Here is a 230686-nt window from a genome sequence, read left to right as displayed (position 1 = left end):
CCCTTGCGTACGTTACGAGAATCTACAATGATGTTCTCTACACCCCGCTGGCCACGCAAAACAGTTTCATAAGATTTTTCCACCCCGGTTATCCCCACATAATCGCCCGGACTATAGTACCCGTTCGATCTTTTGATTATGGCATCAGTAGCTTCGCCAATATAACCCAGAAACTGCGCGGCTGCGGTATCAGGGTAATTTCGTAATGATCTTTGCTGCGTATCAAAACCAGGAAATTCCGACAAGCGTTCCTGAAAGGCGGCGTACTGTTCTACCGTTACCTGCTTCTCGAAAACAGAGGTGCGGTATGGCGAATACTTGCGGGCCTTGGTCATCCGCTTATCATAGCCTTCACGGTCTATACCCAGCAACTTGCAGAACTCGACCGTATCAAAGGCTTTTACCTGTTTGGGTACAACGGTAATATCGTAAACGGGCTCGTTCTGTACCATAATTTTTCCGGTACGGTCAAGAATGGGGCCGCGGGCTGGATACTTAACAAACTTACGTACAACATTTTGGCTGGCGTATAAAGCATACCTATCATCAACCACCTGTATATAAAACAAACGGGCCAGCAACACCAATATCAATGCGATAAAAATGCCCGCTATAACGTACCTGCGCTCAAAAAAATTATTCATTTATTTACGCTCTTTCTTTCTGAAAAACAATAAGCCCGAAACCAGCATCAAAAATACTGTAAATATTGAACTGAATAAAAAACGGCTTAGTGTGTATCCTATCTCATCAAACCTAAAAACTTCGAGGTTGAACAGGAAAAAGTGGTGAAAAAGTGTAAGGATAAGCGCGTACGTAAAAAACCACCTGAAACCCATTATGCTTAATGTAGGCTCCGGCTCGTTATCAAAGCCATCTTTTTGTACGGTTATACTGATGAAAAGCACACGTACCAAAGCCAGCAACGTACAGGATGCGGCATGCAGGCCAGGTGTGTCATAAAAAGCATCAATGGTTAAACCCAGTATAAATGCCAGCACAAAAAGCACAAGGTTTGGCGTTTCAAAAGGCAATAACAGTATGAAAAGAATGTATAGATATGGTGTGGAAAGGTTATAAAGCGAAATATTTTTCAGCAGGAAAACCTGTAGCAGCACCAGCAGTACAAAACGGATAAAATTTATGATCAGGATCCTACTCATCGGCTTTTTTCTCCTGTGCTTCTAAAGTAGCTTGCTCAAGTGCAAACTTGTTGATCACTACATTCACATACTCCAGTTTGCTAAAATCAACCGCCAGGGCGACTTCCATATTCAGGAAGAAACCGCCGCCTTTAGCATTCAGCTTACTTACCTTACCAATCGGGATGCCGGCGGGAAACAGTGATAGCTCTGATGTTACAACCAGCTCACCGATCTTTGGCTGGGCATTGTTTGATACGTCAACCAGCAACCCTTTATGCGGGTCCATATCTTCGCCCCATTGCAGGTACCCTATAGCTTTGTTCGCAGCCAGCATAGCGCTAAAGCGCGAATCTTTATGCAGCAACGATTGCACGATAGATAAGTGCTCACCTACAAAAACAACTTTGCCCACAACACCATCGGCAGATGTTACGCCCATGCCTTTAGCAATACCATCTTTACTACCCCTGCTAATGGTTAAATAGTTGTTACGCTTGTTAACAGAGTTGCTGATAACCTGCGCCGGGATATAAACATACTGCTGCTTGTAAACAGAATCGGCAACCTGATGCTTAGAAACCGTGTCGACATATTTCGACGAGCGCAACTCGTTACGCAGCGCAGCGTTCTCTTTCGCAAGTTTATCATTAACCTCTTTTAAAGAAAGATAACCTTTAAGCTCATCAGCCCGGGCGTATAAGTTACCTGTAACCTGATTAGTGCTGTTGATGAAAGATGCCTTTTGAAAAGAGTTGTACTTGATATAAATGATAAGCGAACTTATCATAAAAATAAGAAACAGGAAGAATGCGTTGTACTTGGTGATAAATATCAGGAGGTTACGCATGCTTTGAAGGAGTGATTTAGTGAATTAGTGATTTAGTGAATTAAGACCTTTTCAATCACTAATTCACTAAATCTCTAATTCAGTAATTATCAATTATTGCATTAAAAACTTAAAGTTACCTATATTTTTAAGGGCTGTGCCAGTACCTCGTACTACGGCACGAAGCGGGTCTTCGGCTACGTGTACTGGTAATTTTGTTTTTGCAGCTACACGTTTATCAAGCCCGCGTAATAATGCACCACCACCGGTTAAATAAATACCAGTTTGGTAAATATCGGCAGAAAGCTCGGGCGGGGTAATCTCCAATGCTTTTAATATCGCTTCCTCAATTTTTGAGATAGATTTGTCAAGGCAATGCGCAATCTCGGTGTACGATACGGTGATCTGCTTAGGTACGCCTGTCATCAAATCGCGGCCTTGTACGGCGAAGTCTGCAGGTGGTTCTGATAGTTCAGGAAGAGCGGCACCTACTTCAATTTTTATTTTCTCGGCAGTACGGTCGCCTATCATGATGTTGTGCTGGCGGCGGATGTACTGTACAATGTCAGAATCGAAATTGTCCCCAGCTACGCGGATAGACTGGTCGCACACGATACCAGAAAGGGCAATAACCGCGATCTCAGTAGTACCACCACCAATATCAATGATCATGTTACCCATAGGCTCTTCCACATCAATACCAATACCTACGGCAGCTGCCATTGGTTCATATATCAGGTAAACTTCTTTGGCACCGGCAATTTCGGCGCTATCGCGTACCGCGCGCTTCTCTACCTCAGTAATACCCGATGGGATACAAATTACCATACGCAATGATGGGAAAAACCATCCTTTGCCCTGGTTTATCATTTTTATCATACCGCGTATCATTAACTCGGCAGCGTTAAAATCGGCAATTACACCATCTTTAAGCGGGCGAACGGTACGGATATTATCGTGGGTCTTACCTTCCATTTGCATGGCCTGGCGGCCAATGGCAATTACTTTGTTTGTTGTACGGTCAAAAGCCACAATAGATGGCTCATCAACAACAACTTTATCATTATGTATGATAAGGGTATTTGCCGTACCCAGATCAATGGCTATCTCTTGCGTGAAAAAATTGAATAAACCCATTTGGTGTTATTTCTAATTAAGCTGGAATTTAAAATAAGACTGTAATAGGCGCCAAATAACACGGGCGCTGTATTCGTGTAAATTAGTAATTAATAACTCTAATTTTTAATAATTCGTATTGGTTGTTAAAGATTAGTTAATTAAAGATTGAGGATTAGTCCCTTTTAGATTACTAAAGCCTAACACCTAATTAACTAACCTTTAATCACTACCATTAATGCTTAAAGTGACGGACACCTGTAGTAACCATCGCAATACCTTTTTGGTTACACATGTTAATAGAGTCCTGGTCTTTTATTGAGCCACCCGGCTGCAAAACGGCTGTGATACCTGCATCGGCTGCTATCTCCACACAATCAGGGAATGGGAAGAAAGCGTCAGATGCCATCACAGCGCCTTTCAGGTCAAAACCAAAACTTTCTGCCTTAATAATAGCTTGTCTCAAAGAATCAACACGTGAAGTTTGGCCAACACCGCTTGCCATTAACTGATTGTCTTTAGCAAATACAATGGTGTTAGATTTGGTGTGCTTAACCACCTTATTGGCAAAGTGCAGGTCGCGCAGTTCATGCTCGGTAGCTTTTTTGTCGGTAACCGCTGTCATTTGCGCCGGGCCTTCAACTACGTTATCCTTATCCTGCTCAATTACACCGTTAAGTAATGTTTTAAATTGCTTAAGCGGTAACTCAACACGGTTACGTATCAATACAATACGGTTCTTTTTAGCCGACAATATCTGCACCGCTTCATCTGTAAAAGCAGGGGCAATTAACACTTCGTAAAATATCTTGTCAATCTCTGTCGCGGTAGCGGCATCAATTTCATCGTTAGCAATGATAACACCACCAAAGGCCGACACCGGGTCGCAGGCCAATGCATCAATCCAGGCTTGTTTAATGTGCTGGCGCGATGCAATACCGCAGGCGTTGGTATGCTTTAATATAGCAATGGTAGGCTCGGTAAACTCATCTATCAGGGCCACGGCAGCGTCAACATCAACAAGGTTATTATATGACAGCTCTTTACCGTTTAATTTAGTAAACATGGCCTCCAGGTTACCGTAGAACGTTCCTTTTTGATGCGGGTTTTCTCCGTAACGTAAAACCTGGCTGGTTTGGATGCTCTGCTTAAAAACCGGCATCGGCTCGCTTTGGTCAAAATACTGGAAAATGTGCGTATCATAGTTTGATGAGATATTAAATGCTTTTTGGGCGAAGCGGCGGCGCTGGTCAATAGTGGTTGCTCCTCCCTGCGTTTTCAGGATCTCCTCCAGTTCGCTGTAATCGTCTTTAGAAGCCAATATCACAACATCCTTAAAGTTCTTGGCCGCTGCGCGAATTAATGAGATGCCGCCAATATCTATCTTCTCTATAATATCCTCCTGGCCTGCACCAGAGTTTACCGTTTCCTCAAAAGGATAAAGGTCAACAATTATCAGGTCAATTTCGGGTATTTCGTATTGGGCCAGTTGCTGCTCGTCGCTGTCAAAACTTCTGCGGGCAAGGATACCGCCAAACACCTTTGGGTGCAGGGTTTTTACACGGCCACCAAGTATTGATGGGTACGACGTAAGGTCCTCAACAGCAATAACATCAACACCCAGGTCACGTATAAAAGTTTCGGTACCACCGGTAGAATAGATCTTCACACCAAGGCGGTTCAACTCATGAATTATAGGCTCGAGGTTGTCTTTGTAATAAACAGAAATCAGCGCGTTTTTTATTTGAACAGAATGACTCATTACAACAGGGAATTTTTGAGCCGCAAAGGTAAGTAATTTAGTTAATTAGTGGTTAGATAAAAGGTTAATTAGTGATTATTGGTTAATGGCAGCAACGCAGCTCAACAAAACTGTAAATGCCATACAAGGCAAATTGTTAAACCTGGGCCAAAAGGCTTGTAGAGAAGGTTGTGAAGTGTAATTTGTAAAGGTTAAATAAAACAGTTTTTGCCCGGTGCGGTTACAATAGCATTTAATAAAGTATGCTATGAACCAGGATGCAAATGGAATTAACGAGATACCACTTAGTAAGATAAAGATGATAATGCTACTCATAGGCTCGGTGCTTTTTGTGGCTGCCGGCATCTGGTTTATCAAAAACCCCGAAATATTTCGGAGAAGCCCCACTCTAATTACCATTATAGGCTATCTTTCTATCGTATTTTTTGGCATAGGGGTGTTATTCATCGTAAATAAACTGTTTGACACTCGTCCCGGATTTGTTATTGATGCCAACGGGATAGTAGACAACTCCAGTATGTTCTCAGTTGGATTTATACCCTGGGCAGATATAACAGGTCTATCTATCATACACGTTAACCGCCAAAAACTTATTATGGTGAAAGTAGAGGATGTGGAAGGCTATATTCACCGGCAACCAAATGCCCTTGCAAGACGAACAGCAAGTATGAATTACAGGATGTATGGCTCGCCTGTTAGCATAAGTGCCGTAACTTTAAAATGCTCTTTTGAAGATCTGTACCGGATGATAGATAATGGCTGGAAAGCAAGCGGGTTTGCTAAATAGATTACTTACGATAACAACTTTAGGAAATAGCTATATTTACTTTTTGCTGTCGTGCACAATAACAAATACGTCTTCGTTATCTTTTTTCATAAGGTATTTCTCACGGGCAAATTTTTCCAGCTTTGCTTTATCTGATGTAAGTTCAGACAGGTCTTTATTTACCTTATCTGTTTCGGTTTTATAAAAGGCCTCTTCCTGCTTTAACTTGTTTAGTTGCTGATGATAATCGTACTGAGAGAACAGGTCGTTCTTATCAAAAAAGGTCATCCATACCATAAAAGCCACCGTAACCAGGAAAAACTTATTCTTGATAAGGTCTAAAAGGCGTTTCATTTGCTTGGGTTCAAATTTCACTTTAAAGCTATTTAATTTCTTTGAAGGTTGCAAATATAATTTAGTGATAGCAAAAAAGAGATTAAAGGCCAGACATTAAAGATTATGCACTGAAAATAAGGAAAATAAAAAGAGGTTGAAAATTAGCAACAACCAATCTCCAACCTCTGTTCTTTAATCTTTAAAACAGACTATCTACGGCCTGATGACGACCTGCTTGCACCGCTCATGCCGCCGGCACCGCCACGGCTATTGCCTGCACCTCCGCTACCACGATGGCCCGCCGGCCTGCCGCCAGCGCCGGCCCTTTTATTGCCGCCGCCATGCCTGCCACCTGCCGAAACTGGCTTTTTGGGGGTGCCGTTCTTGGCTTTGCTCATCATTTTGGCCGTCATAGCTTCGTAGCTTAACGGGTATGGATGGCCCAACTCAACGGGAATCTCTTTAGCTATCAGTTTATGAATATCTTTAAGGTAATCTATCTCCTCCTCGCCATCGCAAAAGGTAAAGGCTATGCCGCTTGCACCCGCGCGGCCGGTACGGCCAATACGGTGTACATATGTTTCGGGGATGTTTGGTATCTCGTAGTTAATTACGTGGGTAAGCTCATCAATATCAATACCGCGGGCGGCAATATCTGTAGCTATAAGCACACGTGTAGTACGGTTCTTAAAGTTGGTTAATGCACGCTGACGCGCGTTTTGCGATTTATTACCGTGGATAGCCTCGGCGGTAATGCCCGCGCGTACCAGGTCTTTAACCACCTTATCTGCACCATGCTTGGTGCGGGTAAACACCAGCGCTGTTTTAATATTCTTATCCTTTAAAATATGGTTAAGCAATAAACGCTTATCGCTTTTGCTAACGTAATATAACGATTGCTGGATGGTATCGGCAGTTGACGATACCGGGGCAACCTCTACCTTTGCCGGTTTTTGAAGTATGCTATCGGCAAGGTGCTGGATCTCGTTAGGCATCGTAGCACTAAAGAAAAGCGTTTGCCTATTAACAGGCACTTTTGCAATTATTTTTTTAACATCATTAACAAAACCCATATCCAGCATGCGGTCGGCTTCATCAAGTATCAGCATCTTTATCTGATCGATGTGTACATAGCGCTGGTTCATCAGGTCCAGCAAACGGCCAGGGGTTGCTATCAGGATATCTACACCACAGCGCAAGGCATCAACCTGCGGGTTTTGCGATACTCCACCAAAAATAACCAGGTTTTTTAGGCCTGTATTCTTTCCGTATGCGGTAAAGCTTTCGCTTATCTGGATAGCCAGCTCGCGGGTTGGGGTAAGTATAAGCGCCTTTATCTGTTTTTGCTCCTTATGTTTTTGCTTATCCAGGAACAATAACTGCAAAATAGGAATAGCAAACGCTGCTGTTTTACCGGTACCTGTTTGCGCGCAGCCAAGCAGGTCGCGGTGTTGTAATATATAAGGTATAGCTTGTTCTTGTATAGGGGTTGGGTTAGTATAACCCTCTGCTTTTAAAGCCCTTAAAATAGGCTCAATTAAATTTAAATTTTCGAATGACATGTAATGTTTGTAATGTATATGTGCTAACGCGAAGCATTAAGCGGATTCTGAAGAGTGTCTAATAAATCAAAACCGTAAATCGACGGGTATTAGCGCAAAGATACGCTTTTTATACGCAAGTAGTGTTAAGGGCAATAAAGTGATGGAATAGTGACGATGCGCTTAATAATGCATGGAATGGTTTAATAATAATTACCGGGGCGGTTTAAACCAATTATTCTACCGTATTCTCTTTAACAACAAATGGTTCTTCCGCTTCCTTGTTTTCTTTCCGTCGTAAAAAAGTATCCAGTACTATCAGGCTTACACCTATCATAATAGAAACATCTGCCGCGTTAAAGATGCCTGTTTGCAGCGGGCCAAATTTAAGATGGATAAAATCCGTTACAGATCCCTTTGTTATCCTATCATATAAATTACCCACACCTCCCCCAATGCAAAAAATGATACCGGTAACCATTAAATTGCTGAGCCCTTTTTTGGCAAGACTGTAAACCAATGCGCCCGCAAGCGCCAGTACAGGTATAAGGGTAAGCACTATAAACCTAAACGGCTGCACCAGTTTATCGCCCAGGCTTAAAAAAGCACCTGTATTTTCTACCCTAAGCAGTGTAACATGGTTGTTAAAAAAATGATACTGATCGTATATATTAATATGCCTGCGCATCATGGCTTTAGTTTCCTGGTCCACAATAACGTTAGCCGCCAATACCAACAAGAAAATTATAATGCGTATGCTGCCTTTAAATTTCATTAAGGCGAAAGTAGAAAAGAGAATTGGAAGTTAGCGGTGTAATCGCAAATCTATTTTAAGCTTTAATAAGTACATTATTGCGGGCGTTGCGTGGCAATTCTTCGGCAGATCTGTCTCCGGCTCTGTAAGTAGGGATTGCATCGTACTTCGCAATGACGCGTGAGGGAACAAAAAAGCCTTCCATGTAATCTGAAAGGCTTTTAATCTTATAAATCAAAAAAAATCCGCTTAATCCCGGTTATTCTTCATCATGCCTATAAAATCATCAAACAGGTAGCGGCTATCGTGCGGGCCGGGAGACGACTCGGGGTGATATTGTACCGAGAAGGCATTTTTATTTTTTACACGGATCCCTTCAATAGAATTATCGTTAAGATTTATGTGGGTAATTTCTACTTTATCAGACGCGCGCACAGCTTCGGGTATCACACCAAAACCGTGGTTTTGTGATGTTACCTCGCAATGATCGATAATAACATTTTTAACCGGGTGGTTTAAGCCGCGGTGGCCATTAAACATCTTTTTTGTCGGGATGTCGTTAGCCAGTGCCAATAACTGGTGGCCAAGGCAAATACCAAACAATGGCTTATCGGTCTCTAATATCTTTTTAACGGTATCAATAGCGTATGGCATAGCCGATGGATCGCCGGGGCCGTTTGAGATGAAATATCCTGAAGGAGAAAAATCTTTCTCCATTTCTTCGAACGTGGTTTTTGCCGGATAAACTTTGGCGTAAACGTCGCGGTCGTCAAAATTACGCAGGATGTTCTTTTTAACACCAAGGTCCAGCACGGCTACGCGGTGGGTAGCATTCTCATTGCCAAAGGTGTAAGTTTCTTTGGTTGATACCTGCGATGATAGTTCAAGGCCATCCATATCAGGTGCTTCGGCCAGTTTAGCTTTCAGTTCGTCGAGGTCTAAAATCTCTGAAGATATAATGGCGTTCATAGCGCCTTTATCGCGTATATGGCGAACGATCTGGCGGGTATCTACATCAGAGATCCCCACAATGTTTTGCTCCTGGAAGTAGTCCTGAATGCTTTCGTTAGCTTGCTTGCGGCTGTAAGCAATGTTGTAGTTTTTACAAACCAAACCGGCTATCTGGATATTGCCCGACTCAACTTCATCTGTATTGATACCATAATTACCAATGTGCGCATTGGTGGCCACCATAATTTGCCCAAAATAAGATGGATCGGTAAAAATTTCCTGGTAGCCGGTCATGCCGGTATTAAAGCAAATTTCGCCTGTGGTTGTACCAATTTTTCCGGCGGCCTTACCGTAAAAAACGGTTCCGTCGGCTAATAATAAAACTGCAGGTAACTTGGTGAAATGATTCATTTAGCAAAAAATTTGAAAGGGTTATTGATTCGGATTTTCTGGCACGAAGCTCCGTGAAAACAAACCGGAAGGCTGAAGTAGGACACTACTTTATTCACGGCGCAAATGTAGGGATTTATTTACGATTTTAGATGCACGATTTTAGATTTTTTGAAGGGAGTTATTTCCTCTCTAAATCCGAAATGAGCTTTATAATTTTATCCCTGTTTTTGGCAGATGTCATCCAGGTTGGCAGTTTTTCAACCATGGTCCAATGGCTGCGGTTGCTTCTTTCTCTCAGGTCTGCAGAAATATATTGCTTTAAATAAGCCAAATGTTTGTAATTATAAGCCAGTAAATTGTGGCCCCTGAAATCAGCTTCAAGCCATAAAGGCAATCCAAAATAATCCTCAGACGGTTTTCCGGTAGCCCTAAAATACCATTCCTGCGAAATATTTTGCGGTTGATATTTTTCGGTTTTACCACAATTTGAACATTTAATGGCAATACTATCTTTCTGCTCATTAACGTTTTTCATATCAACTTTTAGCTCGGCAGCACAATGTGAGCAATTGCAATTAAGTGTTATATCAAAGGATTGATGCCTGCCACTTAAGGAATAAAAGCAGTTAGGACACTTCAGCGTTTTTTCAGAAAAATACGATGAAGGATCATTTTTTGTAACCACTGCCCGTTTTGCGCACTTGGGACATTCAACAAACATTTCATCTTCAAAATGAGAGATTCGCAGGTTTTGGTCTTTAAATCTGTTTGTATCAGTTATTGGCGCCATTTTTATCTAAAATACAAATTTATAATTACGCTGAGTATAAACAACGGTTTGCAGAAATCCGAAATCAAACCTCCGAAATCCGAAATAACAAATACCTTTGCATATAAACTAAATACATTACCATGTCGGTAAACAAGGAAGTTAAACGCATTACCACGCATATTTTGCAGGAAATGAAGAACCGTGGCGAGAAGATAGCCATGCTTACAGCCTACGATTTTTCGATGGCTACCATTGTAGATAATGCCGGTATGGATATAATCCTGGTGGGCGATTCGGCCAGTAACGTTATGGCCGGGCACGAAACAACGCTGCCCATCACGCTCGATCAGATGATTTACCATGCGTCGTCGGTTGTGCGCGCGGCAAAACGCGCCTTAGTAGTGGTCGACCTTCCTTTTGGTTCGTACCAGGGTAACTCTAAAGAGGCTTTGGCATCTGCCATCCGTATCATGAAGGAGGCCGGTGCACACGGTGTTAAGTTGGAGGGCGGTGTAGAAATTGCAGAATCGGTAACCAGGATATTAGCCGCGGGCATACCCGTTATGGGCCACCTGGGTTTAACCCCTCAATCCATTTATAAATTTGGCACTTATACTGTACGTGCAAAAGAAGAAGCAGAAGCGCAAAAGCTAAAAGAAGACGCCTTAAAGTTACAGGAATTGGGTTGTTTTGGTATCGTGTTAGAAAAGATACCCGCCAAACTCGCTAAAGAAGTGAGCGAAAGCCTTACCATACCTACCATTGGCATAGGTGCAGGCCAGCATTGCGACGGGCAGGTGCTGGTGATACATGATATGCTGGGCATTAACAAAGGCTTTAAACCTCGTTTTTTACGCCAGTACGCCAATTTATTCGATGTTATGAATGATGCCATAAGCAATTATGTTGGCGATGTAAAAGCAAAAGGCTTCCCTAACGAAAAAGAGGAGTATTGATCCGCTATGCGGGTTCATGGTTAATAGTTGATAGTTCATAGTAGCTGCAATTTTAACCTGAACTATTAAACGCTACGAGGATTTGGCGAACAGCAAGTCGCTCAACACTATGAACTATAACTAACAAATGGCTCGACCGGAATTTAATTATATAAGTAAAGATATTACCGATAAGGATGTGCTGTATGAGGATAACCACCTTATTGCGGTAAACAAACGCGCGGGCGATATTGTGCAGGTAGATGATACCGGCGATGAGCCGCTGGATGACAAAGTAAAGCGATACATCGCCCAAAAGTACAATAAACCGAATGGTGCTTTCCTGGGCGTTGTACACCGGTTGGACAGGCCCGTAAGCGGGGTTATCCTGTTCGCCAAAACCAGCAAGGCTTTAGAGCGCATCAACAAAATGTTTAAAGCGCGCGAAATGCATAAAACCTATTATGCCATAGTTCGTAAACGCCCTCAGCCTGAGGCCGGCACACTGGTACATTACCTTATTAAAAACCCGCAAAAAAACGTTACCAAAGCCCACGATAAAGAAGTACCCGGCAGCCAGCGCAGCGAATTGCATTATAAACTTGTTGGAGAAATGGATGGATATTATGTTATAGAAGTAGACCCCATAACCGGCCGCCCGCACCAGATACGGGTGCAATTATCTACTCTGGGTTGCCCTATAGTTGGTGATAATAAATATGGCTACCCGCGCGGTAGCCTGCGCAAAAGTATTTGCCTGCACGCCCGCCGCCTGCAATTTATTCACCCCGTAAAAAATGAGCCAATAAAAATTGTAGCACCGCTGCCAAAAGATGGATTTTGGGAAAAGTTTGAGGGGTTGATAGCGTAGATAAGCATTTTTTATTTGGATAATTATTAAGATGCCAGTCAAGTATAAATCGGACGATGAATTGATTGAAGCTATTAAAAAACTAAAGTCAGCAAATCTTACTGAAGGCGATAAAAAAGATCTACTTAGCGTTTTTCAACTAACGCAAAATGCTTCAATAGCAAACCAGATCGCATTGATTTTTTCTGATGCAAGGTATAATGAGGCAATTCCATTTGTCATTAAAAAGATAAATGAAGAGGAATCGTATAACCGTAACGGGACACTTGTTTATTCGTTAGAAAATTTAGACTCTCAATCCTACTTTATTGATTTGATTGAAATCATTTGTAAACAAGGGTATGAAGCAAGGGTTATGGCTTATTCGATTGTTGAAAAGTTTGTAAAATCAATCTCGACTGAAGTCAAAAATCAGTCTTTAGAACTTTTGGAAATTTATCGTTTAAAACAGCCTGTAGTTGATGACGCTGATTACGAAAATAGCACACTTCATTTTATTGAAGCAACGCAAAGGCTGTTGATGGTTTGTTAATAAGCCTGTATTAACACTTCAGTAGGTATTTTTAAATTATCATGCAGAAGCCTTATCATCTCTAATGATAGCTTTCTTTTTTTATTTAAAATTTCGCTTGCACGGCTTTTTAAGCCAATCACTTTTGCTAAATCATTTTGATTGTAGCCCATCTGCTCCATCCGAAACTTAATAGCTTCCACGGGGTCGGGGAAAGATATCGGGAAATGTTCATTTTCGTAGTTCTCTATAAGTATTCCCAAAATTTCTAATTCGTCGCCATATTCTGAACCCTGTTGGGCATCAAAAATTATTTCAAGTCGCTCTAAGGCTTGCTGATAATCCTTTTCGTCTTTAATGGGTTTTATAGTCATAACTTAAATAGTTGTAGCGTCAATTTTATCATATTCGGCATGAGTGCCAACAAATCTGATCCATGCCATTTGATAACTGTAATTTATTTTTACTATAAGCCGGTAGTTATTTCCTTTGATATTGAAAACTACCCTGTTATCAGCTAAAATACTTGCACTCGGATATTCTTTTTTTATATCATTTGGATTAGTCCAATTGCTATTACTTGCCTCCTGGAACCAAGCCTTTAACTGCTGTTCACAATCAGCATGGATTTCCCAAAATTCGCGTAATATTTTCTTAGCTATAATTCTCAAAGCATTATTTATATAAAGGTAATAAAAGTTCCCCATATGGGAATTATTTATAATTTTTTATCTTTGCCCAGGCACCCTCATCAACCCAAACCCCATTTTTTAAACTTTCTTCCCGCGTGCGTAACATGCTTTCGCCAGGGAATAAGATCTCGCCATCGCTTTGGCTGCTTTTGGTATATTCGATGATCTGTTCTATCAGCGAGGCATTTTTTTCTTTATCTGTTTTAATGGCTATAAATACCTGCGACACACCCGTTTCCTTACGTCCCGATTGGGTGATAACCGCGGTTGAATCGCCGCCGCTTAATATGGTTGCCAGCAGGTCTAACACCAATGATAACCCTGAACCTTTCCAAAACCCTATTGGCAGGGCGCGTTTGCTTTCAGTAATAGCTGCCGCATTGGTAGTCAGTTTTCCTTCTTTGTCGTACCCTCCCGGTACCGGCAGCGGTTTATTTTGAGCTTCGTACTGCCAAAGTTTGCCAAAAGCATATTGAGAAATAGCCATATCTAACACTACATTACCCCCTTCGCGCGGAATGGCGATGATAAGCGGGTTATTGCCCAGTCGCGGTTCGGTACCGCCCCATGGCGGCAGGTTGGCTATGGTATTGGTAAAGCAAATGCCAATGTAACCTGCATCGGCAGCTTGTTGCCCATAGGTGCCGCCGCGCATCCAATGGTTAGTATTTTTGATAGCAACACAGCCTATGCCGTTATCTTCTGCCAAAAACATAGCCCTGTCCATACAAAACCGGGCGTTAAGCATACCAGGGCCAAGGTTGCCATCCCACTGTTCTATGGCGCCAAAAGCGTTTAATTTTGTCGGCACGGCATCGGGCACTACAAGGCCCTCTTTTATATATTCAATAAAAGTAGGAAAGCGGTTTAAGCCGTGACTAAGCACACCGTCGCGGCTGTTATCGGCAAAAATGGTAGCAATAGCACGGGCAACAGTGCTGTTTACATCAAGGCTGGTAAGTATCCGTTCAAATTCGGTTTTAAGTTGTTGGTAAGGTATGCGCATAAGGCAAATATAACAGGCTTGTACAACCTGTATAATTATATAGCACCGAAATATTTATTCCTTTAATGAGTTATAATAAAGCAACTTTTGAAATTGCTTAACTAAACTATCTTTGTAGCATAAATGAACTATAAAAAATTATACTTTTTACTGGCCGGCATAGTGGTTTTAGGCTGTATGCTAAACTCCTGCAAAAAGGAAAAGACCGATAACATTCAAAGCCTGTTTACGACCGGTAAGTGGCAGCTGGGCTCGGTAATTGAGTATAAACTATTAGGCAACCAGGAGGTTAGCCGCGATACCCTTGATTGCGACTCTACTCAGATATTTAAGTTCAACGATGATATGACCTGTAGCTACACCAATTTGGATTGTGATGCAGGCACGGTTAGCGGCCGGTGGTCGTTATCTGATACGCGGTTGTTTTTGCTGGCCGATATTACCTACCCAAAGGTCACATCCGCAGGTACCAAACAGCCTTTCATCAACTCGCGGATAAATAACCTGGGCGAATTTTCGCTGGTTTTAGAAACAGGCGACCTGCAAACGTATTACACATCAACCGACAGGCGAACCATACGGCGCTGGGGATTTATAAGGATCAAACCTAATGTTGCCCAATAATTTGAATTAATTTTATATTTTGCGTAACAAAAGCTACCATCTATTTTGAAAAAGAGAATTGCCATTTTTGCTTCAGGGTCGGGTTCTAACGCCCAAAAGATAATGGAGCATTTTAAGCGTAATGCCGATGCCGAAGTTGTATTGATATTAACCAATAACCCGCAGGCCTACGTTTTACAACGTGCCGATAACTTCGAGATCCCATCGCATATATTTAACCGCCACGAGTTTTACGAAACCGATGATGTAATAAACCTGTTAAAAAACCTGCAGGTAGATATTATTGTGCTGGCAGGCTTTTTATGGCTGGTACCGCCAAGCTTGTTAAATGCTTTCCCTAATAAGATAATAAACCTGCACCCTGCCCTTTTGCCAAAGTTTGGCGGCAAAGGCATGTATGGCGATCATGTACACAAGGCCGTGCTTGAGGCCGGCGAAGAAGAATCGGGCATTACTATCCACTTTGTAAACACCCAATTTGACGAAGGCGAAGTTATCCACCAGTCGCGATTTAAAATCGAGCCGGGCGATAACCTGGAGATGGTAAAGTTTAAAGGCCAGCAATTAGAGCATCAGCATTTCCCCAAGGTTATTGAGAACCTTTTGAAGAAAATGCGGAGCTAACTGCCGCTGTTGCGATTAATTATTCTTCTTCGGGTCTGTTTTAGGTATGGCAAACATCGCCTCTTTAATAAACTTAACCGGGGCGCTGCCATAGCTCAAAAATTTCTCGTTAAACTCTTTAAGTTTATACTTATCAGCCTTCTTTTTATTCCACTCTTCGTGTAGGGCGTTAATTTCTTTGTAGCCGGTATAGTAACTGGTAAGCTGAACACTGCTTACGCTAACCCGTTTCCATTTACCTTCAGCTTCGGCCTCTTGCTGGAATGCTTCTTTAGTTAACAATCTAATAGCATCCTCCTTGCTCATGTTAGCGGTATGTACACTGTAATCCAAAATGGTGTTACACACCGACCGCAGGTGCCACTTATACCACATCAGCCGCATTTCCGGCGCGTTGTTGCCAAAGCCGGCATCCATCATTTCCTGTTCGCTAAAAACCGCCCAACCCTCTACCATGGCGCCATTGCCTAAAATAGATTTTATTAAACTTGGCGCCTTATTAGCATATACCAATTGCGTATAATGGCCGGGAATAGCCTCGTGGATACAAAGTATCTGCAAAATATAGTCGTTGTACTCGCGCAGGTAACTTTCTGCTTTTGCTGCCGGCCAGCCTTTAAGGCTGCCCACATTATAGTAAGTATTGCCACCCTTATCATAAGGCCCGGGCGCGCTTACAGACGCGCCTGCAACACCTGCCATGTAAGCGGGTTCTTTACGTACAACCAGCGGCTTCGTAGGGTCGAGCGTTACAATATCTTTGCTTTTTATGAATGCGGTAAGTTTAGGTATCTCTTTCTCTATGGCAGACTGAAACTCATCCGGCGCAACGTGTTTAGCCGAAAGGGTATCTATCATTTTGGCAATAAACACTAACGAATCTTTAGGTAAGGGTTGATTGCCAAAATATTTTGGCCAAAGCGCACGGCTTAATTTAGCCATTTCTTTATGCAGGTACTTTTTGCGTTCAACAGCCGAGTTGTAAGTTTGCTGGGCTGTGCCTTCGGCCTGTATCTCGTACTTGAATTTGGCCTCATAAAACTGCTTTCCAAGCCTAAAGCTGCGTGGCTTATCATTTTTTAAGGTTTTTAACCAGCCGGCAAATTCTTTTATAGCGGCTGCCGATGTCTTAGCCCTGTTGAGCATTAAGGTTTGTTCGGCAGCGGGTATATTGGTTTTTTTAAGCGAATCGGCAAAATCGTTTTCTATAACACCCACCCCACCAAGATGCTGATCAATTGCCAGCGAGGTAAGTTCAACAACCGGGTTTTTAATTTGCTTCTCGGCCTCTTTGTAGTATGCCGGAATATTTTCCATTTTTTGGTAAAAGCTGCGCAGGCGTTTGGTTAACGGGGCATAATTTTCATTCAAAATTGTGGCAAAAGAACCTATCACATTATAGGTTGTAGGGTCCCACTCATATGCCTTTAACTGGTCGTTATAAAACTGGATCTTCTCCATCTCGTTTTGCATCAGGCGGCTGTCCATTTTATTGAGGTCGCTAAGGCTGTTAACCTGGTAGCGGCTCAACGAGTCTATTTGCACTTTGGCAAACTTTACGGCCTGTTCCCGGGTTTTAGAGGTGGGGATCAATAAAAGGCTGTCGTATTTATGGTAACCAACGCTTGTAGCCCAGTCGGGGTTGTTTTTCCATAATTCTTCTAAAAAATGATCTTCATACCTCAAAAAGGCAGCATCGTCTTTTAAAGACAGATCCTGCATCATCTCGGTATCTTTTTTACAACCCGTAAACGCGGCCACGTAAAGGGCCATTAATAATAGTTTTTTGATCACTGCTGTACAGTTTTGCTTAGGGTATAAACTTAAAACTTTTGTACCATATAAATCAAACCTGTATCTAATTTGTTAAACAGCAAACACACTTTACTATGAATAATCAGCACCAGATACTTATAAACGAATTAATAAAACTTATAGAAGGCGGCGGCGCGCATGCTACCTTAAAAGATGCATTGGCCGACCTGCCTAAAGAATTGCGCGGCGTTAAGCCCCATAACCTGCCTTACAGCATATGGCAGCTGGCAGAGCATGTACGTATTGCACAATGGGACATGCTGGAGTTTAGTAAAGATGGCAGCCACCAATCGCCAAACTGGCCCGATGATTACTGGCCAAAAGAAGCTGAACCGGCAGATGATGCCGCATGGAATAAAACAATTGAACAAATAAATGCCGACAGGGCCGAATTTATCAACCTGTTACAAAGCGGGGATATATATGAAAAGATCCCGCATGGCGACGGGCAAAATATACTGCGCGAAGCCCTGCAAATTGCCGACCATAATTCCTACCACACCTCGGAGATAATATTATTGCGGAGGTTGCTGGGCGCGTGGAAAAGCGAGTAGATATGTGGATACGACGATGTGCAGATATGCAGATGAACTCATTTACACATCCACGTATTTGCACATCCGCACATCTACTTTAACCCCTTTATAAAATTAACTATCCCGGTAACCAGTTCGGGTTTAAGGGGAAGGTCGGGCTTGGTATAAGTGGCCATATTCTGTTCCTTATCTGCCGGTGCCTCCTTTAATATGTGGTTCATGTTAGGGATCATCAGCAACACCGCTTCAGATTTCGCTTTTTTCAACAGGTCCGCATCTGTAGCAGGCACCTGCAGGTCGGTAGTGCCCTGCACAATAAGCACCGGTATTTTAGCCTTTTTGATCTCGCGGGTTGGCGAATACCTGAACCACGACATTAAATAGGGTTGTATATCCGGCCGTGCAATCGGATAAAGTTTCGGGTCGATGTTATCTGTAAATTTGCCTTTCTTAAGGCTGTCAAGCATGGTTTTAAAATTATCCTGTATAAACTTAGGATATGCCTTCATTTGCTCGGTTACCACAATATCTGCCGAGCGGCCCGCTCCTGCAACTGAGATGTATGCCTTCACCGGCTGATCGCGTATGGCAAGCATCCCAACTAATGAACCCTCGCTGTGGCCCAATACGATCACTTTAGAAAAACGCTGATCCTCGCTCAGTAAATTTACCAGGCCTACGGCATCATCCACATAATCCTCAAAACGCAGTTGCTTTTCTTTTGTGGTGGTTATACTTTGGCCCACCAGGCGTTTATCATAACGGAAACTTGCTATACCATTTTTGCCAAGCTCGTTTGCCAGCATTTTGTAGGTATTGCCATTAAGGCCGAGCTTAGGGCTGTTGCCATCCCGATCAGTTGGGCCCGAACCGGCTATAATCATAACCACAGGTACTTTACCCGATGTATTTGCAGGCATGGTTAAAGTACCCGATATTGACCCTGAAAAGGTTTTAAGCAGTAAAGGCGACTCTTTAAGCGAGGGATCCATTGTAATGGAACTGGCTTCTTCTACATATGGTGCAAGAAACAAACCTATAATTTTACTTTGCGCGTTAAGCGATAGGTTAAGCTGAAATATAGCGTTATCAAAAGCGCCTTTATAAATTGCCAGTGGCGAATTATATTTTAAAAAGGTTATTTGCTTAAGGCTACCTAATTGCGATCTTAACTGGGTTGTGGTAGGCTTAAATTTATCTAATGGCAGGCTGGCCTTCATCTCCGGGCTAAACATGGCAAAAATGCTGTCGGGCTGATTGCTGTTGTAAAACTGTTTAAATTTATTGGCTACAGCCGCATAGTTTGCCGGCTCCTGTGCCTTAAGCTGTGCTGCAAACAATAAAACAAGCGCTGTAAAGTATAATTTTTTCATGTACAGTTATAATGGTGTTGTTGGCGAAATTAATAAATTGAAAGGATTTACTTAGTACTAATAACTTAAAGCAACATTTAATAGTATAAAGCTGTAAAAGCAAATTACATATCGCTTCCCTTTGTAAATTTGTTGTTATATTTAACTTTTTAACAGGGAACTATACGCAAAAATTCCACAAGGTAATATTAATGAGGTTTAAAATCGGGTGCTTAATTATAGTCACCCTGTCAGGTCTATTTAGTTTTTGCTACGCCCAAACGGGCTCTTCAACTATAAGCGGCACTGTTTTAACACAAAATAACCAACCGGCCGATGCCGCCACGGTTATCTTGTTAAACCTGCCCGACTCGTCTGTGGTTATGTCTGCATTGGTAGGTGCTACCGGTAGTTTCCGTTTTTCGTATGTTAACCCCGGTAGCTATATATTACTTGCTACAAGGCTCGGTTTTAAAAAAGCTTATAGTACAAGTTTTAAAGTAACCGCAGGGCTTGATGTTACTGCTGCCCCTATCATTTTATCGGCGCTTAACAAAGAATTAAAAGAAGTAGCGATAGTGGCTAAAAAGCCTTATATCGAAGTACGACCGGGCAAACTGATCATTAATCCATCAGCCAGCATTGTTGCCGACGGGCAATCTGTGTTAGAGATTTTAAGGCAATCGCCGGGGGTGCGTGTAGATAATAATGACATTGTAAGCGTTAATGGCCGCCAGGATGCATTGATAATGATAGATGGCAAACCTACCAATCTTACCGGGCCGGACCTGGCCGCTTTGTTAAAAAGCACACAGGGTAATAATATCGACCGGATGGAAGTACTAAAAGGCGGCTCTGCAAAGTATGATGCTGCCGGTGGCGGTATCATCAACATTATCTACAAAAAAGGGACAAACATCGGCACCAATGGTACATTCAATGCATCGGCAGGGTATGGTAAATATTATAAGGGCAGTACGGGCATTGGCTTAAATCATCGCACAAAAGCATACAATGTATTTGCGAGTTACAGCCTGGCATTAAATAAGCAATGGAAAGATGTATATACCGACCGTACAGTTGATTACGCCGGGTTAGTAAGCAATTACAACACCACCTATAAAAGCATCATACAATCGCGCAGCCATGCTTTTAGGTTTGGTACCGATTTCTTTTTGTCGCCCATCCAAAACCTTGGTTTTTTGGTTTACGGCACTGTAAACAATAACAATATTGGTAAGGACAACACATTGCACATTTACAACAATGGCAATCTGGATTCTACTATTCTTGCCCGATCAACTGTCGACAGGGACATTAGTAATATTAACTATAACCTCAATTACAACGCCAAATTAGACAAGACGGGCAGAAGCATTACCGCCAATGCAACATATAGCAGGGCCAAGCGCCACTCTGACGAATACATTACCAACACATTCGCAGATGAAAATGGCTTTACTTATCGCGACCCTCTGCTGCTTCAAAACATATCGCCCACAAAAATTAATAACTGGAGTGGCTTTTTGGCGTTAAGCAACCCGTTAACAAACGGCAAGTTAGATATGGGTTTAAAATACAGCTACACTACTACCGATAATAATCTTGTTTTCGGGCCGCAGATAAACGGCATTTACACGGTCAATACTACATTTAGTAACCATTTTCTGTTTAACGAGAAAATAGGCGCAGCTTATCTTAACTATACCGCCAAGTTTGGCAAATTTGATTTTGACGGTGGCCTGCGTGGAGAATACACCAATAACAAAGGCACCTCACTAAACGCCGCCGGGGTGGCTTATGATGTTACCCCTCATAAATATTTCAACCTGTTCCCTACCGCGATATTGAATTACAGGTATAACGACAAAAACGAATTTGCATTAAACCTGTCAAGAGGTATAACAAGGCCCGGGTACGATAAGCTTAATCCGTTCCTTTATTTTGTTGATCTTTATAACTACCAATCGGGCAACCCTTACCTAAAGCCTGAATATCATAATCTAATCCAACTTAGCCATACTTATAACAGCGAAACGGTTACATCATTACGTGCCGAAATTACCACCGGTGCAACGTTTCCTTTTTATGGGCAAGATGATGCCAGTAAGATAAGCCTGAGTGCCGATGTTAACCTGGGCAGGGTTTACACTTATGGCATTAACATAAATACACCTGTTAAATTTACGGGCTGGTGGACCAGTAATTATGATATTGATGCATCCTATCAACGCTACATTGCTTATGCACAATATGGTAACCTTAATAAAGGCACTGCCGATGTAATAGTTACATCTACCCAAACTTTTACCATGCCAGGTGGATTCGCGGCACAGCTATCAGGCAGGTTTGAAACTGCCACTTTTTACGGTATAAAACAATTCAGGCCTGCGGGGTTTATGGACTTGGGCATCAGCAAGCAGATCCTAAACAAGATGGGTCGCATAAGTTTAGTAGGGAACGATATATTTAAACTAAACCGCGACAGGGCTTCTATAAATTACCAAAACGTGAATATCAATATTTTAGACAGGCGCGAATACCGCAAAATTTACCTAAACTTTAGCTATCGTTTTGGTAAAACCACTGTCAAAAGCTCCGCAACACACGTTACGGGTAACGAGGAAGAGCAAAACAGGATGAAACCGCCTCAATAATACTCCACCTTCTCTTCGGGATACTTACCCTTTATGCGGGTTACGAAAAAATTGCCAAGCGATTCGCTGTTCACAAACTTTTTATAAGCGGCAGGTTTAACGTTAAAATATTGCCATACGCCGCCATTATCCCTAAATTCCAATTCAAGGATATGTTTATCGGGGTCGTAACCTATGCTTTGCAATGCTGTTGATTGTACTTTACGCCTGCGCATATTTTATAAAGCGGCATAAAGCAAAATGGTTTTAAGAAAAGTTATCCGGCGTGGCCGCTAAACGCGCTTATTACTATAATAAGTAACACGATAAAAGTGATAGCTGTATACAGGTAATCCTTTTCGAGCATGAAGCCGATAGCGCTAAATATTACCCTTACCACCGGTGTAGCTATCAGCAAAACAATGCCTGCCTGTATAATGGCCCTTCCACGCAAATTAATAATACCGTTGATTACGCCCCGCGGGCTATGAATAAAATCCGGAACGCCTACAAACCTGTGGTAATTGGCCACACTTTGGCCATGGCGCATCAGGTATATGATACCGCCTATAAAAACAATAAACATCGATACAAAGACACCGGCACGCAGTACCCACCCAATCACCGCCTGCATGTCTTTATCTTTAAACTTGTTTACCATTAAGTGCCGAAAATAATGGTTATTAAATACCCTGTCAACTTTAATGTTAACCTATATAATATATAGACTTTGTTGAAAGTAACCTGTAAACACGGATGTTAGAGCAGTTTTTACTATTTTCGCACCTCAATACGCTAAATAAACAAATGGATTATCAATTTAAAGATATAGAGCAAAAATGGCAGCAGTTTTGGGCCGAAAATAAAACCTTCAGGGCCGAAAATAAAACCAACAAACCCAAATATTATGTGCTGGATATGTTCCCCTACCCATCGGGCGCGGGGCTGCATGTTGGCCACCCGCTGGGTTATATTGCCTCTGATATTTTTGCGCGTTATAAACGTTTAAAGGGCTTTAACGTATTGCACCCTATGGGCTACGATAGCTTTGGCCTGCCAGCTGAGCAGTATGCCATACAAACCGGCCAGCACCCATCACTTACCACCGAAGCCAACATAAACACCTACCGCCGCCAGTTAGACCAGATCGGCTTTTCGTTTGATTGGGACCGCGAGGTGCGCACCAGCTCGCCCGGTTATTATAAGTGGACGCAGTGGATCTTTATGCAGCTGTTTAACAGTTATTACGATAAAGGCGCGGATAAAGCGCAAAGCATAGCTAACCTGGTTGAGCATTTTGAGAACAAAGGTTCGGCAGGTATTAATGCTGTTTGCGATGAAGATATTTTAAATTTTACGGCCGATGAGTGGAAAGCTTTTTCGCCGGAACAACAGCAAACCGAATTGTTGAAATACCGCCTTACCTACCTGCGCGAAAGCACAGTTAACTGGTGCGCTGCATTAGGTACTGTATTGGCAAACGACGAGGTAAAAGAAGGCTTTAGCGAACGTGGCGGCTACCCGGTTGAGCAAAAGAAGATGATGCAGTGGAGTATGCGCATTACCGCATACGCACAGAGATTATTAGAAGGCCTGGACACCATTGACTGGCCCGAGCCCCTGAAAGAGATACAGCGCAACTGGATAGGCAAAAGCGTTGGCGCAAGTGTGAAGTTTCCGTTGGAAGCCTCACCTAAATCCTCTCCAAAGGAGAGGACTTTAGAAGAGCCTTCTAACTCCCTCTCCTTTGGAGAGGGCCAGGGTGAGGCTTCTCACATCGAGGTTTTCACTACCCGCGTTGATACTATTTTTGGGGTTAGCTTTTTGGTGATCGCACCCGAGCATGAGTTAGTTAACGAACTAACCACACCTGAGCAAAAGGCTGATATTGACGCCTACATCGCCCAAACTAAAAAGAAAAGCGAACTTGACCGTATGGCCGATACCAAAACCGTATCGGGCGCATTCACGGGCAGCTATGTAACCAACCCGCTTAATGGCGAAAAGATCCCGGTATGGATTGCAGACTATGTTTTGGCAGGATACGGTACAGGCGCGGTTATGGCTGTACCAAGCGGCGATCAGCGCGATTACTTGTTTGCGAAGCATTTTAATTTGCCGATAATCCCGATCATTGATATACAAAACATTGAGGTTGAGGCCGACCCTACCAAGGAGGGTAAATATGTTAACAGCGATTTTATAAATGGCCTGGGTTATAAAGAAGCTACCGCCGCTGTAGTTGCAAAACTGGAAGAGTTAGGCTTGGGTAAAGCCAAAGTGAATTTCAGGATGAGGGATGCCATTTTTGGCCGCCAGCGTTATTGGGGCGAACCCGTGCCGGTTTACTTTAAAGGCAAAATACCTTATTTGATTGGTGAGCAAGAGCTGCCATTACTGTTACCGGAGATTGATAAATACCTGCCCACCGAAAGCGGCGAGCCACCTCTTGGCCGCGCTACGGACTGGAAATATAACTCCCTCTCCCTTGGAGAAGGCCGGGGTGAGGCTTACGATTACGAACTTAGCACCATGCCGGGTTGGGCAGGCAGCAGCTGGTACTGGTACCGCTACATGGATGCCCATAACGACCACGAATTTGGATCGCGCGAAGCGATAGAATACTGGAAAGATGTTGACTTGTACATTGGCGGCAGCGAACATGCTACCGGACACCTGCTATATAGCCGTTTCTGGAACAAATTCCTGAAAGATATTGGGAAAGTGGTTGAGGAAGAGCCTTTCAAAAAGCTGATAAACCAGGGCATGATACAAGGAAGGAGTAATTTCGTGTATCGATTAATTGACGACGAAGGCAAAGGCACCAACACTTTTGTATCGCATGGTTTGATCAAAGAATATAAAACTTCGCCATTACACGTTGATGTTAATATTGTTGAGAACGAGGTTTTAAATCTAACCAAGTTTAAAGCCTGGAGAGAAGATTTTGCTGATGCAGAATTTATTTTAGAGAACGGCAAATACATTTGCGGTGTAGAGGTTGAAAAGATGTCGAAGTCCAAGTTCAATGTGGTTAATCCGGATGACCTGATTGCCCGCTACGGCGCCGATACATTGCGTATGTACGAGATGTTCCTTGGTCCGCTGGAGCAGAGCAAGCCGTGGAATACCAATGGTATTGAGGGGGTGTTTAAATTCCTGCGTAAATTCTGGAGATTATTCCACGATGCGGAATGGAACTTCAACGTTAGCAACGAAGCGCCTACCAAAGCGGAACTCAAATCGCTGCACAAGATCATCCAAAAGGTTGAGCAGGACATAGAGCGTTTCTCTTTCAATACATCGGTATCGAGTTTTATGATTGCCGTTAACGAACTTACCGATTTAAAATGCAACAAACGCGCTATACTACAGGGGTTGGTTATAACCCTTGCCCCTTACGCCCCACATATTTGTGAGGAACTTTGGGTATTATTGGGTAACCCGGCCGGTAGCATATCAACCGCGGCCTATCCTACCTTTAACCCCGCTTATTTGGTGGAGGATGAATTTAATTATCCGGTATCATTTAATGGTAAGGTGCGTACAAATATCAGCCTTTCGCTTACACTTGAGCAAGCCGATATAGAAGCGGCAGTCCTTGCAAATGCAGACGTGCAAAAACATCTGGACGGCAAAGCCCCTAAAAAGGTTATTGTAGTTAAAGGCCGTATAGTAAATATAGTTATATAACACCTTCATAGTAAAGCCCCCGTACTTATAACTTTAAAAGTTAAAGCGCAGGGGCTTTTTGCTGCCTGTTAGTGTAACATGTACATTACACTTCTATATAATTACATAAAAGCGATAACTGCCTGTAACATTTTAGGCATTTTCGCCTCCAATTACAAAAAACGCCCAAAATAGTACTTAATATGAAACGAATACTTTTACTTTTATTAGTTATATGTGCCTCAATATCAGCCAAAGCCCAGTTTGGGGTTGGTGGTGGCGGTGGCTCAAATATTATTGGCAAGATCTCAGGTACGGTTGTAGATTCACTTACCAAAAAACCTATCGACTATGCCACTATCAGCATATTTAAAAGCGGTGCCAAAACACCTATAAACGGTGTACTTACTGATGAAAAAGGCAACTTTAAACTGGATAACATCCGCGCAGGTAAATATAAGATCACCGTATCTTTTATTGGTTACCCAACCAAAACTTTCGACCCGGTTGAAACTACGGCATCAAAACCGGATAACAACATGGGTGTGCTGGTTTTAGCACCAAGCGCCAAAGCGTTAAAAGAGGTACAGGTTGTTGGCCAAGCAGCGCTGATAGAAAACAAAATTGATAAAATTGTTTACAACGCCGAAAAAGACCTTACGGCTGCCGGTGGTAACGCTACAGATGTATTGCAAAAAGTGCCGTTGGTATCTGTTGACATGAACGGTAACGTAGCCCTGCGCGGCGACCAAAACGTTCGTGTATTGATAAACGGTAAACCTTCTGGTGCAACTTCAGCCAGCTTAAGCGATGTTTTAAAGACCATCCCTGCAGATCAGATCAAGAGCATCGAGGTATTAACCTCGCCATCCGCTAAATACGATGCGGAGGGCTCTGGTGGTATCATCAACATTATTACCAAAACCAAAAATGCATCGGGCATAAGCGGTGGTGTAAGCGGCGGTGTAGGTACACGCCAAAATAACGGTAACATAAACTTTAACTACAACAAAAACCGTTTTAACTTTTCGGCCAATCTTGGTGGTAACCTTACCTGGCCTCAAACGTCATACTCCGACTTCAAGCAAGAGTTACAAGTTGGGTCTGCTACGCAATTAAACACCAGCAATACGCACAATGAGATCAAACGCCATGGTGCCAGAGGTTCGCTATCTGCCGGTTATGAGTTTAACGGCTTTAACAGCATTAACAGTACACTTACCTTAAACGATGGTGGTTTCAACGCTAATGGTGGTGGTAATTACCATTTTGAGGATGCGGCAAATGCTATCGTAAAAGATTATATCGGTCGCTCTATATCGCACAATAAATTCAGCGGTTTCGACTGGAATGTTGATTATACACATAAATTTAAAAAAGAAGGCCACGAGTTAACGGTTTCCGGTCAATGGAGCCACAGCATCATCAAGTCGGACTATGTGAATTTGTTTACCGATCGTTACCAAAGCCAGTCGGGTAACAATAACGGTAAAAACAATGAGTATACAGCCCAGGCTGATTATGTGAACCCTTTTAATAAAACCCTTAAACTTGAGGCTGGCGGTAAAACTATCCAACGCCGTATCAACAGCGTTTATGATATATTTGCGGTAACGCCAGATAACCTTACTGATCCTAATTCCGGCATCAACCCAATCAGGGATAACGAAAATTCTAACCTGTATAACTATAATCAGAACGTTTATGCCGGTTATAGTGTGTTCACCATCAACCTGCCTAAAAACTACTCGATTTTAGCCGGCTTCCGTTACGAAAACACCCAGATTAAAGGTGACCCGCAAACGCCATACGCTACACCGGGTGCTAATTCGCAGCAATTAGAGCCGTTTACCGCAAGCTATAACACCTATGTACCAAGCTTCACTCTACAAAAACTAATTGGTGCAAACTCATTAAAACTATCTTACAGCAAACGTATACAACGCCCAAGTTTACAGGTTTTAAACCCGTTCATTAACCGTGCACAACAGCAAAGCCAAAGCGTAGGTAACCCTAACCTTGCGCCCGAAGTATCGCAAACTGTAGAGTTAAACTACAATGCTTTTGTTAAATCATCGGTATTGAACTTCTCGGTTTATTATAAAAACACTGCTAACCTAATAGAAGGGATAGCTACACCAATTACAGATAATGGTGTGGTAGTTAACCGGACCGTTCAAAACAACGTTGCCGAAAACAATTCTATTGGTGCAAGTTTCTTTGGCTCAATAAACCCTATCAAAGCCTTAACCATACGCGGTAGCATTAACGTGTATACTTATAACCCAACCGTGTACGATGCCTATGCCGGCTTTGTAAGCCAGGACGCATTGAAAACCCGCCTGGTATCAACCATGTTTGGCAGCGCACAGCTAAACCTGCCAAAAAACTTTATTGTTGAGGCATTCGGTTTCACCAACTCTGCCCGCAGGACCATACAAGGTTCAAGCCCGTCATTCGGTATTTACGCGTTTGGTATCAAGAAACAATTCCTGGATAAAAAGGCATCTATCGGTTTCAACACTGTACAGCCATTCGCGGTTAACAAATCGTTCAACCAGGATATTTCGAGCCCTACGTTCAGACAAACATCACACACCCAGTTCCCTTTCCAATCATTTGGCGTTACGTTTAGCTACAGCTTTGGTAAGCTTAGCTTCTCAAACCCAGCCCAAAAGAAAAAGAAAGGCGTTAACAACGACGACCAGATACAAGGTGGTGACCAAAGCGGCGGTGGCGCAGGTGCACCGGCTGGTGGCAGGTAATAGCCCTTTATTAACACTACATATAAGTAAACGCCCCTTCGGAAACGGAGGGGCGTTTTTTGTGTTAATAGATAAAAATTTTAAGCGTGCTCTAACAAGGAATCTTGTTTACCATCTATAGTGTTATCAATTTCCTTCTTATGATCAAGTGTATAAGAAAGGGCAACTTTAACAAACTCGTTAAGTGTGATGTTATGTATGGCTGCATAAAGGGCAGCTTCTTTGTGTAATGTTGATGGCACACGAACGTTGAAAGTTCCCTTATAAGTTTTGTCAGGTTCTTTCCCTATCTCTGCACATGTTTCTAAATAATCTTCTACTGCTTCCTCGAAAGACTTTTTAAGTTCCTGAACGGATGCGCCCTCAAAGCTCACCAAATCATTTATACCTAATACTTTTCCATAGAAAACTTCATCGGTAGCATTAAACTGTACCGATGCATAGTAGTTTTTATATTGAAGGATGTCATTCATTTTGTATGTGACCCTTTTCTTTTAAATGAGCAATAACTTCTTTTATTGTATAACTTTTAACAACATTGGCAGGATGTGGTTTATGAAGCGTGATGATGTTTTTATTGCCATCAACAAACCTTCTTCTTGAACCACCAGTTTTCCCACCCGTTAGTTCCTCATAGCCATAAAATGCTACAACTTTACATAGTTCGTCCCAGGTAAAATCCTTGGGAACAGATAACAGCCGATTGATTAGCTTGTCTTGTTTGGTCATGATCTAATGACTTTAATTTTTTGATTCGATTTACCATATGATTTCCCTCAAACTTCTACTATTTAACATTCTAACTATTTACTGCCTATTTCGGGACTACACAACATCTTTATTGTCGCTTGAACAAAAATAAATTAAAATATCAACATTTGCAACTAAAATTTAGTTGCAATAAAATACACCACAAAAAAGCCGGTTAATAACTTAACCGGCTTTCTATTCAATATAACTTTTGCTAATTACTTCTTATTGTAGTATTTAAAATCTTTACCAATAAAACGTGCTGCATCGCCAAGTTCTTCTTCGATACGAAGCAGTTGGTTGTATTTAGCGATCCTGTCAGATCGTGAAGCAGAGCCGGTTTTGATCTGGCCGCAGTTAAGAGCAACAGCAAGGTCGGCAATGGTAACATCTTCGGTTTCGCCGCTACGGTGGCTCATTACCGAGGTGTAACCGTTAGTCTGCGCTAAAGTAACCGCGTTGATGGTTTCCGTCAACGAACCTATCTGGTTTACTTTAACCAAAATAGAGTTGGCAGTATCGGTAGATATACCTTGTTGTAAACGTTTAACATTGGTTACAAACAAATCATCACCTACTAACTGTACTTTATTGCCAATCTTCTCTGTCAGTAATTTCCAGCCTGCCCAGTCGTCTTCGCCCATACCATCTTCGATAGAAATGATAGGATATTTCTCTGTTAACGAAGCAAGGTAATCTGCCTGCTCTTCGCTGGTGCGGATAGCACCTTTTTCTCCTTCGAATTTGGTGTAATCGTACTTACCGTCTTTGTAAAATTCAGAAGCAGCGCAGTCAAACGCAAGGCAAATATCTACACCCGGTTTGTAACCAGCTTTTTCAATGGCTTTTAAAATGGTTTCAACGCCATCTTCGGTACCTTCAAAGGTTGGTGCAAAACCACCCTCATCGCCTACTGCTGTAGACAGGCCCCTGTCGTGTAAAATTTTCTTAAGGTTGTGGAACACTTCGGTACCCCAGCGTAAAGCTTCGGAGAATGATGAAGCGCCAACCGGCATGATCATAAACTCCTGGAACGCGATAGGCGCATCAGAGTGAGAACCACCGTTAACGATGTTCATCATTGGGATAGGCAAAGTGTTAGCATTAACACCGCCTATGTAACGGTATAAAGGCTGGCGGCTTTCCTGCGCTGCTGCTTTTGCAACAGCCAACGAAACACCAAGTATAGCATTTGCACCCAGTTTACCTTTGTTTTCGGTACCATCAAGCGCTATCATAATAGCGTCGATAGCATTTTGCTCAAATACATCAACACCTTTTAACTCGTCGGCTATAATGTTGTTCACATTGTCCACAGCTTTTAAAACGCCTTTACCCATGTAAACGGCTTTATCATCGTCGCGAAGCTCAACAGCTTCGTGCACACCTGTAGATGCACCTGATGGTACAGCAGCGCGGCCAAGTACGCCATTTTCGGTAATTACGTCTACCTCGATTGTTGGGTTACCGCGCGAATCAAGGATTTGGCGCGCATGAACAGCAATTATTAAGCTCATAGTTTTTTATTGTCGGATTTTGAGTGATATACTATACTAATTTGGTGGGCTAAGTTAAGTGCAAAAACAGGAAATAGCAACGCAAATTTTGTATTTGTAACGATTTTTAATCGTTTGTGGTAGGCAGGCGCTCATGCTCTACACTATTTTTACGATTTATACGGTACATCAGCGTCAACAGCATATTACTTTTTGCACTGCTGTTTATGGCCGTATAATTACGTTGGTTTAGCCAGCCTGCCTGTACTATCCATTTTTTATCGAACTGGTAACCCAGAGATGCCGATACGCGGTTCCGTTCAAAATTGGGCGCTTTGTTATTAAAAAAGATCTCGTCGAAAACAGATATGAACCATGTTTTAGCAACTATCTTTTTATTATTAAGCGGAACGAACATATTTAAACGGTAACGGAAACGGTTGCGGTAATCGCCGTTTACCCAGCGCTGCTCTACACGGTAACGATGCTCAAATTTTAACGGAGTAAGGAACTGGTTAATGGTCATTTGTTCCCAAACGCGAAACTCGTTTGTGAGAGGGCCTTTATCTACATCAAAATAATCGTAGGTATGATAGGTACCGGTACCTAACAGGGCGATGAAATTTTTATCGATATCATAACTAACACCTGCTTTAGCCTCATAGTACTGGAACTGGCTAAAACCGGCGCCATTTGTACGCGCCTGGAACTCGCTATAGCCACCCCATTTATGAACGCTGTCTCCCGGCATTACAATGGTTACAATACCCCAGGAACCAAGTTTAGAATCCTGTGCATTAACTTTAAATGAACACACCGTTAAGATAACAAGCAGAAGTGTTAAGCGTGAGATATTTTTTAACATTTGATTAATATTTATTTAATACAAATGTATTTCCTGATTATTACCTGCGTGTTAACTAAACATGTGTTAATATTATTTTAATGTTAACATTAGCATCTAATGTTAAATTAATATTAAGCATTAAGTGCTACATAGCCGAATAAGATTTTAGCATCTATATCTATATTAGCCACATGAAATTACCTCTACTAACAATTGTGCTTGTATCAATAACCGGCTTTGCATTAGCACAGGAAGTACCAGATATTCCTGAACCTAAAAAAGATAGCGCCACCGTTGCGCTGGAAGCGACCAACTCTGCGGTTTTTGTTGAACAGTCGCCGGCTTTCCCTGGTGGGGAAATGAAATTCTATTCGTATGTAGGTAACCATGTCATTCAGCCTGAATTGGTTAAATTGTTTGGCTTTACCGGACGTATTGTTGTGGGATTTACCATTGCTAAGGACGGTTCGGTAACAGAAGTAAAATCTTTTAGCAATAGTGGTTTGGATTACGAAGAGGAATTAGTTGCCGCAATTGAAAAATCGCCAAGGTGGAAAAACGGCATACAAAATGGCATCCCTGTCGCAGTAAAATATACAGTTCCCTTTAAGTTTGATTTTCCGCGCCAGCAAATTTCCATGCAGGAACTTAAAAAATCATCTTACAAATTCAGTTTTCATATAAAAGGCAAGCAGTATTCTCTTAATGAAGCCGAAGCCGTGTTAGGCAAAGAATTTAGTGCCAACAGTATTGATTACAGCAAATCGTTTGCAGAACAATCTGAAGAAAACAAAAAAGGTAAAATGTATTTGATTCAGATCAAGGATTAACAAACAAAGATGCTAAGTATCGCCCCTTCAAATAAAGAATGCTGCCTTGCTGCATTATTCCCATTTAAAGGTTTTTACCGCCACAGCATAAACAATTACGCCCCATATCAGCAGGATAAATAATTGGTGTGTAACATCGCCAAGGCCGGCACCTTCAAAGGCAACCTTACGCATAGCATTGTTGAGGTGTGTAAGCGGCAAGGCATTACTTAAATGCTGCAGCCATGTTGGGAATGCTGTAATTGAAAAGAAGGTTCCTGATAGCAGGAACTGCGGCAACGTAATAATATTGGAAAGCGGCGGCACTGTACTTTCGTTTTTGGCAATACCCGATATAGTGAAACCAAAACCCATAAATATTATTAAGCCTATAGCACAAAGCACCAGCATATTCAGCACAGTTATAACACCGTGTATCAGTGTAAAACCAAAAGCGTAGTGCCCAACCATAATAATAAACAGGGCGCCCAATAACGAGAATATGATACGCGCGATAGCTTCGCCTAATACAATACTGTAACGCTTAACCGGTGTTGCAAAAAAGCGTTTAATAACCAATGTTAACCGCAGGCTGATAAATACGAAGGCGGTACCAAACACCCCGCTGCTTAACAGGGAGAAGCCAAGCTGCCCGGGCAAAATAAAGTCGATATATTTATACTCTCGGCCGGTAACAACGGTTTCTTTTAAATTTACGGCTTCGGGTAATTTAATGCCCGAGTATGATTGCATCCGGCTCAACTGCTCGGACTGGATACGATAAAAAATATTATTTAGTGCCGATTTTAGCACAGCACCCTTATCGCCCGAGGCATGGCTGTACTGCACGCTCATGTCTATAGGCTTCATTGGCACAAACGGCCCAATGTTGATAATGGCATCTATCCCGCCCTTTGCCAAATTCTTGTCCATTTCATCGGCAGGTTGGTTTTTGATGAGATGGAAGATCTTGTTCTGCGCAAGTGCTTTATAAACCGGGTTAAGCGTATCGCAGCCTTTGCTTACTCCTACGTCTATTGACATACCACCACCGCCGATATTGGCAAATACCAATATAAATATCAGCGGGAAAGCCAAACTAAACACTACTGCCGATGGGCTGCGTAAAATAGACCGGAAACTTGCTTTGGCAATGGCCAGCGTTGCACGTGTATTACTGTATTTTGGGTTCATTGGGTGATTGGTTCATTGGTTCAATAGTTCAATAGTACGCAAAACTGCAAACTGCCTATCAGCAACTGCAAACTGGAAGCTTAACTTTCCCTCCACTCCTTGCCCGTAAGATTGATGAATACATCCTCCAGGTTGGCGCCTTTGGTTTGTTTGGCGCGTTCAAAACCGCTTGCTACTAATTGGTCAATAAAGTGGTCGGGGGTATCTATACCTATGATGTGGCCGCCATCAACAAAGGCTACACGGTCACACAGCACCTCGGCTTCATCCATATAATGCGTGGTGATCACCACGGTAGTACCCGCATCGCGGATCTCGCGGATCAGATCCCAAAGGTTACGGCGCGCCTGTGGGTCCAGGCCGGTGGTAGGCTCATCCAGGAAAATAATGCGCGGATTATTTATAAGTGTTGTAGCGATAGAAAAGCGTTGCTTTTGCCCGCCGCTAAGGTCCTTGTACTTTGCTTTAGCCTTATCGGTAAGGGCCACTTTTTCCAGCATTTCGGTTGGTGTTTTGGTTACGCCATAAAGGCCCGAAAATAATACGATAAGTTCTGACAGATTAAGGTTTGGGTAATATCCTGCTGCCTGTAGCTGTACACCAATACGCTTTTTGATATTGCCGGCATCGGCTTCAATGTTAAAACCATCAACGGTTATCTCGCCGGAGGTTTTATCGCGCAGGGTTTCGATGATTTCCAGCGTGGTGGTTTTACCGGCGCCATTAGGGCCAAGCAAGCCAAATATCTCGCCCTCGTAAACTTCAAAGCTAATGCCTTTTACCGCTTCAAAATCGCCATAGTTTTTTACCAGGTTTTTAACCGTGATGATAGGTTTGTTTGCCATACGTAAATATGCATTGTATTTGCTAAATAATTACACAGCCACAGCCAAAATCGCATTAAATTTCAATTAAATGTGGTCAAGTCTAATATTGGCAAACCCGGCATATTACTTACCGCCCATCTTTAGCTCGCTTTCAGATTTCAGTACCCTCCCGCCATCTTTTTGTTTGATGTCATAAGCGGGTTCTTCCTTGCTGGCTTTGCGTTTTACTTTTGAACCCTTAATGGTTTTTGTAACTGTTTCGGTGTGTTTTTTCTCGATCTTTCCTTCGGCCTCAGATGCCCCCCAGTTCCAGTGTACAGTATCTCCCTTTTTCATAATTTATATTTATGTAAAGGATAGCAATAGGCTTGCCAGGCTTAACTTAAAATATTAATTGCCCCAGCAAACTAATAAGCACAATAGCTTTTGCAAGTAATGCCACAATAGTAGTAAGTACAGGTAATGTGAGTAAAGTTGTCATGATCGTTTAGTGTTTTAACACTACAAAAGTGTATCAAAACCAAACTATTTAACAGTATTATTAGGTGAATGGATGCAAAATGTCGGTAAATGTATTCCTATTAAGAATGAGCATCGGTAAAATAGCGGTTGCGGTTTTTGATGATAAGTAATTGTTTTTCTTATATTCGATTAACCTAATCTTATAGCATGTTTATTATATACATTATACTTTTCGCAGTTATAGATGTGATGTTTTACATCTGGTTTAACAAAGCACATCTTTTACAGAAAAAAACATATTGGTACTTTTTAATAGTATTGTCAATAATTGCTGTTTTACATATCGACTTGTTATCACTTAAGTTTCTTATGAAAGGAGAATACTTTTTTAAAATTCTTATCCTTTCTATTGCGCCTATTATTATTTATTTATGGTTCAATAAATTAGTAAAAAAAAGAGTAACGAAACTCACCAGACCCAGTGATGAAATAAAAAATACATTTTTAAAAGTACTTGCTGTAATATGCACCATTATTATACCAATCGGAGTTTTTCTTGCACAAGCATCTTCAGTAATTAACTGGAATAACTTTTCCGGAAAATAATGATATTAATTGGTGGGGTATATAATATTACGATTAAGCTCAACGCAAAATAATGTTTCAAAATCGCAGCCAATGGAGTGCCAGGATAGGATTAATACTTATTGCCGGGATATTATATTATTTTTTTTCTAATCGACTGCAGGCACGTATCTCAAATGATGAGCCAACCGACTGGTTGGGTCTCGTTGTAATTGTGTTTGCTTCAGGTTTAATTATAGGCGTAGTTAAAATTTACGATTATCATAGATCCTATGTGGATAGGCATGGTATTGTAGGGACAGCAATTGTTTTAAAAATCTTTAAAACTGGTATTACAAAAGGTTACGGCAGTAGTTGGTACAACCAAATACCGCAATATGAAATGGTTTTGGATGTAAACGTTGGCAATTCCTCAACTTACCGTGCGTATGCTACAAAATATTATCGACTTGATGAACCTTTACCAGAGGCCGGAACAATTCTAAAAGTTCGTATAGACCCAAAAGATAAGTACAAAATGGTTATCGACTAACCTTATTACTCCTCCACATTTATACCAATTTGCTTAAGCAGCAACGATGCGTTAAAGGTTTTGCACTCGCCGTGTTTTATCTTGTAATCGAACAGCATTTCGCCGTTTATTACCTGTATGTCGAAGTAATAGTTGCGCACATACTGGGGGTATTTGTCTTCCAGGCGGGCAATCTGCAGATCGTGCGTGGCAACCATGCCTACACCTTTTTTGCTGATGAGTTGCTCTATCACGGCTTTACTGCCCAGGTATTTATCTACCGAGTTTGTGCCGCGCAGCATCTCGTCAATTAAAAAGAAAACGCGGTGCTCGTTTTCTACCGCGGCCAATAGCATCTGCAGTCTGTCGAGCTCGGCTTTAAAGGTTGAGGTACTTTCGTTCAGCGAATCTTTGATGCGCATGTAGCTTACAATGGTAATAACCGAAACTTCCATAGCCGAAGCACACACCGGCGAGCCTGCCAGTGCCATTACCGTATTAATACCAATGGTGCGCAGGAAGGTACTTTTTCCCGCCATGTTGCTGCCGGTAATAATATCTATACTGTAAGCATCTTTCAGATCGTAATTATTATCAACCCTTTTACCACGGATAAGCGGATGGGCTATATTTTTAGCTGTAACAGTGTAACCTTCGGTATCGGCAATAACCGGAAATACCCATTCAGGATAGTTTATTGCGGGCACAGCGAGGCTAATTAGTGCTTCAAACTCGCCTATCACATCAAAAGCTATCTCAAAATTTTCGTGGTTGGCTTTCTTCCAGCTTTCGATAGCCATCAACTGCCTGATATCCCAGATAAAAATTGCGTTAAGCACCACCATCATGATCATATTAAGCCTGTAGTTAAGCTTGTTTAATAACAATGACAATTGTTTAATTTTACCGGAAACGTGATGCCCGTTAACATCCGTAAGCTTTTTGCTGATGGTTTGGCTATAAGTTGCAGTCCATGCTTCCTGCTCAATATTTTTAAAGGCGAGTACAAAATGGCTTAGCGCAGCATCTATTTTGCCCGCAATAAGATCTGTTTTTTTAACAATTTTAGAGCGGGTGGAAGCTTGCCTGTAATTAAACCATCCTACCGGGATAATTAAATACGATGCAGGCATATAAAAAAAACCTGCTATAGCCAACGCTAACAGTACAAATGGCGCAGCCTGTGTATAAACTTTTAAAAAGCGTTCGTTATCAAGTTCTACTGGTGTTTTTAAATAGGTAATTAGATTGGTTATCTGATCGCGCTGTTGTTTTAACGAAAACAGCAAGTTAGTTTGGAACTTAAGTTTCCATTCTTTTTTTGCTACCAGTTCCCTTACCGCTTCCTGCCGTGCCAGTATAATTTCTTTTTGGGCAGGTGCAGCAAGCCAGTTAGCCAGCTTCACATTTCCGTGCAAGGTTGCTCCCCTATTAATCAATTGGAACAAGGAGCTTTTCCCAAATATGTCTAAATCGGAAATATAGTGATGCTTTTCATCGGCAAACCAACTGCCATCGTGGTAAAAGTTCGCCTGGGCCATAATACTCGAGATCTCATTCTCGTTTACCTTTTTAAAGTCCAAATAATAATTCTTTTCTTTTTCAAACCCATCTTGCTTTTTAACCAGTTTGGCAAAAACCAAAGCTAATACTATAAACGCCCCTATCAATATGGCAATGTTATCTTCACTTATTGTTAAAGCTACGGATGCTATAAGTAGCCCGAAAACGACCAAGCGGTATAATGAGTATGTATTGGCTTTACGGGAAAAGCTATCTGCTTGTTGTTGCGCGCTTTCGGCAGCCTGTGTGTAGTTGTTTATAATATCTTGCTCCATGTAGCTTTACAGCTTATTAATAGGTAATTTCGCACTTCAATGTTACAACAATAAGAGCATATTTCTATTTAATTAGTTACAAGCCTTCATGAAAATAACCTTTATAACCGTTGGCAAAACCGAGGATGCCTATTTAAAAGAGGGCATCGAAAAATATTTAAAACGCCTGAAGCACTACACCAAACTCGAATTAATTGACATCCCCGAACTTAAAAACACAAAAGCCCTTACCGAAGACCAGCAAAAAGCCAAAGAAGCTGAACTGATACTCAAAAAAATAACCGCGCAAGACCATGTAATATTGCTTGACGAGAATGGTAGTGAATTCACATCGGTACAGTTTGCCAACTACATCAATAAACGGTCGGTATCGTCATCGGCCAACTTGATTTTTATTGTGGGCGGCCCCTATGGGTTCGACCAATCTGTTTACCAGCGCGCAAATGACAAGATCTCGCTTAGCCGCATGACCTTTTCCCACCAAATGGTACGCCTCTTTTTTGTAGAGCAGCTATACAGGGCATACAGCATTATAAAAGGCGAGCCTTACCATCATCAGTAAATTTAGCATGATAAAGTTGATTAATGCGATTTACATAATTCTTAAGGAAAATTATCGAAGAGCGGTGGGCCGACAAAAAACCGTGGCCGATGCGTAAAGGCCCGTGCGGGGAAGGATTTTTTTGTCTTGATTTTTTGCTTCCTTTTGTATCAAGACAAAAGAAGTAGCCCCTGCGGCGATGAGCAGACTGATGTTGATTAAAGCACCGCTAAAACCTAAAAGCACATGTATCCCCTCAACTTCTCTCAAGAGGGCAACTTTCTAACACACCTCGTTCGAAATGAACGTATTTTTCTAACTTTACTGCATGGCACACGACCACTCCCACCATCACCACGACCACGCCCCAAAAATTGACCATCTTAACGCTGCCTTTATTTGGGGCATTGTACTCAATTCAGCATTTGTGGTTATCGAAGCAGTGTATGGTTTCATCAGCGGGTCGCTATCCTTACTTACAGATGCAGGGCATAACCTAAGCGACGTGGCATCTTTAGCGCTTGCCTTGCTTGCCTTTAAACTGGCAAAGGCAAAATCTAACAAAGTTTACACTTACGGTTACAAACGTTCTACCATTATTGTATCGTTTTTTAACGCTATGATATTGATCGTAGCCGTGGGCTTTATTATTTACGAGGCTGTGATGCGCTTTATCCATCCCGAGCCTGTTGCCGGCGGTACGGTGGCCTGGGTGGCTTTTGTGGGTATAGCGATTAACGGTTTTACCGCCTGGCTTTTTGTGAAAGATAAGGACAGCGACCTGAATGTTAAAGGCGCTTACCTGCATATGGCTGTTGATGCCATTGTATCGCTGGGCGTAGTCGTATCGGGCATCATTATTTATTTCACCCATCTTACATGGATAGACAGCGCCGTGAGTATCATTATCGGCATTGTAATATTAACCGGCACCTGGAACCTGCTTAAAGATAGCCTGCGCCTGGAGATGGACGGCGTACCAAAGGAAATGGACCTGAAAAAGATAAAAGCAGAGCTAATGAAAGCCGAGGGCGTAGTTGATATCCACCATATACATGTGTGGGCGCTTAGCACCACCGAAAACGCGCTCACAGCCCATTTAATTGTTAGCCCGGATAATATGCAGAACTTTGACGAGATAAAGCACGACCTGCGCCACCGGTTAGAGCATCTCTCTATCAGCCATAGCACTTTTGAACCTGAGTTTAGTAATGAGAAATGTGAACAGCCAGGTTGTTAAAATTATCAAATATGGCAATTGAATTTTATGACATTAGCGATGTAAGTAGGAGAAACATTCTATTTGATATAAGTAACAAAGATTTTGATTTTTTTGAAAAAATCGTATCAGAACTTCGAAAATCTACAGGAGTGTGTATTGATCCTTATAGTACAAGTAGACTTTACAGAACACATGTTATTAAGCTTATTGAGCTACTTAAAAAGGAACTGTCTTCGGATACGACAACAAGGCAAGAGCATAAAGTTTTAACTACTATATTGCAAAAATTCTCGAACGTCAGCACTGATTTATTAATTATCGGTGATTAAACGCTAACTATGAAAACCAACCGACGTAAATTTATAGCAACCGCGGCTACTGTTGCTGCGGGCACCGTTGTAGCATCGGCGATGCCAACCATCATAAAACCTACCACCATGACAAACAGATACCCAATTGTTCATCACGCATTATTCTGGTTAAAAAACCCCGAGTCGAAGGAAGACCGCGATAAACTGGTTGCCGGCGTAAAATCGCTTGGCAAAATAGAAACCATTAAAGAACTGCACGTAGGTGTTGTAGCCAGCACCGAAAAACGCGATGTGGTTGATAACAGCTGGGCGGTATCAGAGGTAATGTTCTTTGCCGACCTTGCCGGGCAGGCTGCTTACCAGAGCCACCCCATTCACCAGCAATTCATTAAAGATCATAGCCACCTATGGGAAAAAGTTGTGGTTTACGACGCGGTGGATGCGTAACAGGCTATCTTAACTTAATACAAACCAATCTGTTATTCGGTAGTTATTATTTTAATTAAACAACCAATAACAGCATGAAAGTTAAACACATAGCCAAAAACTTTTTATTGGCTGCTATCTTCATTAGCTTGAGTATGATAACATGCCAGGCCCGGGCAAAAAAGCCAGCCCGTCATACATCAAATTATTCCGCACCGGCGGTTGAGGGTTGGTATTTCAGGGCGGTCAGTGGTTACCCTGCCGCCATATCTTTTGAACCGGTAGTGCTGTTTAAAAACGGCGAATATTTTGAAGTAGGCGATGAACCGCTGGAGTTGCTGAATGTACAAGCCTCTAAAACTGCCAGGCCGCTTGCCTGGGGTAAATGGCGAAAAACAGGCGCAACCTTTTACCTTACCAACAACAAAGGCAAAACATACGATTATAAGCTAAACACCGGCAATTGGTTCCCGGCATACCCTTATTCGGCATCCATTAAGCTAAAACGTGGGTACGAGAAGGCAAGCGGCGGCGATTATGGTAACGGCACTAACGCGCTTGTAATTAAAAAACTAACCTTTATTGATGCTACGCATTTTACCGAAGATGCTAACGGCGGCATCATGACAGGGGCTGCCAAAGCCTGGAAAAAAAGCAGCAACGCAGGTACATACCGTATATATGGCAATACCATCGAACTAACCTACAGTAACAAGGTAGTGAAAAAATCATTCGCCATTGGTGCTGCAGGGTCACCGCCGCATCCGTCAACCTCTATCATTTTTATCGGGGGCGATGCATTTACAGATACCGAATAACAACAAAGCCCCGGCAGCGTTAATCTACCGGGGCTTTAATATTTACAAACAGAACGCTTAAGCTTTTTTAGCAGGCGCTTTCTTTGCTTTTGCTTTAGGGGCTTCGGCAACAGGTGCTTCTTCTTTTACAGGTTCGGCAACCGCTGCTTCTTCGGCTACGGGCGTGGCAGTGGCAGGCTCTTCGTTAAACAAAGGCATATCTTTTAAAATATTGTACCAGCTAATGATCTTCTTAATGTCAGATGAGTACACCTTTTCCTCGTCGTGGTCGGCAGCAACCTCGTAAAAAAATTCACGAAGTTTTTTACCATCATCCTTAACCGCGGGTACACTGGCAGTTTTCATGCGCTCAAAAACATCTAAAAGTTTAATGTCGCCTTCGAGGCCAAAAATGGTGATCTCATTCAATGCAGCAAGTTTGGCGGTTGATAGGTTAACTACCAGCTTTGTTTTTTGCGCGTCGAGGCTTTCTAAAACATAACCTGTTTTATTTTGCGCAAGCGCTTTCCATAAGCCCGGCTTACCAGATACCGAAACAATTCCCTGTAAATTCATTTTTTATTCTTCTATAATTTCAATACCTAAAATCTTATCGCCCTGGCGAATATCGTCAACCACGTCAACATTCTCTATCACCTTACCAAACACAGTGTGGTTACGGTCAAGGTGGGCAGTGTTATCGCGGCTGTGGCATATAAAAAATTGTGAGCTGCCGGTATTACGGCCTGCGTGTGCCATTGAAAGCACGCCGCGGTCGTGGTATTGGTTATCGCCTGTTAACTCACAGTCGATACGTTTGCCGCTACCACCTGCACCTGTACCGGTTGGGTCGCCACCTTGTATCACAAAGTTTGGTATTACACGGTGAAAAGTTACGTTATCGTAAAAACCAGTTTTAGCTAAACCTAAAAAGTTTGCTACAGTGTTTGGCGCGTCCTTATCAAAAAATTGAACGGTCATGTCGCCTTTTTCGGTTTTAATAATTGCTTTGCTCATTGTTTTATTTTTTAAACAGGTGGCAAAGGTAAGTATTTGAGGTGAAAGGTAAAAGTAGAGATTGGAGGTTAGTGATTGGAGATTAGGAGGAAATGATTCATCATTTGAAATTCATCATTCGGTTCGATATTATTAGGTGGGGAGTTTCCTGCGGCCCGGGCTGTACGCTCATACTGCACGAGGCCTTAGCCACAGGGCCGGTATCCGCTGCCATCCCTAACGCACTTACTGCTTCAAAAGAATAGGGTTTATAATTTCAAGAATTATGCCTGTTCCAATTATATGCGGACCTTCGCCAAATTCGAAGTGCATGCCAGGCTCAAGTAATCCTGCAAATATATCTGTAGCTATCATAGCAATTTCTGCCTTTACCCTACCACCCGGATAAACTATTTCAGCGTCTAAAAATTTCTGTTGCCCGCTTGTTAGGTAATCTTTCATGGGGAATTTTAAATGAGGCCGATAACCGGAAAAAGCAGGCGTTTTCCTCCCTCCTTCTTCGGTGGTCAAATATTTCACCTCCGCAATAAAATCAGGTTGCTTATCCATATTACTAATATAGCTTAACTATAATACCATTTCCAATTAATCGTTACATTTGGTAACGGCCATGATTAATTTAAAGAAACTGCTTTCGCCATTTACCTTTCACCTTTTACCTAAGAAGAGCTTTCTGCTTTTAGCTCTCTGCCTTCTACCTTTCTTATCAAGGGCAGCTTCCCTTCTTATCCCTATGGATGAAGAACAAAAGGACCACCTTAAATCATACGGCATCGCTTTCTGGACCTTAAAGAATGGCGAAACGGTAGACTGGCTGCTTAATTATCGTGGTGGTAGCTTTATGATGAAGTATGATAAACGGCTGGAGGATGAATGCAAAATTCGCGGGGTAAGCTACCAGGTTTTGGCAGATGCATCGGCTAACCAGATCCTGAACGAGGTGAGCGATCCATCTGTTAATATGGATTTGGTGAAACTGGAGAAAGCGCCCAAAATGGCCGTGTACTCGCCAAAAAATAAACTACCCTGGGATGATGCCGTTACCCTTGTTTTAAAATATGCAGAGATACCTTACGATGTGATCTACGATGAGGAAGTTATCCGCGGCGACCTGCCTAAATACGATTGGCTGCACATGCACCACGAGGATTTTACGGGCCAATTCAGTAAGTTTTACGGCACCTACCGCTATGCGCAATGGTATATGGATGATGTTAAGGGCCAGCAGGCCATGGCCGCGAAGCTGGGTTTCAAAAAGGTATCGCAAATGAAACTGTCAGTCGTTGAGCATATCCGCGATTTTTGCGCGGGCGGCGGTTTCCTGTTTGCCATGTGCAGCGGCACAGATACTTTTGATATTGCCCTTGCCGCTTCAAAAACCGATATTGTAGAGAGCATGTTTGATGGAGATCCCGCCGACCCCGACGCGCAAAACAAACTGGATTTTACCCAGACCTTCGCTTTCCAGAATTTTACTTTAGACCAAAACCCAATTTCGCATCAGTTTGCCAATATTGATGTTACCCCGGTTAGGCAGGTAGAACGCAGCCGCGATTTTTTCACACTGTTTGATTTTTCGGCCAAGTGGGATGTAGTGCCCAGTATGCTAACGCAAAACCATGATAAGGTTATAAAAGGTTTTATGGGCCTTACCACCGCTTATAATAAAAGCAAATTAAAGCCCGGCGTTACCATTATGGGCGAAATGAAAACCGCTAACGAAGCCCGCTATATCCACGGCGAATACGGCAAAGGCCAATGGACATTCTACGGCGGCCACGACCCCGAAGATTACCAACACGCCGTTGGCGACCCCCCAACCGACCTTAAGCTACACCCTAACTCGGCAGGTTACAGGCTGATATTAAACAATGTGCTTTTCCCGGCTGCAAAAAAGAAGAAACAAAAAACGTGATACTTATGCTGTTTATAGAAAACAGACTTAAGGTTCTCGCACCCTCACCCGTCACCCTCTCCTAATTATAGAATGTCCAGGCTACGCCAAACTTCAGCATTTTATCCATTTGGGGGTAGCGGTTAACGGTATAAAAACCGTTGCTGAACATACCCTGGTTTACGTAATCGTACTGAATGAAAAGGTTTGTTTTCTCTAACGTGGCTTTAAAGAATACCGTGGCAACCGGGTACGATGTAAATTTAACATCAGGCCCGTTGTAGAATTGCCCAAGGCCAACCGCGTAAGATGGCGCAAGGTACTGGCTGTTGTAACGCGCGCTTACCCCAAACTGCGAGTTTAACACATTAAACAGGTTTGCCCCATAATATAAGCTGCTGTAGGTATAAACCTCGGGCGTGCGCAAAATAGCGGCATTATCTGTTTTCTGGTAAACGATAAAGTTATCAAAGTGAAATTTACGCCACTCCAGATTTTTACCAAGGCTAACTTTTAACATGTTAATGGATGAGCCGTACTGCTTTGGCGATGCATCTATCCCGCCCGGTTGTGCTGCAAAATAAAGATAATCGGTTATCAGGAAATACTCGGCTTTCAGGTCAACCTGCAAGGCATCGTTAACATAGTTAAAAGACAGGTTAGTGGTTTTTTGGTTATTAAAGTTGTTGTTAAAGATGTAATGGTTAGACACCCAGTTGGTGTAAACCAACCCCGGCGAACTGCTTTGCAGGTATGCCCCTAATATGATCCTGCCGGCCTTTTGCCCGCCTGCAAGCGTAAGTTTGGCATCATATAAAAGGTCGCCAAAGTTACGGCCCTGTACTATTTGTCGCAGGTCGGCATCCAGCACAATCCGGTCGCTGAATTTATAGCCAAGCCTTCCCTTCAGCGTAATATTCTGAAAACTTTCGTTCTGTACCCTTGATGGCCTTACCTCCTTATTACCAAACTGGTTAATAATGGTATCGGCTACAAACTGGCTTACTTTATAATAATCCTGCGTTAGGCCTACATCCAGCTTTAGCTCGTTCTTTACCATCTTAAGCGATTTTCCCCGCAGGTAGAAACTGTAAGAAAAATCATTTTGCAGGTGCATCACATTAAGCGAATCTCTTGACCTTGCCGAACTAAAATAATAATCGGGAAATACGCCATAGTTATCCAGTCCGTTTTGCAGGTAATTATACTTACGTTGATTAAAATATAACGTGTAGGCTACCCGCTGGGTGGGTAATACCGTTTTAGAGAATGCCTTACCCTGGTTAAGGCTATCAATATGGCCAATGTAGTAGAACTGTTTAATGTACACACCGGTGCTCTTCCAGTTGGTAAAACTGCCAGGTAAGCGTACAGGCTCGCCGGTTTTATCAAATGATGAACCACTGCTGTTAAAAATGGTATCCTTTAATATAGAGCCTGTCTCCGGGGCTTTAAGGTTATTGAATAATACGTTTGCCAGCAAGTTGTACCGTTTGTTGGTGCTATGGTACCAGGTGAACAGGCCGAAGGTAAAATCGCTAACATTTTGTGCCAGGATACCGTTTGTACTGTAATAGCCTCTTGAGCCATTAAAGTTCATAAGCAGGCCTACATTCCAGTTTGGCTTAACGTTCTGCGTATGCAATACTTTAAAAAGCTGCTCTTTTGAGCCACCCAAAGAACTAAAAAGCGAGAGCAAGGTATAAGGTGCCCTGGCGTTAAAATAATTAATGTCCTGCGGGTTTACCATGTAGGCATCAAGCGCGTGAAGCCCCTCATCAAAGCCGATTGTCTTACGCGGGTTAAAAAGCAGGTCGCGCTGTGCAACGCCGGGGTACCCCAAGCTTATTTTAGGGTTACGCGGCTGGTTCAGCGGACTATAATTTTCAAAGTTAACCAGCCCGGTGTCTAACGGGAATAACTGGATGCTATCTGTTAGTAAACGCTCGCTGGTTACCTTAATAAATTTTGAGGTGAATACGATCGAATCCTTACGGTTCTCCTCCCGTTTACGGATAGAATCGAGATTTTGCGAGTCACTATTATTCCTGTTATTTCTGATGGTATCGCGTTTATAAACCGGCTCGTTCCTGTTCTGCCCCGGGAAACGCGTATTATTTATTTGCGCAAACAAACCCTGCACAGATGCGCAAAGCAATAAAATAAGTAAGTATTTAAGCTTATTTGCCATTAAAGCCCTGCTATTAATTCTTTAAGTATAGTGGTTAGCTTTGGTTCGGCCTCGCGCGCAACGGCCAAAATCTCATCTAACAGTATCGGTTTTAAAACCTCCGGGAAACCCTCATCCGTAATTACCGATATGGCAAAAACAGGCAGCCCCATATGGTTTGCCACAATAACCTCGGGCACGGTGCTCATTCCTACAATATCGCCGCCTATAATGCGCAGGTACTTGTATTCGGCACGTGTTTCCAGGTTGGGGCCTGTAACCGCAACATAAACTCCTTTATGGCAGGTAATATTGTTTGCCTTGGCAATAGCAAGTCCTTTTTCTATCAGATCGTGGCGGTAAGGCTCGCTCATATCCGGGAAACGGGGACCCAGTTCCTCGTTGTTACGGCCGGTGAGCGGGTTCATGGGCTGTAAGTTAATATGATCTTCAATGATCATCAGGTGCCCCTTTTTAATATCGGGGTTAAGCGACCCGCTGGCGTTTGATACAAAAAGCGTTTTAATACCCAGCATTTTCATTACCCTTACGGGGAATGTAATTTGCTGCATGGTATAACCCTCGTAGTAGTGCAAACGGCCCTGCATGGCAACTACCTTTTTGCCGCCCAGTGTACCAAATATCAATTTACCGGAATGGAACTCCAGTGTCGACATCGGGAAGTCGGGAATATTGGAATACATCAGTTGTTTTTCAACCTCAATCTCGTTAACTAACCCGCCAAGGCCGGTGCCTAAAATTATACCTGCTTCGGGCACAAAATCGCCAATGCGTTTCTTAATATATTCAGTTGTGTTTTGTATGCTCTCTAACATAATTTAATAGTAAAGTATCAAACGGCTGCTGCCCGTTATTTAAAAAGTTTACCCCTATTGGCTGTACCACAACGGGCAACTGCGCAAGGGCCGGCAACAACTCATGTACCCCTAAACGCTGCACATCCTTTTCTGTTGTGATGATCAGCTTTTTTTGTGACCTGCAGGCAGAAAACTCACCCGCAAGTTTAGCGATATTTTTTAACGTAAACTGGTGATGGTCGGGATAATTATGGTGGATAATTTTTGTAGTAAACCTGCCCATATATTGCTCTAAGGGTTTAGGGTTAGCAATGCCCGTCAGCAAAAAAACGGTGGTATCCGCGTCAATAATGGTATTAGCCTTATTGCCCTGCACATCCTGTAAAGGTTGATATGCTATTGATGTAAAAAACAAAGGCTGCCAGTTTAACGGCGAGATCTGTTCATAACATTTGGTCATCAGTGCCTCCGTAAGGTCATGGGGGCATTTAGTAATAACCATCATATCTGCCCGCCAGCGCCCGCTAAACGGTTCGCGCAGGTTGCCCGCGGGTAACAGCAGTTTTGGCTTTTGCAGGTTGTTATAATCAAATAACAAAATACTTAAGCCCGGCTTTACCGCGCGGTGCTGAAAGGCATCATCAAGTAAAACAAGATCGTGATCTGCCTTTAACCTTTCTATACCAGCCACCCTGTCCTCGCAAACAGCCACGGTAACATCCGGAAATTTATCCTTAAATTGTGATGGCTCATCGCCAATTTGGGTGGCAGTTGTAGTGGCAGTTGCAATAAGGAAACCTTTTGTTTTGCGCCCGTAACCGCGACTGAGTGTGGCTACTTTATATTCGCTTTTAAACAACCGTACCAGGTATTCGGTCATAGGGCTTTTGCCTGCTCCGCCAATTTCCAGGTTACCTACGCTTATTACAGGCAAATTAAATTGACAGCTTTTAAACAGTCCCGCATCGTAAAACCAGTTACGGATGATAACCATCAAACCATAAACCAACGAAAACGGTAACAAAAGCCAGCGCAGGTATTGCATAGATGGCGTAAAGATAGGAAAAGGGCAGATTAAACATCAACCTGATGTATGAAGCTGTGATGCACGGCTGATGAAAAATTTATAACTTTAGTCTACTAACCAATATCTATGAAACACCTGCTCACTGCTCTACTCATACTCATCAACCTCACCACCTTTGCACAAACCGATATTAAACTTACCGCTCAACTTAAAACTGCTACTAAAGAATTTCATGGTGACGTGGGCATATACGTGCAAAATTTAAAGACAGGTAAAACGGCCGCTATAAATGCCGATAGCCTGTTCCCTACCGCCAGCATGATCAAAGTGAGTATTTTGAGCGGACTGATGGATAAGATAGAAAAAGGCGAAATGCAGTACAATCAAAAACTGATTTACCGCGACTCGCTTTTGTATCCCGGCGAGGACCTTCTGGGATCGTTTAAAGATAAGGACACCATACAGGTGAGCAAAGTCGCGCTGCTGATGATCACCATGAGTGATAACACCGCCAGCGTTTGGCTGCAAAAATTGGTTGGCGGCGAATACATTAACAACTTGCTTGAGGCGAATGGCTTTAAGGCTATGCGGGTAAATTCTCGCATTCCCGCACGCAGGGCTATTTGGGAAAAGTACGGCTGGGGCGTTACCACGCCGCACGAAATGTGCCGCCTTTTTACCATGATACACCAGGGCAAAGCGGTAAGCCCCGCGGCCAGCGAGCGCATGAGCCGAATGCTCAACCGCATCTTTTGGGATAATGGCGCACTGTCGCAGATCCCGCCGTATGTACAAACTTTATCTAAACAAGGCGCGGTAGATGCATCAAGGAGCGAAACGGTGCTGGTGAACGCGCCGCATGGAGATTATGTATTTTCCGTCATTACAAAAAACAATAAGGACCAGCGCTGGGTGGCAGATAACGAAGCCTCGCTGCTTATTAAAAAGATATCGGCCATGCTATGGCATTACTACGAACCCGGCAGCACTTGGCAACCCGCCGCCGGGATAGATAAGTACATGCTTAACGAATAATTATTTTAACAGGTTCAGTAATCCCGGTATATCCAGCTGGCGGGTGTACATGGTTAAATTTCCGTGCGCATCTGTTGGCCAGTTTTCCCTGAGCCTGTCCCAGTATAACTCAACCCCGTTACCATCAGGATCATCCAGGTAAAGGGCTTCTGATACGCCGTGGTCTGATGCGCCTGTAAGCGGGTATTCATTGTCTATCAGTCGCTGCAAAATAGCTGCGAGGTCTTTTCTGTCCGGATATACTATGGCCGTATGAAACAGGCCCGGCGCATATTGGGGTGCCGGCGGCGCGCCCTTACTTTGCCAGGTGTTTAACCCTATATGATGGTGATAGCCTCCGGCAGATATAAAAGCCGCCTGGTCGCCGTACATGGTTACTAATTCAAAACCCAGCAGGTCGCAGTAAAACGCCATAGATCTCTGAAGGTCGCTCACTTTTAAATGCACATGCCCTATGCGGGTTTGCGCTGGTATTTTATAATTGCTCATAATTTGCTTGTTATATAATACCGTAAAGTTACGAGGTTGTGATGCGATCTGTATCAGGCCCGGGTAAATAAATGTTTAAACATTTATTTACCCAAATAATATTCCTTTAAAAACAAATCCCTCTTTTGCTATTGCATGAGGGGATTTAAGTTTAGCTTCACAAATTTTTAAAAATATTTCTATCTCTCTAAATGCGCGTTTTCTGGTTTACCCATTACACTGTGTTTATAACCGTAAGTAAAGTAAATAACCAAACCTATTACCAGCCAGGCCAGGAAACGCACCCAGCTTTCGTATTCCAGTTCGGCCATAAGGTAAAAGCAGCTTACAAGACCTAAAACTGGTATCAGCGACAATTTTTTGATAAACGCCAATACAGTTAACGTTGCTGATAAAAGTATAAACAAGAAATAGGGGAATTTATGATGTAACTCCGTACCGCTGAACAAGCCCATTATATTATCGCGGAAGAAATATACCCCTATCAGGAACAGTACAGGTACTATAAATTGCGAATTTATGTAGGGCAAATGGAATTTGCCTTTAACAGCAGCCTCGCGCGGTAACAAAAGCACACCGCCACAAACCAGTACAAATGCAAACAATGTGCCTATACTGGTAAGGTTGGTAACCTCGGTAAGGTTAAGGAACAATGCAGGGATAGCCACTACAAAGCCGGTTACAACGGTTGCAAATGATGGTGTACGGAATTTAGGGTGAATGCGCGAAAATGCTTTTGGCAACAAACCATCGCGGCTCATGCTCATCCAGATGCGTGGCTGGCCTAACTGGAATATGAGCAGTACACTGGCGGTGGCAATAACCGCGCTTATAGAGATCACGTAACTGATGTTTTTTAACCCAACTTTGGCAAATACATACGCCAACGGGTCGCCAACACGCAGATCCTTGTAGCTGACCATCCCGGTTAACACCAGTGCTATCAGTATATATAATACAGTACAAATCACAAGGGAATAGATCATGCCTTTGGGCAGGTCTTTTTGCGGATTCTGGCATTCCTCGGCAGTGGTTGATATGGCATCAAAACCTATGTATGCGAAAAACACGCCCGATACGCCCTTCATTACACCGCTAAAACCGTTTGGTAAGAATGGGTGCCAGTTAGCAGGTGTAACGTAAAAGAAACCTATTACAATTACCGCTAATACGATGGCTATTTTTAAGTATACCATGGCATTGGTTGCCTTTTTGGTTTCGCGGATGCCTATATAAACCAGGTAAGTAATAATTATTACAATTGCCAAAGCAGGCAGGTTGGCTATAAACTTAATATTACCGCTGCCGGGCGCCGTTGCCCAGGCCGATGCCGCGATACGCATCCGGTCGGTTATATCGGCAAGGTGGCCATTGGCGGTAAGTTCCTGCACTTTCTCATGCGCGGTAAATGCCGAGAAGTAATCCATAGTGACCCACGCAGGTAAGTGTATTTTAAAACCTTCCAGCAGGTTCACAAAATATTCGCTCCATGATATGGCTACGGCTATATTACCTATGGCGTATTCCATGAGTAGGTCCCAGCCAATTATCCAGGCTATTAATTCACCAAAAGACGCGTAAGCATATGTATAGGCACTGCCTGCCACAGGGATGCGAGATGCAAATTCTGCGTAACATAATGCCGAAAAGCCACAGGTTATGGCCGTAATAACAAAAAGTATACTTACGCCCGGCCCACCCTGAAATGATGCTTCGCCAATGGTTGAGAAGATACCCGCGCCAACAACGGCGGCGATACCCATCAGTGTTAAATCCTTAACGTTTAGTGCTTTTTCGAGTTGGGAGGCCGATCCCGGGTGTTCGCTGTCGCTAAAACCACTGGCTACATCAGCCAAAATTTTAGAGACAGATTTTCTGCGAAATATACTCTTCGACATGTATTAAAATCAGTTTAGTCTTTCCAAACCAAACATAACCATTTTTTTGCATTGAAAAACTATATGCTAACTTTGGCAACAATGAATGCAGGCGCAAAAGATGTTTTATATAAGATACGGTACCTTTTTATCCCTTATATAATTCTGCTATGTGTTTGCCTTATTATCAAATTACTGTTTACCCGTACCGAGATCTTTTTTGCCGTTAACGGCGTACACAGTGATTTTGCCGACGCTATTGAGCCATACATCACCCACATTGGCGATGGGGTCACCATTATTGCCTTATCGATAATATTGGCATTTTTCAACTACCGGGCGTCATTCCTCTTATTAACCAGCTACACTTTAACCGCGCTTACCGCACAGGTATTAAAGTATTTTTTTGATATGCCCAGGCCAAGGATCTACTTTGAAGATCAGTTACAAAAGATCCACTTTGTAAAGGGCTTATATATTTTGGCGGTGCACAGTTTCCCATCGGGGCATACGGTAACGGCTTTTTCTGCCGGGGTGGTAATTACTTACCTGGCTAAAAATAAAAGCTGGGGGTTGCTGTTGTTTTTTGTTGCGGTGATGGTTGGTTACTCTCGCATGTATCTTGCCCAGCACTTTTTTGAGGATGTAACCGTGGGCTCGGCAGTGGGTGTATTTATTACGTTGGTGTGGTTAAGCTTTGTAGATCGTAAAAAGTTTATAAACAGCCCCTATTGGGACAAGGGGCTGTTTAACAGATCATAAAATTACACTTCCTCCGCCCTTTTCTTCCGGCGTAGAAGTACAATTATTACAATTAAAATAATAAGCGGCACGCCACCATATAAGGCATATTTCAAAGCCGGCGACATCCCTTTTGCATTAGACAGGTATTGGTCGGTACGCTTTAGCTCAGGCGATATTTTGATGGAGGACGAATAGGCTTTATACTCATCCTTCATTACATCTTTCCTTAACTCTTCGTAGGAGTATTCAATGGTGTAGGTAACATCCTGGGTATAAATAATAATAAAATTACGTTCCTGCTTGCCCGCGCCCTGGTCAGTTTCAAGTGTGAAGGTTTTTGCTTTAAGGTGGCCTATGGTGGTATCGCGTACGTTTTGTGTACTGCCCTCTGCCTGGCCCCTTATGCCTTTTATATAATCCTGCAATACCTTGTTAAGGTCGCGCTCTTTTTTAAGGGGTTTGTTGTTATCGGCATTTGGCGCGCGGATAACAACCATGTAACCATACTTGGCTTTACCAGTATATACGGATTGGCCAAGGGTATCTTTCTTAGTATATCCTTCCGGTAGGGATATGGTCACCAGACTATCTATCTGTACCGGTTTTAAAGGCACCTGCGCAAACGCACCGGTTGCCGAAAGTATGAGGCTGAATATTATAAGTATCTTTTTCATAAGTTGTTAAACCTATAAAACACATATAAGTTTTAACATTCATATAAAAACGCGGCTGCTATACGGTGTGTAACTGCCTTTTGGTAACCTTTAAAATGCGCGCCCGGTTATATTGCTGCAACAAAATAGGGCAAATATTATAGATGATATTGGCCAAAAAAATAATCATAAAATAACCGGTTTCATGTACGCTAACGGCATAGATGGCGGTTATAAGAAAGAATATAAGGCAGGCAAAATGATACCGTTCATACATTACAATAGTGCTATAATACGATGCCACACCCAACCGGTTTTTGATGAGCTTATGCCCGGCGTTTCTTCTTCGTGACATTTTATTACTGATGTCGCCATTTTGTACCAGTTTGCGGATAAGTTTTACGCCAAGCCGCTCATAATACTTTGGGTTGGTGTTTAGTTGTAAAGCACTCGCCCTAATCAATAAGCTCAATACACTTACACCTACAAACACATAAAGCAACCATGAAACACCCGCAACCGCCCAAAAACCCACTACAGGAATAAAGCAGAGAATGGTCCAGAAGAAGTTAATAAGCTGGTTCATAAATTTAACAACGCCCCCCTATTGGAGGGTACTAAAAAAGCCTCCCAATTGTTAGGAGGCTTTGCACTTATATCTTATCCATTTCGGCCTTTACAAATTCGGCAAGCTCTTTAACGTAACCCGCGCTGAAATCAAATTTGATACCGGCGGTTTCATAAATTTCGGTTATGGTTTTGGTATAACCCAGTTTTAAGGCGTCCAGGTATTGCTGCAAGCCTTTTTCGGGGTTCTCTTTGTAGTTCTTCCAAACGGCAATGGCGCCAAGCTGGGCCATACCATATTCGATGTAATAGAACGGAACCTCAAATATATGCAGCTGTTTTTGCCACAGGTTTTGTTCGGCCTCCGGGTGTTCGCTCCAATCGGCGAAGCCGGCGCCAAATGGCTCGTAAATTTTTAGCCATGCCTCGGTGCGCTCGGCATCAGTATGGTCGGGATTGGTATAGATCCAATGCTGGAACTGATCTACCACGGCTACCCACGGCAGGGTTTTAAGCACATCAAAAAGTTGGTCGCGCTTGGCGCGTTTCAGGTCTTCCTCGTTATCAAAATACACATCCCAATTATCCATAGATATCAACTCCATCGACATAGAAGCCAGTTCGGCAACTTCGCTTGGGCAGTGTTTAAAATCGTTCAGCTCCAGGTCGGCAGTTAAAAAGGTATGTACCGCGTGGCCGCCCTCGTGAACCATGGTGGTAAGATCGCGGAAGGTGTTGGCCGAATTCATGAAAATGAAAGGCGCCCCTGTTTCTGATAAAGGGTAGTTATAACCGCCCGGTGCCTTGCCTTTGCGGCTTTCCACATCAAACAGGTTATTATCTTTCATGATCTCTAAACGTTCGCCCAGGTAACGGTTAATGTTGCTAAAGCACTGAATAGATTTCTCTACCAGCTCCGCACCGTTATTAAACGGTTTTAAAGCCGGCTTGCCCGATACATCCACATCCATATCCCATGGCTTTAAAGCTTCTAAGCCCAAAGCTTCTTTGCGTTTTTCGGCCTGCTCGCGCAAGATAGGTACTATCTCAGTTTCAATAGCGGCGTGAAACTCGTAGCAATCCTGCGGGGTATAATCGAAACGGCCAAGCGCCTGGAACATGTAATCGCGAAAGTTTTCGAAACCCGCGTTGAGCGCAACTTTATGGCGCAGGGAACGCAGGTGATTAAACAGGGTATCCAGCACCGTTTTTTCCTGCAGGCGGCGGGCGGTAATTTTCTCCCAAACTTCCTGACGTTTACCACGATCGGTATCTTTCAGGAAAACTGAAGCTTGCTCAAGGGTATATTCTTTCTCGCCGATGTGCACGCTCATGGCGCCTGTTATCGACTGGTATTTTTGCTGATCTACCTGGATCTGGGTTTGTAAAGGGATATTCTCCTCGCGGAAAAGTTCCAGTTGCTTACGCACGCTGCGCAACATAATGTAAAACTTCTCTTCGCTTAGCTGGTCAACAAACTCGCTATCAACCAGTTTTTTGTTGAGGTCATTGTTGTAAGGCGCAGTTTTTGGTTCTATTTCGGTAGCAAAGTATTGAAAACTTGCCAGCAACTCTTCACTGTTAGTATCGCAGGTCATGCGGATGTAGCGCCAGGCAAAATCTTCCTCTAAAGCGGCCTGTAGTTCGCTGCCATCTTTTAGCCATTGCTCCAGTTCTTCAACAGAATTTATAGGGCGGTTAAGCAGTTCTTTGTATATCGGCTCCAGCGTTTCCCATTTTATTTCAAGGTCGGCAGGAATGTAGGTACGTGTTTTTTTATGGATCATCGGTTATAATTGTAGATATACAAATATGCAGAATAGTGTCTAAAGCCCAAAGTCGTAAGCTAAGAGTTAAATTTACCGACTTAAGACTTTCTACTTTCGGCTTTAGACTAAGAACTTACTCCGGCTTGTATATCGTCTGCGATACTTCTTTTATCCCATCCTCATAGCTTGTTGGTTTAAATTTGAAGGCTTTTTCAAACTTGTCGCTGTTAAAAATATAATCGTTAGCGTTTTGGTAATACATTTCTACAGCGCCGGCAATTACCTTGTTAAACAAGCCTATGATCCATAGCATAACCTTACGGATGCGCATAAACTTCGGCTCAACACCATATATACGTGCGGCAAGTTCCAAAAACTGATGACCTGTCATGGCCGGGGATGTTGGCAGGTGCCAGATCTGGTTGGCACTTTCGGGGTGCTGGCCAAGCAAATACATAGCGCGCCCCGCATCAGGGATGTAAATAAAATTGTGCAGTCTATCCGGATCGCCCATCCATTGCGCGGTTTGCTTTTTGGCATATTTAGACAGCACCATCATATCTAAGAAAGCGTTGGTGCTGGTGGTACCATAAAAATCGGGGGCACGGGCTATTGTGGCGTTAAGTGTTCCTGCCTTTACTTCATTCATGATGGTGTTGGCAATGGCGGCACGCACTTTTCCTTTTTCGCTGACGGGGTTGTAAGGTGTATCCTCTTTCATGGGGCCGTTAACCAGGCCATACATATAAACATTATCAAAAAATATCAGCCTCGCGTTATTCTCTTTGGTTACGTTAATAACGTTTTTAATAATAACTGGCCATTGTTCGCGCCATATGTCGGCATCGTAAACTAATCCGGCGCAAAGGTAAATAATGCTTGAGCCCCGGGTGGCTTCCCTCACCTGTTCGTAATTTAACAGATCGGCCTTGCGCCAGGTAATGTTATTGCCTTGTATATCCACCGGACGGCGACTAACCAGCCTTACCGGTTCGTTATTTTTTACTAATTCGTTTGTTAAGGCGTTTGCTACCGGCCCGCCGGCCCCTAATATAGTATGCATAATGTTTTCCTTTTGATGTATAGTACAAATATAAGTATGCACTGAAAACCAAAACGTTAACTTAAGATAAGAAAATAGTGAATAGTGAGTGGAGATTGATGAGTAGTTGTATGACGCAGAGTTTACTCACCCCGACTACGCTACGCTGGTCGACCCTGCTCTGCTGCGCAAAGAGGGTGACGAAATCTCCCTCCGGCCCGCTCAAAGAGAGGAGCAAAAACTTTTCAGCCCTCTTTGCGCGCAGCGAAGAGAGGGCGGTCGAGCGAAGCAATGATCGGGTGAGTAAATCCGCTGTTGGTACCAGCCGCAGACAGTTCGTCGTGTTACTTATGTTCCACCAGGATCCTTTTCCTGATCCTTGACAGCGATACAGGTGTTATGCCTAAAAAGTTAGCTATGTAATGCTGCCGCATACGCTGCAATACTTCTCTACCGGTTTGCAGTAGTTTAAGGTATCGCTCTTCGGGTGTTTGGGTAATGAAAGATGTTACTCTGTCGTCGTAACAGATAAGATAGTGCTCGGCCAGTAAACGTCCAAAGCGTTCCATTTTATAGGCCAGCATCGGGTTGTTTAACATTAATTGCCAATCCTTTTTGCTAACGGTTAAAATGGTGGTTGGCTCTAACGCTTGTATGTAGTTGTTACCACGTTCGCCGGTCAGGAAGCTTTTGTAAGAGCTTACGTAATCGTTCTCAAAACTAAAGTAGTTGGTGATCTCGTTCCCATCTATTACGTGGTAATACCTTACCGAGCCCGATAATACAAAGCCCAAAGTTTCGCAAACCTGCCCGGCCTCTGCAAAGTGCTGTTTCTTCTTTAGCTTTTGTACCGATAAATGCTGCGTGCAGATGATCCATTCGGCCTCGTTAAATTCAACATATGCAGCCATATGCTCCCGAAACTGGTTTAACTGAGCCTGTGTTAGCGCATCCATACCCTATCTAATAAAAAGAAGGCCGCGAATACTACGCTGGCTACACCGTTTGTGGTCATGAAAGCAAAGGTTACTCGGCTTAGGTCGTTTGGTTTTACGAGGGTGTGCTGATAAATAAGCATAGCGCAAAAGAAAACAATGCCTAAGTAATACAATAAGCCTACGTTGGTATAAAACACCGGCATCAGCACAAACGCTGCCGAAAATACGTGCAATACTGATGATAACCTTAAGGCATTTACCTTCCCCAACCAGGCGGGGATAGAGTGCAGCTTTTGTTCGCGGTCGAAATCCTCGTCCTGCAAAGCATAAATTATATCAAACCCGCTTACCCAGCAAAGCACCGATAGCGAAAAGAAAATAGGCGTTAACGCGAATGCACCTGTTACCACCAAGTACGCCCCAATGGGCGCAAGCGATAAGCCTAAACCCAGCACCATGTGACAAAGCGCTGTAAACCTCTTGGTAGCGCTATAACCCAACACCACCAGCAATGCCACCGGCGAAAGGTAAAAACACAGCGGATTGATAAACCAGGTGGTTAGTATAAACAAGCCACAGTTTACTAATGTAAAAGTCAATGCCGCAGCCGGAGAAATTCTACCGGCGGGAATGTCGCGTTGCTTAGTGCGGGGGTTTTTGGCGTCGATGTTACGGTCGAGGTAGCGGTTAAACGCCATGGCCGAATTACGGCCAAAAACCATACACAACAGCATCATCACCAATTTTTGCCACTCAAATTTATGATCGGTAGTTGTAACCGCCAAAAAAAAGCCGATAAAAGCAAACGGCATGGCAAATATGGTATGCGTAAACGTTACGAGAGAAAAATATTTTTTCATTCTATTATCTTAGTTCCCCTCTTGAGAGGGGGTTAGGGGTGTGTTCTAAAACATGCTTATTAACTCCCCTATTAATCTTATTGTTGTTTGTTTATTTTCCAGTTCCCCTCTTGAGAGGGGATAGGGGTGTGTGCTAAAACACGCTTACTAACTCCCTTTACTAATGTTAGTGTTGTTTGTTTCTATTTTCCAGTTCCCCTCTTGAGAGGGGTTAGGGGTGTGTTCTAAAATATGGTTTACTAACACACCCCGTTAATGATAATGCAATTTGTTATGTATGTCCTACGCCCCTCAAGAGGAGAACAACTTCCGTAATTTAAAATTCGCTTTTATCATTGTGTTCCAAGATATGCTGCTCAATTGTTCTTAAAACGTTACTCATATCTTTTCTCACTTCCATTTCTGTAAAACGAATAATTGTTAAATTATATTTAACTAACTCAACTTCCCTCAAAACATCCAGTTTGTATTGTTCTTCATGGTTATGATATTGCCCGTCAATTTCAATCACCAAATTTAATTCATAGCAATAAAAATCAGCAATGAAATTTAGTAACGGTTTCTGGCGCTGAAAATCATAACCGTGCAGCTGCTTATTTTTTAATTCTTTCCAAAGTAATATCTCACCAAAAGTGCTATCGTTACGTAGGTTACGTGCTAATTGTTTAAGCTTAGGATCGTATGGTATAAGTTGTCGCTTCATTAACACACCCCTAATCCCTCTCAAGAGGGGAACTGAATATTTTTGTCACACCTTCGCTTCAAATTCTTTAAGGGCATATGAATAATTTGTCGCTTCATTAACACACCTCTAACCCCTCTCAAGAGAGGGAAACGAAAAGCTACTTATAGTGTTCTTCATCATACTTCGGCACTTCAATAGTTACGGAGTTTACGTGCTAATTGTTTAAGCTTACGATCGTATGGTATAATTTGTCGCTTCAGTAACACACCACTACCCCTCTCAAGAGGGGAACTAAATAGACTACTTATAGTGTTCTTCATCAAATTCCGGCACCTCAAAATTTTGGTTGATGCTGCTTATAAAACCAAGCACTTCGTCGCGGCCGGCGTGCAGTTCAGATGACGTTACAAAGTGCTGAGGGGCTTCTTCAAAGAATGCCAGCATCGCTTTGCGAAACTTAGCTATATTTTGGTCTGTTTTAAGGTTGCTTTGCTTATCTGCCTTGGTAAATACCAGCACAAAGGGCAAGCCTTTTTCGCCAAGCCAGCTGCAAAACTCAAGGTCTATTTTCTGCGGCTCTAAACGGCTGTCTATTAAAACCATTACACACTGCAGGCTTTCGCGCTTATCCAGGTAGTTTTGGATAAACTTATTCCAGTCGGCCTTCTTACTTTTTGATGCACGGGCGTAACCGTATCCCGGCAAATCCACAATATACCAGGTATCGTTCACCAAAAAATGATTAATAAGCTGGGTTTTACCCGGCGTTTGTGATGTTTTTGCAAGCCCCTTTTTTTGGACCAGCATATTTATGAGCGATGATTTACCAACATTGCTCCGGCCGATAAAAGCGTATTCGGGCTTTAACGGCGGTGGTAATTTAGATACCTGGGTATTGCTGCAAATAAAGTCGGCAGATTTTATGATCATACAGCAAAGGTAGGGTATTATTGTTAAAAGGTTAAAATGTTGTATAACACCCGCGTTTTAATGTGGTGTAGTTACAATTAAGAAACAAAAAAGGGTGCCTGTTGCTTAGGCACGCTTGTATTATTTAAGATCTTACTTTATCCTTTCCAGCTTAACACTATCCGGCGAAGTAAGCATTAACGGCACTTTTTCTACCGTTACAAAACTCAGGTCGAGGCCAAAGTTGCGCTCTTCGGACAGGCTTATCTTTTTAAGTTGGGTGTAAATGAACATGATCACCTTCTCATAAAACGACAGGTTATGTGAGCGCGATAACACCTTCTCTATCACAACAAATCTAAAGTCGCCCACTATTTTGTGCTTATGTAACGATTTGTAGGTACTCGTAATATCAACCTCCCCGTTCTTCACCAGGTCTTCAACCACCTTACGGAACAGCAGGTTTATTTGCTGCTCAACCCTAAAGCCAAGTTTAAAATCAACACGTATAAGTTTGCCCGGCACCAAAAAATCCACCTCGTACTCGCTTTTGTAAGGTTCATCCACCACATCAACGTGTACCAGCCAGTAAACATCGGCACGCTTTGGTTGCTTTTGCAGGATAGAGTAAATGATCTTCGATTCAACTTCCGAATTAAAGTTAGCGCTGGTTAAATACACCAGTTGCGAGGCGTATTTAGGCACGCCTTCGTCCTCGCTCATTTCTTTAATGATGCTAAAGTAATCGTCTATCTCAATAAACTTAACGTAACGGTTTTTAATTTTACGGGCATTATGCCATGTCCACATAATGATGAATAGCACCAAGCCAATTGATAGTGTAAACCAGCCACCATGTATAAACTTAACCAGGTTACCTAATAGGAATGTACCCTCTATAACCAGGTAAACCAACAGGAAAGAACCAATGATATACGCCGGTACTTTTTTACGCTGCAAAAATTTAGATACCAGGATGGTGGTCATTAACATGGCTACAGTAATACTTAAGCCGTAAGCCGCCTCCATTTTGGCCGAGTGCTTAAAAAGTACAACTACGCCAATACAACCGGCGCACAATAACCAGTTAACACTTGGTACATACAGCTGCCCCTTTTGCTCTGACGGGTAATTGATACGCACTTTTGGCCATAGGTTTAACCTTACAGCCTCGGCTATCAATGTAAACGAGCCCGATATTAAAGCCTGGCTGGCAATAACCGCCGCAATGGTTGCTATACCAATACCAAATATAAGGAACCAATCGGGCATTATTTTATAGAAGGGATTGTTGAGATTTAAGTTGATGGCCTGCCCTTCGCGCTGTAAAAGCCATACCGCCTGGCCCAGGTAATTTAATACAAGGCAGGCCTTAACATAGATCCAGCTAATGCGTATGTTATCGCGGCCGCAGTGGCCAAGGTCAGAGTATAAAGCTTCGGCACCCGTTGTACACAGGAATACCGCGCCCAAAATAATAAACGCGTTGTAATCAGACGTTAGCAGCTGGTACGCATAATAAGGGTTTAAAGCCTTAATAATTGATGGCATTTGTATAATATACGAGATGCCCAAAACCCCCATCATTGTAAACCATATAAACATAATAGGGCCAAATGCCTTACCTACCAGTGATGTGCCAAACTGTTGTATAATAAATAAAACGGCAATTATGGCAATAACAATTTGTACCGTTGGCAGTTGCGGGTAATAGGCCTGTAAGCCTTCAATAGCCGACGAAATAGTGATCGGCGGTGTAATGATACCATCGGCAAGCAACGCGCAGCCCCCTACTATAGCAGGTATAATAAGCCATTTTGCCTTACGGCGCACTAAGGAGAAAAGCGAAAATATACCACCCTCACCTTTATTATCGGCCCGAAGGGTTATAATAACGTACTTTAAGGTTGTTTGGAGCGTAAGCGTCCAGAAGATGAGGGAAACACCTCCCAGTACCAACACTTGCGAAATAGGTTGAGAAAAACTTGAATGTTCGGAGCCAATGATAGCTTTAAACACATATAAAGGTGATGTACCTATATCACCGTAGATTATTCCTAAACTAATGAGCAGCCCAGCGGCCGATAGTTTCTGCAGATCTTTATGATTTGACACTATATTTTAAAAGATACAAAACTATTAAAAAAATCCTTACAACTTAAACTATATACAATCGTATAAGTCACATATACAATAACCGCTAAAACCGTATATTGTTAAAATTTGTTAAAACTATTTAAATATTCATAACATTATCATTTCATGAGCGCTTTATTTATACTTTTGTAAAGTTTGTAATAATATGGTTCGAAAATCTACTTATCTTAATTCCTGGTTCACTGTAATTGCGCTTGCAATAGCTGTGAACTTTGCGCTTGCAAGAGGGGTTAATGCCCAAAAAAGTGATTCGTCGTACCTGCGCGCCATAAAGGCAAAAAGCAAAACATCTTATTTAAAGAATGGCCTGCATCTGGCTTTGCCGCCGTTGAAACCAAACGCGGTGTCGAATGCCAAAATAAACCTTGCCCGGCCTGATGATAAGCTTCTTACCAACGTACAGGTTTACCCTATACCTGTTACAGATGTTATAAATGTAAAGTACACCGTATCGCGCAACGCTTTTGTTAATGTAAACGTTATGGATGTATTAGGTAACAATGTGCTTACCCTGCAATCGCAACGTGTGGAGTTTGGCGAGCAAACCATCAACTACAACGTGGCTAATAAATTAACCCGCGGTTTTTACTTTGTAAGGATAGTAGTTGGTACCGAATCTGTAAACAAGCGGATCTCGGTAGTACTATAATTGTATAATATCCAATATCGATCTCCGAATTTCCAACGTCGAAGTTTTCCTTTTCCCCTTTTCATTTGACATCAACGTCCCAAATTAGTCCTAAACTTTTTATATAAAATATCTGATAGATGTGGTGGCACTATTATGTCAGTAAAAAAACTATAAACCGTTGATTATTAGCACCTACAACAAAAACACCCTGCTTGTGCGAACGTGAACGTGAACAAAAGGCATCATAAAAAGCAATTTTCCTTCGAAAACTAAATTAATAACATTTTTAACTCCCAATAGCTATCGGCATTAGGTTTTAGGGCCTATAGTTTATAATTTCGGCACCATTACATTTAGTCTATGAAAATAATTGCCATTGGCCGTAACTACGCCGAACACGCCAAAGAGTTAAATAACCCTGTACCCACCGTACCGGTTATATTTATGAAGCCCGATACCGCTTTGCTAAAAGATAACAAACCCTTTTACCATCCCGAGTTTTCGCAGGATATCCACCACGAGATCGAGATCGTATTAAAGGTGAGTAAAGAGGGCAAGCACATTAATGAAAAATTTGCTTCGAACTATTTTGAAGAGATAGCCCTTGGCGTTGATTTCACGGCACGGGACATACAGGCAAAACACAAAGAAAAGGGCCTGCCCTGGGAGCTGGCTAAGGCTTTTGATAATTCGGCGCCCATCAGCAACTTTTTGCCTAAAAATAAATTTGCCGATATGTATAGCCTAAACTTCAACCTCGACATTAACGGAGAAACCCGACAGAAAGGCAACACCAAAGACCTCCTCTTTTCGTTTGAGCGCATCATTACCTTTGTTTCCCAATACATTACCCTAAAAAAAGGCGACCTGATATTTACAGGTACCCCCGAAGGTGTTGGAAAAGTTGCCATTGGCGACAGATTGGAAGGATTTTTGGAGGGTGAAAAGCTTTTAGATTTTTATGTTAAATAGAATACTACACAAAATGTCATTTCGAACGAGCATAGCGAGGAGAAATCTTGTTAGATCATTAAAGTCCGCTTTGCATCCCGAACAAGATTTCTCCTCGTACCTCGTTCGAAATCACAAGATTATTTTAAAAGCGATATTGATCGCTTTATCTTTTCTCAGCACCGCTACCCACGCCCAGGACGTTATCCAAAGTAAACAATATCCCAAAGACCAATTCCGCTATCCGTTAGACCTGCCGCCAAGTACAGCAGGTTCTTTTGGCGAGTTGCGGTCAAACCACTTCCATTCCGGGTTAGATTTTAAGACCAATCAGCGTATTGGTTTCCCGGTGCATGCCGCTTACGATGGTTATATCTCAAGGGTGCGCATCCAGTTTGGTGGGTTTGGGCAGGCATTGTATATTAACCACCCCAATGGTTACACCACCGTTTACGGCCACATAGAAGCTTTTACCCCCGAGATCTCCAAATACATCCGCGATTACCAATACAAAAACCAAATTTACGAGGCCGATATTGCCATGCCGGTTGGCATGTATAAAGTAAACAAAGGCGATGTGGTAGCAGTATCAGGCAACCGTGGTGCATCGGCAGGTCCGCACGTGCATTTCGAGATCAGGGATACCTTAACTCAGGAAACCATTAATCCGCAACTATTTGGCCTTACCATTGAGGATAAGATTCCGCCTGCCATAAGTGCCATTGGCATTTACCATTTAAACGGCAACCCTTTTAGCGACAAAACACAAAAGGAATTTTTAGCTGTAAGCGGCGCTAATGGCAAGTATCATTTAACAAAACCGCAGGTATTAAACTTAAGCGGCAATACAGGCTTCGGTATCTCGGTTATTGATCAAAACAGCGCGTCTGTCAATCGTAACGGTATTTACTCGCTCGAGTTAAAGCTCGATGGTGTTACCATGTACACTTTCGCGGTAGAGCGTTTCGCTTTCGACCAAACCCATGCTATTAACGCTTATATAGATTACCCCGCGTTTTTAACCGCGCGCCGTTGGGTACAAAAATGCTTTATATTACCGGGCAGCCGCATATCGCTTTATCCGCAATCTATTAACCGTGGCATCATAGCTTTTAACGACGATAAAATTCACGAGGTTGAATATTTAGTAAAAGATATTGCCGGCAATACATCAACGCTGACTTTAAAGGTGCAATCAACCCCACCTGCCATAACGGCCATTCCCGAAAAACCGGCAGGTACACTGCTCCGTTACGACCGCAAAAGCGAATTTACTAACGACAAGGTTAAAGTGAGCATCACGCCGGGTAATTTGTACGACGACCTCGACTTTATATATTCAACTACACCCGCCAAACCGGGCGCACTCTCGGCAACCCACCGCATCCACAATAAGCTAACCCCAATACACGACGAGTATGAACTTTGGATAAAGCCCGACGTTAGCTTGGGTGCCAATGCTAACAAGGCGGTCATTGTAAATGCGGCCACAGGCGCCATCAGCAGCACTTACGAAGGTGGCTGGGTTAAGGGTACCGCACATACCTTTGGCGATTATTTTCTTAAGCTGGATACCGTGCCGCCCGTTATCACCCCCATCAACATCCGCAACGGCAGTAACATGAAGGCATTGCGGGCAATTAAGCTTCGTATGGGAGACAACCTGAGCGGCGTTAAAAGCTACGTTGGAAAAATTGATGGCAAATGGGTACTGGTAGAGTGGGATTATAAAACAAAGGTTTTAAGTTATACCTTTGATAACAGCATCGCCGCAGGCAAACATAAATTTGAGTTTACGGTTACTGATGCTAAAAATAACGTTAGTACATTCACAGCAGAATTTTACCGGTAATGGCAACAGAACTAAAAGCAGGCGACAAAGCACCCAATTTTACAGCTAACGACCAAAACGGCACCCCCGTTTCATTAGGCGATTTTAAAGGCAAAAAGGTCATTCTTTACTTTTACCCTAAAGATGATACCCCGGGCTGCACCGCCGAAAGCTGCAGTTTCAGGGATAACTACCAATCGTTGTTAAGCAAGGGCTTTGAGGTTATTGGGGTGAGCGTGGATGATGAAAAATCGCACAAAAAATTTGAGACCAAATACCAGCTGCCGTTTACTTTAATTGCCGATACCGACCATAGCATTGTGGAAGCCTACGGTGTTTGGGTGGAAAAAAACATGTATGGTAAAAAATATATGGGTACCGCACGCACCACGTTTATTATTAACGGCGATGGTATTATTGATAAAGTGATTGAGAAGGTTGATACCAAAAACTCATCGCAGCAGGTGCTGGACCTGTTGGGATAAGAGAAGATTCAGGATTTTAGAGTCAGGAATCAAGATTAAAAAAGTTGTCTTGGCTCTTGATTCTTAAAATCTTGAATCCTTTCCTATTTATATCAAACAAAAACGCTTTATATTTATTTAAAGATAAATTTTAATAGATGGCCATTCAGGCAGAAGACGAAGAGATATTAAGCAAGTTTAGGGACGATAAGACCCGGAACGAAGCATTTAACCTTTTGCTGAAAAAGTATCAGCAAAAGATATACTGGCATGTGCGCCGCATGGTTATTGACCATGACGATGCCGATGATATTGTGCAGGATGTGTTCATCAAGATCTGGAAAAACCTGCCGGGGTTTCGTAACGATGCGCAACTGTACACCTGGATGTACCGCATTGCCACTAACGAATGCATTACTTTCCTGAACAAGAAAAAAGCGAAGAATAATATTCCGCTTGATGATGTGGACTATGAACTGACCGATACTCTATCCAGCTCGGACCAGTTTACCGGCGACCAGATACAGCGAAAGCTACAGGAAGCTATTTTGACCCTGCCCGATAAGCAACGGCTTGTTTTTAACATGAAATATTATGATGATATGAAGTATGAAGAGATAAGCGACGTTTTAGGCACAAGCGTAGGGGCCTTAAAAGCATCGTACCACCTCGCGGTAAAAAAGATAGAAGCTTTTATTACCAATACCGATTAACTTAGTAGATTATTTTAAATTAGCATTAAACCTTTTGAAACTTTATTCATCTATAAGAGTGTATGAAAAGCGATATGGAGAATAACGAATGGGCGGGCAATGAAATGTCACTTGAACGGTTTTCGAAAGAAAACCCGTTTACAGTGCCATCCGGCTATTTTGAAGAGGCCGGTCAGCGCATATTGTCCCTTATAAAATTAAATGAATTACAGGGTAATGACGTAGCACAGGGTTATACTGTGCCTGATAATTACTTTGAAGAATTAAGTGCTAATATCCAAAGCAGGATAAATATCGAGGCAATTGCAGGTACCGAAGAAGAAAGTTTTGCAGTGCCGGCGGGGTATTTTGATGAGCTTAACCAAAATATACAAAGCCGCATTAACATTGAAACCGCCGCAAGCTCCGAAGCAGAAAGCTTTAGCGTGCCGGAGGGTTATTTTGATAATCTGCAGCAACAAATATCCGCCCGTATTGCGGTAGAAGAAATGCTGGAGAAAGAAACGGCGTTTGCTGTACCCGATAATTATTTTGATAAGCTTAACCGCGATATTTTAAATAAAACGGTAAACCAGGAGGCTGTTATACGTAAAACTATTGTGCGTAAGTTTTGGGCCTCAAACACTTTTAAGTATGCTACAGCGGCGTGTTTAGCATTAATTGTTGGTGCCGGTGCATTCTTAAGAGAAGCACAGCAACCGGTTACACATTCGCAAACATTTTTGCATAAGCAAGTATCAGATATACCGGTAGACGAAATAAAAGACTACCTTGAACTAAATATAGATGCCAACGATACCCGTGGCCTATTGGATAACGACAAGCAAATTAATACTGATGCCCTGGATGCCGACCTTCAGGAATATATTGATATTAATTAATAATACTTTTAATGAACAGTCTGTTTAGATATATTTTCTTTTTATTAGTATTTGCAATAAGTAATAATGATGTTTCTGCGCAGGTGAATAATTTTCGCCGGCCGGCCAATGTTACTAAAGGCAGGGTTGTACGCAACCCAAAACTACAGGCAGCCCGCGATAAATTTATTGGCCAGCAGCTTAATCTTACCAATCAGGAGTCGCGCAAGTTTTGGCCTTTATATCGCCAGTATCAGGAAGATCTTACAGCTATAAAGATCCTAAAAAAGCAAAATAACTCCAGCGCTACTGCCAACGGTATGGAGCAAATAGACAGGGAGATGGAGCTTGATAACCAAATGGTCACCATTCGTAAGCACTACCGCGACGAATTTTTGAAAATACTATCTCCGGATAAGGTGAGCACCCTTTACAAAAGCGAAGATGAGTTTAAGAACGAACTCATCAGGCAAATAAGCGAACGAAGCGTACGCGCCGGGAATTAAAATAACAAAGAGATCAGCAATTATCTTGCTGACCTCTTGCTTTTAAGCCTTTTACTTAGTCAAGATCGTTTAACAACCTTTATTGGGTACAACATATATTACGTTGCCCGATACAGACAGATCGAAGCCAAGATTTCCGATAGCAGGCAGCGGCAACTGCTCCCATGTTTTGCCCATATCTGCTGACCGGAATATGCCATCTGTTCGGCCACATATTAAATATTTGCCCATTTGTTTAATGGCTAAAACAGCCAACGGAGTTTTAGATAAGCCTATTTTTTTCATATGTAAACTACTTTGGGAAGGCTGAAGTTCTTCACCTATTTCGCTCCAGTTTTTTCCACCATCCAGCGATATATGTATAGTGTTTATTTGGGTAGTAGTGTTGTTTACAATAGCAGCAAATCCGCCTGCTATAGGTTCAACAGCGATCCCGGCTCCACCTTCATCCATCACACTATCCCAGTGTTCACCATTATCGGTCGATCTTAATATTCCCTTTGAGCTGGCAGCCAGGATTACGCCATTCAGTTCTACCATTTTATTAACCCAGCCTGCTACCTGCACGTACTTCCAGGTTTTTCCCTTATCACCGGATCTATAGATAGCGTTGTTGGAGCCCACGAAAACGGTTCCCGCAGTATTTTCAAAAACACTGCTCACCTGTTTCTCTGTAAAATTTTCGTACATCCAATCTTTCGTGCCGTTAAGGCGTACGGCTTGTTCCTGAAAATTTTTGAACATAGGCACCCAATCATGCTGCCCGTTTACTTTTCGCAAAAATTGCCCTCTGAAATTATATGCGAACATCCCATTGCTGGCAGGAGCAATGTTACGCTGTTTAGCAGGAACAATTTCTTTTGTCCAGGAAGGGCTTGAGGGATTTGATTCATTGTGATAAAGCCCATTACCTGCGCGTAAATAAAACCCATTTTCATTGGCAAAAAAACCATCTTTCCGCACACCTTCTTTTCGTAAATTTTCCGGTAACCCTGCGCTAATGTCCTGCCATGTTTGTCCGCCATCAGCAGATTTGTAAATAATGGTCACAGGTGATGAATTAGCTTTTACCGTCGTCTTATCAACCTCTTTCTTTTCTTTTATTACAAAAGAATTTAGTAAAAATGCTACAACGAGTATAGCCGGAACAAATACAAATAATCTCTTCATTTTTTTATTTTTCATATCCGTTTTAGTTTATCCAGCAAAATTACTTTGACATATTTGAGCCAGAGGAACTTAGATTGTAAATAAAATTGTAAACTTTGTAAATAAAATTTTGACACATGCCTAATAAGCGCAACCTCCTTTCCGGGAAAAATAAATACTTCTTTGGGTCGATATTGCTTTTGCTTATAGCCGGGGTTAGTGCGGCTTTCGGCCTGACCAATAATAACGACTTTGATATTGCCAGGAGGGAAGTTTTACTCCGTAAGCTGGGGCACGAGTTGCTTTTACAGTCGGGCGATAGTACCTCAAGGGTGCTCCCGGTAACTAAGATAACGGACAATGAATACCAGATAAGTTTTGAGAATAAGCTTACTTTTCAACCGGATTCCCTGGTGGATATTACCAGGCGTTTGTTGTTTAAAAACCCGCTCGCAAGCGATTTTGTTGTAAACGTGTTAAAGGATGGTAACGCAGGTATAGCCTATGGATACGCCATATCTCAAAATAGAAAAGATGATATAGTAGCGTGTACAGGAAGAAAGCAACCCCGCGCAAATTACATCATAGATGTTAAATTTAAACCTTCGCGCCTCAATACAGCAAAGAGTAAATATTTATTAGGCAGCCTGCCACTTTTATCATTAATCGGTTTTATTTTCTGGAGGTCAGGCAGGCCTCGTGCATCATCACCAAACGTTCGGGATAGCGGTATGGTCATTTTAGGCTCAATGTTATTCGATGCAAAAAACCGTAAGCTTGTAATAAACGGAAATACGATAGAGCTAACCGGAACGGAAACACGGGTATTGCATATTTTCGCAACCTCTCCAAACCAAACCATTGAGCGAAGCCGGCTGCAAAAAGAGATCTGGGAAGACGAGGGTGTTATTGTTGGGCGTAGCCTGGATATGTTCATCTCCAAATTAAGGAAAAAGCTGGAATCTGAACCGAACGTGAAAATTGTTGTTATACGCGGCAAAGGATATAAGCTTGAAATTGCAATTTTATAACCATCAACTTTACGACAATTCCGCCTAACTTTACAACCTTAAAACATTCTAACGTTACAACAGCATCATGCTTACCCTTCGCCAGCTTTTTCTGAACAATAACGCCCAAACAACCCACTTCCCCTTATTACTGGAGTTTGAGTGGGCAAAAGGCATTTATATTTATGACGAAGCAGGCAAAGCCTATACCGATCTTATATCGGGTATCGGCGTAAGTAACCTTGGCCACAGCAACCCAAAAGTTGTACAGGCAGTAAAAGACCAGGTTGATAAATATATGCACCTGATGGTGTATGGCGAATACGTACAAACCCCGCAGGTGCGCTTTGCCGAAAAGCTGGTGAGCACTTTACCAAAAGCTTTAAACTCTGTTTACTTCACCAATTCGGGCGCCGAAGCTGTTGAGGGCGCGCTTAAGCTTGCCAAACGTTTTACCGGCAGGCAGCAAATAATTGCATTTAGCGGCTCGTACCACGGCAGCACCCATGGCGCTTTAAGCGTAATGGGCAACGAAGAATATAAACAGGCCTATCGCCCCTTACTACCGGGTGTAAGCTTTATAGATCTTAACAACTTACCCCAGCTTGAGTTAATAACAGAGCAAACCGCTTGCGTCATTCTTGAAACCATTCAGGGCGAAGCGGGTATCCGGGTGCCCGATGTTGCCTATATGCATGCCCTAAGAAAACGTTGCACGGATGTTGGCGCGTTGCTGATATTGGATGAAATACAGGCTGCATTTGGCCGTACAGGTAAACTCTTTGCATTTGAGCATTTTGATATTGTGCCCGATATATTATTGCTTGCCAAAGCCCTTGGCGGCGGTATGCCGGTAGGCGCTTTTGTGTCGTCGGTTAATATCATGTCGGCATTTAAAGAGAACCCTATCCTCGGGCATATAACTACCTTTGGTGGTCACCCGGTTTGCTGTGCCGCAGGCCTTGCTGCTTTAGATGTTTTGCTGAGCGAAAAACTGATAGACCAGGTAGCCGAAAAGGAAGCCATTATCCGCAAGCATCTTATACACCCTGCTATTAAACGAATTCGTGGCAAGGGCCTTATGCTGGCCGTAGAGTTTGAAAGCTTTGAGCTTAACAAAAAAATTATAGATACCTGTATAGAGAACGGAGTAATCACCGACTGGTTCTTACATTGCAATAACTCTATGCGTTTAGCCCCGCCCCTTGTTATCACCGATCAGCAACTTATACATGCCTGTAACATTATAAATAATGCTATTGATATACATACAGTTACAACTTGATCTAATAATTTCATCAACTTTTCACTTTAATTTTAGTTAACAATTTAACTGTAAAATTAAGGCTACGCTTTTATAAGTACTTCCATTTGGTATAATTTATGCTAATGAGTATAGTACCTATGTAAATGTGGCCGCTGAGGTTGTAAATTTGATTTTTACAGCTTACTGTGCATACTTTTTTGGTCAGGATAGTTTAATTTCATTTGAACGCCGCCTGAAAGATCATACTGATAATAACATCTTCTATAATATGAAAATCGCATATATATCAACCTATCCGCCACGCGAATGCGGGATCGCTACGTTCAATCACAATTTAATGAATGCCATCAATGCTAACTTTCCTGATAGGAAGACTCCGCTTGACGGTGGCTTTGTGGTTGCCCTTAACGATTCTGAAAATTTGCAGGAATATGAATATCCGTCACACGTAAAATATGTAATACGCCAAAATCATCAAAAAGATTATATACGTGCTGCTAACTACATTAATACCAGCACCGCAGATGCCGTTATTTTAGAACATGAATTTGGCATTTATGGCGGCGAGAGCGGTATATATGTATTACCACTCATAAACCGTTTAGAAAAACCGCTGATATCTATCCTGCACACCATATTAAAAGACCCAAGCTATGTACAGCGCATCATCATTCGCGAAATTGCCGAGCAATCATCGAAGATCGTAGTGATGAGCAAACGTGCAGTTGAGTTTTTAACAACAATTTACGATATACCTGAAGATAAGATCCAGATTATTGAGCACGGCGTGCCCGACCTGGAGGCACCGGACATTAACCCGGTTAAAAATCTTAGTCAGTTTAAAAACCATCGTGTAATGCTAACCTTTGGTTTGCTTAGCCGCAACAAAGGTTTAGAAACCGTTGTAAAGGCACTGCCTAAAATAGTGGAAAAACACCCCGACGTGATGTACGTGGTGCTGGGTAATACGCATCCCGGTGTTATTAAAAACTCAGGTGAGGAATACCGCGACCATTTAAAGAGCCTGGCTGTACAGTTGAATGTTTCAAAGCATCTTTCATTCATTAATAAGTTTGTGGCCGAAGATGAGTTGATAGATTACCTTACCGCCGCAGAAATTTATGTAACGCCTTACCTTAACGAAGCTCAAATAACCAGCGGTACATTATCATACGCTGTTGGCGCCGGCGCGGCCGTGGTATCAACCCCATACTGGCATGCTACCGAGCTTTTAGCCGATGGCAGGGGCCGTTTATTTGACTTTAAAGATTCTGAAGCCCTGGCCGAAACGGTTAACGAGCTTTTGAACGATGAAAAAGTACTTAACGAGTTAAAATCAAACGCGTATGAATATGGACTTCACCTCCGCTGGCCTGCAACCGGTGCCGAGTTTATCCGCGTAGCGCAGATTGCCGCCGCCAAACACGATTTTAGCGATAAAATATTAAAGAACAGCATTGTTGACCCTGAGATACTACCTAAGTTTAGCCTTACACATGTTTTGCGCCTAACGGATGATACCGGCATAGTGCAGCATGCTAAGTATGGTATCCCTAACCTAAAAGAGGGTTACTGTTTGGATGACAACGCCCGCGCGCTTATTATGGCTTTAATGGCCTATCAGCGCAATAAAAGCACCGATGCCTTTAAGCTATTGCCAATTTACCTCAGCTATATCCACTACATGCAAACTGAGGATGGCAACTTCCGCAACTTCTTAAGCTTTAGCCGCCAGTATCTGGATGAAGTAGGATCTGAAGATTCATTTGGCCGTACCATCTGGGCGTTAGGCTACCTGATAAATTGCGCGGCAAGTAACTCCTACCGCGAGTTCGCGATGGAGATCTTCCATAAATCCTATCCGCACTTTAAGGCTTTAAAACATATTCGCGGACAGGCAAATACTATCATTGGTATCGCTTTGTACCTTCAGGCCTTCCCTACAGACGAAGGTATGCTTGCCGAATTGGTTCGACTGACACAGCCCTTGATCGATGCTTACGAAAACACCCGCAGCGATGACTGGGAATGGTTTGAAGAAACCATGACCTATGATAACGCTATTCTGCCCTTGGCCTTGTTACATTCCTGCGAGATAACGGGTAACCAAAAAGCAAGGGATATCGCACTTAAAACAATGGCATTCCTCGATAAGCTAACCCTATCTAACGGTTATTTAAGCCCGGTTGGTAACGAGGGCTGGTATCACCGCGGCGGCAAGTTCCCGGTTTACGACCAACAGGCCATAGAAACTATGGCCATGGTGCTGATGCATTTCCAGGCGTACCAGATCTTCCGCAAACCGCAGTATATCGAAAAAATGTTCCTGAGTTATAAATGGTTCCTGGGCGAAAACAGCCTGCGCGCGCCTTTATATGACCACGAAACCAAAGGTTGCTGCGATGGCCTGTTGCCTACCGGTATTAACCGTAACCAGGGCGCAGAAAGCACTTTAGCGTATATGATATCGCACCTTACTGTGCTTAAAGCTTTTGAGCTTGAGTACGAGTATAACAAAATAGCCGAGGACCAGCAGTTAAAAGTCTGCTAAGGATGAAAGCAGCGATATTAGCACCCGTCGCCTGGCGCACACCGCCCAGGCATTACGGCCCATGGGAACAGGTAGCCTCAAACATTGCCGAAGGCTTAATAAAACTTGGTGTGGATGTTACGCTTTTCGCAACAGGTGATTCTATTACCGAAGGTAATCTGCAATCCGTATGCAAACAAGGTTACGAAGAAGACCGCAGTCAGGATGCCAAAGTTTTGGAATGCCTGCACATTAGTAACCTGATGGAGCAAGCCGGTGATTTCGACATCATCCACAACAACTTTGACTTTTTACCGCTAACTTATACGGGGTTGATAAAAACACCGGTGATAACTACTATTCACGGCTTTTCATCGCCACGTATCATTCCGGTATACAAGAAATACAACTCGCGCGGACATTATGTGTCTATAAGCAATGCCGACCGCAGCCCGGAGTTGGATTACATTGCCACCGTATATAATGGTTTAGATACAAAGGATTTTAAATTGACCGAAAAGCCACAGGATTACCTGTTGTATTTCGGGCGTTTACATCACGACAAAGGCCCGGTAGCAGCAATAGAAATAGCCAAAAAAGCCAAAAAGAAACTGATCATTGCGGGTATTATCCAGGATGAAAATTACTTTAAGGAGCGGATAGAACCTGAGTTGAACGAACAGATAGAGTACATAGGCCCGGCAGGCCCGGATAAGCGTAATGAGCTTTTAGGCAATGCGCTCGCCCTCCTCCATCCCATCAATTTTGCCGAACCATTTGGCATGAGCGTGGCCGAATCAATGCTTTGTGGCACACCCGTTATCGCCTTCAACAAGGGCTCGATGCCGGAATTGATACAGCACGAAAAAACAGGTTTCTTGGTAAATACGGTTGATGAAGCAGTGGATGTTATAGGCCGGCTTAGCTCAATAGACCGCCCTTATTGCCATGAATGGGCAAGTTCCCAATTCTCAAAAGAGAAAATGGCGGAGGATTATTTAAAATTGTATCAGCAGATATTGGGCTAAGTTTCGTAATAATCAACAATTTTACCATTCTCAATTATTATAACAACAAAATAACTGTAGGGTCCTGTCATATCATAATAAGGTTCAAAAGTATAAGTCCATCTTATATTGTTTGCTTCCAATTCAATCTCTATCAAAAAATATAACCGCTTGAAATCTTCAATAGTTGCATTAGATGACTTGTCTCCATCCATCAGGTAACGAAACACCATTTCAATTATGGCATCATATTGCTTAGATAAGGCTTGAATTGATAAAACTTGCTCTGAGCTTGGCTCGGCGTTATTAAATGTGTTGATGTTAAACTTACATCTTGACCAATTGAAAATATATCCGTGGTTATACTCCAAAATATACGCCCGGAATGTTTTAATTGATAGAAAACTCCAACACCAGGAATATTAAACTCAGGTTGAGGCGTACTTTTAAAAAGATTAAACATGTGGTTAAATTAAGTTATTATCTGTGAAATACCTCAGTCTAAACAAAAGAGCGATGAGATCACCTCATCGCTCTTTTGTTTAAAAATACCTCTAAGTATAAACCTTAATCTATTCCGTCTTCCTTAAATTTAGCCAATAGCTCATCCAAATCAACTTCTGCAAATGAAGTTGATGAATCGGATATACCATAAGGGATGATGAGTTTATTGTTATGCACAATTGCACCGCAAGAGTAAAGTACATTTGGCACATAGCCTTCACGTTCATCGCTGTTAGGCACCAACAAAGGCTCTTTCAGTCGGCCTATCTCTACAGTTGGGTCATCTAACTTCAACAAGCTTGCACCAAGTACATAGCGGCGCATAGGGCCTACACCGTGGGTTATAACAATCCATCCGTCCTTGGTTTCAATAGGCGAACCACAGTTACCTATCTGTACAAACTCCCAGGTAAATTTGGGTTTTTGAAGCAGGTCGGGCTTCTCCCAAATATTTATTTTATCGGAATACATGATGTAGTTGTTGCAGCCATCAATGCGGGATATCATGGCGTAACGACCGTTTATTTTGCGGGGGAATAGCGCCAGGTTCTTATTTTGCGCGCCTGCGCCATATAACGGCATTATTTTAAAATTATAAAAATCGGTGGTTTGCAACAGCTTAGGCATAATTAACGAGCCATCATACGCCGTGTAGGTGGCATAATAGGCGTAAGTACCGTCTTCGTTATAAAACTTAACAAAGCGGGCATCCTCAATACCTTTGCGCTCATATTCAGATATTGGAAAGATCACCCTGTCAGAAATATCGGTATCTAAAGAGAAAACGATCTCATAATATGAATCGGCCAGCCAAAGTACTTTATCGTACTCCAGCCTCATGTTATCATCTTCCTGTATCTTTTGCGAATCAAGAATAATGCGGCGCAGGTTCGAATATTCGAAATGATGATCGAGCTTATCTTCCAACTCCTTTAATACGCTAATATCTATTTGGGTGATAGCGGCCTTATCCAAAAAAAGCTTTTTGTTATACACCGCGTTGCGTACTATCTCGGCCTCGTCTATATAACTGCCGGCCGGCAATACAGTAATCTGATTGTTCTTGTCTATCAATGCCCGGCGGAAAGTAATGGACGATATGTGCCCCTCACCCACTGCCCTAAAGCTAATGATAACACGGCGTTGCCCGTCTTCCATTTCGGTTTGATCGGGGTCTTCAATAATAGAGGGATTAAAGAAAGCGGCAGATTCGATAGAATATTCGTGTGTAAAATACGAGCCTATCAGCAATTTGCGGTATACGGTTAATGTATCAAAATCAATCCCAAGCTCGGCTATAAGCGGCTTTAATTTGCTGCAATGGCGGTTAAGTACACGGGTTATATTACGGTGGCGTTTAGAGTATTCCTGCAAAAGCGGCGATACAATGCCAAAGGCGGTTTCTTCGCTAATATCCATTACACGCTGCAGGACCTCCTTGGCCCGGTCGTTTCCGTTAAAAAAAAATCGCGCTATTACACGTTTGGGATCGGGGTTTACTCTTATGGGTTTTCGTTCTACAGAAAGTCTCATACTTAAAATATGCGTTTATTCATTAACACTGCGCCTGCTAAATTGATTTGAGCAATTTCACAAACATTGTTAAATGCTGTAAGTACTATTTTAGTGTTTAAAATTTTATCCAATTACGCTAAGTGTGCACAAATACCAGACCGATAAAAGGCCCGATAGTTTAAATCATGCTGTTTCTTTTAATAAGGTAGGTTTTAAGGATCTCGTTATAGCCCTGTTCAATATCTGCATCAACCAACTGAATATGATGCTGGGCGCACTTTAATTCCAGTTGGTGTCGGTATTCTTTTAGTGCCGATCGGTAGCTATCGCGAATTTTATTGGGATGCACACGCACCTCGGCACCGGTCTCAATATCTACAAAGTGGTGCGGGCGGTTATCAAAGTTAAAATCAAGTTCGTGCTGTTTGCTGGTTACATTGAATATTATCACCTCATGCTTTTTATATTTCAGGTGCTGAACAGCCGCGAAAAGCTGCTGCATTTTTTCGGGGTTGAAGCTATTCTCCAGCATATCGCTAAAAATGATCACCATAGATCGCTGATGGACCTCACCGGCTATGTGATGCAGCACCTGGCTGATATTGGTGGTTGTATTTTGTTTAGGGTTATCGTAAGCCTTTTCCAGCTCGGCATAAAGGCGAAATAAATGGGTTGATGTTGACCTTGCCGGGCTTATCCAATCCATCTTGTCAGAAAATAAGCACAGTCCAAATGCGTCCCGTTGTTTCTTAAACAGGTACATAAGCGAGGCAATGGCATAAACCGAAAATTGCAGTTTACCGGTGCCCTGTGCCGGGTAATTCATGCTTGATGACGTATCGAGCAATAAATAGCACCGCAGGTTGGTTTCTTCCTCAAACTGTTTTACAAAAAGTTTATCGGTGCGGGCCAGGAGTTTCCAATCGATGTTTTTTACCGATTCGCCATTGTTGTACAACCTGTGCTCCGCAAACTCCACCGAAAAGCCATGGAATGGGCTCTGGTGCAAACCGGTTATAAACCCCTCTACCACCTGCCGGGCAAGCAGTTCCAAGTTGGCCAGTTGGCGTATATGTTGGTCGGTACTAAGCTGCGGCATATTGCAAGTTAATAAAAAATCCCCTCTTGAGAGGGGTTGGGGGTGTGTTATTCGCGCAAAGAACACACCCCTTCCATCGCACATTTCTGACCGCCCACTCTCATGAGGGGAGCAAAATCAAACCCTAACTTTACAACCTGGTATATATAGCCGCCTGCAGCACGTGGTTAAAATACGTAGCCGCTGTTTGCTGCACAAACTGGTTAAGATAGCCAAACTCAATATCGGCCTTTTTATGCAGCCGGTAACCAAGGGCAACATAAGCGCGATTTTGGTCGAAGAAGTGCTTATTTACCTTATGGTTGTTTTGTACGTTGGCAAAGGCCTCGTTTTGCAGGGCCACGAAAGTTCCTTTCGTAAAGGCTTCAGTTTTTTTAAGGGGTACAACCGCCCTTGCAAAGTAACGCAGGCGCTGTGAAAAATAATGGTCGTTTTTGGCGGTGGTATTACCCAGGAAACGTTGCTCCAGCCTAAAGCGATGCTGTAAGGTAGCCGCTTTGCTAATTTTGGTATTAATGATAATCTGTTCCCAAATACGGCTTTCGGGCCTGAATGTTTCAACACCGTTAGCGTGGTTATTAGTAGCAATATAAGCATAACCCAGGGCAGCCATTTTATTTTTATCGAAATAATAGTTAACTGACGGGCGAAGCAAAACATTCTGTAAATAATCGTAATGGTCAGCCGACCGGAATTGAGCGTCAAACGACATGCCCCATTTATCAGAGAATTTTTGTGAGTGAAATAATGCCGCCCAACCGGAGAAACGATTATCCTGCGCAAACAGTTTGCATGGAACGAGGGTAGAAAGGAGTAATAACAATGCTAATGATTTTTTCATAGGATTTTGGTAGAATGCAAATACTGCGAAGATAAAAAATCGTTGTCATTTCGAAACGATAGTGAGAAATCTTGTTAGATAATAAAGGTAGACTATTCAAGCCGCTTTCGGAATGACATTTACGTAAAGATTATATTTTTAATCTTTAAACTTCACCAGGTTCTTTCTGCCAATATCATATATTAAACGAAATGCCTCCTGGTTACTGCTGTATCCGGGCGTGTTATGCAGGCTAAATACAAACTGACCTTTTATGCCTTTGGCAATAAATGGTGTATAAATAATATCCAAACGGTTGTAGGTGCTTTTTTCATAAAATGCGTCGCCAAACAGTATACGGTGGCCATCGCCTTTATAAAATTCATCGAACAGGGCAAAACGCTTGTAGCTTAAATAAGCATTGGCTACAAAACCCTTAGGCTTTTTGAAACCATCTACTCCTCTTATGCGCTCTAACGATAACATTCCACCGGCTTCTAAACTTAACGAATCGAGGAAACTACGGTGGCTTAAATCCGCTCCAATTTTTACCTGCGCGGCGCCATTATCCTGTATATGGTCATCTGGTAATAATACCGCGGCGCCTGCATCATGCAATAAAAAGAAATAGTGCGACACATAGAATTGGCTCTTTAAAGATGGCTGGTACTTACCCGAAAACCCGAACAGAAATTGTTCCCTATCTGTATTAGTTTGGCGGCTTACCCAATCTATCCAAACAGTTTCGGTAATATGGCGGCTTTTAAAGCGGGTCAGCAAACCCTCTACATTGGGCCGAAAGTAGCGCAGCGTATCGTTTAGCATGGCGCGTGGGTAATCGGTAAGTAACCCTTCGCGACTAAACGCACCTGCATTAAACAACCAGTTTTTACCGGTATAGCTATAATAAGCCACGGGGTTTACACGCACAAAAAAAGGGTTACCACCAAATTCGTGCAGGGCGTTGGCACCAAATATAAAGTGATTGTTGCTATCAATATTAAAACCAACATCTGCCGCAATGCGCACACCCGAATAGGTACGCGAACGGGCCACAAAATCCTTGTACTCGCGGTTATCAAAAAAGCCCATTCCGTTTAGGTGGAAATCAACATTCTGGGCGCTTGCCGCGCCTGCGGTTAAAAGAGTAAATATTAAAGCTAAGTATATCTTTCTGATCATGCTGTATCGTTATTATTCAACTATAAATTTTATTATCCGGCTATTCCTGCTGCCGGTAAATGGCTCGGTACGCAGGGAAAAGAACAGATCGTACGCGCCTTTTTCCGTAGGCGCTATGGCAGTAACTTTATACCCAGCGCTTTGGCCTTGTTGAAGGGCAATTTTATTAAAAGTGCTGTCGGCAGTTTGCACATTTACCTGTGTGGTATGTGTAAAAAAGCAGGTTTCTAATACCACGGGGTGTTTGTAGCCAACGTTGGTAAAATTAACCGCAAATGGATAAGGGTTGGTTATAGAAAGGTCAAATTCTATTTTTTGCCCCGGTTTAGCATTGATCGTTTTAGGTTTGGTATCAATCACTATCTTTTGGTAGGTGCGGAAATCATCTACCCACCCACCATACCAGGTACCAGCCTCGTTTTGGATGGTATCGGTAACCACGCCTTTATTATAATAATTGAGCACCAGGTAAACACGCTTACGCTGCATACTATCCTCAATTGGCCAGATACTGAATTGCGTACGGCGGTAATCGCGGGCATCATAGCTAAACCCTTTAGTTGTATTATTATAAAAATCGTACTTGCTTGGGTTTTGAAAACCTTCGCTAAATATCACATAGCTATCAGCGGCTTTCTGTTTTACCTTATGCGCCCAATCTTTAAAACCGTAATAGCTGCGCAGTTGCAATGGCTTTTTCAATATGGCAGGGCCAAACATAATGCCTATCCTCAGCCCAACAATAAATACAACATTAATAATTGCCAAAACACTAAGCCATTTGAACGGCTTGCCTTGTTTTGTGATGTAAATAAGCGCAAGCATCACCAATGGTACAAAGGCTATTAAGGTCCAGTGTGCTTCTACCCCGCCCTTAATGGTATTCAATAAAAAGAAAATGAATGTGCCTGCGGCGTTTACCAAAAGGGTGCGGGTAAATACATCGCTAACGCGATTCCTAAAGGCCGAATAAAAAATAAACCAGCCAATAAGCGGGCCGCCCATGGCCAGTTGCGTGGGGATATAATCGCCGGCACGGGCAAAGCTATAGTCCGAGCCATTACGTTCAAATAAATGATATTTCACAGATGGGTAACCGTGGCTTACCTGCCACCAAATATGCGGAATGAACAGCACAACAGCGCCAAATACGATTAACCAAAAAGACCGGCGTTTTATCAGCGATATGTTTGATGCAAGCGTAAATATAATGAGCAGCACGCCATGGTATTTGCTGTAAAATAAACCGGCTACTATAAGAGCCAGTAACAGGGCGTATTGAAGCGTGTTGTGTTCGAGATATTTTTTGTAGACGTAATAAAACAGCACCGTAAACAAAAACAGCGGCACATCCGGCGTTGTGGTAAACCCATAAATATGGAAAATAAACACACCCGAAACCAGCAGGATAAACCATTTGGCCTTAACGCCGTACTCTTTAACCATTAGCCACATCACATAAATGCAAATGCTGTTACTTAATATAGTCAAGATGCGCGTACCAAATTCATTATGAAATAGGGAGTAGCCAAATTTGATGAACAAGGCCACCATGGGTGGGTGGTCGAAATAGCCCCAATCTAAAAAGCGGGAATAAAGCCAATAGTAGGCTTCGTCGGCATGGATCTCTAATGTACAGGCTTGTACAACATTAAGCAGTGTCCAGCATAGTATAAAATACCATATTGGTTTGTTAGACTGCGTTTGGTGTGTTGCCGTATTTGCCTGCATTGTTGCAAAGGTAAATAAAAGCGGCAAGCACCATAACGCTTAATAGATACAACTTATATATTTGAAGTATGATAGATAAACAATTAGATATTATACGCCAACCCCGCCTTAAAATAATAGAGACACTTAACGCCTTTAGCCTCGATCAATTAAATAAAATACCCTCGGGCTTTAACAACAACATTATATGGAACCTGGGGCATATGATTGCCGCCCAACAAGGTGTTTGTTATAAGCGTGCCGGGCTAAACACATGGATAGATGATGATTTTTTTGATGCATATAAACCCGACAGTAAACCCGCAGGACCAGTTAGCCAGGACGAATATGATAATATAAAAACCCTGTTAACAACCAGTATAGACCAATTGGAGCACGATTATAAAAACGGCATTTTTGAAAACTACCCCACCTGGACCACCCGCTACGGTGTACAAATGAGCAATATTGATGAGGCGATAGCTTTCCTGCCATTCCACGAGGGATTACATATTGGCTATATAATGGCGATGAGGAAGTTGGTGTAATGACGAGTTGGACTAATAAAAGGGTCATGAGAAATTTCATATTACTGATCCTATTAATAGCACTTTTTTCATGTAATCAAAAATTCAATAAAGAGCTTTGGGATGAAAGAGTTGATATTGGAAATTATCCTAATAGAAAGGTTATGTTAGATGATTTGATTGAAAATCATTTATTGAAAGGCTTAACTTACGAACAGATCACTGATTCACTCGGAACGCCAGACGGTATGGTCAATGATACTTTATTTTATAATATTGATTTGGATTATGGAAGTGATATTGATCCTGTTTACGGAAAAAATCTACTTATTTATCTAGATGAAGACTGTAAGGTAACTGGTTTTAAAGTAGATGAATGGAAGCACAATTAACAATCACCTGATACGCTAAAAGGTTATATCTTTAGGACGGAGAATACAACAAAAAAGCCCTCCGATAAATCGGAAGGCTTATATCCTTTTAAGTTTGACAACTTTTTAAAAGTTGCCAAACCTTATTTATACTCCTAATAATAATCTTGCAGGGTCTTCCAGCAATTGCTTAACCCTTACCAGGAAGCTTACCGATTCACGTCCGTCAATGATGCGGTGATCATAGGACAGGGCAAGGTACATCATCGGGCGAATAACCACCTGGCCATTTACAGCCACCGGGCGCTCGATAATATTGTGCATACCCAAAATAGCCGATTGCGGCGAGTTAATAATTGGTGTAGACATCATAGAACCAAACACGCCACCGTTGGTGATAGTAAATGTACCGCCGGTCATTTCCTCTAAGGTAAGTTTGCTTTCGCGGGCTTTACCTGCTAAAACAACAATGGCTTTCTCAATTTCAGCAAGGCTCATGCTCTCCGCGTTGCGGATAACCGGAACCACCAACCCTTTTGGTGCAGATACCGCTATAGAAATATCAGCAAAGTTGCTGTAAACTACTTCTTCGCCTTCTATACGTGCTCCAACAGCAGGCCACTCTTTAAGCGCCTCGGTAACAGCTTTGGTGAAGAACGACATAAAACCTAAGCCAACGCCGTGCTTCTCTTTAAATTTATCTTTGTATTTGCTGCGCAATTCCATAATTGGCTGCATATCTACTTCGTTAAAAGTAGTAAGCATGGCTGTCTCGTTTTTAACGGCTACCAAACGCTTGGCAACTGTTTTGCGCAACGACGACATCTTTTCTCTGCGGTCGCTCCTTGGCCCTTGCGGTGCTGAAGGAGTAGCAGGTGCAGCAGCGGCTGGCTTTGGACTTTCGGCTTTTGGCTTTTGGCTTTCTGACTGCGCGCTAAGTGCATCACCTTTGGTAATGCGGCCATCAACACCTGTACCGGTTACTGATGAAGTGTCAACACCTTTTTCGGCCAATATTTTAGCAGCAGCAGGCGATGGTGTGCCAGATGCATAAGTAGTGCCTTTTGAAGGAGCCGCTTGTGGCGACTCGTTCACCTTGTCGGCAACAGTTGGGGTAACAGGAGTAGCAGCAGCAGGCGCGGTAGCACCGCCACCTTCAATTGTACAAACAACTGCGCCAATAGCTAATGTATCACCTTCTTTGGCAATAGTTTTTAACGTACCTGCTTTTTCGGCCGTAAGTTCAAAAGTCGCTTTGTCTGATTCCAGTTCGGCAATAGCTTCGTCCATTTCAACGACATCGCCGTCTTTTTTCATCCAGCGCGATAACGTAACCTCGGTAATAGATTCGCCAACGGGTGGTACCTTAATTTCTAACGATGATGCTGGTGCAGACGTTGCCGATGCGCTTTGATCTGGTGCAGGTGCATAACCATTAGCCGGTACTTCAGGGCTTACGGCAGTACCAGGCTCCTCTGTTTTAGCACTTGCAGGTGTGGCAGCAGGTGCTTTTTCAGCAGCTATCGCAGGTGCAGCACCGCCATCTTCAATGCTGGCTACAACCGCGCCGATAGCTAAAGTGTCGCCTTCGGCTGCAACAATTTTTAAAGTTCCGGCTTTTTCAGCGGTAAGCTCAAAAGTTGCCTTGTCTGATTCCAGCTCGGCAATTACTTCGTCCATCTCTACCTGGTCGCCATCCTTTTTTTTCCATGCTGACAGGGTTACTTCGGTAATGGATTCGCCTACCGGCGGAACTTTTATTTCTAAACTCATATTTGTAAGTAGTGTAGTGTTTTTTGTTAGTTGAAAGTATAAAGTTAAAGGTTGAAAGTAGAGAAGTGATCGGCAAAAACTTTTAACTTTCTACTTTAAACATTTAACTCCTATCAATCCGCACCGGCATTAGCCATTTTCTCTGTTGTTTTTTTGATGGTTTCTTTAACCGCTTTGCCTGCTGGTGCTTCAAACGCTTTCGATACAATATGCAGTTGCTGTGCGGCATGCTGTTTCGCAAAACCTGTTGCAGTGCTGCTGCCTTCTAAACGCGAGATAACATTAAGGTTCATCACCTTATCATTATGGAATTTGCGGCAAATGTATGGCCATGCCCCCATGTTCTCCGGCTCTTCCTGCACCCAGAAAAATTCGGTAGCCTTATCGTATTTGGCTTTAATTTTCAGGATCTGCTGTACAGGCGTTGGGTATAATTGCTCAACACGTACAATGGCAACATCTTTACGCTTGTCGGTTTGTTGTTTCTCCAACAAATCATAATAAATTTTACCTGTACAAAGCAGTACTCGTTTAACCTTTTTAGGGTCAACAAAGTTATCGTCGATCAGCTCATGAAATTTACCATCGGTAAAATCGCTAAGCGGTGATACACAATTAGGGCTGCGCAACAAGCTTTTTGGTGTAAAAATGATCAATGGTTTACGGAAACTGCGCTTCATTTGCCTCCTTAATATATGGAAGAAGTTGGCAGGTGTTGTACAATTTGCCACCTGGATGTTATCATCAGCACAAAGCTCTAAAAAGCGCTCAACACGCGCAGACGAGTGCTCTGGGCCCTGGCCTTCGTAACCGTGCGGCAATAACATAACTAAACCATTACCGCGCTGCCATTTTGTTTCGGCACTGGCAATGTACTGGTCAACAATGATCTGCGCACCGTTAAAGAAATCGCCGAACTGGGCTTCCCAAATGGTTAAAGCATTAGGGTTAGCCAAAGCGTAACCGTACTCGAAACCTAAAACGCCATACTCAGAAAGCAGGGAGTTAAAGATGCTCAGTTTTGCTTTGGTATCGATGGTTTCAAGCGGGGTATATTCATCTTCAGAATCGGCCAGGGTTAATACCGCATGGCGATGTGAGAAGGTGCCACGTTTAACATCTTCGCCGCTTAACCTTACCGGGAAACCTTCTTTCAACAGTGTGCCGTAGGCAAGTAATTCGCCCATAGCCCAATCAAACACCCCTGTTTTGTTAACCATAGCGTTACGGTCCTGGAATAGTTTTTCAATCTTCTTGAAGAATTCTTTACCGGTTGGCAGGTTGGTGATTTTATTACCAATTTCGGTAATAGTTTCTTTTGGTACCGATGTATCAACCGCGCTGATAAGTTCGCTGTGATTAGCTAAATGTAAGCCGCTCCATGCTCCTTCAAACATTGGGATGGTATCGGTAAACCTGTCTGATGCTTTTGCATCGTCGAGCATCTTCTGTAATTCGCCACGGAAATCCTTTTCCAGCGTTTTTACATATTTATCATCAATAGTACCTTCGGTTATTAATTTTTTGCTGTAGATCTGTAGCGGGTTAGGGTGTGCCTCTATAGCTTTGTATAATACCGGCTGGGTAAATTTAGGCTCATCGGCCTCATTGTGGCCATAGCGGCGATAACACAGTATATCAATAAATACATCCTCGTTAAACACCTGGCGGTATTCCATTGCCAGGTTTACTACATAAACCAAGGCCTCAACATCATCTCCGTTTACGTGAAAAACGGGAGAAAGCACAGTTTTCGCAACATCAGTACAATAAGTACTTGAACGTGCATCTTTATAGTTAGTGGTAAAACCTATTTGGTTATTTATGACCAGATGAATGGTACCGCCTGTGCGGTAACCATCAAGCTTTTCCATTTGTAAAACCTCGTAAACAATACCTTGCCCGGCTATTGATGCATCACCATGTATCAATATAGGGGCAATTTTTGAATGATCGCCGTTGTATTTAAAATCAATTTTTGAACGGGTAATACCTTCAACAACCGGGTCTACAGCCTCCAGGTGCGATGGGTTTGGACAAAGGCTAAGGTGAACCTTCTTGCCTTGTTTGGTTTCGATATCTGTTGAATAACCCAGGTGATATTTTACGTCGCCGCCAAAAGGAGATTCAGAATCAAAGTTTTTGCCTTCAAACTCGGTGAACACTTCCTGGTAGGTTTTCTCCATTATATTGGTAAGCACATTTAAACGGCCGCGGTGGGCCATACCAATAATAAATTCTTCTAAACCCAGCTCCGATCCTTTTCTGATAACCGAATCAAGCGCGGGAATAAGCGCTTCGGCACCCTCTAAAGAGAAACGTTTTTGACCAAGGAATTTTGTTCCCAAAAAGTTTTCAAAAACAACCGCCTCATTCAATTTGGCAAGCATTTGCTTTTTCTCGTCGGCTGTAAAGCTTGGGGTGTTGCGTTTGCTCTCCATCCTATCCTCAAACCACTTTAATTTTATAGGGTTGCGGATGTATGTATATTCGGCGCCAATAGCCTGGCAATAAGTTTGTTCTAATAACTGGCGAATATCGCGTAGCTTTGCAGGGCCTAAACCAACTTCTACGCCCGCGTTAAATACGGTGTCCATATCGGCTTCGCTTAAACCAAATGTTTCAAGCTCTTTACCCGGGAAATATTTGCGGCGTTCGCGTACGGGGTTTGTTTTAGTAAATAAATGGCCGCGCGTACGGTAACCATTTATCATATTCATCACATTTATCTCTTTCAGTAGATCTTCGGGCGTGGAAACTGCTGCTGCTGCTGCAGGGGCGGCCTGATTATCTTTACCAAAATCAAAGCCTTCAAAAAACTTTTGCCAGCCAAAATCCACCGCTTCGGGGTCTTGTTTGTAAGTTTCGTAAAGTGTGTCAATGTAAGCGGCGTTAGCGCTGTTTATATAATTTAGGCGATCCATGAGAAACCAATGTTTTGAAACGGTAGCAAAATTAAGCATAATACTCTCAAAAGCTGAAATAATATGCAATTAGTTTTAGATAGACATAGCAAAAGAAACTAACCGGTATGTTTTGAAGCTAAATAGTGAATTATTGCAAAATCATATAGATATAAATCTCTAATTTATATTACACAACAAGCGACCGTTACAGTAATTTTTGAACTGCGTCTATTGTATCATATACGGATTATCGCGCTGATTGTTGCGCAATACGCATGTAAATATTATGATTTAACAGTACCAGCCGCGGCGGGGAGCCAGGTGTCTATATAATCGCTTTTACTATCTAACTGATCGGTAGGTTTAGCGGCATTAAAAAACCGGTTGCTTTTAGTATCGTTACCAACACCGGCAACAAACGCCCAGTTACCCCAGTTACTTGCGGGTGAATAATCTATCAACTTTTCCTCAAAATAAAGTGCGCCCTTTGTCCAGTCTACTTGCAGCTCTTTGGTGAGGTAATTTGCAACTGCCTGCCTGCTGAAGTTTGTAATATACCCTGTGGCGTTTAGCTGGTGCATAGCGGCATCAATAAAAGGCACACCGGTTTCGCCATTTTTCCATTGTTCAAACAGTTCATCCTGGTTGTCGGCAGTTTCGGGTACCTGGCCAAACCCTTCAGAACGAAAGAATTTTCGCCCGTGTTTTTTAAACATAAAGCGGAAATAATCCCTCCATAAAAGCTCCAGCATAATAGGGTCGGTATTGGGCAGGTGGTGATCGCGGTGATAATTAACAACCTCCCAGTAAACCTGCCTCGGCGAGATGCACCCTACAGCAAGCCAGGGACCTAAACCGGATGAATTGCAGGCAGCACTACGCACATTTTTGCCCTGGCTTTGAATACAGTTCTCTAAATAATCATGCAACTGTTTTAAGGCCGCGGTTTCGCCACCGGTAAATTTCTCTTGAGCTCGTTCGTCGTCAAATGGCTCGGGGACACCTAAATCAGCGAGGGTGGGTAATTCGCCGGCATCCGTAATTTCAGGTATAACTATTTGCTCGGGGCTAATAACACTGGGCCTAACCGTACTATCGCGCTCCACCTTCTTTTTAAAGGTTACAAAACTATCAGGAATATCTTTTATAGGGAAAGGCAGGTCCTCCTTATGGTACATCGTGTGCCCGATGAAATGCTTAAGGTTAAGCTTCATTTTCCATAAAGCGGCTTCTACCTTTTCAGAAACATCGGTTTCATCAGGCGCAACTTCGCGGTGATGGTATACCTCATTTACCTGGTATTCTTCTGCTAACTGTGTAAGCACTTCGGCCGGATCACCAGTCCTGATGAGGAGGTCGGCACCAAAAGTCTGCAAGTTTTTACGGAGGTCGGCAACAGCTTCCAACAGGAAACGGGCACGGAAACTGCCGGTCTTAAGTGCGCCTAAAGCGCTGGTTTTAAAATAGAATGGATCAAAAATATACACCGGTAATACTTTATCGGCCCGTCGCACGGCTTCAGATAATATTTCATTATCATGTATGCGCAGATCATTTCTAAACCAAACCAGTATAACTTTATCACCCATAGGAACAACTAATCTAAACTTATTTAGATTAATTACAAAAATGGTAATTATTTATTTGCCCTGCACCGCTCACTGCAATATTTGACATCATCCCAACATTTTGCCCATTTTTTTCGCCATGTAAACGGCCTTTTGCAAATAGGGCAATGTTTTACGGGTAGGTTTTCTTTTAATATACGCGCCATATACAGAATAACAAATAACACAGTTTAGTGTTATATAATACATGTGTTAAATGATGAAAATGGCAAGTACAGGAAAAATGCCCTACATGCAAATAAAATAAGGTTGTAAGCCAGCCGTTTAATTATAGATAGTTATGACAAACCGAATAAAGAATATACCTATTTTTATCTATTAAAACAGAATAACATGGCAACCAGCGAAAGCATCCAGAAAGCATATATTGATTACGTATTGACCGAAGGCCAGCAGCCAAAATCGGTTTACGTATTTGCTAAAAAGAATAAAATGGCCGAAGAAGAATTTTACCGTTTCTTTGGATCATTTGACGCTGTAGAGCAAAGCGTTTGGGCCGACCTTATCCTTAAAACCTTGAGCGAAGTGCGCGCGCAGGAGATCTGGTCACAATACTCATCGCGCGAAAAGGCTTTATCATTCTTTTATAGCTTTTTTGAACTACTAAAGAGCAACCGCAGCTTTGCCGTATACAGTATTAAAAAGCACCGCAGTTTAGGTACGCCAAAGGTATTAGAGCCCGCAAAAGAGGTATTTGAGAATTTTGCAGAAACAATTCTGAACGAGGGTATAGAAACCCAGGAACTAAGCGACCGTAAATTCTTTAGTAAACGTTATAAAGATGCCCTTTGGGTACAGTTTGGCTTTGTGCTTAATTTTTGGATAAATGATGACTCTACCGGTTTTGAAAAAACTGATGAGGCGATAGAGAAAGGCGTTAATGTAACCTTTGATCTGTTTCAGCGCTCGCCAATAGATAACCTGTTTGAGTACGGTAAGTTTTTGGCTAAGAACGGAGGGCTGAAGGAGAAAATGGGATTTTAAAAGCGAGATATTTGCGTTTGCCGCGAGTTAACTCACCCCGACTTCGCTAACGCTGGTCGACCCTCTCTGCTTCGCAAAGAGGGTGGAGAATTTGATATAAAAAGCTCAAAACGCTTTTTATTTTTTCCCTCTTTCCTCGTATCGGAGAGAGGGTGGTCGAGCGAAGCAATGACCGGGCGAGTAAAATAGACGATAGGTAATTGAACAATAATAGAACACCTTTTGCTGCCGCCATTTTCGATATGCACGGTACTTTAATAGATAATACACCATACCATTTTAAAGCATGGCAGCGTTTGTTTAAGGAAAATGGTTTACAGGAATTAAGCCGCGAAACTTACCTCGCCGAAATCAGCGGTGTCCCTATTAAAAATACCATTGAATTTTTTTTTGGCGATGATCTTGATGAAGTAGAACGAATTAAAATTGCGCGGCGAAAGCAACAACTTTACGAAGAAGCTTTTAAGCCTTTTTTACTACCGGTAAACGGCCTTGAAACGTTTCTTTTTGACCTTAAAAACCTTGGGGTTGAAATTGCTTTAGCAACCTCATCAAATATGGCTGATGTCGATTTTATTTTTGAGGGAATAGCTATTCGCCAGTACTTTGATGCCCTAATTATTGGCAGCATGGTAAATGAGCCGAAGCCCTCGCCCCAAATATTTTTAAAGGCCGCCGAGCAACTTAATGTAAAACCGGAAAAGTGCCTGGTATTTGAAGATTCTATCGCAGGCCTTAAGGCCGGCCGTAACGCGGGCATGAAGGTTGCAGGTATTACAACAGCGCATCCTGCAACAACTGTTACCAAACTGGCCGATATGGTAATTAACGATTATACCGATATAAACCTGCACATAATGGCTGCATTATTTGATAATGAATAACATGAGCGAAAATACCTCTAACGAACAAAACAGCATACCTACCAGTAAGGTTGAACGCAGCGCGAAGTTTGTAAAAACGGGCTTTAAAATTGGCGGTAATTACATAAAGCATTATTCAAAAAAGCTATTTAACCCTGATATGGATAAATCGCAGTTGAACGAGGATAATGCTACAGACATTTATCAATCCTTAAGCGAATTAAAAGGCAGTGCCCTAAAGGTGGCTCAGATGTTGAGCATGGATAAAAACCTGCTACCGCAAGCTTATGTAGATAAGTTTACGCAATCGCAGTATAACGCGCCGCCGCTTTCGGGGCCGCTAATTGTGCAAACGTTTAAAAAATACTTTGGCAAAACGCCCGATCAGATCTACGATAAGTTTAACATCCGCTCTACAAACGCGGCATCAATTGGGCAGGTACACCAGGCCGAGCTGAACGGTAAAAAACTGGCGGTTAAAATACAATATCCCGGCGTAGGCGATTCCATATCGTCTGACCTTAAGCTGGTGAAGCCATTTGCGTTCAGGATGCTGGGCATGAGCGAAAAGGAACTGGACATTTACATGCGCGAGGTTGAAGAACGCCTATTAGAAGAAACCGATTATGAACTGGAGGTACGCCGGTCAATAGAGTTTTCTATCGCCTGCAAAAACCTGAACAACGTTGTGTTCCCGGGTTATTACCCAGATCTATCGAGCAAGCGCATAATAACGATGGATTGGCTGGATGGGCTTCACCTTAAAGAATTTTTAGCAACGGACCCCTCGCAGGAACTGCGCGACCAGATTGGCCAGGCACTATGGGATTTTTATAATTACCAGCAACATGAGCTTAGGGCCGTACATGCCGACCCGCACCCCGGCAACTTCCTGATAACGCCCGATGGCAAGCTGGGTTGTATTGATTTTGGCTGTATTAAAGTTATGCCCGATGATTTTTACTATCCATTCTTTTCTTTAACGTCAACAGGCCTGTTCAACAACAGGGAAGAAACCATCAAAGCCTTCCGTAAGCTGGAAATGATACTGCCTAATGATACACCGGCACAAATTGAGTTTTATTACACCATGTTTAAGCAAATGATAACCTTGTTTGCCAAGCCCTACATTACCGATTCGTTTGATTTTGGTAAGAAAGAGTTTTTTGATGACCTGTTTGGTTTTGGCGAAAAGGTTGCCAAGATGCCCGAATTTAAACAGGCGCGTGGTGTAAAGCACTTTATATATGTAAACCGTACAAATTTTGGCTTATACAATATTTTACATGAGTTGCAGGCAAATGTAAATACAGCCACTTATAAGCCACATGTAGAGGAAATAATCCAATAAATATTAAATGAACCCGATGACTATGGCAAGCGAAAGGCAGGCGGTAGATATCCATGCAACATTCGCGCAAAAATACCAGGCTTCAATATCGTTTACACGGCCTGTGCCTATATATGAGTTTGAACGTTGCCGGCAATATATACCAAATACTATCAGCAAAAAAAATACAACGCAAAAAAAGCAAATGATCAGTACTTGAAAATGTTGTGTTAACATGTGTGTATTTAGCGGGCTAACTATTTATTAACCTATAGCAAGGCAAAAACTTTACCACTCCGGCTATAAGTGATCAAATGGCCCCGTGTGGCTTTTTTTACGTTGAAGATGAGCTGATTGTTACGGCTATATTAAATATACAATGGCAAAAAGTTAACAAAATGGGGAATTTAACACCCTTATTAATCTTGAGTAACAGCCAGTAATATTGCAATAATTGACAATAGGATACTAAGCACCCAGCTTATAGATGCCTTTACCGACCACGCCTGTATATCGGGTAAGCGCCCTGTACCTAAATACGATTTATACTTGCTGCGGCTGTACAAACCATACATAATTGTACATAACACTAACAGTGCAAGTAAACAAGCTACCACAACACGAAAGTTCCGAATTAACATTATTTTAATATCCTATTAATAGATAAACGAGGATTAGGTTAAAAAAGATTTATACTCTACTGTTAATTCAGAAAAGCAACAACCTTAACAATGATCAGGTTATGTACAATTGGTTAGTGTACAATTATTAGTCAATAATAAGGGGCGTTATAGCTGCAAGTATTAAAACAATAGTCGCTATCCAACTTAAAGTTGATTTCATTGCCCATGTTTGTACATCTGTTAACCTGCCCGTGTGTGCAAATGCACTTGCACGGTTATGGCAATAAACAGCGTATGCCCCTAATAAAACAATAACGGTAGCTGTAGTAAATACTACAATTAATTGAAAAGTTTGCGTAAACATAATATTAACTCTTAATATGCATTTAACATAGTCAGACGTTAAAATGTTTACAAAGTTTAATTATTTTTTTACAGTTAATAAATTCGTGCCAATATTAATTGGCCAAATAACATTTTGAGTTTATAGCAAACAACTTCTAAATACCGATTTTAAAACACCGGGGCCTTAATGTTTGTTGCAATTGCATGAAAGTGTTACTTGCAGGTGCTAACGGATATATAGGTGCACGCCTTATACCCGTCTTACTGGAAAAAGGCCATACTGTTGTTTGTCTTGTGCGCGACAAACGCCGCTTTCATGAACAAAACAACTACAGCGATAAAGTCACCTTGCTAACAGGCGATTTGCTAAAAGAAGAAAGCATACAAAGCTTTCCTGATGATATAGACGCCGCTTATTACCTTGTACATTCAATGGCCCAGGCAAATGATTTTGCTATGCTTGAAGCCTTATCGGCACATAATTTCGCTCAGGCCATAAACAAAACTAATTGCAGGCAAATAATTTATCTCAGTGGCATTACCAATGATAATGATCTGTCTGATCACTTACTGTCCCGAAGGCATGTAGAAGATGTTTTAAAAGAAGCTAAAGCGGCAGTAACTGTATTAAGGGCAGCCATCATTATCGGTTCGGGCAGTTCATCATTCGAGATCATTCGCGACCTTACAGAAAAGTTGCCCATTATGACCGTTCCGCGTTGGGTTAACACCAAATGCCAGCCTATTGCTATCCGCGATGTATTGGCTTATCTTGAAGGAGTGCTTTTGAACGATGCGTCATTCAATAAAACATTTGATATTGGCGGGCCCGACATACTTACTTTTAAGCAGATGATGCTTACCTATGCCAGGGTGCGTAAGCTTAAGCGATATATTATTACTATCCCATTCCTTTCGCCCAAGATCTCGTCATACTGGTTATACTTTGTAACATCAACCAGCTACTCGCTTGCACAAAGCCTGGTTGATAGCATGAAGAACGAAACCATTATGAAGGACCACGATATTGATACTGTGGTTAAGCGCGATTGCCTTACATATGAGGAAGCATTGAAGCTGGCGTTCAATAAAATAGAACAAAACTCAATAGTAAGCAGCTGGAAAGATGCACTTAACAACGGCTACCTTACATCGGGCTTTATGGACCAGATAAAAGTACCGCAAAACGGCACCCTCGAATACAAAGTAAAACAACCCTTTAAGCGCGATAGTGCCGAGGTACTTCAAAATATTATGGCCATCGGGGGTAACCGTGGCTGGTATTATTGGGATTGGATCTGGAGCATCCGTGGGTTTTTAGATAAATTATTTGGCGGCGTAGGTTCAAGGCGGGGGCGCACCAGTAGCATTAGCGTTTCGCCGGGCGATGTTATAGATTTTTGGCGGGTACTTCTTGCAGATAAAATTAATAACCGCCTGCTGCTATATGCCGAAATGAAATTACCGGGCGAGGCATGGCTCGAGTTTAAAATTATTGAGCGACACAATCAGGCTTTTTTAAGCCAGGTTGCTACCTTTAGGCCCAGGGGGTTATGGGGAAGGCTGTATTGGTACCTCATGTGGCCATTCCACCTTTTTATATTTAAGGGTATGGCAAAACGTATAACAGATTTTAAGGAACAGAAAAAACAAATTTAATATAGGGCGCTGAACCGGTTATGAAGCAATTACTTCAAATTTCCATTCATCCCAATAATACATAACCTATAACATGTCTGATAAAAACATCCTCATAACCGGCGGGTCGGGCCTGCTGGGCCGCGAACTAACTGACGCGCTTTTAGCACTCGGCCATACCGTAAGCCACTTAAGCCGCAGCCCGGGCAAAAACCCTCATGTAAAAACATTTATATGGGACGTGGCTAAAGGGCAGATTGACCCGCACTGTATAGATGGCGTTGATACTATTATACACCTTGCGGGTGCAGGCATTGCAGATAAACGCTGGACGGATGAACGCAAAAGAGAAATAGTAGAAAGCCGCACCATGTCCATAGCTCTTATATATGCTTTAATGCAAGAGAAAGCGCATAGGGTGCATACGGTTATATCAGCATCGGGCATTAACTATTATGGCGGCAATCGTGGCAATGAGTTACTGACAGAAAACAGCCAACCCGGGCAAGATTTTATTGGTAATTGTTGTATAGCCTGGGAAAAAGCGGTGGATGAAGGCAAACAGTTCGATATCCGGATACTAAAATTTCGTACAGGTGTGGTACTTACTACCAAAGGGGGGGCTTTGCCACAATTAGCCATGCCTGTAAAACTCGCTGTGGGCTCGCCATTAGGTTCCGGCGAGCAATGGGTACCGTGGATCCACCACCGGGATGCTATTGATATGTATTTAACGGGCTTAAATAACGAACAACTTAGCGGGGTATATAACATGGTTGCACCGCATCCTGTAACCAACAAAGAACTGACCATAGCAGTTGCCAAACAGTTACACCGCCCGCTTTGGGCCCCAAACGTGCCTGCTTTTTTAATAAAGCTGCTGTTTGGCGAAATGGCAAGCCTGGTATTGGGCAGCACAAAGGCATCAGCACAAAAAATTGAAGACGCGGGGTTTAACTTTAAATACCCGGATGTAGCTTCGGCTTTAAAAGAAATTTATGGATAAAGATACCCCCATTAGTGTTTTTTGGTTTCGCCGCGATTTGCGGGTAGAGGATAATGCCGGCCTGTACCATGCCCTTAAAAGTGGCAACCCTGTAATGCCCTTGTTTATTTTTGATAAAGAAATATTAGATAAGCTGGAAGACAAAGATGACGCCCGCGTTAGCTTTATTTACAAAGCCATTAAAGAAGTTAATGAAAAGTGCCTTAAGCACCACAGCGGTGTATTGGTTGTATATGACCATGCTGAACACGCCTGGGCAAAGCTTATTAAACAATACAACATAGCCGCCGTTTTTACCAACCATGATTATGAACCTGCCTATGCCGATGACCGTGACAACGAGGTAAAAGCACTGCTGGCTAAACATAACATTGAGTTTAAAACGTATAAGGACCAGGTAATTTTTGAAAAGAATGAAGTAACCAAAGACGATGGCAAACCATATACTGTTTACACACCTTATAAAAACAAATGGTATCAAAAGCTAAAGCCGTTTTATCTTAAGGCCTACCCTACCCAAAAGTATTTAAAAAACCTGTTTAAATTTAAAGCCCCTGCATTACCTGCTTTAGAAGAGATGGGGTTTGAGAAAAGTGAAATTGACTACCCGGAGAAAGAGTATGATAGTGTAATTGAACATTACGCTAAAAACCGCGATTTCCCTGCCATAACCGGCACTTCTCATGTTGGAGTACACCTGCGTTTTGGTACCGTAAGCATCAGGCGCTGCGCACGCGATGCTAATGAGGCGCATGACAAAACCTGGCTTAACGAGTTAATATGGAGAGAGTTTTACATGATGATCCTTCATCATTTCCCGGAAACGAGAAATAAGGCGTTTAGGCCCGAATATGACCGTATTAAATGGCTTAACAACGAAGAGCAGTTTGAAGCCTGGTGCCAGGGTAAAACAGGTTTTCCATTGGTGGATGCAGGGATGCGCGAGTTAAACACGACAGGCTACATGCATAACCGCGTGCGTATGGTTGTAGCCAGCTTTTTAAGTAAAGACCTACTGATAGACTGGCGCTGGGGCGAAGGTTATTTTGCCCGCAAATTGTTAGATTATGAAATGGCCAGCAATGTAGGCGGTTGGCAGTGGGCGGCCGGCAGCGGCACCGATGCTGCGCCATACTTTAGGATATTTAACCCGGATAGCCAGTTGAAGAAGTTTGACCCCAAATTAGAGTACATAAAAAAATGGGTTCCGGAATACGCCGACTTCAGCAAGTATCCAAAACCCATTGTTGACCACGCTTTTGCGCGCGACAGATGTTTAAAAGCCTTTAAAGCTGCATTAAATAAATAGCCTAAGGCTATTCAACTTTAGTTACGGTAAACTCGAACCTAAGCACCGAATTTGCCGGTATAGAGGTTTGCGCTGTTGGGCCATAACCTAATGCCGATGGTACAATTATGGATATTGTTGTACCTGTTACAGCATGTTTTGTTAGTGCTTGTTCTACACCGTCAATTAAATTGTAAGGCGTTAAAGTAGTTGCTGTAGTTGCAGCAGAGTTATCAAAAACAAAACCATTTAGCAACGCACCCGCGTAATTGGTGGTAATGGTAGAAAACTCATTAATTTGGCCGGGTGTACCGGTGCCGGGTGTGGTAACTTTATACCAATAATGGGCTTTGGCATTAACGTCTGACGAATCTTTCTGGAAACCCGTTAAGTTATTAGCAGTCATGTAATTTTTAATGACCAAGTCGTCATAGGCATTTTGATTGCCAATTACATGCACATAATAATCAAGGCTTTGGTTACCGGCAATGCGGCTGTTTACATTAGTTATACTACCCGATCCAAAGCCGTTTACGCCATAGGCTAAACGCGATGGTATGAGCAAACGCATGCTTGCACCTTTATATTGAAGCAGGTTGTGTATAGCCAATTGCAAACCTTTTGGCAAATTAGCAGCAGTTAAGTGCCCCAAAAATTCGCTCATGTGGTTGTTAATGGTATCAGACGATACGTATTTACCGTCAAAAGTTTTCAGGGTATAAACCAGCGATATTTTATCAGAATATTTTAAGGTATCACCACTTCCAGGCATCAAAATTTTATAATACATACCGGTAGTGCCGGTGCCATCTTTGGTAGTATCTGCCTTAAAGTCATTTAAGCCGTTAGCCTTAATATAAGCATCTATCTGCTGCTTATCAAATTCCCTGATATCCGGCTGGTTATCAAGTTTTTTACAAGCGCTTAGTGCTACAACTGTTATTAATAAAAAAGTAAAGATCTTTTGTTTCATCTAAAGTTAGTTCGTTACATCTAAAAGTTCAATATCAAAATCAACCACACTATTTGCAGGCAATTTAATCTCCGGCTGGTCGTAAGGCCCGTAACCATAACGGGATGCCGCTATAATACGGATCTTACCGCCTTTTTTCGCGTACGGTATTCCAAGTTTCCAGGCCCTTAAAACCTCACCCAATGTAAATGAAGGATGAAAGTTGTTGCTTTGCGCAAACACCTCTCCGGTTGTGAGTATTCTGCTGGTGTAATCTATTGTTATACGGGTCGAATTTGTAAATATCGCATTACCGGTTCCCGCCCTTTCTTCAACATAATATACACCTGTTTTAATACCGGCGCTGTCGATCTGTTTAATTTTGGCACCTAAACCCGGCGTGGCTGCTACATAATCTTCAATTATCTTCTGATCTATATCGGCTTGCGTTCGCTCATCAGCAACAGGGTCGTAACCTTTTTTGCAGGAGGTAAAACAAACTACACATAAGAATAATATCAGCAGTACCCTGTTCATTCAGTTTTCAAAAGGCAAATTTATTGTTTTAAATCGCAAATACAGCAGCTTAACACTTTTTAACAATTAGCGGTTGCTAAAAGCTAACGTTCAGGGTTTGTAATTAAGTGTAAGCTGGTTAATTTTTTTAAGCATATCCGTTAAATACTGCTTATCTGCATCGCTAATATGGGCGTTTAAATAGTTATTAAACTGTTTTACAACGTTTTTGGCAAGCTGCCGTTTTTCTTTACCCAGGTCGGTCAAATATATCTTTACCGATCGCTTATCCCCTTTGTTTGATTCGCGGTAAATAAGTCCGGTTTGTTCCAGTTGGTTCAACATGCGCGATAAGCTGGTAGACTTAAGCCCCAGCAATGCCGCTGCCTGCGATACGGTTGTGCCCTCCTCATCAATATTAATAAGCAGGTAACCGATAGATTGTGTAATACCAAATTCAGTAACTAACTGGTTGTACCGGTTGGCAACTGTTTGCCAAACGATCTTTAAAAAGTAATCAATTGTTTCCTGGTGTTTTACACTGCTTCGCATACTTCACAAACATAACATTTTTAAAGCCGAATAATATCGAATAATGAATTTCGAATGTCCAATATCGAAGTTCACTTTATCATTCATCATTTACAATTAGGTGTTCGATATTACTTTTATTGCATTCTTTTACCACCCTATCGCGGTATCATCACCTCGTGGGTCGGCACCACCCTCATAGCCGGTTTCTGTTTTTAAAATAGCATCCACACGACCGATGGCTCCCCTGCCCGATAGCTTGTATCCTTTTTTAGTGAGCTTATTTTTCACATCGTCGCTTAAAGCTCCTGTTTCAATTTCTACATCATCAGGCAGCCATTGATGGTGGAAACGCTTTGCACTTACTGCTTGTTGCATGTCCATATCAAATTCTAATACATTTAACACTGTTTGAAAAACCGAGGTGATAATTGTAGAACCGCCGGGCGTGCCTACTACCATAAACAGCTTGCCGTTTTTTTCGACGATAGTTGGCGTCATGCTCGATAGCATACGCTTGCCCGGCTGTATGCTATTGGCTTTACCACCAATAAGGCCATACATATTAGGCACACCGGGTTTCGAGCTAAAATCATCCATCTCGTTATTAAGCAAAAAGCCCGCGCCGGCCACAAATATTTTAGAACCGAATGTATCATTCAATGTAGTGGTAATAGATACCGCGTTCCCATCCTTATCAACAATAGAGTAATGCGTGGTTTGGTCACTTTCGTAACCAACAAAAGCACCGGGCTGTATGCTGCTGCTTGGGGTTGCCGCATCCCAGTTGAAAGTTTGCATTCGCCCGTCGATATATTCATGGTTCAGAAGGCTGTCTACAGGCACTTTGTAAAAATCAGGGTCGCCAAGATATTTGGAGCGGTCGGCATAAACCCTGCGCTCGGCTTCGGTAATTAATTGAACTGTGCTATCGCTATTAAAACCAAAGTGGTGTAAAGGATATTTTTCTACAGAACGCAGTAACTGCAGTAATGCAATACCCCCGCTTGATGGTGGCGGCATGGTAATAATATTATAGTTTTTATATTTGCCCGTAACAGGCTTACGCCATACTGAATGATAGCCCTTCAGGTCAGCTTTGGTGAATAAGCCTTTTCCTGCCTGCATTTCGGCAACTATTAAATCTGCAACCGGACCTTCGTAAAAACCTGCACGGCCCCTATCGCGAATGGCAGCCAGCGTTTTGCCCAAATCTTCCTGTATTAGTATGTCGCCCTCTTTATAACCTTCCTTTTTAATGAGGTAATTTTTACCGGGGTTTAATTTCTTAAATTCCGAAGTAGTGCGGTTAATATCTGATGCCAGGCGTTTTGTCATTTTAAACCCTTTAAAAGCGAGGTTAATTGCGGGCTGTACCAGCGTTGCCCACTTTAGCTTGCCGAATCTTTTGTGCGCCTGCACCATACCGTCAACAGAGCCGGGCACACCCGATGCCTGGTGGGTGTATAAACTCATATCCGGTATTACATTGCCCGCATGGTCAAGATACATATCAGCAGTTGCCTTGGCGGGTGCCATCTCCCTGAAATCCAGCGTAGTTGGAGAACCTTTTGCCGGCCGATAAACCATAAAACCGCCCCCGCCAATATTACCCGCCTGGGGATGGGTAACAGCCAGTGCAAACTGTACAGTTATGGCTGCATCAACCGCGTTACCACCCTTTTTTAGAATCTCGAGCCCGGCCTTTGCAGCATCTGGATAGGCGCATACCACCATCCCATTCTTATAAGAAAAGTTAGCAGAAGGCTGATCTTGCGCTAACGCAATTTGCCAAGTAAATAAGACTGATATAATTATTTTAATAGATATCCGTGACCTTAAACTCATACTATAAACGAATTATTTTGGCAATTTAACCCATTTAAAAGCATATTTGCAACGCATCAGATCGCTAATATTTTTGAATTTGGTAATCAATGGCATTTAAAATATATCCATTATAAATTTCGTAAAAACAGCATAAAATGGCATTTTCGCCGTTTATAACGCAAAAACCACCTTCAAACTAAGGTAGCCTGCATTAATTTTATAAAGGCACCTACTTAAAAACTACCCTACATGAAAAAATTTACACTCATTGCACTATTACTCACTTCGTTTTTATTTGCAGGCAAAACCCTGCACGCGCAAGATTACAACACAGCCGTTGGCTTAAAATTTGGCGGTTACGAAAACGGCGTGTCTGTTAAATATTTTATGAACAGCACCACCGCTATTGAAGGTGTGCTTGGTATACGTAACCATGGCGCTGTGCTAACCGGCTTATACGAATTACACCAGCCCGCCTTTAGCACACCGCTGCTAAAATTTTATTACGGCTTTGGTGCCCACCTTGGCTCGGTAGGTAAAGGGGTATACAAGCGCTTTGGCAGTGATGATAACGTTTATAATGATAGCCATATATTACTTGGCGCCGATGGGGTTTTGGGCCTTGAGTATAAATTGAAAGATTCGCCAATCGCATTCAGCCTTGATCTTAACCCGCGCCTTGAACTGGCTACCGGGCCATTTTTTGACCTTGCCCCGGGCTTAGGCTTAAAATACACGTTTTAAACGGAATAACATATCTTATAAACAACAAAGCCTGTGCAATTGCACAGGCTTTGTTGTTATTTTATAATTATTACTTTTTTGGAGTACACCTTATTGCCCAAGTTGAGTTTTAAAATGTAATTCCCCGGCAATATATCAGTAGTGTTGATCACAGTGCTATAGTTGCCCGCCGCATTTACCTTTTGCGTAGTTTTATACACTACCTGCCCGGCAGTGTTCACTAATGAAATACCAAGGTTACCCGCATCCTTAGCCTCAAATACAACATTCAAATAAGTGGTTGCAGGAACAGGGAATACCGTTAAACCAATATCCGTTCCCCCGTCGGGATTTTTAGCTACTATAGCATAAGCAAATTTATCAGACACGGCTAAACACCCATTATCCAGCGTAACCTGCACCTGATAGTTACCGCTTACTAATGGTGTATAAGCTGCAGTAGTAGCACCTTTTATTACCTCACCATTCAGCAGCCATTGGTTGTTGGTGTTGATACTCGATGTTAAAACATCACCTGTTTGGGTAATTACGGGCCTGGTAATAGTTACAGGCACGCGTGTTACCGATGCGCAACCGGGGCTGCGTAATTGCATATCGTAAAAATAGTAGTAATAGCTTTCGGGATTTGGGGTAGCTGTATTCCCAGCTATTGAGAATAAATCGCTCACAGAGAACGGGTATCCCGTAACACCATCTTTATTACGATATATAGTTGCGCCATTCTCATAAGTTGGTGTTATGGTATAATCACCGGCGGCCGGTAAGGTTAAATTAAGCGTATAAATTTTACCCTGGTCGGCAACATCGTTAGGTTGTTCGCCGGGCGCCGCTGTTGTACGGGTAGCTGTAACATTAAGGGTAACCGCCGATACTACTTCGCCATTGCTATTAGTCGCAGTAAAGGTTATGCGGCCCGGGTTACCAATATATAGCCTGGCACTCTCTATAACCACTGGTATTTTAGTGGTGATATTTACGCTTGTTGTAAACTGGTTATACCCACCTGTCGGGAAAAAATTTTTGTTTATCGGGCCTACCTTCCCGCTAAAATCATTTAATCCGGCATAAAACGTATTATTGACCGGTGCGGTAGTAACACTTGCCGGCGAGCCGTAGCCTACCGGGATGGCATCAGTCGGCGCTTTATACCAAAACACTTCGCCATCGCCATTGCCCAGGAGTAAGTACGAATTGGTGTTGGCACAAAAATAAGCCTGCAGGTTACTTATCTCCGGCGGTATGCCTATAGTTATGTTGCCGGTAGCCTTATCATTAGAGATAATAGGATCGCCGGGTAATTTTGTTTCGGCCAGTACGGTGTAAGTAGCTCCGGGTGTAGTATTAAACTTTCCGCTAATGGTAAAATCTGTTTCTTCTGCCGGACTAAGCGTACCCCCATATATTTCATTAAACGTGGTTACCGTATTGTTATTTATTGCAACCGTTACCGTAACCGGGATATTGCTAATAGCGGCGCTGCCAAAATTTTTAAGCCTTACGGTTACAGCAACAGCCGTTGCACAGGTAACCCCGGCATCGGCATTTGTTATGGCAATAGCTCCGGCATCAGCAGCGGGTTTTAAGAATTGCACACGGTAATCTTGTGTTTCTCCTTTGGCATATGTACCGCATGCGGTGATGGACGATGCCGCGTTTGTTTCGTTGAGTACAATACGCAAAAGGCTGATATTGCCCGGGGAAACGGTAGCCGGCACAGTTAAATTTCCACTAATAGTGCCTGTAGCACTTATTATAGCTGTAGTTACCGCAAGTTCATCATCATCAAAAGTGCCATTTCCATTCCAGTCGATAAATATTTTCGCGGCTTTATTAAAATTAGCGCCGCATGTGCCTAACATTATACTATATGGGTAAGTTTTACCTGCCTCCAGTTGAATAGATGTACCTGTATTATCAGTAAAACCTGTGCAACCGACCGGCGCAGTATAGGTAACATTAGATAAGGAGAACCTGATGATCTTAGAATCGGTAGTTGATGCCGGTGCAGAGGCACAATATGGACTGCCACCCGCTCCCGTTACAATAACCGAATATGCCTGGCTTCCCGATCTTAGGGTACCTTTGTGCGAAATGGTAATGGTATACTCTTTACCCGGTACGGCATTGGCAATATAAACCTGCTCAATATTATCCCTTATGTTATCGCCGTTGGTAGCCGGTGCCGATGGGTTATCGGGCGATAATACCCAGGGTGAATATGTGGTCGCTCCGTCATTTATACGCAGGTCGAGGTCATTCACCAGCTTTGGGGTACGGTCGTTTATAGTGGTACCGGCAGTTGGCGTACCTTCAGGGTCAGTCCATGATATGGTAACGGCTAAAGGCCCAACGCCCGATGCGGTCACCTTAAATGTTCGGATCTGCCCCTGGATTAAAGTTGCTTCGTTAAGCATGCTTTTTGTACCATTATCTGTAATGGCCTGTGCGGCGCTCTTCATATCTAAAAGCCCCCAGCCATAAATATAATCGGGGCCAACCTTCCCGGCATCAAAAGCGGTGTGGCAGGCCAGGCCTTTTAAAGTTGCGGCACGCATAAAAGCGCCATTGTTTTTTTGCGCGTAATATTCCTGCAACAGGTATAAGGAGCCTGTAACATTGGGTGCCGCCATTGACGTGCCCGATAATGTCAGATATGAGCCCGGGCCTTGTGTGCCTGTGGATAAGATACCTTCGCCATCACCAACAATATCCGGTTTGATGCGACCGTCATCTGTTGGTCCCCAGCTACTAAAGTATGATATAGCCACATCATTACGGTTAACCGGGCCATTTGGCAACGGGCCTACCGAACCTACTGTAAGTATATTTTTTGCGTTACCCGTAGTAGTAATAATATCGTAACCATCATTACTGCTGATGTTTGCGGGCCTGGGCCCTTTGTTTACAAATGTAGGATTGGTGCGGCTGGCAAACCCGTAATAGGCTGTACCTACAGCCGGGCCGTTACTTGAGCGGCTGTTACCTGCCGATTCTACAATTAAGTAATAAGGGGCGTTGTAGGCTATCTGGTCAAAAGACTGCACCCGCGAGTCATAAAAGCCGAAGTTATAATCTTCATTATCGCCGGGCAGGCCATACCATTCCCATCGCGCCTCGCTGCTGTTATAATCCCACCCGCCAACATCACCATACGAATGGTTAGATAGCAACAGCCCTGTGGCAGCCGCGCTCATTTCGGATACATCGTTATCAAAATCCCAGGCCGAAAGTGTAGACGCTTCATAAGCCATACCTTTTGCCGGCGCATTTATACCTTTAGCTATAAGGGTACCGGCAACATGTGTAGAGTGATCTATCACCCCTGTATTATCTCTGGCTGTTATGGTTTTATCAGCAAATTCGCGATGTGCCTGGTATACCTCGCCACCATCCCACATGCCTAATTTATTATTTAAAAATGTGCTGCCGCCGGTAAGGTTAAGGCCTAACGCGCCACCGGGTTGTACGGTATTGGTACCTGTTGTTGCAGCCGCGGTTGTGTTGTTATGGGTAATTAAATAAATAGGGAAACCATGGCTGTTAACACCTTCAAGCGCAACCAGATTACCGGCCTTGGTTGTTCTGCGGATAGCCCAGCCATTTACCTTGGCTAATGAGATGGCTTTTTGATGGCCGATGTTAAATTTTTCAGCCGAACGAACAGATAAGGCATCCAGTTGCTGCTTTTTAAAAGCATCTACAGGAATTTGCCGCTGGGAAAACGCCGGACTTATACAACAAAACCATAATAAGTTTAATAATAATACCCGGTATAGTTTTGTCATAAGATATTGGCATCGTATTTACAAGTTTCCGCATTTAATGGCGCAATTAAAAATATTACGGAGTGATTTTTGCATCTACTATTACCAGCAAATATTTTCTGCAATAGCTTATTCCTTCCAAGTGCGTATAATAAACAAATGTTGGAAGCAAATTCTTCAATGCGCGCGATGTGAAATCATTTCCCCATTGTGTGTATCTAATTACCCGTTTTTAACTAATTCAAAGACCTCATAAAAATAATACTTTTCGCAATCTAACGTCCATAACGTTACGTATTTAGTATGTTTTTGCATAAAATATTAATAACAGGGCACATTTTAGGGCCTTGCACAATTTTTGCAAAGCAAGGCCTAAGACCCCTAATACGTTGAAACAATTAGTATATTTTTTATTATTTATTACTTGCTGTATAACCACTAACATTGCTTATTCGCAGGAGTATACTGATAATTCAACTTATTATTATAATAGTTTCGAATCGGCAACAGCCGGTACAATTTCTTCTTTAGGCGCATCTGGTAATGGCAACGCAACCAGGACATCAGCAAGCGTTACAATTGATGCTTCTACCAGCTCACCACTCGAAGGCTCTGTAAGCCTCGCCTCAACTAACTTAAATGCTGTCAGCGCTATTCGTTGGGATCTTTTAGGAAATGGCACTTCAGGCATAAATCTTAACTCAACTGATTATGAGTGGAATTTTATATATAAAAACAATAGTTCTTCGTCAAACGATGACCCCGACCAAATAGCTGCTAACAAAAACTCCTGGAGGTATTGGCTTATAGCAAACGGTTATGCAGATAATAATATGCAGGGGTTTTATATATCGCATGTGGGTACAAACCTTGTATTACGTTATAGGTATGATGCTGTAGCAGGTAGTGGGCGCTATAACCCCATCTTATCTACGGCTTTACCAAACGACCAAACTGCTTATATGATAAAGGTGCAACGCATGAAGGCTGGTACATGGGCAATCTATTTAGATAAATATGTTGCAGGTATGACAACCGCGAAGACACTTGTAAATATAGGTTCTGACAACACCGGTAGCACAACATTTTTTACTTACTACTATTCTTATTTACAATCAACCAGTACTACTGCATCACGTTTCCAGTGGGATAAGTTTGATATGTATACACGTATCCTTAAATTTGTAGGGACAAACGCAAACAGCGCTTCAAACGGCATTACTCAACCACCCTATAGTGAAAATCAAACTGTTATATTTTATGGATTGCAGGTACAAAGCCGAGGTAACTTCCCTATATGGAACCAGATGTATTTTTCAACTACAGGCCCAGGCTTAAATGACTATTTTAGTAGCAATTCGGGTTCCATTTATAAGTCATACGATTCATATTATTCAACAGCTACAGACCAGCCTGTAGCTACCGGTGTACAACTAAGCGGAAGCGGCAACAACGCCATATATGCATCTAATATGAGAGATACCATTGCTTCAAGCGGAAATACAGATGGCTCTTTATCTACACCTCAGTATTACTTTGTTACCGGAACTACTTTAAGTAATTTGAATTACGGAAACCCGCCAACCGGAACAGTAACAATTTCTGGTGTGAATAATTTTACAGAACGACCAAGTGGTTCTCCTACCACAATTTCTTATACTAATACCACTGCAACGAGTACTACTATTACCTTTGGTAAAGGGTTTGACTGGAAAGGCGGAACGGCTACATCGGGCGAGTATCTTTGGAGCACGCCTGCAAATTGGGCGAATAATACAGTACCGGGCTCATCAGATATAGCCCGGTTCGGAGTTGGAACAAATACCTTTACAACACAGCCTACCCTTTCTGCCAGTACAACGGTAAGTAAAATTATAATAGGACCTAACACTATTAGCAGTACTAACAATGCTACTAACCTCTCTTTAAAGGCCAGCACACTAACCGCTACTAACGGTATAGCTGTAGACGCGGGCGGCAACCTGGCTTTATCGGGCACATCGAATGCTTCAAGGGGCACTTTAACATTTGGCTCATCAAGTTCTACAGTAATCAGCCCAACAGGTACACTTTCCGCCCAATATGTAAATGTTACAAATAATGGTACGCTTACATTGCTTTCAGATGCTACAGGCTCGGGATCTATAGGCGCATTGATCGGATCTACCTTGACAAGCGCCGCCGCTAAAACATTTGTACAACGTTATATTTCGGCTGTTAGGGGTTACCGTTTATTTTCATCGCCCGTAACGTCAGACGGAAGCAACTATTCGTTGGCATACTTAAAAAGCAATGCATACATCACCGGCTCAACCGGAACAACCGGTGGGTTTGATAAAAGTGGTAGTCCAACCGTTTATTTCTTTCGCGAAGATGTTGCACCATCGCAAACATCATTTGCAGGTGGTAATTTCAGGGGGGTAAATAATATTTCAAATATCCCCTATGCTTTTGACAATGAAGCCAGCACTTACAATATTCCGGTTGGTAATGGCTTTCTATTTTTCTTTAGAGGCGATAGGGGCATCATCAATGTAAATGCGGCAACCATATCAACCACAAAAGCAGGTGCAACTACCTTTACCGCTTCGGGCACTATCAATACAGGCAGTATTACGGTTAAGCCATGGTATACACCAGGCAGTGCATTTTTAGGTTATAGCACGGCCCTTGCAGCTAATGCGCCAATAAGAGGCTATAACCTGGTGGGTAACCCTTATCCATCAACCATTAACTGGGAAAAATATAACCGTAACGGCGTAAACTCTTCAATATATGGCAGCAATAGTTTGCCATCAACCATATATGTATATAATTCAACAACTAAGCAATACGCAAGTTATCAGCCAAACACCAATGCTATAACTTCTGTAGCTGATACTACAACAACCATTGCCCCGGGTAACGCCGTATCAAGCGATGGCGTTGCAAGCAATATGATAGCCAGCGGGCAGGGCTTTTTTATCGTGGCTAATTCTACAACACCTACAACACAATCACTTACCTTTCGCGAAACATCTAAAACCTCTACGTTACCCGCAACTGCAAGCATAGCCAAAATAATGAGCCTGCCCTCAAAACAATTAATGACCACAGCACCAGTTGCAGGCGCTGCATCTGCTGATGCCATTTTTAGGGTTAAACTTGCAAAAGACGATGTTAATACAGATGCGGTTACATTTGTGTTGAATAATAAAAATGACGCGAAGTTCTCATCTGAAGAAGATGCTTTAGATATTGGCGGCAACGGCGCGCAGGTAAGTTTATCGGCAATATCAGCTGATAATATCTTGCTGAGCATTAACCGGGTACCTTTACCAAAATTAACCCCGCAAATATTACCTATAACAGTTGATGGTAATACCACAGGCTTATATTCGTTAAAAATGGATATGCTTCAAAACCTGCCGCCATTATACCAGGTTTTCCTGAAAGACGCATTCAAAGGCGACTCATTAGATATGCGCGCAAACACCACCTACAACTTTAATATTGACAGAAATAATGCTAAAAGTTTCGGTGATAAACGTTTTACTTTAGTCATTCGCCAAAACCCCGAACTTGGTTTGAAACTTTTAGGTTTTAACGGCGATAAGGTTACTACAGGTGTTAAACTTACCTGGGTAGCCGAAAATGAGGGCAACTATACAAATTATACGGTTGAGCGCAGTATTGATAATGGCCAAACATTTGAAATTGTGGGCGGCCTGCATGCTACAGGTGACGGTAAGTATAACATTACCGATACCAAACCTATAAAAGGTTTAAACCAATACCGTTTAAAACAAGATGATGTTAACGGCACCATCAGCTATTCTAAAACGGTAAACATTATGTATGCCGATGTTGAAACCGTTACTATTAAAGCATTTAACGTGTATCCTAACCCTGTTAGCAACACTGTAAACGTTAGCATTATTAATCCTGCAACCACTGCAACTACTTATACCATTAAAATATCGAACGGTAGCGGATCTTTAGTAAAGAATGCTGTATCTAAACAAGCTACCTGGCAAACTAATGTTGCTGATCTGTTACCGGGAACCTACTTTGTACAGGTAATTAATAATACTACCAGCACTGTAATTGGTAATGGCAAATTTGTAAAACTGTAACAGACCGCATTTATTAAGGGTAAGTGATCATGATAAAAAAGATATTTGCCATAATCTTCCTGTTAACTATCCATACTATCTCTTTCGCGCAAATAACAAACCCCTGCGCCGGTGCCGACGATGATGAACCATGCCCGCTAGATACCTGGGTTTACGTTTTGGTAGTTATTGCAATGATCTATGGCGCATACAAAATGCATCAGAAGCAAAAAAGCAGTTATTTGCAGCCAACTTACCTGTAATTGCCTCATACAAAAGCAGTTATACACATCAAATTAGTTAATTTAATATCGCTATTTGATTGGTAAATTTTTAACAGATTAAAAAACCCAAACTTTAACTTAATATATAACGTATAAAAACAACAGTTGCCATTAGCTAAATACACTTTTTTAAGTGGTAAATAGCACTAAATACACCTGTAGTTTGAAGATACGTTTACACATCTGGATATTTGTAGCGGCTTTGCTGTTTACATTAAACACATTTGCTCAGGTACCTGTTATTTCTTATAATACGCCACAAGTTTATTTGGCGGGTACTACCATATCTACTTTATCGCCTACAAATACAGGCGGCGCAGTAGCTGCCGTTAACTTTGGTACACCTGTACCCCTTACAGGCACAACTTTTGGCGGGCCAAGCGGAATGGCTGTTGACGCATCAGGCAACCTGTACATTACCAACTACACAACCAACGTTATTAGAAAATATAATTCCACTGGTACTTATTTAGGCACATTTGGTACAGGTGGTACATTTAACGCTCCAGTAGGTATTGTATTTGATTCGGGCGGTAATGCATATATATTAAATACCACTACTACTTTGGGCAGCGGCAGGCTCGATAAATATAACGCTGCAGGAGTATTTCAATCAAGTATCCTTACCGGCCTTGCCCACGCGCTTGGCCTTAATATTGATGCATCTGATAATATTTATGTTACAGATCGTAACACATCTACTTCTGCCAATGCCGTGTATAAAGTTAACACAGCAGGTACCATTTTACTTACTTTACCTACAGCAAATTTAAATTACCCCGATGGCGTGGTAACAGATAATAGCGGCAACATCTATGTTTTGAACCGTGTAGGTAATAACGTTACCAAATATAACGCCGCCGGGGTTTACCAGGGTGTTTTTGCATCCGGGTTCAACGGCCCTTTAGCTATGTCTGTAGACCCGGCCGGGAACCTGTATGTTGGCGATTCCGGTAATAGCTCCATTAAGATATATAGCCTGTCGGGCACACTTATCAGAACAATAACCGGTGTTACAGACCCCGAAGGCACTATCTCAGATAAGCAGGGGAATTTATATGCCAGCAGCTACAGCGGAAATGCAGTTTATAAATATCCTGCCACCGGCGGATATTCTATAAGCGGTATTTTGCCTGCCGGCCTTACTTTTAGTACAACAACAGGTAACATTACAGGTACGGCTACAACTCCAACTGCCACCACAAGTTACACTATAACAGCTTATAATGGATCAGGCAGCGGTAGTACGGTGTTAACTATTACGGTTAATCCTAATCCGCCAACAGTACCAACACCTACTGCGTTATGCGGTGCCGGTACTGTAAGTATGACAGCAACCGGTAGCCCTGCAGGAGGTACATATAGGTGGTATACAGCGGCAACGGGAGGCACCCTGGTTGCAACTGGTGCAACTTATGCGCCGACACTTGGCGCAACTACTACCTTTTATGTGGACTATACTGTTAATGGTACTACCAGCACGCGCACCGCGGTTACTGCTACCATCTACCCCAAAGTATCGTCACCTATTGCAAGTGCGTACATTTCGTTACCCTTTAATGGCAATGCAACGGATGTTTCGGGCAATCAAAATGACGGCATCCCTCAAAACAGCCCTATATTAACAACCGACAGATATGGGGCGGCAAGCAGCGCATATAACTTTAATGGTACAAACCAGTATATACAAACCACCAAATCTATTGTAAACCCACAGGTTTTTACGCTTAGCCTTTGGTTTAATACTACAACAACCTCAGGCGGCAGGCTCATCGGTTTTTCGCAATTCCAAAATGGAGGTGGCAGCTTCGACAGGCATATTTATATGACTAACGCCGGCGAACTGGTTTTCGGGGTATATTCCGGCGCCACCAATACCGTTAGTACCGGAACAACCTATAACGATGGCAATTGGCACCATGTTGTAGGTACCCTCTCCTCGGCCGGTATGAAGCTGTATGTTGATAATGTTTTAAAGGGCTCAAATGTGGTTTATACATCAGCAGAACCGCAGGCTGGCGGGTATTGGGAAATTGGCGGCAACAACCTTGGGGGATGGCCCAACTCGCCTGCCAGCGCGTATTTTGCAGGTAAAATTGATGATGTATCTATATATAACACCGAATTATCTGCCGCTACTATTAGTACATCAGATAACCTGAACCTGATTGGCAATGCTGCCCCAGTGTGTCCGGGTTCGCCTTTAACACTATATACGCACGCTATTACCGGCGCTACATATAGCTGGACAGACCCTAATGGCGTTGTGCTTTCGGGCACAAGCAACATTACAACTTTCCCGGCGGCTGTATCGGGCACCTATGTGCTTACGGTAACTGGCGGGCCGGGCGGTTGTACATCAACCGCCAATTTTGTGCCTACTTTGTACGCGTTACCTACCGCGCCGGCCATTACGTCCCCCGCCACTGTTGCTACCGGTACAGCCGCCTCATTTAGCACTACCGCTACAACAGGTATAACTTACTCTTGGACAACAGGTGGAACGCCATCGGCAACTACAGGGAATGCGATTACCATAAGCTGGGCAACTGCGGGCTTAAAAACGGTTACCCTAACCGCAACAAACGCCAACGGCTGTACGGCCAGCACAACAAAAACGATAATAGTAACCCAAACCTTTAATGCGGGCAATTATGCGTTTAGCCAACCTATTACTGTAGCTGCCCTTGGCAATACCGGTACACTTACCAATTTTCCGATGTTGGTTTATATTAAAGAAGATGCCTTAAAATCAGGAGTTAATTGTGCAAACAATGTACAATTTCCAAACGGCGGAACATCCGGTTACGATTTCGCATTTACTCAAACCGGCAGCAGTAATGAATTATTTTATCAGGTAGAAAGCTTTGACGCGGCAACTGGTACTTTAACAGCCTGGGTGCAGGTACCAACGGTAACATCTGCCGCAACGCCACTAACATTTTATTTTGGTTCTACAGCCCCGGCGCATAATGCCACTTTTGCTTACGCCACCTGGAGCAGCGATTATCTTGCAGTTTATCACCTTAACGAAACAAGCGGTACCGTGTTAGATGCCACCAGTAACCAACGATCTGCAACGGCAACAAGCACTACAAGCACAACCTCGGGCAAAATTACATCTGCTTACATCTTTGACGGTAGTAGTTCAAAGATTGTATCTGCAGCCTCTGCAGATGCTACAGGGTCGTTTACCCTATCGGGATGGACGTACGTTACTGACTTTAATACCAGTACCGATCAAAAAATAGTTACCAACGAAACGAGTTATGCAACCGGCGGTTACAAACTTGGCTTTTATGGCACAACCACTACAAATGTTAAAGCCGAGGTTGAAACCCGTGCATCTAACGGCACGGCTACAATTAACCGCAACGAAACAGGCGGTACAGCTGTTACAACCGGCCAATGGCACTATGTTCAAGGTGTTTACAACGGTACAAACTTTATAACTTATTATGATGGGGCTGCAGACAGAAGCACAACTACCGGCGCCGCGGCCGGTACGGGCGGCCCTATCTATATCGGATCGGACTTTGCGGCGGCAAACTTCTTTAAAGGCAATATAGATGAGATAAGGGTTTCTAATATCGCAAAATCTGCCGATTGGATAAAAGCCGAATATAATAATCAAAATAATTACCTAACCTACACTACCACCAATACGGCTATTACGGCAACATCTGCAGCGGCGGTGTCTGCAATTGGCGGTGGTATTGTATATACCTGGAAAACTACAGCCGCCAGTACCGACCCTACCGCTGCTGCCAACTGGACTTCATCATCCGGTAGTGTGCCTTCTGTAGCTGTTCTTGCGCCGCCTTTAGATGGCACTTCCACACTTAATATACCCAATACAACAACCGGCAATTATCCTAAACTCACTACAGGCAGTACAGTCACTATTTCAGGTCTTACCCTTGGCAGCACCGCTACCTTAGATCTTAATGGGGCGACCTTAAATGTTGGTTGTAATATTTACAATAGTAGCGGCGGTAAAATAACAAGTACTAATACCGCTTCAGGCCTTTCCTGGACCGGGGCCGTCGCGTCTCAAACGTACACAGGTTCGGTTACCGCAAATACGGCCCAGCTTGGTAACATGACCATAAATAACTCGGTAGGCGGTACAATTACGATGAGCGGCGGACCAGTAGATATTTACACCTCGCTTAATTTTACAAAAGGTAACCTTAATATAGCTTCGAGTACCACATTAACCTTAAAATCTGATGCTACAGCAACCGCTTATGTTAGCCCTATACCTACCGCATCAACCATAACCGGCTTATTTAGTGTAGAACGTTATGTAACGGGCAGCCCGACAAGCCTTGCACGCCGGGGTTATCGTTTAATGTCATCGCCTGTATATGCAGCTACAGTATCGGGTTACAATGTTTATGATCTCAATTTCCTTAAAAACTCATCAATTGTTACAGGTACCAATGGTGCAACCAATGGTTTTACAACAGGCACAAGTACTACTGCCAACGCCAGCATATATCTTTTCAGGGAGGATGTCGTACCTAATAACACCGCGTTTGCAGCCGGAAATTTTAAAGGCATTACACAGTTGAATAAAACACCGTCTTACCTTTTTGGTATAAATAGCCAATACACTATTACCAATACAAATGATTCGCAAACCTATTTGCCGGTAGGTAATGGCTTCCTGTTCTTCTTTAGAGGTAGTAATATACTTGATAACGGCACACAAACAGGCACTAAAACAACCTCACCTTTTGATTACCCCGAAAATGTAACCTTCACACAAACAGGCACACTTAATCGCGGTACTATCATAGTTAAGCCATGGGCAAGTGGCAGCACAGCCCTGCTATACACATCAACAATATTAAATAATGTGGCGCCTAATAATGTTAGAGGGTATAACCTTGTTGGTAACCCATATGCAGCTCCCATCAATTGGGAAAAATTTAATCGTAACGGTACAAATTCTTCCATTTATGGTGGCGACGGTACCACCCCTATAAATGCTACCATATGGCAGTACAATTCAACCTCAAAGCAATATGCTTCTTATCAGCCTAAAGCAACCGTAACTACTGCTGATACTACTTTAAATACGGCTATACCTACAGGAGCAATTTCGAGCGACGGGGTGGTGAATAATCTTATATCCAGCGGGCAGGGCTTTTTCGTGATAGCAAACGCGGCAAATCAAACCTTAACTTTCCGCGAGTCGGCAAAAAGTACCACATCGGCACCCGCTGCAACCGTTACAACGTTAATGAGTACATCAATACCATCAACCGGTGATGCTATTGACGGCTTTATGCGTTTAAAGCTTATAAAAGACGATGTTAGTACCGATGCTGTAGCATTTGTATTAAATAACAAAAACGACCTGAAATACATCGATACTGAGGATGCATTAGACCTGGGCGGCAATGGTGCCCTCGTTAGTTTATCTGCCTACTCGGCAGATAACATCGCCTTAAGCATCGACCGGATACCATTGCCTAAATTAATACAGGAAGAGGTACAGCTTTCGGTTGATGCTACAACTACAGGTATATATAGCCTAAGGATAGAGGATCTGAAAAACTTACCGGCTATTTACCAGGTTTGGTTGATGGATAGTTACAAGAAAGACTCGCTTGACATGCGTGCGCACGATACGTATAACTTTAATATCGATAAGGCTATTAAAGAAACATTTGGCAAACAAAGGTTTAAACTTGTTATTCGCCAAAACAACCAACTTGCTATAAGGCTGCTTGATTTTACCGGCGTTAAAGTAACCAATGGCAATAAACTATCCTGGACAATTGAGAACGAGGCAAATTATACCAACTTTACCGTTGAGCGTAGTACCGATGGCGGCAAAACCTTTGAAGTGGTAGTAGGCTTCCTTTCTACCGGTAAAGGCACCTATACTTTGGTTGATAATAACCCACCTAAAGGCACAGCCCAATATCGCTTAAAGCAGGATGACATTAACGGCACCATCAGCTACTCTAAAATAGTTACGCTGATGTACGCTAACACTAACGGGCTTACCGATAGACTGTTTAATATTTACCCTAACCCGGTTAATGATATGGTTAACATAGCTGTTACCGACCCTAACGAAAAATCCGAAGCTACGTATACTATTAAAATAACAAACGGAAGCGGAATAGTTGTAAGGACCGCGAAAGCCGCAAAGGCTAATTGGCAGGATAATGTTGGCAACCTTTATCCGGGCACATATTTTGTGCAGATAATAAATAACAACACCAAAGCAATTGTTGGTAACGGCAAATTTGTTAAACTATAATACAAGAAAAGTGCAAAAGATGAAGAATACCTTAGCGTTATTTACCCTGTTAATAATACACACCGTTTCTTACGCCCAAATAACTAACCCTTGTAGTGGTGCAGATGATGACGAACCATGCCCTTTAGATACCTGGGTTTACGTTTTAGTATTTGCCTTTGTTATTTTTGGTGCCTATAAAATGTACCATAAGCAAAAAGCGCTGTCCGCCTAATGTTAAATCGTTTACGGTAGATTTCGGGGCGTAATAAACAGGCCTACTATTATCTTATAAAGTTCAATAAAAAAGGGATGCAAATTGCATCCCTTTTTTATTGATTGTTTTTTATGACCTGCGCATTGGTGGCGTTAAATCCAGCTGTTTAATTATGCCTTCAACCACTTTGGGTATATCGCGCATGGTTTGTTTTGGGTTATGCAGCTCGCCAACACCATAACCGCGCCATACCACTTGCTGTGTTTTACTATCAATAAGGTCGATAATAATGGTACCTTCTTTATAGTGCACCTTTTGCGCGTAGGTTGGTCCCCAACCGCCGTAACCCCAGGGTCCCCATGGGCCACCCCAGCCAAAACCAAAGCCCCACGGCCTGTACCAGCCGCCATAACCCCAACCGCCATAAAAGCCGCCACCGTAGTAAGGAGAATAAAACTCTGTTTTACTGCCACGGCCGGTAACAGTTGCATAACGCACCAGCAGGTCGGGATTTTGATTTTCTAAGGTTAAGCCTTTACTAACAAGCGCCTGCCTGGTAGCTTCCTGTAATTTGCCATTGCCAATCTCATCAAGCGGGCGCCACTGTTTGTTTGGGTTCTTTTGCTGGGCAGCCCAGGCAAAGGTTTTGTAAGACGATAGGTTTGTTTTGTTTTGCGCAGCAGTGTAGTAGTTGTAGCTGCTACAGGCCGATAGCAGCGATACGAAAGCCACCGTCAGCGTTAGATAAATATATTTTTTCATTGCCTCACCAGTTATATATAAGCCTTAGACTAATTATTTTACAAAGGTTTAATCTGTTTTATTAAAAATCTAAAAAAATCAGCATGCGGTTAATGGCTGGATATTCTTTAGAAACCATAAAAATAACAATCATTCATTAGCTATCATAATACGCAGCAGCACATATTATATTTTATAGGCTAAAAGATAAATTTTTGTAAATTATGGCCTCCTAAAACACTTATTAACAACATGAAAAAACACTTTTATTTATTATTGTTCTTAGCATTCGCAACCCAGATCTCATTGGCACAGGTACGCAAAAAAGCTGTACGCACACCCAAACCAGTCGCAGCTGCTGCCCCCCTTACGGTTAAACCTGTAGATGTACCTGCAGTTATACCTGCCCCATCGGTAGATGCTTTTGTTAAAGAACTGCTGCCCCAGATAAAGGATAACAACTTTGTTTTGCTTATAAATTTTTATGAAGAGAACGGAACAAACATGGCCGAGATAATGAAATACCCCGCAGAAGCCGGTGTGATAGACATCCGCGACGAGCAATTTTTTGATCTTAAAAAACTAAACTATTTTAAAAGCAATGCATCTACCGTATTAGTAACCGGCGATTTGTTTAAAAACGCCCTTTTTACTAAAGGAAAAACACACAACATATTTAAGGTAAAAACCACAGGCAATGTTACCTCCCAAAATATGATAGCCAAACACGACCTGTGATACCTAAAGTTTAAGGTTACAGATGGCAAGTTTGTATGGGCTTATGCTTCTAAACCAAATATCAACGGGCAACCACTTATACTAAGCAATAATTAACAGGCTATGTAAGGTATTTACCTACAATTGGCATACGCCTGCCCATACCAAATGCCTTTGGCGATACGCGTAAAATTGGCGGGGTTTGGTAGCGTTTGTGTTCGGCCAGGTTAACTAAGCGTAACACTTTGTGTACTACAGCATCATCAAACCCCTGCTGAATGATCTCAGCAGATGAGCGGCGGTTTTCTACATACTGCACCAGTATGGCATCTAAAATATCGTACTCCGGTAAAGAATCGGTGTCTTTTTGATCCGGCCTTAACTCTGCAGATGGTGGTTTAACAATAGTGTTTACTGGGATAATTTCACGGTCGCGGTTAATATAGCGGGCTAATTCAAAAACCTGTGTTTTAAACACATCGCCAATAACCGAGATACCGCCGCACATATCGCCATATAGGGTACCATACCCTACGGCAGCTTCGCTTTTGTTTGATGTATTAAGCAGTATGTAACCAAATTTATTGCACATAGCCATCAGCAACACCGCCCTGCTGCGCGACTGTATATTTTCTTCAGCAATGTTAAATGGCAGATTATTGAACTGCGGGTGAAGAGCGCCCTCAAACGCGTCGGTAATTTTTTCGATAGCTATCGTTTCCGATTTACAGCCCAGGTTAGCTACCAGATCTTCGGCATCTTTAAGTGAATGATCGCTGGAAAATTTAGACGGCAATAATACCGCCATTACATTCTCTGCACCTAATGCCTCGGCTGCCAGCGCGCATACAACGGCAGAGTCTATCCCGCCCGAAAGGCCAAGTATAGCCTGTTTAAACCCGGATTTATAAAAATAATCGCGGATACCCAAGATTAACCCCTGATGGATTTGCTCTATATCGCTCTGGCGCTCGGCCTTTTGTGTTGTTTGATGCTCAAAGGTGATGCTGGCATCATCCTGTAAGGTATAATAAGCGGTATTCTCTGTAAAATATGGTAACTCATCGGCTATTTTACCGGTATTATCAAAAACTAAAGATCCGCCGTCAAATATCAGTTCGGTTTGCGCGCCAACGTGGTTTACATAAAAAAGCGGCAGGTTATACCTGCGGGCATTATCGCTTAAGATGGCAATTCGCTCCTCATCGTGGTTATAGGCAAAAGGCGATGCCGCAATATTGATCATCACATCCGGCTTTTGCTGTATTAGCGTATCCATCGGGCGGGTTACATAAAGCGGGTTCTCTATAGTGTTCCATAGGTCTTCGCAAATAGTTAGCGCTATACGCTTTCCCTTAAAATCTATACAGCTAAAACTGGTAGATGGCTCAAAATAACGGTACTCGTCAAAAATATCGTAATTAGGTAGCAAGGCTTTATTTACTACCGCTTTTATCTCGCCGTTGTCAATAAAATATGCGGAATTATTAAGGTCTTTACCCTCAGGGTTATGGTTAGGGGTTGGCAAGCCTATTATACATGCAATACCATTACATTCAGCAGCTATTTTTTTAGCGGCATCATCGCAAAGGCTAATAAATTCATTAAACTCCAAAAAATCACGCGCGGGATAGCCGCAAACGCACAGTTCCGCAAAAACAACCAGGTCGGCACCGGTTTGCTTTGCTTCGCGAATGGAGGTAATGATCTTATTCGTGTTAGATTCGAAGTTCCCTATGTGATAATTAAGCTGGGCTAACGCTATCTTCATATGCTTAGTAAATATTGAGCTTTACCGGTAAGTAAGTAAGCCGGTAAAAGAATGCAACCATTCACTGCTTAACCACTCACCTATCCACCCTAATGCAAATAAAAAAATTATTTTTGCTAAAACGCTATTTATGATGTTTAATTCTTATAAAACAACGCTTATTAACACATGTTTTTTAATATGCTTAATAATTGCCGCATGTAAGCCAAATAAAAAAATAGATGTAAGCAACATACCCGTTAACGTTAAAATTGAACGGTTTGATAAGGACTTTGACCTCCTTCGTACAAAACCATTAACGCCACAGGTAATTGCCCTGCAGACAAAATACGGCACATTTTACCAGGACTTTATTGAACGCGTTTTAAAACTTGGCAGTACTGCCGATACGATTTATTACAAAAACCTGCGCGATGTTTTTGCCGGTAAGGCATACAAAGATCTTAAACATGATGTTGACGCGGCCTATCCTAATATGGATAAACAGGATGCTGAGCTTACAGATGCCTTTCGCAGAATTAAATACTACTATCCGCAAAAAAGGCTGCCAAAGGTATATGCCTACTTTTCGGGTTTCCAGGCGCAAACCACTATTGGCGACGGTTATTTTGGTATCGGGTTAGACCTTTTCCTGGGTGCCGATTCAAAATTTTATCCGGCGCTGGTAGAGAGTTTCCCTCATTACCTGTCGCGTAGGTTTACGCCAGATAACATTGCACCGCGAGTTGTAGAAGGTTTAGCCCGCGAGGATATGTTCCCCGAAGACGACCGCGATAACTCGCTGCTTTCTAAAATGGTTTATAACGGTAAAATATTATATTTTATGGACCAAACCTTACCCGATGTGCCCGATTCTACCAAGATTGGTTACACCGCCCAGCAACTAAAATGGTGCGAAGACTTTAAAGGTAACATCTGGCAGTTTTTTTTGGAGGAGAACCTGCTTTATGAAACCGACTATCAAAAAATTCAAAAGTATCTTAACGAAGCACCCTTTACTCCCGGCCTTGGCGACAATAATGAGTCGGCACCCAAACTTGGTGTTTGGACAGGCTGGCAAATTGTTAAGCAATATATGGATAAGCACCCTAACGTTACACTGCAACAGCTAATGAGCGAGAAGGATGCGCAGAAGATACTGAACGAATCCAAATACAGACCTAAGAATGTTGAAGAATAGCGCCTACGATATGTTCATTAAAATCGAACAGGCATTAACTGAAACGATAATATTTTCAAAAAATCAAAACTCTTTCAAAATAAGCTACTTATATCATACAATGGGCTTAATTCTTCTGAAACCCATGCATGAGGCGAAAAAGTAAGGAGATATACATTAACGTTTATGAAAAAGTTTGAAAAACTAAGCAGAACAGAAATGAAAAATGTATTGGGGGGCGTTGTAAAGCCGCCAGCTTGTACAAACGCATGCGTAATAGGAAATCATGAATGCGGTGATGGGAAGAAATGCACATCTGAAAATTGCCCGGACGACCCAAGTTTCACCCATACTGTGTGTGTGTCAAATAATAGCTAACGACTTACCGGTTTCTACAGCCGAAACTATAAAAAAAGCGCTGCCGAAACCGGTAGCGCTTTTCTATTATATCTTTTCTTAATTGCTTACTTCAGGATACCAAAAACTGCTTTAAGGCAAATGATAGAAGCGAATAACAATATGATGTTAGAGATAAGGGTAGCGTGAGGAAATTCTGCAAAGCGTAAGTACACACCTACTAAACCGATAATTACGGTAATAACTAAAAATGTATAGTGACTAACTGAATTGGCGTTCTCTGTTGAATTTTGCATTTGCTTATTTATTTGCCACAAAAATATAAATGTTTACCGAAAAAGCGATAATCTTTTTTACGAATTAAACAGCCTTTTTCTTGCTCCAGCCCTGCGGCAGGTTTTCCTCAATTTCAATGTTTTCAAACTCGGCGCTCGCGCGTGAGCCAACCACTTTTGCCCAGGCAGCCATTTTGGCAATACCTTCTTCAAGGCTAACATTTTTGCTGTTACCAAATACGCTTGCTGCCTTTGAATGGTCGCTGTGCGCGTGCAATACTTCTTTACGGGCTTCAAGATGGGTAACCTTGGGCTGTACGCCAAGTTCTTTTGCAACTACCTGCACCAGTTCGTTAACCGTGTAGGGTCTGTCGGCGCCTACGTTAAACACTTCGTTATAGGCAGCAGGTATGTTAACGCAATTTGCAATGTGCGGGGCAACATCATCAATATAACTAAATGCGCGGGTTTGTTCGCCATCGCCAAAAATGGTCATCGGTTTTTCCTGCATGATCTGGTTCATAAAAATACCGATAACGTTGCGATACTTATCGCCGATATTCTGGTTCTCGCCATAAACATTATGCGGGCGGAAGATCACCGAGTTTAAACCGAACATGTGTTTAGCCGCTTTCAGGTCCATCTCAACCGCGTATTTAGCCACACCGTATGGGTCTTCGGGCTGGGGCACCATACTTTCTAACATAGGCAGCTGGCCTGCACCATACACCGCTATAGAAGAGGTGAACACGAAACATTTAACCTTATACAATACAGCAAGGTTAATTAAGTTTACCGAACCTATGAGGTTATTATTATAATTAAACCTGCGGATAAAGTGCGACAAGCCCTCGGCCGCGTAAGCAGCAAGGTGATACACATAATCAAACTTATGCTTTTCAAATAAACCCTCTAAAAGCACCACATCATTTATAGACCCCACTATAAACTCAACACCTTCGGGCACATGATCTTCAAACCCGCCGCTCAGGTCATCCAGTACAACAACTTTATGCCCCAGATTTAAACAATGCTTTGCTACATGCGAGCCAATAAATCCCGCGCCGCCGGTTACTAATGAAGTGATCATAATTGTATAAATAGTTTATTTATTTCTTAATTAAGCAAGCCATATTATTCCAATCGGATTTAGGCTAACAGTATAAGCTGCTATATTGTATCCTCCCTATAATTGTGCTGTTGCTGCCACGGCTTGCAAAAATCAGACCGTGCGCAGTATCAACCACCGTTCTGTCCACCGCCTACCCGCCTTTGTTTTATTTTAAAATCAATGCCCAAGCCACCTATGCTCCTATTTTACCGATAATAAACGTTAGAAACTCCCCCACTCCGGCTGACATATAAGGTACACTATTTTTACCAAAATAAAAATAAAGCTACGGTTATTAGGGTTGCCGCCCGTGATGCACGAAAGCTGCTGTGAAGCATTTGCACCATGTGTTGCCTTAATTCCCCAATTTATGCATAAATAAAATCCAGATTTCCGCCGTGTTTAATTAAAACCGTTTTGTGAGATAAAAAGTTATAAGCAATAAAGGCCGAGACATTGCTATCGCGGCCTAAAATAGGTTATTTTAATAAAGTAATTACTTTTTTACTCCCCAAACGGACACCGAGCCCGGGCGTACAAAAAATTCGGCCCAGCCATCATCACCTATTGTTATTTCGGCATCGTGCTTGCCAAGATAATCTACAAATGTTTTGCCCGCGTGGCGCTGGCCGATCTCCATTCTTTTGTTCCCTTCCTCGCTATTAGATATAACTATAGCGCAGCCCGAGTTTTGGTGTTCATCATCGCCTTCGCGGGTCCAGCCTATACAGTTGGGGTGGTCAAAGTAATCGCGCTGCTGGCCGTAGGCAATATACTTACGGATATGCAACAGGCCCTCCAATTCGGTAACCGGGGCCAGTATAATCTCGTGGTCGTTGCCATCATCACCTTTATCTGTATACTTTGAGCCGTACAGATCGGGGTAAAACACGCATGGGTACCCGCTCTCGCGCAGCAAAATGAGCGCGTAACCTATGGGTTTAAACCAATAATCTACGGGTTGGGTTAGCGATTGTAGTGGCTGAGTATCGTGGTTTTCTACCAGCGTTACTGCCTTATCCGGATTAGCCGCAACCAGCGTATTATCAAATATAGTGGTCAGGTCGTAATTATTACCTTGCATAGATGCCTGGTGCAAATTATTATGCAACGGTGCATCAAAAAGCGACATGCGGCCGGCGGTAGCTTCAATATATTCCTGCAATAAGCCCACATCGTACGCCCAGTATTCGCCAACGGTAAACAGTTCCTGGCCGGTTTCGTTACGCATGTGGTCCAGCCAGTCGTTATAAAAATCGAAAGAGATGTGTTTAATGGCATCCAGGCGCATACCGTTAAAGCCCACAGTATCGTAATACCATTTACCCCAGCGCTTCAATTCGTCGCGCACGGCGGGGTTTCGGGTATCAATATCATCCAGCATCAGGTAGTCAAAGTTACCGTTCTCGTTGCCTACAACATCCTCCCAGGCCTCGCCATATTGGTTTTGAATACTGAAAATAGCATTCTCGCCGGTAGCGTTATCATGGTCAACCCCGGTAAAGCATTGCCAGTCCCAAACAAATTGCGAGTACTGCCCCTGCCTGCCCGGGAAGGTAAACTTGGTGAACGCCTCTATCTCGTATGGCTCGCTGATAAACTCGTTACGGTTTTCGGGGTTAACCTTGCGCACAGTAACTTTTTCGGTTTCGTCTGCACCGCCCATGTGGTTCAGCACAACATCAACATATACATTTAAGCCGGCCTCTTTTGCAGCATTTACCGCATCAAGCATCTGTTGCTTTGTACCATATTTGGTACGTACCGATCCCTTTTGGTCAAACTCGCCAAGGTCATATATATCGTACACATCATACCCTACAGAGTAGCCGCCTGCCGCGCCTTTTTGGGCCGGCGGCAACCATACCGCGTCTATACCTATACTCTTTAACCGCCCGGCTTCGTTCTTTAAATGTTCCCACAGGCTTCCGTCGCCGGGAGAGTACCATTCAAAGAACTGTATCATCGTAAAATTTTCCATGTATCTGAATTTATGCCCCTACAACTTATGCGGCAGGTTTTAGTTTGTGGTAATGAAGAAAATTACATTATAACTTCTTTTAACAAAGCATTTTCTCCTATCGGTTAATTTCATTAACCACCCAAACAATATATTTATTGGCATATCTGACACCTTTTGTTCACGTTCACGTTTGCACAACCAGCCTATTTTTCATAGCGATTTAATAATCAAGCATTTAATGTGTAAACTACTGACATCATTCTGCCACCAACACCATCAGTTATTTTATATATAACCTGTAATAAGCCCGGCTCTTTGGCATTATACTTGTAATTAAACTTATATACATTTACTTAAATTATAAAAACATGGGCTTATTAAAATTTATAGCGGTGGGTGCCGCAATTGGATACGGAATAAACTATATTACTAAAAAAGGCCCTAATGGCCGTTCGATCCTTGATGACATTACCGAGGATGCTCCCGAGTGGTTTGACAAGGCAAAAGCCTATGCTACCGATAAGGTGGAGCAGGTTGTACAGCAAGCCAGGCCAGATGCCGGCTACCACAACGCGCAATAACATACAAGAAGTACAAAAAAACCTCGCCGTTAACGGCGAGGTTTTTTTGTTATAACCAATTTTTAATACAGACGTATAAGGTATCGTCTGTTCATTTTGTTCATTGGTTTTGGCGTTAATAAAACAACTGTTTGAATTTATTAATTTGCCCCGGCTTGGCCGTATATCACAATTATTAAAAATGAAATTTACATTTCAGGTGGGTGTACGTCCCAAAATCATCAGAAACATTATTTAATTTTTAACCCCCTTAATTAAATTTTATTATGCCAACTACTGATCCTGACGGTACCATCCCCGTTGCAACTGCTAAAGAATGGGCTGCTAACTGGCGAGATTACCTCGTAACAGCCACTTCAGACTTTGTTACCCGCTCATTTGATATCCCCATTATGGATTTTCAAAACATTTTACTTTACAACCCAACAGCCGAATCTGTTAAAGCCTTTATTGGTTTAAAAGATGCCGGCGACCCGCTAAGCGCCCAACTCATGCTGGTGCCTATGGTGAGTGGCCAGGAAGTGCACACCGTACAACTTGCAGGCGGCACAATTGGCGAAACGCAAAGCAATATTTATGATATGACCACATCATGCCCGCCAACTTGTGTAACAAGCCCGCCGCCGGGTGATACGTTAGACATGTAATTTACAATTACCATTTATGTTCATAAGCTTTATGTATATATTTAAGGCTTATGAACAGTACTGTTTTTAATATATACGCATTTTATGTAGTGCCGCCTACTGTGCTGATACCCATAGCATTCGCGCTGCTTAACTTTAACCAATTAACAAAACCTTTAAAAATAATTTTCTGGTATCTCGTTTTTTCAAGTGCTTTTAATTTATTGTCTATTATCCTGATACAAACGCATCATACCACATTATGGATGTTGCATGTGTATGCAATTGTTGAATTTATGTTCCATTCGCTTTTTTACAGCATGTTTTTCAGCAAAAAAAAACGGGGCATATTTTTAGGGTTGATCATCGGTTTTACAGCTTTATGTATAGTAAACTTTTTATTTATTCAGAATAAAATTGAATTTAACACCTATACAAGGCCGTTAGGCGCAATAATTATTATTGTTTACAGCCTGCTATTTATACTTAAACAGCAAAACGACGAGCAAAGCTGGGGCGGCAATATTTACAACTGGATAAATACAGGCATACTTTTATATTTTGCAAGCTGCCTGTTCATGTTCATTTTTTCTAATTACTTGCTTGCAAGCCCTGATATTAGCCGCCTGGTTTGGGCCATACATGATACTATATTGATATTTGAATATCTTTTAATTGCCGTAGGGTTTTATAAATGCAGAACACGACAGACAATATCTTTATATTAGTAGCATTAGGGATGATTGGTACCTTTTTACTGGTGGTATCATTCATTCTTTTTTCTATACGCAACCAAAACAAATTATTGAAACAGCGGCAGCAATTTCAACAGGCCCAAATCGCGCATCAAAAAGAATTGTTAAAAGCGGTTATTGAATCGCAGGAGGCCGAGCGCAAGCGCATTGGGCAGGACCTGCACGACGATGTTGGTACAACCATTTCCGGCCTGCGGTTATTGGTAGAGATGTTTAAACCAACCGGCGGCGAAGATAAAAACTACCAGGATTTCACTCAATCTACCAAAACTATCATTGATAAAATTGTAAAGGATGTTCGTAATATATCGCACAACCTGTCGCCAACAACATTACGGTATTACGGGCTTGCAGCGGCCATAAACGAGCATTGCACCATCATCAATCAATCGGGCAAATTACAACTAACGCTTAATAATACTGCAGAGCAGGTGCTGGAAAAACTGCCCATAACAACATCAACAGCCATATATAGGGTTATGGAAGAATTGTTAAACAATACCATTAAACATTCCGGCGCAAGCAAAGCTGATATTGGGTTTAAAACCAATGGCGAAGTGTTAACAATAGATTATGCCGACAATGGCAAAGGCCTGCCGGGCGATATAGAAACTGCCAAAAAGGGCATGGGGATGCAAAATATAGAGAGCCGCCTGTTAAATATAAATGCGACATATAACCTGCAATCAGCTGCCGGTAATGGCTTCCAGATAAGAATTGAATGCCCGATAGTTACCGTATAAACATGACAGAAATAAGTATAGCCATAGTAGACGATCAAAACCTGTTTAGGCAAAGCCTGGCCTTGCTGGTAAACTCTATCGAAAACTTTAAACTTATTGCTGAGTGTATAAGCGGACAAGCATTTATTGATACACTTAAAACATTTAAAATACAGCCGGATATAGCTATTATAGACATGGATATGCCGGGGATGAACGGCATTGAACTTAATAAATACCTTCACAAGCATCACCCTGCTATAAAGGTTATTATTTTAACCGTACACGCCAATGAAACGCTTATAACCCAAATGATTGATGGCGGCGCATCATCATACCTGTTAAAAAATTGCGACAAGGATGAGTTACTGCTAACCATAAATACAGTTTATAAAAATGGATTTTACTTTAATGCCGATGTTATAAAGGCATTAAGTAACAGCGCAAACCATCGCGCTAACTCGCAGGATATATTAAAAGGTATGCAGATAACCTTATCTAAACGCGAGGGGCAGGTACTTAATTTAATTTGCAAGGAACTGAACAACGCCGAAATTGCCGCCGAATTATATTTAAGTGTGCGCACCGTAGAGGGGCACCGCAATGCGCTTATTAACAAGGTTAAGTGCCGTAATACCGCCGGCTTAGTGCTTTTCGCACTTAAACACAGGTTGGTTGAAGCCGCCATTTAAAACCACGTATTTATACCTGATTTTAAAATAACGTAAAAACACCCGAAGCCCCGTTTTGCAATACTTTTGATTAATAAGTTTCCCAACACCTAATATTCTTGAGCAATTGTTTAAAAATTAACGAAATATTTCTCTTTAGATAAAAAAGACAACCATCCAAATACTTTGAGGAATTTTTTTAGACAACGTAATGTTTATATTTACGTATAAATTAAAATATTACTGAAAAGTTTTAAAGCGATGGATTTAGTTTTTATCAGCAACCAAATAAAATACGACATTTTACATATATGCGGTTTACCGGTTGAACATTCCTACAACCTATTAACTAACACCTCTTTAAAAGCAATAGGCTACCATGATGATGAACGCTGCAGGCAACTGGAAGAAAAGTTGCATATGGTTGCGCAAGAGTATAATACAGGCAAAAGCGTAGCTAAAGGTGACGTATCAGAAAACCTGACCGTACGCCAGTGCATTCAACTTGTTATATCATAAAATATTAACAAGAATTTAGCCGATCAATAACTGCCGAGTATGACTTCATTGCTACCTCAACATTACGAAGCGCTAAAAGAATCTGTTTTAATAGCATCTGGCTTTAACGCCATTAACCCCTGCGATTGTAAAGTAATATCAAACCAGATCTTCGTTCAAACAAAGTTCAGCATTAGCGAAACCACACTTAAACGCATCTACGGCTTTGCATACAGCAGGTTTAAACCCTCGTTATTTACTATTGATGTAATGGCTAAATATTGCGGATACCGCGGCTGGGAAGATTTTTGCCAAAAACAGGATACCGCAGTAGTCAAACACCCCTATAACGCCCTTTACACCTGGGATAATTTAAAACTTAATGCCGGTAAAATAACAAACTCCACCTTACAGGTACTTCGTAATAAATCTGGCATACCATATGATCAAACCATTAAACGAGAATTTCTTAACGATCATTTTAACGAATTTTTAAACGGCGATTATACTGCCACCGTAATAGCTGCGCCCGCGGGTTACGGAAAAACTATTGGCCTTTGCCACTGGGTTGAAGAACGTATTAGACTTAACACTCACGGCGAAACAAATGATGCGATCCTCTTTTTTAGCACCAGCGCGCTAATGAACGTTTTTTTAAGCAGCCGAGACCTTAACCACTGGCTTTTAGCATTACTTGGATATTCGCCCTATGAGGATGTGTCTGCGCTGGCAAATACCCGGGATAAAAAAGGCGGCAACTTCTTTTTAATTATTGATGATTTTGATGAGTACTTATATAAACCCGAGCAGTTTAAGTTACTGCTTAACCAACTGATAGACATTTTCGCCCTGTATCAAGCTGCACCATGGTTTAAATTAATATTAACCATGCGGTCGGCAACGTGGATAAATAATAAGCACGAGCTTGATAACGGCAACAATAAATGGCTTAAAAGTTTTATACATAACGATAGCTGGGCTACCAATACGCCGTTGTTTAGCATACAGGAAATTAAAGAGCTTTGCCTTAACATAAACCCGGCTGTAAAGAACTTGATTACGGCTGATATGGCCAACAAACTTAATCACCCGCTGTATTTTCAGTTTTATTACAAAAAACACAAGGATGATTTTTCGTTAAACGATCTTGATCATGTTTGCGCTTATGAATTAATATCCACCTTTATTTTAAACAAGGTTTACCTGGGCCAACATTCTGCTGAAAAAATTTTGCTGCTTAGAGGCCTGGTTGAACAAATGGATTTTGGAAACGGTAAATTTGAAGTTATAAAAACCAATATAAACGGCCTTATTAAGCAATATGCTGCCGCTTATAACGAATTGATAAGTATTGGGTTTATACGCGAATTAAATAACAGCACAGATCTGCATTACAATACCTACATCCAGTTCCCTAATAACGATTTTTTAGAATATACCATCGCCAAAACTTTACTTCATAAAAATAATTTTGTGTTTGATGCTGTATTGATACAGGAACTTAACAGCCAGTTTGCAAACAGTACGCGTAAACTACCTATTTTAAAATGGTGTATTATTTATACGATAAAAACAGGACAGCAAAAAAGCTTTGAGGTGCTTTCTCAACTGCAATTAAGTTTAAACGAAAAATCGGACCTGATCATTTTCATTGGAGATCTGCTTCAAAAAGAATACGCATCAGCCGATAATCCCGAAGAACTGATACAATACTTTAAACAGGATTGCAGCCCGCAATTATTTAAATACTTTTTTGGGCTTGAGTTTATTAACGTAGTGTATAATAAAACACTTGATAGCCTGCTTAAATTCGGGTTATCGAACCGTAAACGTATTATGGTTTATACCGCGCTTGCATGCTCGGCCATTATGCGCTTAGATGTAGCTGACATGGCCCTCTACATAGATAAGTTAAGTAAGATACCGGCAGAAGATTATAACAGGTTTGCCATAAACCCCCTCAAATGCATAAATGCCCTGTATGCCTATTTTACACATAACGAAATTAGCAGCGAAGTATTTGAGGACCTAACCAAGTTTTACTTTAACCCACCGGTTGAAGGGAAATATTTTGAAGACCATGCATCTAACGATCTGATATATTTATTGGGCGCTTATACTTTATTACTTACTAAAAAGTATCAAAAAACGCTACGGTTTGTAAACACGTTAGAAAAGCATTACAAAACAAGCGACCTAAATGATATTAACGGCTACACCTTTTTTATAAACGCTATTATTGCCGAATGTAACTACAGGCTGGGTAATGCTGATGAGGTAGCCTATATATACAATAGCTTTTCGGCATCCTACAAAAAAAACGCAGCCGCTTTTACCGGCAACATGAAGAATGTTTTTTTTGCCCTCCGGATAAAACACAACTTACAGCTAAAGAAATACACACACATTATTGAGGATACTAAAACACATTTGCAGGTAGCAGGCGAGCAGCGGCTATCTAAAGTTATACTATTATCCCTTATACTGGGCGATCAAAACATAGCCGCCCTGTACCCTCAGTTTTATAAACAATGCCAGTACGACCACAACAAACTATTACGCGAATGCGGATTGCAAACCAATTTGGTTTTTAGTAATGTGCTGGTACAAAATAATTAACACTTAAACCTATCACAATGCAAAGCGGCGTTACTAAGGTAATGCCGCTTTTTTTATTTATGTAAGTTTCTTAATCTTTCACGTTTAAAACCATCGCTAATCATCAAAACAGGACTGCAAAAACCCATTTATGCGAAAAACATCTAATCTTACTGACACCACAGCCTCTAAAAATCGTTTTTTTAATTAAATATGATCATCTAAAACGTAACAATCAGCGTAAAAACATTAAAATTATATTAAATACAAGTTAATCTCAGGTTAAAAATAAGATTTTTTTAAATTTAGTATTTAATAACCAACGAATTACCGCTTAATTTTAAATAACGACGCGAATATCAAACATTATTAGTGTAAATGTTGTAATATTGTAAATGCAATAATTTATATGGCGTATCTCTTAAAAGGTTACAAAAAAATTACAAATAAATTCTTTGCATATTAAAACTTAGTGTTACTTTTACACTATTAAAAATAACAAACAAGTCTTCTCATAATTTAGGTTTATAATTGGTTAGTAAAGGCCCCTGCCCATCAGGGGCTTTACTTTTTTAAAAGATTTTTAAAAACAGTTAAGATAAATGCAACAAGAGTTTTGACGTTTAACAAATTTTGCTACTTTTGCCATCCTCAAACGGGGGATTAGCTCAGCTGGCTAGAGCGCTTGCATGGCATGCAAGAGGTCATCGGTTCGACTCCGATATTCTCCACTTTAATAATAAAAAAGGCTTTACGAAAATTCGTAAAGCCTTTTTTGTGTGTCTTACATACAAATCCTTTTAGTTGTTAATGAAAAGTACAACAATAACATTATTATGGTTTATACAGTACAGGTGCATTTACCAAAAGAGGCATCAGAAATTATCTGATGCCTCTTTTAGTTGCTATACGCTTCAAAGCATGAGCCTAGATCATTATATTTACTCGCCTTTTTCGATAATAGTTTTCACTATTTTATCCAATTCTTCGGCCGACATGGTAAGATACTCGAGCAGCCTGGCACTTGTTTCGGGATCGTTATCGCCAGATCTTAGCAAATCACTAATGCCTAAGATCCGCGACAGCGGGCCGCGTACCAAATGAGCCTGTGTCCAGGCTATGTCCATAAGTTTTTTGTTATTTTCCTCCATTTCCCGGATGTAGTTCATCCGCTCGGTAATATCCTGCATAGCACCTATCATTCGTACCGGCCTGCCCGAGCTATCAAATAACAAAAAGCCGCGGTCGAACACAAATTTATAGCTGCCATCTGCACACCTAAAACGATATTCGCTGCTCCAGCGTTCTTCGCCGCTTTGCTTTTTAGCTTCGACAAGGTCTGTTATTTTTTTTAGGTCATCAGGATGCACATGTTCCTGCCACCAACTGAAGGTACCGGCGGGATGCTCATATCCAAACATGTTTTTGATACCGTGGTTCCAGTTAACCTCATTGTTTTGAAGGTTACAGTCCCAAATAGTATCACTGGTTGCTTTAGCCACAATATTATATCGCTCCAGCATTTCTTTATTTTGCCATTCGGACAAGACCCTTTGCGTTACATCGCGCGCGTTTATAATAATGCCGCCTACCGTTTCATCATCCCGCATATCTGTGATGATCGTTTCCATCCAAAGTACCTGCTGCCGCGAGTTAAAAATGCGGAAGGGCGCTAACTCAACCCGTTTAAAGTACTCTAACTGTGCAAACCCTCGCTTTACTTCATAGATATCGTTTGTATGGATAAAACTTATACCCTCCTGCCCTATCAACTCCTCAACGTCAACACCCAGTATCCTTTCGGCAGTAGGGCTTACGTATTTTAATTTACCTTCTTCACTTAATATCGCAATAAGGTCCGATCCTTCCTGGATCAATTGCTTAAAGCGCCGTTCACTTTTTTCGAGGGCCTCGCGGGCACGCACTTTTTCGGTAATATCCACTACAACTATCATTCTTGCGGGGCGATCGTTATAACTAATAGAATTGCCGTTAGCATTTACAAGCATAATTTCGCCATTCTTTTTTAAGTGGCGGGCCATAGAAGAGTAATACCTGCCCGGTCTAATATTATTTTTGAGATGACCGGTTACCACTTTAATATCTTCCTTGGGCCTGATACCCATAATGGTCATGCTCAGGAATTCTTCTTTGGTGTACCCGTAAACTTTAACAGCGGCCTTATTTACATCAAGAAACCTGTAAGTATCAATATCATAAACCCACATAGGTAACGGGCTCATGTGGAACAGATCGCTGTATCGCTTTTCTGACGCGGCCAAAGCCCTTGCCGTTTCATACCGCTCTGTAATATCGCGTACAACACCTATCATCTGGGTTGCTGTGCCTTTTTTATTACGCAATATGTAACCGGTTGCTTCTACCTGCAGGTAATACCCATCAAGGTGTTTAAGCCTGTATTCGCGTGTCCACGACATCCTTTTCCTGTCGTTCAGCGCTCGTTGCAGATCCGCGCTGATGTAGGCCCCATCATCCGGATGAACCAGTTGCGCCCACTCTTGTAACGAAAATTTCCTTTCGCCTACATTATAACCAAACACCCGCAAAAAACCATCGCCCCAGCTAATATGATCTTCTGTAAGGTCTACATCAAAAACAGCGTCTTTACTTGCTTTGCTAATGTATTCGTACCTATCGTTGCTCTTTTGCAACTGTCTTTCGTGTTTCTTCCAGTCAGATATATCCAGGCAAGCCCCTATCATTTTAACAGGCCGCCCTTCTTCATCGCACTTAAGGGTTGCCCACGAACTCAAATACCTCAACTCTCCGCCGGGCCTTATAATGCGTTCCTCAAACTCAACATCATTCCTGCTTTGCATTACACCGTAAATGATCTCCGTTACACGCCCCCTGTCTGCAGGATGGAGCATTTTTAGATAACCTTCGAAATTAGCTTCAAAAGCACTCCTTTTTATCCCGTATATATCGTACAACGTATCAGACCAGCTTACCAGGTTATCAACAATATCCCACGACCAGTTACCGAACTGCGCCAGTTCCTGCCCCTGCCCCATAAGTTTATGGGTTTCTTCAAGCATTTCGGCATACAGCCTAACTTCTAATAAAATAGTAAGGAGCCCTGTGGCACGCGCAATGATCATTTGCTCCAGTTCGCTTGGCCCGCCGGTTTTTCGGTTGTAGATAGCGAAGGTTGCCATCACCTGCTGATCGGACCCTATTAGCGGATATGACCAGCAGGACAAATACCCCGCGTTTACAGCAACCTCCTTATACTGCTCCCAGCGCGCATCGGTAATAACGTTTGTTACAATAACCTTTTCCTTTAAATAAGCCGCGGTACCGCATGAGCCGGCATGTTCATTGATCTCAACATTATCAAACTCGTTTATGATATTTAATGGTAACGAGGCCGAGGCCCAATGGTAGATCTTGTTATTTTTAACACGCATAACACAACAGGCTAATTGCGGAAACAAGCTTTCTATACCAGCCAGATAAGTAGTTAAAACCTGCCGTGTAGAGGTATCGTCTTTAGAGTTAAGCGCCAGAATATTCCTTTCCAGCATATCAAACTCGCCAACTAATTTAGCCGCCCGTATGGCATGCAATTTATCTGTCACATCAAGCGCCATAATAACACGTGCATTATCATGCCATGCTTTATATGGCTGAGAGGTAATCTCTACTTCCAAAATTTTACCGCTCCTGGTTATGTGCCTAACTATTAGTTGGTCGGTAACTGTTTTGCTTATTCGCTCTGCCGTTACACTTAACATTTTCGCTTTATCTTCCTCGGGCCATAACACCTCAACTGTAAGTGATGTAAATTCTTCAGCCGTATAACCATAGTCTTTGCATGCAGCTTTATTGGCCGCCAATATGCTAAGGTCACGTATATCATATACCCACATGGGTACAGGGCTAAAATCAAACAGCTCGCTATACTCTTGCATTACTAATTGGTTATTATGCAAGTTATATTTTTTATTTAAAAAGACCTACGCGCGTTTCATCTCATTTTTGCAAAGTATTTTGTCCTAAAATTTGTTGCTACAACTTGTAATTAAGATTAAAGTACTTGCTTGTTTACCTAACCGTTTATAAAAGTTTTTGCTGCGCCGCCTGGTAAACCGTCCGTACAGATGCATTAAAACCCAGGCTTCGTGCCAGTGATGCGTCGGCATGCAGGTGCCACGGATTTTGAAGCGGGGCCGATGATGATGCTAAACGCCCGCCCACAAGCTGAACCAATTCATAGATGGACATTGGCGCTTCATCAGTAATATTAACAATGCGTCCATCCATCTTCCCGGATAAGGCTATGTCCATGGCAGTGGCAATATCGCGATGATGAATAGTGCTCATTTTCATTGCCGGGTGCCATTTCGCCGCCACTGCATGTTCTGGCAGCATCTCCAGATGCCCGTCGCCATCCCCATAAACAAATGGGAACCGCAGCACCGACCAATTGAGCCCGCTTTGCTGCAACTCTTTTTCTGCCGCTACTTTACTGGCAGGGTAAGCTTGTTCCGGTTCTACGGCATCATCTTCGCGCCCCGGATGCGGGTTGTTCTTATTGTAAACGTTAGATGTGCTTGCGAGTATAAACCGTGCATGCGGAGACTGCTCTTTTACAGCGGCTATAAGGTTACGCGTACCTTCGAGGTTACTTTTCCAGATCAGATCCATATCCTGTGTGCGGAATACCGCCGCCAGATGGATAATGGCCGATACGCCTTGTACAGCCTGCTTAAGCGATTCGGCGTTAAACAGGTCGCCCTCAATAGCCAGTGCGCCTGTGGGCACTTCCTTACCGCCGCGCACAAGCACGTTGCACTGCCACCCCGCCTCTGTTAAACGCGGCAGAAGCCGAGCACCTACCAGCCCGGTTGCGCCAGTTAGCAGTATTTTTCCAGATCGTTTGTTCATATCTTGTAGATTTATTTGATGAACAAAGGTGATGAGAGGGCTGCAAACTATGCAGGACGAAAGACGGCAAATTCAGGACAAATCCCGGAAAAACCCGGCAACCGTTTTACCGGTGACCTTTTTAAACAGGCGCGAAAAATAATCGGGGTCGTTAAACCCAAGATCATAAGCCAATGTCTTTACAGATGAGCGTTCACCATAATATATGCGGCGCCTGGCTTCCATGATCAGCCGGTTGGTCATAAATTCCTTTGGCGATAAACCCGAGTATTGTTTAACAATTTCATACAGGCTATCTGTACTTAGTGCCAGCTCTTCCGCAATGTTCCTAATGGTGGGATGATCGGTAAAATTGTTTTCTACAAAAACCTTAAAGCCAATAAACTTTGCCAGCTTATCGTCGGCTGGTTTGCCGGTGGCTACAAAATAAGCCGTGTTGATCTCGGTAAGCAAACAGTTTAAATGGGCCAGTATCAATTCCGCTTCTGTATCGGGCGTTCTTAACAAGTTTGACAAAATTTCGAAAACCGATTGAAGCCTGATAGCGGCAGCCTGCGTAAAATTTATTTTTTGCTGATTAAGTGGATTTAAAAGAAAGGGGTATTGCCTGGGCAGTTTAGAAAGGCAATCTTCATCGAACCCCAATTTATAATAGTTATTGCCGTGCGACCTGGCGGGAAAGTGCCGGATTTGGTTAGGCTGAATAAAAAGCAATTCGTTTTTACCTACATCAAACTTCTCTAAATCCACACCATACCGGCTGTTACCATCCAGCATAAAAACCATAAAATAATATGGTAACCTTTCTGTAGGGTTATAATTACCATCTTTCTCTACAATATGACCAAAAGCTGGAGACACGATCCTGATAGGCAACTGACCGTGCTGACTGATCTTTGTAAGTGGCGAACCGGTATTCCTCATTATTATAGGTAATAAGTTTACTAATTTAAACATTCCCCCTTTATCATTTGTGTACTACTTATTATTTGCTACCAATATTCGTAACCACTCGTGGTTATTTTGGCTACATATTTGGCAGTTTAGGCTAACTTTTGGTGGCGGGCAGTACAGATATTTGTAAGTATGGAAAACAACATCAAAGGGAAAGTGGTGGCAATTACAGGTGCCAGCAGCGGTATTGGCGAAGCAACAGCAGTTATGCTGGCTGCACATGGGGCTAAAGTGGTTTTGGCGGCACGCCGTCAGGATCGTTTGGATAAACTGGTAAACCACATAAAAGCTACCGGTGGCGACGCAACTTATTTGGTTACCGACATTAAAGAAAGAGGCAATCTGCTAAAATTAGTTGATATGGCTTGTAATATGCACGGCCGTTTGGATGTGATGATAAACAATGCCGGTATAGCCCGTTTATCGCGGATGGATGAAGTAGAGGTTACTGATTGGGAAGAAATGATAGATGTAAACATTAAAGGCACCTTGTATGGTATAGCGGCGGCATTACCCGTTTTTAAACAGCAGGGATCGGGGCACATCATTAATATAATCTCTACTTCAGGGATCAAGATAGTGCCCCTGCAGGGTGTTTATGCGGGCACTAAAAACGCGATACGCACTATAGCTGAGGCTTTGCGGCAGGAATCGGGCGGATTATATCGCGTAACCGGGATATCACCAGGGTTTGTCAATACCGAACTTACAGATTATATTGAGGATGAAGCTACACGGACCGCCATTAAGGAAAAAGCTTCACAAATTGCCATTAGCCCCAATTCAATAGCCGCCGCGGTAGTTTACGCGATAAGCCAGCCAGATAATGTAGATGTTGGCGATATAGTAATAAGGCCATGTGCACAGGATTAGTTTAACATAGTTTAGCCCCGTGAAAGTAACACAGCCACCTATTGTTATTAAAAGTATCTCCGAACTGATGAGGGGAATGGGTTTGCCAAAGCCCCTGCACCCTTTAGTGGCTTTAGTTAATTACGATGTTACCAAGATCGTCCGTGAAAACGCCGGGCGAAGTTTCCTGATAGACTTTTACAAGATCTCGTTTAAGATGAATTTTAGGGGGCAGGTAAAATATGGGCAGGGTTATTATGATTTTGAGGAAGGCGGCCTGGCATTCTTAGCCCCTAATCAGCTGGCTACCATGAGAGGTGATGAAAGCAGCTATGAAGGCTATACCCTGTATTTTCATACAGACCTGATCAGGAACTATCAATTGGGGAAAAATAATAAACCAATACGGGTTTTTCTCTTACGCTGTAAACGAGGCATTATTCCTTTCAGAAAAAGAAAAAGATGTAATAGCCGGGCTTTTTAAAAACATCAGCACCGAATTAGACAACGCCATTGATGCCTTTAGCCAGGATGTGCTAGTTTCACAAATAGAATTGCTGCTGAATTATAGCAACCGTTTTTATAACCGCCAGTTCCTTACACGCAAAACCGCGCATCATGACATTATCAGTAAAATGGATAATTATCTTGCAGAACGTTTTAAAAGTATGGCAGCCGGCATACCAACTGTTGTTGAAGTGGCGGACCACCTTCGTGTTTCACCAAGGTATCTTACAGATATGTTAAAGTCGCTTACCGGCCAAAGCACGCAACAGCATATTCATGATTTTTTAATTGAAAAGGCCAAGGAAGCTTTAAGTACCACGCAACTTACCACAGGCCAAATTGCCTATCAACTGGGGTTCGAGCATCCTCAGTCTTTTAATAAACTGTTTAAGCGTTATACCAATTTATCGCCCAACCAATTCAGAAGATCTTTTAACTAACCTCGCCGCCGCTGTAATTACCATTTAAATACACTTATATATTACGCTGCTATGGCTTTATATAAAGCCGATAACTTCTCTACAGTATGATCTATTTCCTGGGCGGTGTTAAATTTACTGAACGAGAACCTGATCGTGTTTCTTGACCCATCTGCGCCAATTGCCTTCAGCACGTGCGATGCCGAACCGGTTGAACATGCGCTGCCGCCCGATACGGAGATATTATTCTGATCCAGATACGCCAGCAGATCGCCGGTTGCATGGTTAACGGGCAGGCTTGCGCTTAATACGGTATATAAGCTTTTATCTGCAATGGCCGAATTACCATTAAAATAAACATCCCCTATCTGCTCCCGCAGTTTAGCGATCATCCTGTTTTTTAAATTTTGAATATAAACCCGGTGTTCATCAATATTGCGGTAGGCAATCTCTAAAGCTTTAGCCAGGCCTATTATTCCGTGGATATTCTCGGTACCGGCGCGTAGCTTACGCTCCTGCGAGCCGCCGTGCAATAGTTGGGATAACTGTACACCATTGCGGCAATATATAAAGCCCACGCCTTTTGGCCCGTGAAATTTATGTGCCGATGCTGCTATAAAATCCGTGTTTAGTTTAGACAGGTCGTGCCTGTAATGCCCCATGGTTTGTACCGTATCTGAGTGGAAAAGAGCGCCCCTGCTTTTACAGACCTCACCTATCAATTCAATATCGTTTAAATTACCTATTTCGTTATTGGCATGCATTACAGATACCAGCGAACGGCCGTTGGTTTTAAGCAAAGCATCCAGGTGGTTAATATCCAGGTTGCCGTGGCTATCGGTGTTTATAAAACTTAGTTGTATTTCGCCCTTAGTTTTGAGCGCTTCTAAGGTATGCAGCACCGCATGATGCTCGAAAGGGGTTGTGATAACGTGTTTTATTTGATGCGAGCGAACGCTTGACAAGATAGCGGTATTATCTGCCTCGGTGCCGCCACTGGTAAATATGATCTCGCCCGGCGTAGCATTAAGCAGGCCGGCAATAGTGGAGCGCGCCCCTTCAATGGCCTTTTTTACCTCGCGGCCGTGCTCATGATGCGATGACGGGTTGCCATAGTATTCTAATAAATAAGGGGTGATGGCTTTAAATACCTCGTTATCCAGTTGGGTGGTGGCTGCGTTATCTAAATAAATTCTCATTATGTGTCTGTTTTTAAATGTTACCAATGTTTCTTTAGTAACTTATCTCAAAAAAAGAGGACACAAAGGATAAAGCTATTTAACTTTAATGTGTGGTCATCTTATCTTTCTCCCCAATAAGTGGAGCAGGAGTTAGCACCTTTTACGCGCTTTGAAGCGGTACAGGTTGCTAAGACGTCATAGGGCCTTTCCCTCTGTCTTTCTGGATAAGTTATTAAAAGAACTATTTAATGATGCAAATATATATAATATCCTATAATGTCTATAGCTTTAATAGAATTTATTTAAAAATAATTTGAAAGTTACTATTTTCTTTCATCAGTCGCCCTCCAACCGAACGGCCTATTGTTCAAAAACGAACACTTTATACAACCGATAACCTTTCTGTTGACTATTCTTTACAACAACATGTACTCATTTTGCATACACCCTTTGCTTTATACTATTTTATTTTTTGGTTCAAAACGGCTGTTTTTAAACCTTTTAAGTTTTAATGTAAAAATAAATATGGTTGCGTGTCATTTTTTCTGGTCGGAATGAAAAGTTTGGCATTAGTTTGGAATAGTACTTATCAAACGGAGATATTATGATCGACGAAATAACTGAAACCAAGGATGGGGAGAAAGAGTGGGAAAACCCTCAAGCTCCCGAGAAAACATCCGACGCGAGAGATGAAGAGCAAATAGCAAGGCAATACAAAGAAGCGAAACGCCGACATGATAACCTTAGCGAAAACCAAAACAACGAAGACAAAGAGCAAACTAAAAACTGAAAATTTTAAATATTGGACTATGAAAACTTACCAAAAACCAGCAACCAGCAAATTAGTTAACCGTTTCGACAGAGAGTTAATGAACATTTTGATGAGCGACCTAAAAGCGCTTAAATCAAAAACCGCAACCCGCAACGCTGCATAATTAACAACTGCATACTCACAACTTTAAACATTAACCTATGAAAGCTGAATACAAACCTGCAACAAGTAAATTAGTTACCCGTTTTGATAACGAATTAAAAAACTTATTAATGGAAGACCTTAAGGCTTTCAGAGAGAGAAACCAGTTTACATCAAGCAACAAACAGAAAGCTGCCCAACAACAGTTGGTAGCCGCCTGATCAATCATATAATCTACAACATCTATTTAAAACATCCCTTTGAGACAAGTAAGGCCCGGCTTTTTAAGCAGGGCCTTATTGTTTTAAGGCATATTTTAAGATCAGCTTGGCCGTTTTGACCGATGCACCCGGTTGGCCCATCTTTTCATCAAGGACATTGTAGTCCGCAAGCATGGTATCACGATGGTGAGCATTGTGCAGCAGGTTATTTAACTCTTCGGTAATCTTTACCGCAGTACATTCTTCCTGTATCAGTTCGGTAACCACGAGCCTATCCATAATAAGATTAACCAGCGATATAAATTTTATTTTCACCAGTATACGGGCTATGCCAATGGTTAAGGCATTGCCTTTATAAACCACCACTTGCGGCACATTAAACAAAGCTGTTTCTAAAGTGGCCGTGCCCGATGCTACAACAGCAGCCTCGGCATTAGCCAATATATCGTAAGTAGCATTAAATATCACAGGGATACTTTTACCACCAAGGTATTGTGTATAGTAATCGATGTTAAACGAAGGTGCCCCTGCTATCACAAATTGATGATGCGGAAATTTATCTACCGCGGCAAGCATTTCGGGCAGTAAACGGCTTATCTCTTGTTTACGGCTGCCGGGTAACAGGGCAACTGTTTTTTTGCCGGCAAGGCTGTTATCTGCAACAAAATTGGGGTTGGGTTTAAACGCGTCTACAGCATCAAGCAGGGGGTTGCCTACATAATCTATGTCCATGCCCCAGCTTTTGTAAAAATCTACCTCAAAGGGCAGGATGCAGAACATATGGTCTACAACCCGTTTTATCTTTAAAACGCGCTTTTGGTTCCAGGCCCATACTTTGGGTGAAATGTAATAATACACTTCTATGCCCTGCGTTTTGGCAAAGTCCGCTATCTTTAAATTAAACCCCGGGAAATCTATCAGTACCAAAACATCCGGCCGATAGGTAACAATATCCTCTTTACATTTCTTTAGATTTTTAAGGATAGTATTTAAATTCATCACCACTTCTACAAAACCCATAAACGCCATATCGGCATAATGCTTTACCAGCGTGCCGCCTTCGGCCTGCATCAGGTCGCCGCCGAAAAAGCGGAAATCGGCCTTTCCGTCAAGCTCTTTTAAAGCTTTCATCAGGTTTGCACCGTGCAGATCGCCCGAGGCTTCGCCGGCTACCAGGTAGTATTTCATTTAGTGATTTTTTTAGCCTTACCTCGCATATATCTTAAATATAAATATCAGTAAGGTACACACAAAGGTAGCTATCATTATTCCGTTTGATGTTTTATCCAGGTATGCCCTTGCCGAAAAACGCAGCATTACCAGATTTATACCGATAGCGATAAGATAAGGGGTTACAGGCCTATCCAGGATAACTGTTTCATTCTTTAGTATTATAGCAAAAACCAGCCATGCAAGCACAGGTACAATCAATCCGTAAAGTACCCCCAGGAAAAGGTTATTCTTTTTAAACATCAAACGTCCAGGTATTTAAAACAGGTATAGCGTGATGCGCGGTCATGTCAAACTGTACAGGAACGACAGAGACGTAATTATGCTCGAGCGCCCAAACGTCGGTATCCTCTCCATGGTCATTATTCTGGAACACGCCGGTAAGCCAGTAGTACGGGCGTTTGTACGGGTCAAAACGCTTATCAAATTCCTCGGCCCATTTGGCGTTGGCCTGGCGGCATATCTTAATACCTTTAATACCATGCCCTTTAGGGAAATTTACATTTAGCACAGTACCCACAGGCAGACCATTGGCCAGCACCTGCTTCGCTATCTCTTTTACATATTTTTGGCAGGGCTCAAAATCGGCATGCATGCCATAATCATCTAAAGAAAACCCTATCGACGGGATACTTTCTATAGCGCCCTCAACCGCCGCCGACATGGTACCGGAGTACAATACATTAATAGAATTGTTTAACCCATGATTGATACCCGATACACAAAGATCTGGCTTTATTCCATTAAGCACCACATTTACAGCAAGCTTAACACAATCTACAGGGGTGCCGCTGCAACGGTACATTTCTATACCTTCGTATATATCAACTTCATCTAACCGCAAGGGCTTACCAATGGTAATGGCGTGCCCCATACCCGATTGAGGGCTGTCCGGCGCTACAACAACCACCCTCCCTAATTCTTTCATAGTATGCATCAGGGCCTTTATACCCGGGGCGGTTATACCATCGTCGTTTACAACAAGTATGGTAGGTTGTTTAGATTTAGCCATGCGGCAAAAATAACTATAATTGAATTAAGCTTTGGCAGATGCGTGCTAAATTATTCGGTTAACACCGGGGATTTTAACCAAAAGCAATCCCAATAAAAAACTACAAGTTACAGCCAATGGCGCCACAATTAACAATTTAATGGCCGGCTCAACGGCCCAATTACTAAGCGCAACGGTTAGTGTAATTACAATAAGCGGGTGGAAAATATAAACCGCAAATGTGCCGCGCGATAGTTTTGACAGGAATGGTGATGAATTATTCCACTTATGTTTACCTATGCATAAAAGGGCGGCAACAATGCCGAAGCCCACCAACTGCTCCCAAATCGCATAGAACGCTGACGGCCAATGCACCCCGCCGCTGAACCAATCTGTGGGAAAACCCATTTTTTTCCGCATCAAAAACATCAGTACAAACCCAATTACTACAATGCAAATTGAGATATTACGCATAATCTTCCCCGGCCGCAGCTCCACATGAGTTAACCATTTGCTGCGCGAAGCTACCAGCCCTAAAATAAACATGGCAATATATTGGGGGAAATGGCCTAACTGAAAGCCCAAGGGCTTTAGCGTCCATCCCACAGGAAACACTGTACGTACTGCGAAACTTAGTATCCCAATAAATACAGCAAAAATGATGACGTTTTTAACGGTTGGGTTTTTAACTGTCTTTTCGATCTTACCGGCAACTAACCTGTACAGCACATATAATAATGTAAATAAGAGCAATGCCGCCACAAACCACAGCACGCCAAAGTTTACCCATCCATCAAACCCGTTAAGATACTGCGTATAAGTTATATCGTGCCCCTCAGCCCATTTGTAAGGGATAAAACTAAGGAATGGTGATAGCACAAATGAATAGAACAGAAGCGGCACACCCAGCCTGATCAGCCTGTCTGTAATAAATTTCACAGGGCCTTTTTTGTCGTAAGATGATGGCACAAATAAAGCCGACAAGAAAAAGAAGAAACCCATAAAGAAGGCCTGATTCACTGCTACAAAAACCGTCATAGGGATAATTGCGCCAGGCAAGGTTGATTTTTGTGAATAATACCATCCCCCCGGCGCGCCGTATGCAATAAATGTATGGTGCAGTATCACCAGCATGGTAAGCACTACCTTTAGGTGGTCGATGTAGTTTATTTTTGCTTTGGGTTGGATTAAGGCGGGTGAGTTTTCGATTGACATTATGTTGCGCGTAAAGGTTGATAAAAGTAATCAGTTTTACTTTTCAAACCTAAAGCAATAAAAAAGCCCCGATTTTTCGGGGCTTTGTCTTTATAAACTTTTTAACCAGTCTATCAGGTCTTCGCGGGTTTTACCGGTTTTCTGCTGAAGGCGGCCAAGTGTTTCATCATCCTTACCTTCTTCGTGTGCCAGGTCATCATCGGTTAAATCGCCGTAGGCTTGTTTTATTTTTCCTTTCAGCTCGTTCCAGCCGCCTTTCAATTCTAACTTATCCATGGTATGTTCTCCTAATTTAGATGTACAAAAAGAACATCCGGAAATTGGTTTGGTTTTAAAAGAGGCAAGAAAACAATAATCATTTAACATCTACAAAGCACCTGCCTTTATTTCCTCAACCACAGCAGGATCAAGCAAGGTAGAGGTATCTCCTAAGTTAGAAGTATCGCCTTCGGCAATCTTCCTTAAAATGCGACGCATAATTTTGCCAGAACGTGTTTTTGGCAGGCCACTTACAAACTGGATCTTATCCGGCCTGGCAATAGCGCCAATAATGCGCGACACGGTCATCATAATATCTTTTTTGGTCAGTTCGGGATCATCGTGCAGGTTGGGGCACACCACAAAGGCATAAACACCCTGGCCCTTAATATCATGCGGATAACCTACAACGGCGCTTTCTACCACGCTGCTGTGCATGTTAATGGCATTCTCCACCTCAGCGGTACCAATGCGGTGTCCCGACACATTCAGCACATCGTCTACACGGCCGGTAATTCGGTAGTAACCATCCTCATCGCGCAGGCAACCATCGCCTGTGAAATACAAATCGGGATAGGTAGCAAAATAAGTTGTGCGGGCACGTTCATGGTCGCCATAAGTAGTGCGCAGCATACCCGGCCACGGGAATTTGATACAAAGATTACCGCTTACGCCGTTGCCTTCAATCTCCTTACCGTTCTCGTCAACCAGTACAGGTTGCACACCCGGCAATGGCAGGGTAGCATAACCTGGTTTTAACGGCGTAACATTGGCAATAGGCGATATCATAAAACCGCCGGTTTCCGTTTGCCACCAGGTATCAACAATTGGGCAGTTACCCTTACCTATCCTTTCATCAAACCAGTGCCATGCTTCCTCGTTAAGCGGCTCGCCTACCGAGCCCAGCTTTTTAAGCGAGCTAAAATCTTTACCCTTCACCACATCATCACCAAAGCTCATTAACGAGCGAATGGCGGTTGGGGCTGTATATAAAATGTTAACCTTATATTTTTCTACAATATCCCAAAGGCGGCCTGCATCGGGCCAGGTTGGGATGCCCTCAAACATTACCGAAGTAGCGCCTTGTGTTAGCGGACCATACGCGATATATGAGTGCCCGGTTATCCAGCCAATATCGGCGGTACAAAAATAAACCTCGCCCGGCTGGTACTGGAACGCGTTGCTAAAGGTATAGCCGGTATAAACCATATAACCACCACAAGTGTGCACCACGCCCTTAGGCTTACCTGTTGAGCCCGATGTGTACAAAATGAACAGCATATCTTCTGCATCCATTTCCTCGGCAGGGCAATGGGGGTTGCCTTGCGTTTCTACTTTTTTAACTTCGTCTTCCCACCATACATCGCGGCCTTTTATCATTGATACCGGCGTGTGGCTGCGGGTTAACACTATTACGCGTTTTATTGACGGGCACTGTACCAGCGCATCATCAATGATAGATTTCAGCGGCACTTCTTTGGTACCGCGGAAACTACCATCGGCAGTTATTACAATATTACATTCCGCGTCTTTTATCCTATCGGCAATTGATTGTGCCGAAAAACCACCAAACACTACCGAGTGTATGGCACCGATACGGGCACAAGCCAAAACGGCTATAGCCAGTTCGGGCACCATAGGCATATATATACAAATGCGGTCGCCTTTTTTGGCGCCGTTGTTTTTCAGCACATTGGCAAACTGACAAACCTTATCGTGCAGTTGCTGGTACGTTAAAATACGATGGTCCTCATGCGGATCATTTGGTTCCCATATAATTGCGGGGGTATCGCCATTCTTTTCCAGGTGGCGGTCGAGGCAGTTTTCGGTAATATTTAGTTTGGCGCCTTTAAACCATTCTATCTTGGGTTCTTTAAAGTTCCAGTCTAATACCTTATCCCACTTTTTTTTCCATAAAAAATTATTGGCTATTTCTTCCCAAAACTGCTCGGTCTGGTCTACGCTTTTGCGGTACACCTGCTGGTATTCTTCAAATGATTTAACTTGCATGGTAGTTTATAAATGGTGGCGTAAATTAGTTATTTTTAGCAAAATAGCTGCATTTCACCAAAATCTTTTTAAAATATTTTAAAAAGATTAGTCTAACTTCTATAACGTTGCTAAAATGATTTACTAACGCTAATATGCACATTTACCTCATTTATTTATGGTAAAAATTATTATAATAGGGAATCGTGATGTTTCAGGCAAACGTTTGCGCTATTTTACTGCAAAATATGACTGTTCAATAAGCTCCAAATCTTTTTCAAAATATTTTTAAAAACACAGTTGCATGTTTCGGGTAAAAACCTGATATTTGCAAACTCTTTTTAGGAAAAGAACGAGAATTAAAAAATATTTGTCATGTCAAGAATTTGTGATTTAACAGGAAAAGGCTACATGAATGGTTTTAACGTTTCTAATTCAAACGTTAAAACCAAGCGCAAGTTTTATCCTAACTTAAAGCTTAAAAGGTTTTACATCCCTGAAGAAGATAAATGGATCACTTTAAAAGTATCTACTTCGGCTCTTAAAACTATCAGCAAAAACGGTATAACTGCTTGTATTAACAAGTTTGTTAAAAAAGGCTCTATTTAATATTAATAGATTGTTGGGGCTACGGTAAAGATGTGATATCTTAACGATTGGCAGGCAACTCAAAACATAAAAGAAAATGGCTAAGAAAGGCAACAGGGTTCAGGTAATTTTAGAATGCACAGAGCATAAAACCAGCGGCATGCCGGGTATGTCTCGTTATATTACCACCAAAAACAAAAAAAATACAACTGAAAGACTGGAGATGAAAAAGTTCAACCCGGTTTTAAGGAAAGTAACTGTACACAAAGAGATTAAGTAGTAATTGGTTGATTAAGTTGATTGGTTGATTAGGTTTCTCCTACAAACAGGCAACTCACTAATTCAATAATTCACTAATTCAATAATTAAACAACATGGCTAAGAAAGTAGTTGCAACCCTGAAAGTAGCGGGTAAAGGTAAAGAGTTTTCAAAAGTGATCACGATGAATAAATCGGCACGTACCGGTGCTTACTCATTCAAAGAGCAGATCGTTCCAAACGATAACATCAAAGATGCTATTGCAGGTAAACTGTAATCACTTTTAGTAGAAATATAAAAGCCGTCTTGTTTATAACGAGAGGGCTTTTTTTGTTAGGGCCTCACCCTAACCCTCTCCAAAGGAGAGGGAACAACAGTGGGGTTAATGAAGCGTTATTTATAAACTCTATAAAATAAAGTCCTCTCCTTTGGAGAGGACTTAGGTGAGGCTTTATGGGATTATTCGATTTTTTCAAGAAGAAGGAAACCACGCAGCAAGAGCAGCAAGCACTTGACACCGGCCTGGAAAAAACCAAGGACAACTTCTTTTCTAAAATAACTAAAGTTATTGCAGGTAAAAGTACCGTTGATGACGACGTACTTGATGACCTGGAAGAAGTACTGGTAACGTCAGACGTCGGCGTAAAAACCACTCTCAAAATCATAGAGCGGATACAGGCGCGGGTTGCTAAAGATAAATACGTTAATACCTCCGAACTTAACAGCTTGTTAAAAAGCGAGATCCAGCAACTGCTTGCCGAAAATAATAGTAACGATTTCCACACCTTTGAGTACGGCTCGCAAAAGCCTTATGTTATAATGGTGGTTGGCGTTAACGGCGTGGGCAAAACCACCACCATAGGCAAGCTGGCGCACAAGTTAAAGCAGGCGGGCAACCAGGTAGTTTTAGGCGCGGCAGATACCTTCCGCGCGGCGGCAGTTGACCAGATAAAGCTTTGGGGCGAACGCGTTGGTGTTAAAGTTGTCGCCCAGGCTATGGGCAGCGACCCGGCATCTGTAGCTTACGATACCCTCCGCTCGGCAGTGGCCAATGGCGATGATGTGGCAATTATTGATACCGCCGGCCGTTTACATAATAAGGTGGGTTTGATGAACGAGCTTACCAAAATTAAAAACGTAATGCAAAAGGTTGTGCCGGGCGCACCGCACGAAATATTGCTGGTGCTTGATGCATCAACCGGGCAAAACGCCATTGAACAATGCAAACAGTTTACCGAAGCTACAGCTGTAAATGCCCTCGCCTTAACTAAGCTTGATGGTACCGCCAAAGGTGGCGTGGTGATAGGCATTTCGGACCAGTTCAAGATCCCGGTAAAATACATCGGTGTTGGCGAAGGAATGGACCACCTGCAGTTATTTGACAGGCAAGCGTTTGTAGATAGTTTATTTAAATAAATTGTCATTGCGAGAAGCGTAGCGACGTGGCAATCTCGTCGTATCCTTAGCGCTAATGCAATGGCTACGAGATTGCCGCGCCGCCTAAAGGCGGCTCGCAATGACATAGTGGAAAAGTGACAGGTGAAAAAACAATGAGAACAAAAGAAATTACAAAGCCGATACTAACAAAAAAGCCTCGTGTAAACGTGGTTACTTTGGGCTGTTCAAAAAACATATACGATAGTGAGGTACTGATGGGCCAGCTTAAGGGCAGCGCCTATGATGTAGTTCACGAATCCGAAAAGGTAGGCAAGAACGATATTGTGGTAATTAACACTTGCGGCTTTATTGATAACGCCAAGCAGGAATCTATAGATACCATCCTGCAATATAGCGAACTTAAAGAACAGGGCAAGGTAGGCAAAGTAATTGTTACCGGCTGTTTGAGCGAACGCTACAAACCCGAGTTGGAATCAGAAATAACAAATGTTGATGCCTACTTTGGTACTAACGATCTGCAAAACATCCTGCAAAATATAGGTGCCGATTACCGCCACGAATTAATTGGCGAGCGTTTATTAACCACCCCGTCGCATTTTGCCTACTTTAAAATTGCCGAGGGTTGTAACCGCCCATGTTCATTCTGCGCTATCCCGTTGATGCGCGGCAAGCATGTGAGCACGCCGATAGACCAATTGGTGAAAAATGCTGAAAGCCTTGTTAAAAATGGCACTAAGGAATTGATCCTGATCGCTCAGGACCTTACCTATTACGGCCTCGACCTGTACGGCAAACGCAATCTTGATGAACTACTACGCCGCCTGAGCGACGTTAATGGTGTGGAATGGATCAGGATGCAATACGCCTACCCTTCGGGATTCCCGATGGAGGTACTGGACGTGATGAACGAACGCGATAACATTTGCAAGTACCTGGATATGCCATTACAGCATATTACAGATAACATGCTAAAATCCATGCGCCGTGGTTTGACCAAGCAAAAAACTATTGATGTGGTGAACGAAATTCGCGACAGGGTGCCAAACATCGCTATGCGCACCACTTTAATAACCGGTTACCCCGGCGAAACTCAACAAGATTTCGAAGAAATGGCGCAATGGGTTGAAGATACTAAGTTTGACCGCCTGGGTTGTTTCACGTACTCGCATGAGGAAAAAACACATGCCCATACTCTGGTTGACGACGTTCCGGAAGAAGTAAAACAGGAGCGCGCCGATGCCATTATGGAAATTCAGCAGGGCATCTCATTCGATAAAAACCAGGAGAAAATTGGCAGCACCTACAAAGTGCTTATCGACAAAAAAGATGGCGGTTACTTTGTTGGCCGTACTGAATTTGATTCGCCCGAGGTTGATAACGAGGTTTTGATAGACGCATCAATCGATTATGCTGCAATTGGTACATTTGTTAACGTCAAGATCGACAACGCTGAGGATTTTGACCTTTATGGACAAATTGTAAAATAAACAGGCAGCGTGTTGCTATTAAGATATTAAAATCTAATTTCGACATTCAGTTATTAGATGCGGCTTTAAAGCATACCGAGTTATTAACTCACCACAACTACGCTACGCTGGTCGACCCTCTCTGCTTCGCAAAGAAGGTGAGAAGAAAAGCAAAGTCCCTCTTTCCGCACAGCGAAGAGAGGGTGGTCGAGCGAAGCAATGACCGGGTGAGTAAACTATGCGCCAAGCATCAATATCCGAAATTCAAAGACATATGGACGCAGCCTGTATTGACTATAAAGACACGGGGTATTTTTCCCAAACGGTTATCGATTACCTGGAGAACGTTCCGGAGTTAAGGTCATTTTACGGTGAGCGCCCCACCCTTGAGGGCTTTGCAAAACTTTTCGAACACAAGAAAGTTATAGCCAACCGCGATCTGTTAGCAGAAGTTTTATTGGAGCAGTATTTCGGAAAAGCTGAAAATGGTGAGCCACAATTGGAAGCTGCCGATACCATTCGCAAACGTATCGAACTGTTAAAAGACAAAGATACTTACACGGTTACTACAGGCCACCAGCTCAATATATTTACCGGCCCGCTATATTTTATATACAAAATAGTTACTGCCATAAAATTGTGCAGACAACTCAAAGAAGCGCATCCCGATAAAACCTTCGTACCCGTTTATTGGATGGCATCTGAGGACCACGATTTTGCCGAGATAAACTACACCAACATTGGCGGTAAAAAGGTACACTGGTGGTACGAGGCCTCGGGCGCTACCGGGCGTATAAACCCTGATACCATGCGCCAGGCACTTAACCAATATAAAGGCGTGCTTGGGATAGATGGCCACTCGTCAGAACTGGGTGAGATGGTTGAAACCGCTTACACCAAATTTGATAAGCTTGCCGATGCCACCCGTTACCTGGTCAATGCCCTTTTTGGCCGTTACGGTCTGGTAATTATTGATGCCGACGACCATCGCCTGAAGGAGTCTTTCGCACCCATTATCGAGCAGGACATTATTGAACAAAACAGTTTTAAAAATATAACTGCCGTTAACGGCCAATTACAAAAGCTTGGGGTACACATCCAGGTGAACCCGCGCGAGATCAACTTCTTTTACCTTAAAGATAACCTGCGCGAACGCATTGTTTTTGAAAATGACCGCTATAGCGTAGTGAATACCGATATTAGCTTTAGCGAAGCAGAGCTGAAACAGGAAATTAAAACCGCGCCCGAAAGGTTTAGCCCCAACGTGGTGATGCGCCCGCTTTACCAGGAATGCATCTTGCCTAACATTGCATATGTAGGCGGTGGTGCCGAGGTAGTTTACTGGCTCGAGCTAAAATCAAATTTTGATTTTTATAAAGTCGATTTCCCTATACTGATCTTACGCAATTCCGGCCTGGTGATCCGCAAGGAAACGGCGGCCAAAATCAAAAGCATGGAGCTTACCCCTGCAGAGATGTTTAAAAGCGCCGATGAGATCAAAAACAACTGGATTAAAAAACACAGCAATCATGACCTTGCCCTTACCGACGAATGGCGCGAGTTTGAACGCACCTTCGAGAAAATAAAACTGCGCGCCCATAAGATCGACCCCACACTGGAGCCATCTGCAGGGGCGGTGCAGGCGCGTTTAAAACATGCCATCGACAACCTCGAAAAAAAATTGGTAAAAGCCGAAAAGCGCAACTACAACACCCGCCTCGAGCAGATAGAACACATCAAGGCCGACATATTCCCCAACAACAGCCTGCAGGAACGTTCAGAAAATTTTGGCTTGAGCTACGTTAAGTGGGGACAGCTCTTTATAGACGAACTAATCCGCAACTTCGAGCCACTGGACTTTAAGTTTACCGTGCTGACGGAATAATGATAACTTAATTTGTAATGCGTCAGTCTGTTAAACCATTAACCACTTTGCCAGGTCTTCAACAAGCTCGACTGACATTTTTGAAGTTATAAATCATTAAATCAGCCTTATGGATAAAAATACCGAATCTCACCCATCGGCCAGGTTGGTGAGCATAAGCAAGCCCGCGTTTTGGGTTTACTGGATAGTTTGCCTCGTACTTTATGTTGTAAACTATTTAAGCACGGGTAAATCACCGGACAAATTTCGTACTGCAGGGCCAAGTGCGGCAATTTTGGTTTGTGTATTTATCGCGCTCATCTTAAATATTATTGAAAATTCCATTTTAAATACTAAGATAAAACGGGGCCTTGGAGTGTTTAATAATGTATTTATGGGAGCGTCGGTTGTTGCGATTATCGCGCTAATTATCTTGAATTAAGTTTTCAATCTCCCTTCGGTTGATTATATTTACTTATCTAAACTTAAATATGATCACACGTTTACATTTCCAGAAATTAATTATTCTGCTTGCTGCGGCTTGCCTGTTCACATCATGTGTTACTACCCGCCAGGTTGTGGTACGCAATTACGATTACGATAAAGACATAAGCTTTACAATTGAAAAAATTGAAGAAACAAGCCAGATAGGCTCATGGATGGGCGGCAGCTACGTTCCTACCAAGGGCAATGTATTCGTGGCAATGTACGTTACAGTTAAAAACAGTTCCGCTCAAAAGCTACCGCTCGATTTTAAGAATTTTTATTTATTAGATACCCTTACTCATACCAAACATAAAGTTGAGTTTGCCATGCTGCCTACCAAGGTAAGTATGTGGGCCAACCGCGACTCGGATATAGGTGCGAACGATACCAAAAGGCGCCGCCTTGTTTTCACTTATCCCGAAAAACGCCGCGCCGAAGCCTTTGCAGTAAACGACCATGTTTATAATATTGAGTACAAAGATCCCGCTAAGAAAGCATCTAATTAAATAATTATATCAGGAAATTATGTTTTATATAGCTGGTTTAGCGTTGTTTTTTATAATAGCGCTCGTATTAAAATTTAAAGGTAGCGGGCCTAATAGTATCGATAGACCATTAAACGTCAATAAGCTTACTGTTGAGCAAAGCAACGATAAGATGATTGTTGTAGACAATGTAAAGCATAGTGAGATCATATCCGTGTTATCAGGTTTTTGTAAAGCCTATAACGAAAATGATTATGCGGTACAATTACGGCTGTATCAGATATCGGATAAGAAATTTTCAATTACTTTTCCTTTTGATGTAAGTTTCACAATTTTTTGCTTCGCAATAAATTATCTTAAATATCCAATTGAAGTAAAATGGGATGCCGAAGTATATGGATGGGCAACCATTAAAGAAACGGACGGCTTTACTATTGATAACGTCGATAATAAACTATCGATGTTTTATCTTGAAAAGGATGATAAAGAATATGATAACGTTTTCCTCACCACATCAAACGGCATAGGTTATAAAATACCGTTTACTAATTTAAAGCCTAAAATATTAACCCTCCCGCCGGAAAGCTTTAAAAAGCCTTCTGTCAAAATCGAAGAATTAAATGGCTTACCACATCAGGAATTCGATTGACCTCCTTTAAAAACTAAAACTTGTATTCGCATCGGGCGCATCCAGCTTGGTGCTTTTGCGGTTACCGTCAACCGTTACGTGCAGCATATTTATCTGCTCGGGGTGCAGGGCGTTTAGCAGATCATCGTGGATGTCTATCTTTTTAATGGATGTAATGCCTTTAACCTCAAAATAGGCCCAGGCTCCATCCTCCTGTATTTCGTAACCTATGTAGCCGAGGTTTAAAGGCTTGCCATCGGCACGGATGCTAAGGTGTTTCTTAATATACTCGTTTATAAAGCGGTTTAGTTGGGCTTTGTCTTTGGGTTTTACTATGTCGAGAGGGATTTTATTATCCTTTTCGAGGGCGTGCTCCAGATCATCATAAAACATGCGGCAGCTTACCTCTACGGCTTGTGTTTTAGGGTTGTGTTTTATTTCGGTAACGCTCACATAAAAAGGGTGCATCAACCCAAACCAAAGAATGAATAAAGCCTGCATATTGCCTGTAAAATATATCTTTACGCAAAAAACGCTATTTTTATTGTTAATCGCTAATTAATATCCATGCAGGATTTTGGCCTATACTTTCAGCTTGGCTGGCAACACATCTGCGACTGGCAGGGCTACGACCATATTTTATTTGTTACCGTACTTTGCGGCACCTACCTCCTTGCCGACTGGCGCAAGGTATTGATACTGGTTACCGCGTTCACTATTGGCCACTCAATTACCCTTGCGCTAAGTGTTTTAAATGTGGTTAAAGTAAACACCTCGCTTATCGAATTTCTTATTCCGGTTACCATTGTGCTCACCAGTTTGGTAAACATCCTTAATAAGCAACGCTCGGCCAATACAGTGCGTTTCAGTTATTTTTTAGCATTGATATTCGGTCTTATCCATGGCTTGGGGTTCTCCAACTATTTAAAAAGCTTACTGGGCAGCAGCACCAATATCACCGCGCAATTATTCGCGTTTAACGTTGGTTTAGAATTTGGGCAGGTGTTAATTGTACTTACGGTTCTTATTTTGGCCCATGTAATCATAAAATTACTAAAAACGCCCCGCCGGGATTGGGTGTTGTTCCTTTCATCCGCTATATTTGGTATAGCTTTCATAATGTGCATAGAGCGCTTTGTATTAATAAAATTCACATGAAGAAAATTTACTACGTCCTTTCACTTTGCCTGTTCGCCTCTGCATCCGCGGTAGCGCAAAACGAAAACAACCCCGGCTCAAACCACGGTAATAAGTTTGAGCAGTTGGGCACCATGATAACCGACCCTAATATGTACCGGTCGGCATCGGGTGCGCCGGGGCCAAAATACTGGCAGCAAAAAGCTGATTATGAGATTACAGCAAAGCTTGATGACGACAAACAACGCCTAGACGGTGTAGAAACCATAACCTATACCAATAACTCGCCCGACCCGCTAACCTACCTTTGGTTACAACTGGATGAGAACGAGCATAAAAAAGACGCCGAGAACCTGAAGTTTGACGAGAGCAAAATGCAAAGCAAAATGAGCCTGCGCCAATTGCAGGGCATTATGGGCCATAACCTCGATCTGGGCAACCACATAGTAAGTATAAAAGATGCTGCCGGCAAGCCGCTTACCTATACCATTAATCAAACCATGATGCGGGTAGAGCTGCCAGCTACCTTACAGCCGGGCCAAAAATTCAAGTTTACAGTGGCCTGGTGGTATAACATCAGCGACCGCACAACCATAGGCGGCCGTGGCGGTTACGAGTATTTTGCCGAGGATGGCAACTACCTGTATACCATGGCACAGTGGTACCCAAGGATGGCTGTTTACAGCGATTTCCAGGGGTGGCAAAACAAGCAATTCACCGGTCGCGGAGAGTTTGCCCTAACCTTTGGCGATTTTAAAGTGAACATCAACGTACCTGCCGACCATGTGGTTGGTGGTACCGGCCAGTGCAGCAACTATGCGCAAACGCTAACCGCGGCACAGTTAAAACGCTGGAACGACGCGCAAAACTCAACCCAGCCTATTGAGGTGGTAAACCTCAATGAGGTTAAGCAAATGATGAAAAACCATGCTACCGCCCGCAAAACATGGACATTCCATGCAGAGAATGTAAGGGATTTTGCCTGGGTAAGCTCGCGCAGAATAGTTTGGGATGCCATGAGCACCAAAATTGATGGCGGCCGCAAAGTGATGGCTATGTCATACTACGGCCCCGAAGCCTACGCATTATATCGCCGTTATTCTACAAAAGTTGTGGCGCATACTGTACGCACTTATTCTAAACACACTATACCTTATCCATACCCCGTAGCTATTTCTGTTGAGGCATCAAACGGGATGGAGTACCCAATGATATGCTTTAACTATGGCCGTACCGAAAAGGACGGCACTTACAGCGAGGCTACCAAGAATGGAATGATAGGCGTGATCATACACGAGGTTGGACACAACTTTTTCCCTATGATCGTAAACTCCGACGAACGCCAGTGGACCTGGATGGACGAAGGCTTGAACACCTTTTGCCAGTACCTTACCGAGCAGGCATGGGACCCCAATTACCCATCGCAGCGCGGCCCGGCCTATAAAATTGTTGATTACATGAAGCTGCCTAAGAACGAGTTGGAACCTATCATGACCAACTCTGAAAACATTACCCGCTTTGGCCCTAACGCTTATGCCAAACCTGCCACTGCGTTAAACATCCTGCGCGAAACGGTAATGGGTCGCGAGCTGTTCGATTACGCTTTTAAAACCTACGCGCAACGCTGGGCGTTCAAACACCCTACCCCTGCCGACTTGTTCCGTACTATGGAAGATGCATCAGCAGTAGATTTAGACTGGTTTTGGCGCGGCTGGTTCTACGGAACCGATCCTGTCGATATCTCATTAGATAGCGTGAAATACTATCGCTTAAATACCAAAAACCCGGCTACCGAGGCCACTTTTGACCGCGCGCAGTTCGACCGTAATTTGGAAAACATCAGTACCAAACGCAATAAAGCCGCAGGTGATAAATTTACCGTAGAGGCCGATACGGCCTTGCAGGATTTTTACAGCAAGTGGGACCGCTTTGCCGCTACGCCGATGACAACCCAAAGCTACCAGTCTATGTACAACGCATTAAGCCCCGAAGAAAAAAAGCTGTATGATAGTAAGAACTTTTTCTACGAGCTTAGCTTTACTAACCGCGGCGGTTGTGTATCACCATTAATTTTAGAATGGACCTTTGCCGATGGCAGCAAGGAGACCGAAAAGATCTCAGCCTACATTTGGCGCCATAACGAGCAAAAGATAACTAAGGTGTTTGCTAAGACCAAGGAGGTACGCTCCATTAAACTTGACCCTGAACGCGAAACCGCCGATATTGACGAAGGAAATAATAGCTGGCCAAGGGAATTTGCCCCAACCCGGTTTGAGTTGTTTAAACAACAAACCTTGCCAAGGGGAGCCACAAGCGGTGCCAACCCTATGCAGGAATCAAGAAAAACTACTCCATAAAAAATGCCTCCCGAATTCCGGGAGGCATTTTTTTTATGCTTAACCGCGTTGAAATTATTTGGGAAGCGTGGCTGTAAATGTGCCCTCAGTAACAGATTTGCTTTTAAATGTCGGGTCATTAGCATTTAACAAACTTGAAAGTTCGCCTCGGAAAGTGCCCTGTATGCGGTTACCCGAAACAGCGGTTAAGGTTATGCTAACTACGTCAGATTTGTCCTGATAACTGTTGCTAAAGTTAACATCATCTACAGTTGAATATAATATAATTGGCGATTCGCCGCTTTGTGAAGTTGCAGGGCTATATGTTTTACCCGCAACTAAAGCCCCGCTTATGGTAACGGAAAGCGTATTACCATTTGCATCCTTACCTTCTACGTTCGTAAATTCTATACCATTGGCATCGCCGGTGAATGCAATTACATTTTTGGTGAACTGGGTGGCTTTCCCGTCTATTTTAGCCGAAATTGTAGTTGTTGAAGACAGATCTTCGCTATCTTTTTTTGAGCAAGATGTAGCTATGATTGTTGTTAAAGCCAGGAAAGAAATGGCTGACAATTTGATGATTTTCATACTTAAGAATGGAGGTTTAGATATAATTACTTGTTTCCTACAAAGGTAACTATTAAAACTCATGTACTTAACATCAACGATATTTATTTAATCAAAGAGCCCTGAGGATATCCGCAGGGCTCTTGAATGTAAGGTTTTATGTAAATAAGTTGTTAGTTAGCAAGCGCTACGTTAAACTTACCATCGGTAACAGTTTTAGTTTTAGCGGTCCCGTTACCTGCAACAAGCGTAGTAAGGCCCCCACTAAAAGTACCCTGTATACTATTTGATGCAGCCGCAGATACTGCCACCGTTACGATGTTAGAAACAGCGTTATTGTCGTTTACGTAACTATCGTTATTAATTGCAGTATAAATAACAATAGGCCTCTCCTGCTCATTCGCAGCATCCGATTTAAATATTTTACCGGGGGTAAGCACTCCAACTACTGTAATTGAGATGTTGTTGCCTGCCTCGTCATCACCTTGTATACTGGTAAAGGTGTTGCCATTAACAACGCTTGTTGCACCTAATACATTTTTATCAAATGTAGTTACCTTACCATCAATAGTCGCGGTAATAGTGCCTTTAGTTGTGTTGTCGTTATTATCTTTGGTACAAGAGCTAATAGCTACAGTTGCCAATGCCAAAGTTGAAAGAATTAGAGTCTTGATTAATTTCATAGTGTGTAATTTAAAATTTATGGTATCTGTTATATATTCCTGAACGCTATACACAAATTATGCCACAATTACGCATACTTATAATACACTAAGGTATAACCGTCCATCTTGATCGGCTTTTGCGATACGCCACAAAATAAATAAGTTTGCAAAAAACAACCGATAAGGTACAGCGCGGCTGTACCTTATCGGTTTAACTTATTTAAATGAAAAGATCAATAAATGCGCTGCTTGCAGTCACAATACTGTTTGCTGCATGCTCGTCTCCCAAAAAAGCAGAAAGCACCGCTTCTATAGCCAACAATGGCAAAGTATGGGCATCTATTTGGCAGCAGCGCGCGGCCGAATATAAAGCTCTGTGTTTCCAGGCATATAATATGGCTAAGCTCCGTTTAGATGAAGCGCTAAAAAACCCCGGCGTTAAACCCCTTGCTGTTGTTACCGATATTGATGAAACTGTTTTAGACAACAGCCCTTACGATGCTATGCGTGCCGCAAACAACCAGGAATACAGCCTTGCCACCTGGAAAACGTGGACTGCCAAAGCCGCGGCTGATACCGTGCCCGGCGCGCCGGCTTTTTTTAAATACGCGGCATCTAAGGGGGTGGCAGTATTTTATATTACCAACCGCGATGAGGATGAACGCGGGGGCACTATTAAAAATCTGCAACGTTACAACATGCCCAATACCGATAACGAGCATGTTCTTTTAAGGCAAAACACATCAAGTAAAGAAAGCCGCCGCCAGCAGGTATTAAAAAATTATAATATTGTACTACTTTGCGGCGATAACCTGCCCGATTTTGATGCTTCTTACGATAACAAACCCAACGAACCTAACCGCCAGGCCGCAACCGAAAAATTAAAAAGGGAGTATGGAAATAAGTATATAGTAATACCCAACCCATCTTACGGCGACTTTGAAGGCGCGCTTTTTAATTACAACTATAAGTTAAGCGGTGCGCAAAAGGATTCGATAATCAGGACAAAGGTTAAGGCAGATAAGCAGTATTAAGTTTTTGTTAAGTCCTGTTTGTTTGGCAAGGCGTTGTGTACTTTTGGGCACAAAGCCTTTGTATGAAGTATAAAATTATCCTTAGCATCCTAACTTTTGCACTAACAACTACCACATTTGCGCAAAACAAACCCGGCAAACAACCAAACGGACAACTGCTATTGCCAAACGGATGGAGACTTAGCCCTGCCGGCCGCTCCCTGCCTTTAGGCGACCTGCCGCTTAATATCCAGTTATCCGCATCGGGCAAGTTACTTGCCGTTACCAATAACGGACAAAGCACGCAATCCCTGCAATTGATAGACCCAAGGGGCGAAAAATTGCTGGATCAGCAGGAACTAAAAAAATCGTGGTATGGCATCGCGTTCAGTAACGACGAAAAAAAGCTGTATGCATCCGGCGGTAACGATAACTGCATCTTAACTTTTAATATCACCAATAATAAACTGGGCGTACCGGATACCATTAAACTGGGCGCCGCCTGGCCAGAAAATAAAATATGCCCAACCGGTATAGCGGTAAATAAAACAAACACCCGTCTCTATACGGTCACTAAAGAAGATAGTATGCTTTATGTGATTGACCCGGCAAGCAAAGCTATCATCAACAGGGTCAAGCTCCCCGCAGAGGCATATAGTTGCATACTATCCCCCAACGGACAAACGCTTTACATATCTTTATGGGGTGGCAATAAGGTAGCCTTTTATAACACCACCGATCAGCAATTAAGCTTTATTAAAACCGGCAGCCATCCAAACGAACTGTTATTGAATAAAAAAGGTTCTCTGCTATTCGTGGCTAACGCTAACGACAATTCGGTATCAATTATCAACACCGCTACCCACAAGGTTTTAGAAACCGTAGCCACATCATTATATCCAACAAATTTAACAGGCTCAACCACCAATGGCTTTGCATTATCTGCCAACGAGAAAACAATTTACATTGCCAATGCCGATAATAACTGCCTGGCTGTTTTTAATGTATCTACCCCCGGCAGCAGCAAAAGCCTTGGTTTTATACCTGTTGGCTGGTACCCTACCAATGTTAAGGTGTTAAACAAAAAAATACTGGTATCTAACGGTAAGGGTTTTACCTCTTTGCCCAACCCGCAGGGGCCACAGCCTGCTAAAAAGGTTGATAACAGCGGCTATCAAACCGGGGCTATCAACAGCCGCGACCAATATATAGGAGGGCTGTTTAAAGGAACACTATCATTTATTGATGCGCCTAACGAGGCCCTGCTTAAGACTTACACCAAACAGGTTTACGCCAACACCCCGTTTAATAACAAGATTGCAGCCACTGCCAGCGGCGAAAAGGGCAACCCCATCCCGCGACGCAAGGGGGAGAAATCGCCAATAAAGCATGTATTTTACATCATAAAAGAGAACAGGACCTATGACCAGGTAATGGGCGATGTTGCGGCAGGGAACGGCGATAAGTCGTTGTGTATTTTTGGTAAAAAGGTAACGCCCAATCATCATGCTATTGCAAATGACTTTGTGCTGATGGACAACTTTTATGTTGATGCAGAAGTTAGCGCCGACGGCCATAACTGGAGCATGGCGGCCTACGCTACCGATTATACCGAAAAAACCTGGCCAACCAGCTATGGCGGCCGCGGCGGCACATATGACTATGAAGGCACCCGGAAAATTGCTTACCCGCGCGATGGTTATATTTGGGATTACTGCAAACGTGCCGGTGTAAGCTACCGTACTTATGGCGAATTTGTTAGCGATGGCGAAACATCAAAAGCAAATTTAAAATCGCTTGAAGGGCACTACTGTAAGCAATCGCCGGGTTTTGATATGGAGGTTAAAGATGTTACACGTGTAGCTATATGGAAGCACGATTTCGACTCGCTTTTGACGATCAATGCTGTGCCGCAGTTTAATAGTATCCGTATCTCTAACGATCATACCAGCGGGCAAAAAAAGGGAGCCTACACCCCTGTTGCCTGTGTTGCCGATAATGACCTTGCCATCGGTCAGTTTTTAGAACACCTGTCAAAAAGCAGCATCTGGAAAGAATCTGTCGTATTTATTTTAGAGGATGACGCACAAAACGGCCCCGACCACATTGATGCTCACCGCTCACCCGTTTTTGTTGCCGGGCCTTACGTAAAACGAAATGCGGTTAATCATAACATGTATTCTACATCGGGTGTGCTGCGTACCATTGAACTTATATTAGGCCTGCCACCTATGAGCCAGTATGACGCGGCCGCAGTGCCCTTGTACGATTGCTTCACAGATACCCCAAACCTGCAACCATATGTAGCAAAACCAGCGGAGGTAGATCTGGAAAAACGAAATGTGGCCGCTAATAAAAGTGCCGCCCGCTCAGCAGTTTTCAATTTAAAAGAAGCCGATGCCGCACCCGACCTCGACCTGAACGAAGTGGTTTGGAAATCTGTAAAAGGAGAAGATAGCGTAATGCCTGCTCCAAAGCGCAGCGCCTTTGTTATTTTAGAGAAAAAGAAACATGACGATGATTAATTTGTTAAGTTAGCCTGAACCAAAACCATAAGGAATGACTATTCTCGAGAATGAATTTCTGAAAGTTGCTATTGACAGCAAAGGCGCGCAATTAAGCTCACTGATTAATAAAGAAACAGGTGTTGAACAAATGTGGCAGGCCGACCCCGATGTTTGGGCTTACCATGCGCCCAACCTGTTCCCTATAGTCGGTGGCTTATTGAACAATGAACTGCATGTAGACGGCCAAACCTACCCCATGAACCGCCATGGCTTCGCCCGAACATCAGAGTTTATTGTTTTAGAAAGCGATGACCTGCACGCGGGCTTTTCGCTCCCAAATTCAGAAAAAACATTGGCCGTGTTTCCCTATAAGTTTGACTTCCAGGTGTTGTACACACTGATCGACAACGCGTTGCGGGTAACTTACAAGTTAATTAACCGAGATAAAAAACCTGTTTACTTTTCGGTTGGCGGGCACCCGGCGTTTAATGTGCCGTTTAATGCAGGCGAAAAGTATGAGGACTATTACGTTGAGTTTGAAACACAGGAAAATCTGCAAAGCCACCAATTAAATAAAGACGGACTTTTTACCGGTGAAACCCACCCTGTGCCAACGCCTAATAAACAGCTGGCTCTAACCCGCGACCTGTTTGCTGCAGATGCGATGGTATTTAAAAACCTAAGCTCGCGCATGGTAAATATCAGGAGCACTAAGCACGATCAGAGCCTATCGGTAGAGTTCCCACACTTTAATTACCTGGGCATTTGGGCAAAACCCGGTGCCGATTTTTTATGTATCGAGCCGTGGCTGGGCTGCGCAGACAGTGACGGCGAACCAAAAGATATTACTGCAAAAGAGAATATACAAAGGGTAGATGTAGGCCATGTTTTTGAAGCATCATTTTACATAAGCATTTAAAAAATTAACATTTTTTTAGCTTTTTTAAAACATTTAATTTGCTTTTAAGCTTATCAGTAAAATAAACTACTTACAACATTACAACTATGAAAAAGAAAATCTATTTAATTGCCATGACGATGCTACTGACTGTAGCTGCCTTTAACAGTAATGCTGCAACGCTTGGAGACAAGAGAGATGTTTACAAAGAAGCTGCCGCGAACATGACCAAAGAGCAAAGGGTTGCCCGTTGCGAAGAAATAAAACAGCGCGTTGAGGAAATAAAAGCGATGGATAAATCGCAGTTAAACAAAGCTGAGAAAAAAGAATTAAAAACCGAATTGAAAGAACTTAAAAGTGAAGCACAAGCCATGGGTGGCGGTGGTATTTACCTTTCAGTTGGTGCTATCATCATCATCATTTTAGTATTGATCCTGATCCTGTAATCAGCAGTACAAAAAATACTTACAAATAAGCAAGGGCGCCAAAATGGTGCCCTTGCTTATTATATGCTATTAAATTACTGCTTAACTACCTCGTTCAGTACGGGATGATCAAAGGTTGAAAGCTCGGTATGGCCGCCTTTTAACTGGTCGAATACCACTACTTCATTTACCCCTTTCTTTAACCACGCGGCAGGCACGTATAAGGTTTGCTGCGGGCCGATGTTCCAATACTTACCCAGATTATGCCCGTTTACAAATACGAAGCCTTTACCAAAGCTTTTCATATCCAGGTATGTATCTACCACCCCGCGTAGCGAAAACGTACCACGGTAAAGGGCAGGCTGCAATTCACCTTCATTTTTTATAGGCAAATATCTAAACCCCGATGTTGTAGTGAATGGGAACTGGTACATTTTCCACCCCAGCAACTCTTGCCCGTTCAGGGTTACCTTATCTGTAATTCCCTGCCGGTTATCAGTAAGGTAAGGGCCATAATTGATGCGGCCATTATTCTCTACTAAAATATCTAATGTACTGTTTGGCGCAGGGCTATTCAACTGCAGCGAATCCAGCTTTAAGCGGCGGTCTAAAACGCTAATGCGTTTACCATTCAAATAAACCGTAGCATAATCTCTAAGCTCCCTAATTTTAAGCAAACCGGCAGCTGCATTTTGCAATGTGGTGCGATACAGCACAAAGCCGTATCCCTGGTCAAGATCCTCAAAGCTCATCGGTCTTTCGGCCTCTATGGGCTTTCCTAAGTTACTAAACAAGTTTGCCACACCACTAAACCTAATAACCTCTAAGCCAAATGTGCGTTGCTTACGTTCGGGAACATCCGGCAAGGTTTGTCCCGCCGGTAAATGTTTTGCTATTACAGCCCTTAGCTTATAGTATTTAGGTGTTGGGTTGCCAGCTTCATCCAGCGGGGCATCATAATCGTAACTTGAAGTTTGCGGCGCGTAAGCTTCTGTACGGCTCATGTTAGCGCCGTTCATAAAATCGCGTGTTGTACCACCATGAAACATATACATATTGATAGATATGCCTGCCGATAAAACTTCATCCAGTTTTTTAGCGTCTTCGTCAGCATTACTGCCGCTATGAGGTTTGCCCCAGCTATCAAACCAGCCAGGGTACCATTCGGCTATGTAATAAGGCCCTTTGCCGTTATGGTATTTATTAATGAGCTCTTTTACTTTGGCGGGATTGTCCTCGCCGTTTACAGCGGGTAAAAAGCCGGGCAAATAACCCGCGGGCATCTGGCCCGGGCCATCGCAGGTAAACAGTAGCCCGTCAAACCCGGCTTCGCGAAAGATCTTCTCGTTTTGGGCCAGGTACTCCTTATCATCGCTAAACGAACCGTACTCGTTCTCAATCTGCACCATCAGGATATTGCCGCCGTGATTTATTTGCAAAGGGGCAAGCTGCTTGCCAACCTCCATCATATAATTACGGTAAGCGTTAATAAAGGCGGGCTCTTTGCTGCGCACCTTTAAATTTTTATCTTTTAATAACCACCACGGGTAGCCGCCAAACTCCCATTCGGCACATACGTATGGGCTTGGGCGCATTACCACCCAAAGGCCTTCTTCTTTGGCTATACGCACAAACTCGGCTATATCATTATTCCCGGTAAAATCATACTTACCTTGCACGGGCTCATGCGCATTCCAGAAAACGTAGGTGCCAATGGTGTTTAAGCCCATGGCTTTCGCCATTTTCATACGTTCGCGCCAGTACTCGCGGGGGATGCGCGTATAGTGCATCTCGCCCGAGATCATTTGCATGGGCTTGCCATCCATCAAGAAATCTTTATCCCCCAAAGCAAAGTTGTGTGCTACTTCTTGGGCCTTAGCAGCTATGACCACGCCGAACAACAGCGTGCAATAAATCAATAATCTCTTTAACATACCGCACTCACTTAAAATAATCCCAACTGCCCTTTATCGTCAATATCAATATCATCCGGGTTGGTAATTTCGAAATCTATTTTTTTAGCAGGTTGCACCAATTCCTGAGATGATTTCACCGATTGTTCGCGAGATGATTTTTCGGATTTTGTTGCTATTGGTTCAGTTGGCTTTGGCTGCTCTGCAACAGGACTTTTTAATTCTGTTTGCGGGGCGGCGGTTATAGGCGTTGCAGGTGCTGTATCGGCAACTTCTTTATCCTCGCCGGTTATCGTGATCTCGGTATCCTCAACCGAATCTGGTGCCGGGTCCGGCACATCGTTTTCGTCATCGTGCTCGGCTAATAGCTCTACACTTTTTATTTGATGGACTGATAAGCGGTTACCCATCGCCTTCATACCTTTTACATCTATCAGGTCGGTAAGGTTAAGGTCGGCTTCTTCGGGGGTAAGCGCTTTACCTTTTAGCTGTTCTACTTTTACAATTGGCTGCGCGGCGCCAGATATTAACACCAGTTTTGAGCCGCTTTCGTCGCTAATGATGCTGGTTTGTTTGCCAATAACCGTGTTCTCAAACACAAAGCGCTTTACCAGATAGTTCTTGGATTTACCATCATAATGCACCACGGCAAACACTTTTGCAGGATCGTATTTTTCAATCACGATCATCTTATCATCAAAATGATTGTTAAGATCAAAACTGGCAAGCTCGTAAATACCGTTGCTCATAACTGTTAGTACACGGTCGTCACCGTCAAACTCGCCAAGGTATTTGCCACGGCCATCGGCATTTAGGCGTTTAAGGATATCATCGTACCAGATCTTACGGCCGGCGAGGGTTGATATGCCCTTACTTTTCAGGACCACTTTTTTAACCGGGTACTTGGTAACCATGTTACCTATAGATGCGCGGCCCTTTATTGCCAGCGCCGCAAAGTCCTCGTCGAACTGTAGTTTTTTTAACTTTTGATGTGGTTTCAATTGCACGTTCACCACCTCGGCCTCTCCGTTAGGGTTGGCAGTAAAGTACAGTACTTTAGAGCCTTTGCTTCCTTTTGTAAGATCGTACTCTTTGTCGCGGGTCACGCCCGTAACCGCAAAGCGTTTAATATAGCTTACGCCGCTTTGCCCGTCTTTATAGATCATATTGTAAACGGTGCGCTCATCGTTCTTTTTAAATACGGCAACATGTAAAATGTCTTTCCCTACAAAAACCTTATCCTGTACCTTGGTAACTACAAACTTGCCATCGCCACGGAACACGATGATCTCGTCGATATCCGAACAGTCGCCTACAAACTCGTCTTTCTTTAAACCTGTGCCTACAAAACCATCCTCTCGGTTCACATAAAGTTTTACGTTGGCCAGGGCCACCTGGGCAGCTTCTACCTTATCAAAGGTGCGCAGTTCGGTTTTACGGCCACGGTCCTTACCATATTTTTCCCTTAGTTTCTCAAACCATGCAATGGTATAATCTGTAAGATGTTTAAGGTGGTTTTTAACCGTTTTTATCTCGGCCTCTAAATTTTTTATCTGCTCATCCGTTTTTTTCACATCAAAACGGGTGATGCTGCTCATTGGCTTATCAATCAGTTTTTTATAATCTTCCGGCAATATGGTGCGGTAAAACTGCGGGAAGAACGGTTCGAACAACCTGTTCAGCACCGTAAGCACCCCTTCAAAATCGGAAGAGTTTTCGTAATCGGGGTGTTTGTACATCCCTTCCTGTATAAAGATCTTTAGCAGCGAGCTAAAAAAGATCTTCTCCATCAGTTCCTTCAGCTTTATTTCCAGCTCCTGCTTCAACAGATCTTTAGTGAAGTAGGTGCTTTCGGTAAGCATATCGTTCACGCTCATAAAGCGTGGTTTGTCGTCCTGTATAACACAAGTATTTGGCGATATAGATACCTCACAATCGGTAAAGGCGTAAAGCGCGTCAATAGTGACATCAGGCGAAATGCCGGGCGCCAAATGAATAATAATTTCTACCTCATTAGACGTATGGTCATCAATTTTTTTAATCTTGATCTTGCCCTTATCATTAGCAGATATAATACTTTCTATTAAACTTACAGTAGTGGTAGAAAACGGCACCTCTGTTATTACAAGAGTTTTTTTGTCCCGTTCTTCTATCTTTGCCCTTACACGAATCCTACCGCCACGCTGGCCTTCATTATACGCAGAAACATCCGCCATCCCACCTGTCGGAAAATCCGGTACTAAATTCGGCCTGTCGCCTTTTAATACAGCTATTGAGGCATCTATCAGTTCAACAAAGTTGTGTGGTAATACTTTAGTGGCCAAACCTACAGCAATACCTTCTGCGCCTTGTGCCAGCAGTAACGGGAACTTTACTGGTAAAGTTATGGGCTCGCGGTTACGGCCATCATAACTGGCCTGCCAAATGGTTGTATCGGGGTTAAATACAACATCAAGCGCGAATTTTGATAAACGCGCCTCAATGTAACGTGGAGCTGCTGCGGAGTCGCCTGTAACCGGTCGGCCCCAGTTACCCTGTGTATCTATCAACAATTCCTTTTGTCCTAACTGCACCATGGCGTCTCCAATAGACGCATCACCGTGAGGGTGATATTTCATGGTGTTACCGATAACATTGGCGCCTTTATTAAAACGCCCGTCGTCAAGTTCTTTTAGCGAATGCAGTATGCGGCGTTGTACAGGTTTAAGCCCGTCGTTAATGTGGGGAACGGCACGGTCAAGTATTACATATGAGGCATAATCCAGGAACCAATTTTCGTATAGCCCGTCAAGGGAGGTAACTTTATTGAGCCTATTTTCTTCGTTATTATTTTCAGGAATATCAGGAGTGTTCAGATCTTCGCTCATTATGCAGCTAAAAAAATTATGGATGGGTAAAGATAGATAAATGTGCAGAAATAGGGGCGCCATAAGCGTTGTTTTCAGCTATAAAAATCTGCATTTTTATTAACATTTAAACAATTACAATGCGTATAAATAAGTTAAATGCGTATATTTACTTTTATGAAAAGCAGACTAAATTTAACTATAGAAGAAGGGTTATTAAAAAGCATAAAAACCTATGCCGAAAAACAGCATACAAGTGTATCTGATTTGGTAGAAAAGTACTTTAAGAATGTGTTAAGGCCTGTAAAAAAAGAAAGCTTTATGAATATGGTTGAAAACCTGGGGCCACATGATATAGACGCGAAAGCTAATTTAAAAGAAATGTACTACCAGGATAAAAAGCATGGCAATTAAGGTTTTTTTAGATGCCAACGTATTGCTTGACTATATACTTAAGCGTGAGTATTATAATGATGCAAAAGATATATTTGAATTAATAGAAGAAAAAGATGTTGACGGATATATAACGTCTTCGGTGTTGCATATAACGGGCTATTGGGTGTCAAAAGCCTATGGAGCATTAAAGTCAAAAAAAATACTTTTAAACTTGCTTGAGCATGTTACGCTAATAGATATACCTCACGATACAGCATTAATAGCCTTACATTCCAAAATCGACGATATTGAGGATGCTTTGCAGTATTACACTGCGATATACCATAAGCTCGATTACTTTATTTCGCGTGATAAAAAATTAGGAAAAGACAGTATTCCTGTTTTACAGGTGTATTCTCCAGTTGAGTTTATAAAAAGAATCAAATAATCACTTTAGTTAGATTCACTCCCGTAATTTCTTCTGCTCGCGCAGCATAGCGCCGTAATCCATGCGCCTAACCATGGCATTAATGGTTTTCGCGATGCGACCGGCGCGGGTTTCTTCAGTTTTGGCGTCGGTTATCCACTTAATAAAATAACCCTGGTGTGATTTGGCCAGCCCGCAAAAATATTCAAATGCCTCCGGTTGCTCGTAGTCGAAACACTCCCTTAAATCATCGGGCATCTCTATCTTAAAATCCTTATCGTGAGCTAACCTTACCCGCAATATTGCCCCATGCTCTTTCCGTATGCCTTTACGAATCTCTTTTTTAAGAGCTATCATAAAACTGCCATCGCCCATGGGCATGGCAGATAGCCCCGCAACAGGCAGCTCGTCTAATTTACCCTTAACCCTAAACGAGCGTTTATTACCGGCAAACAATTGCTGTGCAATATTGGCTGGTAATACAATGTAGGTCCAGCCGGTTTTATCTCCGTTCTCTCCGTATTGTAGTATAATGGTGGTAAAATCAACCATAGCCAAATATAACCATTAGGGCACAAATGTTAAATGTTTGTTAAATGCTGCATTTTAACCTTTTAGGCTGTAACTATTTGATAATTGCCTACATCTTATATACGAGTTAACTGATCGGTACTAAAAAAATTAAACAACAAAAATTAATTACAAAACTCAATTCGCAACACCATGAAAACCTTCAAATCAGTTACCCTTGGCCTCGTTTTATTAGCAACCTGCAGCTTTGCAAAAGCTAATGATGTACCAGATGTTAACCTCACCAAAACCCACGCAATTAATACTTACGTAAATGCTATGACGCTTGGGCGAATAAGCAACCTTAGCCAGGTAATAGATAAATCGGCAAAGTTTGATATACAGCGCGGTAACACCGTGTTAAGTTTCGACAAAAAGCAAATGACCGATTTTTTGAAAGAAGAGAAAAATGTGGAGCAGGCCTGCACTACAAGCACCCGCATTGTAGAGAATAGCGCAGATATAACCGTGGTAAAAGTGGATATGAAGTACGACCACTTTACCCGCAGCAATTATGTAACATTAGCCAATACCGGCAACGGCTGGAAGATAACCAACGTTTACAGCATTTTTAAATAATATAGTTTAGTGTTTAAGTGTGAGATGAGCCCCTGTTAAGGGGCTTTTCTTTTGGGCCTCCCCGGCTCTCTTTGAAGCAGAGAGGGGTAAGATCATTTAAAAATGAATATCGAACATCAAATGTTGAACACCGAATATCGAAATAGAGACTCACTTCATTATTCTCTATTCGAAATCCATCATTCGATATTATTTTACATACGGTGCAAGTACTGCCTGCCATTTATCGTAACCTTTGCTGTTAAGGTGCAGCATATCGCTTTCAAAAAGGCTGGTATCGGGTTTTCTGGTAACAGGATCTAATATTACCGAGGCAACATCAATGAAGTGGGTATGCTTACGTTTTTTAATAAAACTGCGCACAAGTGAGTTGGCTATCCTAACTTCAGAAAAATATTTGGCGCGGCTGGGGCTTGGCTTTATAGCCATATAATAGATCTCGGCATTGGGCAGGTTTTGTTTGATCATGGCCCAGAGCCGGTAAAACTGGCGGGCAGTAAATTTGCCTGTTTTGCCTTCGGCTATGTCGTTCTCGCCCGCGTATATAAATATTTTACGCGGCTGGTATGGATACAAGATGTATGGCGTATAGTAATTTACCAATTGCTCAATAGTACAACCACCAACACCGCGACGGATAATGGGTTTACCGGCAAAACGTTTTTCCAGGTCGGTCCATTTGCGGATAGAAGAGCTACCGGTGAAAAGAATGCCGTTTTTAGCGGGCATGCTTATGCTATCCTGGTGTTTAAAATCGCGGATCTCGTTATCAAACGGGAAGCCTCGCTGGGCGTGGGCCGCTATACCAAATGTGGCTAAAACTAAAAGTAATATTATTCTGATCTTCATACGGGCTGTACTAAACGTTCTTCAAAAAACATAAAAGGCATCATGCTTTTTACATCGTTAATAACCCACACGGGGCCATCAATGCAATACAACAATACGCGTAAGGGGCTGTTTTGCCTTTTTTCCACTTCGGCCATTACCTGCAGGCAAGCACCGCAAGAGGTTACCGGCTTAAGCAACGGAAAGTCATCGGTATGCGCGGTTACGGCCATGCTTACAACCGGGTCATCCGCATGGCCGGCGCCCCAATGAAACAGTGCCACCCTCTCGGCGCATAAGCCCGATGGATAGGCAACGTTCTCCTGGTTACTGGCATGTATAATTTTGCCGCTTTGCAATTGCAGTGCCGCCCCCACCCTAAACTTAGAATACGGCGAATGCGATGTTGCCATTGCGTTAACAGCCTCGGCACAAAGGTTTTGATCGGCGGGTTTAAGTTCGGTTATGTTATCGTACTCCTTAAAAGATACTTTAATGTCGTGTTGTTTCATAGTGTATGCTACTAACCCATAACAACAGGTTGTGTTTTATTGTAACAAAAATCCCCCGCTCTTTCAGGAACGGGGGATACAAGTTAAGGCTTTTTAATTAAACATCAAACTAAACCGCTACAGGCAGCTCCACTTCATCTATACTCTCGGCTATTAAAGGGTTTACACTTTCGTCATCCTTTTCTACACGCAGGTTGTTTACAATGTGCTGTTGGCGGGTTGGCGTATTCTTACCCATAAAGTACTCCAGCAAGGCTTTGATGTTGGCATCTTTCAGGAACACCGGATCGAGCCTGATATCCTTACCGATGAATAAACCAAACTCATCGGGCGAGATCTCTCCCAACCCTTTAAAGCGCGTTATTTCGGGTTTAACACCCAGGCTGGCAATAGCATCACGGCGCTCTTCGTCGCTGTAGCAATAAATAGTTTGCTTTTTATTGCGCACCCTAAACAATGGTGTTTGCAGTATATGTACATGCCCGGCCTTTACCAGATCAGGGAAGAATTGCAGAAAGAAAGTCATGAGCAATAACCGTATGTGCATCCCATCCACATCGGCATCGGTAGCAATTACAATGTTATTATAGCGCAACCCGTCTATCCCGTCCTCTATATTCAACGCGTGTTGCAGCAGGTTAAATTCTTCGTTTTCGTAAACCACCTTTTTGGTAAGCCCGAAACAGTTTAGCGGCTTACCTTTTAAGCTGAATACCGCCTGGGTTTGTACATCGCGCGATTTAGTGATAGAACCACTTGCCGAGTCGCCCTCGGTAATAAACAGGGTTGTTTCCTGCCTGCGCTCGTGGTTATCATCAAAATGCAGTTTACAATCACGTAGTTTACGGTTATGCAGCGATGCCTTTTTGGCGCGGTCGTTAGCCAGTTTTTTTATGCCGGCAATATCCTTCCGTTCACGCTCCGATTGCAGGATGCGCTTAAGCAATGCATCGGCCGTAGCGGGATTTTTATGCAGATAATTATCCAGTTCCTTTTTCAGGAAATCGTTGATGAAGCCACGTACCGACGGGCCATCCGGACCAACATTTTGGGAACCAAGTTTAGTTTTGGTTTGCGATTCAAAAACCGGTTCCTGTACTTTTATCGCGATAGCGGCTACTATAGACGCGCGGATATCCGAAGCGTCGAATTCCTTTTTATAAAACTCGCGAATGGTTTTCACCACAGCTTCGCGAAAAGCAGCCTGGTGCGTACCACCCTGCGTAGTGTGCTGCCCGTTTACGAATGAATAGTATTCCTCCCCATACGATTGCCCGTGGGTCATGGCTATTTCTATGTCCTCGCCTTTTAGGTGGATGATAGGGTAGCGCAGGTTCTCGGCATCGGCATTTCGAACCAACAGGTCGTAGAGGCCTTTTTCCGAAAGATATTTTTGACCGTTAAAATTGATTGTTAAACCGGCATTCAGGAACACGTAATTCCAGATCATGTTCTCTACAAACTCGGGAATGAAGCGGTAATGCCGAAAGATGGTATCATCGGGTATAAAGTTAATGGCCGTACCGTTACGTTGTGATGTTTCCTTTTCGGGTTCATCCCTTTTCAGTTCCCCTTTTTCAAACTCCGCTATTTTGGTGCGGCCATCACGGTAAGATTGTACAGTAAACGAGTTAGATAAAGCATTAACCGCCTTGGTACCCACCCCGTTTAAGCCTACCGATTTTTGGAAAGCCTTACTATCGTACTTACCACCTGTGTTTATTTTCGATACACAATCTATCACTTTACCCAAGGGGATACCACGGCCATAATCGCGCACAGATACTTTATGATCGTTCATGTTCACCTCAATGGTACGGCCCGATCCCATCACAAATTCATCAATAGAGTTGTCTATGATCTCCTTCAGCAATACATATACACCATCGTCATAAGCCGAGCCATCGCCCAGTTTACCAATGTACATACCCGGCCTTAAGCGAATGTGTTCCTTCCAGTCTAACGACCGTATACTATCATCATCATAATTTACTGTTTCTGCCATGCTCAGATCAAATATTTTAGGCTTATTTAGCCTCAAATGCAAAAATATAGTTATGCCACTTAAATTAATATTTAAATGTGCCAACTTATTAACATTTACAGGCTATTGTTTAAATTTTATACAGCTGCTGGCTTTATCGATATTCTTGAAAAATTCGGGGCCTTTTTCATTGCTGAAGCAAACTGCCAGGATGGTTCCAATGTGGTCTTTTTGCAGGGTTATCAGCAGCGCGTATTTATAATGTTTTGTTACAGGCGCATCAAGCAAATTCAGCAAATAGGTTTTCCCTGCATCTGCATTATACCTAACCCTGTACCTTTTCGGAACGTCGCGTACCAAAAAATTATCATCACCGGTAAAGGCCTTAGCTTGCGCGGTACCCATACCAAGGTAAAGCGAATCCGGGTTAGCCTGTGCTGTATTTTTATTGCCGATAGTGCGTTGATAAGCCGCGTAGTTCTCTTTTTGCGATTTAGCCTGGAACCAGATCTCGAAATCCCTGCCCGGTAACTCCATAGCATAATCGAAAGAAATATCTTCGTTATCGGGGGCTTTTATCTCTCTAAAACCCTTGGGGAAAGTAAAAGTAACGTTAGCTGCAGCAGCTAACATCAAAAAATTCTTTAGCTGGGGGCTTATGTGCGCCTGGGGGGGTGCAAGGGGTTTTGCCACAACCATATGTTTTGAGGTTGTAGTCTTTTGCTTAACAGACTTCTTTTTCACCTGCGCAAAAAGCATAGGCGCAATACAAAACAACAATATCCCCGTAAGTAATATTTGTTTCAATTGATTCAAAGTAGCCATTTTAATTAAGTAACGCAAAATTAATGACCGAATTTAAATGATTTCCCACGCATGGACAAATTTAAATCTTTTTAAATTATTTTAATAAGTATTTTGATTTTGTAATATATGTTTATTAAGTTTGTATTAATGATGAAAGTTAAATCATTGAAATACGCGCACTTGTTATCCTTGTTAGCTGGGATAAATTTTATAGTTAATTGGTTGTAAATCCTTGCTTCGGTGAGGATTTTTTTTGTGCCGATATTTTAAATGACCAAATTGAACAAAGCAATATATTAACCTGATTATGGCAAGATTAAATTTATTAGAAGAAACACGTTACGAAAAGCTGCCGGTTACGGTATATCCCGATCAGCACGCCGCATCTTTAGCAGTAGCCGCAAGAATAGCGGCACTAATCCGTAAAAAGCAGGCGGCCGGCGAACAAACCGTATTAGGCTTGGCAACAGGGGTTACACCAATACAGGTTTACGCCGAACTGATACGCCTTCACAAAGAAGAAGGTTTATCATTTAAAAACGTGATCACCTTTAACCTTGATGAGTATTACCCTATGAAGCCCGACGCGGTGCAAAGCTACGTTACCTTCATGAACGAAAATTTATTTGACCATATAGATATCGATAAATCGTTGGTGCACATTCCCGACGGTACTTTACCGCAGGATGAAGTGGCCGCGTTTTGTTTAGAATATGAAAGGCAGATAGAAGAGCTTGGTGGCCTTGACCTGCAAATTTTAGGTATCGGCCGTACAGGGCACATCGGTTTTAACGAGCCGGGCTCCGCGCCAAACTCGGGCACCCGTTTGGTTACGCTTGATGACCTTACCCGTAACGATGCTTCGCGCGATTTTGGTGGTAAGCAAAACGTACCTACCAAAGCCATCACCATGGGTGTGGGCACCATTTTTAAAGCCCGCGAAATTATCCTGATGGCCTGGAGCGCCAAAAAAGCACCTATTGTACGCAAAGCCGTTGAGGGCGAAATTTCGGGAGAAGTACCGGCAACCTTCCTGCAACTATCAGATAATGTAGAGTTTGTTTTGGATGTGGATGCCGCGTCGGCACTTACCCGCTTTGATACTCCCTGGCTGGTGAGTGACTGTGTTTGGGATAATAGCCTAAAGAAAAAAGCGGTTATTTGGCTATCGGGCGCGGTTGGCAAACCCATCCTTAAATTAACCGAAGAAGATTATAACAATAATGGCATGGCACAGCTTGCTGTTGAGCAGGGCCCCGTTTACCAGATCAACATCGATATTTTTAACCAAGTACAGCATACTATTACCGGTTGGCCGGGTGGCAAGCCGGGGGCAGATGACAGCCAGCGCCCGGAGCGTGCCGAGCCTGCCCGCAAGCGTTCCATTGTGTTCTCTCCGCATCCTGATGATGACGTAATATCGATGGGTGGCACGTTCATCCGTTTGGTAGACCAGGGGCATGATGTACATGTGGCCTATCAAACATCGGGCAACACCGCCGTATGGGACGATGATGTTTTGAGATACATGGAGTTCGCGATAGATTTTAAAGAGAGTGTTGGTGAGGACACCGCCAAACTGCAAAGCATCTATGACGATATGCGCCAATTCATCGACAAGAAATTACCTAACCAGGTTGATACACCCGAAATAAGAGATGTTAAAGGTTTTATCCGTAAAACAGAGGCCATCTCGGGCGCGAGGTTTGCAGGGCTGTCTGATAGTAATATCCATTTCCAGGCCCTGCCTTTTTATGAAACCGGCAAAACGCAGAAGAACTCGGTAGGCGAAGAAGATATTAAACTAACCATGGAGCTGCTGCAAAAAGTAAAACCCCAGCAGGTATTTACCGCCGGCGACTTTGCCGACCCGCATGGTACCCACATCGTGTGTTTCAATATTATAATCGAATCGTTACGCCGCCTGCGCAAAACTGAAGCCTGGGTGAATGATTGCTGGGTGTGGATGTACCGTGGCGCATGGCATGAGTTTGCTACTCACGAAATTGAAATGGCTGTGCCGCTTTCGCCTGCCGAGGTGTTGCGCAAACGCAACGCCATATTCAAACATCAGTCGCAAAAAGACAGGCCGGTATTCCCCGGGGATGACGCGCGTGAATTTTGGGTACGCGCCGAGGACCGTAACCGTGAAACCGCCCAAAATTACGACCGCTTAGGCATGGCCGAATACGCGGCTATGGAGGCTTTTGTAAGGTATCACTTTTAATACAGCTAAGCACGTAAAACAAAGAGCCGCGAAAAACGCAGCTCTTTGTTTCCTCAACTTGTTAGTCTTATTTCTTTACAGCATCAGCAGCTTGCTGTGCCATCTCTAAATGATGTGTCAAAATAGGTACATGTTTAGCGGCAAATGCCTTCAACTCGGCATCTTTACCATCCTTCGCCTCTTTCTCAAACTCATCAATATCTTCCTTGTGGTCTTTTACCATGTAATCAGTATAGGCTTTGTCAAAATCAGTTTTACTAAGCTTGGCCATATCATCATAGTCTTTTTGGGTTTTGTTATCCAAAATAGCCGGGAGGGTAATAGTTTTGGTACCTGCTAAAGCCATTAATTCTTTATTGGCTTTTGAATGATCTTCAACCATCATTTTTCCAAATTCCAAAACCTTTGGCGACAAACCTTTGGTTTGGGCCAGCTTGCCCAACTGTACTTCCATGAGGCCACCATTTGCAGCGGCTACTGCAAACTTGGTATCGTCAAACACCTCTGTAGAATCTTTTGCTTCTAATGCCTTTTTGTTACTATCGGTTGCAGCTTCGGTGCTACTGCTGTTATAGGCTGCCGTACTATCGGTATCTACAGTGCTTTTGCTGCCGTTACCACTGCAAGATGCCGCTGTTATAATAACGGCGCCCATTAATAATTTGAATATGCTTTTCATATGGTTAATTTATGTTTAAAATAATTAACCAACAATTATGCCATGCTATTTAATCTTCGCATTCACCAAAGCAATTAGCTCCGCTTCAGCAGCTATGGTGTTTTTTTCTATCTCTTCCCCGCGCTTTAAAACCTCATCCACAAAAGTTTTATCCTTATAACCCGATGCGTTGATCTTTACATTCATAAAGGCACCCATTACCGCAGATCGCACGCAAAGAGCTGCAACGCCCGCATCCGTTACCGAATTTGGGTTACCGGTTTCTATCATCGCCCGTATCAGCGGTAAACTTTGGTAAGCGGTTTCCATCACCTTTAAAGGAATTTCAATAGCGTATTTGGTAGCAGCCTGTATGGCCCCATCCCGGGCGGTCTTTTCTGTATCACTCCCTTTAGGTAAACTAAACGCCTCCATTATCTTATTAAAAGCAGCCGTGTCCAGGTCAACCAGTTTTAACAATTCATCTTTTAAAGCTTGCCCCTGCTCCGCCCAATCGCTAAATTCTTCCCAACGGGCATCCCAGCCTTTTTTATGAGACGACAGGTTAGCCACCATTGTAGCCAGCGATGCACCCAAAGTGCCTATATAAGCTGATATTGAACCACCACCCGGCGCGGGGCTTTCGCTTGCGGTTTCATCAGCAAAGGCAGATAAGGTCATTCCCACTAACTTGCTTGTATTGGCATCTCGCAGCAAATATTCTATAATGCGCTCCTCCGGGTTAAACGGACCAAGCTCATCTAAACCCATAGATTTGATGGCTATCTTGATGATCTCCGCCTCGCTCACCCCTACCGAGCGCTGCTGTTTCCGCAAAAAGTACTTACCCGCATCCAGCATCGCTTTCAATGGGATAAGGCCAACCAATTCGCTGCCGGTTACACGGATGCCACGGTCGGCCGCCTTTTTGCAAACCTCGTCAAAGGCAACATGTATGGGCGTAACTTCAATATTTGTTAAGTTCATCGAGATCTGCGCCACTCCATATTCCTCAATATACCAGCCAATGGCCTTTACGCTTTTCAGCGTGCCGGGGATGGATCTGGGTTTACCATTCTCGTCGGTAATGATCTTGCCGGTAACCGGGTCGCCTTCGCGCATTACACGGCCGGCCTCGCGCACATCAAAGGCAATGGCATTGGCCCTGCGGGTTGATGTCGTATTCAGATTGATATTATACGCGATCAGGAAATCCCTTGCCCCAATAACAGTAGCACCACGTTTAACATCCATTTCCGCCGGTCCAAAATCGGGCTTCCACTCCGGTAGTTTTATCTTTTTAAAGAAGCCCTCATACTCCCCAGCACGGATCACTGACAGGTTATCGCGCTTTTTATCCGCCTGCGCATGCTGGTATAAGTATGCCGGGATGCCCAGTTCCTCGCCAACGCGCTTAGCCAGTTGCTTAGCGTATTCTGCAGTCTCTTCCATGCTGATATTGGCAATAGGTATCAGCGGACAAACATCTGTTGCGCCCATCCTTGGGTGTTCGCCTTTATGTTTGCTCATATCTATCAATTCACCGGCTTTTTTTATGGCCAGATATGCTGCCTGTATAACCGCTTTAGGCTTGCCTACAAAGGTTACAACTGTGCGGTTGGTAGCCTTGCCGGGATCAACGTTTAGCAATCGTACACCTTCAATGCTCTCTACCTCGTCGGTAATTTGTTTAATGATGCCCAGGTTTACACCTTCGCTAAAATTGGGTACACATTCGATTAATTGGTTCATTGGTTTATCAGTTCAATGGTTTATTAGTAACTCCGCCAGCCCAAACGCTTGTCGGCTTTAACTTCCCCTGGTAGTACAATATTTCACGGTAATCGGCACATGGGTAAGCCTGCATATCGGCAAGTTTGCCCGGCGCTAATATACCATGGTTATCTAATTTTAACGCAGCTGCGGCGCGGTAAGTCAACCCTGCGAACACCTCTGCTGCCGATAATTTTTCCGCCGCGCTCATTACGGCGGCTTGCATCAGCAGGTCGCCCATGGGTGCCGAACCGGGGTTCCAGTCGCTGGCTATGGCAAGGCATGCACCTGTATCAAGCAATTTACGGGCGGGTGCGTACGGCATACCCAACCCTAAAGATGCGCCCGGCAAGGTCACCGCCACGGTTTGGGACTTTGCCAACAGGCCAATCTCTTCTTCGCCGCTTGCTTCCAGGTGGTCGGCAGAAACAGCTCCAACCTCTACCGCAACAGCACTGCCGCCGGTGGTAAATTGGTCGGCATGTACGGTAATGTCAAAGCCTAATTGTTTGGCCTTGTTTAAATAAACCAGCGCGTTTTGTTTATCAATAGCACTTTGCTCAATAAATATATCTACGCGGTTCGTTAAGTTTTCCTGCTTGATAATGGGCAGCAGATCATCTACCATATACTGTAAATATTCTTCCTGCGATCCGTTAAAATCCTTTGGCACCATATGCGCGGCAAGGCAGGTAGGCATTAGTTTAGCTTTAGTTTGGACTGATGCTGTTTTAATGGCACGTAGTTGTTTCAACTCTTCATCTATACCTAAGCCGTAGCCGCTTTTTACCTCTATAGTTGTTACACCTTCGGCTAAATGGCGGTTAGCGCGTTGTACCAGCGACGCAACCAATGCAGCTTCATCAACAGCACGGGTTTGGGTTACAGTATCCCAAATGCCACCGCCGGCTTTTGCTATTTCCAGATAGGTTTTACCTGCTATACGCATGGCGTAATCCTTTGCCCGGTTGCCACCGAAACAAATGTGCGTATGGCAATCCACAAAACCGGGTAGCAAAACGCTGTCGCCCTGCATCTCTTCTATTTGGGCAGACGGGTTTGCGTTCCGCAGTTCATCAAAATCGCCAACCGCTAATAAAATTCCATTCTCAACCAGCACACCACCGTTTAGTATAACATGCAGTTGTTCGTCCTTTAACGCGCCTTTTAATGGCAACCCGTTTAAAGGAAGTATTTGCTTGAATGGACCTATTAACTTTTGCATTTGTTGTTATAATACATTCTAAATTTCGTTATCCTCGGCATGCTTGTCGCTGACTTTTCAATTGAAGATTGCCACGCTATCGCCCGATTGACGTTTTTTAATTCGCCTTCTGACTTAAATTACCACACCTTCAAACCAAACCTTTCGGCCCAATCCTGCGCTTTGTCATACCCGGCATCCGCATGGCGGAAGATGCCCATGGCAGGGTCGTTATGCAGTACGCGCTTCAGGCACGTTGCTGCACGTTCGGTGCCATCGGCTACTACAACCATACCGGCGTGCTGTGAATAACCCATGCCCACCCCACCACCGTGATGGAACGATACCCATGTTGCCCCACCAGAGGTATTTGCCATCAGGTTAAGCAATGGCCAGTCAGATACAGCATCCGAGCCATCCTTCATAGCCTCTGTCTCCCGGTTGGGTGACGCTACCGAGCCACAATCCAAATGGTCGCGACCAATAACAATTGGCGCTTTCACTTTCCCGCTTGCCACTAACTCATTAAATATCAAACCCGCTTTTTCGCGTTCGCCCATGCCCAGCCAGCAGATGCGGGCAGGCAGGCCCTGAAAAGCGATTTGCTTTTGTGCTTTTTGCAGCCAGTTTATCAACGGCTTGTTTTCGGGGAACGCCTCCATCAGCGCCCGGTCTGTTACATATATATCTTCAGGATCGCCGGACAGGGCTACCCATCTGAACGGCCCTTTTCCCTCGCAAAACAACGGGCGAATAAACGCCGGAGTAAAACCCGGGAAATCGTAAGCATTTTGCTCACCCCCTTGTTTGGCAAACTCGCGCAGGTTGTTGCCATAATCAAATGTAACTGAGCCGCGTTTTTGTAATTCTAACATAAAGCCAACATGGCGGGCCATACTTGCCAGCGAGAGGCGTTTATATTGTTCAGGGTCTGCTTTGCGCATATCTGCGGCTTCATCCAGCCTTAAACCGTTAGGGATATATCCATTAAGCGGGTCGTGTGACGAGGTTTGGTCGGTAACCATATCAGGCACAATACCGTCGGCTATCAATCGTTCCAGCATATCACCGGCATCGCTCACTAATCCTACAGATAGCGTCTCGCCCTTTGCCATTGCATGCTTAACCCAGGTAATGGCCTCATCGTAAGAATGGGTAAGCTTATCAATGTATCTACTTTCTATACGTTTTTGGATGCGTGTTACATCTACATCGGCACCTAAAAATACAGCGCCTGCCATGGTTGCGGCTAATGGCTGCGCGCCACCCATACCGCCAATGCCGGCGCTTACAATAAGTTTACCGGTTAGGTTGCCATTAAAATGTTGGCGGCCTGCTTCTTCAAAAGTTTCATATGTACCTTGCAAGATGCCCTGGGTACCAATGTAGATCCAGCTACCGGCGGTCATCTGCCCGTACATCATCAGGCCATCGGCGCGCAGTTTATTAAAATGTTCCCAGGTAGCCCAGGCGGGTACCAGGTTACTGTTGGCTATTAAAACCCTTGGCGCCTGCGGATGGCTGCGAATGATCCCCACGGGTTTACCGCTTTGCACCAATAGCGAATGTTCCTCATCCAATTCTAATAAAAGCTCAATTATTTTTCTGAGCGCTTCCGGGTTGCGGGCTGCCTGGCCGATGCCGCCGTAAACCACCAGTTCGTCGGGGTTTTCGGCTACCTGTCCGTCGAGGTTGTTTAGCAGCATACGTAACGGCGCTTCTGTTTGCCAGCTTTTGGCGTGGAGTTGGTTGCCAACCGGAGCTTTATAAACCGGATGGTTGGCGTATGTTTTAATAAATTCCGAACTCGTCATCGTCGTTTATATTGATGTTATGTTTTTGAGCGGCCTGGTTAGCCACCGATTGAAATTCACTGCTGATAATCAGTTGATGAAGGGCATTAATATCATCCGAGAAGATCCTGTCCTCTTTTATGAACGGCACATGCTGCCTTACCAATTTTTGCAATTCTTCAATTACAGGGGTGCTTTGCAGCGGCCTGCGAAACTCCAGCGCCTGCGATGCGTACAGCAGCTCAATAGCCTGTATATATTCAATATTGTCCAGCACCATGTGCAGTTTGCGCCCGCTGATAGAACCCATTGATACATGGTCTTCCTGCCCAAGCGAGGTGGGTACACTATCGGCGCTGGCAGGGAAACACATGCTTTTGTTTTCGGTTACCAGCGCGGCAGTGGTGTATTGCGGTATCATCAGGCCCGAGTTCAGACCTGCATGCTCTGTTAATAATTTTGGCAAGCCATAACGGCCTTCGCTCATGAGGTAGCAGCGGCGGTCGGCAATGTTGCCTAACTCGGCGGCGGCCACAGTAGCATAATCTAAGGGCAGGGCCAATGGTTGGCCGTGGAAATTACCCCCGCTTATGGTGTCATCGGAATTAAATATTACCGGGTTATCGGTAACAGAGTTCAGCTCTATTTCCGTCAATTCTTTTAGATGCAGCCAGGCATTCCGCGAAGCGCCGTGCACCTGCGGCATACAGCGTAGAGAGTATGGATCCTGCACCCTATCGCAATCCACATGAGAGCTGCCAATGGCCGAGCCTTGTAACAAAGCAGCCAATCGCTTTGCAACGAGCTTTGTGCCCTTATACGGGCGGATGGCATGCAAACGCTCGTCAAATGGCCTTGCCGAACCCATTAAACCTTCAAGCGACATGGCGCCGATCAGGTCGGCCACATTCAATATGTTATTTAAACGCTCTACCGCTTTGATGGCGAATGCGAGTATAAACTGGGTGCCGTTGATTAGGGCAAGTCCCTCTTTTGGGCCCAATACCAAAGGCTGCAAACCATGTTTTTTAAGGATCTCTGCCGCGGCATATTTTTCTTTGCCAACATTAACATAGCCCAAACCTATTAACGGCAAAAACAAATGCGACAAAGGTGCCAGGTCGCCAGATGCACCAACCGAGCCCTTTTCGGGCACAACCGGAATCACGTCATTATCTATATGCCATATAATTCGGTCTAAAGTTGCCGGCGCAATACCCGAGTAACCCTGTGCTAAAGCATGCACCTTGCTTATCAGCATCAGCTTGGCAATTTCCTGCGGAATAGGTTTACCCACCCCCACGCTATGGCTTTTTAAAATATTGCTTTGCAGCAGGCTGGTGTCTTCTTCAGAAATACGGGTATCGCAAAGCGGACCAAAACCGGTGTTGATACCATATACAGGCAAACGCGCATGCACAATTTTTTCAACCTCTTTCCATGACGTGTGAACATGAGCGGCGGCATCGTTATTTATCAAACCTTTAACCTTACCGGCCGCAATATCCAGGCTTAGGCCAATGGTTAGGTGTTCAATCCCGTAGTAAAAGTTTTTCATTAGGCATTGGGTTTAGCTTTTCTCCAACTTTATCGGCAAGATTATAAGCCTTAAAGGCAACTTCTAAGGCAGATATGGCAGGCAGTATCTCCGCAATTTTAGCATCGCTCGCTTCCAGTTCATTCATACTTGCAGTAATAGCATCCCAAACGGGCAGTATCTGTTTGAGCAGTGCCCGGCCTTTATCTGTAAATTGTACCATTTGCCTGCGGCCATCATCCGCATGGGTTGTAGTTTCTACAAGTTTACGGTTCTTCAGGTTGGTTATCAGCTGGCTTGCCGCGGGGTGCGATACTTCTGTTTGCTCACTCAGTTCTTTTATAGAAAGCGAGTCGTTTTTCGACAGCAGGTAAAACACCGGGAACCAGCTGGCATCAAAATCAATGCCTTCAGTCTGGTAAATTCGGTTTATTTCACTCAGGAACGCTTCGCTCATACGCCTTAAACGGCTGCCAAAAACCAGGTATCCTAAACTTTGATACAAATTCATGAATGCAATTTATATAAGTACTTATACAAAAGCAAGTTTATTACTAATTAACTCTCGCTAACCTCTTCAAAGTAAAGGAGCAAAATACCTCCATAATCAATTGTTTAAACTCTTTTATATTTCAAGCTTAGTATTGTATCAGGCTTTTTACGGCGATATGGCCTGCAATTGCTCATTAAAGTTATTTTTGCTGAATGAAAAAATTAACATTGATATTTTTAACCAGCTTCATATGCGGCGCAAGTTTTGCGTCCGGTCCCGATACTATAAAACGTAACGGCTATACCCTAATTGTACACGGTAACGACGAACATTTCGATAAAGCCATTACCGATAAATTGATCAGCACCTTTTTTGTTGTTTACCCCAAAATTGTAAATGAGTACAATAAGAAAAGCCTAAAACAGGTGGAGTTTTTTATCGACACAGCTTACCACGGTGTTGCCGCAACAGATAATGGCCGCGTGGTTTTTAGCCCCGCATACATGACCAAGCACCCTAACGATATTGATGTAGTTACACATGAGGTAATGCATATTGCGCAGGATTATGGCAATTTTGAGGACGGACCAGGCTGGTTAACCGAAGGTATTGCCGATTATGTACGTAACGAACACGGCGTAGCCAACGAAGCCGCCAAATGGAAACTACCCGATTTTAAACCCACCCAAAATTACGATAACGCCTACCGCGTTACCGCCCGCTTTTTACTATGGGTAGAAACTAAGGTTAAAAAAGGCACCGTAAAAAAACTGGACAGCCAAATGCGCGATCATAGTTATTCCCCTGCATCATGGAATAAGCTTACCGGCAAATCTGTAGATGAATTGTGGAAAACCTACGCTGCTAATCCGATAATATAAAAATGTCTTGCGAGCGTTAGCGTGGCAATCTCGTCGCTTGATTAGCTTAGAAGCGACGAGATTGCCACGTCGCTACGCTTCTCGCAATGACATATAGTTTTAAGTTAAATAAGAAAGGCTTTCCAAATTGGAAAGCCTTTCTTATTTATGAAGTTAATGGTTCTTATCAACCGCCTAATGCTGCTGCACCACTTACGATCTCGGTAAGCTCGGTAGTGATGGCCGCCTGGCGCGCCTGGTTGTACGAAAGTTTTAGGGCTTTCAGCAGGTCGCCCGCGTTTTCGGTCGCTTTATCCATCGCTGTCATACGCGCGCCATGCTCAGATGCGTTTGAATCTAAAACTGCACGGTATAGCTGTATTTTAATATTTTTAGGGATCAATTGCTCTACTATCTCCTCCTGCGAAGGCTCTAAGATGTAGTTAACCTGGTTCTCAATAACGCCACCCTTTGTTTTAAAGGCTTCTTCCTTTGCTTTAGCTTCAGGAAGTGGTACAGGCAATAATTGCTCTGCAACCTGGTATTGTATAGCCGCGTTACGGAAATGGTTATACACCAGTTCAACACGGTCATAATCGCCGTTAACAAAACCCTGCATAATGCTTTCAGTAATTTTAGAAGCATTAATAAAGTTCAGGTCAAGATACAGGTCGTTATTGTTGCCAATTACGTTAAACTTACGGCGCTGAAAAAATTCCTGGCTTTTTTTACCGATAGCAACAATAGATACATTGCCTTTGCTTAACTGCTCGCTGTATTTTTCGGCAATAAGGTTGTTAGCTGTTTTAATAACGTTGGTGTTAAAAGCACCCGCCAAACCACGGTTTGATGATACTACTACAATCAATACACGCACCGGCTGACGCTGCTGTAGAAAAGGTGAAGCACCGTCCTCTAAAGTCGCCGACAGGTTATCTAATAAATCTTTCAATTTATTAGCGTATGGGCGTAATTGTACAATAGCGTCTGTAGCCCTTTTCAGCTTAGCTGCCGAAACCATTTTCATGGCCTTGGTTATTTGCTGTGTGGAGTTAACGGATACTATCCTGTTTCTTACTTCTTTTAAATTAGCCATTTTCTGAGATTTGAGATGTAAGATCAGAGATTTGAGATCAACTCAACCTTCAATCTTATCCCGATTATTTTTATTTATAAGATGCGAGTATTTATCTCAATACTCGCATCTCATATCTCATATCTAAAATTAATATTTTCCTGCCAGTTCTTTGGCTACTGTTTCCAGTACGCCTGTTAACTGGTCATCAAATTTACCTGCTTTTAGGGCAGCCAGCACTTCGGGGTGGCGCAGCTCTAACTGGCTGGTAAACTCAGCTTCAAACTCACGTATTTTATTTACAGGCACGTTACGCATCAGGTTTTTAGTACCTAAGTAGATAATAGCTACCTGTTTTTCTACCGATACCGGAGAGAACTGGCCTTGCTTAAGTATCTCTACGTTACGTGCGCCTTTATCAATAACGTTTTTGGTTGATGCATCCAGATCCGAACCGAATTTAGAGAATGCCTCTAACTCGCGGTATTGTGCCTGGTCAAGTTTAAGTGTACCGGCAACTTTCTTCATCGATTTGATCTGAGCGTTACCACCCACACGCGATACCGAGATACCTACGTTAATTGCGGGACGGATACCGGCCAGGAACAAGTTAGACTCCAGGAAGATCTGACCATCGGTGATCGAGATTACGTTGGTTGGGATGTATGCAGATACGTCACCCGCCTGAGTTTCGATAATTGGAAGAGCGGTTAATGATCCGCCACCTTTAACAATGTGTTTGATAGACTCCGGCAAATCGTTCATTTGCTGCGCTATGTTATCATTGCTGTTAACTTTAGCGGCACGCTCTAACAAACGGCTGTGCAGGTAAAACACGTCGCCCGGATAAGCCTCACGGCCCGGTGGGCGGCGCAATAGTAATGACACCTCACGGTAAGCAACCGCCTGTTTAGAAAGATCATCATAAATGATCAAAGCAGGGCGACCTGTATCGCGGAAGTATTCGCCAATTGCAGCACCTGCAAACGGAGCAAAGAATTGCATGGTAGCAGAGTCCGAAGCATTAGCCGCAACTACTATTGAGTAAGGCATAGCACCATTCTCTTCAAGCGTGCGTACAATGTTTGCAACAGTTGAGGCTTTTTGGCCACAGGCTACATATATACAGTAAACCGGGTTGCCGGCATCGTAAAATTCTTTTTGATTGATGATGGTATCAATACAAACCGCGGTTTTACCTGTTTGGCGGTCACCAATAACCAACTCACGCTGGCCACGGCCAATCGGGATCATCGCGTCGATAGCTTTGATACCGGTTTGTAATGGCTCGGTTACCGGCTGGCGATAGATAACACCCGGAGCTTTACGCTCTAACGGCATTTCGTAAGTCTCGCCAACTATTGGGCCTTTACCGTCAATTGGGTTACCTAAAGTATCTACAACACGGCCAAGCATACCTTCGCCTACATTAATAGAGGCAATACGATTGGTACGTTTAACGGTATCACCTTCTTTAACATCGTCAGATTTACCTAACAATACCACACCAACGTTATCTTCTTCAAGGTTCAGTACGATACCTTGCAAACCGCTGTCAAACTCAACCAGCTCTCCTGATTGTACTTTGGTTAAACCGTAAACACGGGCAATACCATCACCCACCTGGAGTACGGTACCTACTTCTTCTAATTCAGATTCTGACTTGAAGCCGGCTAATTGCTGACGCAAAATTGCTGATACTTCGTCTGGTTTTACCTCTACCATTTTTGAGATTATTTTAGAGTATTAATGTTATTATACTGTTGCAATACTTGCAAATTCTTTTTTAATTTTCTTAAGGCTTGTGGCAACACTTGTATCTATCTGCCTGTCGCCTACAGTAAGTACAAAACCACCAATTAAGGACGGGTCTACCTGGGTATTTAATTTAATAGTACCACCAATAGCTTGCTGCACTTCATCAAGCAATTTCTTTTTATTAGTTTCAGATAGCTCTGCAGCAGATACTACTTTAGCATAAGTAATATTATGCTTAATATCATACAAAGCAATAAATTCATGAGAGGTTGTATATAATACGTTCCCGCGGCCTTTATCAATCATTATATTGTACATAGCCATACTTACCTTGCTTACCTTAGCTGCAAAAATATCGGCCAGTATAGCTTTCTTTTTACCATGAGGTACCACAGGGTTAGCTAAAACGGCACCAAGCTCGGGGCTGCTTCTTACAGTTTTGTAAAAAAGCACCATATCGTCCTTAACGGCTTCAACAGCATTTTGCTCTTCAGCAAGGTCTATCAATGCTTTTGCGTACCTTATTGCTACTGTTACTTCTGACATTGTTCTTGAGATTGGAGATTTGAGATCTGAGACTAATTCTGTCTCATGTCTCACACCTCATGTCTATATTATAATTTCACTTCTTTAAGCAAATCGGCTACTAATTCGTCCTGCTTGCCCTGGTCTTCAAACTGCTTGCGAAGTACTTTCTCGGCAATTTCTATTGATAATGCCGATACCTGATTTTTAACATCAGCCATAGCAATATTTTTTTGATTGTTGATCTCGATACGTGCCAGTTCAATTTGGCGTGCACCTTCTTTTTGCGCTGCTTCTTTAGCTTCGCTAACAATATGTTCTTTTAGCTTTCTGGCTTCCAGTAATATAAGGTCGCGTTCGGCACGGGCGTCTTTTAATAATGATTCGTTCTCGTTAGTTAAACGCGCCATCTCATCTTTAGCTGCAGCTGCTTTAAGTAAAGCATCTTCTATTGAACGCTCTCTCTCGTCAATAGCACCCATAATAGGTTTCCAGGCAAATTTGGCAAGTAAAAAGAACAGTATTAAAAACGATACCGTGGTCCAAAATACTAAGCCAATTTCAGGAGTAACTAATTCCATTTTTTATACAAGGTTAAATGTCAATTTAATATAACCGTATCTGCCGCCAACCGCTGCAAATACGGTTATTAATTTACCGTTGGGACAAAGATTATTTTAAGCCCAGGAACGATACCACCACACCGAACAAAGCAGCACCCTCAATAAGGGCCGCAGCGATGATCATTGCAGTTTGGATTTTTGAAGCGGCATCCGGCTGACGTGCAATACCTTCCATTGCTTTACCACCAACCTGACCGATACCGATACCGGCACCGATTACTGCTAAACCTGCACCTAATGCAGCGATACTTCCAAACATAGTTTTAAAATTAAAGTGAATATATATTATATAGTTATTTACAAATTATTAGTGGTGATGCTCTTCAACCGCAGTACCTATAAATAAGGCAGTAAGCAAGGTAAAGATAAACGCCTGCAAGGCTGCCACTAACAGCTCAAGCACATCCATAAACACCACAAACGGAACCGATACTATTGATACGTAAGCGCTCTTAAATACAAATATTAAGGATATTAAGCTTAACACAATAATGTGCCCTGCCGTAATATTGGCAAACAAACGTATCATTAACGCGAACGGTCTCGAAATGATACCCACAAGCTCTACCGGCCACATAATAATGTACAATGGCTTTGGTACATCGGGCGCAAAAATGTGTTTCCAGTAATATTTGTTACCGTTTACGTTTACTACTATTAGGGTAATTATAGCCAGTACAAACGTTACTGCTATATTACCGGTTAAGTTTGCACCACCCGGAAAGAAAGGAACTAAACCAATAAGGTTGTTGATCCATATAAAAAAGAAAACGGTTAATAACAAAGGCATAAAGCGCTGGTATTTGTAACCAATGTTTGGGCGGGCAATATCATCCCTTACAAACATAATAATAGGCTCTATGAAAGATTGCAAACCTTTAGGAGCCATACCTTCGCGCTTTTTATAGGCAGATGATACGCTAAAGAAAATGATGAGCAATAACACCATCGAAAGCCACATACTTACCACGTTGCGGGTAATAGAAAGATCTACCAGTTTTTTATTAAGGCTTAATACTGTCGCGGCCGATAACAGCGTATCATTCTCGCCAACAATATTCACTTTGTCTTTAACCAAACGGTAAGTGTAGTATTTACCTGCATAGTCAGCATGGCCATGCTCAAATTTCTCAGCAGAAAAAACTTCTAAGCCTTTGTCGGTATATAAAATTACAGGCAACGGAATTGAGGTATGCCCCCAAAGGTGCCATACATGCGAATCGGCAATGTGTTCAAGAATTACTTCACTTGGGTTAAATGCTTCTTCTTTTTCAGTTTTGGCCACCTCAGAATGATCCTCGCCGTGCTGTATAGCAAAAGTTTTACAAGTGCAAAAAGTTAAAAAAACGCCTAAAACAAGGCCGAGAGCTATTTTTTTTGATTTCAAAATGTGGCTAAAATACATTGAATGAGTGTTTTTTACTTTCAATTTTGGTTGCGCAAGTTACACAACAAAACGTATACTTCAAAGCCCGTATTCAAGAAATATAAATAAGAAAAGTTGAGCAAAAAAATGCCGTGGTCAATGTGTAATTTTAACACAAATAACAGGGCGAATGCCATACAACCCAGCATCTTTACAATAGTAGTTGCTAAAAACGCCTGGGCGTATAAAGCAGGGTTAAAACGCTGTATGAACAATACAGAGGCTGTTACTATAAAAGTAAACCCGGTTATAAAAGTAAAAAGCACCCAAAATTTGGCCAGCAAAAGGCCGCTATGGCCTGTATAAATTAATAGTGCCGGTATGGCTGCCAACAGCATTACAAATACTGCAAAAGCTATAAAAATTTTTACAGGACTCAATTTTTTACAGATCTTATAACCAGGTACAACGAAACAAACACCCCGGCAAGCGATAGCGCCGCGGTTACCCACATGGTGGTATGCTGGCCGGCTTTATCTATTTCATAGCCGGCAAATGCAAAAATGCCAATAACAGCTATCATCTGGAATGCCAGCCCGGTATATTTGGCATAAGCGTTAACAGCTTTGCCGCTATCGTTGGGTTGTTTCTGTTCATTTTCTGCCATCCGGCAAATTTATTAAACCTATTGCATAATCTTTAGTATTTTAGCAATGCATTTATAAACCTTAGCCACAAACGATCAATTTATTGTATTGTGGTTATGATCAATACAAAATATATCCAATTGAGGCATACGTTTACCTTTTCTGTACCAAAGTTATTATTGCTTGCCATTATATTGGTTATTGCCGGATGTTCGCTTGAGAAAAAAAGCGCCCTTAACCGCGGCCTGCAAAACCTTACAGCCAAATACAACATCCTGTTTAATGCCAAAGAACTACTCCGCCAGAAGCAGGAAGCTTACGAAGCAGCCTATGTTGATGATTACAGCGAACTGCTGAGCGTTTACCGCGATACCGTTACCCGCAGCGATGAACCCGATAAAGAACTTGACCTTGTCAAGCAAAAAGCCAATACCATCATCAGCATAAAAGAACAAAGCCATTACCTTGGCGATGCCTACCTGCTCCTAAGCAAAGCAAATTATCTTGATGGTAATTATTTCGACGCGGTGGAGTATGCAAACTATGTTATCCGCTCGTTTGGCAGCAACACTGAATTAAAACAGGAAGCATTGGTTTACAAAGCGCGTTCACTACTATACATTAACCAGCCAAACGATGCCAAAACAACTTTAGATAGCGCCTTTGCAGAAATTAATCCTAAGAAAAACATTACCGGTGATGTATACGCCACCAAACTGCAGTACGATATAAATGTACAGGATTACATAGATGCCGAGACAATGGCCAAACTTGCAATAGAGCACGCGCATGGCAAAGAACGCGAATTACGCTGGACGTTTATTTTAGCCCAACTGCAGGAAATGAACCATAAGCCTGCGGATGCTATTGCTAATTACGACCGTGTTAGTAAAAGCAATGCTGTATTTGATATGGCTTTTAATGCTAACCTAAACCGAATACGCATAGAGGATATGCAGAGTGGCGTAAAGGTTAGTCGCCTTACAAGGCTACGCTCTTTACTTAAAAACCAAAACAACAAAGATTTTACCGACCAGATCTATTTCCAGATAGCCCAGCTACAGTATAACGATGGCGAAATTGATAACGCGCTGAAAAGCTACAGGCAATCTGTAAACTATAGCACTAAAAACCAAAATCAAAAAGGGCTCTCCTATTTGCGGATGGCTGATGTATACTTTAAGAATAAGGCCGATTACACCGGTGCAAAAAACTTTTACGACAGCGCGCTCGTAAACTTGTCGCCCAACTACCCTAATTACAATGCTATTCAGAAGAAGGCAGAGAACCTACAAGTACTGGCAGACAGGTTGCAGATAATAGACCGCGAAGATACCCTGCAAATGCTGGCAAAGCTTGACGAGCCCGCCCGCCTTGCTCGTATTGATAGAATGGTTGAAGCTAAAATTTTAAGTACCCAATCTGTACAGGTTAATAACCCCGCAGAGCCCTTTGGCGCTGCCAACCTAAACCAACCTGCGCAAGAGAGCCTGCCAAATGGCAGCAACTTTTATTTTAGCAACGCAAATGCGGTGAGCCAGGGCTTTAGCAGTTTTAAACGGGTTTGGGGTAACCGCCGTTTAGAAGATAACTGGCGCAGGGCAAACCGCGCAAGCAGCGATATTACGCAAAACAACTCCGTAGCTATACAAGCTACCGACCCAGATGCCGGCGCTAATGATCTTTTAAGCAACCCCAATAACGTTAACGCGGGTAACTACAGGCAAGAGTTGTTGCAGAATTTGCCGCTTACTCCCGGGCTGTTGGCACAATCTAACAAGCGTATGTATGATGCTTATTTAGATATAGCCAATTTTTACCGGGATGTATTAGACGATAAAAAAGAAGCCATTGCAGCTTACGAGGCCATACTAAAGCGCTTTCCAAATAACGATAACACGGCTGCTATATATTATAACCTGTACCGTTTATATAGCGATACCAACCCGGCATCATCAAACAGGTATAAGGACCTGCTGGTGAAAAATTATCCGCAAACCCCTTTTGCCAGGATCATTCTCGACCCGGAGTATAGCAAACACATTAATGATGAAGATACCGGTTTCAGTATCCTATATAATAACATATATGACCTGTATGCTACCCGCCAATATGCAAAGGTCATTACATCTTCTGATGCATTGTTAGCGCAATACCCTAATAACAGGTTTGCTTCGCAGATCTATTATTTACGTGCCTTTGCGGCCGCGCACCAGGAGCCGCTTACCCCCTTTAGTACAGATTTGCAAAATATTGTTGCCAAATATCCGGATGATAAGCTAATAACACCGCTGGTTAATCAACACCTTGCCTACATAGCTGCTAACCAACCGGAATTGGCACAGCGCAAAGTGGTCATATCCGACCGTGAAATAAACGACCCTCAGTTTACCCTGCCTATCGTTTATCAAAAAGAAACCGAGCTCAGGGTTCCTGCCGAAAAATATGTGCCACTACCGGATGTACGTAAGCCCGAGCCTAAACCCGTTACGCCTCCTATAATTAAGGAAGAAAAAGCATCTGCAATAACAGCCGCCCCTGTTGGGGTTAAAAAATCTGCAGAAGTTGCGGTAGTTAAAGAACCTGTAAAAGAAGAAAAGCCTGCCGAAACTAAAACCGATATATTACCGCCTGTAACACAATCGGCAAAGGTTGAGGCGCCAATTGCCCCTGTACCTAATACTGCACCTGTAAAGCAAGTGCCATCTATATTTAATATGCGCGATAGCACCAATTATTACCTGGTGATAAATGTAAGCAGTGGTGCAATCAATCTGTCTTCATCACGTTTTGGTATTGGGCAGTTTAACAGGGTTAGTTACAGCACTGCAGGTATAAAGCACCAGCTTAAAGCCGTAGGGTACGATAACCAACTGATATACATAGGTCGGTTCAATAATATTACGGAGGTTAAGGATTATGCCCGCAAAATTTTACCGCTGATGCCGGATATTATGAAGGTACCAAAGGATAAATACAGCTTTTTTATCATAACCCAAGAAAATCTGGATAAATTAGCCGACCGTAAAAAACTGGATAGTTATATAGACTATTATCAACAAAACTACTAAGAACTAAGATGATCAATAAAGTTTCACAACAGGATATAAAACGTTACAACTGGTACATTTGGCGGTTTGTAATAGCCTGCTTCTCCTTTTTCCTGCTCATGATATTGCTTATCGCCTTCCAGGTATTTGGCCCGCTCCCATCCTTCCGCGAATTGGAGAACCCTAAGAGCGACCAGGCATCAGAGATCATATCGTCAGACAAGCAGATCATCGGTAAATACTACATCAAAAACCGTACGAGCGTTACCTACAAGCAAATTTCGCCAAACGTAATTAATGCCTTGGTTGCTACCGAAGATACCCGCTTTTACCAGCACTCGGGCATCGATTTTCAGCGTACTTTTAGTATAGTGCTTTATAACCTTGTAGGTAAAAAGCAAGGCGGCAGTACCATTACACAGCAGTTGGCGCTTAACTTGTTCTCCGAGCGATCGCACAACCCTTTCAAACGTATCATCCAAAAATTGCAGGAATGGATAACCGCGGTTAAGATAGAACGTAATTATACCAAAGAGGAGATCCTGACGCTGTACCTGAACACAGTAGATTTTGGTGCTTATAATACTTACGGCATTAGTTCGGCATCGCGTACTTATTTTAACACCACGCCGGATAAGCTTACGCCAGACCAGGCAGCCCTTTTAATAGGAATGATAAACGGGCCGGGCATTTATTCGCCCATAAACCACCCTGAAAATGCTAAAAACCGCCGTAATTTCGTTCTGAGACGTATGGATGAAGAAGGCTTTTTAAGCTCGGGACAGGCCGAAGAATATAAGGCCAAACCACTTGGATTAACCTTTAGCCCTATTGACCATAATGATGGCATTGCCACCTACTTTAGGGCGGTATTAAAAAAACAGGTGCAAAAAATATTGGTTGATAAATCCATCTTAAAACCTGATGGAACTACCCCTTACGACCTTGACCGCGACGGTCTGAAAATTTATACCACCATTGACGCTACCATGCAAAAATACGCCGAGGACGCGCAGAAAGAATACATGCGTACCCTGCAGGCACAATTTAATGCGCACTGGAAAGGGATTAGCTTGTGGAAAACCATCCCTACATTTAAGTCACTGTTAGATAAAGGAATGTACCGGTCCGACAGGTATATTGCCCTCAAATCGCAGGGGGCGTCAGAAGAAGAGATCCGCGAGGATTTCAATAAACCCGCCAAAATGAATTTATTTACCTGGCGTGGCGATATTGATACGGTAATGAGGCCTATCGATTCGATAGTGTATTGTAAAATGATGCTACGTAATGCCCTAATGAGCATGGACCCTACTACAGGCTATATCAAAGCATGGGTAGGCGGCACCAACTTCGAGCATTTTAAATACGATCAGGTAAAAATGGGTACCCGGCAGGTAGGTTCTACCGCTAAGCCCTTTACTTATGCTGTAGCAATTGATGATGGGTTTTCGCCTTGTATGCAGGTGGCTAACGAGCCAATAACTATCACCGGTTATGGTGCCGATTGGACCCCTCGTTCGTCACCCAGCGAAACTGTGCCGGGTGTTATTACCTTACGTACCGCGCTTGCCCGTTCGCAAAACTGGGTTACCGCTTATGTGATGGACCAGGTAAAGCCTACGCCTGTTATGGAATTAATTAAAAAGATGGGAATCACCAGCCCTGTGCCGCCATACCCTTCTATTTGTTTAGGTACCTTTGACGCATCTGTTTTTGATATGACCGGCGCTTACTCCGCGTTTGCCAACCAGGGCGTATGGACAGAGCCTACTTACCTGTTACGTATAGAGGATAAGAATGGCAACGTATTATATAACAACTCGCCGCGCATTGTACAGGCCATGAACGAGCAAACCGCTTATGTGATGACCTATATGCTTAAAGGGGTTATTGACGAAGGTACCGGCTGGCGCTTACGCGGTAAATACGGGCTGACCAACCCCATTGGCGGTAAAACTGGTACAACTAATGATAACTCCGACGGTTGGTTTATTGGTATAACCCCTCAGTTGGTTACCGGTGTATGGACAGGGTGCGAGGACCGCGATATCCACTTCCGCTCTACCCGCCTGGGCGAAGGCGCAAACACCGCCCTGCCAATATTTGCAGGCTACATGAAACGGGTTTACGCCAATCAATCGCTTGGCATTAAAAAGAATGTAGATTTTGTGCCGCCAAAGTCGGGGCTGTCTATCACGCTTGATTGCGGCGCCTACAGCCAGCAACAAAAAGGCACTAACGAGGTGGAGAAAAAACTGGATTTTTAGCAAATTGTTATAAAGTTGAAATGTTGTAAGGTTTAAAGGTTGTATTATCTGTTTGGCTCAACATTACAACTTTAAAACATTTCAACATTCCAACAACAAATGGATAAATTCGATTACAAGGAAGCTTTAAAAAATATACCGCACAAACCTGGTGTATATCAGTATTGGGACAGCGAGAAGCAGCTCATATATATTGGTAAGGCAAAAGACCTGCGTAACCGTGTGGGTTCATATTTTAATAAGGATACGCAAATAAATGCCAAAACCCGTGTTTTGGTATCAAAGATCCGCAATATAACCTTTACAATTGTTGATACCGAGGTTGACGCCTGGCTGCTGGAAAACAGCATGATCAAAAAGCATCAGCCACGCTACAATGTAATGCTTAAGGATGATAAAACTTACCCATGGATCATCATCAAGAACGAGAACTACCCGCGCATATTCTGGACCAGGCGTATCATTAAAGATGGATCAAAGTATCTTGGCCCCTATGCATCTGTAAGCATGATGCACACTATTTTAGGGCTTATAAAAGAAACTTACGCCCTGCGTACCTGCAACCTTAACCTTACCCGCGAGAATATTGAGAAGGGCAAATTTAAAGTATGCCTGGAGTACCAGTTAGGCAATTGTAAAGGGCCTTGCCAAGATTTTCAATCAGAAGCCGATTACGACCAGAATATTGCCGAAATAACAGATGTGCTTAACGGAAAAATAGGCAACGTTGTACGCGGACTGAAGAGCGACCTTGATAAGGCCGTAAGTGAGCTTAACTTTGAGCTGGCTCATCGCCTGAAACGTAAGCAGGATCTGCTGGAGAACTATCAAAGCAAATCAACCGTTGTAAATTCTTCTATTACCGATGTAGATGTTTTTAGCATCGCATCCGAAGAGAAATACGCCTTTGTAAACTACCTCAAGGTGATGAATGGCACTATCACCCAAACTCAGACCATAGAGCTTAAAAAGCGCCTCGACGAAACCGATGAGGAATTGCTCAGCATCGCTATAACCGAGTTCAGGACCAGGTATAACAGCACCTCTAAAGAAGTTATTGTTCCGTTTAATATTGATCTTGAAGATGAAAAGCTAAAGTTCACCGTACCTAAACTGGGCGAGAAACGCAAACTGCTGGACCTGTCGCAAAAGAATGTGATGTTCTTTAAAAAGGAAAAGATAGACCAGTACGAAAAGCTTAACCCCGAGGTGCGTACCGAGCGCTTGCTAACGCTGATGATGAAAGATCTGCGGATGAATGTGCTGCCCCGCCACATCGAGTGTTTCGATAACTCCAATTTCCAGGGTGCCTACCCGGTATCGGCCATTGTGGTGTTTAAGGATGCTAAACCCTCTAAAAAAGACTACCGCTTTTTCAACGTAAAAACCGTGGTAGGGCCCGATGACTTTGCCACCATGGAAGAAGCCGTACACCGCCGTTACCGCCGTATGCTTGATGAGGGGACAGAATTGCCGCAGCTTATTATTATTGACGGTGGTAAAGGGCAGTTGTCATCGGCCATGAAAAGTTTAAGGCTACTGGGGATAGATAAACAGGTTACCGTTATAGGCATCGCCAAGCGGCTGGAAGAACTATACTATCCTGGAGATCAGTACCCGCTGTACCTGGATAAACGCTCTGAAACGTTAAAAGTAATACAGCAATTGCGTGATGAGGCCCACCGCTTTGGTATAACCGCTCACCGCAAAAAGCGCGACAAAGGCACTTTAGCTACAGAACTGGAATTGATACCGGGCATTGGCAAAACAACTGCCGAGAAGCTGCTGAAATATTTTAAATCTGTTAAAAAGATTCGAGAAGCAACAGAGACCGAGTTGCAGGAAGTGGTGAATTTAAAGCAGGCTAAAGCTATAGCCCAATACTTTAAACCGGAAGTAAGCGGGGTAACCGGGTTGCAATAAAATATATAATTTATCGTAGACAAAAAAGCCCGTTTGCTTTCGCAACGGGCTTCCATATTTTTTAAGGAGAATTATTACTCGCCGTATTTCCAGAGGTTAAGCTCGTAATCCAGTAAGGTTTTTTTGATCCTTTCAGATTCGTACAACTTATCAATCCCCTGGGCGTAATCACGGATGCGTTCGTCCTTATCGTTAGATTGTTTTACGATGTAGCTGGTGAATATACGCTTTACAAAGCAGTCGTCGAAACTTAAGCCTGTTGCATCGTTGTTACGGCTAACGGCTTCTTTAACGGCTAACACTTTTCGTGCCTCGTCAAAATATATCCAGAAAGCTGGTTGGTAATCCAGATCTAAGCCCGCTGCTTTTGGTTTGTATAGTGGCGCTATGCCAATAATACGTGGTTCAAAAACCGATCGTTGCCTGTCGAAATACCAGTCTTCCTTAATACGGAACTTTACAACGCTATCCGGGTTAAATTCACCGGCCTGTATAGTTGAACCTATCTTGTTACCATCTTTATCAAACTTATCTACAACCGAGCTATCGGCCATGCGCGCACGCGCCTGACCCGGGGCAAGTGGTTTGCTAAAGCTGTCGCCGTTAGGGTCGTCTTTACTTGGGGTTGGGTCGTAAGCGGTAAGTTCACCCAAATCAATAGCTGCCATTAGCACATCTATTAATCTGCCTTTTGGCGAAGCAAGGTACCGGTTCATTTTCTCGCGAAGATCTATCTCGCGCCAAACGCGTTTAGCAAACATCACGTCGGCTTCGCGTAGGTTAGCATAAGGGGTTACCTTTGCACTAAGGATATTATTTTTCTTATAATAACCATCCATAGGGCGGTCAAAAGGCTTTTTCTTGATTGTATCCGCTGGTGATAAGCCTGCATTTGCGCCGCTGCCAGCACCTCCTACCTGATTATCAGGGCTAACACGCGAAGTTGCCGGAGCCTGTGTTCGTGCCCTCGTACCAGCTTTTTTGGTTGTTCTTTTTTTAGTTTGAGCGAACGAAGCGCTGCAAGCCAGGCAAAGTACAATGATCAAAAATCTTGTTTTCATAACTCTTTTAATTAGCCTGTAATACAATAGCGTCGAGGCCACGCTGCGTGCCATCCGGCCCTACAGCTACAATGTCCTGAAATACTACTGTGGTACCCGGTGTTACACCAGCCATAGCCGAACGCATAGCACCTGATAGCTCACCACCTGTTGTGGTCAAACTTACAGCATCCTGGCGTGGTTTTATAATAATTAAATTAAACCTTGTAACGTTAAATTTAGCGTCAAATTCAAAGTTGTCCAGTTTTGCAAAAAGCCTGTCCTGCGCGCGAATGTTGGCCGCGCTGGTTTTACCACCGCTTTTACCAGCAAACATCGCTTTAGGATCAGGTATACGCTTAACACGGAACTCCGATGCGCCTAATACCATACCTTTTTCGCCAAGTACGGTTACTTTAGCAGTTCCTATTGAATTTACAGTTGCTGTGTAATGGCCGTTAGAGCCACTTACCGAGCCACCGCTCATGCTAACTTTTATGCTCTCTTTAGGTACACCCGGTGCCGAAATTGATAATGGGTTTGGCACACCAATGTATAATACGTTCATTTTATCGGGCGATACTACTGCCGATGGTTTCGCTACCATATAGCTGCCGCTAATAGGGTATGCCTTTGGTGGCCCTTCTACCTGTTTAACCAATAATTGGCCTGTCCAGTTCCTTATCCCCTCGCCACTTGCCGTGGTGGTGTAAGTACCTACGCCGTTAGCGGTTGGTACAGGTGCCCCCCCTACGGTAATTGTAGGGTTTGAGTTTGCATCGTAAGCAGTTAAAAATATCTCTGCTTTATATTGCTGACCAGATAAAACATAACTTGTTGGTGCAACAGCAATAGCTTTAAACTGGTTTAACGTTACTTGCGCCTGGTCAACTTTACCTAAAATCTTTTTTACAACTTCGTTTTCGGCGTTTTTGTTATCAGCCTGTATCTGGGCTAATTTGGTTAAAGCCGCTCCTAACGGTATACCCTCACCAAAATAACCTGTCTGGAAGGTTTTACTTGGATAACCCGAGCGTTTAGGCGGATCGTTAGCGTTTAAAGAAAAGTTAACGCCTGCACCATCTTTACCTAGAAGTGCAATAAGTTTTGCCTTAGTCGCTTCAATTTTTCCTTTTAACACATCGGCCTTTTTACCGTTTATCATCACTTCTGATGATATATCAAGGCTTTCTCTTGCGTTGACATCATTAATCTCGGGATTTATGCCACCGCCTTTTTCAATCAATTCCTTTTTAAGTTCTTCGATGTACGCGTTAAGCTCATTAGTGGTTTTAGTGGCCTCTTTTGCTTTAGCCAATAACTGACCTGCTTTTTCGGGCTGCTCTTTTAACTTAGTGGACTCGAATGCCGAATAGGTATTATCTAAACCGGTAGTAACATTTACTCGTGACTGATCTAAGCTGTTCGTAATATTCTTGAATGAATCCAATAGGCTGTCCGGAACGTTTAGCGCTATAAGCCCTAAAAGTACCAGGTACAGTATACCTATCATCCGCTGTCTTGGGGTTTCTTTACCTCCGGCCATGCTTTATATTCTTCTGTGTTGGTATACTTAAATATGTTAGTTAACCCTTGGTTGGTTCATAGCTGTAAGCATGTTACCATATACCGAGTTTAATGAGGCAAGGTTTTTAGCTAAACGGCCAACCTCTTCCTTAAACTGTTTAGAATCATCTAACGACTCGTTAAAGTTGTTCATCGTTAACGATAGGTTTTTGTAGAAGCTGTTCATCGCTTTAAGGTGCGCGCTCGAATCTTGTAGTTCCAGTTCGTACACGGCGTTTAAAGATGATAAGTTTTTAGCCAGGTTAGTTACCTGATCGTGGTAAGCTTTAGAATCGATATTGGTGCTTGCCATTTCGTTAAGGTTAGCAGATGCTTTCTCAAAAGCAAGGCTTAAACCATCGTAACTTGCAGTTGCCTGCTTTACTTTGTTTGTAAAAGCAATAGTAGCATCGCCGGCATCAGTTACGCGTGATATAGCGTTAACCTTATCGCCAAAGGTGCGTAAGCCTTCTCCTAAGCTACCAATAAGCTCGGGGCCTATTTTCGCGTCAGAAAGCATTTTGTCTAAAGCGGCGGTATTAGAGAAATTATCACCACCCGATATAGCAGGCCTGGCAGATGATTTAGGCAATTCGCCTGTAAAATCTTCACTTAACTCAGGATACACACGTACCCAATCCACTTCTTTGTCTTCCCTTTGTAAACCAAGTATTAAAAATAATATTGCTTCGGTACCTAACCCAAGTGTTATAAATTCTGAAGCGAACTTCCAGTGTTGAATTTTAAACAAAAGCCCGATTATAACAACTGTAGCGCCAATTGATATAACATTCCCGATTCCGAAAGGTTTCTTTTTCCCAGCCATAACTTTAGTAAAGATGTTTGTATTTGTATGTTGTTTTGTTTAGCGTTTGTCCCTGATGTCGCGACCAAGGAATGGTGTTACACAACGGAAACCAATGTATGATTTCGCGGTGTCCTGGTACTCGAAAGTACGTGTTGAGTTTTGAAGGAAGTAACCAATATCTTTCCATGAACCACCGCGTACTACTTTACGTTTTAGCACCTCGGGGTCATTTGGTTTTGCTTCGTAATCGAATGTTGGTGAAAGGTCATGCACGAATGTCGATGCAGACTCGTCATAAGCGGATGATGTCCATTCTGCAACGTTACCTGCCATGTTATACAACCCATAATCATTAGGGAAGTATGACCTTACGTTAACGGTATAAGCGCCGCCATCATCGGTATAGTTACCACGGCCTGGTTTAAAGTTGGCCATTAAACAACCTTTAGCGTTTTTAATGTAAGGGCCGCCCCATGGGTAATCGGTACCTATACGGCCGCCACGAGCGGCATATTCAAATTCCGCGTCATTTGGCAAAGCAAATGGTTGGTTATGTGGAATGTGTTTAGCATCCTTAGCACCATCGCTTAAACGTGTGCGCCATGCGGTAAATGCACGGGCCTGGCGCCAGGTAACACCTACAACCGGGTAATTGCGGTATGCCGGGTGAGAGAAATAACCCTCTACCATTGGCTCGTTAGCCGCGTACGAAAAATCGTTTAACCATACCAATGTGTCCGGATAAACGCCTACTGTGTCACGCAAAATAAAATCCGAACGCTTTGCTGTTTTATCGTTACGGCGGTTTGACGCGTCGCGCAGGGTAAACAAAGCGTAGTTATATTTTAATAAGCGAACATCAATTTCGTTTCGGTCAAAAACGCGGTCATCGCCCTGGTAATAAAGCCCCTGAAGTTTTTGTTGATTTGCCGAAGCGTTTTTACCGCGGGTACTAAACACCGGGTTGTTCTCAACATATTTCCAGTTGATGTATTTCCTGCCGTTGGGATCTGCGGCTGCACCTTTCTTAGGCTGATAGTAATATTTGGGATCGTTTAGATAATTTGTAATGGCAATTGAATCGCGCACCCAAAATACAAATTGCTTGTATTTGGTGTTTGAGATCTCGGTTTCGTCCATAAAAAAAGGCGGAACGGTTACCTGTTTGGTCTGTGCGGTTTGCGCGAAGGTTACATCCTGGTCTGTTTGGCCCATTAGAAAAGTACCGCCTTTTATATAAACCATGTTTAAAGGAGTAGTAGCCCTGAAAGAACGTTGCTTAACACCAATAACCTCTCCGCTTGAAGCTCCCCCGCCGCCGCCAATACCGCAGCCTGTTAATATAGTACAGGCAAAAACTATTATTAAAAAGTATACTTGTTTCATTTTGTATCCAAAATCAGTAATATCTATTAATCCTATGTAACAGAACGCACCCCCGAATATATCACTTTTACAGTAACCAAACAGAAAAAATGTTTTTAAAATGTAATAAACACGGCTAATAGTTAAAAATTAGTCGCCATTATTTCATTAAAAAAGCAAACGGCGCGATAAAAATATTTCGTTATTACATAAATACTTTCACCGTTATACGTGGGTTTTTGAAGAATGTTGCGGAATTGTAGTGCTAAAACCTTATTTATTTGTTTGCCTGCTTAACATACTGCTCAATTGCCATGGTCATAGAAGGCGCGCCGGGTGTTGGCGCAGGGATATCTAAGATGAGGCCCGCTTCTAAAACTGCCTTATGCGTGGTAGCACCAAAAGCCGCAATACGGGTGTTATTCTGCTTAAAATCGGGGAAGTTCTTGTATAATGATTGGATGCTTGATGGGCTAAAGAACGCGATAACGTCATAAAAAACCTCTGCAAGATCGCTCAGATCGCTGCACACCGTACGGAAAAGTACAGCAGGAGTAAAATTGTAGCCATTATCCAACAAAAACTTTTGAGTTTCCTCGGCAGCTACGTCAGAACAAGGGTAAAGGAACTTTTCGGCTGAATGCTTCTTTAAAACCTCGGCCAGGTCTGCAGCGGTTTGTTTACCAAAAAATATTTTACGCTTACGGTATTGGATATATTTTTGAAGGTACAGGGCAATAGTTTCTGACAGGCAGAAGTACTTCATTTCTACCGGCACCTCAAACCGCATCTCTTCGCAAATACGGAAGAAGTGGTCTGCCGAGTTACGGCTGGTAAAAATAACAGCGGTAAAATCGGCCAGGTTAATTTTTTCCTTACGGAAATCCTTAGCAGGCACCCCTTCAACATGAATAAACGACCTAAAATCAATTTTTAAATTAAGCTTTTTGGCCAATTCAGCATAAGGATTTTTATCATTCTCGGGTTTTGGCAGCGTAACTAATATGCTTTTAACCTTTTTCTTTCTATCTTCCAATGCCATGTTTAATTCTACCTAAATCCTATATTAAGTGCCTTAATCAATATTAATATGGGGCAAATTTCAAGGGCACAAAGATAGATAAATAAATAAAATTTATGAAATCGAAAATTTGAAATAATACTTACGCTGCTGCGCAGATATTGCCATATAAATATCACTATTACAAACAGTAACGTTAACACCAATAAAAACGGGATGAACTTTTCTGCTATGAGGCTAAAACATAGCGCTACAGGCAAAAAAATAAAGGTGATATTAAAATAAGTGAGCGATAAGGCCGATATATACTCAGCTACCAGCTTATTGATATCAAACACAAAACCTAAAAAATTTAACACCAGGAACTTACTGGCAAACAATGCTATAATTACAAAAGACAGTGTTGCAAAAAGCTGAAAGCCGGCAATTGTATAATAAACTTTATAATATCCCGTGGTAAGCAGATAAAGGAACAAGCCGCATGTAAAGCCAAATAACAGGAACAAACCTACGAATGTCCAAAAGTTGATGGGGCTTTCTTCCTTACCCGCCTGGGTGCTGCTTTTACGGTTATAAAACGATTGGAAAACATTACTCATATCCTTACTGGAGAATATGTTTAAGCCCGATGCGAAAAGTAACAATATGATAATAACTGCAATTACCCAAATATCGCGCGATGGGCGGGTGTGCCCATACCCCTGTTTGATGCGCGATTTGGTGGAGAGGCTAAAGTAATTATCACCTTTATATTCATTCGCTTTTAATATGCTATCCACAAACATGTTAGGCCTGTTAGGGTCGGGCGCCTTCACATACACCATTGCCAATGAATCTGATATAAATTTTTCGCGCGCTGCAGTAGCATGTGCAACCGAATCCAGAAATGGAAGCGGGCCTTTAAACCGTGGGCGAATGCGTACGCTATCTGCCGGTTTCTGCACAGAATCGGCCTGCGCGTATGCGGCACCAGATGCTATAACAGTTACAAATAAAACACAAATAAACCAGCGCATTAATAAAGCCATGTAATGGCAGCAAATTTACCTTATTTATGGCGGCATATGCAAAATTTATGATATTAGGTAAACCATTTGTTCTGTTTAAATTAAATTAATATCACGATTTTTGCGCCATGGCCGGTATCTACATCCACATCCCTTTTTGCAAGCAAGCCTGCCATTACTGCGATTTCCATTTCAGCACATCGGCAAAATATAAAGACGAGATGGTGGCGGCCCTGTTAAAAGAGATCGGCATCCGCAAGGATTATCTCCAAAACGAAACCATTGAAACCATTTACTTTGGTGGTGGTACACCATCAGTACTTTCGGCAGATGAGATCATGCGTATTATCAATGCTATTACCGAATTACACGCCGTTAGCGCCGATACTGAAATAACCCTGGAGGCTAATCCCGACGACCTGGACCAGCAAAAGATAAACGCCTTCAGGCATACACCTGTTAACCGTTTCAGTATAGGTATCCAGTCGTTTTTTGATGAGGACCTGCAATGGATGAACCGTATACACCGCGCAAATGAAGCCGAAGTATCTGTAAAACGGGCACAGGATGCAGGCTTCAAAAACATAACTGTAGACCTGATATATGGTTACCCCTTGCTTAGTGATGCCAAGTGGAAGCATAATCTCAATAAAGTTTTTGAATTAGGTATCCCACACATTTCCGCCTACAGCATGACGGTTGAACCGCAAACCGCGCTGGCAGCTTTTATCAGCAAAAAAAAGCAGCCCCCTATGAACGAAAGCCAAAGCGCCAATCAGTTCAACATCATGCTTGATGCCATGCAGGTAAACGGTTTTGAGCAATACGAGATCTCGAATTTTTGCAAACCGGGCCATTACTCGCGCCATAACTCTAACTATTGGAAAGGCGTAAACTACCTGGGCATAGGCCCCTCGGCACACTCCTTTAATGGCGATACCCGCCAATGGAATATAGCTAACAATGCCAGATACATAAAAAGCTTATTAGAAAATACCATCCCTGCCGAAATTGAGGTATTGACAGAAATCAACCGCCTGAACGAATATATCATGACCTCGCTCCGCACCATCTGGGGCCTGGACCTGAATAAACTGAACAGCATTGCCCCGGGCGCAAAAAACAACGTTTTAGAAGCCGCTGTGCCTTTTTTTGATGATGGCAGCATAAAGCAAACAGGCAACGTTTTAACCCTTACTACCCAAGGCAAATTATACGCAGATAATATCGCTTCGAGTTTGTTTTTTTAAAATCTGTAAGCCAACGGCACTAAAATTCCCCCACCCTCTTTCCGCGCAGCGAATAAAGGGTCGATGAGCGAAGCGATGTCCGGGGTGAGTAAACCGTCATTAAGCACGTTATAGCGTTTGGGTGTTGGAATTATAGGCGCGAGTAAAACCGCCTGCATTTTTACGGCGTATCTCCTTACAAATAATTCACACCTAAAAAACATGAAAAAATTAATTATCGCGGCCTTTGCTTTAGCAGCTATTGCAATTGCCCCAAATGTTAATGCACAAACTAAAATGGTTGGTGGAGCTGCTATGTACCCAACAAAAACCATTGTAGAGAATGCAGTAAACTCTAAAGATCACACCACATTGGTTGCAGCTGTTAAGGCGGCAGGCTTGGTAGAAACCTTATCATCAGCCGGGCCGTTCACTGTATTTGCACCAACTAACGAGGCTTTTAACAAATTGCCAAAGGGCACCGTTGAAACTTTAGTAAAACCGGAGAACAAAGCAGCACTTACTAAAATTTTAACCTACCATGTGGTAGGAGGTAAAGTAAGCGCGGCAGATTTAATGGCTAAAATTAAAGCCGGGAAAGGCACTGCCGAATTAACCACCGTTAGCGGCGGCGTACTTAAAGCTATGATGGCCGGTAAAAAGATTTACCTGGTTGATGAAAAGGGCGGCAAAAGCTGGGTAACCATTGCAGATGTTAACCAAAGCAACGGCGTAATCCATGTAGTAAATACCGTGTTAATGCCTAACTAATTTAGTTAGCAGCTATCGGTTCGCATTCTTTGCAAACTGCACACTTATCTAACTACCTTGAAAAGTAGAAGCCCGGCTGCAATAAGCGCCGGGCTTGTTTTTTTGTCAAAAAAACATCACAAATGGCTTTTTAAATGTTATGCCATTGTTAAACAATTACTTTTGTACCGTTTTCAGCAGAGAAAAAATATGAGCTTGTCGCTTACCCCCATTGACAGAGTTGATAATATTGGTAAAGAAGATTTTATCAATAATTATTTAAAGCCACGCAAACCATTGGTTATACGCAAGGCTACCCAAAGCTGGCCTGCCCTGCAAAAGTGGACCTTCGATTACTTAAAGGAAACTGTCGGCGACCAGGTTGTACCGCTTTACGATAGCTCAAAGGCCGATCCGTCTAAACCCATTAACGCCTCTGCTGCCGAAATGAAATTCGGCGATTACATCGACCTGATCCAAAAAGAACCTACTGACCTGCGGATCTTCTTATTCGACCCGATAAAACACGCGCCGAAGCTGCTCGAAGATTACCGCTCCCCTACCGACCTGATGGGCGGCTTTTTAGACAAATACCCTAATATGTTTTTTGGCGGCAAAGGTTCGGTTACGTTTTTGCATTACGATATTGATCTGGCACACATATTTCATACCCATTTTAATGGGCGCAAGCATGTAATATTATTTGACAACAAGTGGAGCGAACGTCTATACAAAATACCGTTTGCTACCTATGCACTGGAAGACTACGATATAGAGAACCCCGATTTTACAAAATTCCCGGCGCTTGATGGTATTGAAGGGCAGGAGGCCATCTTAGAACATGGCGACACCCTGTTTATGCCAACCGGGTACTGGCACTGGATGAAGTACCTTGATGGTTCATTCTCTATTTCGTTACGTGCTTGGGACAGCTCGTGGGCCATCAAAGCGAAAAGCCTTTACAACCTTACCATACAGCGCAAGTTTGATGATTTGATGAAAAAGAACTTCCGCAGCAGCTATATGGATTGGAAAGAAAAGCTGGCCATAAAGCGCGCTAACAAGGCGCTTGCCTCGGGCCAGCCCAGGTAACATTCATAAATTAACCTACATTTAACAGTAGCTCGGTTTTTATTTTGTTATTTTGATAACTTTTTGGTGATAGTTGCGTCCTAATAGCAGCTATTAAAAACCTTATAAGTTAGAGATATGAGCTTTGTACTGCACCCTATTGATACTGTTGAAAATATAAGCCCCCTGGATTTTAAGAAGAACTATCTTGACCCGCGCCGTCCGCTGGTTATAAAAGGCATGACCAAAAGTTGGCCTGCCCGCGATAAATGGACGCCCGAATACCTGAAAGAGGTTGTTGGCAATAAGGTGGTACCCTTGTACGATAACTCAAAGGCCGACCCATCAAAACCTATCAACTCATCGGCTGCTGAAATGCCTTTTGATCAGTATATCGACCTGATCAAATCTCAACCAACAGAATTACGAATTTTCTTCTTCAATATATTTAAACAGGCCCCGCAATTGCTTGATGATATTGTATTCCCGAAAGACCTTATGGGTGGTTTCCTGGAGAGCATGCCCTCCATGTTTTTTGGAGGATCTAATTCGGTTACATTCCTACATTACGATATAGACCTGCCCCATATATTCCATACCCATTTTGGTGGCCGAAAGCATGTGATATTATTCGAGAATAAATGGAAACGCCGCTTATATTGTATCCCTAACGCTACCTATGCCTTAGAGGATTATGATGTGCTTAACCCCGACACCAAAAAGTTCCCCGCGCTTGAAGGTGTGGAAGGCACCGAGGTTTTCCTGGAACATGGCGATACCCTGTTTATGCCAACCGGCTATTGGCACTGGATGAAATATATTGATGGCTCATACTCGCTAAGCCTGCGTGCATGGGATGCATCCATTACCCGCAAAGCTGCCAGCATATACAACCTGGCGGTAAAAGGCGGTGTAGACAGCCTGCTAAAAATGACCTTTAAAGAAAAATACGCCAAATACCGCGAGCAACTTGCTGTTAAGTGGGCCGAGCAGGAACTGGCTGCTGGCAAGCCGTATTAATAGCTAATTTGGCGGTGAATTAGCGTTAATTAAACCGCCCCTAACTCGTATGGTCGCAAACGATTTTCCATTCTCCGTTTATTTTCCTGAACCATAGGGTAAAATACCCTCCTGGGGCATCGTTCTCGCGGGCGAGGCTCCAGGCGCCCATTACAAAGGCGTCGGTTTTGCTGAGGAGTTGTACCTTGTCTATCCTAAAGGTAAGCTTGCCCATGGCCGCTTTGTCAGGGTAGCCTTTCTTATAGTTATCAAGCGTTTGCTGCCAGCCATAAGTTGGGCCGCGCTTGCCAATGAACATCAGCGAGTCCGATTTCCAGTAACCACGCATAAAACCATCCAGGTCGCCGTGGCTCCAGGCAATTTGCTGGTCGTGCATAAGTTTTACGATGGCTTGTCTGTCCTGCGCTTTTACGGCGATGCAGGATAAAAGAAGCAAGCAGCAAGATAGGATAAGCTTTTTCATAAGGCTAAATATAACCGCGATTTGCGGGATTTAAAAAAACATAGGGATTTTGATTGGCAAAGGATTCCCATTTTGAGAGGAGGCAGGCAAAGCTGTGTTTTGATGTAGAGACACACCCATTGCCCCTCTCAAGAGGGGAACTACACACCCATACCCGATAGCAGCAGATACCTGCCACGGCTTCTCAAAACTGGACCCGCCCCTATCAACGTTAAACATTTGTTAAGAAATTGAGAACGGTGTTATTGAAAATTTAACATGCTTTACCGTAAATCCTTTTTAGCTTTGCGGCCTTACAGTTCCACAACATATGAAAAATAAGGTTTTGTGCTTTGGTGAAGTTTTATGGGATGCCTTTGGCGATGAAAAAAAAGCCGGCGGCGCGCCAATGAATGTTGCAAGGCACCTGGTGCAGCAGCATGTAGATGTAAAGCTTGCCAGCAGGGTTGGCAGCGATGCTTCGGGTGACGAACTGATAGATTTCCTGAAAAAGAACGGACTCCACTCGCCTATGATACAAAGGGATAACGCCCTGCCAACCTGCGAGGTTACTGTAGAGCTTGACGATAAACACCAGGCTACATACATTATTCCGCAGCCCGTTTCGTGGGACAATATACAGTTGGATAATAACCTGAAAGATGGCGGCAAGGACGCGTCGATCATTGTATTTGGGAGCCTGGCTTGCCGTAATAAAACCACGCACGATGCTTTGCTTAACCTGTTAGATGTAACCGACGCCACTAAAATATTCGACGTAAACCTGCGTCACCCCCATTACACACTGGCAACTATTGAAACCCTTGCAGCACGTGCAAACGTTATAAAAATGAACGAGGAAGAGGCCGACCTGCTTATTGGCGGCGGCAAAGGCGATCTTAAAAGCAAGATAACCGAGTTTCAGAAAAAGTATCACACCAAAACTATTTGTGTAACCCGCGGCGAGAATGGCGCCATCATCTGGCACGACTATGAGTTTTTTGAACACCCGGGTTTTACCGTAGATGTTGCTGATACTGTTGGTGCAGGTGATGCGTTCCTGGCAACTTTTATTGCAGGCTTAACGGCAAACAACCCCATCCCTAAAATATTAATAAACGCCTGTGCGGTTGGCGCCTTTGTAACCAGTCAGCGCGGTGCAAACCCGGTTTATGTGCAGGACGAGATCGTTAGGATCAGAAAAAGCTAAGCAGGCCGGCTTAGGGCATTGTCATGCTTAGCTAACAATTGCGCTAAATTGGCGCGGTTTCAAACTTTTCAATCAAATAATCCGTTACTTTATACTCATACGAAAGGGTAACATATGCGTGGTTTTGGATTTTCACAGTTTAAACCAAACCAGATCCCCAAAGGTGGATTTGAAGAATTACTAAAACTATTCCTGGAATTATTGAACTATACCGCCGGTGATGCAGGGGAGGCTTTGGCGTGGCTAAATGAGTTAGATAAGCAATACAACATCACCAATGACGAGTATGGCATGGGCGATTTTATTGACGAGCTGAAGCAAAAGGGTTATCTGAACGAAGATAACCAAAGCGGGAACTTTAGCATTACAGCCAAGACCGAGCAAAGCATCCGTCAATCGGCTTTAGAAGAGATCTTTGGCAAACTGAAAAAATCGGGCAAGGGCAACCACCGATCACCGCAAAGCGGGCAGGGCGATGAGAAGAATGCCGAGCGCCGCGAATTTGAGTTCGGCGACAGCCTGGACCAGATAGACATGACGCAATCTATCCAGAACGCGCAGGTTAACCACGGTATAGGCGGCGACTTTATGATGACTGAGCGCGACCTGGAGGTTGAGGAAATGGATTACAAAACCCTCACCAGCACGGTATTGATGATAGACATTTCGCACTCCATGATCCTCTACGGCGAAGACAGGATAACCCCTGCCAAAAAAGTTGCCATGGCACTGGCAGAACTGATCCGCACCAAGTACCCTAAAGACACATTAGATATTGTGGTTTTTGGTAACGATGCATGGCCCATTACCTTGCAGGACCTGCCCTACTTACAGGTTGGCCCCTACCACACCAATACCTATGCGGGGTTGGAACTGGCTACCGACATGCTTCGCCGCCGTAAAACGCACAACAAGCAAATTTTTATGATAACCGATGGTAAGCCAACCTGCTTAAAAGAAGGCACCAAATATTATAAAAACAGCATAGGGCTGGACAGGAAGGTAGTGAACAAAACCCTAAACATGGCGGCACAATGTAAAAGGCTTAAAATACCTATCACCACGTTTATGATTGCTAAAGACCCATACCTGCAGCAGTTTGTACGCCAGTTTACCGAAACTAACGGTGGTAAGGCGTTCTACAGCTCGTTAAACAATCTTGGCGAATACATATTTGAAGATTACGCCCGAAACCGAAGAAAGAACGTGAAGTAATTTGACGATTTGAACATGTGTCAATTTGAAAATTAGTCACGTTTCAACATCTCAAATTCTCAAATCATCAAATATTCAAATTTAGAACATGAGCAAATTATTAGATATAAAAACCCTTGGCGAACTTAAAAAAAGCGGTTATGTAAGCCGGTCTGTTAAAGACGAGTTAAGGGCTAACTTAATTAAACAACTACAGCAAAAAGAAGGCGGTTTTGAAGGCATCATCGGTTTTGAAGATACGGTTATACCCGATCTGCAAACCGCCATACTATCGCGTCACAACATTTTATTGCTAGGCTTACGCGGGCAGGCAAAAACACGTATAGCGCGTTTGCTGGTAAACCTGCTGGATGAGTATGTGCCATACATCGAAGGATCGGAGTTATTTGATGATCCTTTAGCCCCTATAAGCTGGTATGGCCACAGCACGGTAGAAAGCAAGGGTGATGATACCCCGATAGGATGGATACACCGCAGCGAGCGCTATACCGAAAAGCTGGCTACGCCTGATGTTACCGTTGCCGACCTGATTGGTGACGTTGACCCTATCAAGGCCGCCACCATGAAGCTTACTTATTCGGACGAGCGTGTTATCCACTTCGGCTTAATTCCACGTGCGCACCGGGGTATTTTTGTGATAAATGAGCTGCCCGATCTGCAGGCACGCATCCAGGTATCCTTATTCAATATATTGCAAGAGCGCGATATCCAGATCCGTGGTTTCAAACTGCGCCTGCCTTTAGATATCCAGTTTGTATTTACCGCCAACCCGGAAGATTACACCAACCGTGGATCGATAGTAACGCCGCTGAAAGACCGTATAGAAAGCCAGATACTTACCCACTACCCTCGTACGGTAGAGATCTCGCGAAAAATTACCCAGCAGGAAGCTCTGCTGTCGCCCGAGCAGCGCACTACAGTTGAGGCGGATGGTTTGGTAAAAGATATGGTAGAGCAGATTGCTTTTGAAGCCCGTAACTCCGAATACATCGATAAAAAATCGGGTGTATCGGCACGCTTAACTATCTCATCATACGAAAACCTGATAAGCAACGCCGAACGCCGCATGATCATCAATGGCGAAAAAAGCACGTTTGTGCGTATCTCCGATTTCCTTGGCGTTATCCCGGCTATTACCGGTAAAATAGAGTTAGTTTACGAGGGTGAGCTGGAAGGCCCGGGAAAGGTAGCTAACATACTTATCGGCAAAGCCATAAAAACTTTATTGCTGCAATTCTTTCCCGATCCCGAAAAATCTAAAAAGAGCAAAGCGCCAAACCCCTATGCCGATATTATCAACTGGTTTAGTGATGGCAACACGCTATCGTTGGTTGATGATCTGTCGTTTGTAGATTATAAGAAAAATTTAAACGCTGTACCGGGGTTAAAGGATGTGGTTAAAAAATTCCATCCTAAACTAAGCGAGAACCAAACGCTGTTGTTAATGGAGTTTGTACTACATGGACTGGCCGAATTTTCGCAGTTAAGTAAAGGATTTTTAGATAATGGCTTTGCATTTTCGGATATGTTCAACAGCTTGTTTAATTTAGAGCCCGACGAAGATGACCTGGACATCGACGACCGCTACTAATTTTATTACGCATCAGCTTAGAACATAATGCAGGGAAACGCCCTATACTTTATACTTGTACCGCTTGTACTTATTATAATTGACTATTACATTTTACGGGGCTTGCAAACTGCCTTTATAAAACGGCAGTTTACCCGTAAAAAATGGTTTTTAAGCCTTTACTGGCTTTCTTCCATATTCCTGATCACTATTTTACTGCTAAGTATCTACAGTAAGATGTCGGTTGGGGCACGTGGGGCATTCCTGTTCTTGTTTTTTATTACGTTTCTATTTAAGATATTTTACGTACTGTTCATCGCGGTTGATGACCTGCGCAGGTTTATTATTTACCTCATTCATAAAAATAAAACCTCTCCCGATCCCGAAAAGGACAATGGCTTTAAATCTATCCCACGGTCGGAGTTTTTGATGAAGGCGGGGATACTGGCGGGCGCTGTTCCGCTGTACCTCATTAAGCACAACATGTCTAAAGGTTTGTATGATTATCGCGTTATAGATGTAAACCTGTACCTGCCCAACCTGCCAAAAGCTTTCGACGGTATGCGTATTGGTCAAATTTCTGACATCCATTCGGGCAGTTTCCATAGCGTGCACAATATGCAGGGCGGTGTACAAATGCTGCTCGATCAAAAAACCGACGTGATATTTTTTACAGGCGATTTGGTAAACGGACAAACATCAGAAGTTAACCGGGTTATTGATGTATTTAAAAAAGTAAAAGCGCCATTGGGCGTTTACTCTATACTGGGCAACCACGATTATGGCGATTACGGCAACTGGCCTACTTATGCCGCCAAAGACAAAAACTTACAGGATATGCACCAGGCGCATAAAACCATGGGCTGGGACTTGTTAACCGACGAGCATCGCCGCCTGAAAATTGACGGACAGGAACTGGGTATTTTAGGCATTGGCAACTGGGGGCAAATGAGCCGTTTCCCTAAATACGGTAAAATGGAAGAAGCTGTAAAAGGTACCGATGACCTGCCGGTAAAACTCCTGCTATCGCATGACCCATCGCACTGGCGCGCCGAAGTGATCCCTAAATACCCCCAAATAGATGTGATGTTTAGCGGGCATACCCACGGCATGCAGTTTGGTGTACGCACACCCGGTTTTCAGTGGAGCCCGATAGAATATGTATACACTGAATGGGCGGGGCTGTACCGCGAAAAACACCAGCAAATTTATGTGAATGTAGGGTACGGCTTTTTAGGCTACCCGGGCAGGATAGGTATGTTACCCGAAATTACTGTATTCACACTAAAAGCCGGCGAAGACCCTGCATTAAAAGCGTAAAATTTGTTAAGCAGTGGGGTATGCTACTTCTTCCCTTGGTGAAGATATAGAAAGGATAAGCTATACACTTAGTTGGCTGCACAACCCCTCCCTGCACCACACAACCTTGCCCGCCCCTCCTAAGGGAGGGAATTTGATCTGCTATTAAATATTTATTCCTTTTTTAGCTGCATTGCTGTATTTTAGCAAAACCGATGAAAAAAGCCTTCCAAAGCGCGTTTGATTTTTTGCTGTTCAGTAATATCTTCATGTCGTTATGCGCTGTGGCGCAAGCATTGGTAACCTTTCACCTTATCGATTCAAAACCCGTTTATACTGTATTGGGGCTTTTGTTTACGTCAACGCTTGGCATTTATAACTTCAGCATATTATTAAGTAAGCCCAAACATCCCGATAAATCCCCCTACAAACGCGTACGCTGGTTTTTCGCGCATTATAGGTTAATGGTAACCTTCACCATGATCAGCCTGCTTTCGCTCATCCCTCTGTTCTTTTTGTTGTCGATGGAGTCGAGGATCTTGCTGGTATTTTCGGCAATACTGTCTTTTTGCTACAGCTTACCCCTGTTTACCGTTGGGGAGCAAAAGTTTGGTTTGCGTAACATCCCGGGGCTAAAAACCTTTTTAATAACCCTCGTTTGGACCTTAAGCTGCGTACTATTGCCTGTATTGGAAGCACAGGACCTGCACCTGGCAGATATATCTACAAGGGATATTACTATTTTAATGGCCAAGCGTTTCCTGCTGATATTCGCACTTGCTATCCCGTTTGATATCCGCGACCTGTTTAGCGACAGGCAGGCAGGTTTAAAAACCATCCCTGTTGCCTGGGGCGAAAAGAATGCCTACCTTTTTTGCCAGTTCCTGCTGGGAGGTTATATCGTATTGCTCTTCCTCTTCAGAAATAAAGGCTTTAATTTAGACTTTTTTGCCCTAACCATCACCGCTATATTGATGGGTTGGCTCATTTTTAAATCGAAGTGGGAGAAAGATGAGTACTATTATTTCTTTTATCTGGATGGCGTATTGATACTGCAATACGTAATGGTAATAGGCTTTAATTTAATTTACGGCATCTATGCCGGCTAATTACGATAACTCGGCAAGTTTTTATGACCGCCTCTCGCGACTGGTTTTCGGCAAGACGTTGATCAACGCGCAAGTTTACCTGTTGCCATGTATACCCAAAAAATCAAACATTTTGATAGTCGGCGGAGGCACCGGGTGGATATTAGAAGAAATAAGTAAAATTTATCCATCAGGTTTAAACATTACTTACGTAGAGATCTCGGCAAAAATGATGGCCTTATCTCAAAAGCGTAATACCGGCAGCAATCAGGTAACATTTATTAATAAAAGCATCCAACAAGCAGAACTGTCGCAGGATTTTGATGTGGTGATAACCCCGTTCCTGTTTGATAATTTTACCGAAGACACCTTACCCGGCGCATTCAACCCTATCCATCAAGCCCTAAAACCCGGCGGACTTTGGCTTTACACCGACTTTCAGTTGACAGGTAAATGGTGGCAATACGCCATGCTAAAAAGTATGTTGCTGTTCTTTAAAATACTGTGCGGCGTAGAGTCGTGGCATTTACCGGATGTGGCAAAGCAGTTTAATACCAACGGGTATAAAGTGGCAGATGAGAAAAGCTTTTTTGGGGAGTTTGTGCTGACCAGGCTTCACAAAAAGCTTAATTAACCATGTCATAGCGAGCGATAGCGTGGCAATCTCAGCATATCCGCTTGTCCTCTGAGATTGCCAGGTCGCTACGCTTCTCGTAATAACATTTAGAAAATTCTTAATAAACAAATTTATACCCAATGCCCCTTACCGTTTGCAGGTATGTTGGCGAATCGGGGTTGTTCTCTATCTTTTTGCGGAGGCGCACGATGTGCATATCCAGCGTACGGGTATTTACATCGGCATTGTAGCCCCACACCTCCATCATCAGTTCTTCGCGGTTTATAACCTTGTTCTTGTTTTTAAGGAAGTATAGCAGAATGCGGTTCTCCAGTATGGTTAGCTCTGTTTTACGGCCATCGCGAATAAGCAGGTGGGTATTCGGCAGGTGCTCCATGTTACCAAACTTATGCGATTCGGCTTTCTCATTATTTAACGAGAATTTGATCTTGCTATCTATCATAGCCACCAGCACATCCATGTTAAATGGCTTAGTAATATAATCGCTTACGCCAAAGTTATAGGCGCCAATCTTATCAATGTCCTGTGCTTTTGCCGTCATCATAATAATGAGCTTATCAAACCCTTTCTCGCGCAGGTTGGCACAAACCTCGCTACCCTGTTTGCCGGGAAGCATCCAGTCTAAAAGTACAATATCGGGTTGCTCGGCAAGTATCATCGCTTCGGCTTCTTCGCCATTGCCGCTTTCTAAAACTTTATATCCTTCGCTTTGCAGGCGTTCGGCAACTAAAAACCTAAGGTTCTCATCATCTTCAACCAGCGCTATTTTTATTTCTTTATTCATTGTCGTAATCAATATGTTTTGCACCTACGGAGCAATTTAATTGCGTTTTTGTTTTTTACAAAGCGGTAGCTCCTACGGAGTAATGCCTTACTCTTTATCATAAAAATGCTACCTGTAGCATATCCCATACGGACAACCGCTTTGGTAGCAAATGAATTGCGTTTTTGTTTTTTCTACAAAGCGGTAGCTCCTACGGAGCAATGCCTTACTCTTTATTATAAAATGCTACCTGTAGCATTGTCCCATAGGGACAACCGCTTTGTAGCACACAAATTGTTTAACCTTTGCCCTGTAAGGGCTACCCTTCTCCTCAATGCTCTAATGGTAGCGTTACCATAAAGGTTGAACCTATATTAAGTTTGCTTGTAACGTCAATTTCTCCGTTCATAAAGTTAACCAGTTCTTTACAAAAAGCAAGCCCCAATCCCACGCTTCCGTTTTGGTTGTACTGGTTCTCTATTCGGTAAAACTTTTTAAACACATCACCCTGTTCATATCGGGCCATCCCTATGCCTTTATCAGTAAACGAAAATACAATATTGCGCTTTTCGGGCTTAATAGTTATAAATAATTCCTTTTTACCAGGGTGCGAGTATTTGTAGGCGTTCTCCATTAAATTTTGAAACACACTGCCCAGTAATACAGGGTCGCTATGAAATTTGTTTACGCCTTCAATTTTATACTCCAGCTTAAAATCGGGGTATTTTATTTTAAAGGTTTCAATATAGCCCTTTACAAAATCTTCAAGTATTATCTCCTCGCGCTTAACCGTTATCGAGCGATTTTCTAATTGTGTAAACGATAGCAATTTATTCATCAGCTCGTTTAGTTTATCGGCTTCCTCATCCAATATCTTACCATAATGCCGGCGCTGGCGTGCGCTTAGTTCGGCATCGCCCTTTAAGTTCGAACCGGCAATTTTTATAACGCTTACGGGGGTTTTAAACTCGTGGGTAAAGTTGTTTATAAAATCATACTGCAGTTTAAACACCTTTAGGTTAATGTTAAGATTGCGGTATATAAGCCAGCCAATAAGCACTAAAAAGAAATAAATAAGCAGCACAATAGCCCCAATGGGTAAAAACCGCCTGTCTATTTCGCGGCTCAGGTGTTCATTGGTTGATGTGAAGTATAGCTTAAAATTTGAGAAGGCACCTGTAAGCGCGGCTTCGGTTATTTTGCGGCCGCCCTCTACGTCGAGCGGGTCGTACACTACGGGTTGTATGGTAACCTGCTGGTAAAGCTCGGGATGGGTGTTTTTAACTTTTAACTGGTGCGCATCCAGCAAAAAGGTCATCATATTTTGCTTGTAAAATGCTTTTATGTTCTCATTCTTTAGCAGCGACTTATATATACGGATATCCTCCCGGCGAGGGATATTTAGGTAGCTGATCTTATCCGGCGTAACGTTGTAAAACGTGCGGAAGATCTCATCCTGCGTGGGCAGTCTTGATGTATCGGCCACGCTTATAAAATCGCTCAGCTTTAGGGCCATTTGCTTAAAATCGTCGGTATTAGACCATGCCATGTCTTTAAAGCCCTTTACAACACCCCTTTTTGGTTTGTATTGATAAATAGCCTTAACGGAAATGCCTGTATTATTACTGAATTTTGTTTTGGAAACAGGGTTACCAATTTGAATGTCGTAAAACAAAACACGGCGCACAAACGGGTAAGTTTTAAATACAGTGGCCGAATAATTTGCCGCAGATGCCGAATCCAGGAAGCCCTGGTACGAGGTTATCTCGGGGATCTTTACCGAGAAAAAATCATTGTAAGGTTTTACCGTTTGATCTAACACCTCAACCTTTTTAGATGCAAACTCGTTCTCTACATATTTAGCGGTAAGGTTGTATGAAATGATCACCGCTATAACAAGGCTCACGGTTATCAGCACCAGGAAAGCGGTTATCAGCGAAAAATTTTTGCGGTATAAGTTCTGCTGCCCTTTCATAACAGGTTAGGGTTTAACCTGCATATTGGTATTCAGGAAAGATTCTATCTCGGCGTACATTTCCATACGGTTGTGCTCGCTTTTAAAATAGGCGCGTTCGTTCTCTTTAAGGCGGTAGATTACCGGCACATTACGCTTTTTAAGCTCGCGTACAAACTGGTTAAGCTCGCTGATGTTGGCCCGCGGATCTTTTGCACCCTGGAATATCAACAGCGGACTTTTAATTTTATCGGTATGGAAAACCGGCGATATGGCCCTTAGCTGCTCGGCATCCGTTTCGGGGTTACCAACCATTTCGTAGGTCATTTTTAAGAATGGTTTAAAAAATGGAGGTGCATCTTTTAGGTAAGTAAAAAAGTTTATTAATCCATATTTCACCACCGCGCAGTTATACAACTCAGGGTGGAACGATACGCCGTACAAGGCCGAAAACCCGCCAAAACTACCACCAAATATGGCTATCTTTTTAGGGTTGGCGATCTTATTAGCAATAAGCCATTTTACACCATCGGTTATATCCTGCTGTATCTTACCTCCAACCTGTTTAAAGCCCGCGGTGCGGAATGCCTTACCATAACCTGCCGAGCCCCTGAAGTTTACCTGGAATACCGCGTAACCACGGTTAGCTAAAAACTGCACCTCGGCATTATAATCCCAGGAGTTACGCCCCCAAATATTATCATGCGGCATAACCACTACAGGCAGGTTCTTTTTCTCCTTACCGTTAGGAATGGTTAAATAGCCGTTGATAAGCATGCCATCGCTCGCCTTAAAAGACACAGGCTGCATATCAGATAATTCTGCCGATTTTATCTCGGGGTTAATGTCTGCCAGTTTGGTTAGCTTATCCGCATTGCGCTCATATAAATAGTACGAACCGGGATTTTTATCATTAGAGCCGGAGATGATAAATTTATTTTCGGCGCTGTCGCGGTCAACAATATCTAACTGGTTGCCCTTTATTTTGGCCGATAGGTTATTGTAGATCTTTTCGATGCTTTTATCCAAAAAATATTTTTGTGGCTTGGCTTCTTCCCATGATACCAGTTCTATACGGCGTTTAATTTTTGAATAACCCACATCCAAAATATCGGCCTTGTCGCTGGCGTAGATCACTTTATTATCTTTACCCGTTTTCGCGTCTATCTCAATTAATGCTGTTTTGTCGCGGTTAACGTTTGATAAGGCGTAAAAATTATCGTTATCACCGGTAAAGGCAATTGGCTCTACCCTATCATTAAAATTACTTTTGATTATAGGTTTAAACGGGGCATTATCATTTGCGCGGTACAGGATGCTTTCGTTAACCCCGTCAGATACCTTTACCAGGCGAATGCTGCCATTAGGGTCGGGGTACCACTTGGTAATATTGCCGGGATTTAGCAGGTATGGCTTTAGTTCACCTGTTTTTACATTAAGGCGGTACACATCAAAGTTAACCGGGTCGCGCTTGTTCATAGCCACGGTAATTACATCGGGTTGCTGGCGGTTACGGTTAAGGATGCGGATGCGTGCCTTATCTAAATTTAACAGATTTTTAAATTTGAGGGTAGCCACATCAAGCGTGTAAAGCTTAAATTCATCAACGGCTATAATATCCTGTGTAAATACGATCTGGTTGTTATAGGTCCAGGTGTAATCACGTACCGAATAATCGGTAAAGGAAGTGGCCATTTGTTCGGTACCGCTCTGTAAGGACCTGATGTATATATTTTGCTTATCTTTATATGGCTTTAAATAAGATATATATTTACCATCGGGAGATATCTTAAAAAAGCTTTTCTCGGGCGTCTTAAAAAAATCATTTACAGGGATCTGCCTTACGCTGTTTTGTTTGCATGCGCACGCAAATAGTAGGATAGCAACAAATATATATGATCTTAAAAGATCCCGCATCTGGTTATACTAATGTTAAGAGTGGTCAAAATAGTTATTTTAGTTAATCTTTGCGTTAATGTCACTACAATTTTACCCGCTTTGCGCGTTACATATATGATACGCCGGCCATACTAAAATATTAAAAAAACATGAAGCGATTATATGTCTTAGCATTGGCATTATTTATTTGCAGCACACGCCTTTTAGCCCAAAATAACGACCTGTTGCTGGCACGCCAATACGCAGCGAACGGCGAGCAGCAAAAGGCGCTTGACCTATATCAAAAGTTATTTAAGCAGGATGGCGAAACCTACTTTCAGCAATATTTTAATGTGTTGCTAACTTTTAAAAAATATGATGATGCCGAAGCCATCGCTAAAAAAATGCTGCGCAAATACCCCGGCAATAACGAATTTATTATCGCTTTAGGTACTGTTTATACGCAACAGGGCAATACTGCTAAAGCGGAAGCTTTATACAACGACCTGATCAAAAATCTGCCTGCCGATCAAAACGCTATTGCAGGTATTGCATCCCAGTTTTACCAGAGCGCAAATGCGGATTATGCCATCAAAATATTCTTACAGGGTCGTAAGCTCATTCATAACGAATCGGCCTTTGCTTTTGAACTGATAAGCCTTTACCGTTACAAACGCGATAAGGAAGAACTAACCGAAGAATACCTTAATTTTTTGCCCACTAACCCGGCGTTTATTAGCCAGGCCGAAAGTACCCTTGCCAGCGTTTACGAAGGGCCCGAAGATTACGATATGCTAAAGATGGCGCTGTTAAAACGCATCCAGAAAGACCCGCAGCAACTGATATACGCCAACCTGCTTACCTGGCAGTATCTGCAGCAAAAAGATTATGATATGGCGCTTAACCAGGCGCTGGCATTAAGCCGCCGCCAAAATGATGATGGCTCGGCAATTTTTGACATATGCCGCACACTGGTTGCCAGTGAGGCATACGATGCTGCCATACGCGGGTATGAGTACATTATTAGCAAAGGCGGTAAGGATAACTCTAATTACATTCCGGCTAAGGTGGAACTTATTAACACCAAAAATCTAAAAGTTACATCGGGCAAATATGTTCAGGTCGACCTGCTTAGTTTGGAAAAAGATTATATAAGCCTGCTTGATGAGGTTGGCCGTAACCGCAGCACCGTTTTCGCGATGGAAAAACTGGCCAATTTACAGGCCTTTAAATTACATAAGCTAAAAGAGGCACAGGCTTTACTGGAAAGCGCCATTGCCTTACCCGGGGTGAGGCCTGCACTTGTAGCTGCCTGCAAACTGGACCTGGGTGATGTGTACCTGCTTAACAACCAGCCATGGGATGCTACCTTACTATACAGCCAGGTAGAGAAAGATAACCCCAACACCAATATTGCGCAGGAAGCGCTTTTACGCAACGCTAAAATGGCCTATTACACCGGCGACTTTAACTGGGCACGCCGGCAGCTGGATATTTTAAAAGCCGCCACTACGCAGTTGATAGCTAATGACGCGCTTAACTTATCGCTCTTAATATCTGATAATCTCCATGCCGATAGTACGGGCAGCGCGCTAAAGATCTACTCACGTGCCGACCTGCTGATATTTGCCGAACAGCCTGAAAAGGCGGTGATAACGCTGGACAGCATCGATAAAAAATACCCGGGCAACGCCCTTGAGGCCGATATACTAATGGCAAAGGCACGCATCCTGATACAGCAAAAAGATTTTACCAATGCGGTTGTTGTTTTAAAAACCATAACCGAAAAACATTCAACCGACCTTTGGGCCGATGACGCTGTGTATATGCTTGGCGACATTTACGAAACCAAACTAAACGACGCCAACCTTGCTAAAACCTACTACCAAAAAATAATTACCGATTACCCCGCCAGCCTTTGGATAAACGACGCCCGTAAACGGTTCAGGTTATTAAGGGGTGATAAGAATGATGCTTCTTGATAAAGATCGGGGGTTGGTGATTAAAGATTAGTAAACCGCTACGTTAATAACGGCTATCGGTGAAATCAATCCCATAATCGGTGAAATCTATCTGATCAAAATTGTAGCTTTGCCGCATGATCGTATATAATGACACCGTAATTTTAGATGATACTGTTGAGCAGGAATGGCTTGACTGGATGAAGAATGTGCATATCCCATTGGTGATGTCTACAGGTTACTTCAGCTCGTACCGTTTGCTATCAATTATCGATTCGCCAAACGATGGTATCACCTACTGCGTACAGTTTAACGCTGATACTATTGAGCAGTTCCAGGAATATTATACCAAACATTTATTTAAACATCAGGATCTGCACCAACAACAATTTAACGAGCGGTTTGTATTATTCAATACTTTAATGAAAACCGTAGACTAAACCATGGGCTTTACCGAAACTATTATACCCGGCGTACTGATATTTGAACCAAAAGTAATAAGCGACGAACGCGGCTATTTTTACGAAAGCTATAGTAAACGTTCGTTTGAAGAGGCCGGTATAAAGGCCGATTTTGTGCAGGATAATCAATCTTTCTCGCAAAAAAACACGGTGCGCGGCCTGCACGCGCAAGCCCCGCCTTATGCGCAGGGTAAACTGGTTAGGGTTATACAAGGCGCGGTGTTGGATGTAGCGGTTGATGTCCGTAAAGGCTCGCCCACGTATGGCAGGCATGTGGCGGTTGAGCTTAGTGCCGATAATAAATTACAGCTTTGGGTACCACCGGGCTGCTTGCATGGTTTTGCCACCCTGCAAGACAATACCATTTTTGTTTATAAAGTTAGCGGCGGCCTGTACCATAAAGAATCGGAGATTGCCGCCGCCTGGAACGACCCGCAATTAGCCATTGGTTGGGGCGTTAGCGAAAAGGACGCTATCCTGTCTGCCAAAGATCAGTCGCTGCCGCCTTTTGCAGCCTTTAACAGCCCATTTACCTTTTAACTCCCCGGCTAACGCTTCTGTGCAGCCGTCAGCTTTACATTTCTTAACAATTAAGCGCAATTAACTTCATAGTAATTGCGCTTAACACATGCCGTTATAATTTCAATTTAACAGTGCTTACATCCTCACCATTTACCTTCAAGTTATTAGCGAGTTATTTGTTAAATAATAACGAGGCACAGTAACAATAGTGTGACTATTGTACTCTAAACACAGATTTAACACTTTTTAACACAAATAACCTTTCTATTACTAAGAATTTAGTTATATCTTGGTGGCTCATTAAACCTGTTATGAAATTCACAATTACGGCGCTCGTATTATTCTGCGTTTGTTCTCTATCTGCGTTCGCGCAAACCAACAACTATTCGGTAAAAGGCGTTGCTGTTGATAGTGTTGCCAATGTAAAACTGGTTAATACTTCCATCAGCGTGTTAAACGCTAAAGATTCCACTCTTCGTAAATTTACAAGGGCCGCGGCCAATGGGTCGTTTAGTTTAACTAACCTTAACAAAGGCAAATTCATACTGCTTGTAACCTACCCCGGCTATGCGGATTACGTAGAACATTTTACGTTAGATTCTGCCAAAACCACATTCAATGTCGGTACCATCGCCATGAACCTAAAATCGAGGTTACTAAAAGAGGTATTGATAAAAGGAACGGTTGCCGCCATTAAAATTAAGGGCGATACTACCGAGTTTAACGCCAAAGCATACACCATTCAGCCAAACTCAAAGGTGGAGGACCTGCTGAAACAACTACCCGGCATACAGGTAGATAAGGACGGTAAAATTACAGCCCAGGGCCAAACCGTACAAAAAGTACTGGTAGATGGTGAAGAGTTTTTTGGCGACGACCCTACCCTGGTTACCAAAAACATCCGCGGCGATATGGTAGATAAAGTGCAGCTTTATGACAAAAAAAGCGACCAGGCTACTTTTACAGGTATTGATGACGGGCAAAAAACCAAAACCATCAACATCAAACTAAAAGAGGATAAAAAGAACGGCTACTTTGGTAAGCTCGATGCCGGCATTGGTACCGATGGCTATTACCAGGCGCAGGGCCTTTATAATAAATTTAAGGGTAAAAAGAAGTTTAGCGTTTACGGTGTTGGCGCTAATACCGGCAAAATAGGCCTTAGCTGGCAAGATAACAATAAGTTGGGCACAAGCGACGGGATGCAGTTTACCGACGATGGCGGTATGTATTTTAGCAGCAGCGGCCGCGACGAGCTCGATTCATTTGATGGCCGTTATAATAACCAGGGTATCCCTAAGGCCTATACCGGTGGTGTGCATTATGATGATAAATGGAAGAACGACAAATACGCGTTAAACACCAACTATAAGGCGGGTTCGTTAGAAGTTGACGGTACGCGTAATAATAAATCGCAGCAAAACCTGCCCGAAAACCCCGCCGACCCTACAGCAAACCGCGTTATTAAAACGGTAGCCGACAATACCTTTAACAACAGTATTTTCAGGCAAAAGCTCGATGCAACCTATTCGGTTAAGCTGGATACTACATCAAACCTAAAAATATCGATGGATGCGACGCTAAAAAACAGCGACACACATACCCGGGATACTTCAAGCAGCAGGCGCGAAAACGAATCGTTGCTTAATACCAACCAAAAACGTATTGACAACAGTGTTGATCAGCAATTGTATAACGCTACTGTATTTTACAATAAAAAGTTTAAGAAGCCGGGCCGCACCATTTCATTGAACGTAAGCGCTGGCCGTACCGAAAATAAGGCAGATGGCTTTTTAAGATCGGAGATAGATTATTTTGACCTGAATAGTGCCCCAACTACCAAAGAAATCATCGATCAGCGTAAAACAGATAATACCAAAACATCAAGGTTAAATACCAACTTAACCTACACCGAGCCTATTACCAAAGCCCTGGCCATTGTATTTAATTATGGCTTTGGTTTAAATAACAGTAATGCCGACAGAAAATCGTTCGATAAATCGGCTGGTGGCGAATATGATCAATTAAACACCTTGCTGAGTAACCACTATATTTTCAACCAAACATCCAACCAGGGAGGTATTAATTTTAATTACAAAAAAGGCAAAAGTAACCTGCGCTTTGGTACGCGTGTTACTAATGTAGATTATAAGCAGGAAAATGAGGTTAACAATATGTCTATAAGCCGTAACTTCACTAACTGGAGCCCGCAGGCTAACTACTCATACAAAATATCTACCTATAGCAATTTAAACCTGGGCTACTACGGTAACCAAACCCAGCCAACAATAGATCAGTTACAACCTATCCTGGTGAATACAGATCCATTGAATATTACCGTTGGTAACCCTAACTTAAAACCATCTTTCACTAATAGCTTTTACGGCTATTACAACATGTACAAGGTATTAAGCGATCAATCGATATGGTTGAATGGTAACTACAGCTTTACCACAAACCCTATTGTAAACAATGTGGTTACCGATAAAACCTTAGGTAAAAGCACATCGCAGTCTATTAACCTGCCCGGCGAAAAGCCATACAACTTTAGCCTAAACCTGGATATGAGCCGTAAGCTTGGCTTTGCAGGCATAAATGTAAACGCCAGGTTAAATACTGACGGTAACACATACTTTAGTTTGCAGGACAACGCCGTAAACAAAACCAGATCAAACACCTACGGTGGTGAATTAGGATTATCTAAAAACAAAGAGAAAAAGTATTCGATATATTTAAGCGGTGGGCCTAATTATACATTGGCACAATCATCACTAAATAAAGACATCAACAATAATGGCCGTGGTTTTAATGCCAGGTATTGGGTACAGGTTTACTTGCCGTGGAAGATAGAGGTAAGCAGTGATGGCCAATATCAGTACACCGCAGCTACCCAATCTTTCGCTAACGATTTCCGCCAAACTATTATTAACGCGCGTTTAAGCAAAGCATTTCTTAAAAGCGAAGGCTTAAAATTAACCTTAAGCGGTAACGACTTGTTAAACCAAAACGCTGGCTTTACCCGTAGCGCATCAAGCACCTTTATTACCGAAAACCGTTACACTACCATCCGCAGGTATTATATGGTATCGCTGTCATGGGATTTTAGCGGAATGGGCGGCGGCACACCGGCAAAAAAATAATTTAAGATAAATTACAACGAAGATAAACAGCAATGAAAAAGCACTTAATATTATTAATAACCTGCCTCATTAGCGGCAGCGCTTTATTTGCACAGAACGCGCATTTCACCACATCGGGCACCATCGAATTCGAAAAAAGGGTAAACATGTACGGTGTAATTAAAGCGGTAATAAACAAGGATAACGAAACCTGGTATGCACCTGCATTTGAGCAATACAAAAAAAATAATCCGCAATTTAAAGTGCTGAAAAGCACGCTGACTTTTGGTGATAACAAAACGCTTTATGCACCGGTTATTGATAACGCACCGGCATCAAACAGCTGGTTTAGCGATATGCCACTGGCACAACAAATAAATACCACTTTTACCGATCTGAACACCAACCTGAGCACCACCAACAAAAAGGTGTTTGAGGAAACATTTTTAGTAAAAGATACCGCCCGTAAAATAAACTGGAAAATTACCGATGAAACACGCGAGATTGCAGGCTACATGTGCCGCCGTGCCAACGCCCTGGTAATGGATTCTATTTACGTGGTTGCCTTTTATAGCGATGAGATCCCAGTATCTGGCGGCCCGGAGTCGTTTAGTGGTTTACCGGGGATGATCCTTGGCCTTGCCCTGCCGCATGAGAACGTCACCTGGTTTGCTACCAAAGTTACCGATTTACCAATTCCTGAAAGCAGCCTGCGTGCACCCGCAAAAGGTAAGGTAACCAATTCGGCCAACCTTAAAACAACCCTTACCAAAGCTATGGAAGGTTGGGGCGAGTACGGTAAACGTTTCTTTAAGATCTATTTGTTGTAGGGAAAAAGTTAAGATATAAGAATTAAGAGCCAAGACAAAAAAAGCCTGTGCAGTTTACAAACTGTACAGGCTTTTTTGTTTAAAACTATTTATCTGCGGAGGCCACTACCGGTAGTGCAATTGGGGAAGAGGTTATACTTTGTGTAATTTTAAAGATTGCCTATAGGCTAAACCCCTCCCTTACCCTCCCGAGGGAGGGAATCAAAATTTGTTATGGTGAGCCTGTCGAACCATTAGTAACATGTACGTATTTACAAGCTCAGACTGACAAATTTTGAATTGTTATGGTGAGCCTGTCGAACCATTTGAAAACCATGCCTTTAAGCAGTCTTTCAATACGATCAACATGCGCTTATAACTTTTGACTTTAACTTAGTTTCAGCGCCTTCAAATAAGCCGCGTTCTTTTTGGCGCTTTGCAGAGGGGTTTCGTGGAAGAACCGGCTTTGCTCAACAAAAAAATATTTCATGCCGGTATCTTGCCCGGTAGTAATCAACTTCCGAAAGTTGATAATTCCTTCACCCATATCACATGCCGATTCATCTTTGCTATTAGCAGGGAGGCGCTTCGTAAGTACATCGCGCAGGTGGGCCAGTTTAAAGCGGCCTTTATGTTTACGCATGTATGCGTATGGGTCGGCGCCTTCGGTTACGGTATAATAAACGTCCATCTGGAAATCTACCAGGTCTTTATCTGTACCGGCAAGTAATACATCAATAGGCAATTGGCTATCTACAGGTTTGTAAGGATAATCATGAGGATGGTAACCAAAGCGCAATCCGTGCTTTTTACAAATAGCACCACGTTTATTAAAATCATCGGCAAAGTTTTTAAACGCTTCAATAGATTTTTGCGGGCCAAGCCATGGGCATACCAGGTATTTCATACCTATCTCCGCGGCTTGTGCTGCCAGCTTATCAAATTCGGGCAGTGTGCAGGGGTTATAGTGCGTACTTACCAGGTTAAGGCCATAACCGGCTGCTATCTTTTTAAACTCCGTATTCGTTTTGCCCCAAAACATACCTTTATCACTACCGTAGCTTTCTATCTGGGTATAGCCCATTGCGCCCAGTTGTTTTAGGGTACCTATTGGGTCACGTTCCATATCTTCCTTTACCATGTAAAGCTGGATACCAGGGGTTGGCTTTGCGTGCCTGGCCAAAGCCATTGCCGGCGATACGCTTATAGCTGCCAGCATACCGCTGCTGTAAAGGAATGTTCTTCTGTTCATATCGTTTTAATTTAAAGGGATGTCATTTCGAACGAGGTACGAGGAGAAATCTTGTTATATAATGCAAGTAGGCGATATGCTTGAAATAACAAGATTTCTCGCCGCTGCGATTTCCTCGAAATGACAGGGTTTGTTAATTTAACTTGCATGCAGGCCGATAATATTTCTACTACAAATCCCTCACCACCACTTCTCCACTAACCTTATCCTTCAATATCAGTTTTCTTTCGCCATGTGGTAGTATCTCTTCCTTGATAAGATAATATTGCTCATCGAAATTGGCAAATTCGGTTGCAATTTTAGTATTGTTATCACCCCGCCAGTCGTCAATTTTAACCGGTTCCCACACACCACTTTTGGCAGACGCGTAGGCCGCATCAATAATCGCATTTACCACATAGCCATCGTAAAACGTTTCTACAGGCGTGCGATTCTGCTCAACAGCCTCAAACATATCTGTAAACATATGATTGTAGCCCAATTCGTTTACCTCGTCACCAACCGGAAATAGCCAACCTTGGCTGCTTTCCGCTTTTTCGGCCACGTAACCACCACCTTTTCCTGTACTGAACATATCGAAACCGGTGCGTAAAAAGTTATTTATCCAGATAGTGCCTTCGGTGCCCATCACCTCATCGCGCAGGTCCATACCACCGCGAAAACACCAGCTTACTTCAAACTGGCCGATAGCGCCGTTGGCATATTTTACCATACCTATGGCATTGTCTTCAGCATCAATGGGATGAACCTGTGTGGCTGCCCAGCACATTACCTCTACCGGCCGAACGCTCTTACCTATATAGCTGCGGGCTATTTCTATACAATGGCAACCCAGATCTACAATACAACCGCCGCCGCTTTGTTCTTTATCCCAAAACCAATCGCTATGCGGCCCGGGGTGTGCCTCGCGGCTTTTAGCCCACAACACCCTGCCCAACGCACCTGCTTTTACACTCGCCAGGCTTTTATTGAATTTTGGGGTATAACATAGGTCTTCGAGATAGCCCCCCATAACACCAGCCTGCTCTACCATATCCAGCATTTGTTTGGCTTCGGCCGCCGTACGGCCAAGGGGTTTAGTACATAGCACATGCTTACCCGCTTTAGCACAGGCCTCGACAGCGGCGAGATGCAAATCATTGGGTAGTGAGATCACCACTACATCTACCTCGGAGTGGTTTACAACTTCCTCCATATTGTCGCTGTAAACGGGGAGTTTATAATCGGCAGCAAACTGTTTGGCTTTGTCTATATTACGGCTGTACACAGCGTGCAGTACATCCAGCCTGCGGTGGCCAATTAACGAATCGGCATAGAAACGCGCGATAAAGCCGGAGCCAAGCATAGCAATCTTCATATTGGTAAAATTTAGTGGTTTGTTAGGGTTATACCGATGAAGATAGGAAATTTTTCTTCTTGATTATGCTTCGTTTATTATAAGGATTTATAATAAATAATTCCCTGTTCATGGTGACAGGAGTGTGTCACCATTTGGAAGCCGGAAGTACTGGTTATGAGCCGGTTGCAAAAAAACAGGCTGGTTGTGCAAACGTGAACGTGAACATAAGTCGTCGTTTTTGGGTGGTGGTGAAAGTGGCAGTAGCGGTAGCAGTAGCAGTAGCAGTAGGAGGAGTGGCGGTAGCGGGTGTGGTTCGACAGGCAGCGATGACAGTCGGGAAAAAGTTGCATAAACAAAGAAACCCGTTATCTGGATGGATAACGGGTTTAACTTTAAGATTTGGCACCGACCTACTCTCCCACATTTTACTGCAGTACCATCGGCTCTGGCGGGCTTAACTTCTCTGTTCGGAATGGGAAGAGGTGGACACCGCCGATATAGGCACCTGAATATTTTTAAGGTGAAAGCGAAAAGCATAAAGCTTAAAGCTATTCCTTTATAATTCGGTATTTGTTTTCACTTGTAGCTTCAGGCTCTCGCCTTTTAGCTTTCGGCTAAACAATGACATATTATTGAAAGAAGTAAGTTTTAGAGAAAACAACAGCTTTGTGTTGAAGCCGGAAGGCAAAGTTATCGGTCCTTGCGGACTTACGGACTTCGGTCTTCCGACTTTTAATACCTGCTATGAGAAAGCTTCGGATTATTAGTATTACTCGACTTTGATGTCACCACCTTTATATCTGTAACCTATCAACGTAGTAGTCTGCTACGATCCTCAATGGAAGTCTCATCTTGTGGCTAGT

At 42.9% G+C, this 230686-nt stretch carries 210 protein-coding genes, 1 tRNA gene, 2 rRNA genes and 1 riboswitch (1 of these 214 cut by a window edge); of the genes, 101 read left to right on the top strand and 112 right to left on the bottom strand.

Features of this window, described 5'->3' with window-relative positions:
• From mrdA to purH, 5 genes are all read right to left on the bottom strand, one after another.
• Positions 1–644, bottom strand: partial view of a penicillin-binding protein 2 gene (gene mrdA / locus ACFQZI_RS12530; protein WP_377142921.1) — the 5' portion only. Its footprint begins 1372 nt before the window's first position; 644 of the gene's 2016 nt are visible here — the first part of the coding sequence; it begins with the start codon at positions 642–644; its stop codon lies off the left edge, out of view.
• On the bottom strand, positions 645–1163 hold the full coding sequence (mreD, locus tag ACFQZI_RS12525; protein WP_377142920.1) for a rod shape-determining protein MreD: 519 nt from the start codon (positions 1161–1163) through the stop codon (positions 645–647).
• Positions 1156–1992 carry a rod shape-determining protein MreC gene (gene mreC / locus ACFQZI_RS12520; RefSeq protein ID WP_377142919.1) on the bottom strand — a complete coding sequence of 279 codons (837 nt, stop codon included), beginning with the start codon at positions 1990–1992 and terminating at the stop codon, positions 1156–1158. Before mreC ends, mreD begins: the two co-directional genes overlap by 8 nt.
• 93 nt (positions 1993–2085) lie before the next feature.
• Complete coding sequence (locus ACFQZI_RS12515; RefSeq protein WP_067054626.1) at positions 2086–3108, bottom strand: rod shape-determining protein; 1023 nt, start codon at positions 3106–3108, stop codon at positions 2086–2088.
• 214 nt (positions 3109–3322) lie between these two features.
• Positions 3323–4849, bottom strand: coding sequence for a bifunctional phosphoribosylaminoimidazolecarboxamide formyltransferase/IMP cyclohydrolase (gene purH / locus ACFQZI_RS12510; protein WP_377142917.1), 1527 nt, complete (start codon positions 4847–4849; stop codon positions 3323–3325).
• A 247-nt stretch (positions 4850–5096) separates the two neighbouring features.
• Between purH and ACFQZI_RS12505 the strand changes: the two genes are divergently transcribed.
• Entirely contained in the window at positions 5097–5636 is a 540-nt protein-coding gene (locus ACFQZI_RS12505; protein WP_377142915.1) for an STM3941 family protein, read from the top strand.
• Positions 5637–5672: 36 nt separating this feature from the next.
• Here ACFQZI_RS12505 and ACFQZI_RS12500 read toward each other — a convergent pair whose 3' ends face one another.
• The 5 genes from ACFQZI_RS12500 to ACFQZI_RS12480 form a co-directional block, all read right to left on the bottom strand.
• Complete coding sequence (locus ACFQZI_RS12500; protein ID WP_377142913.1) at positions 5673–5969, bottom strand: FtsB family cell division protein; 297 nt, start codon at positions 5967–5969, stop codon at positions 5673–5675.
• Between the two features lie 191 nt (positions 5970–6160).
• Positions 6161–7513, bottom strand: coding sequence for a DEAD/DEAH box helicase (locus tag ACFQZI_RS12495; protein ID WP_377142911.1), 1353 nt, complete (start codon positions 7511–7513; stop codon positions 6161–6163).
• A 214-nt stretch (positions 7514–7727) separates the two neighbouring features.
• The gene (gene lspA / locus ACFQZI_RS12490) at positions 7728–8267 is read right to left on the bottom strand and encodes a signal peptidase II (protein ID WP_377142909.1); all 540 of its coding nucleotides are present in this window, start codon (positions 8265–8267) and stop codon (positions 7728–7730) included.
• A gap of 228 nt (positions 8268–8495) precedes the next feature.
• Positions 8496–9608, bottom strand: a complete 1113-nt coding sequence (carA, locus tag ACFQZI_RS12485; RefSeq protein ID WP_377142907.1) for a glutamine-hydrolyzing carbamoyl-phosphate synthase small subunit — start codon at positions 9606–9608, stop codon at positions 8496–8498.
• Positions 9609–9768: 160 nt separating this feature from the next.
• Positions 9769–10125 (bottom strand): hypothetical protein, encoded by a 357-nt coding sequence (locus ACFQZI_RS12480; protein ID WP_377142905.1) that lies wholly within the window; start codon positions 10123–10125, stop codon positions 9769–9771.
• Positions 10126–10502: 377 nt separating this feature from the next.
• On the opposite strand from ACFQZI_RS12480, the gene panB reads away from it, so the two are divergent.
• From panB to ACFQZI_RS12465, 3 genes are all read left to right on the top strand, one after another.
• Entirely contained in the window at positions 10503–11318 is an 816-nt protein-coding gene (gene panB / locus ACFQZI_RS12475; protein WP_377142903.1) for a 3-methyl-2-oxobutanoate hydroxymethyltransferase, read from the top strand.
• Between the two features lie 127 nt (positions 11319–11445).
• Entirely contained in the window at positions 11446–12168 is a 723-nt protein-coding gene (locus ACFQZI_RS12470; protein WP_377142902.1) for an RluA family pseudouridine synthase, read from the top strand.
• A 31-nt stretch (positions 12169–12199) separates the two neighbouring features.
• Positions 12200–12700: a hypothetical protein gene (locus ACFQZI_RS12465; RefSeq protein ID WP_377142900.1), complete on the top strand. Its 501-nt coding sequence runs from the start codon at positions 12200–12202 to the stop codon at positions 12698–12700.
• Here ACFQZI_RS12465 and ACFQZI_RS12460 read toward each other — a convergent pair.
• The 3 genes from ACFQZI_RS12460 to yiaK are packed head-to-tail and all read right to left on the bottom strand — an operon-like array spanning position 12697 to position 14377.
• On the bottom strand, positions 12697–13053 hold the full coding sequence (locus ACFQZI_RS12460) for a helix-turn-helix domain-containing protein (RefSeq protein ID WP_377142898.1): 357 nt from the start codon (positions 13051–13053) through the stop codon (positions 12697–12699). The two genes, ACFQZI_RS12465 and ACFQZI_RS12460, sit on opposite strands and share 4 nt — an antisense overlap.
• 3 nt (positions 13054–13056) lie before the next feature.
• Positions 13057–13350: a type II toxin-antitoxin system HigB family toxin gene (locus tag ACFQZI_RS12455; protein WP_377142896.1), complete on the bottom strand. Its 294-nt coding sequence runs from the start codon at positions 13348–13350 to the stop codon at positions 13057–13059.
• A gap of 43 nt (positions 13351–13393) precedes the next feature.
• Complete coding sequence (yiaK, locus tag ACFQZI_RS12450) at positions 13394–14377, bottom strand: 3-dehydro-L-gulonate 2-dehydrogenase (RefSeq protein WP_377142894.1); 984 nt, start codon at positions 14375–14377, stop codon at positions 13394–13396.
• 123 nt (positions 14378–14500) lie between these two features.
• Here yiaK and ACFQZI_RS12445 point away from each other — a divergent pair, with 123 nt between their 5' ends.
• Positions 14501–15001, top strand: coding sequence for a hypothetical protein (locus ACFQZI_RS12445; RefSeq protein WP_377142892.1), 501 nt, complete (start codon positions 14501–14503; stop codon positions 14999–15001).
• Positions 15002–15046: 45 nt separating this feature from the next.
• Entirely contained in the window at positions 15047–15625 is a 579-nt protein-coding gene (gene purN / locus ACFQZI_RS12440; RefSeq protein ID WP_377142891.1) for a phosphoribosylglycinamide formyltransferase, read from the top strand.
• A gap of 15 nt (positions 15626–15640) precedes the next feature.
• Here purN and ACFQZI_RS12435 read toward each other — a convergent pair whose 3' ends face one another.
• Positions 15641–17419 carry a DUF885 domain-containing protein gene (locus ACFQZI_RS12435; protein WP_377142889.1) on the bottom strand — a complete coding sequence of 593 codons (1779 nt, stop codon included), beginning with the start codon at positions 17417–17419 and terminating at the stop codon, positions 15641–15643.
• A 95-nt stretch (positions 17420–17514) separates the two neighbouring features.
• Here ACFQZI_RS12435 and ACFQZI_RS12430 point away from each other — a divergent pair, with 95 nt between their 5' ends.
• Entirely contained in the window at positions 17515–17994 is a 480-nt protein-coding gene (locus ACFQZI_RS12430) for a DinB family protein (protein WP_377142887.1), read from the top strand.
• 74 nt (positions 17995–18068) lie between these two features.
• Here the strand turns inward: ACFQZI_RS12430 and ACFQZI_RS12425 are convergent, their stop codons facing one another.
• Positions 18069–19349, bottom strand: coding sequence for a serine aminopeptidase domain-containing protein (locus ACFQZI_RS12425; RefSeq protein ID WP_377142885.1), 1281 nt, complete (start codon positions 19347–19349; stop codon positions 18069–18071).
• Positions 19350–19540: 191 nt separating this feature from the next.
• Here ACFQZI_RS12425 and ACFQZI_RS12420 point away from each other — a divergent pair, with 191 nt between their 5' ends.
• Positions 19541–21985, top strand: coding sequence for an outer membrane beta-barrel protein (locus ACFQZI_RS12420; RefSeq protein WP_377142883.1), 2445 nt, complete (start codon positions 19541–19543; stop codon positions 21983–21985).
• On the opposite strand, the gene ACFQZI_RS12415 is transcribed toward ACFQZI_RS12420, so the two are convergent.
• Both ACFQZI_RS12415 and ACFQZI_RS12410 read right to left on the bottom strand, forming a co-directional pair.
• Complete coding sequence (locus ACFQZI_RS12415) at positions 21979–22200, bottom strand: KTSC domain-containing protein (RefSeq protein WP_377142881.1); 222 nt, start codon at positions 22198–22200, stop codon at positions 21979–21981. The genes ACFQZI_RS12420 and ACFQZI_RS12415 overlap by 7 nt on opposite strands.
• Before the next feature lie 41 nt (positions 22201–22241).
• Positions 22242–22625 carry a DUF1634 domain-containing protein gene (locus ACFQZI_RS12410; protein ID WP_377142879.1) on the bottom strand — a complete coding sequence of 128 codons (384 nt, stop codon included), beginning with the start codon at positions 22623–22625 and terminating at the stop codon, positions 22242–22244.
• Between the two features lie 146 nt (positions 22626–22771).
• Between ACFQZI_RS12410 and leuS the strand changes: the two genes are divergently transcribed.
• Positions 22772–25657 carry a leucine--tRNA ligase gene (gene leuS, locus ACFQZI_RS12405; protein ID WP_377142877.1) on the top strand — a complete coding sequence of 962 codons (2886 nt, stop codon included), beginning with the start codon at positions 22772–22774 and terminating at the stop codon, positions 25655–25657.
• Positions 25658–25839: 182 nt separating this feature from the next.
• Positions 25840–28401 carry a TonB-dependent receptor domain-containing protein gene (locus ACFQZI_RS12400; protein ID WP_377142876.1) on the top strand — a complete coding sequence of 854 codons (2562 nt, stop codon included), beginning with the start codon at positions 25840–25842 and terminating at the stop codon, positions 28399–28401.
• A gap of 80 nt (positions 28402–28481) precedes the next feature.
• Here the strand turns inward: ACFQZI_RS12400 and ACFQZI_RS12395 are convergent, their stop codons facing one another.
• The 4 genes from ACFQZI_RS12395 to ACFQZI_RS12380 all read right to left on the bottom strand — a co-directional run bounded on the left by ACFQZI_RS12395 (position 28482) and on the right by ACFQZI_RS12380 (position 31512).
• Positions 28482–28874 (bottom strand): type II toxin-antitoxin system HicB family antitoxin, encoded by a 393-nt coding sequence (locus tag ACFQZI_RS12395; RefSeq protein WP_377142874.1) that lies wholly within the window; start codon positions 28872–28874, stop codon positions 28482–28484.
• The gene (locus ACFQZI_RS12390) at positions 28867–29130 is read right to left on the bottom strand and encodes a type II toxin-antitoxin system HicA family toxin (RefSeq protein WP_377142873.1); all 264 of its coding nucleotides are present in this window, start codon (positions 29128–29130) and stop codon (positions 28867–28869) included. Before ACFQZI_RS12390 ends, ACFQZI_RS12395 begins: the two co-directional genes overlap by 8 nt.
• Before the next feature lie 239 nt (positions 29131–29369).
• A complete protein-coding gene (gene eno, locus ACFQZI_RS12385) occupies positions 29370–30668 on the bottom strand; it encodes a phosphopyruvate hydratase (protein WP_377142872.1) in 1299 nt (432 codons plus the stop codon).
• Between the two features lie 106 nt (positions 30669–30774).
• Positions 30775–31512 carry a DUF2490 domain-containing protein gene (locus ACFQZI_RS12380; protein WP_377142871.1) on the bottom strand — a complete coding sequence of 246 codons (738 nt, stop codon included), beginning with the start codon at positions 31510–31512 and terminating at the stop codon, positions 30775–30777.
• A gap of 173 nt (positions 31513–31685) precedes the next feature.
• Between ACFQZI_RS12380 and ACFQZI_RS12375 the strand changes: the two genes are divergently transcribed.
• Positions 31686–32324, top strand: a complete 639-nt coding sequence (locus ACFQZI_RS12375; RefSeq protein WP_377142870.1) for an energy transducer TonB — start codon at positions 31686–31688, stop codon at positions 32322–32324.
• A gap of 54 nt (positions 32325–32378) precedes the next feature.
• Here ACFQZI_RS12375 and ACFQZI_RS12370 read toward each other — a convergent pair whose 3' ends face one another.
• From ACFQZI_RS12370 to ACFQZI_RS12360, 3 genes are all read right to left on the bottom strand, one after another.
• Positions 32379–33497, bottom strand: coding sequence for an ABC transporter permease (locus tag ACFQZI_RS12370; protein ID WP_377142869.1), 1119 nt, complete (start codon positions 33495–33497; stop codon positions 32379–32381).
• Positions 33498–33577: 80 nt separating this feature from the next.
• Complete coding sequence (locus ACFQZI_RS12365) at positions 33578–34342, bottom strand: ABC transporter ATP-binding protein (RefSeq protein ID WP_377142868.1); 765 nt, start codon at positions 34340–34342, stop codon at positions 33578–33580.
• A gap of 105 nt (positions 34343–34447) precedes the next feature.
• Positions 34448–34660: a hypervirulence associated TUDOR domain-containing protein gene (locus tag ACFQZI_RS12360; protein ID WP_377142867.1), complete on the bottom strand. Its 213-nt coding sequence runs from the start codon at positions 34658–34660 to the stop codon at positions 34448–34450.
• A 495-nt stretch (positions 34661–35155) separates the two neighbouring features.
• On the opposite strand from ACFQZI_RS12360, the gene ACFQZI_RS12355 reads away from it, so the two are divergent.
• Both ACFQZI_RS12355 and ACFQZI_RS12350 read left to right on the top strand, forming a co-directional pair.
• Positions 35156–35392, top strand: a complete 237-nt coding sequence (locus ACFQZI_RS12355; RefSeq protein WP_377142866.1) for a hypothetical protein — start codon at positions 35156–35158, stop codon at positions 35390–35392.
• A gap of 52 nt (positions 35393–35444) precedes the next feature.
• A complete protein-coding gene (locus ACFQZI_RS12350) occupies positions 35445–35903 on the top strand; it encodes a hypothetical protein (protein ID WP_377142865.1) in 459 nt (152 codons plus the stop codon).
• A 5-nt stretch (positions 35904–35908) separates the two neighbouring features.
• On the opposite strand, the gene ACFQZI_RS12345 is transcribed toward ACFQZI_RS12350, so the two are convergent.
• The gene (locus tag ACFQZI_RS12345; protein ID WP_377142864.1) at positions 35909–37720 is read right to left on the bottom strand and encodes a MutS-related protein; all 1812 of its coding nucleotides are present in this window, start codon (positions 37718–37720) and stop codon (positions 35909–35911) included.
• A gap of 88 nt (positions 37721–37808) precedes the next feature.
• Here ACFQZI_RS12345 and rlmH point away from each other — a divergent pair, with 88 nt between their 5' ends.
• From rlmH to ACFQZI_RS12320, 5 genes are all read left to right on the top strand, one after another.
• Positions 37809–38282 carry a 23S rRNA (pseudouridine(1915)-N(3))-methyltransferase RlmH gene (gene rlmH / locus ACFQZI_RS12340; RefSeq protein ID WP_377142863.1) on the top strand — a complete coding sequence of 158 codons (474 nt, stop codon included), beginning with the start codon at positions 37809–37811 and terminating at the stop codon, positions 38280–38282.
• Positions 38283–38589: 307 nt separating this feature from the next.
• Positions 38590–39501 (top strand): cation diffusion facilitator family transporter, encoded by a 912-nt coding sequence (locus tag ACFQZI_RS12335; protein WP_377142862.1) that lies wholly within the window; start codon positions 38590–38592, stop codon positions 39499–39501.
• Positions 39502–39512: 11 nt separating this feature from the next.
• Positions 39513–39812 (top strand): hypothetical protein, encoded by a 300-nt coding sequence (locus tag ACFQZI_RS12330; protein WP_377142861.1) that lies wholly within the window; start codon positions 39513–39515, stop codon positions 39810–39812.
• 9 nt (positions 39813–39821) lie between these two features.
• Positions 39822–40241, top strand: coding sequence for a Dabb family protein (locus tag ACFQZI_RS12325; RefSeq protein ID WP_377142860.1), 420 nt, complete (start codon positions 39822–39824; stop codon positions 40239–40241).
• A 74-nt stretch (positions 40242–40315) separates the two neighbouring features.
• Complete coding sequence (locus ACFQZI_RS12320) at positions 40316–41038, top strand: hypothetical protein (protein ID WP_377142859.1); 723 nt, start codon at positions 40316–40318, stop codon at positions 41036–41038.
• Between the two features lie 57 nt (positions 41039–41095).
• Here the strand turns inward: ACFQZI_RS12320 and ACFQZI_RS12315 are convergent, their stop codons facing one another.
• The 3 genes from ACFQZI_RS12315 to ACFQZI_RS12305 form a co-directional block, all read right to left on the bottom strand.
• Positions 41096–41593 (bottom strand): DUF5606 family protein, encoded by a 498-nt coding sequence (locus tag ACFQZI_RS12315; RefSeq protein ID WP_377142858.1) that lies wholly within the window; start codon positions 41591–41593, stop codon positions 41096–41098.
• A gap of 3 nt (positions 41594–41596) precedes the next feature.
• Positions 41597–42034, bottom strand: coding sequence for a peptidylprolyl isomerase (locus tag ACFQZI_RS12310; RefSeq protein WP_377142857.1), 438 nt, complete (start codon positions 42032–42034; stop codon positions 41597–41599).
• A 225-nt stretch (positions 42035–42259) separates the two neighbouring features.
• Positions 42260–42583, bottom strand: a complete 324-nt coding sequence (locus ACFQZI_RS12305) for an EF-Tu C-terminal domain-related protein (protein WP_377142856.1) — start codon at positions 42581–42583, stop codon at positions 42260–42262.
• Between the two features lie 184 nt (positions 42584–42767).
• On the opposite strand from ACFQZI_RS12305, the gene ACFQZI_RS12300 reads away from it, so the two are divergent.
• Complete coding sequence (locus ACFQZI_RS12300) at positions 42768–43949, top strand: asparagine synthetase B (RefSeq protein ID WP_377142855.1); 1182 nt, start codon at positions 42768–42770, stop codon at positions 43947–43949.
• A gap of 61 nt (positions 43950–44010) precedes the next feature.
• On the opposite strand, the gene ACFQZI_RS12295 is transcribed toward ACFQZI_RS12300, so the two are convergent.
• Genes ACFQZI_RS12295 through lpxK form a run of 3 tightly spaced genes read right to left on the bottom strand, consistent with a single transcriptional unit; the run spans position 44011 to position 47961 of the window.
• Positions 44011–46119, bottom strand: a complete 2109-nt coding sequence (locus tag ACFQZI_RS12295; protein WP_377142854.1) for a putative porin — start codon at positions 46117–46119, stop codon at positions 44011–44013.
• Positions 46119–46934: a purine-nucleoside phosphorylase gene (locus ACFQZI_RS12290; RefSeq protein ID WP_377142853.1), complete on the bottom strand. Its 816-nt coding sequence runs from the start codon at positions 46932–46934 to the stop codon at positions 46119–46121. Before ACFQZI_RS12290 ends, ACFQZI_RS12295 begins: the two co-directional genes overlap by 1 nt.
• Positions 46906–47961, bottom strand: a complete 1056-nt coding sequence (gene lpxK / locus ACFQZI_RS12285) for a tetraacyldisaccharide 4'-kinase (protein ID WP_377142852.1) — start codon at positions 47959–47961, stop codon at positions 46906–46908. Before lpxK ends, ACFQZI_RS12290 begins: the two co-directional genes overlap by 29 nt.
• Before the next feature lie 108 nt (positions 47962–48069).
• Here lpxK and ACFQZI_RS12280 point away from each other — a divergent pair, with 108 nt between their 5' ends.
• Positions 48070–48978, top strand: coding sequence for a serine hydrolase (locus ACFQZI_RS12280; protein WP_377142851.1), 909 nt, complete (start codon positions 48070–48072; stop codon positions 48976–48978).
• On the opposite strand, the gene ACFQZI_RS12275 is transcribed toward ACFQZI_RS12280, so the two are convergent.
• Both ACFQZI_RS12275 and ACFQZI_RS12270 read right to left on the bottom strand, forming a co-directional pair.
• Positions 48979–49467 (bottom strand): VOC family protein, encoded by a 489-nt coding sequence (locus tag ACFQZI_RS12275; RefSeq protein WP_377142850.1) that lies wholly within the window; start codon positions 49465–49467, stop codon positions 48979–48981.
• A gap of 179 nt (positions 49468–49646) precedes the next feature.
• A complete protein-coding gene (locus ACFQZI_RS12270) occupies positions 49647–51365 on the bottom strand; it encodes an amino acid permease (RefSeq protein ID WP_377142849.1) in 1719 nt (572 codons plus the stop codon).
• An 81-nt stretch (positions 51366–51446) separates the two neighbouring features.
• On the opposite strand from ACFQZI_RS12270, the gene ACFQZI_RS12265 reads away from it, so the two are divergent.
• Positions 51447–52106, top strand: a complete 660-nt coding sequence (locus ACFQZI_RS12265) for a phosphatase PAP2 family protein (protein ID WP_377142848.1) — start codon at positions 51447–51449, stop codon at positions 52104–52106.
• Positions 52107–52108: 2 nt separating this feature from the next.
• Here ACFQZI_RS12265 and ACFQZI_RS12260 read toward each other — a convergent pair whose 3' ends face one another.
• From ACFQZI_RS12260 to ACFQZI_RS12220, 9 genes are all read right to left on the bottom strand, one after another.
• Positions 52109–52762, bottom strand: coding sequence for a hypothetical protein (locus ACFQZI_RS12260; protein WP_377142847.1), 654 nt, complete (start codon positions 52760–52762; stop codon positions 52109–52111).
• Positions 52763–52820: 58 nt separating this feature from the next.
• Positions 52821–53327 (bottom strand): glycosyl-4,4'-diaponeurosporenoate acyltransferase CrtO family protein, encoded by a 507-nt coding sequence (locus ACFQZI_RS12255; protein ID WP_377142846.1) that lies wholly within the window; start codon positions 53325–53327, stop codon positions 52821–52823.
• A 67-nt stretch (positions 53328–53394) separates the two neighbouring features.
• Complete coding sequence (locus tag ACFQZI_RS12250; RefSeq protein WP_377142845.1) at positions 53395–55095, bottom strand: M3 family oligoendopeptidase; 1701 nt, start codon at positions 55093–55095, stop codon at positions 53395–53397.
• Between the two features lie 115 nt (positions 55096–55210).
• A complete protein-coding gene (locus tag ACFQZI_RS12245) occupies positions 55211–56140 on the bottom strand; it encodes an NAD-dependent epimerase/dehydratase family protein (RefSeq protein ID WP_377142844.1) in 930 nt (309 codons plus the stop codon).
• Between the two features lie 323 nt (positions 56141–56463).
• On the bottom strand, positions 56464–57075 hold the full coding sequence (locus ACFQZI_RS12240; RefSeq protein WP_377142843.1) for a Crp/Fnr family transcriptional regulator: 612 nt from the start codon (positions 57073–57075) through the stop codon (positions 56464–56466).
• On the bottom strand, positions 57063–57917 hold the full coding sequence (locus tag ACFQZI_RS12235; RefSeq protein WP_377142842.1) for a UbiA-like polyprenyltransferase: 855 nt from the start codon (positions 57915–57917) through the stop codon (positions 57063–57065). Before ACFQZI_RS12235 ends, ACFQZI_RS12240 begins: the two co-directional genes overlap by 13 nt.
• Positions 57918–58233: 316 nt before the next feature.
• Positions 58234–58620 carry an endonuclease domain-containing protein gene (locus ACFQZI_RS12230; RefSeq protein WP_377142841.1) on the bottom strand — a complete coding sequence of 129 codons (387 nt, stop codon included), beginning with the start codon at positions 58618–58620 and terminating at the stop codon, positions 58234–58236.
• A 282-nt stretch (positions 58621–58902) separates the two neighbouring features.
• Positions 58903–59532 carry a ribosome biogenesis GTP-binding protein YihA/YsxC gene (gene yihA, locus ACFQZI_RS12225; protein WP_377142840.1) on the bottom strand — a complete coding sequence of 210 codons (630 nt, stop codon included), beginning with the start codon at positions 59530–59532 and terminating at the stop codon, positions 58903–58905.
• Positions 59533–59664: 132 nt separating this feature from the next.
• Positions 59665–61626, bottom strand: a complete 1962-nt coding sequence (locus ACFQZI_RS12220; RefSeq protein WP_377142839.1) for a KUP/HAK/KT family potassium transporter — start codon at positions 61624–61626, stop codon at positions 59665–59667.
• A 187-nt stretch (positions 61627–61813) separates the two neighbouring features.
• Between ACFQZI_RS12220 and ACFQZI_RS12215 the strand changes: the two genes are divergently transcribed.
• From ACFQZI_RS12215 to ACFQZI_RS12185, 7 genes are all read left to right on the top strand, one after another.
• A complete protein-coding gene (locus ACFQZI_RS12215; RefSeq protein ID WP_377142838.1) occupies positions 61814–62317 on the top strand; it encodes a T9SS type A sorting domain-containing protein in 504 nt (167 codons plus the stop codon).
• A gap of 342 nt (positions 62318–62659) precedes the next feature.
• Positions 62660–63271: a fumarylacetoacetate hydrolase family protein gene (locus tag ACFQZI_RS12210; RefSeq protein ID WP_377142837.1), complete on the top strand. Its 612-nt coding sequence runs from the start codon at positions 62660–62662 to the stop codon at positions 63269–63271.
• 136 nt (positions 63272–63407) lie between these two features.
• The gene (locus ACFQZI_RS12205; protein WP_377142836.1) at positions 63408–65102 is read left to right on the top strand and encodes a M23 family metallopeptidase; all 1695 of its coding nucleotides are present in this window, start codon (positions 63408–63410) and stop codon (positions 65100–65102) included.
• Positions 65102–65566: a thioredoxin-dependent thiol peroxidase gene (bcp, locus tag ACFQZI_RS12200; protein WP_377142835.1), complete on the top strand. Its 465-nt coding sequence runs from the start codon at positions 65102–65104 to the stop codon at positions 65564–65566. The genes ACFQZI_RS12205 and bcp overlap by 1 nt, the downstream gene beginning before the upstream one ends.
• 137 nt (positions 65567–65703) lie before the next feature.
• Positions 65704–66258, top strand: coding sequence for an RNA polymerase sigma factor (locus tag ACFQZI_RS12195; RefSeq protein ID WP_377142834.1), 555 nt, complete (start codon positions 65704–65706; stop codon positions 66256–66258).
• 62 nt (positions 66259–66320) lie between these two features.
• The gene (locus tag ACFQZI_RS12190) at positions 66321–67139 is read left to right on the top strand and encodes a hypothetical protein (RefSeq protein WP_377142833.1); all 819 of its coding nucleotides are present in this window, start codon (positions 66321–66323) and stop codon (positions 67137–67139) included.
• An 11-nt stretch (positions 67140–67150) separates the two neighbouring features.
• Positions 67151–67624, top strand: a complete 474-nt coding sequence (locus ACFQZI_RS12185) for a hypothetical protein (protein ID WP_377142832.1) — start codon at positions 67151–67153, stop codon at positions 67622–67624.
• Positions 67625–67693: 69 nt separating this feature from the next.
• Here ACFQZI_RS12185 and ACFQZI_RS12180 read toward each other — a convergent pair whose 3' ends face one another.
• A complete protein-coding gene (locus ACFQZI_RS12180; RefSeq protein ID WP_377142831.1) occupies positions 67694–68809 on the bottom strand; it encodes a WD40/YVTN/BNR-like repeat-containing protein in 1116 nt (371 codons plus the stop codon).
• Between the two features lie 101 nt (positions 68810–68910).
• Between ACFQZI_RS12180 and ACFQZI_RS12175 the strand changes: the two genes are divergently transcribed.
• The 4 genes from ACFQZI_RS12175 (at position 68911) to ACFQZI_RS12160 (ending at position 74608) form a co-directional block, all read left to right on the top strand.
• The gene (locus ACFQZI_RS12175; RefSeq protein ID WP_377142830.1) at positions 68911–69804 is read left to right on the top strand and encodes a winged helix-turn-helix domain-containing protein; all 894 of its coding nucleotides are present in this window, start codon (positions 68911–68913) and stop codon (positions 69802–69804) included.
• A 67-nt stretch (positions 69805–69871) separates the two neighbouring features.
• Positions 69872–71068 (top strand): aspartate aminotransferase family protein, encoded by a 1197-nt coding sequence (locus ACFQZI_RS12170; RefSeq protein ID WP_377142829.1) that lies wholly within the window; start codon positions 69872–69874, stop codon positions 71066–71068.
• 250 nt (positions 71069–71318) lie between these two features.
• Positions 71319–73601, top strand: a complete 2283-nt coding sequence (locus ACFQZI_RS12165; protein ID WP_377142828.1) for a glycosyltransferase family 4 protein — start codon at positions 71319–71321, stop codon at positions 73599–73601.
• 2 nt (positions 73602–73603) lie between these two features.
• Complete coding sequence (locus tag ACFQZI_RS12160; RefSeq protein ID WP_377142827.1) at positions 73604–74608, top strand: glycosyltransferase family 4 protein; 1005 nt, start codon at positions 73604–73606, stop codon at positions 74606–74608.
• Between the two features lie 217 nt (positions 74609–74825).
• Here the strand turns inward: ACFQZI_RS12160 and ACFQZI_RS12155 are convergent, their stop codons facing one another.
• The 6 genes from ACFQZI_RS12155 to ACFQZI_RS12130 form a co-directional block, all read right to left on the bottom strand.
• Complete coding sequence (locus ACFQZI_RS12155; RefSeq protein WP_377142826.1) at positions 74826–75050, bottom strand: hypothetical protein; 225 nt, start codon at positions 75048–75050, stop codon at positions 74826–74828.
• A 104-nt stretch (positions 75051–75154) separates the two neighbouring features.
• The gene (locus ACFQZI_RS12150) at positions 75155–76624 is read right to left on the bottom strand and encodes a glycoside hydrolase family 130 protein (RefSeq protein ID WP_377142825.1); all 1470 of its coding nucleotides are present in this window, start codon (positions 76622–76624) and stop codon (positions 75155–75157) included.
• Positions 76625–76784: 160 nt separating this feature from the next.
• Positions 76785–77705: a DUF58 domain-containing protein gene (locus ACFQZI_RS12145; RefSeq protein ID WP_377142824.1), complete on the bottom strand. Its 921-nt coding sequence runs from the start codon at positions 77703–77705 to the stop codon at positions 76785–76787.
• A 130-nt stretch (positions 77706–77835) separates the two neighbouring features.
• Complete coding sequence (locus ACFQZI_RS12140) at positions 77836–78546, bottom strand: DUF2490 domain-containing protein (protein WP_377142823.1); 711 nt, start codon at positions 78544–78546, stop codon at positions 77836–77838.
• 138 nt (positions 78547–78684) lie between these two features.
• Positions 78685–79707 carry a hypothetical protein gene (locus ACFQZI_RS12135; protein WP_377142822.1) on the bottom strand — a complete coding sequence of 341 codons (1023 nt, stop codon included), beginning with the start codon at positions 79705–79707 and terminating at the stop codon, positions 78685–78687.
• Positions 79708–79719: 12 nt separating this feature from the next.
• On the bottom strand, positions 79720–81438 hold the full coding sequence (locus ACFQZI_RS12130; protein WP_377142821.1) for an ArnT family glycosyltransferase: 1719 nt from the start codon (positions 81436–81438) through the stop codon (positions 79720–79722).
• Between the two features lie 68 nt (positions 81439–81506).
• Here ACFQZI_RS12130 and ACFQZI_RS12125 point away from each other — a divergent pair, with 68 nt between their 5' ends.
• Positions 81507–81965: a DinB family protein gene (locus ACFQZI_RS12125; protein ID WP_377142820.1), complete on the top strand. Its 459-nt coding sequence runs from the start codon at positions 81507–81509 to the stop codon at positions 81963–81965.
• Positions 81966–81991: 26 nt separating this feature from the next.
• Complete coding sequence (locus ACFQZI_RS12120; RefSeq protein WP_377142819.1) at positions 81992–82336, top strand: hypothetical protein; 345 nt, start codon at positions 81992–81994, stop codon at positions 82334–82336.
• Positions 82337–82462: 126 nt separating this feature from the next.
• Here ACFQZI_RS12120 and odhB read toward each other — a convergent pair whose 3' ends face one another.
• The 4 genes from odhB to ACFQZI_RS12100 form a co-directional block, all read right to left on the bottom strand.
• The gene (gene odhB / locus ACFQZI_RS12115; RefSeq protein WP_377142818.1) at positions 82463–84088 is read right to left on the bottom strand and encodes a 2-oxoglutarate dehydrogenase complex dihydrolipoyllysine-residue succinyltransferase; all 1626 of its coding nucleotides are present in this window, start codon (positions 84086–84088) and stop codon (positions 82463–82465) included.
• Positions 84089–84201: 113 nt separating this feature from the next.
• Positions 84202–87012, bottom strand: a complete 2811-nt coding sequence (locus ACFQZI_RS12110) for a 2-oxoglutarate dehydrogenase E1 component (protein ID WP_377142817.1) — start codon at positions 87010–87012, stop codon at positions 84202–84204.
• 266 nt (positions 87013–87278) lie between these two features.
• Positions 87279–88583, bottom strand: coding sequence for a DASH family cryptochrome (locus ACFQZI_RS12105; RefSeq protein WP_377142816.1), 1305 nt, complete (start codon positions 88581–88583; stop codon positions 87279–87281).
• 47 nt (positions 88584–88630) lie between these two features.
• Positions 88631–88768 (bottom strand): DUF2256 domain-containing protein, encoded by a 138-nt coding sequence (locus ACFQZI_RS12100; RefSeq protein ID WP_377142959.1) that lies wholly within the window; start codon positions 88766–88768, stop codon positions 88631–88633.
• Between the two features lie 187 nt (positions 88769–88955).
• Between ACFQZI_RS12100 and ACFQZI_RS12095 the strand changes: the two genes are divergently transcribed.
• From ACFQZI_RS12095 to ACFQZI_RS12080, 4 genes are all read left to right on the top strand, one after another.
• Positions 88956–89606: a TetR family transcriptional regulator C-terminal domain-containing protein gene (locus ACFQZI_RS12095; protein WP_377142815.1), complete on the top strand. Its 651-nt coding sequence runs from the start codon at positions 88956–88958 to the stop codon at positions 89604–89606.
• 200 nt (positions 89607–89806) lie between these two features.
• Positions 89807–90490 carry an HAD family hydrolase gene (locus ACFQZI_RS12090; protein ID WP_377142814.1) on the top strand — a complete coding sequence of 228 codons (684 nt, stop codon included), beginning with the start codon at positions 89807–89809 and terminating at the stop codon, positions 90488–90490.
• A 1-nt stretch (position 90491) separates the two neighbouring features.
• On the top strand, positions 90492–91820 hold the full coding sequence (locus ACFQZI_RS12085; RefSeq protein ID WP_377142813.1) for an ABC1 kinase family protein: 1329 nt from the start codon (positions 90492–90494) through the stop codon (positions 91818–91820).
• A 7-nt stretch (positions 91821–91827) separates the two neighbouring features.
• Entirely contained in the window at positions 91828–92019 is a 192-nt protein-coding gene (locus ACFQZI_RS12080; protein WP_377142812.1) for a hypothetical protein, read from the top strand.
• Between the two features lie 548 nt (positions 92020–92567).
• Here the strand turns inward: ACFQZI_RS12080 and ACFQZI_RS12075 are convergent.
• On the bottom strand, positions 92568–92786 hold the full coding sequence (locus ACFQZI_RS12075; protein WP_377142811.1) for a hypothetical protein: 219 nt from the start codon (positions 92784–92786) through the stop codon (positions 92568–92570).
• Positions 92787–92971: 185 nt separating this feature from the next.
• Here ACFQZI_RS12075 and ACFQZI_RS12070 point away from each other — a divergent pair, with 185 nt between their 5' ends.
• The 3 genes from ACFQZI_RS12070 (at position 92972) to ACFQZI_RS12060 (ending at position 96720) form a co-directional block, all read left to right on the top strand.
• Positions 92972–94426: an SDR family oxidoreductase gene (locus ACFQZI_RS12070; RefSeq protein ID WP_377142810.1), complete on the top strand. Its 1455-nt coding sequence runs from the start codon at positions 92972–92974 to the stop codon at positions 94424–94426.
• Positions 94427–94499: 73 nt separating this feature from the next.
• Entirely contained in the window at positions 94500–95411 is a 912-nt protein-coding gene (locus ACFQZI_RS12065; RefSeq protein ID WP_377142809.1) for a TIGR01777 family oxidoreductase, read from the top strand.
• Positions 95404–96720 carry a cryptochrome/photolyase family protein gene (locus ACFQZI_RS12060; protein WP_377142808.1) on the top strand — a complete coding sequence of 439 codons (1317 nt, stop codon included), beginning with the start codon at positions 95404–95406 and terminating at the stop codon, positions 96718–96720. Before ACFQZI_RS12065 ends, ACFQZI_RS12060 begins: the two co-directional genes overlap by 8 nt.
• 7 nt (positions 96721–96727) lie before the next feature.
• Here the strand turns inward: ACFQZI_RS12060 and ACFQZI_RS12055 are convergent, their stop codons facing one another.
• From ACFQZI_RS12055 to ggt, 4 genes are all read right to left on the bottom strand, one after another.
• A complete protein-coding gene (locus tag ACFQZI_RS12055; RefSeq protein WP_377142807.1) occupies positions 96728–97672 on the bottom strand; it encodes an FKBP-type peptidyl-prolyl cis-trans isomerase in 945 nt (314 codons plus the stop codon).
• A 6-nt stretch (positions 97673–97678) separates the two neighbouring features.
• Positions 97679–98188: an FKBP-type peptidyl-prolyl cis-trans isomerase gene (locus ACFQZI_RS12050; RefSeq protein WP_377142806.1), complete on the bottom strand. Its 510-nt coding sequence runs from the start codon at positions 98186–98188 to the stop codon at positions 97679–97681.
• Between the two features lie 90 nt (positions 98189–98278).
• Positions 98279–98719 (bottom strand): MarR family winged helix-turn-helix transcriptional regulator, encoded by a 441-nt coding sequence (locus ACFQZI_RS12045; RefSeq protein ID WP_377142805.1) that lies wholly within the window; start codon positions 98717–98719, stop codon positions 98279–98281.
• 129 nt (positions 98720–98848) lie between these two features.
• Entirely contained in the window at positions 98849–100546 is a 1698-nt protein-coding gene (gene ggt, locus ACFQZI_RS12040; protein WP_377142804.1) for a gamma-glutamyltransferase, read from the bottom strand.
• Positions 100547–100777: 231 nt separating this feature from the next.
• Between ggt and ACFQZI_RS12035 the strand changes: the two genes are divergently transcribed.
• Positions 100778–101272 carry a hypothetical protein gene (locus ACFQZI_RS12035; protein ID WP_377142803.1) on the top strand — a complete coding sequence of 165 codons (495 nt, stop codon included), beginning with the start codon at positions 100778–100780 and terminating at the stop codon, positions 101270–101272.
• Between the two features lie 56 nt (positions 101273–101328).
• Here the strand turns inward: ACFQZI_RS12035 and ACFQZI_RS12030 are convergent, their stop codons facing one another.
• Positions 101329–105057: a S8 family serine peptidase gene (locus ACFQZI_RS12030; RefSeq protein WP_377142802.1), complete on the bottom strand. Its 3729-nt coding sequence runs from the start codon at positions 105055–105057 to the stop codon at positions 101329–101331.
• 368 nt (positions 105058–105425) lie between these two features.
• Between ACFQZI_RS12030 and ACFQZI_RS12025 the strand changes: the two genes are divergently transcribed.
• From ACFQZI_RS12025 to ACFQZI_RS12010, 4 genes are all read left to right on the top strand, one after another.
• Positions 105426–109151: a T9SS type A sorting domain-containing protein gene (locus tag ACFQZI_RS12025; RefSeq protein ID WP_377142801.1), complete on the top strand. Its 3726-nt coding sequence runs from the start codon at positions 105426–105428 to the stop codon at positions 109149–109151.
• 29 nt (positions 109152–109180) lie between these two features.
• Positions 109181–109393 carry a hypothetical protein gene (locus tag ACFQZI_RS12020; protein WP_377142800.1) on the top strand — a complete coding sequence of 71 codons (213 nt, stop codon included), beginning with the start codon at positions 109181–109183 and terminating at the stop codon, positions 109391–109393.
• A 184-nt stretch (positions 109394–109577) separates the two neighbouring features.
• Entirely contained in the window at positions 109578–115697 is a 6120-nt protein-coding gene (locus tag ACFQZI_RS12015; protein ID WP_377142799.1) for a LamG-like jellyroll fold domain-containing protein, read from the top strand.
• Between the two features lie 19 nt (positions 115698–115716).
• On the top strand, positions 115717–115911 hold the full coding sequence (locus ACFQZI_RS12010; RefSeq protein ID WP_377142798.1) for a hypothetical protein: 195 nt from the start codon (positions 115717–115719) through the stop codon (positions 115909–115911).
• Positions 115912–116022: 111 nt separating this feature from the next.
• Here the strand turns inward: ACFQZI_RS12010 and ACFQZI_RS12005 are convergent, their stop codons facing one another.
• The gene (locus ACFQZI_RS12005) at positions 116023–116655 is read right to left on the bottom strand and encodes a DUF4136 domain-containing protein (RefSeq protein WP_377142797.1); all 633 of its coding nucleotides are present in this window, start codon (positions 116653–116655) and stop codon (positions 116023–116025) included.
• Positions 116656–116886: 231 nt separating this feature from the next.
• Here ACFQZI_RS12005 and ACFQZI_RS12000 point away from each other — a divergent pair, with 231 nt between their 5' ends.
• The gene (locus ACFQZI_RS12000) at positions 116887–117372 is read left to right on the top strand and encodes a hypothetical protein (protein ID WP_377142796.1); all 486 of its coding nucleotides are present in this window, start codon (positions 116887–116889) and stop codon (positions 117370–117372) included.
• Positions 117373–117472: 100 nt separating this feature from the next.
• Here the strand turns inward: ACFQZI_RS12000 and ACFQZI_RS11995 are convergent, their stop codons facing one another.
• Entirely contained in the window at positions 117473–119122 is a 1650-nt protein-coding gene (locus ACFQZI_RS11995; protein ID WP_377142795.1) for an NAD+ synthase, read from the bottom strand.
• 130 nt (positions 119123–119252) lie between these two features.
• On the opposite strand from ACFQZI_RS11995, the gene gldB reads away from it, so the two are divergent.
• Both gldB and ACFQZI_RS20880 read left to right on the top strand, forming a co-directional pair.
• Positions 119253–120302 (top strand): gliding motility lipoprotein GldB, encoded by a 1050-nt coding sequence (gene gldB, locus ACFQZI_RS11990; protein WP_377142794.1) that lies wholly within the window; start codon positions 119253–119255, stop codon positions 120300–120302.
• Between the two features lie 165 nt (positions 120303–120467).
• Positions 120468–120659, top strand: coding sequence for a bacteriocin-like protein (locus tag ACFQZI_RS20880; RefSeq protein ID WP_449288974.1), 192 nt, complete (start codon positions 120468–120470; stop codon positions 120657–120659).
• Between the two features lie 86 nt (positions 120660–120745).
• On the opposite strand, the gene ACFQZI_RS11985 is transcribed toward ACFQZI_RS20880, so the two are convergent.
• The 3 genes from ACFQZI_RS11985 to ACFQZI_RS11975 all read right to left on the bottom strand — a co-directional run bounded on the left by ACFQZI_RS11985 (position 120746) and on the right by ACFQZI_RS11975 (position 124005).
• On the bottom strand, positions 120746–120934 hold the full coding sequence (locus ACFQZI_RS11985) for a hypothetical protein (RefSeq protein WP_377142793.1): 189 nt from the start codon (positions 120932–120934) through the stop codon (positions 120746–120748).
• 64 nt (positions 120935–120998) lie between these two features.
• Positions 120999–122003 (bottom strand): NAD-dependent epimerase/dehydratase family protein, encoded by a 1005-nt coding sequence (locus ACFQZI_RS11980; protein WP_377142792.1) that lies wholly within the window; start codon positions 122001–122003, stop codon positions 120999–121001.
• 517 nt (positions 122004–122520) lie between these two features.
• Positions 122521–124005, bottom strand: coding sequence for an alpha-amylase (locus ACFQZI_RS11975; RefSeq protein ID WP_377142791.1), 1485 nt, complete (start codon positions 124003–124005; stop codon positions 122521–122523).
• A 350-nt stretch (positions 124006–124355) separates the two neighbouring features.
• Between ACFQZI_RS11975 and ACFQZI_RS11970 the strand changes: the two genes are divergently transcribed.
• From ACFQZI_RS11970 to ACFQZI_RS11935, 8 genes are all read left to right on the top strand, one after another.
• On the top strand, positions 124356–124568 hold the full coding sequence (locus ACFQZI_RS11970; protein WP_377142790.1) for a YtxH domain-containing protein: 213 nt from the start codon (positions 124356–124358) through the stop codon (positions 124566–124568).
• A 266-nt stretch (positions 124569–124834) separates the two neighbouring features.
• Positions 124835–125215 carry a hypothetical protein gene (locus ACFQZI_RS11965; protein ID WP_377142789.1) on the top strand — a complete coding sequence of 127 codons (381 nt, stop codon included), beginning with the start codon at positions 124835–124837 and terminating at the stop codon, positions 125213–125215.
• A gap of 50 nt (positions 125216–125265) precedes the next feature.
• Positions 125266–125922, top strand: a complete 657-nt coding sequence (locus ACFQZI_RS11960; RefSeq protein WP_377142788.1) for a hypothetical protein — start codon at positions 125266–125268, stop codon at positions 125920–125922.
• Positions 125889–126692: a sensor histidine kinase gene (locus tag ACFQZI_RS11955; RefSeq protein ID WP_377142787.1), complete on the top strand. Its 804-nt coding sequence runs from the start codon at positions 125889–125891 to the stop codon at positions 126690–126692. Before ACFQZI_RS11960 ends, ACFQZI_RS11955 begins: the two co-directional genes overlap by 34 nt.
• Positions 126693–126694: 2 nt before the next feature.
• A complete protein-coding gene (locus tag ACFQZI_RS11950) occupies positions 126695–127363 on the top strand; it encodes a response regulator (RefSeq protein WP_377142786.1) in 669 nt (222 codons plus the stop codon).
• Positions 127364–127603: 240 nt separating this feature from the next.
• Entirely contained in the window at positions 127604–127861 is a 258-nt protein-coding gene (locus ACFQZI_RS11945) for a hypothetical protein (RefSeq protein ID WP_377142785.1), read from the top strand.
• Between the two features lie 39 nt (positions 127862–127900).
• Positions 127901–130459, top strand: a complete 2559-nt coding sequence (locus ACFQZI_RS11940) for a hypothetical protein (RefSeq protein WP_377142784.1) — start codon at positions 127901–127903, stop codon at positions 130457–130459.
• A gap of 636 nt (positions 130460–131095) precedes the next feature.
• Positions 131096–131169: transfer RNA gene (locus ACFQZI_RS11935), tRNA-Ala, on the top strand.
• Positions 131170–131379: 210 nt separating this feature from the next.
• Here ACFQZI_RS11935 and ACFQZI_RS11930 read toward each other — a convergent pair.
• The 3 genes from ACFQZI_RS11930 to ACFQZI_RS11920 all read right to left on the bottom strand — a co-directional run bounded on the left by ACFQZI_RS11930 (position 131380) and on the right by ACFQZI_RS11920 (position 136273).
• Positions 131380–134373, bottom strand: coding sequence for a PAS domain S-box protein (locus tag ACFQZI_RS11930; protein ID WP_377142783.1), 2994 nt, complete (start codon positions 134371–134373; stop codon positions 131380–131382).
• Positions 134374–134518: 145 nt separating this feature from the next.
• Positions 134519–135349, bottom strand: a complete 831-nt coding sequence (locus tag ACFQZI_RS11925) for an NAD-dependent epimerase/dehydratase family protein (RefSeq protein ID WP_377142782.1) — start codon at positions 135347–135349, stop codon at positions 134519–134521.
• 72 nt (positions 135350–135421) lie between these two features.
• On the bottom strand, positions 135422–136273 hold the full coding sequence (locus tag ACFQZI_RS11920) for a helix-turn-helix domain-containing protein (protein ID WP_377142781.1): 852 nt from the start codon (positions 136271–136273) through the stop codon (positions 135422–135424).
• A 162-nt stretch (positions 136274–136435) separates the two neighbouring features.
• Here ACFQZI_RS11920 and ACFQZI_RS11915 point away from each other — a divergent pair, with 162 nt between their 5' ends.
• The 3 genes from ACFQZI_RS11915 to ACFQZI_RS11905 are packed head-to-tail and all read left to right on the top strand — an operon-like array spanning position 136436 to position 138102.
• Positions 136436–137176 (top strand): SDR family oxidoreductase, encoded by a 741-nt coding sequence (locus ACFQZI_RS11915; protein WP_377142780.1) that lies wholly within the window; start codon positions 136436–136438, stop codon positions 137174–137176.
• Positions 137177–137195: 19 nt separating this feature from the next.
• Positions 137196–137639, top strand: coding sequence for a hypothetical protein (locus tag ACFQZI_RS11910; protein WP_377142779.1), 444 nt, complete (start codon positions 137196–137198; stop codon positions 137637–137639).
• 49 nt (positions 137640–137688) lie between these two features.
• Positions 137689–138102, top strand: coding sequence for a helix-turn-helix transcriptional regulator (locus ACFQZI_RS11905; protein ID WP_377142778.1), 414 nt, complete (start codon positions 137689–137691; stop codon positions 138100–138102).
• 41 nt (positions 138103–138143) lie between these two features.
• Here the strand turns inward: ACFQZI_RS11905 and ACFQZI_RS11900 are convergent, their stop codons facing one another.
• The gene (locus ACFQZI_RS11900; RefSeq protein ID WP_377142777.1) at positions 138144–139280 is read right to left on the bottom strand and encodes a cysteine desulfurase family protein; all 1137 of its coding nucleotides are present in this window, start codon (positions 139278–139280) and stop codon (positions 138144–138146) included.
• A gap of 98 nt (positions 139281–139378) precedes the next feature.
• Positions 139379–139493, bottom strand: a riboswitch (SAM riboswitch).
• Positions 139494–139866: 373 nt separating this feature from the next.
• On the opposite strand from ACFQZI_RS11900, the gene ACFQZI_RS11895 reads away from it, so the two are divergent.
• The 3 genes from ACFQZI_RS11895 to ACFQZI_RS11885 are packed head-to-tail and all read left to right on the top strand — an operon-like array spanning position 139867 to position 140396.
• Positions 139867–140052 carry a hypothetical protein gene (locus ACFQZI_RS11895; RefSeq protein WP_377142776.1) on the top strand — a complete coding sequence of 62 codons (186 nt, stop codon included), beginning with the start codon at positions 139867–139869 and terminating at the stop codon, positions 140050–140052.
• 19 nt (positions 140053–140071) lie between these two features.
• Positions 140072–140197 (top strand): hypothetical protein, encoded by a 126-nt coding sequence (locus ACFQZI_RS11890; RefSeq protein ID WP_377142775.1) that lies wholly within the window; start codon positions 140072–140074, stop codon positions 140195–140197.
• A 37-nt stretch (positions 140198–140234) separates the two neighbouring features.
• A complete protein-coding gene (locus ACFQZI_RS11885; protein WP_377142774.1) occupies positions 140235–140396 on the top strand; it encodes a hypothetical protein in 162 nt (53 codons plus the stop codon).
• 75 nt (positions 140397–140471) lie between these two features.
• Here ACFQZI_RS11885 and lpxB read toward each other — a convergent pair whose 3' ends face one another.
• The 6 genes from lpxB to acs all read right to left on the bottom strand — a co-directional run bounded on the left by lpxB (position 140472) and on the right by acs (position 146100).
• Positions 140472–141584 carry a lipid-A-disaccharide synthase gene (lpxB, locus tag ACFQZI_RS11880; RefSeq protein WP_377142773.1) on the bottom strand — a complete coding sequence of 371 codons (1113 nt, stop codon included), beginning with the start codon at positions 141582–141584 and terminating at the stop codon, positions 140472–140474.
• An 18-nt stretch (positions 141585–141602) separates the two neighbouring features.
• Entirely contained in the window at positions 141603–141869 is a 267-nt protein-coding gene (locus ACFQZI_RS11875) for a hypothetical protein (protein ID WP_377142772.1), read from the bottom strand.
• Positions 141862–142638 (bottom strand): 5'/3'-nucleotidase SurE, encoded by a 777-nt coding sequence (surE, locus tag ACFQZI_RS11870; RefSeq protein ID WP_377142771.1) that lies wholly within the window; start codon positions 142636–142638, stop codon positions 141862–141864. Before surE ends, ACFQZI_RS11875 begins: the two co-directional genes overlap by 8 nt.
• 45 nt (positions 142639–142683) lie before the next feature.
• Positions 142684–143832: an acyltransferase family protein gene (locus tag ACFQZI_RS11865; protein ID WP_377142770.1), complete on the bottom strand. Its 1149-nt coding sequence runs from the start codon at positions 143830–143832 to the stop codon at positions 142684–142686.
• A gap of 90 nt (positions 143833–143922) precedes the next feature.
• The gene (locus tag ACFQZI_RS11860; RefSeq protein WP_377142769.1) at positions 143923–144108 is read right to left on the bottom strand and encodes a CsbD family protein; all 186 of its coding nucleotides are present in this window, start codon (positions 144106–144108) and stop codon (positions 143923–143925) included.
• A gap of 90 nt (positions 144109–144198) precedes the next feature.
• Positions 144199–146100 (bottom strand): acetate--CoA ligase, encoded by a 1902-nt coding sequence (acs, locus tag ACFQZI_RS11855; RefSeq protein ID WP_377142768.1) that lies wholly within the window; start codon positions 146098–146100, stop codon positions 144199–144201.
• Between the two features lie 354 nt (positions 146101–146454).
• Between acs and rpmB the strand changes: the two genes are divergently transcribed.
• The 9 genes from rpmB to ACFQZI_RS11810 all read left to right on the top strand — a co-directional run bounded on the left by rpmB (position 146455) and on the right by ACFQZI_RS11810 (position 153274).
• Entirely contained in the window at positions 146455–146688 is a 234-nt protein-coding gene (gene rpmB / locus ACFQZI_RS11850) for a 50S ribosomal protein L28 (RefSeq protein ID WP_121246453.1), read from the top strand.
• A 76-nt stretch (positions 146689–146764) separates the two neighbouring features.
• Positions 146765–146947 (top strand): 50S ribosomal protein L33, encoded by a 183-nt coding sequence (rpmG, locus tag ACFQZI_RS11845; protein WP_067063463.1) that lies wholly within the window; start codon positions 146765–146767, stop codon positions 146945–146947.
• A 94-nt stretch (positions 146948–147041) separates the two neighbouring features.
• Complete coding sequence (locus ACFQZI_RS11840; protein ID WP_377142767.1) at positions 147042–147203, top strand: DUF4295 domain-containing protein; 162 nt, start codon at positions 147042–147044, stop codon at positions 147201–147203.
• A 176-nt stretch (positions 147204–147379) separates the two neighbouring features.
• Complete coding sequence (gene ftsY, locus ACFQZI_RS11835; protein WP_377142766.1) at positions 147380–148342, top strand: signal recognition particle-docking protein FtsY; 963 nt, start codon at positions 147380–147382, stop codon at positions 148340–148342.
• Positions 148343–148476: 134 nt separating this feature from the next.
• On the top strand, positions 148477–149811 hold the full coding sequence (rimO, locus tag ACFQZI_RS11830) for a 30S ribosomal protein S12 methylthiotransferase RimO (RefSeq protein WP_377142765.1): 1335 nt from the start codon (positions 148477–148479) through the stop codon (positions 149809–149811).
• A 217-nt stretch (positions 149812–150028) separates the two neighbouring features.
• On the top strand, positions 150029–151675 hold the full coding sequence (gene bshC, locus ACFQZI_RS11825) for a bacillithiol biosynthesis cysteine-adding enzyme BshC (protein WP_377142764.1): 1647 nt from the start codon (positions 150029–150031) through the stop codon (positions 151673–151675).
• 109 nt (positions 151676–151784) lie between these two features.
• Complete coding sequence (locus tag ACFQZI_RS11820) at positions 151785–152096, top strand: hypothetical protein (RefSeq protein ID WP_377142763.1); 312 nt, start codon at positions 151785–151787, stop codon at positions 152094–152096.
• A 49-nt stretch (positions 152097–152145) separates the two neighbouring features.
• On the top strand, positions 152146–152646 hold the full coding sequence (locus ACFQZI_RS11815; protein ID WP_377142762.1) for a DUF4352 domain-containing protein: 501 nt from the start codon (positions 152146–152148) through the stop codon (positions 152644–152646).
• A gap of 19 nt (positions 152647–152665) precedes the next feature.
• Entirely contained in the window at positions 152666–153274 is a 609-nt protein-coding gene (locus tag ACFQZI_RS11810; RefSeq protein ID WP_377142761.1) for a hypothetical protein, read from the top strand.
• Between the two features lie 6 nt (positions 153275–153280).
• Here ACFQZI_RS11810 and ACFQZI_RS11805 read toward each other — a convergent pair whose 3' ends face one another.
• Positions 153281–153754 (bottom strand): DUF6702 family protein, encoded by a 474-nt coding sequence (locus ACFQZI_RS11805; protein WP_377142760.1) that lies wholly within the window; start codon positions 153752–153754, stop codon positions 153281–153283.
• 66 nt (positions 153755–153820) lie between these two features.
• On the opposite strand from ACFQZI_RS11805, the gene ACFQZI_RS11800 reads away from it, so the two are divergent.
• Both ACFQZI_RS11800 and ACFQZI_RS11795 read left to right on the top strand, forming a co-directional pair.
• The gene (locus tag ACFQZI_RS11800) at positions 153821–154411 is read left to right on the top strand and encodes a HupE/UreJ family protein (protein ID WP_377142759.1); all 591 of its coding nucleotides are present in this window, start codon (positions 153821–153823) and stop codon (positions 154409–154411) included.
• Positions 154408–156747 (top strand): M1 family metallopeptidase, encoded by a 2340-nt coding sequence (locus ACFQZI_RS11795; protein ID WP_377142758.1) that lies wholly within the window; start codon positions 154408–154410, stop codon positions 156745–156747. Before ACFQZI_RS11800 ends, ACFQZI_RS11795 begins: the two co-directional genes overlap by 4 nt.
• Positions 156748–156801: 54 nt before the next feature.
• On the opposite strand, the gene ACFQZI_RS11790 is transcribed toward ACFQZI_RS11795, so the two are convergent.
• Both ACFQZI_RS11790 and ACFQZI_RS11785 read right to left on the bottom strand, forming a co-directional pair.
• Positions 156802–157317 (bottom strand): hypothetical protein, encoded by a 516-nt coding sequence (locus tag ACFQZI_RS11790; protein ID WP_377142757.1) that lies wholly within the window; start codon positions 157315–157317, stop codon positions 156802–156804.
• A gap of 152 nt (positions 157318–157469) precedes the next feature.
• The gene (locus ACFQZI_RS11785) at positions 157470–157979 is read right to left on the bottom strand and encodes a hypothetical protein (RefSeq protein WP_377142756.1); all 510 of its coding nucleotides are present in this window, start codon (positions 157977–157979) and stop codon (positions 157470–157472) included.
• A 206-nt stretch (positions 157980–158185) separates the two neighbouring features.
• On the opposite strand from ACFQZI_RS11785, the gene ACFQZI_RS11780 reads away from it, so the two are divergent.
• The 4 genes from ACFQZI_RS11780 to ACFQZI_RS11765 all read left to right on the top strand — a co-directional run bounded on the left by ACFQZI_RS11780 (position 158186) and on the right by ACFQZI_RS11765 (position 162825).
• Positions 158186–158995, top strand: a complete 810-nt coding sequence (locus ACFQZI_RS11780; protein ID WP_377142755.1) for a 5'-nucleotidase, lipoprotein e(P4) family — start codon at positions 158186–158188, stop codon at positions 158993–158995.
• 62 nt (positions 158996–159057) lie between these two features.
• Positions 159058–161499, top strand: coding sequence for a bifunctional YncE family protein/alkaline phosphatase family protein (locus tag ACFQZI_RS11775; protein ID WP_377142754.1), 2442 nt, complete (start codon positions 159058–159060; stop codon positions 161497–161499).
• Between the two features lie 34 nt (positions 161500–161533).
• The gene (locus ACFQZI_RS11770) at positions 161534–162400 is read left to right on the top strand and encodes an aldose 1-epimerase family protein (RefSeq protein WP_377142753.1); all 867 of its coding nucleotides are present in this window, start codon (positions 161534–161536) and stop codon (positions 162398–162400) included.
• Positions 162401–162486: 86 nt separating this feature from the next.
• On the top strand, positions 162487–162825 hold the full coding sequence (locus tag ACFQZI_RS11765) for a hypothetical protein (RefSeq protein ID WP_377142752.1): 339 nt from the start codon (positions 162487–162489) through the stop codon (positions 162823–162825).
• A gap of 74 nt (positions 162826–162899) precedes the next feature.
• On the opposite strand, the gene ACFQZI_RS11760 is transcribed toward ACFQZI_RS11765, so the two are convergent.
• Both ACFQZI_RS11760 and ACFQZI_RS11755 read right to left on the bottom strand, forming a co-directional pair.
• Positions 162900–164738 (bottom strand): glycoside hydrolase family 35 protein, encoded by a 1839-nt coding sequence (locus ACFQZI_RS11760; protein ID WP_377142751.1) that lies wholly within the window; start codon positions 164736–164738, stop codon positions 162900–162902.
• Positions 164739–164749: 11 nt separating this feature from the next.
• On the bottom strand, positions 164750–167584 hold the full coding sequence (locus ACFQZI_RS11755; protein ID WP_377142750.1) for a DNA gyrase/topoisomerase IV subunit A: 2835 nt from the start codon (positions 167582–167584) through the stop codon (positions 164750–164752).
• Positions 167585–167740: 156 nt separating this feature from the next.
• On the opposite strand from ACFQZI_RS11755, the gene ACFQZI_RS11750 reads away from it, so the two are divergent.
• Both ACFQZI_RS11750 and ACFQZI_RS11745 read left to right on the top strand, forming a co-directional pair.
• Positions 167741–167977, top strand: a complete 237-nt coding sequence (locus ACFQZI_RS11750; RefSeq protein ID WP_377142749.1) for a DUF6364 family protein — start codon at positions 167741–167743, stop codon at positions 167975–167977.
• Entirely contained in the window at positions 167967–168386 is a 420-nt protein-coding gene (locus ACFQZI_RS11745) for a type II toxin-antitoxin system VapC family toxin (RefSeq protein WP_377142748.1), read from the top strand. Before ACFQZI_RS11750 ends, ACFQZI_RS11745 begins: the two co-directional genes overlap by 11 nt.
• Before the next feature lie 15 nt (positions 168387–168401).
• Here ACFQZI_RS11745 and ACFQZI_RS11740 read toward each other — a convergent pair whose 3' ends face one another.
• Positions 168402–168917, bottom strand: coding sequence for a YdeI/OmpD-associated family protein (locus ACFQZI_RS11740; RefSeq protein WP_377142747.1), 516 nt, complete (start codon positions 168915–168917; stop codon positions 168402–168404).
• 171 nt (positions 168918–169088) lie between these two features.
• Here ACFQZI_RS11740 and ACFQZI_RS11735 point away from each other — a divergent pair, with 171 nt between their 5' ends.
• A complete protein-coding gene (locus tag ACFQZI_RS11735; RefSeq protein WP_377142746.1) occupies positions 169089–169514 on the top strand; it encodes a nuclear transport factor 2 family protein in 426 nt (141 codons plus the stop codon).
• A 189-nt stretch (positions 169515–169703) separates the two neighbouring features.
• Here the strand turns inward: ACFQZI_RS11735 and ACFQZI_RS11730 are convergent, their stop codons facing one another.
• The 4 genes from ACFQZI_RS11730 to ACFQZI_RS11715 form a co-directional block, all read right to left on the bottom strand.
• Complete coding sequence (locus tag ACFQZI_RS11730) at positions 169704–170363, bottom strand: GDSL-type esterase/lipase family protein (RefSeq protein WP_377142745.1); 660 nt, start codon at positions 170361–170363, stop codon at positions 169704–169706.
• The gene (locus tag ACFQZI_RS11725; protein ID WP_377142744.1) at positions 170360–170854 is read right to left on the bottom strand and encodes a cytidine deaminase; all 495 of its coding nucleotides are present in this window, start codon (positions 170852–170854) and stop codon (positions 170360–170362) included. The genes ACFQZI_RS11730 and ACFQZI_RS11725 overlap by 4 nt, the downstream gene beginning before the upstream one ends.
• A 109-nt stretch (positions 170855–170963) precedes the next feature.
• Entirely contained in the window at positions 170964–172859 is a 1896-nt protein-coding gene (locus tag ACFQZI_RS11720) for a DNA topoisomerase IV subunit B (RefSeq protein WP_377142743.1), read from the bottom strand.
• 102 nt (positions 172860–172961) lie between these two features.
• Positions 172962–173663, bottom strand: a complete 702-nt coding sequence (locus tag ACFQZI_RS11715; protein ID WP_377142742.1) for a hypothetical protein — start codon at positions 173661–173663, stop codon at positions 172962–172964.
• Between the two features lie 289 nt (positions 173664–173952).
• Between ACFQZI_RS11715 and ACFQZI_RS11710 the strand changes: the two genes are divergently transcribed.
• Positions 173953–175872: a glucosamine-6-phosphate deaminase gene (locus ACFQZI_RS11710; RefSeq protein WP_377142741.1), complete on the top strand. Its 1920-nt coding sequence runs from the start codon at positions 173953–173955 to the stop codon at positions 175870–175872.
• A 67-nt stretch (positions 175873–175939) separates the two neighbouring features.
• Here the strand turns inward: ACFQZI_RS11710 and ACFQZI_RS11705 are convergent, their stop codons facing one another.
• The 6 genes from ACFQZI_RS11705 to ACFQZI_RS11680 form a co-directional block, all read right to left on the bottom strand.
• Entirely contained in the window at positions 175940–176551 is a 612-nt protein-coding gene (locus ACFQZI_RS11705) for a DUF4142 domain-containing protein (protein WP_377142740.1), read from the bottom strand.
• 45 nt (positions 176552–176596) lie between these two features.
• Positions 176597–178282, bottom strand: a complete 1686-nt coding sequence (gene ftcD / locus ACFQZI_RS11700; RefSeq protein ID WP_377142739.1) for a glutamate formimidoyltransferase — start codon at positions 178280–178282, stop codon at positions 176597–176599.
• 7 nt (positions 178283–178289) lie between these two features.
• Positions 178290–179528: an imidazolonepropionase gene (hutI, locus tag ACFQZI_RS11695; RefSeq protein ID WP_377142738.1), complete on the bottom strand. Its 1239-nt coding sequence runs from the start codon at positions 179526–179528 to the stop codon at positions 178290–178292.
• Between the two features lie 119 nt (positions 179529–179647).
• The gene (hutU, locus tag ACFQZI_RS11690) at positions 179648–181321 is read right to left on the bottom strand and encodes a urocanate hydratase (RefSeq protein WP_377142737.1); all 1674 of its coding nucleotides are present in this window, start codon (positions 181319–181321) and stop codon (positions 179648–179650) included.
• Positions 181299–182858: a histidine ammonia-lyase gene (gene hutH / locus ACFQZI_RS11685; protein ID WP_377142736.1), complete on the bottom strand. Its 1560-nt coding sequence runs from the start codon at positions 182856–182858 to the stop codon at positions 181299–181301. The genes hutU and hutH overlap by 23 nt, the downstream gene beginning before the upstream one ends.
• Positions 182833–183348, bottom strand: coding sequence for a MarR family winged helix-turn-helix transcriptional regulator (locus ACFQZI_RS11680; RefSeq protein WP_377142735.1), 516 nt, complete (start codon positions 183346–183348; stop codon positions 182833–182835). Before ACFQZI_RS11680 ends, hutH begins: the two co-directional genes overlap by 26 nt.
• Before the next feature lie 194 nt (positions 183349–183542).
• Here ACFQZI_RS11680 and ACFQZI_RS11675 point away from each other — a divergent pair, with 194 nt between their 5' ends.
• Positions 183543–184211, top strand: coding sequence for a basic secretory protein-like protein (locus tag ACFQZI_RS11675; protein ID WP_377142733.1), 669 nt, complete (start codon positions 183543–183545; stop codon positions 184209–184211).
• A gap of 166 nt (positions 184212–184377) precedes the next feature.
• Here the strand turns inward: ACFQZI_RS11675 and atpG are convergent, their stop codons facing one another.
• The 8 genes from atpG to ACFQZI_RS11635 all read right to left on the bottom strand — a co-directional run bounded on the left by atpG (position 184378) and on the right by ACFQZI_RS11635 (position 190204).
• Positions 184378–185286, bottom strand: a complete 909-nt coding sequence (gene atpG, locus ACFQZI_RS11670; protein ID WP_377142731.1) for an ATP synthase F1 subunit gamma — start codon at positions 185284–185286, stop codon at positions 184378–184380.
• A gap of 129 nt (positions 185287–185415) precedes the next feature.
• Positions 185416–186990, bottom strand: a complete 1575-nt coding sequence (gene atpA, locus ACFQZI_RS11665; RefSeq protein ID WP_377142729.1) for a F0F1 ATP synthase subunit alpha — start codon at positions 186988–186990, stop codon at positions 185416–185418.
• 30 nt (positions 186991–187020) lie between these two features.
• Positions 187021–187569 carry an ATP synthase F1 subunit delta gene (gene atpH / locus ACFQZI_RS11660; RefSeq protein WP_377142727.1) on the bottom strand — a complete coding sequence of 183 codons (549 nt, stop codon included), beginning with the start codon at positions 187567–187569 and terminating at the stop codon, positions 187021–187023.
• A 68-nt stretch (positions 187570–187637) separates the two neighbouring features.
• Positions 187638–188129 carry a F0F1 ATP synthase subunit B gene (gene atpF, locus ACFQZI_RS11655; RefSeq protein WP_377142726.1) on the bottom strand — a complete coding sequence of 164 codons (492 nt, stop codon included), beginning with the start codon at positions 188127–188129 and terminating at the stop codon, positions 187638–187640.
• A 91-nt stretch (positions 188130–188220) separates the two neighbouring features.
• Complete coding sequence (gene atpE, locus ACFQZI_RS11650) at positions 188221–188430, bottom strand: ATP synthase F0 subunit C (protein ID WP_377142724.1); 210 nt, start codon at positions 188428–188430, stop codon at positions 188221–188223.
• 48 nt (positions 188431–188478) lie between these two features.
• Positions 188479–189558: a F0F1 ATP synthase subunit A gene (atpB, locus tag ACFQZI_RS11645; protein ID WP_377142722.1), complete on the bottom strand. Its 1080-nt coding sequence runs from the start codon at positions 189556–189558 to the stop codon at positions 188479–188481.
• Positions 189559–189596: 38 nt separating this feature from the next.
• Entirely contained in the window at positions 189597–189977 is a 381-nt protein-coding gene (locus tag ACFQZI_RS11640; protein ID WP_377142720.1) for a hypothetical protein, read from the bottom strand.
• The gene (locus ACFQZI_RS11635) at positions 189974–190204 is read right to left on the bottom strand and encodes an AtpZ/AtpI family protein (protein ID WP_377142718.1); all 231 of its coding nucleotides are present in this window, start codon (positions 190202–190204) and stop codon (positions 189974–189976) included. The genes ACFQZI_RS11640 and ACFQZI_RS11635 overlap by 4 nt, the downstream gene beginning before the upstream one ends.
• A gap of 96 nt (positions 190205–190300) precedes the next feature.
• On the opposite strand from ACFQZI_RS11635, the gene porW reads away from it, so the two are divergent.
• From porW to uvrC, 3 genes are all read left to right on the top strand, one after another.
• On the top strand, positions 190301–193255 hold the full coding sequence (gene porW, locus ACFQZI_RS11630; protein ID WP_377142716.1) for a type IX secretion system periplasmic lipoprotein PorW/SprE: 2955 nt from the start codon (positions 190301–190303) through the stop codon (positions 193253–193255).
• 8 nt (positions 193256–193263) lie between these two features.
• The gene (locus tag ACFQZI_RS11625; protein WP_377142714.1) at positions 193264–195504 is read left to right on the top strand and encodes a penicillin-binding protein 1A; all 2241 of its coding nucleotides are present in this window, start codon (positions 193264–193266) and stop codon (positions 195502–195504) included.
• Between the two features lie 99 nt (positions 195505–195603).
• Positions 195604–197427 carry an excinuclease ABC subunit UvrC gene (gene uvrC / locus ACFQZI_RS11620; protein WP_377142712.1) on the top strand — a complete coding sequence of 608 codons (1824 nt, stop codon included), beginning with the start codon at positions 195604–195606 and terminating at the stop codon, positions 197425–197427.
• A 74-nt stretch (positions 197428–197501) separates the two neighbouring features.
• On the opposite strand, the gene porN is transcribed toward uvrC, so the two are convergent.
• From porN to ACFQZI_RS11590, 6 genes are all read right to left on the bottom strand, one after another.
• Complete coding sequence (porN, locus tag ACFQZI_RS11615) at positions 197502–198488, bottom strand: type IX secretion system ring subunit PorN/GldN (RefSeq protein ID WP_377142710.1); 987 nt, start codon at positions 198486–198488, stop codon at positions 197502–197504.
• 7 nt (positions 198489–198495) lie between these two features.
• Positions 198496–200013 (bottom strand): type IX secretion system motor protein PorM/GldM, encoded by a 1518-nt coding sequence (gene porM, locus ACFQZI_RS11610; protein WP_377142708.1) that lies wholly within the window; start codon positions 200011–200013, stop codon positions 198496–198498.
• Positions 200014–200049: 36 nt separating this feature from the next.
• Positions 200050–200859, bottom strand: coding sequence for a type IX secretion system motor protein PorL/GldL (porL, locus tag ACFQZI_RS11605; protein WP_377142706.1), 810 nt, complete (start codon positions 200857–200859; stop codon positions 200050–200052).
• A gap of 39 nt (positions 200860–200898) precedes the next feature.
• A complete protein-coding gene (gene porK / locus ACFQZI_RS11600) occupies positions 200899–202227 on the bottom strand; it encodes a T9SS ring complex lipoprotein PorK/GldK (RefSeq protein ID WP_377142704.1) in 1329 nt (442 codons plus the stop codon).
• 256 nt (positions 202228–202483) lie between these two features.
• Positions 202484–203248 carry a uroporphyrinogen-III synthase gene (locus ACFQZI_RS11595; protein ID WP_377142702.1) on the bottom strand — a complete coding sequence of 255 codons (765 nt, stop codon included), beginning with the start codon at positions 203246–203248 and terminating at the stop codon, positions 202484–202486.
• Between the two features lie 8 nt (positions 203249–203256).
• Positions 203257–204255 (bottom strand): DUF4271 domain-containing protein, encoded by a 999-nt coding sequence (locus tag ACFQZI_RS11590; protein ID WP_377142700.1) that lies wholly within the window; start codon positions 204253–204255, stop codon positions 203257–203259.
• A 107-nt stretch (positions 204256–204362) separates the two neighbouring features.
• Between ACFQZI_RS11590 and hemW the strand changes: the two genes are divergently transcribed.
• The 4 genes from hemW to ACFQZI_RS11570 all read left to right on the top strand — a co-directional run bounded on the left by hemW (position 204363) and on the right by ACFQZI_RS11570 (position 208304).
• Positions 204363–205484 (top strand): radical SAM family heme chaperone HemW, encoded by a 1122-nt coding sequence (gene hemW / locus ACFQZI_RS11585; RefSeq protein ID WP_377142698.1) that lies wholly within the window; start codon positions 204363–204365, stop codon positions 205482–205484.
• Positions 205485–205685: 201 nt separating this feature from the next.
• Positions 205686–206234, top strand: a complete 549-nt coding sequence (locus ACFQZI_RS11580; RefSeq protein WP_377142696.1) for a fasciclin domain-containing protein — start codon at positions 205686–205688, stop codon at positions 206232–206234.
• A gap of 189 nt (positions 206235–206423) precedes the next feature.
• Positions 206424–207305: a cupin-like domain-containing protein gene (locus ACFQZI_RS11575; protein WP_377142694.1), complete on the top strand. Its 882-nt coding sequence runs from the start codon at positions 206424–206426 to the stop codon at positions 207303–207305.
• Positions 207306–207422: 117 nt separating this feature from the next.
• On the top strand, positions 207423–208304 hold the full coding sequence (locus ACFQZI_RS11570; RefSeq protein WP_377142692.1) for a cupin-like domain-containing protein: 882 nt from the start codon (positions 207423–207425) through the stop codon (positions 208302–208304).
• A 40-nt stretch (positions 208305–208344) separates the two neighbouring features.
• Here the strand turns inward: ACFQZI_RS11570 and ACFQZI_RS11565 are convergent, their stop codons facing one another.
• Positions 208345–208767, bottom strand: coding sequence for a YybH family protein (locus tag ACFQZI_RS11565; protein ID WP_377142689.1), 423 nt, complete (start codon positions 208765–208767; stop codon positions 208345–208347).
• A gap of 310 nt (positions 208768–209077) precedes the next feature.
• On the opposite strand from ACFQZI_RS11565, the gene ACFQZI_RS11560 reads away from it, so the two are divergent.
• The 6 genes from ACFQZI_RS11560 to ACFQZI_RS11535 all read left to right on the top strand — a co-directional run bounded on the left by ACFQZI_RS11560 (position 209078) and on the right by ACFQZI_RS11535 (position 215762).
• Complete coding sequence (locus tag ACFQZI_RS11560) at positions 209078–209956, top strand: carbohydrate kinase family protein (protein WP_377142687.1); 879 nt, start codon at positions 209078–209080, stop codon at positions 209954–209956.
• 114 nt (positions 209957–210070) lie between these two features.
• On the top strand, positions 210071–211171 hold the full coding sequence (locus tag ACFQZI_RS11555; RefSeq protein ID WP_377142685.1) for a vWA domain-containing protein: 1101 nt from the start codon (positions 210071–210073) through the stop codon (positions 211169–211171).
• Positions 211172–211259: 88 nt separating this feature from the next.
• Positions 211260–212762: a sigma 54-interacting transcriptional regulator gene (locus ACFQZI_RS11550; protein WP_377142683.1), complete on the top strand. Its 1503-nt coding sequence runs from the start codon at positions 211260–211262 to the stop codon at positions 212760–212762.
• A 27-nt stretch (positions 212763–212789) separates the two neighbouring features.
• Entirely contained in the window at positions 212790–214061 is a 1272-nt protein-coding gene (locus ACFQZI_RS11545) for a metallophosphoesterase (RefSeq protein WP_377142681.1), read from the top strand.
• A gap of 194 nt (positions 214062–214255) precedes the next feature.
• Positions 214256–215149 (top strand): UbiA family prenyltransferase, encoded by an 894-nt coding sequence (locus tag ACFQZI_RS11540; protein ID WP_377142679.1) that lies wholly within the window; start codon positions 214256–214258, stop codon positions 215147–215149.
• Positions 215139–215762, top strand: a complete 624-nt coding sequence (locus ACFQZI_RS11535; protein WP_377142677.1) for a class I SAM-dependent methyltransferase — start codon at positions 215139–215141, stop codon at positions 215760–215762. Before ACFQZI_RS11540 ends, ACFQZI_RS11535 begins: the two co-directional genes overlap by 11 nt.
• Before the next feature lie 100 nt (positions 215763–215862).
• Here the strand turns inward: ACFQZI_RS11535 and ACFQZI_RS11530 are convergent, their stop codons facing one another.
• The 3 genes from ACFQZI_RS11530 to ACFQZI_RS11520 all read right to left on the bottom strand — a co-directional run bounded on the left by ACFQZI_RS11530 (position 215863) and on the right by ACFQZI_RS11520 (position 220399).
• Entirely contained in the window at positions 215863–216549 is a 687-nt protein-coding gene (locus ACFQZI_RS11530) for a response regulator transcription factor (RefSeq protein ID WP_377142675.1), read from the bottom strand.
• A 310-nt stretch (positions 216550–216859) separates the two neighbouring features.
• Complete coding sequence (locus tag ACFQZI_RS11525) at positions 216860–218503, bottom strand: sensor histidine kinase (RefSeq protein ID WP_377142673.1); 1644 nt, start codon at positions 218501–218503, stop codon at positions 216860–216862.
• A 6-nt stretch (positions 218504–218509) separates the two neighbouring features.
• Positions 218510–220399, bottom strand: coding sequence for an alpha/beta hydrolase family protein (locus ACFQZI_RS11520; RefSeq protein WP_377142671.1), 1890 nt, complete (start codon positions 220397–220399; stop codon positions 218510–218512).
• Positions 220400–220530: 131 nt separating this feature from the next.
• Here ACFQZI_RS11520 and ACFQZI_RS11515 point away from each other — a divergent pair, with 131 nt between their 5' ends.
• The 5 genes from ACFQZI_RS11515 (at position 220531) to ACFQZI_RS11495 (ending at position 227253) form a co-directional block, all read left to right on the top strand.
• Positions 220531–222342, top strand: a complete 1812-nt coding sequence (locus tag ACFQZI_RS11515; protein ID WP_377142669.1) for a tetratricopeptide repeat protein — start codon at positions 220531–220533, stop codon at positions 222340–222342.
• A 116-nt stretch (positions 222343–222458) separates the two neighbouring features.
• Positions 222459–222761, top strand: a complete 303-nt coding sequence (locus ACFQZI_RS11510; RefSeq protein WP_377142667.1) for a DUF4286 family protein — start codon at positions 222459–222461, stop codon at positions 222759–222761.
• Positions 222762–222764: 3 nt separating this feature from the next.
• The gene (gene rfbC, locus ACFQZI_RS11505) at positions 222765–223322 is read left to right on the top strand and encodes a dTDP-4-dehydrorhamnose 3,5-epimerase (protein ID WP_377142665.1); all 558 of its coding nucleotides are present in this window, start codon (positions 222765–222767) and stop codon (positions 223320–223322) included.
• Between the two features lie 293 nt (positions 223323–223615).
• Positions 223616–226444, top strand: a complete 2829-nt coding sequence (locus tag ACFQZI_RS11500; protein WP_377142663.1) for an outer membrane beta-barrel protein — start codon at positions 223616–223618, stop codon at positions 226442–226444.
• Positions 226445–226476: 32 nt separating this feature from the next.
• Positions 226477–227253 carry a GLPGLI family protein gene (locus tag ACFQZI_RS11495; RefSeq protein ID WP_377142661.1) on the top strand — a complete coding sequence of 259 codons (777 nt, stop codon included), beginning with the start codon at positions 226477–226479 and terminating at the stop codon, positions 227251–227253.
• Between the two features lie 367 nt (positions 227254–227620).
• On the opposite strand, the gene ACFQZI_RS11490 is transcribed toward ACFQZI_RS11495, so the two are convergent.
• The 4 genes from ACFQZI_RS11490 to ACFQZI_RS11475 all read right to left on the bottom strand — a co-directional run.
• A complete protein-coding gene (locus tag ACFQZI_RS11490; RefSeq protein ID WP_377142659.1) occupies positions 227621–228484 on the bottom strand; it encodes a sugar phosphate isomerase/epimerase family protein in 864 nt (287 codons plus the stop codon).
• Positions 228485–228653: 169 nt separating this feature from the next.
• A complete protein-coding gene (locus tag ACFQZI_RS11485; protein WP_377142657.1) occupies positions 228654–229841 on the bottom strand; it encodes a Gfo/Idh/MocA family protein in 1188 nt (395 codons plus the stop codon).
• Between the two features lie 379 nt (positions 229842–230220).
• Positions 230221–230332 (bottom strand): 5S ribosomal RNA (gene rrf / locus ACFQZI_RS11480).
• 234 nt (positions 230333–230566) lie between these two features.
• Positions 230567–230686, bottom strand: a 23S ribosomal RNA gene (locus ACFQZI_RS11475); the annotation flags it as partial.

The organism is Mucilaginibacter lutimaris, from assembly GCF_042676625.1.
GTDB classification, from domain to species: domain Bacteria; phylum Bacteroidota; class Bacteroidia; order Sphingobacteriales; family Sphingobacteriaceae; genus Mucilaginibacter; species Mucilaginibacter lutimaris.
Note: the sequence above shows the minus strand (reverse complement) of the source record. Positions and strands in the feature narration are given on the sequence as shown.

What these genes read in the sequence shown, in the direction of transcription:
- bcp (WP_377142835.1), top strand. Translation starts at nt 65,102, where the DNA reads ATGGCAACAGAACTAAAAGCAGGCGACAAAGCACCCAATTTTACAGCT.
- ACFQZI_RS12120 (WP_377142819.1), top strand. Translation starts at nt 81,992, where the DNA reads ATGAGAAATTTCATATTACTGATCCTATTAATAGCACTTTTTTCATGT.
- ACFQZI_RS11705 (WP_377142740.1), bottom strand. Translation starts at nt 176,551, where the DNA reads ATGAAAAGCATATTCAAATTATTAATGGGCGCCGTTATTATAACAGCG.
- ACFQZI_RS11975 (WP_377142791.1), bottom strand. Translation starts at nt 124,005, where the DNA reads ATGGAAAATTTTACGATGATACAGTTCTTTGAATGGTACTCTCCCGGC.
- ACFQZI_RS12080 (WP_377142812.1), top strand. Translation starts at nt 91,828, where the DNA reads ATGAACCCGATGACTATGGCAAGCGAAAGGCAGGCGGTAGATATCCAT.
- ACFQZI_RS11495 (WP_377142661.1), top strand. Translation starts at nt 226,477, where the DNA reads ATGAAAAAGCACTTAATATTATTAATAACCTGCCTCATTAGCGGCAGC.
- ACFQZI_RS12010 (WP_377142798.1), top strand. Translation starts at nt 115,717, where the DNA reads ATGAAGAATACCTTAGCGTTATTTACCCTGTTAATAATACACACCGTT.
- eno (WP_377142872.1), bottom strand. Translation starts at nt 30,668, where the DNA reads ATGAGCTTAATAATTGCTGTTCATGCGCGCCAAATCCTTGATTCGCGC.
- ACFQZI_RS12410 (WP_377142879.1), bottom strand. Translation starts at nt 22,625, where the DNA reads ATGGTAAACAAGTTTAAAGATAAAGACATGCAGGCGGTGATTGGGTGG.
- ACFQZI_RS11930 (WP_377142783.1), bottom strand. Translation starts at nt 134,373, where the DNA reads ATGCAAGAGTATAGCGAGCTGTTTGATTTTAGCCCTGTACCCATGTGG.
- ACFQZI_RS12155 (WP_377142826.1), bottom strand. Translation starts at nt 75,050, where the DNA reads ATGTTTAATCTTTTTAAAAGTACGCCTCAACCTGAGTTTAATATTCCT.
- hemW (WP_377142698.1), top strand. Translation starts at nt 204,363, where the DNA reads ATGGCCGGTATCTACATCCACATCCCTTTTTGCAAGCAAGCCTGCCAT.
- ACFQZI_RS12390 (WP_377142873.1), bottom strand. Translation starts at nt 29,130, where the DNA reads ATGACCAAACAAGACAAGCTAATCAATCGGCTGTTATCTGTTCCCAAG.
- acs (WP_377142768.1), bottom strand. Translation starts at nt 146,100, where the DNA reads ATGCAAGTTAAATCATTTGAAGAATACCAGCAGGTGTACCGCAAAAGC.
- yiaK (WP_377142894.1), bottom strand. Translation starts at nt 14,377, where the DNA reads ATGCGCATACCTTACCAACAACTTAAAACCGAATTTGAACGGATACTT.
- ACFQZI_RS12095 (WP_377142815.1), top strand. Translation starts at nt 88,956, where the DNA reads ATGGCAACCAGCGAAAGCATCCAGAAAGCATATATTGATTACGTATTG.
- ACFQZI_RS11860 (WP_377142769.1), bottom strand. Translation starts at nt 144,108, where the DNA reads ATGGATAAGTTAGAATTGAAAGGCGGCTGGAACGAGCTGAAAGGAAAA.
- ACFQZI_RS12240 (WP_377142843.1), bottom strand. Translation starts at nt 57,075, where the DNA reads ATGGATGCGCTAACACAGGCTCAGTTAAACCAGTTTCGGGAGCATATG.
- ACFQZI_RS11920 (WP_377142781.1), bottom strand. Translation starts at nt 136,273, where the DNA reads ATGAGGAATACCGGTTCGCCACTTACAAAGATCAGTCAGCACGGTCAG.
- ACFQZI_RS12250 (WP_377142845.1), bottom strand. Translation starts at nt 55,095, where the DNA reads ATGATCCATAAAAAAACACGTACCTACATTCCTGCCGACCTTGAAATA.
- ACFQZI_RS11980 (WP_377142792.1), bottom strand. Translation starts at nt 122,003, where the DNA reads ATGATCACTTCATTAGTAACCGGCGGCGCGGGATTTATTGGCTCGCAT.
- ftcD (WP_377142739.1), bottom strand. Translation starts at nt 178,282, where the DNA reads ATGAACCAATTAATCGAATGTGTACCCAATTTTAGCGAAGGTGTAAAC.
- ACFQZI_RS12265 (WP_377142848.1), top strand. Translation starts at nt 51,447, where the DNA reads ATGAATGCAGGCGCAAAAGATGTTTTATATAAGATACGGTACCTTTTT.
- ACFQZI_RS11760 (WP_377142751.1), bottom strand. Translation starts at nt 164,738, where the DNA reads ATGTTAAAGAGATTATTGATTTATTGCACGCTGTTGTTCGGCGTGGTC.
- ACFQZI_RS12310 (WP_377142857.1), bottom strand. Translation starts at nt 42,034, where the DNA reads ATGAGCAAAGCAATTATTAAAACCGAAAAAGGCGACATGACCGTTCAA.
- ACFQZI_RS11965 (WP_377142789.1), top strand. Translation starts at nt 124,835, where the DNA reads ATGCCAACTACTGATCCTGACGGTACCATCCCCGTTGCAACTGCTAAA.
- mreC (WP_377142919.1), bottom strand. Translation starts at nt 1,992, where the DNA reads ATGCGTAACCTCCTGATATTTATCACCAAGTACAACGCATTCTTCCTG.
- ACFQZI_RS12230 (WP_377142841.1), bottom strand. Translation starts at nt 58,620, where the DNA reads ATGAAGCGACAACTTATACCATACGATCCTAAGCTTAAACAATTAGCA.
- ACFQZI_RS12335 (WP_377142862.1), top strand. Translation starts at nt 38,590, where the DNA reads ATGGCACACGACCACTCCCACCATCACCACGACCACGCCCCAAAAATT.
- ACFQZI_RS12420 (WP_377142883.1), top strand. Translation starts at nt 19,541, where the DNA reads ATGAGGTTTAAAATCGGGTGCTTAATTATAGTCACCCTGTCAGGTCTA.
- rpmB (WP_121246453.1), top strand. Translation starts at nt 146,455, where the DNA reads ATGTCAAGAATTTGTGATTTAACAGGAAAAGGCTACATGAATGGTTTT.
- ACFQZI_RS12180 (WP_377142831.1), bottom strand. Translation starts at nt 68,809, where the DNA reads ATGAAAAATAAAAAAATGAAGAGATTATTTGTATTTGTTCCGGCTATA.
- ACFQZI_RS12345 (WP_377142864.1), bottom strand. Translation starts at nt 37,720, where the DNA reads ATGGAGCAAGATATTATAAACAACTACACACAGGCTGCCGAAAGCGCG.
- leuS (WP_377142877.1), top strand. Translation starts at nt 22,772, where the DNA reads ATGGATTATCAATTTAAAGATATAGAGCAAAAATGGCAGCAGTTTTGG.
- ACFQZI_RS11540 (WP_377142679.1), top strand. Translation starts at nt 214,256, where the DNA reads ATGAAAAAAGCCTTCCAAAGCGCGTTTGATTTTTTGCTGTTCAGTAAT.
- ACFQZI_RS12110 (WP_377142817.1), bottom strand. Translation starts at nt 87,012, where the DNA reads ATGGATCGCCTAAATTATATAAACAGCGCTAACGCCGCTTACATTGAC.
- ACFQZI_RS11790 (WP_377142757.1), bottom strand. Translation starts at nt 157,317, where the DNA reads ATGAAAATCATCAAATTGTCAGCCATTTCTTTCCTGGCTTTAACAACA.
- uvrC (WP_377142712.1), top strand. Translation starts at nt 195,604, where the DNA reads ATGGATAAATTCGATTACAAGGAAGCTTTAAAAAATATACCGCACAAA.
- ACFQZI_RS12030 (WP_377142802.1), bottom strand. Translation starts at nt 105,057, where the DNA reads ATGACAAAACTATACCGGGTATTATTATTAAACTTATTATGGTTTTGT.
- ACFQZI_RS11950 (WP_377142786.1), top strand. Translation starts at nt 126,695, where the DNA reads ATGACAGAAATAAGTATAGCCATAGTAGACGATCAAAACCTGTTTAGG.
- ACFQZI_RS11545 (WP_377142681.1), top strand. Translation starts at nt 212,790, where the DNA reads ATGCAGGGAAACGCCCTATACTTTATACTTGTACCGCTTGTACTTATT.
- ACFQZI_RS11755 (WP_377142750.1), bottom strand. Translation starts at nt 167,584, where the DNA reads ATGAGCGAAGATCTGAACACTCCTGATATTCCTGAAAATAATAACGAA.
- ACFQZI_RS11865 (WP_377142770.1), bottom strand. Translation starts at nt 143,832, where the DNA reads ATGTCAATCGAAAACTCACCCGCCTTAATCCAACCCAAAGCAAAAATA.
- ACFQZI_RS11775 (WP_377142754.1), top strand. Translation starts at nt 159,058, where the DNA reads ATGAAGTATAAAATTATCCTTAGCATCCTAACTTTTGCACTAACAACT.
- ACFQZI_RS12150 (WP_377142825.1), bottom strand. Translation starts at nt 76,624, where the DNA reads ATGAGACTTTCTGTAGAACGAAAACCCATAAGAGTAAACCCCGATCCC.
- ACFQZI_RS12315 (WP_377142858.1), bottom strand. Translation starts at nt 41,593, where the DNA reads ATGAATTTACAGGGAATTGTTTCGGTATCTGGTAAGCCGGGCTTATGG.
- ACFQZI_RS12210 (WP_377142837.1), top strand. Translation starts at nt 62,660, where the DNA reads ATGAAAATAATTGCCATTGGCCGTAACTACGCCGAACACGCCAAAGAG.
- ACFQZI_RS12515 (WP_067054626.1), bottom strand. Translation starts at nt 3,108, where the DNA reads ATGGGTTTATTCAATTTTTTCACGCAAGAGATAGCCATTGATCTGGGT.
- ACFQZI_RS12305 (WP_377142856.1), bottom strand. Translation starts at nt 42,583, where the DNA reads ATGGATAAGCAACCTGATTTTATTGCGGAGGTGAAATATTTGACCACC.
- ACFQZI_RS11785 (WP_377142756.1), bottom strand. Translation starts at nt 157,979, where the DNA reads ATGAAATTAATCAAGACTCTAATTCTTTCAACTTTGGCATTGGCAACT.
- ACFQZI_RS11535 (WP_377142677.1), top strand. Translation starts at nt 215,139, where the DNA reads ATGCCGGCTAATTACGATAACTCGGCAAGTTTTTATGACCGCCTCTCG.
- purH (WP_377142917.1), bottom strand. Translation starts at nt 4,849, where the DNA reads ATGAGTCATTCTGTTCAAATAAAAAACGCGCTGATTTCTGTTTATTAC.
- ACFQZI_RS12100 (WP_377142959.1), bottom strand. Translation starts at nt 88,768, where the DNA reads ATGGCGCGTATATTAAAAGAAAACCTACCCGTAAAACATTGCCCTATT.
- ACFQZI_RS11840 (WP_377142767.1), top strand. Translation starts at nt 147,042, where the DNA reads ATGGCTAAGAAAGTAGTTGCAACCCTGAAAGTAGCGGGTAAAGGTAAA.
- ACFQZI_RS12480 (WP_377142905.1), bottom strand. Translation starts at nt 10,125, where the DNA reads ATGAAAAACGTTAATGAGCAGAAAGATAGTATTGCCATTAAATGTTCA.
- ACFQZI_RS11635 (WP_377142718.1), bottom strand. Translation starts at nt 190,204, where the DNA reads ATGGCAGAAAATGAACAGAAACAACCCAACGATAGCGGCAAAGCTGTT.
- ACFQZI_RS12195 (WP_377142834.1), top strand. Translation starts at nt 65,704, where the DNA reads ATGGCCATTCAGGCAGAAGACGAAGAGATATTAAGCAAGTTTAGGGAC.
- ACFQZI_RS11735 (WP_377142746.1), top strand. Translation starts at nt 169,089, where the DNA reads ATGAAAACCTTCAAATCAGTTACCCTTGGCCTCGTTTTATTAGCAACC.
- ACFQZI_RS12460 (WP_377142898.1), bottom strand. Translation starts at nt 13,053, where the DNA reads ATGACTATAAAACCCATTAAAGACGAAAAGGATTATCAGCAAGCCTTA.
- ACFQZI_RS12430 (WP_377142887.1), top strand. Translation starts at nt 17,515, where the DNA reads ATGAATAATCAGCACCAGATACTTATAAACGAATTAATAAAACTTATA.
- porN (WP_377142710.1), bottom strand. Translation starts at nt 198,488, where the DNA reads ATGAAAACAAGATTTTTGATCATTGTACTTTGCCTGGCTTGCAGCGCT.
- ACFQZI_RS11500 (WP_377142663.1), top strand. Translation starts at nt 223,616, where the DNA reads ATGAAATTCACAATTACGGCGCTCGTATTATTCTGCGTTTGTTCTCTA.
- ACFQZI_RS11590 (WP_377142700.1), bottom strand. Translation starts at nt 204,255, where the DNA reads ATGGCTTTATTAATGCGCTGGTTTATTTGTGTTTTATTTGTAACTGTT.
- ACFQZI_RS12050 (WP_377142806.1), bottom strand. Translation starts at nt 98,188, where the DNA reads ATGAACAGGGTACTGCTGATATTATTCTTATGTGTAGTTTGTTTTACC.
- ACFQZI_RS11915 (WP_377142780.1), top strand. Translation starts at nt 136,436, where the DNA reads ATGGAAAACAACATCAAAGGGAAAGTGGTGGCAATTACAGGTGCCAGC.
- ACFQZI_RS11555 (WP_377142685.1), top strand. Translation starts at nt 210,071, where the DNA reads ATGCGTGGTTTTGGATTTTCACAGTTTAAACCAAACCAGATCCCCAAA.
- ACFQZI_RS11530 (WP_377142675.1), bottom strand. Translation starts at nt 216,549, where the DNA reads ATGAATAAAGAAATAAAAATAGCGCTGGTTGAAGATGATGAGAACCTT.
- ACFQZI_RS12075 (WP_377142811.1), bottom strand. Translation starts at nt 92,786, where the DNA reads ATGTTTACGCAAACTTTTCAATTAATTGTAGTATTTACTACAGCTACC.
- ACFQZI_RS12235 (WP_377142842.1), bottom strand. Translation starts at nt 57,917, where the DNA reads ATGAAAAAATATTTTTCTCTCGTAACGTTTACGCATACCATATTTGCC.
- ACFQZI_RS11740 (WP_377142747.1), bottom strand. Translation starts at nt 168,917, where the DNA reads ATGGTTGATTTTACCACCATTATACTACAATACGGAGAGAACGGAGAT.
- atpA (WP_377142729.1), bottom strand. Translation starts at nt 186,990, where the DNA reads ATGGTAGAGGTAAAACCAGACGAAGTATCAGCAATTTTGCGTCAGCAA.
- ACFQZI_RS11820 (WP_377142763.1), top strand. Translation starts at nt 151,785, where the DNA reads ATGGATAAAAATACCGAATCTCACCCATCGGCCAGGTTGGTGAGCATA.
- ACFQZI_RS12495 (WP_377142911.1), bottom strand. Translation starts at nt 7,513, where the DNA reads ATGTCATTCGAAAATTTAAATTTAATTGAGCCTATTTTAAGGGCTTTA.
- ACFQZI_RS12325 (WP_377142860.1), top strand. Translation starts at nt 39,822, where the DNA reads ATGAAAACCAACCGACGTAAATTTATAGCAACCGCGGCTACTGTTGCT.
- porL (WP_377142706.1), bottom strand. Translation starts at nt 200,859, where the DNA reads ATGGCTGGGAAAAAGAAACCTTTCGGAATCGGGAATGTTATATCAATT.
- ACFQZI_RS12165 (WP_377142828.1), top strand. Translation starts at nt 71,319, where the DNA reads ATGAAAATCGCATATATATCAACCTATCCGCCACGCGAATGCGGGATC.
- ACFQZI_RS12000 (WP_377142796.1), top strand. Translation starts at nt 116,887, where the DNA reads ATGAAAAAACACTTTTATTTATTATTGTTCTTAGCATTCGCAACCCAG.
- ACFQZI_RS11720 (WP_377142743.1), bottom strand. Translation starts at nt 172,859, where the DNA reads ATGGCAGAAACAGTAAATTATGATGATGATAGTATACGGTCGTTAGAC.
- yihA (WP_377142840.1), bottom strand. Translation starts at nt 59,532, where the DNA reads ATGATCATAAAATCTGCCGACTTTATTTGCAGCAATACCCAGGTATCT.
- ACFQZI_RS12085 (WP_377142813.1), top strand. Translation starts at nt 90,492, where the DNA reads ATGAGCGAAAATACCTCTAACGAACAAAACAGCATACCTACCAGTAAG.
- ACFQZI_RS11960 (WP_377142788.1), top strand. Translation starts at nt 125,266, where the DNA reads ATGAACAGTACTGTTTTTAATATATACGCATTTTATGTAGTGCCGCCT.
- ACFQZI_RS12190 (WP_377142833.1), top strand. Translation starts at nt 66,321, where the DNA reads ATGAAAAGCGATATGGAGAATAACGAATGGGCGGGCAATGAAATGTCA.
- ACFQZI_RS12035 (WP_377142803.1), top strand. Translation starts at nt 100,778, where the DNA reads ATGAAAAAATTTACACTCATTGCACTATTACTCACTTCGTTTTTATTT.
- lpxK (WP_377142852.1), bottom strand. Translation starts at nt 47,961, where the DNA reads ATGCAATACCTGCGCTGGCTTTTGTTACCGTTTTCGTTGGTTTATGGT.
- ACFQZI_RS12005 (WP_377142797.1), bottom strand. Translation starts at nt 116,655, where the DNA reads ATGAAAAAATATATTTATCTAACGCTGACGGTGGCTTTCGTATCGCTG.
- atpG (WP_377142731.1), bottom strand. Translation starts at nt 185,286, where the DNA reads ATGGCTAATTTAAAAGAAGTAAGAAACAGGATAGTATCCGTTAACTCC.
- ACFQZI_RS11945 (WP_377142785.1), top strand. Translation starts at nt 127,604, where the DNA reads ATGGATTTAGTTTTTATCAGCAACCAAATAAAATACGACATTTTACAT.
- ACFQZI_RS11805 (WP_377142760.1), bottom strand. Translation starts at nt 153,754, where the DNA reads ATGCAGGCTTTATTCATTCTTTGGTTTGGGTTGATGCACCCTTTTTAT.
- ACFQZI_RS12300 (WP_377142855.1), top strand. Translation starts at nt 42,768, where the DNA reads ATGGATGAAGAACAAAAGGACCACCTTAAATCATACGGCATCGCTTTC.
- ACFQZI_RS11725 (WP_377142744.1), bottom strand. Translation starts at nt 170,854, where the DNA reads ATGAAACAACACGACATTAAAGTATCTTTTAAGGAGTACGATAACATA.
- ACFQZI_RS11715 (WP_377142742.1), bottom strand. Translation starts at nt 173,663, where the DNA reads ATGGCTACTTTGAATCAATTGAAACAAATATTACTTACGGGGATATTG.
- ACFQZI_RS11510 (WP_377142667.1), top strand. Translation starts at nt 222,459, where the DNA reads ATGATCGTATATAATGACACCGTAATTTTAGATGATACTGTTGAGCAG.
- porW (WP_377142716.1), top strand. Translation starts at nt 190,301, where the DNA reads ATGATCAATACAAAATATATCCAATTGAGGCATACGTTTACCTTTTCT.
- ACFQZI_RS12275 (WP_377142850.1), bottom strand. Translation starts at nt 49,467, where the DNA reads ATGAGCAATTATAAAATACCAGCGCAAACCCGCATAGGGCATGTGCAT.
- ACFQZI_RS11895 (WP_377142776.1), top strand. Translation starts at nt 139,867, where the DNA reads ATGATCGACGAAATAACTGAAACCAAGGATGGGGAGAAAGAGTGGGAA.
- ACFQZI_RS12255 (WP_377142846.1), bottom strand. Translation starts at nt 53,327, where the DNA reads ATGAACCAGCTTATTAACTTCTTCTGGACCATTCTCTGCTTTATTCCT.
- lpxB (WP_377142773.1), bottom strand. Translation starts at nt 141,584, where the DNA reads ATGAAATACTACCTGGTAGCCGGCGAAGCCTCGGGCGATCTGCACGGT.
- ACFQZI_RS12020 (WP_377142800.1), top strand. Translation starts at nt 109,181, where the DNA reads ATGATAAAAAAGATATTTGCCATAATCTTCCTGTTAACTATCCATACT.
- ACFQZI_RS12320 (WP_377142859.1), top strand. Translation starts at nt 40,316, where the DNA reads ATGAAAGTTAAACACATAGCCAAAAACTTTTTATTGGCTGCTATCTTC.
- lspA (WP_377142909.1), bottom strand. Translation starts at nt 8,267, where the DNA reads ATGAAATTTAAAGGCAGCATACGCATTATAATTTTCTTGTTGGTATTG.
- ACFQZI_RS12105 (WP_377142816.1), bottom strand. Translation starts at nt 88,583, where the DNA reads ATGGGTGATAAAGTTATACTGGTTTGGTTTAGAAATGATCTGCGCATA.
- ACFQZI_RS11875 (WP_377142772.1), bottom strand. Translation starts at nt 141,869, where the DNA reads ATGTTTAAAAAGAATAACCTTTTCCTGGGGGTACTTTACGGATTGATT.
- rfbC (WP_377142665.1), top strand. Translation starts at nt 222,765, where the DNA reads ATGGGCTTTACCGAAACTATTATACCCGGCGTACTGATATTTGAACCA.
- hutI (WP_377142738.1), bottom strand. Translation starts at nt 179,528, where the DNA reads ATGCAAAAGTTAATAGGTCCATTCAAGCAAATACTTCCTTTAAACGGG.
- ACFQZI_RS12065 (WP_377142809.1), top strand. Translation starts at nt 94,500, where the DNA reads ATGTCTGATAAAAACATCCTCATAACCGGCGGGTCGGGCCTGCTGGGC.
- ACFQZI_RS12140 (WP_377142823.1), bottom strand. Translation starts at nt 78,546, where the DNA reads ATGAAAAAATCATTAGCATTGTTATTACTCCTTTCTACCCTCGTTCCA.
- ACFQZI_RS20880 (WP_449288974.1), top strand. Translation starts at nt 120,468, where the DNA reads ATGAAAAAGTTTGAAAAACTAAGCAGAACAGAAATGAAAAATGTATTG.
- ACFQZI_RS12045 (WP_377142805.1), bottom strand. Translation starts at nt 98,719, where the DNA reads ATGCGAAGCAGTGTAAAACACCAGGAAACAATTGATTACTTTTTAAAG.
- atpF (WP_377142726.1), bottom strand. Translation starts at nt 188,129, where the DNA reads ATGGAATTAGTTACTCCTGAAATTGGCTTAGTATTTTGGACCACGGTA.
- ACFQZI_RS12280 (WP_377142851.1), top strand. Translation starts at nt 48,070, where the DNA reads ATGAAACACCTGCTCACTGCTCTACTCATACTCATCAACCTCACCACC.
- ACFQZI_RS11580 (WP_377142696.1), top strand. Translation starts at nt 205,686, where the DNA reads ATGAAAAAATTAATTATCGCGGCCTTTGCTTTAGCAGCTATTGCAATT.
- ACFQZI_RS11770 (WP_377142753.1), top strand. Translation starts at nt 161,534, where the DNA reads ATGACTATTCTCGAGAATGAATTTCTGAAAGTTGCTATTGACAGCAAA.
- ACFQZI_RS12260 (WP_377142847.1), bottom strand. Translation starts at nt 52,762, where the DNA reads ATGAAAAAGATACTTATAATATTCAGCCTCATACTTTCGGCAACCGGT.
- ACFQZI_RS11745 (WP_377142748.1), top strand. Translation starts at nt 167,967, where the DNA reads ATGGCAATTAAGGTTTTTTTAGATGCCAACGTATTGCTTGACTATATA.
- ACFQZI_RS11550 (WP_377142683.1), top strand. Translation starts at nt 211,260, where the DNA reads ATGAGCAAATTATTAGATATAAAAACCCTTGGCGAACTTAAAAAAAGC.
- ACFQZI_RS11515 (WP_377142669.1), top strand. Translation starts at nt 220,531, where the DNA reads ATGAAGCGATTATATGTCTTAGCATTGGCATTATTTATTTGCAGCACA.
- ACFQZI_RS11800 (WP_377142759.1), top strand. Translation starts at nt 153,821, where the DNA reads ATGCAGGATTTTGGCCTATACTTTCAGCTTGGCTGGCAACACATCTGC.
- ACFQZI_RS12170 (WP_377142829.1), top strand. Translation starts at nt 69,872, where the DNA reads ATGCTTACCCTTCGCCAGCTTTTTCTGAACAATAACGCCCAAACAACC.
- ACFQZI_RS11815 (WP_377142762.1), top strand. Translation starts at nt 152,146, where the DNA reads ATGATCACACGTTTACATTTCCAGAAATTAATTATTCTGCTTGCTGCG.
- ACFQZI_RS12425 (WP_377142885.1), bottom strand. Translation starts at nt 19,349, where the DNA reads ATGAAAAAATTATACTTTACAGCGCTTGTTTTATTGTTTGCAGCACAG.
- ACFQZI_RS12160 (WP_377142827.1), top strand. Translation starts at nt 73,604, where the DNA reads ATGAAAGCAGCGATATTAGCACCCGTCGCCTGGCGCACACCGCCCAGG.
- ACFQZI_RS12145 (WP_377142824.1), bottom strand. Translation starts at nt 77,705, where the DNA reads ATGCCGCAGCTTAGTACCGACCAACATATACGCCAACTGGCCAACTTG.
- ACFQZI_RS11565 (WP_377142689.1), bottom strand. Translation starts at nt 208,767, where the DNA reads ATGAAAAAGCTTATCCTATCTTGCTGCTTGCTTCTTTTATCCTGCATC.
- ACFQZI_RS12415 (WP_377142881.1), bottom strand. Translation starts at nt 22,200, where the DNA reads ATGCGCAGGCGTAAAGTACAATCAACAGCATTGCAAAGCATAGGTTAC.
- ACFQZI_RS11625 (WP_377142714.1), top strand. Translation starts at nt 193,264, where the DNA reads ATGATCAATAAAGTTTCACAACAGGATATAAAACGTTACAACTGGTAC.
- ACFQZI_RS11710 (WP_377142741.1), top strand. Translation starts at nt 173,953, where the DNA reads ATGGCAAGATTAAATTTATTAGAAGAAACACGTTACGAAAAGCTGCCG.
- panB (WP_377142903.1), top strand. Translation starts at nt 10,503, where the DNA reads ATGTCGGTAAACAAGGAAGTTAAACGCATTACCACGCATATTTTGCAG.
- ACFQZI_RS11890 (WP_377142775.1), top strand. Translation starts at nt 140,072, where the DNA reads ATGAAAACTTACCAAAAACCAGCAACCAGCAAATTAGTTAACCGTTTC.
- carA (WP_377142907.1), bottom strand. Translation starts at nt 9,608, where the DNA reads ATGAATCATTTCACCAAGTTACCTGCAGTTTTATTATTAGCCGACGGA.
- ACFQZI_RS11490 (WP_377142659.1), bottom strand. Translation starts at nt 228,484, where the DNA reads ATGAACAGAAGAACATTCCTTTACAGCAGCGGTATGCTGGCAGCTATA.
- ACFQZI_RS12060 (WP_377142808.1), top strand. Translation starts at nt 95,404, where the DNA reads ATGGATAAAGATACCCCCATTAGTGTTTTTTGGTTTCGCCGCGATTTG.
- atpH (WP_377142727.1), bottom strand. Translation starts at nt 187,569, where the DNA reads ATGTCAGAAGTAACAGTAGCAATAAGGTACGCAAAAGCATTGATAGAC.
- porM (WP_377142708.1), bottom strand. Translation starts at nt 200,013, where the DNA reads ATGGCCGGAGGTAAAGAAACCCCAAGACAGCGGATGATAGGTATACTG.
- ACFQZI_RS12375 (WP_377142870.1), top strand. Translation starts at nt 31,686, where the DNA reads ATGAAATTACCTCTACTAACAATTGTGCTTGTATCAATAACCGGCTTT.
- ACFQZI_RS12395 (WP_377142874.1), bottom strand. Translation starts at nt 28,874, where the DNA reads ATGAATGACATCCTTCAATATAAAAACTACTATGCATCGGTACAGTTT.
- ACFQZI_RS11730 (WP_377142745.1), bottom strand. Translation starts at nt 170,363, where the DNA reads ATGAAGATCAGAATAATATTACTTTTAGTTTTAGCCACATTTGGTATA.
- ACFQZI_RS12135 (WP_377142822.1), bottom strand. Translation starts at nt 79,707, where the DNA reads ATGATCAGAAAGATATACTTAGCTTTAATATTTACTCTTTTAACCGCA.
- ACFQZI_RS12270 (WP_377142849.1), bottom strand. Translation starts at nt 51,365, where the DNA reads ATGTCGAAGAGTATATTTCGCAGAAAATCTGTCTCTAAAATTTTGGCT.
- ACFQZI_RS12370 (WP_377142869.1), bottom strand. Translation starts at nt 33,497, where the DNA reads ATGAACCCAAAATACAGTAATACACGTGCAACGCTGGCCATTGCCAAA.
- rpmG (WP_067063463.1), top strand. Translation starts at nt 146,765, where the DNA reads ATGGCTAAGAAAGGCAACAGGGTTCAGGTAATTTTAGAATGCACAGAG.
- ACFQZI_RS12505 (WP_377142915.1), top strand. Translation starts at nt 5,097, where the DNA reads ATGAACCAGGATGCAAATGGAATTAACGAGATACCACTTAGTAAGATA.
- rimO (WP_377142765.1), top strand. Translation starts at nt 148,477, where the DNA reads ATGAGAACAAAAGAAATTACAAAGCCGATACTAACAAAAAAGCCTCGT.
- ACFQZI_RS12295 (WP_377142854.1), bottom strand. Translation starts at nt 46,119, where the DNA reads ATGGCAAATAAGCTTAAATACTTACTTATTTTATTGCTTTGCGCATCT.
- gldB (WP_377142794.1), top strand. Translation starts at nt 119,253, where the DNA reads ATGATGTTTAATTCTTATAAAACAACGCTTATTAACACATGTTTTTTA.
- ACFQZI_RS12130 (WP_377142821.1), bottom strand. Translation starts at nt 81,438, where the DNA reads ATGCAGGCAAATACGGCAACACACCAAACGCAGTCTAACAAACCAATA.
- ACFQZI_RS11995 (WP_377142795.1), bottom strand. Translation starts at nt 119,122, where the DNA reads ATGAAGATAGCGTTAGCCCAGCTTAATTATCACATAGGGAACTTCGAA.
- ACFQZI_RS12175 (WP_377142830.1), top strand. Translation starts at nt 68,911, where the DNA reads ATGCCTAATAAGCGCAACCTCCTTTCCGGGAAAAATAAATACTTCTTT.
- ACFQZI_RS11525 (WP_377142673.1), bottom strand. Translation starts at nt 218,503, where the DNA reads ATGAAAGGGCAGCAGAACTTATACCGCAAAAATTTTTCGCTGATAACC.
- ACFQZI_RS12330 (WP_377142861.1), top strand. Translation starts at nt 39,513, where the DNA reads ATGGCAATTGAATTTTATGACATTAGCGATGTAAGTAGGAGAAACATT.
- ACFQZI_RS12355 (WP_377142866.1), top strand. Translation starts at nt 35,156, where the DNA reads ATGAAAGGAGAATACTTTTTTAAAATTCTTATCCTTTCTATTGCGCCT.
- ACFQZI_RS11885 (WP_377142774.1), top strand. Translation starts at nt 140,235, where the DNA reads ATGAAAGCTGAATACAAACCTGCAACAAGTAAATTAGTTACCCGTTTT.
- ACFQZI_RS11795 (WP_377142758.1), top strand. Translation starts at nt 154,408, where the DNA reads ATGAAGAAAATTTACTACGTCCTTTCACTTTGCCTGTTCGCCTCTGCA.
- ACFQZI_RS11985 (WP_377142793.1), bottom strand. Translation starts at nt 120,934, where the DNA reads ATGCAAAATTCAACAGAGAACGCCAATTCAGTTAGTCACTATACATTT.
- bshC (WP_377142764.1), top strand. Translation starts at nt 150,029, where the DNA reads ATGCGCCAAGCATCAATATCCGAAATTCAAAGACATATGGACGCAGCC.
- ACFQZI_RS12055 (WP_377142807.1), bottom strand. Translation starts at nt 97,672, where the DNA reads ATGAAACAAAAGATCTTTACTTTTTTATTAATAACAGTTGTAGCACTA.
- ACFQZI_RS11675 (WP_377142733.1), top strand. Translation starts at nt 183,543, where the DNA reads ATGAAAAAATTAACATTGATATTTTTAACCAGCTTCATATGCGGCGCA.
- hutU (WP_377142737.1), bottom strand. Translation starts at nt 181,321, where the DNA reads ATGACGAGTTCGGAATTTATTAAAACATACGCCAACCATCCGGTTTAT.
- ACFQZI_RS11765 (WP_377142752.1), top strand. Translation starts at nt 162,487, where the DNA reads ATGAAAAAGAAAATCTATTTAATTGCCATGACGATGCTACTGACTGTA.
- rlmH (WP_377142863.1), top strand. Translation starts at nt 37,809, where the DNA reads ATGAAAATAACCTTTATAACCGTTGGCAAAACCGAGGATGCCTATTTA.
- ACFQZI_RS11570 (WP_377142692.1), top strand. Translation starts at nt 207,423, where the DNA reads ATGAGCTTTGTACTGCACCCTATTGATACTGTTGAAAATATAAGCCCC.
- ACFQZI_RS12380 (WP_377142871.1), bottom strand. Translation starts at nt 31,512, where the DNA reads ATGTTAAAAAATATCTCACGCTTAACACTTCTGCTTGTTATCTTAACG.
- ACFQZI_RS12245 (WP_377142844.1), bottom strand. Translation starts at nt 56,140, where the DNA reads ATGCATACTATATTAGGGGCCGGCGGGCCGGTAGCAAACGCCTTAACA.
- ftsY (WP_377142766.1), top strand. Translation starts at nt 147,380, where the DNA reads ATGGGATTATTCGATTTTTTCAAGAAGAAGGAAACCACGCAGCAAGAG.
- ACFQZI_RS12290 (WP_377142853.1), bottom strand. Translation starts at nt 46,934, where the DNA reads ATGTTAGAGAGCATACAAAACACAACTGAATATATTAAGAAACGCATT.
- ACFQZI_RS11970 (WP_377142790.1), top strand. Translation starts at nt 124,356, where the DNA reads ATGGGCTTATTAAAATTTATAGCGGTGGGTGCCGCAATTGGATACGGA.
- odhB (WP_377142818.1), bottom strand. Translation starts at nt 84,088, where the DNA reads ATGAGTTTAGAAATAAAAGTTCCGCCGGTAGGCGAATCCATTACCGAA.
- surE (WP_377142771.1), bottom strand. Translation starts at nt 142,638, where the DNA reads ATGGCTAAATCTAAACAACCTACCATACTTGTTGTAAACGACGATGGT.
- porK (WP_377142704.1), bottom strand. Translation starts at nt 202,227, where the DNA reads ATGAAACAAGTATACTTTTTAATAATAGTTTTTGCCTGTACTATATTA.
- ACFQZI_RS11680 (WP_377142735.1), bottom strand. Translation starts at nt 183,348, where the DNA reads ATGAATTTGTATCAAAGTTTAGGATACCTGGTTTTTGGCAGCCGTTTA.
- hutH (WP_377142736.1), bottom strand. Translation starts at nt 182,858, where the DNA reads ATGAAAAACTTTTACTACGGGATTGAACACCTAACCATTGGCCTAAGC.
- ACFQZI_RS12070 (WP_377142810.1), top strand. Translation starts at nt 92,972, where the DNA reads ATGAAAGTGTTACTTGCAGGTGCTAACGGATATATAGGTGCACGCCTT.
- ACFQZI_RS12445 (WP_377142892.1), top strand. Translation starts at nt 14,501, where the DNA reads ATGAACTATAAAAAATTATACTTTTTACTGGCCGGCATAGTGGTTTTA.
- atpE (WP_377142724.1), bottom strand. Translation starts at nt 188,430, where the DNA reads ATGTTTGGAAGTATCGCTGCATTAGGTGCAGGTTTAGCAGTAATCGGT.
- ACFQZI_RS11810 (WP_377142761.1), top strand. Translation starts at nt 152,666, where the DNA reads ATGTTTTATATAGCTGGTTTAGCGTTGTTTTTTATAATAGCGCTCGTA.
- ACFQZI_RS12400 (WP_377142876.1), top strand. Translation starts at nt 25,840, where the DNA reads ATGAAACGAATACTTTTACTTTTATTAGTTATATGTGCCTCAATATCA.
- ACFQZI_RS12360 (WP_377142867.1), bottom strand. Translation starts at nt 34,660, where the DNA reads ATGAAAAAGGGAGATACTGTACACTGGAACTGGGGGGCATCTGAGGCC.
- ACFQZI_RS12185 (WP_377142832.1), top strand. Translation starts at nt 67,151, where the DNA reads ATGAACAGTCTGTTTAGATATATTTTCTTTTTATTAGTATTTGCAATA.
- ACFQZI_RS12365 (WP_377142868.1), bottom strand. Translation starts at nt 34,342, where the DNA reads ATGGCAAACAAACCTATCATCACGGTTAAAAACCTGGTAAAAAACTAT.
- mreD (WP_377142920.1), bottom strand. Translation starts at nt 1,163, where the DNA reads ATGAGTAGGATCCTGATCATAAATTTTATCCGTTTTGTACTGCTGGTG.
- ACFQZI_RS11595 (WP_377142702.1), bottom strand. Translation starts at nt 203,248, where the DNA reads ATGGCATTGGAAGATAGAAAGAAAAAGGTTAAAAGCATATTAGTTACG.
- ACFQZI_RS11575 (WP_377142694.1), top strand. Translation starts at nt 206,424, where the DNA reads ATGAGCTTGTCGCTTACCCCCATTGACAGAGTTGATAATATTGGTAAA.
- ACFQZI_RS11925 (WP_377142782.1), bottom strand. Translation starts at nt 135,349, where the DNA reads ATGAACAAACGATCTGGAAAAATACTGCTAACTGGCGCAACCGGGCTG.
- ACFQZI_RS12350 (WP_377142865.1), top strand. Translation starts at nt 35,445, where the DNA reads ATGTTTCAAAATCGCAGCCAATGGAGTGCCAGGATAGGATTAATACTT.
- ACFQZI_RS11900 (WP_377142777.1), bottom strand. Translation starts at nt 139,280, where the DNA reads ATGAGAATTTATTTAGATAACGCAGCCACCACCCAACTGGATAACGAG.
- ACFQZI_RS11485 (WP_377142657.1), bottom strand. Translation starts at nt 229,841, where the DNA reads ATGAAGATTGCTATGCTTGGCTCCGGCTTTATCGCGCGTTTCTATGCC.
- ACFQZI_RS11940 (WP_377142784.1), top strand. Translation starts at nt 127,901, where the DNA reads ATGACTTCATTGCTACCTCAACATTACGAAGCGCTAAAAGAATCTGTT.
- ACFQZI_RS12465 (WP_377142900.1), top strand. Translation starts at nt 12,200, where the DNA reads ATGCCAGTCAAGTATAAATCGGACGATGAATTGATTGAAGCTATTAAA.
- ACFQZI_RS11560 (WP_377142687.1), top strand. Translation starts at nt 209,078, where the DNA reads ATGAAAAATAAGGTTTTGTGCTTTGGTGAAGTTTTATGGGATGCCTTT.
- ACFQZI_RS12470 (WP_377142902.1), top strand. Translation starts at nt 11,446, where the DNA reads ATGGCTCGACCGGAATTTAATTATATAAGTAAAGATATTACCGATAAG.
- ACFQZI_RS12125 (WP_377142820.1), top strand. Translation starts at nt 81,507, where the DNA reads ATGATAGATAAACAATTAGATATTATACGCCAACCCCGCCTTAAAATA.
- ACFQZI_RS12500 (WP_377142913.1), bottom strand. Translation starts at nt 5,969, where the DNA reads ATGAAACGCCTTTTAGACCTTATCAAGAATAAGTTTTTCCTGGTTACG.
- ACFQZI_RS11780 (WP_377142755.1), top strand. Translation starts at nt 158,186, where the DNA reads ATGAAAAGATCAATAAATGCGCTGCTTGCAGTCACAATACTGTTTGCT.
- ACFQZI_RS11955 (WP_377142787.1), top strand. Translation starts at nt 125,889, where the DNA reads ATGCAGAACACGACAGACAATATCTTTATATTAGTAGCATTAGGGATG.
- ACFQZI_RS11520 (WP_377142671.1), bottom strand. Translation starts at nt 220,399, where the DNA reads ATGCGGGATCTTTTAAGATCATATATATTTGTTGCTATCCTACTATTT.
- ggt (WP_377142804.1), bottom strand. Translation starts at nt 100,546, where the DNA reads ATGAGTTTAAGGTCACGGATATCTATTAAAATAATTATATCAGTCTTA.
- ACFQZI_RS12215 (WP_377142838.1), top strand. Translation starts at nt 61,814, where the DNA reads ATGGTTCGAAAATCTACTTATCTTAATTCCTGGTTCACTGTAATTGCG.
- ACFQZI_RS11750 (WP_377142749.1), top strand. Translation starts at nt 167,741, where the DNA reads ATGAAAAGCAGACTAAATTTAACTATAGAAGAAGGGTTATTAAAAAGC.